Below are 216023 nucleotides of genomic sequence, written 5' to 3' on the forward strand. Positions count from 1 at the left end.
AACCGGCTCGCCGACTGGCTGGTGCGCACGGCGACGGCGGCGGGCCACTACTTCCAGCCGTCCGACGGGACGAGCCCTCCCCCGGTGCCGACGCCTTCCTTCGACGATCATGCCGGCGCGGGCCGCTGGCTGGAGGTGGAGCGGAAGAACTGGCTGGCCGCGGTCAAGAGCGTCGCCGCCCGCGGTGACCATCGCCCGGTCCTCGACCTGTCCGAGTCCATGCACTGGTACTCGGAGATCGGCGGCACCGCGAGCACCTGGTACGACGTGTTCGCGCTCGCCGCCGACGCGGCCGTCGCGATCGGCGGCAAACGCGAGGAGGCCGTCCACCGGAACTACCTGGCCTGGGTGCTGACCACGCTGTGCGATCAGCCGGACGAGGCCGCCAAGATGGCCCGGCGCGCCTGGGACGCGGCGGTGGAGGCGGGCGATCGCCGCGAGCAGGCCTGGGCGCGGGTGTACCTGTCGAACGCCCACCTCCGCGGTGGCGAGCTGAAGGAGTCGGCCACGCTCTTCGACGACGCCGTGCGCCTGTTCGAGGAGGCGGGTTATCCGCTCGGACTCCATGTGGCGCGGGCGATGCGGGGCACCTACCTGTACCGCAACGGGCGGTTCGACGACGCCGCCGTGGAGTTCGAGGCCTGTGTCCGCTACTTCGAGCAGGGGCACGACGGCGCGAGCACCCCGGTGGACGAAACGACCTACGCCTACCTGCTGCTGCGCTCGGCGCAGAACCTGACCGCCCTCGGCTCGGCCGGCCTCGCGCTCGCCCAGTACGAGACGGCGCTCGCGCTGTTCTACCGCCACGGGGCGGCCATGGGGCAGGGCCGGGCCCTCCAGGAGATCGGAAAGCTCCTGCGCGGCCAGGGGGATCCCGCGGCGGCGCGCGATCGCCTGACCAGGGCCCTGGCGGTGTTCGAACGGATCGGGCTGACGCAGTCCCAGGTCGACACCCTGTGCGACAGGGCCGCCCTGTCCGACGAGCAGGGTGACCCGGCGTCGGCGCGGGGCGATCGGGAGCGCGCGTTGTCCCTCTGCGACCGGCTCGGCCGGTCCGAAGGCGCGAAGTTCCGGGAGCGGCTGACAGGGCACCTCAACGCCTCGTAGGTCCCGCGCTCAGGCGGAGACGCGGGTCAGTTCTTCCCAGGTGATGTGCCCGAGCAGGACGTCCTGGATGGTGTAGCGGGGCGCGGGCTCGAATTCGGCGATGGCGGGCTGCCGTTCGGCCCGCGACATCCCGGCGGCCTCGGCGATCCGGCCGCCGAGTTCCCCGGCGTCCAGCTCGCGGATGTCGTTACGGGAGACGTAGACGGCCACCATGTCCTCGTCGGACCGGGCGGGGCGACCGGGGAAACCCTGGATTCGTAGCGACACGTCAACTCCTTGGTGTTGAGCGGGTTCTGCGACTCTTCGTCCAGTCAACGCGATCCGCGTCCCGGTCACCATGAACAACCACCAGCAGAAGGACCGGAAGGAAAGTCCCGCCGGGACGCGGTCAGCCCGCGCTCCACACCGGCCGCCGCCCGGCGCCCGGCGGCTCCAGCACGAACCCGGCCGCGCGCCGGACGACGTCCGCCGCCACCGGGCCCGCGGTGGCGCCCCGCGCCCGGATGTGCGCGAGCAGGCCCGGTTCCGGCGCCAGCCCGTGGCGCTCCAGGTAGTAGGTGACGGTGTCGGTCCAGACCCACTCCCCGTCGGTGACGAAGTTCGACGGCACGACCGCGGTCCGGTCCGGGTCGACGACGTCGTCCAGCAACGACGGCGTCACCAGGACCGGGGTACCACTGGCCAGGTACGCGACGAGCGCCCGCAGTTCCGCCGGGTCCTCGATCCGCGGACGGCCGGGCGCGAACCCCGGGCCGGTTTCGGGGTCGACGACGTCGAACACCCTGGCCAGGGTGAACTCTCCCGCTGTGGTCACCGGCTACCTCCTCCTGAAGGACATGGGTTGGCGACCCCAGCACACCGGACCCGCCCGCCGCGCACCAGGCAGGACAGGCGGCAGAAACGTCGTTCCGTGAATGCCTCCTTGAGGGACTCTGAGTCCCTCAAGGAGGCATTCACGGAACGACGATCGACGGCACCAGGATCTCGAAGATGCCGGCCTGCACGTCCGGGTCGGCCGGTACGTCGGCGGGCACCTGATCGAACACGTCGACCAGGGCCTGGTACTTCTCTTCGTACGTCGGCTTCCCGCCGCCACGCTTCTCGGTGGAATAGAGGAACCGGTGCTCATTGCCCACCAGCAGATGCTCACCTTTCACCACGGCCACGCCGGTCAGCTTGTCGTAGCCTTCCTGCACCTCCTTGGTGGTGTCGTTGACGAACTTCGCCTGCGCGCTGTAGGAGGAGAAATCCGCCTGGTAGTACTGGTGGAACTCGCGGAACAGGTTCCGCACGTCGGCGGCGGTCGGTGTCCCGCCGCCCGGCCGTCCCACGCGTACGGCGAGCCCGCGCACGAAGTCGTAAACGCCCTGCGCGGTCATCCCGCCCATGTCGCGGAAGTAGTAGCCGAACGGATCGGAGTCGACGAAGGCACGCACCAGCTCGAAGTCGCGCCTGCAGGCCCACAGTCCCTCGTGGCGGTTCATGTACTGGATCGCGCCGCGGTGCTCGGGCTCCCGATCGTGACTGACCTGCGCGTCGCCGTACTGGTTCTTGGAATTCACCTTGTCCATGTCGTGGAACAGGATCGCCTTGACGACCGCCTCCCTGGTGACGAACCGCTCGGCGTCCTCCTGGCCGGAAGTGAGTGTCAGGTACCGGTTGAGCACCATCTGGGCGTGCTCGCCGAAGGTGTTCGGTTTCGTCTGCCCTTCGGCCCGATCAGGCCTCCCGGGCTGGGGTTTGACCGTCTCGGCGAATTTGCGTCCCAGCTTGGCGTGCTCGTCGGTGACGCCCTTGTCCAGCTTCGAAAGCAGCTCGTCGAGAATCACCTTGCCGGACAACGGGTCCGGGTTGCCGAGCTGCTCCGTGATCGTCTTCGCCAGTTCGCCGCCGATGCGCCGGTGCTCGTCGAACACGGACGGATCGTGCTTCTGTGTGTAGCCGAGGATGTGCTCGTCGCGCCAGCTGGCGTATTCGTTCTCGTAGGGCGTGCCCTCGATCATCCCGTCGGCGAGTTCGCTCTGCCGGGTGTCGAAGTCGAGCTTGATCCTTCGCTCGTCGGTGGCGATGGCGGACCCGATCTCCGCCTGCGTGGCGTAGTCCGGCAACTGCCTCATGAACTTGTCGGCGTCGTCACGGCTGACCGCGGTGAACTGCACCTTGTCCAGGAGCTTCGGCGTCTGGAGCAGGCCCTTGGCCTTCTCCGCCAGCGTCCGGCGGAACTCCGGGCTCCCGAACCTGGCCGAGTTCTTGTGATTCAGCTCCTTGGCCAGCGCGTCGGCCACGGCCGCCAGCTTGGTGTCGAAATGGGCGCCGAGTCGCTCTTTCCCGATGCCGTAGAGCTCACTCTTGAGGACAGGCTCGGTGGCCTTGGCCAGGATCCGTGCCTTGAACTGCGCGGCGAAGGCATCCGGGCCGATCATCACGGTCGTTTTGCGCAACAGCTCCTTGAACACCGGGTCCTTGACCAGGTCCTCGGCGATGACCTGGGTGAACTCCTCGGCCCGGAATCCGGTGAGGAAAGCCTTCGGGCGCTTCTCTCTGCCCTCTTCCTTCTGAACCTTCCTCGGCCCGTTCTTCTCTTCGTCTTTCTTTCTTCTCTCCTCTTCCTTCGCTTGTGCCTTCTGCTCGATCTCGGCGGCCCACGGGCCCGCAAGTTCCTGGAACCGGCCCTGGACGACGCGGAATACGACGCCCCTGACTCCTCGTCCGAACTCGCCGTGCCGGATATCCTGCCCGTATCCCGCGGCCAGTGCCGCCAGTACGGCCTCGGCGACGGCGTCCGCCGCCCTCGCCGGGATCTCCGGATCAGCCGTGATGGCCGCCTTGATCTGCTCAGGGGTATCGGTGCGGGGTACGGCTTCCTGCCCCTCCGCTACTTGCCCCTCCGCTTCCGGCTCGTCCGTTACCTGCCCGGCCGGCTTCTTCAACGCCGCGGCGAGAACCGGCTGCGGGATGTTCAAAGACCTGTTGAGCTGGCTCGTCACTGTGGACCGGAGATCCTCCGCGGTTATCGGGACCCCGTCGCCGACCTCCTCGCGGATGACCGGGTCGAGCTTCGCCCACAGTCTTTCCCTGAACTGATCGACGAGGTCCTTACCCGGACCATGCGTGTTGAGGAAGGCGTTCATCTCGGCGGTCCGGCTCTCCACGGTGTTCGGTTTCGCGCCCTTGGCGGATTCCTTGCCGGAATCGGGAATGACGTCGGCGGGCGGGCTGAAGAAGGCTTCGGGGGATTTGTTCCAGGTGTGGTAATGGTTGCTCAGCGTCCTCGCCATGGCTCGCAAGACCTTCGCGTCATTGCGGAAGGACTTCTGCCCCTCGGCGTCCCAGGTGAACCACGGATCGTTCTCCCGGCCGAGCGCGGCGGAATCGAAGTCCGGGCGGAGACCCAGTCGGACGTAGAGGTCGGCGATATCCTCCTGACGGCCCGCGACTTCCGGCATGACGGTCACCTTCCCGCCGACGGTGTAGGTGACGAGTGAACCGTCGAGCACCTTCCGCTGCAGCTTTTCGAACTGCGTGCCCCGCAGGCCGAACTGATTCGTGTCGCCGTTCTGGTCGACGTTCATCGACAGTTCGTTGTCCTTTGACGACGACTCGACCACGGCCTGCTTCGTGACCTTCGAGAACTCGTCGAGCGGCACGAGGAACGTCCTCAGCATCGGCTGCATATGGTCTTCGCGGTTGCTGTCGGTCTCGTACTTCGAAGTCCATTGCACGGCCCGCAGCGGCCGTCCGCCGCCGACCCAGAACACCTTCGGCCCGGTTTCCCCCTTGCGCCTGCCGCTGAACGGCGTGACCACACCATTCTCGTCCTGGTGGACGTCCTTGTTCTCCGAGTCACGGCCCGCCGGATTGAGAATCGCGGTGTAGAGACGGACGTAGTGTTGTCCCCTGATCGTCTCGATCTCGAACTCACCGCGGTGCAGCACCTTGCGTTCCTGCTTCCCGATCACGAGCACCGTCGAGCCGGGATAGCCCACCTTCGGCCGTCCGATGTGGACGTTTTCCCTGGTCCCCAGGTAGGTGTCGGCGCCGTCGGCGTCCGCCCGCAGGAGATGCACCGGCTTGCCCGTCTTGTCGCCGTGGCTGGTCCAGGTGCCGTCCTGGTTGATCACGTGGACCAGTACGCCGGCGAACCGCGCGATCGCGCCGAGGTCGGTGCTGTCCGGGTGCAGCCTGGCGAAGTCGCCGAGGAGGCCGATGATGCGGGTGTGCTCGCGCAGTGGCTGGTCCGACAGGCTGGCCACCAGGGCCTCGCGGAAGGCATCGTGGGGTGTGTCCCCCTCCACCAGTACCGGTTCCAGGCCGTGCACGCGCAGCACGTCGCGCTGGGCGGAGTACACGGCACCCCGGTTCAGCACCTTGCCGGGATACGGATAGCTGACCACGACGGAGTTGATGCTGATCGACGATTTCGACGACAACTGGGACGAGTTCCGGTTGACCAGGGGTGGTCTCAACAGCGTGGTTGTCACTGGACCACCGGAAGTGTCCGAAGTGGACTTCGGCGCCGCGTCCGGCTCTTCGTCCACAGAGGACACGTCGAACGTGATGACGGCTCGGCGGCGAGCTGTTTCCAGGGTCTGTCCGGCGGAGAGGGGGCCGACGTCACTCCCGCCCGACCGGCTCGTGATGGCGATGCCGTCCTCTTCGAGCGGCGGATCGTCACCGCGCAGCCTGTCCAGTTGCCCGTCGATGGCCCCGCGCAACGCCACTTCGGTGGCGTCGGCCCGCGCCTGACCGGTTCTGACCGCCTGCTTGATGCCGAACGGTGAACCGTTGCCATAGCCGGTGACGGTGACGGCGACGAGTGGCATCGGCAGATCCCGCCCGGACCGCCGGATCGCGGTCTCGGCGATCCGGGTGGCGACCGAGTCGAGTTTGGGCAACTCGCTTGCCGGGACCACCTTGGACCCGGCGGGGAAGGCGACTTCCGCGGTCACCCGCTCGGCACCGGCGGGCGGGTCGTCCGCCGCGAGCCGGACCACTCCGTCCAGATCGGACACCGGCTCCCCGGCGGCGTAGCCGGGGGGAAGTTCTTCCGTAGTCCGGTTTTCGCTGTCTTCCGGCCCGATATGCGCGCCGATCCGGTGCGCGTCGGGCGGGGAACCGGTGAGATGGACCCAGTTCCCGTCCGGCGCCACGACCGGGCGTCCCGCCGCGTCGACCCCGGCCCGCCCGGTCACCACGAGATGTCCCGGACCGGCCGCACCGGGCACGAAGTACACCGGACCGTCCGGGGCGACGGCGTCCACGTCGACCCCGTGTGCCCGGAGCTCGTCCAGCACCCGCGCGGCGAACGACCGGCCGCCACCGGTTCCGGCACCACAGGACGCGAACATCAGCGGCTTCACGCCGTCCCAGTGTCCTTCGTCCTTGGCACGCACCAACATCGTGGCCACCTCGGACGGGCTCAGCGGCATGCTGCCCGCCCCGGAGGCCCGCACCGGGGCGCCGTTCGCGTCGCCATGCGCGAGGAAGGTGAAGAACCTGTCGTCCGCCGGATAACCACCGGCGACTCCGGCCAGCCGCGGATCGTCCAGCCTGATCCCCCGGTTCCCGTCGAGCGGGACGGTGGCGACGTCGGCCGGGTCCGTCACCGGCACCAGCGCGTCGAAAACGGAGTCCGTGACCGTCGCTTTCGCTGTGGCTTCCACCGCGGGCTCGACCGGGCCGTCGGCCGGATCCGGGATGACCGTGGAGACGAGGACATCGGACTCCGCGCCGGTGGCGATCACCCGCAGCCGGGCGTCGTCGCTCAAGCCGTGGCGGGAGAAGGACGACCGCAGCTCCGCCGCGATCGCGGCCAGGCGTACGTCACCCCGGGCGCCGCGGACCTCGACCGGCGGCGGTGTCGGTTGCGCGGCGACCAGCCCGGCGAACTCGTCGAGATTCGCCTGGACGGTTTCCGGCAGTCCGATACCGTCGTCCTGCTCGGCCCCGAACGGCATCGAGCCGGGGATGGACCGTTCGATCAGCAGGCCCTCCGCCGTCGGCACGACGTCGAAACCGCCGGGGACCTGCCGGAAGAGCGGCGGGTCGTCGTCGCCGGGCACGAGGTAGGAGCCGTGCTCGGTCACCTCGATCTCGGTGCGCCCGCCCGCGGCGAACCGGAACCGCAGCCATCGGCCATCGTCGGTGACGACGGGCCTGCCGTCCTCCCGGAAACCGATCCGACCGGCGACGACCAGCTCGTTCCGCCCGGGCTCGCCTTCTCCGCCGGGGGTGGACCAGACCGCCGTGTCCCCGGCGTACGCGCTCGCGACGATGTCCTGATCCGCGAGGCTGTGCAGCACCGTGGACACATAGCCCTCGACGTCCGGCGAACCCAGTCCACAGGCGACGAACCGCAACGGCTTGCCGTCCGGCCAGGCACCCTCGCGGGAGAGGCGGGCCAGCAGTTCGACCATCACCTCCGGGGTGATCGGCCGTCCCTGGAATTCCGGCATCCCACTGGGACCGGTGTGGGCGACCACGGTGTAGAACCGCCGATCCTCGCGGAGGCCTTCGACGGCACGCCGCTGCCGTTCCCGCGCGTCCGGATCGTTCGCCGGGTCGTCGAGCCAGATCCCGGCGTCGTCCCCGAACCGCGTCGCGCCGCCCAGGACGGAGTCGGCCGACGCGGCGACCGGCCCGGCGACGATCTCGTCCGGTCCGGGCTCGGTTCCGACGGCCTCCCGCGCCGCACCGCGAGCCGACGGCACCACGACGGCACGGTCCTCCAGCACATGCTTCCCGGCCATGATGCCGTCGCGCTCCACGAACCGCACGAACTGTTCGATCGTCAGGTAATCGAACTGGGCCTTCTTCGGATCGCTGACCACGAACATCCGCTCGCCGCCGTGTTCGGCCGCTTTGAGGACCATTTCGTGGCCGGTCGTGAAGATCCGGACGCCGGTACCCGACCGGACCCGGTCCCAGAATTCCCCGGCGGACGTGGCGAGGTAAGGCGACAACGGCCTGTCGGGCTCCGACCAGTGCTGGCCGCGGTAGGCCTCCCGTGGCGTGGGCCCGAGGGGCTGGTACGCGGCATCGCGGAACCGGACGTCGTCCGTCCCGGTGGTGCGCCTGCCCGGCCGGTCCAGGGCGACCGGCAGCAGCAGGGGAACGCTCAGTTCCCAGGCGCCGGATACGACCTTCCTGGTCAGGACCGGTACGGCCGAGCCGTCGCCCCGGTTCAGCCAGATCACCGCGGCGAGTTTCTGCATGGTGCGGCTCCACCGGGTGGTGAGGTCCGCCCAGTCCGCGCGATGACCGGGGCCGGTGCTCCCCGCCGCGGCGAGCCGGGTCGCGCGCTTCTCGATCTCCGCGAACCGTTCGCGGGCCTCGGCGACGCGTTTGGCCGCCAGGTCGCCGATCGACCTGCCCAGCGGGCGATCGCGGCGGTCCAGCCGGTCCCGCGGCGTCCTGGCCAGCTGGTCCTCCACCCGCGCGACCACGCCGCGCCCGGCGAGGAGCAGCCCCGCGATGGTCGGGACCACGGCACGCAGGTCGGTGTTCGTGGCCGCGGCACCGCAGGTGTTCATGAAGTGCTGTTCGTCGTGTCCGGTGGCCGCGAACAGGCTTTCCGTCAGCGCGGCGGGATTTCCGAGCAGGGCCTGGAACAACGGATCCTCGCGCAGGGTGGCGCGTCCCGCGTGGCCGAGGTTCGTCAGCCCCAGCCGCGCCAGGCGCGTCGGCAGCTCCTCCCCGGGCCGGTAGCCGATCCCCCGCACGGTCGAGTGTTCGGCGGTGAACGGGTCGCGGCCCGCCTCGACGTTCACCGCGAGGTCGCCGAGCACCTGCTGGAGCCGGTCGATCGACAGCGGCTGCAGGACACGGCGGTCGCGCACGGTCTTCAGGCGGAACCGGGAATTGTCCGGGACGTCCCGCTCCCGCGTCGGCACCAGCGACGTCACCAGTACCGCGTCGTTGACCAGCGACCGCACGCTCGCCCGGACCTCCGGGTCCGCGAGCCCGCCCAGGCTCCGGTCGATCCGGCTCAACGCGGCCGAAATCGCGGGCGAACCGAAAACGGTGCCGGTGTGGTTCTCCAGACGGCCGCCCTCGGCCAGCCGCGACAGCTGATCCAGCCGCGCACCGAGATCCTCGGTCGCCAGATTCGGCAATCCGTCGAAGGCGACGTCGTACCGGTCCGCGAAGTCGTTCGCCTCCGGTGGCCGGACGTCATCCTCGTCGAGTTCGATCGTCCCGGCCTGGCCTCCGCCGTCCGTGTCGCCGAGCCCGTGGTTCTCGGGCACGGAAAGCGGGAACCCGGCGCCCCCGGGCAGCCGGGGCCGCTCCCGCGCCGAAGCTTCGCGCCACTTCTCGAAGACCGGGTCCAGCTCGACCGGATCGTTGCCCCAGGCGAGGACGTCGGCCGTCGCCCTGGCGACCCGGTCCCGCGCCGCCTCGAGCGCGGTTTCGGACTCCGCGTGGCGTTCCGCGTCCCGGGAGCTTCCCGCGCCGCCCGGCGCGAGCCGCGCGGTCAGTTCCGCGTGCGCCGCTTCGGCCCGGCTCAGGTGTCGGCGCGCACCGAGGAGATCCGCCCACGCGTCGCTCCTCGTCGCCGGGAATCCCGCTGTGCTCAGCAGTTCCGGTGCGGGACCCGCCGTTCCGGCGGCGTTCTGGTCGAGGAGTCCGGCCCAGCTCGTGGCGTCCCGCCGCCAGGCCTCGGCGAGCACCGAACCCGGCGACGGGCGCGGCGCGATCTCGACCGGTTCGGTGATCTCGCCCGCCGACTGCTCCAGCGAACCCCCTGGCACGGTCAGCAGTTTCCAGACCGTGGGCGGCAAGGTGACCGGCCGGACGGCGTCGCCTTCCCGTCGTTGGTAGGTGATCGTCCGTACCTTCGACGCGAGGACGGGATCGTCGACGATGGTCTTCACCGCCGCGTGCCAGACGAGGGGGGCGTCGGGATGCCGGTCGACGAGGGCCTCGACGGCGGTCAGATGCAGGTCACCGTCCCGTTCCCGCAACCCGCGGGCGAGGACGCCGACGACCTTCTCGGCCTGCTCGGCCACGGTCCTGGCGCCCGAACCCGGTCCTGGCCGATCGCCGGCCGCGGGCGGATCCGCCTGGCGCAGGTGGATCACCGTCGGCTCATGCCATTGGGCGGCCCTGGCGACCTCGACGACTTCGAACGTCGAACCCGGCGGCAGGATCCGCAGGTCCCCTTCCGTCACGGCGAGGGCGTCGTCGATGACGAACGCGACGTTGCCCTTCCCGCCTCCGGCGACCAGCACGGCCGGTTCGGTGACGAACCGGCCCTTCCGGAACTCGTCCAGTTCGGCGGCCGAACGCCAGGTGTTCACCGTGATGCGGCTCCGCGTCGTCGCCTCGCGCAGGGCTCGCCTCCGGGCACGCACGACCAGGTCGCGGTGCGCGCGCGTATCGCGGCTCGCCAGATCCGGCGCCAGTTCCCCCGCCTCCCGGATCACCTTGCTCAAGGTGACCTTGTCCTCGAGGAAACTCGGGGGCGGGCCGTCTCCCGGCGGACCGGTGAACGGCGTGCCGATCCGGGTGGGCGTGGCATCGATCTGCCGCAGGCTCACGCGCAAGGTGTCACCCGCCTCTTCGACCGTGAGCACCTTGAACTCGGTCCCCGGCGGAAGCAGCACCTCGCGTTCGCTGGGCCGATTGGACGCCGAGGCGATGAAGGCGCCGTCGTGGACCTCGGCGCTGACGATCACCTTCTTGCCTTTGTACAGCCGGTCGTCGCCCTGCATGCCGCGGAAGAAACCGCTGTCGGTGTACCGCTCCCCCTTGACGAACAGTTCCTTGGCGACCGGCACCGGCAACCCCATGACCCGGGTCACCGGCCCGGAATGGCGGGCGGGGAACCGGGTGACCGCCGAAGCCAGCAGCCGGGTCAGCGGTGCCGCGTAAGCAGGGCTTTCCTTGCCCGCCAGGTAATTGTCGATGGCAGCGGACCGCGTATGCGAGTAGGCGCGGAGGGCGGCCAGCTCGGCCTTGCCCGTCGAGGCCAGATGCGGGTGGTCCTGGAGTACCCGCGCGACCTGCTCGAGATATCCGGTCATCTCCTGCTGGGCGAGGAATTCCCGCACGTCCGCTTCGGTGGCGACGTAGCCCGGCTCCCGTTCGGTGCCGCGAGGCGGCTGCCGTACGGGCCTGGGATCGTCTCCGGCGAGCGCGTGCGCGCGGTCCGAGAGCAGCAGGAGATTACGCGGTTCGAGGACGACGTCGCCGGTGATCGCGCCCGCGGTCATCAGCCCCGGCCCGGTCGCGACCCGGCCGGCGCCGTCGGCGTGCTGGAAGACGGGCGCGTCCTTCGTATCGACGAAGTATTCGTCGTACAGGCCGAGGAAATGACCGAGTTCGTGGGCGAACTGGACACCGGTCCCGTCCGAAGGCCAGTGCCGCTGGTCGGCCGGGGTGCCGGGGCCGGTCACGAAGACCGTGCCGTGCGCGTCTTCGCGATCGGTGAACTCGACCTCGACCAGCAGCTGCTCGCCACCGGGCAGCTGGTAACCCTGGTTGTAGTGGTCGTTCACCGCGGCTTCGACGCGGTGCCGGAAGTCCGCGGTGTCCACTTCGGACCGTCCGGGATCGTCCAGCCGCAGCCGGACGGTGTGCAGCCGCACCCGCACGGGGTCGTGGCCGTCGCGGTCGACCGTGAACCGGCGCAGGTCGTACCCGATCGTCGCCTGCCACGGCCGTCCCGAGCGGGTCAGCCCGCCGTCCTCGGAGCGGACGGTCACCGCGGGGGTCTCCCGGTGTGCGGCCCCGAGGTCCTGCCGCGTCACCGGATTCGCGACGCGGTGATCGACGGCCACCGCCGGATCAGTGGCGCGCCACCACTCCCGCATCGCGTCTTCCCGTGTCCACGGCCTGCCCGCCCGGCGGGTCACCGAAAGCGGCGTCCCGCCGACGGCGAGGCGTACCTCCGGATCGGCGGGTACCGGCGCGGCCAGCAGCAGCGCCACGGCCGGACCGGCGAGCGCGGGCGGCTCCTCGGCCGGGCCGAGCCGCCGGGTGATCTCGTCACCCACCCTGGCCAAGGTCGCCGCGGGCGGAATCCCGGCCTCGTCCGCCGCGGCCGCGGCGAAGGCCCGTTCGAACCCGCCGGAGGCGGTGAACAGCGCGTCGGCCAACGCCTCCGGGTGACGCGTCAGCTCCCGGAACAGCGGATCTTCACGCACGGTTCCGGCCACGCCCGGCGGCGTGTCCATCAGCGTGAGTTCGACCAGCCTGCGTGGCAGCGGGGCGTTCCGGTCGTAGTCGAGTCCGCGCCACGGCGAACCTTCGGCACCGAACGGATCTTGTCCACTGTGGAGGATCGCGGCGACTTCGGCCAGCATGCTCCGCAGCCGTTGCGGCGTAAGGGGTTCCAAGACCGTGTCGCGCGCCGGGGCCAGGGCGGACACCAGCAGGGCGTCGTTGGCCAGCGCCCGCACCTGCCGCGAAAGCAGCCGGAGCCGCGAGCGCTCCTCGGCGGTTTCCGCGGCGTCCGCCCGTTCTTCCAGCTCGCCGAGCGCGGTGTCCAGCTGCTCGACGGGAAGGGTGAGATCCGGTGCCCGCCTGATTTCGCCGGTGCCCGCGAGCCGGGAGAATTCGGCGAGCGCGGTGTCGAAGTCCTTGCCGGACAGGCGGAAATGCGGGAAGTCCGCGGTGGCCTCGCGATAGCGCGCCACGAGGTCCGCGGCCGGGACCGGGTCTTCGCGCCGCGACGGAGCGTCCGGGACCGGGCCCGTCGGGAAGGCCGGATCGACCGGCCGGACCGTGATGTGCGAAGCCCCGGTGCGGAGCGTGCGTTCGAGGTCGGTGGGGCCCTGGACCCAGCGGCCTGCCCGGGGCGCGGGCGCCCCGAAGACCGCCGAATACACGTCCTGCACGAAAGTCGTGCAGTTGTGGCTCGTCAACCGGTACTGCCGTCCGGAGAGCGCCAGTACCCGGTCCAGCCCCCGGATGACGTCGTTCGCGCTCGCCAGGTATTCCGCGCTGTAGGTCGTGGGCTTGTCCTCCGCCGGTGCCACGGTGACCGTTCCCGGCACCGTGGCCCACGGCGGCGAAGGAGGATCCTGCGGCGCGAAATCGATGAGGGTTTCCCCGCCGAAGGGATCGTGGATCTCGATCCAGGCGTGGCCGGTGTACTGCGCGGCGACATCCCGGTGCCTGGTCTTCACCTGGAACCGGAACACCGGCCGGTCCGCGTTCAGCAGCCGCATCCGGTCGAGCGCGTCCGGGAGACCGGACCGCAGGAGGTACTGGGCGACGGTGCGCTGCCGCACCTGTGTTTCCGGGTCCTGCGTCTGCGAAACCCTTTCGTTCAGCCAGTTCTGGACCGACTGTCCGATCGGGACACCGGCGTCCGCCGGTTCCGTCCGCACATATCCGATCGTCGCCGACTCCGCCTTCAGATCGTCCTGCTGATGGGTGAGCCGGATCGGCAGGTGTTCGAGAACGAGACCGTGGGAGCCGGTCGCGGTCGCCAGGGCGGTGCGCAGCGCGGCTTCCACGTTCGCCCCGCGCCGGGCCGCGAGGTCGGCGTCCTGTCCGCGTTTGACGACGATCTCGATCCGCCGCCGGGCGGGCGGCCGGGTCAGCAGTTCCTCGGCCAGAGACCGGACGAACCCCTGGAGGGAGCCGGGATCGACGGTGTCCGAGTCGCCGCGGAACCGGACGTCCGCCGACGGGTCCAGCGGGGCGATGTCGCCCGCTTCCTCGCTGGCGCCGATCGCCTCGCGCAGCCGTTTGCCGAGGTCGCCGGGTCCGGTCGCCAGCCAGCCCGCCGACGGGGCCGGCGTACCGGTGGCGCGTTCGAACAACCCGGCGGCGAAGTGCAGGGAGTTGAACGACAGGGGCTGGTGCGGGGTTCGCAGATGCCGGAGCGCGTGATCCAGGGCCCGCACCGCGTCCTCCGCGGAGATCCACACCTCGTAGCTCGCGGTCGGGGTGTGCCCGGTGTCGCCGAGCCGCACCGCCGGGTTTCCGTCGGTGGACGGGCGGAACTCGATCGACTCCTTGGCGCCGCTCGGCAGGACGAACTCGGTCCAGGTGTGGCCACGGGTGCCGACCAGCGGGGCGAGCCGGGGCGCGGGGGAACCGGGATCGACCGACAGCCGCAGCACGATCGTCTTGACGTCCGAGGTGCCCGGCGACAGATGCCGGTCGAGATACGCGACCAGCGGTGACGACGCCCAGAGCCCCGGGTCCTCGCCGAGCCGCGACGCCGTCCGGGACAGCCACGACGTCACCGTCTCCTCGGGCAGGAGACCGAGTTCCGCGCGGCTGTCGCCGTCGGCGCGGACGAGCGCCAGCGTCACCGAACGCCGCCGCTGGGCGGGATCGGCCGAGACCAGCGGCGGGAGACCGTCCCGCGGTGCGGCCACCGGCTTGACCACCAGGGGCGCCCGGCCCTCCGCCGGCGGGGGCAGCAGCGGGCGCAGTGCGGCGGCCACCGCGTTCGCTCTGGCCAGTGCGGTGTCGGGACGGCCCGAAACCGCGTTGCCGTACCCGGTGACCTGGATCCAAGGTGACGGCAGCGAAGGATCGCGCGCGGTCATCGCGTCGGCCGCCGCCGGTGCCCAGGCGGCGAACCGCACGACCGACGCGCGGGCGTCGTCGTCCAGGACGCGTGACCGCTTGGCGAAGGTGACGGCGGTGTCGGCGGTGTCGGCCTGCTCCGTGACCGGTTCGCCTTCCTCGCCGGGCTGTCCGGCGATCTCGACGAACTCGCCTTCCTTGTCCACGTTGACGGCGGCGAGCAGCTGGACGAGGTTGATCGTCTCGGTCGGGGCGTAGACCGTGCGGTCGTGGCCCCGGTTCCTCAGTTCCCGGCGGAAGTCGTAACCGCCGCCGCCCGGCCGGTTGAGCTTGCCGGATTCGCAGGCCAGCAACACGATCGGCGCTTCCGGCCGGGTTTCGAGCGCCTGCCGGAACCCCTCGTCGCCGAGGGCCAGCGCGGCGAATTCGGTGCCGGTGACCCGCTTCGGCAGGAAGCGCCCGGCCACCTTGATCCGGAACATCTCGGGACCGGAATGGAGGAAGAGGAAGATCGGCTGTTTCGCGGCGACCGGGGAGGCCCAGGGCGCGGGGCGGCTCACCGACTCGGCCGCCGTCGGCTGCGCCGAAGCCTCCTCGCCCGCCCTTTTCGGGAGCAGGACGTGGTATTCGACGACCGGCCGCGTGGCGGTGGTCCTCGCCCATCCGGTGGCGGTCCTGGCGTCACCGGGTTTGCTCGGGAACGCGGTTCCGACGATCCGGTCTTCGGCGCCGAGCATCGCCGACGTGACGGGCGCCCCCGTCTCCGGTGTGTGGACGACGGTGGTCTCGGCCACGGGACGGTTCGGGGTGGGCCTCGACGCCGTCCTCGGGTCGAGGTCACGGGTCGCCAGGTAGCCGCCGTCCGACGTCCGGACGATCCGGACCGGCCGCCGTCCGGCGGGGCCGTGCCCGACGTCGTCCCCGTTCTCGGTCACGACATGCAGCCGGACCCCGAAGGCTTCGGCGATCTTCGCCGCGGTCGCGGTCCGCAGGGTCGCGCCCAGCGCCCGCAGTTCCGCCTGCCGGGACGGCGAATCGGGCTCGACGGTGGCGGCGATCGCGGCGATCAGGTTCCCGGTCACCGGCTCCCCGCCGACCGCCACCTCGGTCTTGCCCAGCCGCGTCAGGGTGTCCTGCTGGGCGGCCGTGAGCCCCGGGCGTACCGGTACGGGCGCCGTGGCAAGGAAATCCGCCGACGGCGACAGGACGACCAGCACCGGTTCGCCGTGCTCGGGGCCGAGGGTGACGGTCGTCCCGTCTTCGGTCAGCAGCCGCACCCGGACGCCGAGCGCGACCGCGGCCTCCTCCGGGGTGGCGTGGCGCAGGGACGCGGCTCGTTCCCGCAGTTCCCCTTGGCGTGCGGGGGAATCGGGGGCCAGTGTCCGGGCGATCGCCTCGACCAGGTTCGCTCCGACGGTGTCGCCGCCGACCTGGACGACCTCGCTGCGCTCCCGGCTCAACGCGGTCCACTGCGCGTCCGTCAGCCCGGCGCTCGCGGCGGGGTTCACCGATGGCGTCCCCGGCAACGGGTCCTGGCCGGGGTCGGTGAGGCGGTAGCCGGGGCCCAGCTGGCTCTCCAGGACGTGCTGGATCATCCAGGCGTGGCGCGGCAGGAGTTTCGGCGTCACCCCGGGCTCGGCGACGGCCTTGCCCATGATGCTGCCGTCCCCGGTGACGACACCGGTCGTGCCGTCGTCCTCCCGGCTGAGGAGCACCCGGTCCTTGTCGTGTTCCTCGTCGCCCGCGCCGAGGTAGTGCAGCACCTCGTGGGCCAGTTCCTCCGGGGTGGCGTCCGAACGCCAGTTCGTCTGGGTGGTGCGTTCGTCGTCCCCGGCGACGACGTCGTACGGGCGGTAGCGGGGGTTGCCCGCCGCGTCCGTCAGCCGGTCGCCGGTGAACTCGACCCGGACGTGCAACTGGTCGCCGTTCGGCAGGCCGTGGCGCCGGTTGATCAGCCTTTCGACCCCGGCCACGGCGCGGTCCCGCAGCCGGGCGACCTGCTCGTCGGAGACACCGCGGCCGGGGACGAGGTTGATCGGCACGGTGAACTCGGTGACGCCGCGCCCGCCGACCTCGAACCGGCTGACGCCGTACCGGATCACGCCGTCGTAGCGTTTGTCCTTTCCGGACAGCAGCGTGGTCAGCACGTCGGCGGTCTCGGTGGCCACCGCCCGCCTCGGCGTGGTCGCCCGCAGCGGCTCCCACCGCGCCGGGTCGAGCGGATCCGCCACCGAGAACCACCGCGCGTCGGTGGCCCGGCTGTGCCGCCACTTCTCGTCTTCGGGAGAACCCGGCTGCGCGGTGAACCGCGCGAATTCGGCGTCCAGCGCGCCTTTCGCCAGCCACCAGGCATCCTGTTTGCCGTCCACGAAATCCAGCCACGCGGCCTGGAGCGCGGCCTGGGTGCGGATCAGCTGATCGGTCGCGGCGACCCGCTGCTCCCGCGTCTCGGCCGCCTCGGCGCGGGCGTCGGTCAGCGTTTCCCGCCGCTCTCGCAACACCTCACGGAACAGGTCGCGGCGAAGCTTCGCGTCGGCCCGTTCCCCGGTCAGCCTGCTGACGTCGTCCAGCGCGGCCGCGAGATCCTGGTTCGCTTCGGCGAGCTCCACCCGCCGGCGGGCCGCCGCCAGCGCGGACGAAACCTCCTGGAAGGTCCGGGCCGCGCCGTCGGCACCCTGGGCGAGATCGTCGAGGTCGCTCTCCGTGGCCTCCAGCAGGGCCAACCGCGTCTCGGCGGCGTCGGCGTCCGCGGTCACCTGATCGAACCGGAGCTGGGCGGCGTCGGCGACGGTTTCGGCGTCCCGCAAGGTTTTCTCGGTCTCGCGGGCGTACTTGTGGTGCCGCTCGGCCAGCGGTTCGGGATGCCGCACCCGTGCCGCGTCGACCGTGGCACGCCAGTCGACGTCGACCCCGAGCCGTTCCACCAGCCGCTCGGCCCGCCTGCGCTGGCCCAGCGCCCCGGTTTCGGCGTCACGCCACGCCTTCGCGGTGCGGGCGACCCGGCTCTGGCGTGCCTTCAGCACGCGCGGCACCTTCCGGCCGGTGATGTCGGCCAGCTTGTCGATCGGCATCCGGACGTCCGCCGAAGCCGGCAGCGGAACGTCCACGACCCGGGTGCGGCCGTCGACCTTGACCACCACGCGGTAGTCCACGTCGAACCGCACCAGCGCGGTCCGCCCGACCGGTTTGAGGTTCGCGACGGCCGACACCGTCGTGCCGTCGACCGTGGCGTCGGCGGGCTCGCTGGTCCAGCGCGCGTCGGCGCCGGTGGCCAGGCCGCCGATGTTGCCCGGTTCGTCGACCGGCGTGACCGTCGGTCCGGTGACGCCCATTTCGCCGACCTCGACGACCTTCCGCTCCGCCGACCGGGCCGCCGTCACGTTCGTCGGGTTCTCCAGGTTGACGCCGTCGCTCAGCGCGACCAGCTTCGGACGGCCGAGCCGGGCGTGCACCTCGACGTCCGCCCGCTTGCCCCGCAGGACGGCCGCCTCCCGCAGCGCGGGCACGGGCAGGCTTTCCCTCGTCATGGCGGGCAGGAACGCTTGCAGCAGCTGAGGACTCAGGCTCGACCAGAGGGCGTTGACGGTACTCGTGCCGTAGCCGGTGATCCCGCTGTCCGCGCCGGCCTCGGTGAGCGTGGACCGCACGACCGCCCGGAGCCGCTCGGCGGCGCGCACGGCTTCGACCGACGCCATTTCCGGCAGCTCGGTGACGGTGCCCTGCCGCCACCGCGTCAACGCGGCCGGGGTGGCGTCCTCGGGTGACAGCGGGAGCGGTCCGGCTTCTTCGGCGGGGCCCGTTTCCTTGCCGGTTCCCGCTTCCGGGGTCAGGTTGTCGGCCAGCAGCCGGATACCGAGGGTGCGCTCGCCGGTGGTGGCGGACACGACGGGCCTGCCCTCACGGTGTACTTCGAGGGTGAACTCGACCGGGACGTCGAACAGCGCGGCCGGTCCGGTCCCGGTCCGCAGCTGCGTGATCTGCTCGGTGAGGACCTCGGTGGTGCCGGTGGTCTTGATCGCGCCGATCCCCTTGGTGACCGCGCCGCCGACCGACGTCGTCGTCTCGCCGCCTTGGTATTTCTCCTGTCCGCCCGCGCGCAGCGCGGCCGACCACGACGTCGCCGTACCCTCGGCGCGGATCTTCCGGACCGCGCGGACGGTGCTGTGCTCGACGGTCCGGCCGTCGTTGACGACCTCGCGGAAGGCCGGTTCGCGGAGGGTCTTCGCGGTCAGCAGGATCTGATAACCGCTGTCGGTGAACAGTTTCGGCAGATGGGTGTGCAGCGGGATGCCGCCGTCCAGCGCGCTGTCCAGCAGCCCCCGCACGCCGTCCGGCGAGACGAGGTCGGTCAGCCGCGCCCAGTTGTTCATCGCGTCGTTCAAGGACACGCCCGGCAGCAGCGGCACCTTGGCCTTGACCAGCTCCGCGGTCAGTTTCGGCACGAGATCGGACAGGTCGGGCAGCCGCTCGACGGCGCCCAGCCCCAGTGAGCCCGGCTTCCCGCGCGGGAGGGTCACGGGGGCGGCGAGCTGTTCGTCCCGCTCCCGGGGGCCCGCGGGAGCGGCGGGCAGGAGCCCGTATCCGCGAGCCTGGTCTTCGGTGAGCCACACCAGTGCCGCGCCGGGGAGGTCGACGAAGCGGGCGGCGCCCCGCGCGTCCGGGCGCAGCAGGGCGGTCTGCTGCCGCGCCTCGGCGAGCACGGTGAACGCGATGTCGAACCGGGCCAGCACCCTCGGCGTACCGGCCGCCGTGGTGACGTTGCGGTCGACGGTCGCGGAGATGTCGAGGCCGTCCGCCTCGGTGGTCGTCTTCGCCCAGGGCTTGACGGTCAGGCCGCCGGTGGCGGAACCGGTGGGATCACCGTTGACCGAGCCGCTCCCCGCCACGCCCACGGTGACCGTGGGTCCCTTGCTCTTGTTCTCGCCGCCGTCGAACCGGAAGCCGCCCGACGCGGACCGTTCCGCGCCCGCGTCGTCGGCCGCGCGGACGAAGGTGGGATTGGACAACCGGGCGACGACGCCGATCCTGCCCACCCGGTCGGCGAGACGGCGGCTGTGGACGAGGTCGGCGCTGACCACACCGTGCGTGAACGACCGCAGCGCCGCCTTGATGGCGTCGGTGCTCAGCATCGCCTGGACGCTGGTCCACGCGTCGCCGCCGGGCAGGGCGAGCGCGCGGTCGCCGTCGGAGGCCTCCACCAGCGCGTCCAGCGCGGCCGAGCCGACGTGCCCGGTGTGGGCGATGCTCTCGACACCGAGCCAGTCGCCGACGGCGGGCGGCGCGAGGGCCTCGATGTGGCCGGTGATCGACCGCGGCGGGTCGAGGTGGCGCACCCGAGGGGCACCCGGCGCGAACTTCTCCGGATCGGCGGGCAGGGTCAGGCTGTCCGACATCCACACCGTGAAGTTCGCCGGGAGGCCGAACGGGCCCTCGTCCTGTTCCTCGGGTGTCGACCAGATCCGTGACACCGCCGGCACCTGCGTCCCCGGCAGTCCGGGCAGCGTCTGCCGGACCATCGCGTGCGCACGGGAGAAACCGGTGATGGAGACGACGAACCGGCCCTGGTGCGCGAACCCCTCCGAGTCGGCGCTGCCGATGGTGAGGTCGGTCGAGTCGACGACCGGACCCGCGCCGGTCCGGGTGCCGCGGCCGCGACCGTACTTCGCCGAGGCCGTCACCGTGGCCCCGAACGTCACCTTGCCCTCGGGTCCGGCCGTCCAGCCCTTGGTCGTCGCGGAGGACGCGCCCAGCGCCGGACCGGTCGCGGTGGCGTTGCGGACCACCCGGCCCGCCGCCCGCCCGAGATGCTCGACGCGCTTCGACTCCAGCCGCACCGTGACGGTGACGTGGTCCTGCTGGAAAGTGCCCTCGCGCTTGAGCGTCACCGACACCCCGGTGGCCAGCAACGCGTCCAGGCGGTTGCGCAGGGCGGCCGGTGAAAGCGCCGCCTGGAGCCGGTGTTCGTTGGCCAGCATCTCCAGCGTCCGCGCCGCGCCCGCGCGTTTCCCCGCGCCGCCTTCGGTTTTCCCGCCCCAGCCGGGCAGCAGGCCGGCGTACCGGCCGATCGCCTGAAGCCTGTCCCGGATCTCGGTCAGCACGGCTTCGGCGCCGTCGAACTCCCCGACCCGGACGTTGCCTGCCGCGAGCCCCGCCGCCAGATGTGCGGGCGGGAACTTCTTCTCCACCGGCGGCGTGATCCCGGCACCGGTGCCGTCCGGGACCGGCAGTCCCTGTGCGGAGGCTTCGGCCATCCCCACCCGGGCGTACACGGTCGCCGTGGTGAAGGTGCTCCCGCCGTCGAGTGCCTGTACCTGGATCGTGGTCTCGAAGCGGTAGAGGCCGATGTCGCCCTTGAGCTGAACGCCCGACTTCGCGGTCGACGTCCGGCCGGACACGGCGGTGTCCACGGTCCGCGCGGAGTAGGCGGCACCCATCCCGGCGGCGACGCGGGCTCCCTTGACCCCGCCTCCGCCGCCGAGTGCGAGGGAGGCGTCGAAGCCGCGTTTGGTGAAGGCCGAAACGGTGGAGCTGGTGGTCGCGGACTCGTGCAACCGCAACTGCGTCTCGGTCGTGGGGCCGACGAGTTCGGCCTTGGTCAGCACGGCCTTCATCCGCACCGCGGCCACCTCGCCGCCGTCCGCGCTGAGCAGGGCTGTCGAGCTGACCCAGCCCTCCAGCATCGCGCCGAAGTTCTCCCGGATCCCGGCGTTCCCCAGGAACGCGCGCAACGCGTCCCGGCCGGGGGCGCCGAACGCCGTGACCGACCGGGGCAGCAACGCGGCGGTGCCGGTGAACACCTCGCCGAGGTCGGTGACCGCCTCGGGGACCGGGTTCTGCAGCCCGCGCCCGACGTCGGCGGCCAGGTCCTTCGCGGCCGACCCTTCAGGCGGGGTAAGGCCGACCAGGTCGTCCGGAAGCCGCACGGTGACCTTGCCGGGAACCGGCCTCGGCACTTCCCCGCCGGTTTCGGCGCCGTTCTCGTCGTGGACGCTGACGGTGAACTCGACACTCAGGCCCACCCGCCGCGATCCCTCGCCGGAGCGAATCGCCCGCTGGTCCGAAGTGGACACCGCGACGGTCTGCGACGAACCGGGCGCCGCCAGCGCGGCCTTGCCCCCGACGGTGAGGTACGGGCCGGCACCGGTCGTCTGCACGGTGACGGCCGTCCCGAGGTCACCGGCTTCGAGGACGGCGAGGTTCTCCGAGTTCGCGGTACCGCCCTGGACCGTGAGATCCGCCTTGGTCTTCTCCCTCGGTTCACTGATCACCTCACCACCGAGGGTGGCGCGGATCCGGACCTCCCGCCTGCCGTTCGCCGTGCGGACGGGGAAGTGCAGACCGCTCAGCGCCGATTCGAAATCGGCGTGGACGGCGTCGCCGATCGCGTCGACCTGATCCTGTCCGGCGCCGGGCAGCAGCCGGGTCAGCTCGGCGCGGAGGTCGTCGATCCCGTCGACCGCGAGCACCGGCGCCGAGCCGAGGGCCTGCCCGGCGGCGAGGAACGGCGGCAGGTCCGCGAGGGTCAGGTCCCGCTCGGCCTTGGCCGCGGTTTCGGTCGTGGTGGTTTCAGTGATCTCGGTGGTTTCAGTGGTTTCGGTGGTCTCGGTGGTTTCGAGGTTTGCGGTCTCGACGGGTCCGGTGGTGGCGGGCGCGTCCAGCTCCAGCTCACCGAAGAGGTCTTCCACGAAGGGCTCGCCGAGATCCAGGTCGACCGCGGGTGCGGATTCGGTGGCGACGGTCGCGTTCGCGGCGGCCTCGGTCTGGACCGAGCTGGTCGTCTCCGGCACGGTCACCACGTCTTCCGAGGTGGTGCGCAGCGGCGCGGGACGGGTACGAGGCCGCTCTTCGTCTTGCTGTTCTCCGGCCGCCCCCGCTTCGGACGACGTCCGGACGGCGGTGGGCGCGGAGTCCTTCGCGACCCTCGTGTCCGAAGTGGACTTCGGCGCGGGCTTCCCGTCGGTGACGGTCTTGGTGTCCGATGTGGACTTCGTGGCGGGCGGGGTCTTGGCGTCCTGCGGTTGTTTGACGTCGGTGGACGCCTTGGTCTCCGTGGTCGTCTTGGCGTCGGACGGGGAGGTCGTCGCGGTGGTCGTCGTGGGGGTCGTGGCGGGTGTGACGGAACCGGTGCCCGTGGTGGCCGTCGATTCCGTCCCGCTCTTGGCGCCTCCGGCCGGATCCGACGTGACCCCGCCGAAGCTCTCCTTGACCGAGGTGACCGCCGAGTCGAGGGCCCGCTCCCCGATCCCTTCGAGTTTGTGGCTGACGGCGCCGCCGACCACGCCACCGACGAACCCCATCCCGTACTCCGCCGCGGACACCGATTCGCCGTTGATGGCGGCCATCGCGGCCTGGCCCATCACGCCCGAAACACCTTCGAAGAGGAAGGTCGTGCTGAATTCGAGGGCCCTGGCGGCGAAGTTGCCGCCGAGCCGGTCGCCCACGTTCCGGGCCAGCACGTCCGGCACCTGGTCGGTGAGCAGGCCGACGGCGTCCTTGCCGAGTTTGTCGCTGTGCGGCGCGAGTACGTCACGCAGGCTGTCGTTGAACGCTCCGCTGCCGTCGAGACCGTGCTTGCCCCAGTTGTCCACAAAGGTGCGTGCGTAGTCCCGGCCGAGTTTCCGCGCGGCGTCGTCGCCGAGGGTCTTGCCGAAAGCGGCGGCGAACCGGTCGGCCACCTCGTCGCTGAAGCCTTCGACCGCCCGTTTGGTGAACGCCGTCGCCGGGTCGGAGAGCTGTCTGCCCGCCCTGTCGGTCAGCGTCCGGCCCATGTCGCGTACCCAGTCTTCGGCGAGTTCGTCGCCGCCCGGCAGCTTGAGATCCTTGACCAGCTTGAGCAGATCGTCGGTGGCGATCTTGCCGAAGTCCTTGCCCAGCAGGCCACCGATCTTGCGGCCCAGTTTCTCCCCCAGTTCGCCGACGGCGCCGCCGAGCAGCCCGCCGACCGCGCCCGAGATCGCCGTCTGCGAGGTGGCGTCGCTGTCCCATTCGTTCCGCTCGTGCTGCAGCCGCTGCACTGCGACGTCGATCAGCAGCCCGCCGGTGACACCGATGAACACCTCGAACACGATCGCGCGGACGAGCATCTTGAACAGGGTGAGCAGGTAGCCGCGGGTGAGGGCGTAATGCCAGGTGATGTTCGCGACCGACGCGCCCGCGGTCACCGCGGAGAGTGCGTACTCCATCGCGATCTCGTAGGCCAGCAGGAAAAGCTGGCCGATCGCGGAGAACTTCGTGTACTCGACGTCCAAGGCGATCTTGCGGCAGCCGTCGGCGATCCCCTTCGTGCCGTCGGCCAGTTCTTCGAGGACGTTCGGCGTGCCGTGGGTGAGCGGGGCCATGCTCTTGTCGAAGGCCTCGCCCGCCTCGGGCATCGACAGCTTCTCGTCGATCGCCCGCTTGACCCTGGCGATGTCGTCCGGAAGTTCCTTCAGCAGATCCGTGACGGTGTCGTACTCCTGCGCCGCCCGCCGGAACTTGTGCTGATTCGCGGCGGGCCAGGAGACCCCGAGGATCTCGAGAAGCGTCCGCGCCCACTCCGGCACATCGCCGAAGTCACTGCGATCAACCCTGATGGGCACGAACACCTCCTGACCGGTTCACCCCCGACAACGCGCCACACCCCCCGAACGGTTCACCCCCTTCCCCCCTCCCGCATTTAGCCGACTAAACGCGTTCCCGTCGGTAACGAGGGGGCACACGTTTAGTCGGCTGAATGCGCAGAAGGGAGACGTGCGGTGAGTGGCCGGTACAGGGGGTCGTGAGTGGTAAGTGTCGTTAGAACGGCACTTACCACTCACGACCATCCCGGCCCACCGCCCACCCCGCAATTAGTCGGCTAAGTGCATTTGGCTTTGATCATCGCGGCGGCGTGGTGCGCGTAGGTCTTGGTCGAGCCCGACCAGTCTCGGCCCCGCGTCAGCAGCTGGACGGCCAGTTTCGCGCCGTTGATGCGGAAAGTGCCGACGCTGACCCACCGGCCGCGGTTCCCGACCTGGTCGATCTGGAACGACCCGACCGGCGTGCCCTTGTCCACCGCGAACCGGTCGAACACCCGGTACACCGACGGGCTGCCACCCACCGCGGTCAGATCCCCGGTCGGGACGAACACCGAGACGGCGCACGAACCGGTGGTCACCGGACCGGTGTTGAACGTCCACAGCCCGTACGCGCTGGAGTCGTCCTTGTTCGCGTCGCCGGACATCGGGATCGAGACGAACGACGTGCCGCAGCCGCCGTTCCCGTGATTCACCCAGCCCGCTTTGCCGTCGCTGTAGGCGCCGACGCCGGTGAATCCGGTACCGCCACCGCAGCCCCGTCCCGCCATGCCGTCGTAGGTGACCGCCTTGGCCGCCGGTACGGGCGGCCCCTGCGGCTGCGCCGGGGGTGGCGGGGCCTGGTGCTGCTGCGGTCCCGGCGCCGGGCCACCGCCCACGGCGGGCGGAGGCCCGCCGGGAAGTCCGGCGGTTCCCGGATCCGCCACCGCGCCCGGCAGACCGGCCGGGACACCGTCGGCCGCCTGCGCCGGCAGCTGGTTCCCCGGCTGGCCCGGGGCGGGGCCGCCGATGTCGGCGGGCGGAGCGGCCAGCCCCGGCACGAAACCGCCGTCCTGCGGAAGATCCTTCGCGTAGCCCGCCGCGTTGGGCCCTTCACCGGGCTGGTCGCCGCCGAGCAGGCCGGTCAGCGCCATCGGGAGGGCGACCAGGGCCACCCCGGCGACCGCCGCCGCCACGATCACCGGTTTGGACATCCGGCCCGGCGGCGGCGACGCGGCGCCGGTGTCCGCGTCCACGACCGGCGGCACGGCGCCGGCCGCGACCGTCGTGCTTTCCGAAGTCGGCGTGCTGGTTTCGTTGTCCGCCTTCGCTTCCGGGGCGGCGGGCGCCGCCGTTTCCGCCGTGGCGACCGCGACGCCGGTGGACTGCTCTGCGTCCGAGGGCATGGTGCTCCCGCTTCCTTTGCTGGCTCAGGTTGACCGGCGGCACGCACGGGACCGCCGGGAGATCACTAGCGCTTGAGTCCTTTGTGGATGTTCGCGATGTTGTCGTTCTCCGTGATGGCGAGTTTCGCCGCCATCCCCTTGGTGACGATGGTCTGGTTCTCGACGACATCGCCGATCGCGACGAAGGCGCCCTCGATCTTCGTCACCGGGTCGCCGAGATTGGACTTGATCTCCTTGCCCATCTCGTCGTCGCCGCTCGCTTCGAAGATCAGGTCCCTGCGGTCCACGCCGAGTTCGCTGATCTTGCGCATCTTGGCCGCGATGCCCTGATACGCCTCGGAAAGTGTCTTCATGGCCTTGGGGTCCGCCCGGAAATCGTTCATCGCCCGTTCCTCATCCCGTCCCGCTGCCGGTGCCCTGTCCGGCGGCGGAACCGCCGTCGCCGAGCCCGAAGGTGTAGTCGCGCTGGGTGTTCACACTCAGTTCGGTGCTGCCGGGGCCACGCGCCCGGCGCTTACGCCTGCCGAGTACGCCGGGCGCGACCGTCGGGTCGGTGCCCCAGGTTTCCTCGTCTTCGGCGATCCAGGTCGTCCGGTCACGTTCGCCCTTACCCTGTCCGGCCCCGGCCCCGGCACCACCCGCCGAGGGCGGATAGAACGGCACCCCGTTCCCGGTGCCGGTCCCCGCCGTCGTCTTGGGACCGCCGAGCGGCGGGCCCGTGGCGGCGGTGACACCGGCCGTCTTCCCGCCCGGTGCCGGGGAAAGCGACGACGACAGCTCCGACGACACCCCGATCCGGCCGCCGCCGAGTGAACCCGGTCCACTGTGGAAGTTCGCCCGCGGATCGAATTTCGACATGGTCATGGGCAACGTGTCGGGGGCACGCAGCGGCGGCGACGGTGGCGGGGTCCGCCGCAACGACTTGAGATACCGCTCCATGGCCGACTCCCCCGCGGTGCCGGAGGTGCTGGTACCCGGTGGCGGATAAGCCTTGCGCAGCCTGTCCTTCTGCTCCAGGTTGCCGGTGTTCCTCGGCCCGATGATCTCCCCGTTCCCGTTCACCCGGGACCCCGGCGGCACGATGATCGGCCTGCCGTCGGCGCCCAGCACGGGTTTGCCGTCGGGGCCGATCACGGTGCCGTCCGGGCTGACGTGGGAACCGGTGGGCACCTTCAGGAAGTCGTTCGGACCGCCGACCCGCGTGATCGGCGGGGGGAACGCCCCGCCGTGCGCGCCGTCGCCGCCGATGTTCGTGACCGGCGGCGGGGGTGGCGGCGGCGAATTCGTGGTCGTGGTGCTCGGTCCGTTGTCCCCGGTCGATCCGTCGCCCCCGCCGTCGCCTCCGGGACCGGCCCCGCCGTCCTCGGGGGCGTTCGAGCCACCGGACAGGCCGAGATGAACCGGGGTCCGGATCGTCGGCAGATACGGGAGAGCCTGCCGGTAGGTCAGGTCGAGCAACCAGGCGACACTGGCCCCGTGGGTGTCCACGACCCCCAGGTGATCCGTCCAGACCTTCTGCGCGGCGGATTCCAGTTTCTGGCGCGGGGCACCGTTGCTCTGGTCCAGCACCCCGCCGAGATAGGTGCTCTTCGGCCAGCCGTCCTCTTCCCTGGTGTACTTGGGCGGGAAGTGACTCGCGAAATCCGCGACCAGCTCCGGCGCCTGCCAGATCGCGCGCACCACGCCGCCCGGGCTGGCCAGCTCCGATCCCGGCGCGGTGACCGAGAACCCGAGCCCGGTGTCGTAGGTGAAGCTTTCGCCGCCCCGCCACCGCGCGCGTCCCTCGTCGAGGACCTCACCCGCGCGTTTCAGCAGACCGCCCGCCAGGTGGAGCATCTCCCAGGTCGTGAGGTCCTTGGTCAGCTGGGCGACGAGGTCCTGGCATTTGTGGGCGAGTTCGTCCAGCACGTTCCAGAACGCCCCCGCGCCGGTGCCCTGGAAGGCGTCGCCGCGGTGGCCGGTCTTGTTCCGCCAGGTCTCCAGCGGGGAGACCTGCGCGGTCAGCCAGTTCGCCACCCCGCCCAAGGTGGTCGACGCCAGTTCGAAGGTGGACTGCTTGGCGACGTCGTTCGTGTCCTCCCGCAGGGAGTCGACGACCTTGTCGCCATTGGTGAAGTAGGTCGCCGAAGCGCCCTCCAGCTCCTTGCTCACGTCGGCGACGGCGTACCAGGACGTGAAGAACGTCATGCCTTCCGCGTGGATCATGTTCGACGGGACCTTGTTGCTGGGACCACGAAGATGGGTGTAGACGCGCCACGTCAACCAGGGCACGCCGGTGACGGTCGTCCGCGACGGCACCATCGGGAAGCCGGGATCGAGCGTGAAGATGTTCAGAGCCTCTTCCCACACCCAGGTCGTCGGGTCCGGTCCGCCCAGCGCCACGGAGGATCAGTCCCTTCCCCGGCCGAAGGCGTCCGCGGGCGCCTCTTTCCACAGTGCCGAGAACACCTTGTCGACCTCGGTGTTGCCCGTCATCGCCGCCCGGAGGTCGTCGCGCTGGTCCATGAGCGGGCCGAAGACCTCGACCACGGTGTCCGCCATGTCCAGCCGGGCACGTTCGAGTACTTCCAGGAGCGTCCGCGCGAGTTGCTCGGGCGGCATGGTGCGGTACTTGGTGGTGTTGAACTTGATGCCCACCACGGAATTGCGCGAATCCATGGTCACCGTGACCAGGCGGTCCGCCGAGGTCGCCGAGGACCTCCGCGAGGCGAGATCGGCCTTCGCCGACTCGATCCGGTCATGCTGATCCCTCAGCGTGACCATGGCCTGGTGCAGTTGTTCCTCCAGCCAGTCGGCCATCGTTTCCTCCCTGTCCGTAGTTGCGGGGGCCGCCGGCCCCTCGTCCCGCGACCCGGCCGCCGCGCCTGCGGGCGCCCAGTACCGAAGGCGGGAGCTTCGGGTCGGTGCCCCAGGTCTCCTCGTCCTCGGTCAGCCAGGTGGTCCGGTCGCGTTCACCCTTGTTCTGGTCTCCGCCCGCACCGACGCCCTGGCCGCCCGCGGTCGGCGGATAGAACGGGACACCGCCCATCCCGTTCTGCTGGGTCCCGTTCCCCTGCCGCTCCTTGATCAGCGAGGGACCGCCCTCGGTCGTCACCGGTTTCCCCGGCGGCGCGGGCGGTTCGTGCCCGGTCACCGAACCCGCGGGCACCGGCGCGCCGATCGACCCCACCGCAGGCTTCCCGGACGACAGTCCATTGTGGAGATTCGCCGTGCCGCCGGACGACAGCGAGACCGACGGCGCGTGCGACCCGGCGAGCAGGGTCGGCATCGACGGGGCGTTGTCCCCGCGCAAGGACTTCAGGTACCTGTCCAGCTCCGTCTGCCGCGACTCGTCCTTCTTGACCGGCTCCGGCCGGGCCAGCCGGTCCTTCTCGGCGAGCTTGTCGCCCTTCGGCCCGATGATGTTCCCGTCGGGACCGATCCGCGATCCGGGCGGCACGATGATCTGCCGTCCGAGCGGGTCCAGCAAGGGCTTCTTGTCCGGTCCCAGCACCACGCCGTCCGGGCCGATGGTCGAACCGGTCGGCACCTTCAGCCGGTCGTCCGGCTTCGGCGGAGCGGGCGGCGGTTTGCTCCCGTTCTTCGGCGGTCCCGGCGGTGGCGGCGGCGGAGGTGGCCCGCCACCGGCCCCCTTCTTGTCCTTGGTGTCCTTGGTGTCCTTGGTGTCCTTGCTATCCGGGATCTTCGGTGGTGGTTTGCCGGAACCGGGCGGCGGTTTGGGTCCGCCCTTCTGCGGTCCCGGCGGAGGAGGCGGGGGCGGGGGTGGCCCCTGCGAGCCCGGAGGCGGGGGCGGAGGCGCCTTGTGGAGGTTGAGCCGGCGCGGCTCCCTGATCGTCGGCAAGAGCGCCCTGGCGGCGTCATAACTCTTGGGGAGCTGCGTCAGGACGGCCGTGGCCGCGACATCGAGGGTGGCCTCGAGGTGGTCGGTCCACAGATCCCGCGCCGCGGTCATGATCCCGTTCCAGAAGGCGGGGCTCCGGGCGTCCGCGCCCATCAGCGCGCTTTTCGGGTAATGCTCGCCACCGCTCCATTCCGACGCGGTGCTCTTGTGCGACTCCAGATCGGCTTTGAGTCCCGACGAATTCCAGATCGCGTTCAGCGCGCCACCCGGCCAGGCCAGCTGATTGTTCGGCACGTTCACGGTGCCGAAAAGCGCGGTCTTGTAGCCGGGATTCGTCCCGTGCATCCAGTTGTCGTAGCCCTCTTGAAGCTTGTTGAAGGCCCATCGGAGACCGGACTCGGCTTCGTTGATCTCCTTGGTCGCCGGATCGTCCTTGTCCAGGGTCCGCGCGCTGTTCAACCCGGCGGACCGCGTGCCCAGCTGCGTGACGAGGTCGGTGCACCGGAACGCGAGATCGTCCAGATAGTCCCGGAAGGCCCCGGCGCCCGTGCCCTGGAAGTCGTCACCCTTCTTGCCGACCTTGTCCCGCCAGACCTTCAGCTCCGCGGCCTGCTTGTCGAGCAGGGTCTTGGTCCCGTTCAGCGCGCCGAAGGCCCGCCCGAACGTCCAAGGCTGGCCGAGGGGGTTGTAGTTGGGGTCACCTTTCAGCGACGCGAGCGTCTCGTCCATGTTGCCGTAGAACGCCTTCATCACGGGATCGAACGCCTCGTAATTGGCGCTCGCGACGCCCCAGTACTGCATCCACAACGTCGAACTGCGGGCGACGTAATCCCAGCCCTTGGGGTCTTTCGAACCGTGCGTGGAAGCCCACACGTCCCATTTGAGCCATACGACATCCAGGATGGTCTGCCTGCTGGGCACCTTCTGGGAACTCGACGAATCCCTGGTGCAGTCGAAGATGTTGAGGGCGTCTTCCCACGGCGTCAGCGAACTGTTCTTGCCGATGGGCCCTTCCGGCGGGGAGGTCATCGCGGATCAGGGCCCCGTGCCGGTGGACGACGGGGGTTTGATCGCGAGGATCTCGCCGATCTGGCTCATGTTGAGCTCGGTGGACAGCTTGATGTTCTCGTCCTCGCCGCTCAACGCGATCCGCACGACCTCCGTGATGCTGGTGTTCAGCTCGATGAGCCGCTTCTTGATCACGTCGACCTGCGTCCACAACGAGGGCGCCGTACCGGTGCCCTTCCCCTCGTACCTCTCCATCAGCAGCTTGGCGGGCTCCCACGTCTCCGAGCCCGCCAGCAGCCGCCGTTTCCCGGTGGGGTTGTTCGCGGTCAGTTCGAGTTCCGAGACGTCCTTGTTCCCCTCCAGCTCGGTGACCATCTTCTGCAGCACGGTGGTCTGGAAATCCCTGAGAAAACTGACCGTGATCTTGATGTCGCCGCTGTCCGGCTTGTCCGCCACGTCCCTGCTCCCTTCTCCGCGAGCGGCCCGGAATCAGATCTGGAACTTCGCCCCGATGTTCCGGTCGGTGCGCTGGTAGTTGTCGAAGGACAGGGCGAGCGTCTGGTGGCCCTTGGCGAACCGGCCTTCCATGGCCTGTGTCGTGGCGTGCCAGCGGCGCTGCAGATCCGTGTAGGCCGTGGCGCCCTGACCGATCCAGCTGTCGGTCATCGGCTTGATGGACTGCTCCAGGTCGACCAGCGCGGCGTCGATCTGCTTGCTCAGCGCGACCATCCGCTCGGCGAGGTGCGGGACGTTGCCGCTGACCGCGAAACCGTCATAGGGAGTGCTCATGCTCGTGTCCTCTCGGGATCGGGAAGGGAATGCTCAGGCCAGCTCTTTGAAGATGCGGTTGCCTTCGTTGCCGCCGAACGCCGTCACCGCGGTCAGGTTGATGTCGTCTTCGGTGACGTTCATGGTCTTGTCGCTCTCGTTGACCAGTTCCTTGATCTCCGTGAGCATCTTGAGCACCTGCAGGTAGTCCGCCTCCCACAGCTCCAGCTGGTTGAGGAAGGTCTGCGAGGCCGCGCCCTGCCAGTCCGCCCGCAGGTCGCTGCGGACCGCGGTCACGCCGGAGTGGATGGTCTTGCACGCCGACTCGCACTCTTCGATGGCCGCGAGGCCACCTTTCATCCCGGTGTCGGTCTTCTGGAAATTCGTGCTCATTCCTCGCTCGTCCTTCCTCGCGGTGTCGCGGACTTCACCATCCGCCATGACGGTCCACCGCAAGGACACCAAGTCCGGGCGCGAGGGACCATGAGGAACCACCGGCAGAAGTCGGCGGTGGTGATTCCTCCGGTCAGTGCCCGCAGCCGTCGGCCGCGGGGAGCACCGCTCCCCCGTCGCGCAGGGTCGCCGGATCCAGCGGGGCCCCGGTGGGCATCAGGTTCAGCAGGGTCGTGGGCAACCCGTTCGACGCGGCCGGGTCGAACCCGAGTGCTTTCGCCCCCGCGGGAGGAACCGGGTATTTCACCCCGGTCTCGGTCACCAGGAAGAGGGCGTCGCCCGCCCGCCCCGACGCGGCCGAAGCCCGGACCAGGGCCCCCGTACCCGGCAGCACCGCGATCCGGTCGACCCGGGCACAGGGTGCCGCGACGCCCGGCCTGCTCGCCGGCACCTGCCCGGCCTGGACGAACCGCTCGGTCACCGCGACCTGGGTGCGGGGCGCGTCGCCGTCCGGGGTGACGAGGGCGCACAGGCCCTGTCCACTGTGGAGTGTGGCCGCCTTCGGCGGTTTCACCGGCGGCGGCTGCTCGACCGAGGCGAGGTGCTCGCTGACCACTCGTCCCGGCAGCTGAGCCACCGTGACGTCCCCGCCGCCGTATGCCGCCCTTCGGACCTCGGGATCGGCGGCCAGCAGTCTGCTGTCCACTTCGGACAGTGGCGTCAGACCCGCCTTCGTGAGCACGTAGCGCTGCTCGGGTTCGCCCGAAACGGTGTACAACCTGCCGATCCGCGATTCCGTCCCGCCTAGGTCGGCGGTGGTGCCGAGGCCGTCGATCGCGGGCGGCCCGAAGTCGGGCCCGGCGGGGAGCGCGTCCAGCAACGCCGACGGCACCTTGGCGGGCTGGAGCACGCCGTCGACCGCGTCGAGCGCGCCCCGGTCGGTCGCCACCCGATGCCGTTTCCCCTTCCAGAGCAGGAAGGTCGCTCCGTCCGGGGTGACCGCGACGACCGCTGCGCCGTCCTCCAGGGGGTTCGCGGTCGCGCCGCCGACCCGTAGGGCGGTCGGCCCGGCCTGATCGCGATCCACCGCGGTGCACACCTCCCACGGGTCGGCGGCCAGCGCGGGGAGCGAGTCGGGCGCGCCGATGATCCCCAGCGGTTCGCCGCGCGGCACGTCCTTCAGCGAGGCCTCGGAGACGTGTTTCACCGCGAGCTGGTTCCCGGCGACCAGTTTGGCCGAGGCGAAGTTCAGTACCGGCAACAGTTTCCCGCCCGCGTAGAGGAACCGCGCGCCCGAGGAGTCGGCCACGACCAGCGCGCCCTCCACCCGCCACGACTTGTTCCCGCCCGGGGAGACGAGCCCGAACACCAGCAGGCCGAGGCACGCCAGGACGGCGACCAGCACGCCGATGACGCTGCCGCGGTAGGTCCGGTGCAACGGGCTTTCCGGCGCGTCGGGGTCCACCCTCAGCAACGCCGAGGTCAGCCGGCCCAGCATGAACCGGTGTGCCTGGACCTGATCGGTCTTGGAGTTCATCGCTCAGCCTCCGAGCCCGCGCACGAAGGCGAACACGCCGATCAGCCACAACGCGAGCGGCAGCAACGACACCGCGGCGAGGGTCTCGGCGAGATCCGCGAGCCTGCCCCACTGCGGCAGCAGCCGGCGGCCGGGTACCGTCCAGCGCGCCACCAGCACCGCCGCGGCCAGCACGAACGCTCCCGCCACCATCGGCAGCGGCGTCGCCGAATCCTGCTGCGAAGCCAGCAGCAGCCGCAGCACGCCGTACACCCCCGGCACGATCACCGAGAGCCGCTGCCACACGCTGCCCAGCGCGCGGCCGTGCACCAGCAGCAGCGTGCTCAGCACGGCGGCGAACGTGACGGCCTGCCAGGAGCGGTCCCGGACCACGAACTCGAGCGCGACGAGGCACGACAGGCCGATCGCGGCGAACAGCGCGGTCACGAAGGCGTCCGCGACCCGGCCCTTGCCGACGACCTCGCCGCCGGGATGCGGATCGAGTTCCTCCTGCAGTTCCTGCGCGCTGGTGGGCAGGCCGGGAAGCCGCAGCCCGGACAACCGGAAGGCGATCCTCGGCACGAAGGCGCCGAGCAGCACGGCGATCACCGCGATGAGCGTCGCCGAGGCGGGCGCGGACTCCCCGCCGAGCATCAGCACCAGCCCGCCGGTGGCGCACAGCAGCCCGAACGTCGCGACCGAGATGAACACCGGCGCGAACCCGGCCACCGCGGCCATCCCGAGCGCGGCACCCCCGGCGCCCGCGACGCAGGCGGCCAGCAGCCGCGCCCCGGTCAGTACCGGCCCGTCCGGTCCGTCGGGGATCAGCGACCCCGCCAGCCCGACGAACGGGATCGCGGCCAGGGCCAGCGACAGCGCGGCGGGGCCGTCGCCCAGTGCGCGGGCCGCGGTGGCGGAGCACACCAGCAGGAAGAACGCCGCGACCCCGGCGGAGATCAGCGTCGGCGCGGTGGCGGGCGCCGTCACCAGCAGCCCGAAGCCGAGCAGGACGACGGCCAGCACGCAGCCGAGCATCGTCCACCGGGTCGCCCCCGGGGTCCACGAGTCCGGCCGGGCACGGGCCTCTGTGGACAGTCCGTCGATGATGTCGTCGAAATGCACCGCGGGCAGCTGTTCGCGGCGCGGTCGCAGGTACAGGGTCTCGCCGTCGCGCAGGTCGAGGACGTCGACCGTGGACTCCTGGTCCAGCGGCGGATCACCGAGCCGCTGGAGGATCCAGCCGTCGTGGTCCACCCCCTCCTCCGCCAGGTCCTGGCCGGCGTGGCCCAGGATCGTCGGCATCAGGTCGATCAACGGGATGTCCACCGGCACGGCCAGCGCGAAACTGGTCGCGGGGGCACGGACACGGAGCTTGCACAGCCCTGAAGTGGTCGCCATGGCACACGCCTTCGATTCGGCGACCAGCGCACGGATCCGGAAGTGAACCGTCGCGTGGTCGGATTTCGTCACCTCTTGTGGAGCTGCCACCACAGCGCGTCCGAGAGGGAAGGAATCCGGGCTTGAGTGTAATCACATTCCGCAAGGGGCCGCGACGGCCAGGACCGGAAATGCCCGAGGGCGAGCTGAGTATCCAGGAACCGCCCACGCTGCCCGAAGTCCAGCGCAGCGCCGGCGCGGTCATGATGTACCTGCCGATGGCGCTGTCGTCGACGGCGACGGTGCTGTTGTTCGTCCGTCCCGGCGAGAACGGCGCGTTCAGCTATCTGGCCGCCGGGCTGATGACGGTGTCGTCGATGGCCATGCTGGTCGGCCAGCTCGGCCGCAGCGCGGGCGAGCGCAAACAGAAACTCAACGACGCCCGGCGCGACTACCTCCGCTATCTGGCGCAGTCGCGGCGCAAGGTCCGGGAAGTGGTGACCCGCCAACGGGAAGCGCTGGCCTGGCGGCATCCCGACCCGACCTCGCTGTGGTCGTTGCCCGGCACGACCCGGATGTGGGAACGGGACGCCGCCGACGACGACTTCGGGGAGATTCGGGTCGCGCGCGGTCCCCAGCGGCTCGCGTGGCGGCTGAACCCGTTGTCCACCAAGCCCGTCGACGATCTGGAGCCGCTGTCCGCGCACGCGCTCCGCCGGTTCATCCACGCCTACGGCACCGTGACCGATCAGCCGGTGGCGGTGTTCCTGCCGTCGTTCGCCCGGATCCTGGTGCAGGCCGCCGGTGACGAGGACGAGCGGATCCGGGCACTCGCCCGGTCGATGATGGCGCATCTCGCGGTCTTCCACTCCCCCGCGGAACTGCGGATCGTCGTCCTCACCGCCCCGGAACGGCGGGGCGACTGGGAATGGGCGAAATGGCTGCCGCACAACCTCCATCCCAGCGAAACCGACGGCGCCGGGGAAGCCCGGCTGGTGGTGGAGTCCATCGCCGAGCTGGAAACCGCGCTGGGCGACGAATTCGCCACCAGGCCCGGCTTCGACCCGGACGCCCTGCCCGACAGCCACGAACCGTGTGTGATGTTGTTCGTGGACGGTGTCACCGTGCCGCCCACGTCGCGGCTCTCCGGTGACGGCTACCGCAACACGACGGTCGTCGACCTCTCGTCGGCACTGTCCGTTCAGGACGATCCGCTGACCCTGCGGCTCCGGCTCGAAGACGGGAAGCTGAAGCTGATCACGGTCGACCAGCACAACAAGGAGGTCGCGGGCGACCTCGGCCGTCCGGACGGGATCGGTCTCAACACCGCGTCCGCGCTGGCGATGCGGCTGGCGCCCTACCGGGTCGGCGCGCGGCGGAAGTCGGCCGAGCCGATGGCCGCCGACTTCGACCTGACCGCCATGCTGGGCATCACCGACATCCAGACCTACGACGTCGCGGCGGGCTGGGCGGCGAAACGCGCGGGCGGCAGGCTCCGGGTGCCGCTCGGCGTCGGCCCGACCGGCGCCCCGGTCGATCTCGACATCAAGGAATCCGCCCAGTCGGGCATGGGCCCGCACGGCATGCTGATCGGCGCGACCGGCTCCGGGAAGTCGGAACTGCTGCGCACCCTCGTGCTGGCGCTCGCCCTCACGCATTCGTCGGAGATCCTGAACTTCGTCCTGGTGGACTTCAAAGGTGGCGCGACCTTCCTCGGACTGGACGGGCTGCCGCACACGTCCGCGGTGATCACGAACCTCGCCGACGAGGCCGCGCTGGTCGGCCGGATGCGCGAGGCGCTCAACGGGGAACTGGTGCGGCGCCAGGAACTTCTGCGCAAGGCGGGTAACTACAGCTCCGCGCTGGACTACGAGCGTGCGCGGGCGAACGGGACCCCGCTCGCTCCGCTGCCCACCCTTTTCCTGGTGGTGGACGAATTCAGCGAGCTGTTGTCGGCGCACCGCGACTTCATGGACCTGTTCATCATGATCGGCAGGCTCGGCCGTTCACTCGGCGTCCATCTGCTGCTCGCCTCGCAGCGGCTCGACGAAAGCCGGATCCACCAGCTGGAATCGCATCTGTCGTACCGGATCGGCCTGCGCACCTTCTCGGCGATGGAAAGCCGTGGCGTACTCGGGGTACCGGACGCCTATCAGCTGCCGTCGGATCCGGGGAACGGCTTCCTCAAGAGCGGTACCGCGGCGCTGGACCGGTTCAAGGCGGCCTACGTCTCCGGGCCGCACCGCGTGGTGCGGCGGAATGTCGAACAGGCGGTGGTTGCCCAGCAGATCGTGCCGTTCACCTCGAAGTTCGCCGCCCGCACCGAACCGGCGCCCGAACCCGAGCCGGTCCCGGTGGCCGAAGCCGAACCCGAAGGTTCGGTGCCGAGCCTGCTGGAGCTGGCCGTGGACCGGCTCCGGGACGCCGGTCCGCCCGCACACCAGGTCTGGCTCCCGCCGCTGGACGCGCCCAGTTCCCTCGACGAACTGCTGCCGCCGCTGGTGGAAACCCGTGAACACGGGCTCACCGCCCTGGCGTGGCCGGGCCGCGGCGCGCTGACCGTCCCCATCGGACTGATCGACCGCCCCTTCGAGCAGACCAGGGATCCACTGCTCGTCGACCTCGCGGGCAGCGACGGCCACGTCGCGATCGTCGGCGGGCCGCAGAGCGGCAAGAGCACGGCGCTGCGCACCCTGGTCACCGCGCTGGCGCTGACCCACACCCCGGCCGAAGTCCAGTTCTACTGCCTCGACTTCGGCGGCGGAACGCTGACCAGCCTGCGGAAACTGCCGCATGTCGGCGGGGTGACCGGCAGGCTGGACGTCGAACGCATCCACCGCACCATCGGCGAGATCACCGCGCTGCTGACCCGCCGGGAACGGTTCTTCACCGACAACGACATCGACTCCATGGCCACCTACCGGCGCAAGCGGGCGGCGGGGGAGTTCGCCGACCAGCGCCACGGTGACGTCTTCCTCGTGGTGGACGGCTGGTCCACGATCCGGCAGGATTTCATGGACCTGCTGCCGACGTTCGTCGAACTGGCCTCACGCGGCCTCAACTACGGCATCCACCTGATGATGGCGTCGAGCCGGTGGAGCGAGATCGTCAGCGCCGTCCGCGACCTCGTCGGCACGCAACTCGAACTCCGGCTCGGCGACCCGGTCGATTCGGTGATCAACATGCGCGCGGCGGCGACCGTGCCGAAGATCCCGGGCCGCGGCCTCACCGACAAGGAACTGCACTTCCTCACCGCGCTGCCGTCCATCGACGGCGTGGACCGCGACGTCGCCGAACACGTCGAGGCGCTGGTGGACCGGATCGCCTCGGCGTGGCCCGGCCCGTCCGCTCCCGGGGTCCGGATGCTGCCGGTGGTACTGGACCGGGCCGAGCTGCCGCCGCCGGACGCGGACATGCGGCTCGCGCTGGGCCTGGACGATCAGCGTCTCGAGCCGTTGTGGCACGACTTCGAGGACCACCCGCACCTGATGGTCGTCGGCGACGTGGAATCCGGGAAGACGAACCTGCTGCGGCTGGTGATCGACGGCATCACCCGGCGCTACTCCCCGCAGGAGGCGCGGATCATCACGGTCGACTACCGCCGCGGCCTGTACGACGCCGTCCCCAAGGACTATCAGCTGGGCTACGCGGTGTCCGGGGACACGGTGCACGACATGATCGACGGCGTCGCGAGGGCGGTCCAGACCCGGATCCCGGGCCCCGACATCACGCCGGCGCGCCTGCGGTTGCGCGACTGGTGGACCGGACCGCAGGTGTTCGTGGTGATCGACGACTACGACATGGTGGCGTCGTCGTCGAACGCCCTCTTCCAGCAACTGTTCGACCCGCTGGCGCAGGGCAACGCGCTGGGCCTGCACCTCGTCGTCGCCCGCGGCGCCAACGGGATCGGGCGCGGTGCCAACGATCCGTTGCTGCGGCGGCTCGTCGAGGTCAACACCCCGATGATGCTGCTCTCGTGCCCGCTGTCGGAAGGCATCGTGTTCGGCGAGGTGCGGCCGCGCGTCCTGACCCCGGGACGGGCGCAGTACGCGACACGGCGCGGGACGACCGTCGTGCAGACGGCGCTCTCGGCGCACGAAGCGGCGCTCGTCGCGAAGTGACCCGCCCTGGGGTCGCGGAACACCCCCGGCCGCGTCCCCAGGGCTTCCGGCGGCTCGCCCGGCCGCCCAGGTCGTGAGTGGTAAGTGTCGTTCTAACGGCACTTACCACTCACGACCACCCGGACCACCTGCGGTCCCGCAGCGCTCACTCACCACCGGCCCGAACCGCTTGCGGTGCGGTCAGTGCGAGGCGCGAGGCGCGAGGCGCGAGGCGCGAGGTGCGAGGCGCGAGGTGTCCCAAAGGGCCCCTTTGAGACCTTCACCGTCGCAAAGGGACCCTTTGGGACGCGTCCGCACGTAGCCGATGGGCCGGGGTGGTCGTGAGTGGTAAGTGTCGTTAGAACGACACTTACCACTCACGACCCAGCCGGGCACCCGCGGTCCGCAGCGCTCACTCGCCGCCCGCCCGCCACCGCCGACGCCTGCCCCGCGGGACGACGACGGCGGCAGCGCCCAGCAAAGCGACGGCGGCGGCGACTCCGGCCACCACCGCCCAGGCGCCCTGCCGGGCGGGGGCGAGGTCCGGCGCGGGCGTCACCATCAGGGGTTCGCGGCGCACCGCCGCGGCACCGTCCGCCGTCGCGACCGACGTCATGGCGGCGAGCGGGTCGAGCACGGTGACGCCGCCCTGCGCGTACGCGGTGTCCCGCAACCGCCGGGCGAGGTCGGCCGCCGTCGTCTCGGGCCGGTACGACCGGATCAGCGCCGCCGCGGCCGCCACGTGCGCGGCGGCGAACGCGGGTCCGGCGCCGACGGCCGCGCCCCCGCCGGGGCCCTTGCCCACGACGAGATTTCCCGGCGCGGCAAGGATTCCGGGCGCGGCGGCGGCCTTGCCGTCCGGTCCGATGGCGGTCACCGCGAGCACGCCGGGGAACGCCGCCGGGTAGTACGGGCCCGGCGGGACGTCGCGCGCCGTGGTCAGGTCCCGGCCCGCGGCCGCCACGATCAGCGCACCCGCCGCGACGGCCCGGTCGACGGCCTGCCGCAGCGCGGGGTCCGCCTCGGTGACGGCCGCCGCGACGCAGATGATCCGCGCCCCGGCCGCGACCGCGCCGTCGAGTCCGCCCGCGATACTCGCCGCGGTCGCCGTGCCGGAGCGGTCCGTACCGCGCACCGCGAGCACGCGAGCCCCGGGTGCCAGCCCGGAAACCTTGGCGGTGCCCGAAGGAGGCGCCGCGATCAGGCTCGCGACGACGGTGCCGTGCCCGACGCAGTCCGTTCCGCCGTCGCCGACCGGCCGCACCGGGAGGACCGACCCGTCGACCCCGGTGTCCACCACCGCGACGGTCACGCCCTCCCCGGTCGCCAGGGCCCACAGGCGGTCCGCGCCGAGATAGGGCAACTGCCAGGGCACCGCGGGTGCTTGCTTGCCCGAAGACGCGGTGCACGCCTGACCGGCCTTCAGCGCCTGCGGGATCTGAGGGAGCTCAGTGTCCTGCGCCGCCGCGAGGCCGCCGTTCGCCAGCAAGGTGAGCGTCGCGCACGCGACCGTCAGATGTCGCCTCATCGTCCCAGTCCAGCACGCGCCACCGGACCCGCCCAGGAAGAAGTACCGGCAGGTTCGCCGGACGGGTGAACCCGATCGGACCCCTGCCGCGTTGTCCGGAGTGGAGCCAACGGGCACCGCCCGCAGAACGACGAGGGGAGCGCTCGTGTCACGGCACGTGCTCACGGTGGACCGCGATCAGGGGTATCGCACCATTTCGGCCGCGTTGGAGGACGCGCGCAACGGCACGGTGATCTCCGTGCTTCCCGGCCGCTACGACGAATCGCTGGTGGTGACCAAGGTGGTCACCATCGCGGCCAGCGAGGCCCGCGGGACCGTGGAAGTCGTGGCACGGCAGGGAAGCGCGGTCCAGCTCGCCGCCGAGGCGGTCAAGCTCACCGGCCTGGTCCTGCGCGGGCAGCACGAGGCCCTGCCCGCGGTCGACGTCGCACGCGGACAGGCCGCGGTCGAGGACTGCGAGATCATCGGTGCCGCCTGGACCGCCGTGCTCGCCCGCAATTCGGGTTCGCTGGCGATGCGCGGCTGCCGGGTGACCAACCCCGGCGGCGCTGGGATCGTGGTCACCTCCCCCGCCCCCAGCACGATCGAGGACTGCGTCGTCGAACACGTGGGGACCTCCGCCGTGGTGATCGCCGAACGCGGCAACCCGATGGTCCGCGACTGCACCCTGCGGCACGCCAAGGGAAACGGCGTCTGCGCGAACGGTCAGGCACAGGGCACCATCCAGCATTGCGACATCTCCTCGACCGGGCGGCCGGGGATCGCGCTCGAAGAGGACAGCGCGACGAAGGTCATCGACACCACCGTGCGCGACACGGCGAGCGGCGTCTTCATCAGCACCCATTCCTCGCCCGTGCTCGAAGAGTGCCGGACCACCAACACCACCGGCGACGGGATCACCGTGGCCGACGGCGCCGACCCGGTGCTGCGCCGCTGCCGCACGGCCAAGTCCGGTGGCGCCGGCGTCCGCGTCACCGGACGATCCCGCGGCACGTTCGAGGACTGCGAGGTCTCCGACGCGACCGGCGCGGGCATCCACGTCGACGAGGCGAGCGGCCCGACCTTCAGCCGGACGACGGTCCGCGGGGGCGCGTCGGAAGGACTCGTGGTCACCGACGGCGCGACGGCCGAGTTCGACCGGCTGGAGATCCGGGACGTCATGGGTCACGGGGTGCTGGTGCGGGCGGCCGCCAACCCGCTGCTCCGCCGGATGACGCTCAACGGCTGCCGGGGCAACGGCATCGAGGTCACCGGCAACGGCCGCGGCCGGGTCGAAGACTGTGAGGTGCGGGACGCCGGAAAGGCCGGGCTCAGCGTCTCCGAAGGCGGAAGTCCTTACGTCAGCACGCTTCGGGTGTTCCAGCCGGGCCGGGCCGGGGTCCTGATCGGACCCGGCGGCGTCGGTTCCCTGCGGGACTGCGAAATCGGCGACGCCGGGGAGGACGGCGTACTCGTGCAGGACGGCGGGGAGCTGATGCTCTCCCGGTCCACGGTCCGGCGTTCCCGCGGCCACGGCATCCTCGTCGAGGCCGGTGCGCGGGCCAAGCTGACGGCCGACGACGTGAGCGGCAACCGCCGCGACGGCGTGCGGATCGAGTCGGCCGAGGCGGTGACCCTGGTGGACTGCACCGTCTCCGACAACACCGGGAGCGGTCTCCGGGCCACCGTGCCCGGCGGCCGGCTGTCGGTGGAGAACCTGACCAGCAAGGCCAACGGCGCCGCCGACACCGACGGTACGACGGCCACCACCGCCGAACTGGGCGTGGTCGCCGAACCGGGCGAACCGGCCCAGCAGGCCGAAGACGACGGCGGACCGCTCGCCAAACTCGAGGAGCTGGTCGGCCTCAGCGGCGTCAAACATCAGGTGAAGACCCTGGTGAACCTGAACAAGATGGCCCGGCGGCGGGAGCAGGCCGGCCTGATCGCGCCGCCGACCAGCAGGCATCTGATCTTCGCCGGACCGCCCGGAACCGGCAAGACGACCGTCGCCCGGCTCTACGGCAGCATCCTCGCCGAACTGGGTGTGCTGCGCGAAGGTCATCTCGTCGAGGTGGCCAGGGCCGATCTGGTCGCCCAGATCGTCGGCGGCACGGCGATCAAGACCACCGAGACGTTCACCAAGGCACTCGGCGGCGTGCTGTTCATCGACGAGGCGTACACCCTGAGCGCGCAGAGCAAGGGCAGCGGACCGGATTTCGGCCGCGAGGCCGTCGACACCCTGGTCAAGCTGATGGAAGACCATCGTGACGAGCTCGTGGTGGTCGCCGCGGGCTACTCGCAGGAGATGTCCACGTTCCTGCAGTCCAACCCCGGCCTGGCGTCCCGGTTCACCCGGACCATCGAGTTCGAGAACTACTCCACCGACGAACTGGTGACCATCGTCGAGCGCATGTGTGCCGCCCATCAGTACCAGGTGCCCGAAGACACCCGGAACGCGCTGTCCGTCCACTTCGGACAGATGGAACGCGGCGACGACTTCGGCAACGGGCGGACCGCGCGCAAGGTGTTCGAGGAGATGGTGGACCGGCAGGCGTTCCGGCTGGCGAGCGACGGGGACGCCGACGACCAGAGCCTGTCGCTCCTGCTCGCCGCCGACGTCCCCGGTGACGCCGGGAGCGCGGCACGGGAGGGCGACGAGGACACCCTGGCCGCGTTGCGGACCAATCTGGACTCGATGATCGGCCTCGCCGGGGTGAAGGACGCGATCAACGATCTGGTGAACCTGATCTCCACCGCCCGGCAGCGGCGGAAGGCCGGGCTCCCGGTCCCGGCGATCAGCAACCATCTGGTCTTCGCCGGTGCGCCCGGTACCGGCAAGACCACGGTGGCGCGGCTCTACGGCGAACTGCTCGCCGCGCTGGGCGTGCTGCGCAAGGGACATCTGGTCGAGGTCGCGCGCGCCGACCTCGTCGGCCGCTACGTGGGGCACACCGCGCATCTGACCAGGGAGGCGTTCGAGTCCGCGCGCGGTGGCGTGCTGTTCATCGACGAGGCGTACGCGCTGACCCCGGCCGGGGCCACGGGCGGTGATTTCGGCCAGGAAGCCGTCGACACCCTGGTCAAGCTGATGGAGGACCACCGCGACGACACGGTGGTGATCGTCGCCGGCTACTCCGCTGAGATGCGGGCGTTCCTCGCCTCCAACGCCGGTCTCGCCTCGCGGTTCTCCCGGCACATCGAGTTCGAGAACTACTCCACCGACGACCTCGTCACCATCGTGCACCGGATGGCCACGTCGAACGGCTACGAATGCGCGCCGGAGACGGTCATCGCGCTGCGCCGCCACTTCGCCGCCGTCGAGCGTGACGAAACCTTCGGCAACGCCCGCTACGCCCGCCAAGTGATGGAGAACATGATGACCCGTCAGGCGGGGCGGCTCAGTACCGCGGGGGCACCGACGGTCGCGGATCTGCGGCTGCTCTCACCAGCCGATCTTCCCTGACCGCCGACCTGAAACCGACCGGAAACCGCCCTGACCGATTCCTCCGCGTCGGGGCGGTTTCGTTTGCGCGCAAGCGAGTCGGTGACGTTCCGCCATCGGGAGTTCACCCTCGCCATGGCAGGATTGCGCATCGTGGACAAGACCGCGTTCGGGGACTTCCTCCGCTTCTACCGGCTGCGCATCCCGATGACGCAGGAGGAACTGGCCGAACGGACCGGGATCAGCGTCCGCAGCATCAGCGACATGGAACGCGGCCGGGTACGGACCCCGCAGCGGCGCACCGCGGAGCTGCTGACCGAGGGGCTGGGCCTGACCGGCAAGGAGGCAGGCGACTTCACCGACCTCGCCCGCTCCGGACGACGGCCGGTCGCCGCCAAGGAAGAAGAAGCCGTCCCCGCCGAGACGCCCCGGCCGGTCCTCGTCACCGGTCTGCCGCCCCACCTCACCGAACTCACCGGCCGGAAGGCGGAACAACGCCTCCTCGACGAGGTCGCCGAGTCCTCCGCCTCGTCGTCCCGGCTTCAGGTCGCGGTGGTGCACGGCCTGCCGGGGGCGGGCAAGACCGCGCTGGCCGTGGACGCCGGGCACCGGCACGCCCACCGGTTCGCCCAGGGCTGCCTGTTCCTCGACCTGCGCGGGATGGATCCCGAGCCGCTCAGCCCGGACAGGGCCGTGCACCGGCTGCTGCGCGGCTTCGGGCTCGACGAACGTCAGTTCCCCACCGATCCCGAAGACCGGCTAGCGCTCTACCACTCGCTCGTCCACGACCGTGAAGTGCTGCTGATCCTCGACAACGCCGCCAACGAGGCCCAGGTGCGCCCGCTGCTCACCACCAGCCCCGGCTCGATGGTGCTGGTGACCAGCCGGAGCACCCTGGCGGGGCTGAACGCGAGGCACCGGCTCGCCCTTGACGTCCTGTCCGGCGACGAGGCGGTGGACCTGCTCGGCGTCATCGCCGGGAAACGGCGGCCGCAGGCGGAACCGGACGCGGCGCGCCGGGTGGCGCAGCTCTGCGGCGGCGTACCGCTCGCCCTGCTCATCGCCGGGAACCGGCTGGCCAGCCGTCCACAGTGGACGATCGCACACCTCGCCGACCAGCTCGAGAACGAGCGGCGGCGGCTGTCCGTGCTCACCGCGGGCGACCTGCAGATCCGTACCGCCTTCGCGCTCTCCTACCAGCACCTGGCGCCCGAAACGGCGCGGGTGTTCCGGCGGCTGGCCCTGCTCGACGGCCCGGACGTCTCCGTCGAACTCGCCGCGGTCGCGGCCGGCAGGCCGGAGGACGAAGTCGAGGCGTCGCTGGAAAAACTGGCCGACGCCAGCCTGCTGGGCTGCGGCGGCACACCGGGGCGGTACACCACGCTCGACCTGCTGCGCGTTTTCGCCAAGGAACGACTCACGACCACCGAGCGGGCCGAAGAGATCGAGGCGGCGGGCGACCGGGTCCGGAACTGGCTGCTCACCGTGGCGACGAAGGCGGCGCAGTTCTTCGATCACGACCGGGCCGAGGTGACGATCGCGGTCGAGGGACCCGATCCGGTGCACGACCGGGAATCCGCGGCGCTGTGGCTGTCGCGGGAGCAGCATCATTGGCGCGGGGCGCTGCGGTCGGCCGCCGCGCTCGGCGCGCACGAACAGGTACTCGAACTGGCCACGGCCATGCACTGGTACTCCGACCTGCGCGGCACCGGCCCGCTCTGGCGTGAGGTGTTCGGCGCGGGCGCGGCGGCGGCCGAGGCGCTGGGCGACGTCCGGTCGGCCGGGGAACAGCTGAACTACGTGTCGTGGGCGCATTACGCGCTCTGCGGGGATCCGCACGCCGGGCTCGAAGCGCACCGGCGCGCGGTGGCGGCCGCGACGGAGGCGGGCGACCTCGTGGCGCAGGCATGGGCCTGGTACTACGGATCAGCCATCTCCCGGCGGCTCGGCGACCCACGGGAAGCCGCGGTGCTGAGCAGGCGGTCGGTGGAGCTGTTCGAGCAGGCGGACTATCAGAACGGCCGCCATCTCGCGCTGTCCTTGCTGGGCAGCATGCTGCACACCCTGGGCGACTTCGACGGGGCCGTGGCCGTGCAACGGCGGAGCGAAGCCTACTACCGGGGCTGGGGCGGCGGGCCCGGCAACGACGAACTGCTGTCGATGGTGCTGACCCGGCTCGCCGACAGCCTGGCGGCGACCGGCGAGGTCACGACCGCGCTGGAGCTGCTGAACGAGGCCGAATCGCTGTTCCGCAAGCACGGCGCGACGTTCGCGGTGGCGAAGGCGCAGCACCTGCGCGGCCGGATCCTGGTCAAGGCGGACCGGCTGGACGAAGCCGAGGAACAACTCCTGTCCGCCCTGGCCGAAGCGCGCTGGTCCGAGACCAAGATCGAGATCATGGTCGAGCTGGCGGCGCTGACCGAGGCCGCGGGGAAACCGGCCGAGGCCAAGGCGCACCGGGTCCACGCCCTCGCCGAATGCGCCCGGTACGAGACACCGCTCGCCCGGAAGCTGGGGCACGCGCTGGCCACCGAACTCGGGGTCGCGGTGCCCGAGTCGGCTTGAGCCCGCCGGTCACCAGCCCGCCGCGGTGACCCCGTGGCAGGCCAGCACGTCGGTCATGGCGATCGTCGCGTGATGCACCCGCGACTTGACCGTCCCGACCGGCACGCCGATGCTCACGGCGGCCCGCTGCCGGGTGCGGTCGAGCCGGTAAACCTGGTCGAGCGCCTCCCGCTGGATCGGCGTCAGCTGGGCCAGCCCCTGCTCGACGACGCACCGTTCGACGACCTCGTCGGCGAAGTCCGTCTCACCCGGCAGCAGATCGAAGTCGTCGTCCCCGAACAGCACCGGGCGGGCGTTGTCGCGGCGGGCCCAGTCGACGATGAGGTTGCGGGCGACCCGGAACAGCCACGGCCGCGGCGGAATTCCCTTCTCGGTCAGCGTTTCGCTGTTGCGCCAGGCCCGGAACAGGCACTCCTGCACGACGTCCTCGGCCCGGTGCGGATCACCCGGGAGCAGCCGCCGGGTGAAGCGCAGCAACTGATCCCGGTGCTCGGCGTGCAGCGTCGCCAGAAAAGCGTTTCCGGCGGCCGACGGTGCCCTGTCCGCCAGCGAAGCCACCTGAGTGCCGCGTTGGCCTGCCACGCCGACCTCCCTGCCTAGTTGGCGTCCTTGGCCCCAATTCCACCTGCAGGCGTGCGTCGCGGCCATGAGGAAGGACCGGCAGAACTCGGCACGGGAGTGTTCTTCCGGTCCCGCGTGGCGCACCTTCCCGAAGCCAGGACGGGGCTCATCCGAAGCTGTAGCATCACCGGGGCCAGCTGATGCGGCCGTTTCTCCGTCGGTCGGATCGCTGCCCGCTCTTGGGAGGTAGCTCGATGTACAACCCGTCCGCACGGTCCGCCCCGGCGTCGCCGATCTCCGACCACTCGGTCCGGGAAGCGGTGCTCCAGGCCGCCACGGCACGGCTCGGTGCGGCCTTCGGCGATCGGGTCCGGCTGGAGGTGGAGCACCTCGACCGCATCGGTCCGTGGGCGTTCGTGCAGGGACAGATGCGCGGGACCGACAGCTACGGTCGCCCGTACTACGCCGGCACCGGCTACGAGGCTCGCCGGGCCGACGGCGTCATGTCCGACGTCTACGTCGCCCTGCTCAAGAAGACCGATGAAGCGGGTGCGGACAACGACGTGCGGTCCTGGCGCTTGGCCAACCACTCCATCGGCCCCACCGACGTGGCGTGGCTGACCTGGCCGGACGAGCACGACGCACCGCCCGCGCTGTTCGGATTCTGACCCTCCCGCTCAGGCTCCTCAGGCAAGTACGTGAAGGCCCCTTTCACTGCGTCTAGCGCAGTGAAAGGGGCCTTCACGTACTTCAAGTCGGCACGAACCGCCGTCCTCAGCCCGGCGGGGTGAGCACCTTCACGAGGCCGCTGCCGCCACCCATACTGATCTTCTGCGAACCGTCGGGGTTGATGTTGTTCGACCCGATGAACTGGCCGTCACCCGCGTACAGCACGACGTGCCCGCCGCCGTTCGAGATCACCACGTCGCCGGGCTTCGCCTCGGAGAGCGGGATCGACCGCCAGCCGTCCGCTTCGAGGTTGGCCGTCAGGCCCGCGACGGAGGCGCTGGCCTGCCCCTTGTCGATCAGGCCCGCCGCCTCCAGGCAGCCGGAAACGAAGTTCGCGCAGTTGACGTTGTTGGGCACCCAGGACTGCATCGCGGGCAGCTCGCCGCTGCGCTTGAGGTCACCGGCGTTGCGGCCGAGGAACTGTTCGGCGATCTTGGCCGGGTTGTCACCGCGGGCGTCGATCGGCTTGGCCGGCCTGCCGTCGCCGGGCACCCCGGCGACCCCGCCACCACCGCCGCCGCTGTGGCCGCCTCCGCCGCCGTCCCCGCCACCGACGTAGGGCGCGTGCCCGACGTTGGAATTGATGGGCTTGGCGGAACTCGCCGTCGTGCTTTCACCGGTGTCGGCGGGTATCAGCTCCAGGAAACCGCCCTCGATCTCCATACCGAGCGGTTTGAGGAGATCGTCGATCTGTTTCTCGGCGTCGTCCAGCGCCCGCTCGATCTCCTCTTTCTTCCCGTTGGAGTCCTTCTCGTTGAGCCGCCGGAGCCGTTCGATGTCCGACGCGGCCGCGGCGATCTCGTTCTCGTCCTCGGAACTGTTCTTCCGCTGCCGGGCCGCGCCGATCAGCGCGCGATTGTCCGCGTCCTTGTCATTGGCTTCCTGGGCGAGCTGCGCGACCTTCTTCTTGACGTCCTCGAGGATCTCGGACACGCGCTGGAGGATGTTCTTGGCGGCCTCGGCCTTGTCGCTGACCTTGTAACTGGCCTTGCACAGCTTTTCGAGATGGTCGGCGACGGCGTCGGCGTCCTTGCCGTCCCATTCCCGCAGCACGTCGTCGCGGAAGACTTTGAGATCGTCTCCGAGATCATTGGCGCTGGTGGCGGCTCCGCCGACCTTCGCGGCCTGGTCGTTGACCGCTCTCGCGTTGAGTTTCTCCGCCTGTCGCGCGTGTTTGTCGATCGCGTCCAGCGATTTCGGACGGTCGTGCGACGGGTCGTCAAGCGCACCCAGATTCCGTTCCGCGGTGGTCATCGGTAAATCCCCTGGTCCCGTCCTCGTCCGATCAATCCCGCTCGCGGTTGCCGCCGCCGAGGACGTGCACGCCCTCGGCCTCGTCGTTCCGCATGCGCTCCGCAGCGTGCGCCAGCGCCTGGGACGCGGCGTCGACGAGCTTCGCGGCGGCACTCAGCTCGGCGTTCACGTTGCCGTAGAACCCCTTCACCGTCTTGCCCGCGCTGGCCGCGTTGCTCAGCTCGCCGAACGCGCCGCCGGGATCGCCCTCGCCCAAGTCCGTGCCCGTCTTGCCGAAGCCGTGCTTGAGCCCGCCGACCTTCTTGGCCAGCGAGGCGATCTGCTCGGGGTCGAATCGGCGAGTCATGAGTGGTTCCCTCCAGTCTCGGCGGCTGCGCCCGTCCTTGCGTGACCCACGCTGCTCTACGCACAGCCTATGAGCTTCCACTCGACCGTGCGCGCGTTTCCCGAAACGCGACGACGCCGTTCGTGTACACCGACGCATCCGGCCGCGTATCGGTTCCCCGACGTCGACCAGCGGATCTTCCGTGAACCCGGAAACTTTACCGCGCCGACCTCCTCCGCAGGTCACGAACCGTCGGACTCCGGCACCGTCCGTGACCGGATACGGCGAAGGCCTCCTTGAGGGACCCAGAGTCCCTCAAGGAGGCCTTCGCTGACCGGACTGAAGCGCTCAGCAGGCGATGTTGGCGGCCGGGCCGAAGAACGTCCTGTCGATGGTCTTCGGCTCGCCGGTCTTGAAGTTGACGACCACGCGCATCTTGCCGTAGAGGACACCGGCGGCGCACGGCCGCTTGATCTGCTCCCCGCCGCCGAGCAGCCCGAAGTTGAACTGGTCGACGGTGCCGCCCAGCGGCACGGCCTCATTCCCGCGGAAGATCGCGATGAACCCCGCGATCCCCAGGACCTCCTGGTCACACCTGACCGAATAGTCGACGGCCACCTCGGCGGCACCCGCCCGGACCGGGGCGCTCAGGCCCACGGTGCAGGTGGTGGCGGCCACGCCCGCGGCACCGCGGTCACCGTTCGGGGCTTGGGAGATCGAGTACGTCGCGGCCCCCTGCCCGGTCGACGCCGATGCCGGACCCGCCGAGAGCCCGGCCATCGCGAGCAGCGCCCCCAGCAGGATCGCGAGCTGCCGGAACAGCTTGGCCGTCCGGCTCCTTTTCCTGTCCGTGCCTTCACCCTTCGCAGACCACATGACGCCATCCTTTTGTCTTCGGAATGTGCGGCGAACCTGTCCGCAACCAGGAAATATCCTGGCGTCACGGGAAGGGCCGTGTCGTCGTCACACCTCACGAATCACGGCCTGCCGGGATACGGCGATTTGTCACTGGTCACCAACACCGGGCGAAGGAACACCACGGCTTACCCCGGACACAAAGAAGCCCAGGCCAGTGGCCTGGGCTTCGTGAAGGAACTCAGTGCTCCCCCGCTTGGACTCGAACCAAGAACCCTCCGGTTAACAGCCGAATGCTCTGCCAGTTGAGCTACAGGGGATTGTGCTCCGCACCGGCCGGATCGCTCCGACCGATGAGAGAACTTTAGCCCATGGCCCCGGACGGCCGCACACCCACCCCCACTTTTCCCGCCCACCTCGTCAAGCTCGCGTTTTGAGGGACAATGACAGCCGGAGCAAGATCGAACGGAGGCGTGGACTCGGATGAAGATGTTCCTGCTGGGTGCGGCCGCGGGCTATGTGCTGGGCGCGAAGGCCGGCCGGGGACGGTACGAGCAGATCGTGCGGACCTACCGCAAGATCGCCGACCACCCCATGGTGCAGGGCGCCGCCGGGATCGCCCGTGCCAAGGTCGGTGAGCGGTTCGGGCGGACCCAGCGCTGACCCGTGCCCTGAGACAAGAGCTGAAGGGGCCCTTCGCCGCATCTGACGCGGCGAAGGGCCCCTTCACTGCGTCAGATGCGGCGAAGGGCCCCTTCAGCCCCCCGGTCAGGGGACGACGGCGACCACGAAGACGCGCCGGAACTCGAACCAGGTGGTGCCGTCGGGACGCGGCGGATAGGCCTTGTCCAGTTCGCGCGCGATCTGCGCCCGGAAGTGGTCCCAATCGGCCCCCGGGAGGGCCTCCTTGACCGGCCGGAGCGAAGTACCGGTGATCCATTCGAGGACAGCGTTCTCCCCCGACAACCGCTGCAGGTACGTCGTCTCCCAGGCGTCCACGGCGCATCCGGCGTCGGCCAGCAGGTTGCCGTAGCCGAGCGGGCTGTCGACGGCCTCGTTCTCCCGCAGGACGACGTCGGCGAGGCGCGGAGCCCACTCCTCGGTGCGCGCGAGGGCGCGGACCAGGGCGTGCGAGGGGGCGTCGAAGTTGCCGGGGACCTGGAACGCGAGCGTCGCCCCGGACGGCAGGCGCTCCACCCAGCGGCGGAGCAGCACGCGATGCTCCGGGACCCACTGGAGGACGGCGTTCGAGATGACGACGTCGGTGTCCGGCTCCGGCGCCCAGGCGTTGACGTCCAGGACCCGCGCGTCCACGCCTCGCGAGCGCGCGGCCTCGACCATCTCGGGGGAACTGTCACTCGCCTCGATGATCGCGTCCGGCCAGCGTTCGGCCAGGCCGGCGGTCAGGTTGCCGGGTCCGCAGCCGAGGTCGGCGACCCGGCGGGGCTTCACGGCCGGTATGCGCGCGACGAGGTCGTGGAACGGCCGGGCCCGCAGTTCGGCGTAGTCGAGGTACTTGACCGGATCCCACATGGCGCCTCCCAGCGATACAGTACGAGCGTACTGCTAGCTGCGGGGCTTGGCCAGTTTCTCCGCCGCTTCCTCGGCGATCGCCTTGACCAGGTCGACGTCGGTGCCGGGATCGGGCCGCACCTGCAGCACCGTGCCGTCCCGGCCGGGGACCTTGCGCTCGACGAACCACGCTCCCCCGGTCCCGTAGTCCTTGCGGTGCCGTTCCCGGACCGAGCCGTCGACCCGCTGCCGCAGCAGGAGCGGCACTTTCCCCGGCCGGGGAAGCTTGAACCGCACCGGCGCCTTGTCGGCCAGCAGCACGGCCTTCCCGGCGGTGCCGGTCTCCTCGGATTCGGTCAGGGTGAGCACCCCGTCGGACCACGCGGCCTTGCCGACCAGATGCCAGCCGACCCGGCGGGGCCCGGGAATCCAGAGCCCCAGCGGCGTGACGAGCAGATAGCCGCCGCCCTCGACCGCCGCGCTCCCGACGACATGTTCGCCGTCGTCCAGCGTGCCGTCGAAATCCGCCGGGACACGGTCACCCAGCAGGTGACGCAGCCAGCCCATGAGCACTCAGTCCAATCCGCCGATGGCCTGTTCCTTCAGCGCTTTCCGGTACTGCTCGAGGGCGACGAGGTCGCCGAACAGCGCGCGGTAGTCGTCCGGCGCCTCGACCGGGGAAAGCCGCTGGAGCTTCGACTTGATCTCGTTGATCTGGCGGCCGACCAGACTCTCCTGCACCGCGGCGAGCTGCGCGGAGATGTAGCGCGAGTCGACCTCACCCTTGGCGCGCAGCGGTTCCACCGAAAGTTCGCTGAGCACCCGCCGCACCGTCCCCTGTGGACAGTGCGGGGCGGCGGCGTCGAGCAGGGCCGGGCCGGTCAGCCCGGAACCCGCTCCCCCGGCGGCCAGCAGTGCCTTGTGGAGGGCGATGTACACCGGATGGGTGAACGCGTCCTCGGGGAGCGCGTCGTACTCCGCCCCGGCGAGCATCGGCTGCTGCAGCGCCGCTTTGAGGGCCTCCCGCTGCGCGATGAAACGCGGGTCGCCGGGCGCGGGCCTCGGCAGGTCCTCCTCCATGGTGGCGGTGGCCGCCTGGGCGGGCCGCCGGACCTCGATGGTGGAGGACCGCTTCGCCGTGGCACCGGCGCTGCCGCGGACCCGGTTCACCACCTGCGCCGCGTCCTGCCAGCCGACCCACCAGGCGAGTTTCGACGCGTAGCCGTCACGGCTGGCGCGGTCCTTGATACCCGCGACCATCGGGACGGTCTTCTGCAGCGCCGCGACCTGCCCGTCGACCGAGTCGAGGTCGAAGGCCTTGAGCATGCTCTTGATCGCGAACTCGAACAGCGGGATCCGGCGCGCGACGAGATCGCGCACGGCGGTGTCGCCCTTGGCGAGCCGCAGTTCGCAGGGGTCCATGCCGTCGGGGGCGACCGCGATGTAGGTCTGCCCGGCGAAGGTCTGGTCGCCTTCGAATGCCTTCAGCGCCGCCTTCTGGCCCGCTTCGTCACCGTCGAAGGTGAAGATCACTTCGCCGCGGAAGGCGTCGTCGTCCATCATCAGCCGGCGAAGCACCTTCATGTGATCCTCGCCGAACGCCGTCCCCGACGACGCGACGGCCGTCGGCACCCCGGCGGCGTGCATCGCCATGACGTCGGTGTAGCCCTCGACCACGACGACCTGGTGCCGCTTCGCGATCTCGCGTTTGGCCAGATCGAGGCCGAACATCACCTGCGACTTCTTGTAGATCGGCGATTCCGAGGTGTTCAGATACTTCGCCGAGACGCGGTCGTCGTCGTACAGGCGCCGCGCGCCGAACCCGACCACCTCGTTGCCGACGTCGCGGATGGGCCAGAGCAGCCGCCGGTTGAACCGGTCCATCGGCCCGCGCTGCCCCTCCTTGGCCAGTCCGGCGGTGAGCAGTTCCTTGACCTCGAACCCGCGGTTGAGCAGATGCTTGGTGAGCTTGTCCCAGCCCGCCGGCGCGTAACCGCAGCCGAACGTCTGCGCGGCGGCGGCGTCGAAACCCCGCTCGGACAGGAAGTCCCGCGCGGCGCGCGCGTCCGGCGTGAGCAGCTGCTCGGCGTAGAACTCCTGTGCCGCGCGGTGCGCCTCGATCAGCCGGGCGCGGGTGCCGCGATCGCGCTGGACGCTCCCGCCGCCGCCTTCGTAGGTCAGCCGGAACCCCGCGCGGTCCGCGAGCCGCTCGACGGCCTCGACGAACGAGATCAGATCCATCTTCTGGATGAACTTGATCACGTCACCGCCCTCGCCACAGCCGAAGCAGTGGAAGGTGCCGTGGGTGGGGCGCACGTTGAACGACGGGGTCTTCTCGTTGTGGAACGGGCAAAGCCCCTTCAGGCTGCCGCCGCCGGCGCTGCGGAGGGCCACGTAATCACCGATGACCTCGTCGATCCGGTTGCGCTCGCGCACCTCCGCGATGTCGCTTTCCCGAATCCGTCCTGCCACACCCCTACTGTAGTTCTTCCTCCCGGAGCCCGGTGCGGCACACTCGGGGAATGACCACCGCCTTGGACGAAGTCGCCGGGAAGTTCGCCACACTGCGCCCCCATCTGGTGTCGGTCGCCTATCGGCTCACCGGCGCGCTGTCCGACGCCGAAGACGCGGTCCAGGAGTCCTGGCTGCGGCTGAGCGGGCTGGACGAGGCCCGGCGCGCGGAGATCGAGGACCACCAAGGCTGGCTGACCACCGTCGTCAGCCGGATCTGCCTCGACCGGCTGCGGTCGGCCGTGGTGCGCCGCGAGCGGTACGTCGGCGAATGGCTCCCCGAGCCGGTCCTCGGCCCGCTGGGCACACCGTCCTCGGAGGACCCGCTGACCATCGCCGTCCGCGACGACGGGATGCGGATGGCGGCGATGGTGGTCCTCGACCGGCTGACCCCCGAGCAGCGCGTCGCGTTCGTCCTGCACGACGCGTTTTCGGTGCCGTTCGGCGAGATCGCCGGGATCCTCGGCTGCACCGTGGAGGCCGCGCGGCAGCACGGGTCCCGCGGGCGCCGCGCGGTCGCGGACGCCGATCCGCCGCCCCGGACGGCGCTCGCCGAGCAGCAGCAGATCATCGAGAAGTTCATGACCGCGATGCTCACCGGCGACATCCAGGCGGTGGCCGAGGTGCTGCATCCCGACGTCGTCCTCATCGGCGACGGCGGCGGCAAGGCGCGCACCGCGGTGCGCACGGTCGACGGGTTCGACAAGGTCACCCGGCTGTTCCAGGGGCTCATGCGGATGTACGACCCGGCCGCGATGGACAAGGCGCGGTTCGCGCTGGTCAACGGCGACCTCGGGGTCTATCTCCCGCCGCAGGCCGCCTCCGGCGACTACCGGGCGCTCGACGAGCACGTCGACGCGTTCGCGATCCGCGACGGGAAGATCGTGGCGATCTACGACATGGCGAACCCGGACAAGCTCACCACCGCCAGGTCCCGCGTCGGCGCCTGACCGCGTTTCGTCCTCTGAATGCGGTAGTCGGCGGTGCGAACTACCGCATTCAGAGGACGAAACGCATGTTTTTTGGGGGCGCGAGGGGTCAGGGGAGCGGGATCCGGCAGGCGTCGCCCGAGGTGAAGCCCTGCGCGGTGATGTCGAGCGCGCTGTTCATCCGGGCACGCATGTTCTCCAGGCCGATCTGGTAGGTCAGCTCGATGACGCCCTTGCGGCCGAACTCGCGTTCCAGTTCGGCGACCTGCTCGTCGGTGACGGTCACCGGGCTCGCGGTCATCGCGTCGGCGTACGCGAGCGCGAGCCGTTCCTGGCCGGTGAAGGCGGGCGACTCCGCGTAGTCGTCGATGTTCTTCAGCCGTTCGATGTCGAGTCCTCCGTGCAGCTGCAGCATGGTCCCGAAGTCGATGCACCACGAGCAGCCGAGCTGGGTCGCGACGCGGTACACGGCCAGCTCGCGCACGTTCGCGGGCAGCGTCTTGCTGGCCTTTTCCGCCAGCATCTCGTGCATGCCGTTCGCCCGGAGCAGCGCCGGATGGTGCGCGTAGACGGCCATCGGCTCGGGCACGGCGCCGAACCGCTTTCCGGCGAACCGGTAGATCAGCTTCAGCAGGAAGCCGGCTTCGGCGGTCTTGACGGCGGGAATGCGCGGCATGGTGTCCTCCTCGTGCGGTTGCGATCGAAAGGTGGACGAGGCGGCGGGCGCGGACGTGACAGGCGCTCCCCGGTGACGTGGGCCACGCTGTCGCGACTGGCCCGGATTTAGCCTTTTCGCCGGAACCCCCATTCGATCAACGAAGGTACGCTTACGCTCCGCGATTCCTTCGATACCACCGATGCCGTCACATCGGTCTCTTCGGCGATCCCTCCGCACTCTCCCCACCGGAGGAAACACATGGACCATCCGAGGCTCGCCGTCGAGAATCCCGCGACCGGGCGGCCGATCACGACCGTCCCGGACGCCGGCCCGGCCGAAGTCGACAAAGCGGTACGGGCCGCCGTCCGGGCCTGGCCCGCCTGGCGTGCCTCGGACCGGCACGCCGCGCTGATGTCGTGTGCGGTCGTCGTCGAAGAGGCCGCGTCCGTGCTGGCCCCCGTGCTGACCGAGGAACAGGGGAAACCCCTGCGGGAAGCCGAAGACGAGTTCGCCGAGGCCGCCGCGCGGTTCCGGCATTCCGCCGGTGCGAGGCAGCCCGCCGGCCACGGCCCGGTCGCGGCGATCACGCCGTGGCACCTCCCCGTGCGCCTGGCCGCCGCGCACCTCGCGCCGTCCTTCGCCGCGGGTGACACGGTGGTGCTCACACCGTCGCCGCACACCCCGCTCACCACCCTGTACCTGGGCCGGATGCTGGCGGAGGTGCTGCCGCCGGGAGTGCTGACGGTGCTCACCGGGCGGGATCCGCTCGGTGAGCGGCTGGCCGCCGCGCCCGGGCTGAACCGGCTGACGCCGGAACGGGGCGGCAACGATCCCGCGATCGTCCTCCCCGGCACCGATCCCGGCGCGATCGCGGAAAGGCTGTTCTGGAGCGCGTTCGCCAACTGCGGGCAGCTCTCCATGGCGGTCAAACGGGTCTACGCCGTCGGATCCGCGTACGACGGCGTGGTCGAGGCGCTCGCGGCCTTGGCGGAGAGGACCGTGGTGGGCGACGGGCGGAAAGCCGGGACGCAGCTCGGCCCGGTGAACAACCGCCGTCAGTACGACCGCGTCGCGGGTCTGGTCGAGGAAGCGCGGACGGACGGCGCGCGGATCGTCACCGGCGGGCCGCTCGGCGGGCCGGGGTATTTCTTCGCCCCGGCCATCCTCGCCGAGGCGCACGACGGGATGCGCGTGGTGCGCGAGGAACAGTTCGGCCCGGCACTGCCGATCGTGCGATGCTCCACAGTGGACGAAGCCGTCGGACTGGCGAACGCCACGGCACCCGGCTCGCGCGGATCGGTGTGGGGTACGGACGAGGAACACGTCGTGGAAGTCGCGACCCGGCTCGAACGCGGCACGGTCTGGCTCAACGAGCATCCGGCCCTGTCCTTGGACGAGCCGTCCCTCCACCCCCGCGTTTAGTCCTCTGGATGCTTTGCTTGCGTGCGCGACTACCGCATCCAGAGGACTAAAACGCGGGAGGAGTCAGGGGGTGATCGTCCGGACGTCCCAGATCCAGACGCCGTCGATGAACTCCGCGGGCTTGCGCAGGAGCAGGTCCACGGTGGCCCGGAAGGCGTCCTGGTGTTCGCGCGGGATCAGCACGAGGACGTCGGCGTTCCAGTACCGCAGGTCCTCCAGCGCCTGCACTCGCTGCGCTTCGGTGATCGTCGCCGGCACACCGGTCTGCTTGATCTGGTCGAAGATGATCGACGTCGGCCGCTGGATGGCGCCGTAGCGGCCGCGTTTGTCCTCCGGTTCGCTCGGCCCGACGAAGTAGCCCTCCGGCATCGAATAGCCGAGTCCGGCGTCGATCTGCCAGTGCAGCGGCTCGGATTCACCGGAACTCGGCAACGGCACGGGCACGACGGTGCCGCCCGGTCCGACGTAGGTCCGCCAGGTGCCGTCGGCGAGGAACCTCGGCGTCGGCGGCCGGTCCTTCACGATCAGCTGCGTCGGCGCGATCGGCAGCAGCACCGCGATGACGACGCCGATCCACACCAACCGCAACGGGAACCGCCGCTCCCCCGGCACTTCCGGCAGTTTCGACGCGACCGCGTAGACGCGCTCGGTCGCCAACGCCAGCAGCGCGCCGATGAGCGGGATACAGCCCATCGCGAGCCGCGATTCCAGCAGCGACTCGAACAGCGGCAGTTCCGACAGCAGTTTCCACGGCCCCGGGATCCCGGTCTCCTCGTGCACCACGACGAGCTGCACGCCGAGCGAAAGCCACGCCATCACGAACATCGAGATCGCCAGCGCCCGCGCGAACACCTCGCGCCACAGCCAGACGGTGATCACCACCATCAGCACGATCAGCGGCCAGCCGAAGAAGGCGTTCTCCTCGGTACGGTTCATCGACACGTCCGCCGCGGCCTGCGGCTGCCCGGCGACCGACTGCGTCGCGAACCGGGTGAACGCGGCCGTGTCGTTCCCGACGGGACCGTGCTCGATCGCCTGGTAGCTCTGCGGGCCGAAGAACTGCCACCACAACGGGTAAGCGCACAGCACCAGCGCCACGAGCACGCCGACGCCGACCCCGATCCCCAGCGGTTTCGCCATCGGCGGGAACTCGCGGTAATTCGTCGCGAAGTAGGCGACGGCGAAGATCGCGAAAGCCATCGCGAAGATCAGCAGCGGCTCTTCGCCGAGGAAGATCTGGTACGCCGCCAGGAGCCCGAGGAAGATCCCGTTGCGGACCGGTCGCTCGCCGCGGGCGATCTTGAAGACCTGCAGCGCGATGAACGGCAGGACGAACCAGGCGACGAAGTTCGGGTGCGCGTTGCCGTGCGAGATCATCGGCGGGGCGAAGCCGCAGAACGCGCCGCCGATCGCCGCGCCGACCCGGTGGGTGACCAGATGCCGCGAGAAGACCCAGTACCAGGCCGCGGCGGTGCCGGCGAGACCGCCGGTGAGCGCGATCGCCCAGGTGACCGTCGGGCCGAAGGTGAGCGTGACCGGCGCCAGCGGGATGCCGACGCCGAGCATGGCCGTGTTGGCCATCAGGTTCACGCCGAGCGGATGGTTCTGGAACTGGGTCGTGAGCGGGTTCTTCAGGTGCAGCACGTTGTCCGCGGTGACGGAGAAGAACCACTCCCACAGGTTCTGGTCCGACGCGCTGTTCCAGAGGTAGCCCTCTTCGAGGTCGAGCCACAACCCGTTGTAGAGCAGGAACGCGAACAGCAGGAAGCCGCCCATGATGGCGGCGTCGGCACCGGTGAACCGGCGAGGTCGCGTGGGGGTCTCCTCGGCCTCCGCCTCGGCCGCCTCAGCCTGGAAAAGACTCACTGACCATCCTCACGGCTCGACTACGCGGGCGAGAAAGTAGATCACACCCGTCGAGGCGTGCCTCACCAGCAGAAGGAACGGTCGGTCGACGGTGACCTCGAGCGGTTCGTCGACCATGATCGACGTCAGCCGCATCAGCACCGCGGTCGCGGCGGCGCCTTCGAGCCCCTGTTCGTCGATGCGGAGCACCGTCTGGTGGACGACCTCGGACACTTCGAGCCTGTCGTCGTCGGCGAGCCCGGTGAGGTCGGCGCTGGCGGTGAACATCGTCCGGACGCCGAGGTCCTGCAGCTTCTCCGTCAGTGGGCTGGCGACGTCGAGCTCGAGTTTCGGCAGCGACAGGCTGAGCGTCTTGGACCGGGTGTTCTCCAGCAGCCGGGCCAGCTTGCCGGGATCGAGTTCGGCGTCGTCGAGGTCGCCGTCGGGCAGCAGGACGATCGCCTCGACCCCGCCCTCGGCGCCGAGGCGGACGACCTGCCAGCCGTCCTCGTGGGTGTGGTCGAGCTGCTTTTCCAGCCACATGGTCGGTATCTGACGCGTGCCCGACGGCGCGTGGAAGTCCGCGGGCGCGGTGTTGTCACGCGAGAACGGGTTGTTCCACGCGGTCTTGAGATACAGCGCGTTGACGATCGCGGCGACGGTGTCCGGCGCGACGTTCCCCGGCTTCAGGAGTTCGGGGATCAGGTCGTGGGTGGCCTCGGCGACGTCGGCGTTGATCAGCCGCCGCGCGGCCTCCGGATCGGCGCGGAACGGGGCACTGGCGACCTTGCCGCCCGGCCACGTCGCCAGTTCCTCGCGGAAGGAGTCCTCGATCGGGAGGCCGTCCCAGGCCCAGAGCGTGTTCGCGACCGCGAGTTCCGGGCCGTCGTCGAGCAGCGCCGAGGCCTTGCCCAGCAGGTCGGCGAGTTCGTCCGGGTCGCCGAGCAGCGCGATCAGCTCGTCTCTGGTCCTGCCCTTGGCGGCCTGGGTCACCAGGCCGAGCGCGCTCGCGATCGAGTACGGCGAGAAACACGCGTTCTCCGCGCGGCTCGCCAGCACTCGGTAGAGGTCCAGACCAAACCGGAGGTGGCTCTCGACAGCGCCCATGCCGCAGACCGTACCGTGCACGGGCCCGTCCGTCTCCTGTCCGGAAGTCGCGTGTGCACTCAGCCGTGGCGGCCGGTGTGCCAGGCGTGCCACGCGTAGGCCTGCGCGTCCGTGAGCGACGCCACCTGGTCGACGACGACGCGCAGGCGGGCCGCGTCGTCCGGCGCCGCCTCCCACGCGGGCAGGAACAGGCCGTCCAGCGCGTCCGGCGCGCGGCGGCACAGCGCCCTGACCAGTTCGGCGAGCGTCTGGCGCTGGCCGTCCTGCATGGCAAGGCGCCGCCTGTCGCTCATCACGTACCGGAGCGCGAGTGCCTTGAACAGCGCGACCTCGGCCGCGACCTGCTCCGGGACGACCAGTTGCGCCGAGTAGCGGCTCAGCGGGCCCTCGCCGTGCACCTTCCGTGTCGCGCCGACGACCGCCGTCGCGAACCTGCCGACCAGTTCGCTCGTCAGCCGCTTCAGCGCGACCTGCGCCTTGAGCGATCCGTCGAGGCCGGGCCTGGTCAGCTCCGCGACCACCGGCAGGTCGAGCAGTTCCTTCGCCGCACCCTCCAAAGTGGACTGCGACTGGTCCGAAAACCTCCGCGCCGCCTCGGCCACCGCCGCGCGTTCTTCGGCGTCGGCCAGTACCTGCAACGAGATCCGGCCTGCCAGGACCCCGTCCTCGACGTCGTGCACCGAATACGCGACGTCGTCGGACCAGTCCATGATCTGCGCTTCCAGGCACGTGCGCCGTTCGGGCGCGCCCTCGCGGACCCACGCGAACACCTCGGCGTCGTCGGCGTAGACGCCGTACTTCGGATTGCCCTCCTCCCGCTGCCACGGGTACTTCGTCGAGGCGTCGAGGCAGGCGCGGGTGAGGTTCAACCCGCCGACGACCCCGCCCTCCAGCAGGACCTTGGGCTCAAGCCTGGTCAGGATCCGCAGAGTCTGCGCGTTGCCCTCGAAGCCCCCGCACGGTTGCGCGACCTCGTCCAGCGCGCGTTCGCCGTTGTGCCCGAACGGCGGATGCCCGATGTCGTGCGCGAGGCCGGCGGTGTCGACCAGATCCGGGTCCGCGCCCAGCTCGTCCGCGATACCCCTGCCGATCTGCGCGACCTCCAGCGAATGCGTCAGCCGGGTGCGCGGCACCCCGCTGACCTCGGCACCTTCCCCCGGGCCGACCACCTGGGTCTTGCCGGCCAGCCGCCGCAGGGCCGCGGAATGCAGCACGCGCGCCCGATCACGGGCGAAGGCGCTCCGCCCGTCCTCGGCACCTTCCAGCGCCGCGCCCTTGGGCCGCTCGGGCAGCAGGCGCGCGGTGTCGGCCGGGGTGTAGATGTCGCTCACCAGCCAAGCTTAAGCGCGATCACCGACACGTATCGGGTGTCAGACCTCGCCGGTACCGAACAGAGCGTCCGCCGGGGACTTCGTGAGCCGGTAGTACAGCAGCGCGCCGGTCTCGCGGACGATGTAGCGCGCCTGCGTCTCGCGGGTCTGCACGATCGGACCGCGATGGGTGGGCGACGTCCAGGTCTCCAGCCCGAGGTCGTCGGCCATCACCCGGGCGCGGAAGGAATGCCACGGGTCGCTGACCAGCACGGCGGTCTTCCAGCCCCGCTTCCGCACCTGCTCGGCGACCGCCCGCAGGCTGCGCAGGGTGTCGCTGCCCTCACCGACCGGGAGGGTCGCCGACTCGGGGACGCCGTGCTTGCGCAGCCACCGCGCGCCCGCCTGGGCCTCGGTGTAGTTGTCGTCGGCCCGTTTGCCGCCCGCGGTGACGATCGTCTTGGCGACGCCCTGGTCGTAGAGCGTCTTCGCCTTGGCCAGCCGCGCCTCGAAGATCTCCGACGGCCTGCCGTTGTACTGGGCCGCGCCGAGCACCACGATGACGTCGGCCTGGTCGCGCACGTCCTCCCGCGCGACCTGCCAGACCCGGAAGGCCGTCCCGCCGATCACCGCGAGGACGACCAGCAGCACACCCGCCACGGTCCGGCGCACCCAGTTCGCCCACGTGGGTTTCGTCCGTTCGGCGGCACTCACACCGATGATTCTCGCAGAGGCGCCAGGTGATCTCAGAGCCAACCGTGTTCTTCCGCGAGCCGCACCGCCTCGGCCCGCGTCCTGGCCCCGGTCTTGCCGATCGCGGCCGAAAGATGATTGCGGACGGTGCCTTCGGAAAGGTGCAGCGCACGGGCGATGTCGGCCACCGTGCTGCCGTCCTTCGCCGCCTTGAGGACGTCGTGCTCGCGGCCGGTGAGGGGGCTCGCGCCGGTGGCGAGCGATTCGGCGGCGAGCGCCGGATCGACCACCCGGAGTCCACTGTGGACTCTGCGGACGGCGTCGACGAGTTGTTCCGGCGGAGCGTCCTTGACCACGAATCCGGCGGCGCCCGCCGCCATCGCCCGCGCCAGGTACCCCGGTCTGCCGAAGGTGGTGCAGATGATGATCCGGCACGACGGCAGCGCACGGTGCAGTTCGACGGCGGCTTCGAGGCCGTCCTTGCCGGGCATCTGGACGTCGAGCAGCGCGATGTCCGGCGACGTCTCCTTCGCCCGCGGCAGCACTTCGTCGCCCGAGCCGACCTGGGCGACCACCTCGATGTCGGTTTCGAGGCCGAGCACGGTGGCCAAGGCCCCGCGCACCATCGCCTGGTCGTCGGCGAGCAGGACCCGGATCACGCACACTCTCCAGCGGCTTCGGTGAACGGCGCACGCGGATCGCTCACCACGACAGTGGCCGGAACCTCGGCCCGGACCAGCCATCCTCCTCCTGGCCGGGGAGCGGCCTTGAGCGTGCCTCCGACGGCGTCCAGCCGCTCGGTGAGCCCGCGCAGGCCGTTCCCTGCCGGGGCTTCGACGGCCTCGCCGTCGTCCTCGATCTCCAGCCACCGCTTGCCGAACCGGACCGTGACCCGCTTCGCCTCGGAATGCCGGAGCACGTTCGTGACCGCTTCCCGCAGCACATAACCGAAAGTGCGCTGCAGGCCCGGTTCGATGTTGTCCACCGCGTGCGGCAGGTCGGCGTCGATCTCGGCCGCCCGCAGCGCCGCCCGCGCCCCGGCGAGTTCCGCCGAAAGCGAGACCTCGCGGTACTCCGACACCGTGGCGCGGATGTCCGACAGCGCGCTGCGGGTCAGGCCTTCGACCTCGCGGATCTCCTCCAGCGCGCGGCCGTCGTCCTTGCCGCTCTCCAGCATCCGGCGGGCGAGCCCGGCCTTCACCGTGATCGTGGTGAGGCTGTGGCCGAGGATGTCGTGCAGATCCCGTGCCAGGCGCTCGCGTTCACCCGCCACCGCGAGCGTCGCGATCTCCTGGTTCGCCGCCTCCAGTTTGCGCACCGCGCGGACCAGGTTCGCCATGAAGAACATGGCGACGGTGACCGAGACGACCGTGACGAAATCACCGAGGTCCGGAGCACCGGTCAGGGAGAGACCGATCAGGACCCCCAGCAGCGTCGTACCGTTGAAGATCACCGCCCACGCCGGCGGGAGGATGAAGGCCGCCACCGCCGTCGCGTAGACCAGCACGTACGGATTGCCTCCCATCAGGAAGGTCAACACGGCCCCGGTGAGCAGCATCGTGCCGGACAGGGCGAAGTACATCCACCGGCCGGACGGCCGCATCACCATGGGGAAGAGCACGTAACAGGCACCGTAGAAGACCAGCAGGCCGAAGATCACCGGGCCCTCGGCGGTCGCCTCCGACCTGAAGACGTTGAGCCCGGCCGGGATGAGCAGAGGCAGGACGAACGTGAGCATGATCAGGACCCACCGCGTCGGCTTGGGCCCCCGCCCGGTGCGCGGCGGCATACCCGACCACCAGTTCTCGCGGGTGTTCAAGCCCGTCTTCACCCTGCCCGGGTAGTCGTTCACCGGTTCACCCTTCTCAGACCCGCGCACTGTCCTTACGGTAACGCCTGATCACCAGCGCACCGAGGACCGCGGTCCACGCCGCGAGGACACCGAGCGCCACCGGGAAGCTCACCGTGAGATGGTCCGTGACGACCGGGCGGACCAGCTGGATCAGCCAGTACGTCGGGGTCACCTGGGCGAAGTCGGCCATCCACGACGGCATCCCGTCGATCGGGATCCAGAGCCCGCCGAGGAATCCCATGCCCAGCGTGACGACCATCGACACCGGCTGCATCGAGTCCGGCGTGCCGAACTGGCCCAGCAGCAGGCCGAGCAGCACCAGCGGGATGGCGCCGATCCAGATCCCGAGCACCAGCCGCAGCCAGCCGGAGGCGTCGAGGTGGACGCCCTGGAAGAGGATGCCTGCCAGCGGGACGAGAAGCAGGGACGGCAGCGCGACGAGCATCGCCGAAAGCCCCTTCCCGCCGAGGTAGCCCGAACCGGTCAGCGGAGTCAGCCTCAGCTGGCGCTGCCAGCCCGTGGACCGTTCGATGGCCAGCTTCGCACCACTGGTCATCGCGGCCGAGAAGGCGCCGAAGACCATCATGTTGACCATGATCACCCCGGCGAAATTCGCGTCGGTCACCCCGAAAACGTTGGCCTGCAACAGGAACATCAGCACCGGGAAGGCGATCGCGAAGAGCACGAACCGGGTCGACCGGAAGGTGCGGACGATCTCGGTCTTGAGGTAGGTCGGGTTCATCGGACGGCTTCCTCGGTGGTTTCGGTGGTCAGGGAAAGGAAAGCGCCTTCGAGACCGACGGCGCTGATCTCGATGTCGTGCGCTTCGGGAACCCGGGTCAGCAGCGCCCGCAGCGTGGTGTCGGAATCGGCGCTGGAGATGGTGACGCGGCCGCCGCGGAATTCCACGCCGGTGACCGCGGGCAGCCCCGCGATCACCGGCTCCGCCGCCGCGGGCACCACCGCGCGGACCGTGCGTCCCCCTGCCAGCGCACGGACCTGCGCGACCGAACCGTCCGCGACGATCCGCCCCGACCGCATCAGCACGACACGGTCGGCGAACTCTTCGGCCTCTTCGAGATAGTGGGTGGCGAACAGGACCGTGCGGCCGGAGTCCGTGTACTCGTACATGGACTTCCAGAACTCGCGGCGCGTGCCGACGTCCATCGCGGCGGTCGGCTCGTCGAGGATCAGCAGGTCGGGGTCGCTCACGAGCGCGACGGCGAACCGCACGCGCTGCTTCTGCCCGCCGGAAAGCCTGGTGGAGCGCCGGTTCGCGAGATCTTCGACCCCGGCCCGGCGCAGCGCCTCGCGGACGGGCATCGGCTCGCGGTGCAGGGCCGCGACCATGCCGACGGTCTCGGCGACGGTGAGATCCTCGACGAGCGCGCCGCCCTGCAGCATCGCGCCGATCATCCCGTCGCCGACCGCGTCGCCCGGCTCGCGTCCGAAGACGGTCACGGTGCCGGTGTCGGGCACGGTGAGGCCGAGGATCATGTCGACCGTGGTGGATTTGCCGGCGCCGTTGGGGCCGAGGAGGGCGACCACCTCGCCCGGCGCGATCGTGAGGTCGACGCCGTCGACGGCGTGGACATCGCCGTAATGCTTACGCAGGCCGGAAAGCCTGACCGCCGCTCCGGCGGTGATGTCTTGTTCTCGCATACCCCGAGCTTGTCGCTCGCGGGGCTCGGGGCCCTGGGCCGCGCGTCACGACCTGGGGGTGACAGGTGTCAGGGGTCAGGCCTCGTGAGTGGTAATGACGGTTCTAACCGTCATTACCACTCACGAGACCGCAGGCCCTAGCAGCCGATCAGACGTGACGCGAGGTAGGACTCGAGCTTGTCGATCGCGACCCGCTCCTGCGCCATGGTGTCGCGCTCCCGCACGGTCACCGCGAGGTCGTCGAGCGTGTCGAAGTCGACGGTGACGCAGAACGGCGTCCCGATCTCCTCCTGGCGCCGGTAGCGCTTGCCGATCGAACCGGCGTCGTCGAAGTCGACGTTCCAGTGCTTCCGCAGCGTCGCCGCGACGTCGCGCGCCTTCGGCGTGAGATCGGCGTTGCGGGACAACGGAAGCACGGCGACCTTGAACGGCGCGAGCCGGTAGTCCAGCTTCAGCACGGCGCGCTTGTCGACACCGCCCTTGGCGTTGGGGACCTCGTCCTCGTGGTAGGCGTCGACCAGGAACGCCATCATCGACCGGCCGACACCGGCCGCGGGCTCGATGACGAACGGGCGGAACCGCTGCTTCGAGGCCTGGTCGAAGAACGACAGGTCGACACCCGAGTGGTTCGAGTGCGTCGTCAGGTCGAAGTCGGTGCGGTTCGCGATGCCTTCGAGCTCGCCCCACTCCTGGCCCGCGTTGAACGCGAACCGGTACTCGATGTCGACGGTGCGCTTCGAGTAGTGGGAGAGCTTTTCCTTCGGGTGCTCGTAGTGGCGCAGGTTCTCCGGCTTGATGCCGAGGTCCTTGTACCACTCGGTGCGCGCGTCGATCCAGTACTGGTGCCAGGTCTCGTCCTCACCCGGCTCGACGAAGAACTCCATTTCCATCTGCTCGAACTCACGCGTGCGGAAGATGAAGTTGCCCGGCGTGATCTCGTTCCGGAACGACTTGCCGATCTGGCCGATGCCGAACGGCGGCTTCTTCCGCGCGGTCGTCTGCACGTTGAGGAAGTTGATGAAGATGCCCTGCGCGGTCTCCGGGCGGAGGTAGTGCACGCCTTCCTCGGACTCGACCGGGCCGAGATAGGTCTTCAGCATCATGTTGAAGTCACGCGGCGCGGTGTACTCGCCGCGGTTGCCGCAGTTCGGGCACGGGACCTCGGACAGGTCGTCCTCGGTCACCTCCTTGCCCGTACGCGCGGAGAAGTCCTCGGCCAGCTGGTCGGCGCGGAAACGTTTGTGGCAGGAAAGACATTCGATCAGCGGGTCGGTGAAGACGTCGAGGTGACCCGACGCGACCCAGACCTGACGCGGCAGGATCACCGACGAGTCGAGGCCGACGACGTCGTCGCGGCTCTGCACGACGGTCTTCCACCACTGGCGCTTGATGTTGTCCTTGAGTTCGACCCCGAGCGGACCGTAGTCCCACGCCGACTTGGTACCGCCGTAGATCTCTCCACACGGGAAAACGAAGCCTCGACGCTTACACAGGCTGACGACGGTCTCGATGGTGTTCGCGGGCACTCCACGCTCCGAAGCATGCGGGGACGGTTATCGGACTAGAACGACAAGACTAACCGGCAGCTCCCGCGCGACCTCCGGCGAGGTGGAACTCGGAGCCGAAGGGGACTTTCCCCGCATGCGATGCGACGAAAGCGCCCATCACCGCATGAGACGAGAGGAAAGTCCCCTTCAGCCGCGTGAGACGGGAGGGGCTCAAGGGCGGCTGACCAACGAGGCGGTGACGATGCGGTTGTCCTCATAGCCGTCGGTACCGCCGACGTACTCACCACCGCAGGTGACCAGCACCAGCCGATGCGGGCCGTCCGGGCCGAACAGCTTCTCCGACTGCTCGGCCAGCTTCGACTTGTGCACGGTGACGATCTCACTGATCTTGTAGACCCATTTGCCGCCGTCGGTGTCGGTCAGACTGACCTCCTGGCCGGTCTTGAGCCGCCACAGCTCGTCGAACGGGCCCTTCCTGCCCTTCCAGTTCACATGCCCGGAAAGCAGGGAAGCGCCCTGGTCGGCGCCCAGTTTCGCGCCCCACCAGGTGGCTTCGTCGAGACCCTCGGGGATGGGGAGGGTCCCGTCGGCGGTCAGCTCCTTGCGGATCAGTTTCGCCGTGCCGCCACCAGGCAGTCTGACCGTGCCGGGAGCCTGCCCCGCGTCGGCAGGGACCTCGGGCACGCCCACCGCCGACGTCTCCGCCTGGCCCTGGGCGGCCGCGACGACCGGGTCACCCTTTCCGGTGAAAACGAGGACCGCGACCAAGGCCGCCACCACGAAGAGTCCGGCGCAGACGAGGATCCATACCCGGCCGGAGCGCTTCTTCGGCCGCTCCTCGCTTGCCGCACCGTCGTCGAACTGTCCCACCATCGGGTCTTTCTCCTTGCTCGCTTCAAGCCGCCGGAGCGGCCGGTGTCGCTAGACACGCGATGCGAGCCGATAGGGGTTGCACCGACTTCCCCGACTCCCCCCACTTCCCCCGCATTTCGTCCTCTGGATGCGGTAGTTGCACGCGCAAGGACCGCATCCAGAGGACGAAATGCGGTCGGGGAGCAGGCGGGGTCAGGCGGGTGGGCCGGTGACGGGGGTGGCGACGATGACCCGGTTGTCCCGGTAGCCGTCGGTCCCGCCGAGGTAGTCGCCGCCGCAGGTGACCAGGACCAGCCGGTGCGGACCGCTCTGGGCGAACAGCTTCGCCGCCTGCGCGGGCAGGTCGTTCTTGTGCACCGTGACGACCTCGCGCACGCGGTAGACCCAGATCCCGCCCGCCGCGTCGCTGACGGCGACCTCCTGCCCCTCCCGCATCCGCCACAGCTCGTCGAACGGCCCTTTGACGCCGCCCCAGTTGACGTGCCCGGAGATCAGCGCCGTCCCGGTTTCGGCGCCGAGCCGCGCACCCCACCAGGCCGCGTCCTGCAGACCTCGCGGGACGGGAAGGACGCCGTCGGCGTTGACCTCGGAGCGGACGAGCTTCGCCGTCCCGCCTTCGGGCAGGCGAACGGTGCCGGGCCGCTGCCCGCGCGTCGAACTGTCGGCGGGCAGGGCCAGCGGGGCCCCGTCCTCCCCCGGGACGACCGCGGGTTCGGCGAACGAGACCGACTGTTCCGGTGGGATCCAGGTCAGCACGATCACGCCCGCTGAGATGGCGAGCGCGGATACGACGGCGGAGAGTCCCGCCAGCCAGTTCCGCACGGGACCGCTACTTCTCCCGTACCGGAACGGGTTTGCGACGACGGTAGAGCAGCATCGCCGCGGCGCCGATCACGATGCCGCCGCCCAGCAGCCCGAGCCCGACCACGGTCCGCGTGGTGTCGGCGGTCTGCGGCGGGATGCCGCCCGCGGGCACCGTCCCCGGCACCGCCGGCTGCTCGGGTGCCGCACCCGGGCCGGTGCCACCGGCGGGTTTCGCCACGAAGTTCTTCGGGATCGAGCAGCTCACGCCGCCGAGCACGATCGTCGCGCGGGCCTCACGCAGATCCTTGCCCGCCGCGTCGCGCACGTGCGTGACGATCTCCAGTTTCCAGCCCGCGGCCGCGGTGACGTCGCCGTTGCGCCAGCCGTCCTGCCGGATCAGCTGGTCGAAGGCGGTCACGCGGGACACGGTCAGGTCGGAGCTGGTCTTCTCCTTGCTGATGTTCTCGGCCTGGACCGTCGACACCGGCCCGAGCTTGAGGCCCTTGACGTCCACGCCCGAAGCGCCGGACGGCTTCAGCGCGCCACTCTCGTCGCGCACCCAGATCTTGGCCACGCTCGTCGACGACGTCGGCTTGCCCGGCGACGTGCAGTCGACGGCGCTCTTCGCGCCTTCGAGCACCAGCACGGTGTTGTCGGCGGGCTTCGCGCCGCCACGGCCGTTGTCGATCAGGGCGTAGTTGCTCTCCGCGACCGCTGTCGGGACGGTGGTCTGCTGCAGCGCGGCGAGCACGTTGTGGTCACGGCTGGCGATACCGGCGGGGTAGGGGTTCGCGGACGCGCCGTACCGGCCGAGGTTGACGTCCCAGTTGCCGCCGAAGGTCTTGCGCTCCCCTTCGTCGCGGGGGACGACCGTGCGGTCCGGGGAGAGTTTCGACTGGCCGGGCGTCAGCGGCGAACGCTGGGTCTCGGTGATCAGCGAGCCCGAGTTCCCGATCCGGACCGACGCCACGTTCGCGAACGACACGGGCCCCGTCTTCTCGTCGACGGCCTGCGCCGTCTGCGCCGAGGCGAGCCCCGGAACCGACGCCAAAGCGAAGGCCGCCGTCGCGGCGGCCAGCTTCGTCACGAAACGAGTCATATCTCCCCACTGCCTCTCCGGGCCCTCCGAGCGCGGTCGTCAGCGTACGAGAAGCGACGAAACGCTCCGCGACAACCTTGCACCGTCCGCGACCACATGCGAAGTGGAATGGTCATTTCTTTGCGAAGTCACCCGAATGGAGCAGTAACACCGCCGCCAACCGGTCGCCCGGTCGGCGAACAGACCGCCGGGGGCGGGAACACTAAGATGGACTGGACTGTTACTGGCAATGACTTCGGAAATCATGATGGACATGGAGGCGGCATGGCTACGGTGACCCCGGACTCGGCCGCCCCGGGCTTCACGGAAGACCCCGGACCGCATTCGGCCGCCCGGCCTCCCGCCGAACCCGCGGCGTCGGCTTCACCCGCCGCCCTCGCGGACGCCGGAGACCTGCTGCGCGCGCTCGCCGCGCCCGTGCGGATCGCCATCGTCCTGCAGTTGCGCAGCGCCGACCGATGCGTGCACGAACTGGTGGACACCCTCGACGTCGCACAGCCGCTGATCAGCCAGCACCTGCGGGTGCTCAAGACCGCGGGCGTCGTACAGGGCGAGCGACGCGGCCGTGAGGTGGTGTACCGGCTGGTCGACGATCACCTTGCGCATATCGTGGTGGACGCCGTAGCCCACGTTCAGGAGGGGAAGTGAGCATGAGTCCCACGACGGCCAACGGTTCCGCGCCGGTGCCGGGACGCCGGTCGACGAAACAGCGGGCCGCCGTAGTCGAGCTGCTCAAGGAGATCGACGACTTCCGTTCCGCCCAGGAACTGCACGACGAGCTGCGCAAACGCGGTGACGGGATCGGGCTCACCACGGTGTACCGGACGCTGCAGTCGCTGTCGGAAGCCGGCGAGATCGACACCCTGCGCACCGACACCGGCGAGGCCATCTACCGCCGCTGCTCGTCGCACCACCACCATCACCTGGTGTGCCGGCTCTGCGGCAGCACCGTCGAGGTGGAGGGCCCGGCCGTCGAACGCTGGGCCGAGAAGATCGCTTCGGAGCACGGCTTCTCCGACATCAGCCACACCGTGGAGATCGTCGGCACCTGCTCGAACCACTGACGAGCGCCATGAAAGGACCTTTCCTTGCAAATTTGGCAAGGAAAGGTCCTTTCATGGCATCCGGTCAGTACTCGTAGGGGTCCTTGGGCGCCGGCACCTGCCGCACCGAGGCGAGCGTGAAGTCCGGCATGTAGCTGTTCTCCCGCACGGCGGTGCCCGGCACGACCGTCCCGGTCACCTCCAGCCAGGTGTCGTTCCCGAACCCCGACACGCCCTCCCCCACCAGCCGCACGGTGATCGGGTAAGCGTCGGCCGCGCAGCAGCCGATGACCAGCCTGGCCAGCATGGTGTTGCCCTCGTTGTGCACGACGAAGCCGGACAGCCGCACCGTGCGCCCGTTCAGGGTTCCGCTCTTGTCCCAGCCCGCGCGGCTGACGAACTCGTTGACCTCCAGCGGCACCACGTCCCCGGCCGGCAGCGGCGGAAAGGCGGCCGCGTTGCTGGCCGAAGCGCTCTGCGGCACCCTGGCCTCGGTCCGGGTCACCGAGTCGGCGCCCAGCGCGGGCGGCGCGACCAGGAAGACGGCCAGCACCGGCACCATCAGCAGCCAGGCCGAACGGGTGTTGTGGTCGTGCGCGTGGACGTCACCGGCGACGACGGCGGCCGCGCGCGCGGCCAGCAGGTCGCGGACGATCGCGACCGCGCCCAGCGCCACCATCACCGCGCCACCGGCGATGATCCACGGCTGCTGCGCGGGTTTGACGTAGCGCAGGTAGTCGCCGTTGATGGTGATCTTGAGCAGCGCCCCGCCGAGCAGGATCAGCAGGATGTTCTGGGTCTCGCGTTTCACGCGCCACCTCCGAGGATCAGCGTGCCCGAGACGACGGCGCAGGACAGCGCGACGACGAAGGTCACCGGCGCGAACCGCAGCGCGAAGGATTTCCCGAACGTCCCGGTCTGCAGGGCGAACAGCTTGACGTCGATCGCGGGCCCGACCACCAGGAACACCAGTTTCGGCAGCAGCGGCATCGCGGTCAGCGAAGCGGCGACGAAGGCGTCGGCCTCACTGCACAGCGCCAGCACGACGGCGAGCACGGCCATCACCAGCACCCCGAGCACGATCTGCTCCCCCAACACCCCGAACCACTTGGCGGGCACGAGCACGTTCATAGCGGCGGCGATCATCGCGCCGAGCACGAGGAATCCGCCCGCCTCGACCAGATCCGCCCGCGCGGTCTCGGCGAAGGTCTTCCAGCGGGAACCGTGCTGGACCTCCGGGAGACGCCGCAGCGCCCGCTCCGCGATCCAGTCGAGTTTGCCCCACTTCGCCCACAGCCAGCCCATCACCATCGCTGTGGCGAGCGAACCGGCGAACCGGGCGAACACCATCTCCGGGTTCCCCGGGAACGCCACCGCCGTGGCGACCAGCACCACCGGGTTCACCGCGGGCGCGGCCAGCAGGAACGTCAGCGCGGCCGCGGGCGCGACGCCCTGGCCGATCAGCCGTCGCGCCACCGGCACCGACGCGCATTCGCAGCCCGGCAGGGCGACCCCGGCCAGGCCCGCGACACCGACCGCCGCCCCCGCGCGCCGCGGCAGCACCTTCTCCAGCACCCGCGCGGGCACGAACGCCGCGATCGCGCCGCTGATCAGCACCCCGAGCACCAGGAACGGCAGCGCCTGCACGCAGACCGCGACGAACACCGTCGAGCCGGTCCGCAGCGCGGGCACGTCGAACACCTGCTGGAGCCAGCTCTGCCCGAGGATCGCGATCAGCAGGATCGCGCAGAGCACCTCGATCGAGGTGATCTTGAACCGCCGGACGGGTTTCTTCTCCGGGGCGCTGCTGGAAATGGTTTCCACGTGCGAGATGATGCCAGGTGACCCTGTGTCCCGGAGGTCAGTCCCCGGGAGCCGTGCCCAGAAGATCACTTCGCAGCTGGGACGCGGTCGACACGACCAGCATGAGCAGCGTCCCGAGCGGCGAGGGCTCCATACCCTCGGCCGGGAACGCGTACCTCAGCGTGATGTCGATCCCCTTCTCCGAGCGCACGACCCCGAGCGTCCCGAACAGGCCCTGCCCGGCGCGCTCCGCCGCCGAGGCCGCGATCGCCGGATCGTCCGGCAGATCCCAGGCGACCACGCAGGTCAGGCTCAGCACGGTCAGCCCTTCGGCCAGCCGGGTCGCTTGGATGACGCAGGGGACGTCCGCGTGCGAGAAGGTCAGCGCGCCGTCGTCGTCGACGTGGACTTCGAGATAGCGCTCGAGGGCTTCCCGCGCCGACGTCAGCAAAGCCGCCGTGTCCACCGCTTCGGTGGTCATGAGGTTCCTTCCGAAGCCTTGTCGATGGCACCGCCGAAGCGGCGGTCCCGTTTCGCGAACTCGAGGCAGGCCCGCCACAGGTGGGTGCGGTCGAAGTCCGGGAAGAGCGTGTCCTGGTAGACCATCTCGGCGTAGGCCGACTGCCAGAGCAGGAAGTTCGACGTCCGCTGCTCCCCCGACGGCCGCAGGAACAGGTCCACGTCCGGCATGTCGGGCTGGTACAGGTACTTCCCGATGGTCTTCTCGGTGACCTTGTCCGGGTTCAGTTTCCCGTCGGCCACGTCCTGGGCCATCCGGCGCATGGCGTCGGCCAGTTCCGCGCGGCCGCCGTAGTTGACGCACATGGTCATGTTCAGCGCCGTGTTGTGCTTGGTCTTCTCCTCGGCGACCTGCAGTTCCTTGATCACGCTCGCCCACAGCTTGGGACGGCGCCCCGCCCAGCGGATGCGGACGCCGATCGAGCCGAGGTAGTCGACCTGACGGCGGATGGTGTCGCGGTTGAAGCCCATCAGGAAGCGGACCTCTTCCGGGCTCCGCTTCCAGTTCTCGGTGGAGAACGCGTACACCGACAGCCATTTGACGCCGAGTTCCACGGCACCGCTGGCGACGTCGATCATCACCGCTTCCCCGCGCTTGTGGCCTTCGATCCGCGGCAGGCCGCGCTGGTTGGCCCAGCGGCCGTTGCCGTCCATCACCAGCGCCACATGCTTCGGGAGGAGTTCCTTCGGGATCTCCGGCGGCCGGGCACCGGACGGATGCGGCTCCGGCGCGCGAAGTTCGAATTGTGACGCCTTGTTCTCGCGTCCCCTGCGCAGCACCTTCGAGCCTCCTGATCGAGTGAACCTGTGCCTGCGACCCTACTGCGCTCCGGTGACGCCCTCCCGCGCACGCCTCTCCACCAGCGGCAGTGACCGCAGCTGACGCTCCAGATGCCACTGCAGATGCGCCGCGACCAGGCCGGACGCGTCCCGCCGAGGCACCGGCGACGCCGCTTCGGCCACCGGCCACTCGCCGTGCAGGAGCGCCGCGAGCAGGGTCAGCACCTCCTGGGAGGGGTGGACACAGCCGGGAACCCGGCAATCCGGGCACATCGAGCCGCCCGCCGACACGCTGAACGCCTTGTGCGGGCCCGGCAGGCCGCACCGGGCGCATTCGGTGATCGCGGGCGCCCATCCCGCGTAGGCCATGGCCCGCAGGAAGAAGGCGTCGAGGATGAGGGAGCTGTCGCGTTCGCCGCCCGCGAGCGCCCGAAGGGCCCCGACGACGAGCATGTAGAGCTTGAGGACCGGTTCGCCCTCTTCGGCGGACAGCCTGTCGGCCGTCTCGGCGATGGCGCTCGCCGCGGTGTAGCGCTGATAGTCGGCCACCAGCGGCAGCGCGAAGGCGTCGACCGTCTCGACCTGGGTGATCACGTCGAGGGAACGGCCGGTGTAGAACTGGACGTCGACATGCCCGAACGGCTCCAGGCGCGCCCCGAACCGTGACGACGTCCGACGCACGCCTTTCGCGACCGCACGGACCTTGCCGTGCCGCCGCGTGAGCAGGGTGATGATCCGGTCGGCCTCACCGAGCTTGTGCGTCCGCAACACCACTCCGGTGTCGCGATAGAGGTTCACCACCCCGACATCGTCCCACCCGGGGCCGACATCGGGGCGGTGTGCCCCGGAATCAGCAGTAGCTGCCGTAGCAGCTGTAGGTCGCGGTCGAAGCCGCGACGATCGAGATGATGATCATCACGATGGCGAAAGCACAGCCCACGCCACCGATGATCGACGCGATCATGCACATGGTCCGCGTCGACCTCGACGCGTCCGCGGCGGCGGCGTAGTTGCCCTGCATCTTGTAGGTGTTGACCTCGTTGGACTTCATGATCGCGAAGATCGCGATGATCCAGCAGAGGAAGATGCAGCCGATCGCCCAGCCCTTGTAGTCCTTGATGGCGTTGATATCGCCGCCACCACCGGGCATACCGCCCGGCGCGCCGTAGGGAGACGGGGCGCCGTACGGGGCCGGCTGGCCGTAGGGAGCGGGCATGCCACCGGAAGGCGGGCCGTAGCCAGGCTGCTGCTGGCCATAGGGCTGCTGCTGGCCGTAGGGGTTGGTCATTTCGAATGGTCCTCGTTGTTCTTTCGGTCAGAACGCCGTCGCGGCGGCCAGGATGATCCAGAGAATGGAGAACAGGCAGCCGACGCCGCCGATGATCGAGGCGATCATGCACATGGTCTTCGTCGACTTCGACGCGTCCATGGCGGCGGCGTAGTTGCCCTGCATCTTATAAGTGTTGACCTCGTTGGACTTCATGATCGCGAAGATCGCGATGATCCAGCAGAGGAAGATGCAGCCGATCGCCCAGCCCTTGTAGTCGGGGATCGAGTTGATGTCCCCGCCACCGGGCATGCCGCCCGGAGCGCCATACGGCGCGGGCTGGCCGTACGGGGAAGGCTGACCGTACGGCGCCGGCTGGCCGTACGGCATGGGGTTCGCGCCCGAAGGCTGACCGTACGGTGCGGGCGTGGCGCCGGACGGAGGTCCGTAGCCGGGCTGAGGCTGCTGGCCATAAGGCTGCTGCTGGCCGTAGCCGGGCTGCTGGCCGTACGGGTTCGTCATCGGGTTCCCCACTTGTGTCGTGCTTCCCGGCGGGTGGATCCCGCCGGTCGTTCCGTTACTGCTGCGGTGTTCCGGGCCCGTTCGGCCCCTCCGCGCCGGGCAGCTGCTGCCTCAGCTGCTCCGGCGTGATCTTCTGCGTCGGCTCGGCTTCGTCGAACGCGGACGGCGCCTGCTCAGGCTGGTTCTGCTGCCCCGGACGGAGGACCTGGGTCGGCTCGGCCTCGCCGAAGCCCGGTTCGGTTTGGGACTCCGAGGACGGTAGCGCGGTTCCCTGCGGCTGCTGCCCGAACGGCTGCGACGGCTGGGACGACTGATGGGCCTGCTGCCCGAACGGCTGCGGCTGCTGGGCGGGCTGCCCGAACGGCGACGGCTGCTGCGGCTGGCCGAAGGCACCCGAGGGGGCCTGCTGCGGCTGGCCGAACGGCGACGGCTGGGCGGGGAACGGCGACGACTGCGGCGCGGGGAAACCGGCCTGGCCGCCGAACTGCTGCGCTCCGGGAACCTCGGCGTCGACGGGAAGCACGATCGTGCCGACGATCTTGTCCGAGAAGGTTTGCCGCTTCAGGTCCCACAGCGGCCACCAGTAGCCGAGACCGAAGAGGAAGTTGTCGAGGAAGTGGCAGAACTCGCGCGCGATCGTCATCCCGATGCCGAGCGGCTCGCCGGTGGCTTCCTTGAGCAGCTTGATCTTCATGAACCGCTTGCCGAGCGACTGCCCGGTGGTGCCCATCAGGATCCAGCGGTTCCAGATGGTGAAGCCGAAGAACGCGATCCCGGTGATGCCCATCGCCGCGCTCCCGACGGATTCACTCACCAGGAAGAGCAGTCCACCGATGAGGTAGACCAGAAGGACCGGGCTGAAGTCGATCAGCATCGCGGCGAGCCGCTTGCCCCAGTGGGCGTACGCGTGCGAGGGCAGGCCGTACGGCGAAGCCTGACCGAACGGCGCCTGCTGACCGAATGGGGGCTGGCCCTGCTGTCCGGGCTGCTGACCGAAGGGGGACTGCTGCTGCGGCTGCCCGAACGGCGACTGCTGCGCCGGCGGCTGCTGGCCGAACGGCGAGGACTGCGGCTGCTGGCCGAAGGGAGAAGGCTGGTCGCCCTGGGGAGGTTGCTGAGGCTGCTGACCGAAGGGCGAGGGCTGGTCACCCTGCTGGCCCTCCCCCGGAGGAGGCCCGAACCCGGACGGCGGCTGGTGTCCCGGCGGCTGCTGGCCGTAGGGAGTGGTCATCGAAATCCCCTCGCTGGTTCCTCGCCCCCTGGCGCACGGGGCCCTCGTGCGGCGACCCGGCCTGAATGTACGGCATGGGTACACACCGAGCAGACCGGTGCGCGGGAGCGTACTCGGTGCCACCGACGATCCGGGCCTCGGCCCGTCGCTCAGACGTAGAGCGAGGTGAACGGGGCGAAGGGCAGGTTACGAATGACGAACCAGACGACGAACACGACACCGAACGCGAGCGGCGTCCAGCGCCAGTGCAACCAGCTGTCCACCGCCCGGCCACGGAGCCTGCCGACGGCCCAGGCGACGGTGCTCCAGACGAGCAGCAGCAGGACCACAAAGGACACCGCGTTGTAGTGCAGCGCGGCGGGGATGTCGCCGTGCAGCGCGCTGTAGACCATGCGCATGCCGCCGCAGCCGGGGCAGGCGATGCCCAGCAACGCCTTGGTGGGACAGACCGGAAGCGGCCCGCCCGGGGTGGTGGGATCGCCCAGCCACAGTACGACGCAGCCGAGTCCGGCTCCGGCGGCGATGGCCAGCGGTGGCCCCAGCGCGCGGGCCTTCGCTTTGAACCCGCGCGCCGGGAATCCCGTGTAGACGGACGTCGTCACGGCGTGAAGCTTCCCGCCGACGCGCCGATGATGACCATCACCACAATGAAGATGATGTACAGCAGGAAAAGAACGCCGGTGGCGATCGCTCCCCACATGGACCACTTCTTCGCGTCGTCGGCGGCCTTCTGGGCTTCGGCCTGGAAGCCCTGCGCCCACAACGTCTGGACCTGGCTCGACTTCACGATCGCGACGATACCCAGCGGCAAGCAGCACAGCACCGTGCAGAGAATGGCCCACACGAGGTTGTTGTCCGGCGGCGGACCGTAATTCGGCATACCGCCGTAGTACGGCTGTTGCGGCGGAGGCCCGCCCGGAGGCGGGTAGTTCGGGTACTGGTCGGTCATGAGGTCTCCCCCTCGTTCGCCGGGATCAGCGGTAGTTGTTCACGTCCACCGAGGCCGCGAAGACACCGAGAACGACGAACAGGAGAATGTACAGGACCCAGAGAACCGCGGCGACGATCGCGGAGATGATGGCCCACTTCTTGGCGGCGTCGGCCGCTTCCTGCGCGGCGGCGGGCTGGCCCTGCGCCCAAAGGGTGTTCACCTGGGTCGACTTCACGATCGAGACGATGCCGAAGGGGAGGCAGCACAGGATGGTGGTGAGGATGGCCCACACCAGGTTGTTGTTGGGCGGCGGGCCGGGGTTGTTGAAGCCGCCACCGCCCTGAGGGTCGCCGGAGTAGTTGGGCAGGCCCTGGTTGTCGGTCATTTACCGCTTTCCCTTCACGAATGAGATGTGGAACTGACCCGGGGCGCGCCGCCCGATCAGCGATCACCGGAGTCGAGGAGTGAGACTCTAAGGTCACCCGTCCGGTTCCACACCATCAACCGGTCTCCGCGACCGAATCGAGACATACAGTTCAGTCAGAAGCCCAGGCGTCGCAACTGACGGGGATCGCGCTGCCACTCTTTGGCGACCTTGATGTGCAGGTCGAGGTAGACCTTCGAACCGAGAAGCCCCTCGATCTGCTGCCGGGCACGAGCGCCGACGTCCTTCAGGCGCTCCCCCTTGTGCCCGAGGATGATGCCCTTCTGGCTCGGTCGTTCCACGTAAAGGAAGGCGTGGACATCGATCATGTCGTCCCTGCCCTCGTGCGGCAGCATTTCCTCGACGGTGACGGCGATCGAGTGCGGGAGTTCGTCCCGGACACCCTCCAGCGCGGCCTCGCGGATCAGCTCGGCGACCAGGGTCTGCTCGGGCTCGTCGGTGAGTTCGCCGCCCGGGTACAGCTGCGGTCCTTCGGGAAGGTGCCGCACCAGCAGGTCCGCGAGCGCGCCGACCTGGAAACCGTCCACAGCGGACACCGGGATCAGTTCGGCGAACTCCATGACCTCCTGCAGGGCGAGCAACTGCTCGGCGACCTGCTCGGGTTTCACGAGATCCGTTTTGGTGACGACGCCGATCACCGGGGTGCGCTTGGCGATCTTCTTCAGTTCGGCGGCGATGAACCGGTCACCGGGACCGACCTTCTCGTTGGCGGGCACGCAAAGCCCGACAACGTCCACTTCGGACCATGTCGAATGGACGATGTCGTTGAGCCGCTCGCCCAGCAGCGTCCTCGGCCGGTGCAGTCCCGGGGTGTCGATGATGACCAGCTGGGCGTCGTCGCGGTGGACGATGCCGCGGATCGCGTGCCGGGTGGTCTGCGGTTTGCTGGAGGTGATCGCCACCTTGCTGCCGACGAGTGCGTTGGTCAGCGTCGACTTGCCCGCGTTCGGCCGCCCGACGAAGCAGGCGAAGCCCGAGCGATGCGGTTCGGCCATCAGTTCAGCACCTTGCCGCTCGGATCGACCAGATAGATCGGGGCCTCTTCGGCGATGTCCCGCACCGCGTGCACGGACGATTCCTTGAGCAGACCCTCGGGGCTGACCACGACGGCCGCCTCGATTCCTTCGGCCCCACTCGAAACCGCGGCCGCGACGGCGGCCTGCAGCGCGGTGAGCTTGAAGGAAGGCTGATCGACCGTGCTCGCCGCGTAGGTGCGGCCGTCGGTGTCGCGGAGCGCGGCGCCTTCGGCGGCCTGGGTGCGGGCTCGCGCGGACCTGGCCAGGGTCACCAGCTTCTCGTCCTCGGCGTCCAGCTCAGGCATGTTCGACACTCCTGTCACTTTCATCGGGCTGCGGGACGCGGGTACGGCGCCTGCCCTGGGCAGCGTCGGTCACCGCGTCCGCGTCGGCGGGGTGGACGACCACCGTGGTGATCCGCATCCGCCCGCGCCGGTCCTTACCACCTTCGGCGAACAGCCGAAGTCCGGCGACCTCGGCTTCGGCCCCCGGCAGCGGGACCCTACCCAGTCGCTCGGCGAGCAGCCCGCCCACGGTCTCCACGTCGTGGTCTTCGAGGTCGATCCCGAACAGTTCGCCCAGGTCGTCGATCGAGAGCCGGGACGAGACGCGGACCGCGCCGCTTTCGAGTTCTTCGACCTCGGGGCGTTCGTCGGTGTCGGATTCGTCGGTGATCTCGCCGACGATCTCCTCGAGGATGTCCTCGATGGTGAGCAGGCCCGCGGTGCCGCCGTACTCGTCGACCGCGATCGCCATGTGGTTGTGGGAGACCTGCATCTCCTTGAGCAGTTCGTCGAGCCGCTTCGAGTCCGGCACGAAACTCGCCGGGTTCATCAGCTCCTCGACCAGGCGCTGCGGACCGCCCTCGGCCATGTAGGCGGGCATGAGGTCCTTGATGTTGACGACGCCCGCGACGTCGTCGACGGATTCGCCGATCACCGGCAGCCGGGTGAACCCGGTGCGCAGGGCCAGCGCGAGCGCCTGGCGCACGGTCTTCTCGTGCTCGATCCAGACGATCTCGGTACGCGGGACCATGACCTCGCGCGCGACGGTGTCGCCGAGTTCGAACACCGAGTGGATCATCTCGCGTTCGGATTCCTCGACGACGCCGCGCTCCTGGGCGAGGTCGACCAGTTCACGCAGTTCGACTTCGGAGGTGAACGGGCCTTCGCGGAAACCGCGGCCCGGGGTGATTGCGTTACCGAGGACGATCAGCAGCCTGCTGAGCGGGCCGAGGATCGAACCGAGGACGCGGACCGGGCCCGCGACGACCAGGCCGATCCGGTACGGATGCTGGCGGCCGAGGGTGCGCGGGCCGACGCCGATGAGCACGTAGCTCACCACGACCATCACGCCCGCGGCGACGACGATGGCGAGCCACAGCGGCTCGATCCAGCCGAGGATGTCGACGGTGACCAGCACGGTGGCGGTCAGCTCGCAGGTCATCCGCAGCAGCAGGATCAGGTTGATGTGGCGGCGGCGTTCGGTGATGACCAACGCGAGCTGGCGCGCCCCCGGCCTGCCCATCCGGACCAGGCCGTCGGCGCGGGCCTTGGAGACCGTGCTGACCGCGGCGTCGGCGGCCGCGAACACCCCGGCGAGCAGGATCAGCGCGATGGCGATGACCAGCAGGGCCGTGGGACTACCCATGTCAGCGAACCGCCTAGGCGGGAGGTTCGTCGGCGGGCACGGCGTCGAGCCCGGCGGTGCCGAGGAGCCTGTCGTCCGCGGTGCGCTGCGCGTCGCGCCGGTTCACCGCGGCCACGGCCGCCTGGAACTCGCCGAGGATCCGCTTCTGCAACCCGAACATCTCGCGTTCCTCGGCGGGCTCGGCGTGGTCGTAGCCGAGCAGGTGCAGGACGCCGTGCGTGGTGAGCAGGTGCAGCTCGTCCATCAGCGCGTGCCCGGCCGTCTTGGCCTGGTCTTTCGCGAACGCCGGGCAGAGCACGATGTCGCCGAGCAGCGCGGGGGACGCGTCCGGCGCGTCCGGGCGGCGCGACGAGTCGAGCTCGTCCATCGGGAAGGCCATCACGTCGGTGGGACCGGGCAGGTCCATCCACCGTTCGTGCAGATCCTCCATCACCTCGAGGGTGACGAGCAGGATGGACAGCTCGGCGAGCGGGCTGACCTCCATCTTGTCGAGCGCGAACCGGGCGGCCGACACGATCGAACTCTCGTCGACGTTGACGCCCGATTCGTTGGCGATCTCGATGCTCATGAACGCCGCTGCCCTTTCCAGCCGTTGCTCTTGTCCTGGCTGTCCTGCAGGGCCTGCCACTTCTCGTACGCGTCGACGATGTCGCCGACGAGCTTGTGCCGCACCACGTCCTGGCTGGTGAGCTGGGCGAAGTGGAGGTCGTCGACGCCGTCGAGGATGTCCTTGACCACGCGCAGGCCGCTCTTCTGGCCGTTGGGGAGGTCGACCTGGGTGACGTCGCCGGTGACGACGATCTTCGCGCCGAACCCGAGCCGGGTGAGGAACATCTTCATCTGTTCCGGCGTGGTGTTCTGCGCCTCGTCGAGGATGATGAAGGCGTCGTTGAGGGTGCGGCCGCGCATGTACGCGAGCGGCGCGATCTCGATGGTGCCCGCCTGCATCAGCCGGGGGATCGACTCGGGTTCGACCATGTCGTGCAGCGCGTCGTAGAGCGGGCGCAGGTACGGGTCGATCTTCTCGTTGAGCGTGCCCGGCAGGTAGCCGAGGCGCTCACCGGCTTCGACCGCGGGCCGGGTCAGCACGATGCGGGTGACCTGCTTCGCCTGCAGCGCCTGCACGGCCTTGGCCATGGCGAGGTACGTCTTGCCGGTACCGGCGGGGCCGATGCCGAAGACGATCGTGTGCTTGTCGATCGCGTCGACGTAGCGCTTCTGGTTGAGCGTCTTGGGCCGGATCGTCTTGCCGCGCCGGGAGATGATGTTCATGCTCAGCACTTCGGCCGGTGACTCGTGGTCACCGGTGGAGAGCATGCCGACGGTGCGGCGGACGGTGGCCGGGTCGACCTGCTGGCCGCGGCCGGCGAGCGTCACGAGTTCGGCGAAGACACGTTCGGCGAAGGCGACGTCGGCGGGTGCGCCGGTCAGGGTGACCTCGTTGCCCCGGACGTGGACGTCGGCGGCGAGGAGTTCCTCGGCGACGCGGAGGTTTTCGTCCCTTGAGCCGAGCAGGCTGAGCGCGGCGGCGTCGGGGATGGGGAATCGGGACTGGGCCGCTTCGGTGACGGTGGCCTCGTCGGCCTTGGTCGCGGTGACGTCCGCGGGAACGTCGGGTCGGGCGGCTTCACCCGGTACGGTTCCGGCCACGTGGCCTCGGGCCTACTTCCTGCGCTTACGCTGCGATTTTCAACGACAGTGACAAGGTCGATGCTACTGGTTGCGGGTGGCGGCACGCAGTCCGGTTTCTCCTGGCCGCGCGCTTCAGCGCCCGAAATGCCCCAGCTGCTCGCCGCCGAGCACGTGCGCGTGCACGTGGAAGACGGTCTGCCCGGCGTCACGGTCGGTGTTGAACACCACCCGGTAGCCGGTTTCGGCGATCCCCTCCAGCTCGGCGACCTTCTTGGCGGCCGCCGCCACGTCGGCGAGCAACTGCGGGTCGGCGGAGGCGAGGTCGGCCAGGTTCCGGTAGCGCTTCTTCGGCACCACGAGCACATGTACCCGGGCCTGCGGCGCTATGTCCCGGAACGCATACGTCGTCTCGTCCTCGTACACCTTCTCGGACGGGATCTCGCCCGCGATGATCCGCTCGAACAACGTCTCCGCGTCACTCATTCCTTCACCCTAACGTCGCGGTTGGTCTCGGTGGTGATGTGCTCGAACAAACCGGCCTGGACGCGGGTGCGGACCCCTTCGGCCCACGGCTCGTCGAGCTCGCCGACGTCGAGGGCGGCCACGTTGTTGAGAAGCATGCCGAAGGCCAGGAACGATTTCACCGTCACCGGATCGAGTTTCGCGGCGCCCGCGACCGTGTCCCACATCCGGGCGAACCGCGTCCGCACGAACTCGCGGACCTCACTGTCCCCGCACGCCGCGAATCCCTGCAGCTGCAGCAAAAGCGTCGTCCGGTCCGACAGCAGCCCGTAGTACTCCGCACCCATCCGCGAAAGCGCGTCGAGTCCCTCACACCCCTCGGCGGCCCTCGCCATCCCCTCACTGAACCGGTCGAACGCCGCCCCCACCACCGCCAGGAACAACGCCTTCTTGGTCCCGAACATCCGGAACACATACGCCTGCGTGATCCCCGCCTCACGCGCGATGGCCTCCACCGACGCCCCGTGCAGCCCGTGCCCCGCGAACTCCCCCGCCGCGACCCTCAGCACCTGAGCCCGCCGCTCCGCCCCGCTCATCCGCCCCGCCCGGTTCACCACCCCCCGAACTTACCGCTCACTAACCACCAACCACACGCACCCGAGCCCCCACGCGCGGCGACAGCACGCGGTCGTGCCAGCCCGCTGTCCCCAATGCCACATTGGAGACACTGAGCGTCCCCAATGCCACATTGGGGACAGCGGGCCCGGGGCACTACGCGGAACCGCGCCGCGGCGCGGAATTCGGGGCGCGGCAATGAGCGAAGCGAACTCGCGAAGCCCCAAATGAAGATGCCGCGGCGCGGTGGACCCTGGGGGTCGGTCCACCGCCGCCGCGGCTCCGCCGGACCGAGGGGGGAGGTGCCCGGCGGGGATTCACGCGCGCGACCGGGCTTCATCCCCAGTGGCGCGCCGAAACCGTGTGTTGCGCGTCAGTTAACGAGAGTAACGGCTGTTTGCGTGATCGCGCCATAACTCGCCGCAAAATTGTGGGGTGTTTTTTCACTTCCAGCGGTCGGTGAGGACGCCGAGCGCGCCGAGGGCCACGGCCGCGGCGGTGGAGGTGCGTAACACGGTGGGGCCCAACCGGATGGCGGTCGCGCCGGCGTCGGTGAGGGTGGTGAGTTCTTCGTCGGTGATGCCGCCTTCGGGGCCGACGATGAGGAGGATGTCGCCTCGGGGCGGGAGTTCGATCTCGGTGAGCCGGGTGGTGATGCCGGATTCGAGGACCAGTGCGCGGGAAACGGTCTGGACGAGTTCGGCGAGTTCGCGGGTGTTCGCGGGTTCGGCGACTTCGGGGACGTGGGCGCGGCGGGCCTGTTTGGCGGCGGCGCGGGCGGTGGTGCGCCAGCGGGTGAGGGCTTTGTCGCCGCGGGTGCCTTCTTCCCAGCGGGCGACGCTGCGGGCGGCGCGCCAGGGGACGATCGCGTCGGCGCCGGCTTCGGTGGCGAGTTCGACGGCGAGTTCGCCGCGGTCGCCTTTGGCCAGTGCCTGGGCGACGATGACGCGCAGTGCGGGTGGTTCCTCGATCCAGTGTTCTTCGATGGCGAGGGTGAGTGCCGCGTCCCGGCCCGCTTGGACGGCTTCGACGACGCAGCGCGCCATGCCGCCTTCGCCGTCGGAGAGCACGAGGTGTTCGCCGACGCGGAGCCGCCGGACGGTGGCGGCGTGCCGGGCTTCCTCGCCGTCGAGGGTGGTGCGCCCGGACGTGGGCAGTGCGGCGGCGAGGAAGACCGGCGGTGTCGTCTCGGGCACGGGTTACCGGTGGTTCTTGGTGCGCAGCTTGGAGAACAGCCCGCCGGGTTTGGAACCGTTCGAGGAGAGCGAAGGGACGTCTTCGCCGCGCTGCTGGGCCAGTTCGACGAGGAGGTCGCGCTGGGCGTCGTCGAGTTTGGTCGGCACCACGACGTCGATGTGGACGTGCAGGTCGCCGCGGCCGTCGACGCGGCCGGAGGACCGCAGTCGCGGCATGCCCTTGGCGGTGAGCACGAGTTCGGTGGCGGGCTGGGTGCCCGGTTCGATGTCGAGTTCGTAGTCGCCGTCGATGAGGGTCTCGATGGGCACCGTGGCGCCGAGGGCGGCGGTGGTCATCGGGATGCGGAAGTTGCAGTGCAGGTCGTTGCCCTGACGGACGAACACCTCGTGCGGCGCCTCGTCGATCTCGACGTACAGGTCGCCGGCGGGGCCGCCGCCGGGGCCGACCTCACCCTGGCCGGACAGCCGGATGCGCATGCCGTCGCCGACGCCCGGCGGGATCTTGGCGGTGACGTTGCGGCGCGCGCGGACGCGGCCGTCGCCGCCGCACTGGCGGCAGGGGTCGGGGATGACCTCGCCGAAGCCGCGGCAGACCGGGCAGGGGCGGGCGGTGACGACCTGGCCGAGGAACGACCGCTGCACGGACTGGACCTCGCCGGCGCCGCCGCAGGTGTCGCAGGTCTTGGTGCCGGTGCCTTCGGCGGCGCCGGCACCGCGGCACAGGTCGCAGACGATGGCGGTGTCGACGGTGATCTCGCGGTCGACGCCGGTGGCGCATTCCTCCAGGGTCAGGCCCAGGCGGATGAGCGCGTCGGAACCGGGCTGCACGCGGCTGCGCGGGCCGCGGCCCCGGCCGCCGCCCCCTCCGGCGGCGCCGAAGAAGGCGTCCATGATGTCGCCGAGACCGCCGAAACCGGAGAACGGGTCGCCGCCGCCGGCCCCGCGTGCGCCGCTGTCCATCGGGTCGCCGCCGAGGTCGACGACCTTGCGCTTCTGCGGATCCGACAGCACCTCGTAGGCGGTGGTCACCTCGCCGAAGCGATGCTGGGCGTCCTCCGACGGGTTGACGTCGGGGTGCAGTTCACGGGCCAGTTTGCGATACGCGCGCTTGATCTCCTGATCCGTCGCGTTCTTCGCAACCCCGAGAATGCCGTAATAGTCCCTCGCCACCGTCTTCGCCTTCTCCTTCTGACTTCGACCTCAACGCCGCGTTCAGCGGCCGGAGAGGATCTGCCCCACGTAGTTCGCCACCGCGCGCACCGCGGCGATGGTGTTCGGGTAGTCCATCCTGGTCGGCCCGACGACGCCCATCCCGCCCAGCAGCATGTCGTCCATGCCGTAGCCGATGGACACCACCGAGGTGCTGCGCATCTGCTCGTCCTCATTTTCCTCACCGATGCGCACGGTGACCGCACCGGGGTTGCGGGCGGCCGCGAGGAGCTTGAGCACGATGACCTGCTCCTCGAGCGCCTCCAGTACCTGCCGGAGCGATCCCGGGAAGTCCGAGACGTTGCGGGTGAGGTTCGCCGTACCGCCCAGCACCAGCCGTTCTTCGGGATGCTCGACCAGCGATTCCACCAGCACGGTACAGACGCGGGTGAGGCTGTCGCGCAGGTCGCCCGGCGACTTCTCGGGCAGTTCGGCGACGGAGGCGGCGGCCTCGGACAGCCTGCGGCCCGCGAGCGCGCCGTTCAGCACCGTGCGCAGTCTGCCGACGTTCTCCTCGGTGATGACGTCGCCGAGGTCGACGGTGCGCTGGTCGACACGGCCGGAGTCGGTGATCAGCACCAGCATCAGGCGGGCCGGGGTGAGCGGCACCACTTCGAGGTGGCGCACCGCGGAGTTGGTCATCATCGGGTACTGGATGACCGCGACCTGCCTGGTCAGCTGCGCGAGCAGCCGGACGGACCGGCGCAGCACGTCGTCGACGTCGGTCCCGCTGTCGAGGAAGGCCGTGATGGCGCGGCGTTCGGCCGCGCTCAGGGGTTTGACCTCGGCGATCCGGTCGACGAACAGCCGGTAGCCCTTGTCGGTGGGAATGCGGCCCGCGCTGGTGTGGGGCTGTGTGATGTAGCCCTCTTCCTCCAGTGCGGCCATGTCGTTGCGCACCGTGGCGCTCGACACACCGAGATTGTGCCGGTCGACGATCGCCTTGGAACCGACAGGCTCCTGGTTGGACACGTAGTCGGCGACGATCGCGCGCAGCACTTCGAAGCGGCGCTCTTCCGCGTTGGCCACCTGCACCTCCCTCGGCTCGTCCTCACAACGAGTTTACGGAAGGAGGAGTGTCCAGGGGTAAAGGCCTCGTGAGTGGTAATGACGGTTAGAACCGTCATTACCACTCACGAGCGGCCTGCGGACCTCAGCTGTTGCGCGGGAACCCGAGGTTCACTCCGCCCTGCGAAGGATCCGGCCACCGCGAAGTGACCACCTTCGTGCGCGTGAAGAAGTGGAAGCCCTCCGGCCCGTAGGCGTGGGTGTCGCCGAACAGCGAGTCCTTCCAGCCACCGAAGGAGTAGTAGCCGACCGGCACTGGGATGGGCACGTTCACGCCGACCATCCCGACCTCGACCTCGTTCTGGAACCGCCGCGCGGCCCGCCCGTCGTTGGTGAAGATCGCGGTGCCGTTGCCGTAGGCGTTGGCGTTGACCAGCTCCAGTGCCGCGTCGTAGCCCTCGGCGCGGGTGACCGAAAGGACCGGTCCGAAGATCTCGTCGGTGTAGACCGGCATCTCCGGGGTCACGTGGTCGAACAGGGTCGGGCCGAGCCAGAACCCGCCGTCCTCGCCGTCGACCTCGACGCCCCGTCCGTCGACGACGAGCCGGGCGCCCGCCTCGACCCCCGCTTCCACATAGGACTCGACGCGTTCGTGGTGCGCGGCGGTGACGAGCGGCCCCATCTCCGACGTCGGCCGCCTGCCGTCGCCGACGCGCAGGCGCGTGATCCGCTCGGCGATCTTCGCGACCAGCTCGTCGCCGACCGGGTCGACCGCGACCACGACCGACACCGCCATGCACCGCTCCCCCGCCGACCCGAAGCCCGCGGAGACGGCCGCGTCGGCGGCGAGGTCGAGGTCGGCGTCCGGGAGGACGACCATGTGGTTCTTCGCGCCGCCGAGGGCCTGCACGCGTTTCCCGTGCCTGGTCCCGGTTTCGTAGACGTACTTCGCGATCGGCGTGGACCCGACGAACGAGATCGCCTTGACGTCGCGGTGTTCCAGCAACCCGTCGACCGCGACCTTGTCCCCGTGCAGGACGTTGAGGACGCCCTCGGGAAGACCCGCTTCGGCGAACAGTTCCGCGATGAACACCGCCGCGGACGGATCCTTCTCACTCGGCTTGAGCACGACGGTGTTGCCGCAGGCGAGCGCGTTGGGCACGAACCACAGCGGGACCATGGCCGGGAAGTTGAACGGCGAGATCACGCCGACGACGCCCAGCGGCTGGGCGATCGAGTAGACGTCGACGCCGGTGGAGGCGTTCTCGCTGAAGCCGCCCTTGAGCATTTGCGCCGCGCCACAGGCGAACTCGACGTTCTCGATGGCGCGCGCGATCTCACCCGCGGCGTCGGATTCGACCTTGCCGTGCTCGCTGGTGACGATCTTCGCCAGCTCGTCACGCCGGGCCGAGAGCAGCTCACGGAAGGCGAACAACACCCGCGTCCGCCCGGCCAGCGACGTCCCGCGCCAGCCCGGGAGCGCCCGGGACGCGGCCGCGACGGCGGTGTCGACGTCGTCCTGCGCCGCGAAGGCGACCTTCGCCCGCACCTGACCGGTGGCCGGATCGAACACGTCGCCGGACCGTTCGCTCACGCCCTCGAACGGTTTGCCGTCTATCCAGTGGTTGATGCGGTCGGTGATGCGGTCGGCCACGGGTTCTGTCCTCCTGATCGCCGGATGCCTGCTCCGGTCGAGTCTGGGTGCGCGCGCCACACCGACGCCATCGGCAACGTGTACGGACTCCCGGTCCCGGCCGTACAGTCTGTCTCTCTGCGTTCCGACCAGGTGGGAGGCCGATGTACCCGACCGTCGCCGAGGTGCTCGCGCTGCCGGTGCTGCGTCAGGGCAGGCCCCATGTGGTGGCGGGTGCCGCCGGGCTGGACGCGCCGGTCCGCTGGGCGCATGTCGCCGAGGTCGCGGACATCGCGCCCCTGCTGCGGGGCGGGGAACTCGTGCTCACCACCGGGGTCGCGCTGCCCGATGACGGCGCCGCGCTCGCCAGGTACGTCGCCGACCTGGCCGGGGTCGGGGTCGCCGGGGTGATCGTCGAACTGGTCCGTCATTGGAGTGACAAGCTCCCGTCCGCGCTGGTCGACGCCGCGGACCACCATGGCGTTCCGCTGGTGACCCTGTCGCGGGAAACCCGGTTCGTGTCGGTCACCGAGGCGGTGAACGGGCTGATCGTGGACGCCCAGGTCGACGAACTCCGGGCGGCGGAACGCGTCCACGAGACCTTCACCGCGCTGACGGTCGCCGGCGCCGAGCCGGGCGACATCCTGCGCGAGGTCGCGCGGCTCACCGAGCATCCCGTCGTGCTGGAGACGCTGTCGCACGAGGTCCTCGCCTACGACACGGCGGGCACCGACCCCGCCGAACTCCTGCCCGGCTGGCCCTCGCGGTCGCGACCGGTGCAGGTCGGCGAGCGGACCGGTTTCCACCCCGGCGCGGGCTGGCTGGTCACCGTGGTCGGCGCGCGCGGGCACGACTGGGGGCGGCTCGTCCTCGTCTGCGGGGATCCGCCGCCGCGGCGGCATGTCGTGGTCGCCGAACGCGCCGCGTCCGCGCTCGCGGTCCACCGGCTGGTCGCCAAGGACACCGACGGCCTGGAACGCCAGGCGCACCGGGCGATCCTCACCGAACTGCTGGCGAATCCGGTGCCCCCGGCCGAACTCACCGCGCGGGCCTCCGCGCTGGGTGTGCCGCTGACGGGACGGCTGCTGGTCGGGGTCGCCGTCCGCCCCCGGATCACCGAGACCGCCAGGACCGCCCAGTCGACCCCGGTGCTGCTGAGGGAATTCGCCGAGGCGACCGCGCTCGCCGCGCGGCGGGCGAAGGTGTCCGCGCTGGTGGCCGCCGACGACACCCTGGTCCGCGCGCTGATCGCGCTCTCGCCGGAGGCGGGGGTGGACGCGGTCCTGCGACGGCTGGCCACAGACGTCCACGAGGCCCGCTCCGGCGCGCCCGCCGTGGTCGCGGTGGGGACCACGGGCACCGGACCGGCCGAGGCACGCCGCACCCTCGTCGAAGCCGCGCAGGTCGCGGCCGCCGCACTGACCGGGAACGCCGAGCGCCTGGTCCACCGGCTCGACGACGTCCGGTTGCGGGGGCTCCTGCATCTGCTGGCGGGCGACGAACGGCTCACCGCGTTCGCCGCGCGGGAACTCGGCCCGCTGCTGAGCCGCGACGCCGCACAGGGCAGCAGACTCGTTCAGGCGTTGAGGCATTACTGCGAGCACGGCGGCAACAAATCGGCGGCCGCGGCGGCCGCGCACACCTCCCGCACCGCCTACTACCAGCAGCTCGCCCGGATCGAGCAGGTGCTCGGGGTCCGGCTGGAGGATCCGGAGTCGATGCTCTCCTTGTACGTCGCCCTGCTCGCCCACGACATCCGAGCAGCCGACGACCACACGTCCGGGTGAGTGAATCTCACCCGAGCGTGGAACACAGTGACCGGGTCACGTCAGCCGATAGGGTTGATATGGCTTTCTTCGAACCGATCGGCGCCTGCGTGCTCGCGCTGGCCTGCATGGCCCCCGCGCAACCGGCCGAATCCACGTTCCAGCTGACCAGCCACCACACCAACGGCCGGATCGGCACCGTCTCCCTCACCTGCCAGCCCACCGGCGGCTCACACCCGAAGCGCGGCAAAGCCTGCGCCAGTCTGTCCAAAGTGGACGGTAAGTTCGACAAGCTGAGCGGGGAACCGCGGACCTGCACACTGGAGTACGCCCCGGTGGACGTCTCCGCGGTCGGCAAGTGGCGCGGTGAGCCGGTCACCTTCCGCACGTCCTACCCGAACCCCTGTGTCGCCGACGCCGAATCCGACGGCATCTTCTCCTTCTGACCGCCAAGGACAGGTGACCGCCGGGCCTCCCCCTCGGTGGCCCGGCGGTCGCCGCCGTTCACCGCCGCCTTGATCGCCCTCACCCCCAGGAGGGCGATCAAGGCCGTGGTGCCACGGCTCAGCGACGGGCCGGGTAAGGGCATCTCGCCCCGTCCGCTGTGGCAACGGGGGTCTGACGCGCGAGGGCCCGGCTCAGGTTCCATTCACGCCAATCATCTTCCGAGATGCCCATCACGACCGGTCCGAGCACACAGGACCGCAGCGGCTCCGGGAGCCGGTCCGCCGCGGGGACGACGTCGGCGGAAAACCTCGACAGGTAACCGGTGTCGAGGGTCTTGCCCGCCGCGATCCGGTCGATGTTGCGGTCGGCGATGAACCGTTCCGGATCCAGGACGGCCAGTCCCAGCAGGGCCGCGACGGCGGCGCCGATGGCCGCACGCGGCAGCCACGCCGAGCGCAGCGGGACCAGAGAACCCAGGATCAGCAGGAAGATCAGGCCGATCCAGAGTTCGCAGACCTCGACCAGCAGCCGCAGCACGGTGAACCCGTACGCCTGCTGATATGTCCACATGCGACTCAACGCCGACGCGACCAGCACCAGGCTGAGCACGCTCAGCACGCCGAGCAGCCCGCGCTGCCACGCGCGGTCGGCCTTCGAAGACCTCGGCGCCCACCGCAGTGCCGCCGCGACCAGCAGCAGGGTCAGGACGGTGATGGCGGAAAGCTGCCAGAACCCGCTCCTGGCGTATTCGGCCGCGGTCAGGCCACTCGTGCGCAGGACGTACTCGGTGCCGCCGAACAGCACGACCAGGCGCACCGCGACGAAACTCGCGAACAGCAGCACGAGTACACCGAGCGGCAATGCCCATTCGAGCCGGTGTGCCAGTCGTCTGCGCGGAGCGTCGTCGTCGGCGGGCAGGGGCGGCGCCGCGAGGAGATAGCACGCGCCGATGACGGCGAACGCGGCCACGGTGAAGAGGAAACCCCAGCGCACGAACGTTTCCGGGTTCAGCTCGGGGATCACCGCGTCGACGACGTTCGCGAACGCGGCGTCGGCACCGCGCAGCAGCGGGACGAACACCAGCAGCAGCCCGGCGCTGGCCAGTACCGGCACCAGGAACCTCGGCCTGCCACGGCTTTCCGGCTTCTTGGCCAGTTTCCCGAGCCCGCGCCCGATCCACGGGATCGCGAGCAGTGCTTCGATCGGCACCGCGAAGACGTCGTAGATGATGGTGTTCACCGTGCGCTTCCCGACCACCGCGAGGGATCCCGCGACGCACGCGGCCAGGACGCACAACACGTTCAGCCACGTCGACGCGCGGAACATGCCGACCGCGAGCAGTCCGAGCGCGGCCACCGCCCACAACACGCTGGCCAGGCCGAAATGCGGCTCGGCGGTACCGCGGGCCCGCTTGTCGGCGAAGTAGACGGCCACCGCGAAGGCGAGTCCGGCCACGAACCAGCCGACGCCGGGATCGTCCGGCAGGGTGACGGCGGCGATCAGCCCTGCCGCGACCGCCGCGGGCAGGACCGAACCGGGCAGCGGGACGATCGCGGACTTCGGCGGGACCCGTGGCCGCATCAGCACCGGGATCGGCGGCGCGGGCGGCAACGTGGCCGTCGCCCCTGTCGCCGGGGGCGACGCGTGCGCCTGCCTGTCCTCTTTGTTTTCGCTCATCGAATCCTCGCTCATCGAATCCTCCAGTTTGCGAAAGCACATTCCGTGGCGGGCGAGGAGGGGCTGAAGGGGCCCTTCGCCTCATCTCATGCGGTGAAGGACGCTTTCGCCCCATCGCATGCGGCGAAAGTCCCCTTCAGCCCCTAAGGAACGGGGATCACGACGCGGATGACGCAACCCGGCCGGGCTTCGGGGCTGACGACGGCGATGCTGCCGTCGTGCAGATCGACCACCCACCGGGCGATCGCGAGGCCGAGACCGGTGCCCCCGCCGCCTGCCCGCTCACCGCGGGTGAACCGTTCGAACACGCTGTCCCGCTCCCCCGGCGGGATCCCGGGGCCCTCGTCCTCGACCTCGATGACGACGTCGGCCTCCCGCGCCTCCGCCCGCACCCGGACCTCGCCGCCGGACGGCCCGTGCCGGACCGCGTTGTCGAGGAGGTTCACCACGACCTGGTAGAGCCGGCCGCGATCGGCGACGGCCATCGCGCCGGGCGGCTGGACGTCGACGGCGAACCGCACTCCCCGGCCGGTCGCGGCCGCGGTCACCCCCGCCTCGGCGGCGACCTCCTCCAAAAGCAGTTCGAGGTCGAACTCCTCCAGCTGCAACGGGAACGCCCCCGCGTCGATCCGGGAAAGATCGAGCAGTTCGGAGACCAGCCTGCCGAGCCGTTCCGTCTGCTGCAGCGCGGTCTTCAAGGTCGCCGGATCGGGTTTGGCGACCCCGTCGACCAGGTTCTCCAGCACCCCGTTCAGCGCGGTGATCGGCGTGCGCAGTTCGTGGGAGACGTTCGCGATGAGTTCGCGCCGCCGCTGGTCGGCGACTTCGAGGTCGGCCGCCATCTGGTTGAAGGCGTGCGCCAGTTCGCCGACCTCGTCGCGCGCGGTCGCCCGGACCCGCCGGGTGTAGTCGCCCTTGGCCATCGCCCTGGCGGCGGCGGTCATCTCCCGCAGCGGCCGGGTCATCCCGTGCGCCAGGATCTGCGAGGTGACCACCGCGAGCACCATCGCGGCCATCGTGGTCCTCGGCGGCAGCCAGCCGATCTGCCAGTTGAAGAAGGCGAACGCGATGCCACCCGAGGACACCAGCAGGATCGCGAGCTTGAGCTTGATGGAGCGGACCGGGTCGAGCGGTCTCGGGAGCGCGTCGACGATCCTGCCGAACAGCGGGCGCGGCTTCACGAGCCCACCTCCAGGGCGTACCCGACGCCGTGCACGGTGCGGATGAGGTCCGCGCCGAGTTTCCGGCGCAGTGCCTTGATGTGACTGTCGACCGCGCGGGTGCCCGATCCGGTGCCGGCGACGTCCCAGTCCCAGACCTCGCTCAGCAACCGTTCCCTCGGCTGCACCGCCCTCGGCCGTTTCGCGAAGTGGACGAGCAGGTCGAACTCGATCGGCGTCAGCTGCGCGGGAGTGCCCGCCCGCGTGACCCGCCGTTCCTCGACGTCGATCTCCAGGTCGCCGAGCACGATCTTCATACCGGCTTCGCTCACGTCGGTCCGGGCCGACCGTTCGACGCGGCGCAGCAGCGCGTGCACCCTGGCCGAGAGCACCCGCATGGAGAACGGTTTGGTGAGGTAGTCGTCCGCGCCGACGCCGAGACCGATCAGCATGTCCGTCTCGTCCGACCGGGCGGTCAGCATCAGCACCGGGACCGGGCGGCGGGCCTGGATCCGGCGGCAGACCTCGAGCCCGTCGAACCCCGGCAGCATCACGTCCAGCACCACCAGGTCCGGTTCCCGCGCGGCGTCCACCTCGACGCCTGTCGGCCCGTCGTGCGCCAGGTCCACGGTGAAGCCCTCGGCCCGCAACCGCGCGGCGATGGCCTCGGCGATGGTCACGTCGTCCTCGACGACCAGCACCCGGCGTCCTCCCAGTTCCATGGGGATGACTGTAAGCACCGGCCGTGGAGACCATCCGGGTGAACTGTGGAGATCCTGTGGAGATGTTTCGCCCCGATTGCCGGATTGCGACGGCTGTGTGTGTGACGCAGGTCATGCATCAGGGGCCGCCGAACGCAATCGACAGTCTGCGCTCCGACGCCATCAACAGTGAACAGTCTGCCAGTCCCACCCGCGCGGCGCGGGCGAGCACGATTCCGCAATGGAGCCGACGGCACGCGGAACACAGCTCGTGCATCCTGATGGCCGGGTAGAACTCGGCGAGGTCGAGTCCTTGAAGGACAGCCGCTTCTACAACGAGGAACTCGCCCCGGTCCCGGTGGAAAAACGGACCTGGACCACCTACAACTACTTCGCGCTGTGGATGGGGATGGCGCACAACATCCCCTCGTACGCGCTCGCCGCGTCCTTGATCGCGCTCGGCATGGACTGGATCCAGGCGCTGATGACGATCACCATCGGCAACCTGATCGTGCTCGCCCCGATGCTGCTCAACAGCCACGCCGGGACGAAGTACGGCATCCCGTTCCCGGTGTTCGCCCGCGCCTTCTTCGGGATGCGCGGCGCGAACCTCGCGGCGCTGCTGCGGGCGTTCATCGCGTGCGGCTGGTTCGGCATCCAGACCTGGGTCGGCGGCGAGGCCGTCTACATCATCGTCGGACGGCTGGCGGGCTCCGGCTGGAAGGATTCCGCCGTCGTCCTCGGCCAGCACTGGACGCTGTGGCTTTCGTTCGGGCTGTTCTGGCTGTTCCAGATGCTTATCATCTGGCGCGGGATGGAGGCGGTGCGGAAGTTCGAGAACTGGACGGCGCCGCTGGTCTCGGTCGGCTTCCTGATCCTGCTCGGCTACGTGCTGGTCAAGGCGGGCGGACTCGGCCCGATCCTGTCCGAACCCGGGAAACTCGGCTGGGGCCCGGACTTCTGGAAGGTGTTCGCGCCCTCGCTGATGGCGATGATCGCGTTCTGGTCGACGCTTTCGCTCAACATGCCGGACTTCACCCGCTTCGGCGGCAGCCAGGGCAAGCAGGTCCGCGGCCAGATCCTCGGCCTGCCGACCACGATGACCTTCATCGCGATCGTGGCGATCCTGACCACCTCCGGCGGCAGCGTCCTCTACGGCGAGCAGATCTGGGACCCGGCGAAACTGGCCGACCGGTTCGACTCGCCGATCGTGGTGGTGGTCGCGCTGATCGCGCTGGTGCTGGCGACCGTGTCGGCGAACCTCGCGGCCAACGTGGTCAGCCCGTCCTACGACTTCTCCAACGCGTTCCCGAAGAAGATCACCTTCGCCGTCGGCGGGCTGATCACCGGGATCATCGGCATCGTCATCCAGCCGTGGCGGCTCTACTCCGATCCGAACATCTACATCTTCGCGTGGCTCGGTTTCTACGGCGGTCTGCTCGGCGCGGTCGCCGGGGTGCTCGTCGCCGGGTACTGGGTGGTCAAACGCACCGAGCTGAACCTGCGGGACCTCTACGCCGAGCGCGGCGTCTACTGGTTCAACGGCGGCTGGAACTGGCGCGCGCTGGTCGCGACGCTGGTCGGCGCCGTGCTCGCGGTCGGCGGCGCGTACGGCGGGCCGTTCCCCGCCGACGGGCTGATCCCGTTCCTGAAACCGCTCTACGACTACAACTGGGTCGTCGGACTGGCGGGCGCCTTCGTCGTCTACCTGCTGCTGGCCCTGCCCGAGCACAAGCGCACCGCCTATACAGAGGAGGAAGCAAGTGAGCGACCTGGTCCGAGCCGGATTGATCCAGCAGCGGTGGACGGGTGACAAGGAGTCGATGATCGCCAACGCGGTCGAAGCCATCGGCAAGGCCGCCTCGCAGGGAGCACAGGTCGTCTGTCTGCAGGAGTTGTTCTACGGGCCGTATTTCTGCCAGGTGCAGGACACCGACTACTACTCCTACACCGAGGGCATCCCCGACGGGCCGACGACGAAGCTCATGCAGGAGGTGGCCGAACGCCACGGCGTCGTGCTCGTCGTCCCGATGTACGAGGTCGAGCAGCCGGGCGTGTACTACAACACCGCCGCGGTTATCGACGCCGACGGCACCTACCTCGGCAAGCACCGCAAGAACCACATCCCGCAGGTGAAGGGGTTCTGGGAGAAGTTCTACTTCCGGCCCGGGAACCTGGGTTACCCGGTGTTCGACACCGCGGTCGGCCGCATCGGCGTCTACATCTGTTACGAGCGGCACTTCCCCGAGGGGTGGCGCGCGCTGGGCCTGGCGGGCGCGAAGATCGTGTTCAACCCGTCGGCGACCAGCCGGGGGCTTTCGGAGTACCTGTGGCGGCTGGAGCAACCCGCGGCCGCGGTCGCGAACGAGTACTACGTCGGCACGATCAACCGGGTCGGCGTGGAACCCTTGGGCGACAACGACTTCTACGGTCAATCGTATTTCGCGGACCCCCGCGGCCAGCTCGTCGGCGAAGCCGCGTCCGACACCGAGGAGGAGATCGTCGTCCGCGACCTCGACATGGCGAAACTCGCCGAGGTCCGTGATCTGTGGGCGTTCTACCGAGACCGCCGTCCCGACAGCTACGGACCCCTCGCGGAGGCGTGATGACCACCCTCATCAAGGGCGGGCAGGTGCTGTCCACGGCGGGCGCCTCGGCGGCGGACGTCCTCGTCGACGGCGAGACGATCGCGGCCGTCGGCGCGCCGGGCACCCTCGGGCCCGCCGACGAGACCATCGACGCCACCGGGAAGTACGTGCTGCCCGGCGGGATCGACGCGCACACCCATATGGAGATGCCGTTCGGCGGCACACATTCCGTCGACACCTTCGGCACCGGGACGACGGCGGCGGCGTGGGGCGGGACGACTACGATCATCGACTTCGCCGTCCAGGCCAAGGGCACTTCACTGCTGTCCACTATGGACAAGTGGCACGAGAAGGCCGACGGCAACTGCGCCATCGACTACGGCTTCCACATGATCGTCTCCGACGTCAACGATTCGTCGTTGAAGGAGATGCAGGCCTGTGTCGACGGTGGCGTCGGCAGCTTCAAGATGTTCATGGCGTATCCGGGGGTGTTCTACTCCACCGACGGGGAAATCCTGCTGGCCATGCAGAAGGCGCGCGAGATCGGCGCCACGATCATGATGCACGCGGAGAACGGCATCGCGATCGACCAGCTGGCCGCGCAGGCGTTCGCCGCCGGGAAGATAGACCCGGTGCAGCACGGCCTCACCCGGCCGCCGGAGCTGGAGGGCGAGGCGACCTCGCGCGCGATCCAGCTGGCCAAGGTGACCGGGGCGCCGCTGTACATCGTGCATCTTTCGGCGTCGCAGGCACTGGCGGCCGTCGCGGAAGCGCGCGACACCGGGCAGAACGTCTTCGCGGAGACATGTCCTCAGTATCTCTATCTGTCCATTGAGGACTTGGCTAAGCCGGAATTCGAGGGTTCGAAGTATGTCGCTTCTCCCCCGCTGCGGGAGAAGTCGCATCAGGCCGATCTGTGGCGAGGACTGCGCACCAACGACCTCTCGGTGGTGTCGACGGATCACTGTCCCTTCTGTTTCAAGGACCAGAAGGAACTCGGTCGCGGCGACTTCCGCGCGATCCCCAACGGGATCCCCGGCGTCGAGCACCGGATGGACCTGCTGCACCAGGGTGTCGTGGCGGGCGAGCTGACCCTCGGCCGCTGGGTCGAGACCTGCTCGACCACCCCGGCGCGGATGTTCGGCCTGTACCCGCGCAAGGGCGTCATCGCCGCGGGTTCGGACGCGGACATCGTGGTCTACGACCCGAACGCGAAGCAGACGTTGTCGGTCGAGACACACCACATGAACGTGGATTACTCGGCCTACGAAGGCATGGAGATCACCGGCAAGGTCGAGACGGTGCTTTCCCGGGGCCGCGTGGTGGTGTCACCGTCCGGGTTCTCCGGGAGTACGACGCACGGGAAATTCCTCTCGCGCGACCTGAACCAGTACCTGAACTGAGGTGGTGGCCATGGACTTCGGCATAGTTCTCCAGACCGATCCGCCCGCCCGCGAACTGGTGCGGCTCATGAAGGCCGCCGAGGACCAGGGTTTCCGCTACGGCTGGACGTTCGACTCGTGCGTGCTGTGGCAGGAACCGTTCGTCATCTACTCGCAGATCCTCGCGGCGACGTCGTCGATGATCGTGGGGCCGATGGTGACCAGCCCGGCCACCCGCGACTGGTCGGTGATGGCGTCGACCTTCGCCACGCTCAACGACATGTACGGCAACCGGACGGTGTGCGGCATCGGCCGCGGTGATTCGGCACACCGCGTCGTCGGGATGCCACCGTCCACTTTGGCCACCGTGCGCGACTGCATGCACGTGGTCAAGGAGCTGGCCGAGGGCCGCGAGGTCCTGTTGCGGGACAAGCCGGTGCGGATTCCCTGGATCCGCAACGGCAGGCTTGAGATGTGGATGGCCGGATACGGGCCGAAGGCGCTGAAGACGGTCGGTGAGCACGCGGACGGCTTCATCCTCCAGTGCGCCGATCCCGCGATCGCGCGGTGGACCATCGGTTCCGTCCGTGAGGCGGCCCGCGCGGCGGGGCGGGATCCCGGCGGGATCACCATCTGTCTCGCCGCTCCGGCGTATGTCGGCGACGACCTGGCGCACCAGCGGGAACAGCTGCGCTGGTTCGGCGGGATGGTCGGCAACCATGTCGCGGATCTCGTGGCGCGCTACGGCGATTCCGGTCCGGTGCCCCGCGAGCTGACCGACTACATCCGGGAGCGGCAGGACTACGACTACGCGCACCACGGACGGGCGGGCAACCCCTCGACCGACTTCGTGCCGGACGAGATCGTGGACCGGTTCTGCCTGCTGGGCCCGTCCTCGGCGCACGTCGAACGGCTGGAGGAGCTGGCTTCGCTCGGTGTCGACCAGTTCTCGTTGTACCTCATGCACGATCAGCGGGAAGAGACCCTGAAGCGGTACGGCTCGGAGGTCATCGGCCGCTGACGACCCGCGTTTCGTCCTCTGAATGCGTTCCTTGCACGCGCGACTACCGCATTCAGAGGACGAAATGCATGGGATCAGGCGCCGAACCAGGCGGCCAGGGCCTCGCGGAGGCCTTCGGTGTCGCCGTCGCCCGCCCAGGCGATGTACCCGTCCGGGCGGATCAGCAGGACGTCCGCGGGCCGGTCCTCGGCCTTCGCGGTGCGGACGTCCACAAGCCCTTCCGCCGGCTCGCGCAGTTCAGGACGGTCTGCGAGGTCGAGCAGGACGGGCCGCGCGTCGCGCAGCAACTCGGCGACGCTCGTCGCGCCCTGATCGGTCTCCAGCGCGAGATCCGGGACGAACGTGCCGGCGAGCGCGTGCGTGGAACCCGGCATCGGGTAACGCGTGTCGGTCCCGGCGACGTGGGAGGCCAGCCGGCGCGCAGCCTGCTCGTCGTCCAGAAGCTCCTGGAAGACCGCCCGCAGTGCCTCGGCGGCTTCGTCGTGCCCGCGCCGCAGCGCGACCTGCGCCCGGGACTGCAGCAACGCGCGCGCACCCGCGGCGTGCCGTTCCGCGTGATAGGTGTCCAGCAGTCCCGCCGGTGCCCGCCCCTGGATCTCGGCGGCCAGTTTCCAGGCGAGGTTGACCGAGTCGGACATGCCGACGTTGATCGCCGTCCCGGTCGAGGGCAGCAGGTGGGCCGCGTCGCCCGCCAGCAGGATCCGGCCCTCGCGGTAGCGCTCGGCCTGGCGGGCGGAGAACTGGTAGCGCGAGAGACGGACGGGATCGCCCAGCGGGACGTCCCCGCCGAGCACGCGGCGGATGCTGTCCCCGAGTTCGGTCAGCGTCATCGGCACGTCGTCGTCGATCTCGCCGGGATCGTCCTCGGTGGTCTGGATGAACAGGATTCCCGGGGTGAGCGAGCCGAGCGCGAACACGCCGGTGCCGGTGCGGGTGAAGCCCGCCTTGATCCGGCCCAGTTCCGGCGTCTCGATGTCGCCGTTGTCGTGCACGGTCAGGCGATCGGGGATGCTCACCTGCCCGATCCGGTTGACCTCGGGATAGGTGGTGCCGGGGAAGCCGATCCCAGCCATCGAACGGACGGGACTGCGTCCGCCGTCGCAGCCCACGAGGTACTGGGCGGTGACCTCGTACGTCCCGTCCGGACCACGCACCTCGGCGGTCACCGACTCGTCGTCCTGGCTCACGCCGACGACCTCGTGTCCGCGGCGAAGTTCCGCGCCGAGGCCGGTGGCGTGCTCCTCCAGCAGCCCTTCCAGCAGCTGCTGGCGGACCGACAGCGCCTTCAGCGGGGGCTCCTCGAACCGGGTGAGGTCGACATGCACCCCACCGAACGGGAACCGGTCGGCCGGGACGGGATCGGTGACGAGTGCCCGCACCCGGTCCAGCAGGCCGCGGTAGTGCAGCAGGTCCAGGATCTGCCCGCTGAGGCCGTGGGCCTTCGGTGTCTTCCCCCGTTCCGGCCGCCGTTCCAGCACCAGCGGGCGCACGCCTGCCAGCCGCAGTTCCGCGGCCAGCATCAGCCCGGTCGGGCCGGCACCCACGATGATCACATCGACGTCCGTCAAGTTCACTCCTGTTCGACCTGTTCTTGCTACGGCCGAGGATTCTGCGGCACCACCGGGGTCTTGCCGCAAGCCCCCCGGTGCGCTATATGTTGACCATGGAGGGGTTCGCCCCACCATCGTTCCGGGTACGAGCACCAGGGACCACCCGCCCGCGAGGCGGAACCCTGGGCCGGTGACCAGATTCCGCATCGCCACTGTGCTCTCTCTCACCGCACTCGCCGCCGTCACCCTCGCGCCCGCGGTCTCGGCCGCGCCGAAGGGACTCGACTGGGGCCCCTGCCCGTCCGGATCGCCACCGGGCTACGACTGTGCCGAGATCGAGGTCCCGTTGTCCTATCAGGACCCGGGCGGTCCCCGGATCACCCTCGCGCTCGGCCGCCTCCCCGCGACGGACCAGAAGCACAAACGCGGCACCCTCTTCACCAACCCCGGCGGCCCCGGGAACCACGGCCGCTTCAGCAGGTTCCAGACCCCGTCCCTGCACCGGCAGTTCGACATCGTCGGCTTCGACCCACGCGGCGTCGGCGCCAGCACCCCGGTCCGCTGCTTCACCAGCGACGCCGAAACCGAGCCGCTCAAACGGATCCTGGGCAACTTCCCGATCACCACGGAGCAGGAGACCCGGCATTTCGCCGACGTCCGCGAGGTCGCCGCGTCCTGCGGCCGCAACGCCGGGCCGCTGCTCGGCCACCTGTCGACCGCGAACGTCGCCATGGACCTCGACAGGATGCGCGAAGCCGTCGGTGAGCGCCGCCTGCGCTATTACGGGCTTTCCTATGGCACCTATGTCGGCGAGGTGTACGCCAACCTGTTCCCGCATCGCGTCGGAGCCTTGGCACTGGACGCCGTCAACGATCCGATCGCCTGGTCGACCGGACACCGCCCGGAGGACGCGAACATCCCGTTCAGCACCCGGCTCGGCGGATTCCGGGACGCGGACCGCGCGCTCCAGGCTTTCCTCGACACGTGCGCGGCCGACACCCGGTGCACGTTCCGCGAGCCGGGGAAGGACTTGCGAGCCAAGTACGACGCGCTCCTCGATCGGCTCGAAGCCACGCCGGGACCGATCACCTATCAGGAGGTCATCCGGCGCACCCACAACGCGCTGACCGACGAGAGGAACTCCCCCGCGCTGGCGGAGTTCCTTCAGTCGGCGACGAAACCCGTCGCGGCGAAGGCCATCCCGACACCCTTCGATTCCGCGTTGGGCGGCGGCGGGACGATCTGCGCGGACACCGCGAACCCGCGTGACCCGGCCGCCTGGCCCCGCGCGGCCCGCGCGGCCGACCGGGAAAGCCGCGGTTTCGGTTCGTACGACACGTATCTCTCCCTGCCGTGCGCCTTCTGGCCCGCCGCCGACCCGGCGCGGTACACGGGACCCTGGAACCAGCCGACCGCGCCGATCCTGTTGCTGGCCAACGGCAAGGGCGACCCGGAAACGCCGTACGCCGGGGCGAAACGGGCCGAACGCATCCTCGGCAACGCGCGGCTACTGACGCTGGACGCCTGGGGGCATGGCGCGTTGAACCGCAGCGCCTGTGTCGACGCGGCACTCGAGGCCTACCTGACCTTCGGACGTCTTCCGGCGCGTGGCACCGTCTGCGCCCCGGATCACGCGCCCTTCGACGCCAGGTAGGCCAGGGAGATCTCCTCGTCGGTCAGCCAAGCGGCGTAGTCGGCGGGGTCGGAGAAGATCCCCGCGAACCGGTGCGCCACCTCGGGCACCGTCTGCGCGGCTTCCAGGGTGGCCAGCACGTGATCCGGCGGAGGCGCGAGCAGATCGTTGCTCAGCCGGGTCGCGTGCTGCGCCTTTTCCCAGTATTTCGCGAAAGTCCGGCGCTGGAACGCTTCGTCGAACGGGCGGTCCCCGTGGTCGAGGATGCTCCGCTCGTAGACGGCGGCCGCGTGCGCCGCCATGTTCGCGCCCTGTCCGGCGATCGGGTCGTTCGTCACCGCGGTGTCGCCCATCGCGAGCACTTTCGCCCCGGACGGCAGGGTCCCGACCGGGTCACGCACGATCGGCAGGACACGGCCGCGCAACGAGTCCAGCGGCCCGCTCGGGCGGGCGTCGGCGAGCGATTCCGCGACCCAGGGGAACTGCTTGCGCAGCAAGGTCATCGCGCGGTCGAAATGCTCGTCAGGCCCGGTGACGTCGTCCCAGACGTCCATGGGACCGCCGGGCACGCCGAAGAACCCGAGACCGAAAACGGGTCCGCGCACGGACAGGATCGGCAACCCGAACAGTTCACCGGCCCGCGACAGCCCGAACGTCAGGCCCGGGTACACCGGAAGCGGCTCTTCGCGTCCGGACACGAGGTACATGATCCCGATGGTCCGCTGCGGCTCGCGGTAGGGAGAACGCCGGTCGTCCCGGGGGAAGAGGCCGTCGAACTGCGGACCCCGGCCGGCCGCGACCAGCACGAGGTCGAACTCGCGGGCGTACTCCTCCAGCCCGTCGGTCGTCACCTTGCCGATCCGCACCTCGCCGCCGCGTTCGGCGAAGGCGGCCAGCCAGGCGGACACCTTGACCCGCTGGTCGACCGACTGCGCGGGGTGGTCGAACCGGGCCTGCCACGAGACGGCGGCCTCCGGGGTGTCCCCGGCGAGCCCGAACGACGCGCCGAGGATCTCCGGGGCCCGCCCGTCCCAGAAGTTGATGCCCAGTGCGCGTTCCCTTGTCAGCGCGGGATGGAATACGCACTGGTTCGAAATGAGCCTGCCGTCACGGATCGTCTCGGCGTCGCGGTCGGTGACCACCGTGACGGCGTACCCATGTTTCCGCAGGCCCAAGGCCAGTACCGAACCGGCCTGACCGGCCCCGACCACCACGATCCGGCGCATGGTTCCCCTTCCGCGTGAAGATCCCCAGTCTGGCCGGGTTTCCTTGCGCGGTAAAGGATTCGCCTGATGGACTGCCCGAAGAGGATCAGCCGGTCAGCGCCTGATAGACCAGATGACGCAGTTCGACGCGGATCGGATAGGACGACGACGGCAGCAGCTGGGTGAGGAACAGCACCGTGATGTCCTCGGCCGGATCGACCCAGAAGGCGGTACTGGCCGCGCCGCCCCAGGCGAATTCCCCGGCGCTGGCGGTGGTTTTGGCCTTCACCGGATCGTCGAGCACGGAAAAGCCCAGTCCGAAGCCGAAACCGTGGTAGGGCGCCTCGGAGAACGAGGGCCGCCCGTAGGTCTCCAGATCCACGCCGCCGGGCAGATGGTTGCTCGCCATAAGCCGCACCGTGCGCGGGCCGAGCAGCCGGACACCGTCGAGTTCGCCGCCACGCAGCAACATCTGCGTGAAACGGTGGTAGTCGCCCGCCGTGGAGACCAGGCCGCCACCGCCGGAGAGACACGTGGGCGCGACCCGGCCGACGGCACCCATCAGGTCGTGCCGCAGGGGCGCCTTGGTCTTCGGATCGGGCACGTAGAGGGCGGCCAGCCGGTCGAGGGCACCGGGGTCGGCCTGGAAACCGGTCTCGTACATGCCGAGCGGCGTGAAGATCCGCTCGGCGAAGAAGGTGTCGAGGGACCGGCCGGAGACGACCTCGACGAGCCTGCCGAGGATGTCCGTCGCGACCGAATAGTTCCATTCCGACCCGGGCTGGAACAGCAAGGGCTGCCGCGCGATCGCCTCGGAGACCCCGGCCAGGTCGAGCCCCGGTGCCGTCCCCCAGTCGAACCCGGCCTCCCGGTAGAGCGCGTCGACCGGATGCGTGCGGTGGAAACCGTAGGTGAGGCCCGCGGTGTGCGTGAGCAGATGCCAGAGCCGGATCGGCTCGGTGGCGGGCTCGGTCGCCATCCGGACCGAAGAGCCCTTCGTGAAGACCCGTGGCTCCGCGAATTCCGGCAGCCACCGCGCGATCGGGTCGGCGAGGTCGATGAGTCCCTCTTCGACGAGCATCATCGCGGCGACCGAGGTGACCGGCTTCGTCATCGAATAGACGCGCCAGATCGTGTCGGTCTCGACCGGCAGCCCGGCCTCGATGTCGCGTGACCCGTTCGACGCGAGATGCGCGACCTTCCCGTTCCTGCTCACCACGGCCAGGTATCCGGGAAGCAGATTCCGCTCCAGGTACCCGTCGAAATGCCGGTCGATCCGCTTCAACCGTTCCGCGTCGAAACCCACCTCGGCCGGGTCGACGTCCACCTTCAGCTCGAGCATGTGACCGAGGCTACGCGTTCCGCTCGGCCTGCTTCTCCAGTCGCCACGCCTCGTCGGTCTTCCCGATCCGCCAGTAGCCGGAGATCGACAGCAGGTCGCGCCGCATCCCCCGGTCGTCCAGCAGGTGGCGGCGCAGGTCGCGGACGAATCCGGCTTCGCCGTGGACGAACGCCTGCACGACACCCTCCGGCCAGTCCAGCGCGCGGACGGTGGCCGCGAGATCGTCGCCGCGGCTCCGGTGCAGCCAGGTGATCCGCGCGTCGGCCTTGGTGGTCAGCGACTGCTCCTCGGCGGCGTCCTCCACGAGGATGACGGCGTGCGCGGGAACGCCCGCCGTCATCGCCTCGAGTGACGCGGCGATCGCCGGCAGGGCGCTCTCGTCCCCGGCGAGCAGGTGCCAGTCGGCCTCCTCGCCCGGCCTGTACGCCCCGCCGGGACCGGAGATCACCAGTTCGTCGCCGGGTTTCGCGGCGGCCGCCCACGGTCCGGCGACCCCCTCGTCACCGTGGTGGACGAAGTCGAGGACCAGCTCGCCGAGATTCCGGTCGAAGGCCCGGACGGTGTAGGAGCGCATCCGCGGCCACTGCTCGCGCGGCAGTTCTTCGCGGATACGCGCCAGGTCGAACGGCTCGGGATAGGTGACACCGGGGACCCGGAAGTGCACCTTGACGTAGGCGTCGGTGAATTCGTTCGGCTGGAACGAGGCGATCCCTTCGCCCCCCGCCACGATCCGGACCATATGCGGGGTGATCCGCTCGGTACGCAGCACCCGCAAACGGGTCCCCGACACCGGCCTCCGCGCCTCGGCCATGCGCGATTCCTTTCCTGCAGCTTAGGTCAACCTAACCGAGCGTACGCCCTCCGCCGGTTGACCGGGCCGGGTCTCCCGTCATCCGATCAACCCCTCGCGGCCGGGTCGCTCACCCGCGTGTTCTGGAACGACGCGACGCGCCAGCCGCCGGATTCCTTCACGAGCACATACGTCAGCGTCGATTCCCGGCCCGGCTCGGGCTTGCCGCCCGCCAGGGACGACCCACCGCCCGCCACGACGATCGCGACGTCCGGCCGGATGAACCGGACCTTGGGCTCGCCGCCGCCGTCGGCCAGTTTCGACCCCTTGAGCGGGCCCTCGAACAGCGCCCGGTGCGCGCTTTCGATGACCGCGCGGCCCGGCATGTTCGTCCCGAAGAACGTCACGTAGTCGGCGTCTTCGGTGAACAACCGCGCGTACGCGGCGGCGTCGCCCTCATTCCACGCGTCGGCGAGGCGGCCCAGTACGGCCAGGACTTCGGTACGGGATTCGGTCATGATGCCCTCCAGTTGGACGAACAGTGTTCGTGTTACGAACACCGTTCTACAGACGAACACTGTTCGCGTCAAGTAGAGTTCCCGGTGAACCCCGGATCAGGAGGCGAACGAAGTGAGCAGGCCCCGGCGTCGCGCCGAGAAACCCGTGCTGTCCCAGGAGCTCGTGGTTAAGACGGCACTGGACCTCCTCGCCGCCGAGGGGCTGGAGGCGGTGAGCATGCGGCGCGTCGCACAGGCGCTGGAGACCGGTCCGGCGTCGCTTTACGCCCACGTCGCGAACAAGGAAGAGCTCCACGAGCTGATGGTCGATCACGTCCTCGACTTCGGCCCGATCCCCGAGCCCGATCCGGACCGCTGGGTGGACCAGGCGAAGGAACTGCTGCGGCAGAACGTGCGGGCGCTGACCGCGTTCCCCGGGATCGCGAAGATCGCGTGGGCCGTCCCGGTCCCGACCGGCGCGAACGCGTTGCACCAGGCGGAGGCGATGCTCGCCATCCTGCGCGCGGGCGGGCTGGACCTGAAGCGCGCCCTGTTCGCGGCCGACGCGTTGTGGCTCTACACCAAGGCTTACGCCTACGAGGGCGCCGGCTGGCAGTACGGCGACATCGACGTCACCGTGCAGGAGGAACGCGGCAGGCAGATGGTCGAGTACATGACGTCGTTCCCGCCGGGCACATTCCCGAATCTGCTGGGGGCGGGCGAGTACTTCTCCGCGGAGACCGCGCAGGAACGGTTCGAGTTCGCCATCGACCTTTTCCTGAGCGGCCTGGCGCGTTCCCGACCGGCCTCGTGAGTGGTAATGACGGTTCTAACCGTCATTACCACTCACGAGACTTGACCGGCCCGGTCGCCGGTGCCTTGGGTTCCGCGGGAGTACATGATGGCCCCTTTCTTGCGCCTGGCGCAAGAAAGGGGCCATCATGTACTCGGCAAGGTGTGAAGGCCGAGTTTCCTCGGCTGAGCCGAGGGAAGGGGGCCTTCACGCGCCACCGTTGTGACTAGTGGTGCTGGCGGCCATTTGTGGCGACCATCGAGTCCGTGAAGGGCCCCTTCCCTACCCTGAAGGTAGCGAAGGAGGCCTTCACGGGCCGGGCTGGGGACAACCGCCGCCTAAGACAGCAGGGCGACCGCGGCCGCGTACTGCGGCACCAGCCGGGCCCCGAGCGACGCCTTCATCTCCGACATCTTCTTGCCGAACACCACCTCGGGCCGTCCGGCCTCCACCGCCCAGCGCACGGCCTCGCCGTAGAAGTGGAAGTACAGATTGGGCCGCCCGCCCAGTTCCGGGGGCAGCGCCGCCCAATGGCGGGCGATCGGCAGGGTGGGATGGTCGAGGACGGTCGCGACGGCGAGCGCCCGGCCCGTGGTCGTCTCGCGGTACTCGACGACGTGCACGTCCGGCTGCCGCAGCAGCGCGCTCACGTACCCCACGAACGCCGGGAGCGGCACGATCGGTACGTCGTGATGTTTGGTTTCGTTGTACCGCAGCAGTTCCGCGACCTCGACCGGATCGGCCTCGGCACCGGGACGCATCCGGACCTCGACCGAGGAATCGGCGTCGAAGGTACGGAAGATCTTGCGCAGGTTCTGTTTCCGCTTCCTGGCCAGCGAATACATCCAATCGTCCCGGCAGGTGAACGGCGAGACGTCGAGTACGGCGATGTCCTCGGTCCGGCGCACCATCTTCAGCCCGCCCCGGACACTGTCCACTCCGGACTCACCCACCTGCCGGATCAGAAGCCCCCGCAGGCCGAAGCCGAGTTCGCCCCGCATCGCCGGGACGAACGACTCCAGCAGGCTGCCGACCCCGCCGTCGTCGTCCTCGGCGTCGAACCACCAGCCCGGTATCGCCCCGGAACCGGGTGCGCGGATGTCGAGCCCGCCGAGCCGCCCGCGTCCCGACGGCCTGGCGAACCGGTGCCGCCGGGTGAGTCCGGTGACCCACGCGGAGCTGACCACGCCACCCGGCTCACCATTTTCGAGCAGGACGGCGATCGGTTGCGCGGTCCGCGCCGACCACGCCTGGGTGGTGAGCACCTCCCAGCTCCAGTCCGCGCGCAGACCGGCCTTGGCCCGCAGCGCGCCCCAGTACGCGGGCTCCGGGTCGCGCCGGGGGTCGAGCACCTCGATCACCATCGGGTCACCGGCCTGGCCACGACGACCCCGAGCAGCGGAACCGGCTGGAAACCCAGGGTGGCCTTCAGCTCGGTCAGTCCCCGGCCCATCGACAGCGATTTGCGGTTGCCTTCGATCATGTAGCGCACGTTCCGGACGACGGCCTCGAAGTACAGGTGCTTCGGCCGCCCTTCTTCCGGGGCCACCGCGGCCCAGTGCTGGTGCAGCGGCGCCACGGGATGGTCGAGCACGTTGGTGAACGCGAGCAGCCGTCCCTCGGCGTCGTGGTAGGTCGAGGTGATCACGTCCGGCCTGCGGACGAGTTCGCCCAGGTACTCGGCGGTGATCGGGCCGCGCCGGTCGAATTTCACCACCCCCATCCGCGCCCGGTGCTCGCGCAGCAGGGTGGCGAGTTCGAGGGCGTCCAGATCGGTGCGGGCGGCCTCGGTGCGGACGACGACGTCCGGATCCGCCGCGATCTTCTTCGCCTGGCCGCGCAGGCTCAGCCGCCTGCTCCGGCGCAGGGACGCCAGCCAGCCCTCGACGTCGACGAATCTGTTCTCCAGCACCGAAGTCGGCATCGTGTCCCGTACCGGCCTGCCCCGGCCGGACACCATGCCGAGCGCGTCCGGCGGCACGGTCCGGTAGACGACGCCGAGGCAGCCGGGGCCGGTGAACCGGCAGACGGCCCGCTCGAACCGCCGCATGATCTCCCGCCGGTCGGCGGCGTCGGCCCCGTCCGCGAACAGCCACGGCGGGTACCCGGAAAGCCACGCGTGCTGGACCTCGACCCAGCGCGGGCCCAGTCTCGCCATCCCGCGCACCGCGCCCGGCCGTTCCGGGGAGACGGGGGCGCACAGCATCGCCAGTACCGCGGCGACGATCTCGCCGCCGTCGCTGATCACGGTGAGCACGTTGGGACTGCGGGAGAACCGCGACTCCACCCGGAGCAAGTGGTAGTCCCACGGGACGGGCGCCTGTTGCGCGACGAGGAAGTCCGCCCAGCCCTCGGGTTCCGGATCGGTCCGCGGGTCGAGTACCCGCACCTGCCAGGTCATCGGCCGAGCACCGGTCTCGGTACGGCGACCGACACCAGGGCGCGGGTGCCGAAGCCGAGCGCCGACTTGGCGGCCAGCATCGCCCGGCCCGCGGTCAGTTCGGGACGCTTGCCGGCGATCATGTGTTCCACTCCCCTGGCGTAAAAGTCGACATAGAGGCCCTTCCTTCCGCCGCTCGCGCTCGGCAGCGCGGCCCACTGATGCAGCGCGCACCCGTCCTCGGCGTCGAACAGCGTGCCGAAACCCAGCAGCCGCCCGGATCCGTCGTGATAGGTGCGGGTGATCACGTCCGTGCGCTGCACGAGCGCGTCCAGATAGGACGGTGCGATCGGGCTCCGGGTGTCCATGTGCAGCCCGCCGATCCGGGAGCGCTGTCCCTCGGCCCAGGCCCGGTCGTCCTGCCTGGCCCGGTGGGCGTTGAGCAGGACGGACAGTTCATGGACGTCCAGATCCGTCCGCGCGGTACCGGCTTCGGTCCACAGGTCTTCGTCGATCCGCAGGCCGTGCAGGGTCTTCCGCGTCTCTTCGCCGAGTCCCCGCTCCCAATCGTCCACAGTGGAGTAGGTGTTGGACAGTACGGCGGCCGGATCGATCTCGCGGGAGACTCGGCCGCGTCCGTCGAGCGCGGGCAGGAGCTCCGGATTCATCGCACGGTAGATCAATCCCAGCAGCCCCGGGCCGAGATGAGCGCAGAGCGCCTGCTCGAACCGGCGGATCGCCTGCCGTCGCTCGACTTCGTCCAGCCGGTCGTCGAGTACACAGGCCGGGTATCCGCTCAGCTGCCAGAGGTAGGCCTCGGCCCAGCGCGGCCGGAACCGCCCGCCCCGGACGGAAACCGGCGCGAAGTCACCGGCCCGCCAGCCACGGCACACCATGACGGTGAGCGCGCCCGCGATCTCGCCGCCCCGGCGGATCACCGCGAGCACCGCCGGATTCTTCGCCAGCCACGCCTCCCGGCGCAGGACCTCGTACTCCCACACCGGCCACAGCTTCGACCGGCGCAGGAAACCGCGCCAGCCCTCGGGTTCGGCCGCGTTCCTCGGGTCGAGCACCTCGACCTCCAGCGCGGTGCCCGGCGCCGCCACCTTCATCGTCACCATCCCAGTACCGGCCTCGGCACGGCCGCGGTGTACACCGGCCGCGCCCGGAAACCCAGCGTCGCCTTGAGTTCGGGCAGCCCGCGCCCCGCGGTGAGTTCCTTGACGCCGCGTCGCGTGGCGTAGCGCATGGCGTGGATGTAGGAGTCGAACAGCAGGCCCTGACGCCCGCCCTCGGTCACCGGCAGCGTGCCCCAATGCTGTTTGGCCGGGCTGTCCGGATGATCGAGCAGGGTGTTCACCGCGAGCAGCCTGCCGTCGGCGCCGGTGTAGGTCAGCGTGTGCACATCCGGCCGCCGCAGGAACCGCCGCAGGAAGGCGGCGGACGGCATCGTCCGGGAATCGAGCGCGAGCCTGCCGTGCCGTTCACGATGCGCCTGGATGAGCGCCGCGACCTCGGCACTGTCCACGTCTTCCCGGCCCGGCCCGCCCTTGACCACCAGATCCGGGTCGGCCGCGAGCCTGCGCCGCTGCCGCCGGAGCCCGCCACGCCTCGACTTGGGCAGCGACGCGATCCACTCGTCCTCCGAGCCGAACCGGTTCTCCAGCACCGCGACCGAATCGACGTGTTTCACCAGCCTGCCGGGTCCGCGGAGGTCCTTCGCGAACTCCTCCCCGAGTGCCCGGTACAGCACGCCCAGCAGCCCGGGCCCGAGCCGCCCGCGCAGAGCGCGTTCGAACTCCCGGATCAACGGACGGCGTTCGGCCGCGGCGACCCGTGGAGCGAACACCAGTCCCGGATAGCCGCTCAACCACGGCTGGCACACCTCCGCCCAGAACGGCCGCAGCAGCCGATGTCCCGGCGTGGGCGCGAACCGGGGCCGCAGCCGGGGACGGCAGACCAGGACCGACAGCGCGGCGAGGATCCCGGCGCCGTCGGCGATGGTGACCAGCATCGGCGGGTTCCGCGCGGTCCAGCCGTCGAGGCCCATCACCTCGTAGTCCCACACCGGATGCAGCCGGGCGGCGGGGACGAACTCCGTCCAGCCTACGGGAACGGGATCGGTGCGGGGATCGTGGAGCCGGATCTTCACGTGAGCACGACCGGGGTCCCGTGCCGGGGGCAGGGCGCGATCTCCCCGCGTACCCCGCCCGCGGGGAGCACGTCCACGAACCGCGGCGAATCCTGGCGCAGCAAGGTGAACGCGAGCCCGCCCGTGGTGGGGCGGGCGTAGACGCGGGGCCAGTCGAGATGCCAGCGGCCACAGGGTTCCAGCGCGCCGAGGTAGCCCAGCACCGGATCGTGCAGGACGCCGTACGGTCCGGTGTCCATTGTGTCCAGTTCTCGTCGCGGTACGGACTCGACCCGGTACGCGCGTTCTTCGGGCAGCGCGGCGGCGAACACCGCGAGCTGCTTGTCGTCGCCGACCGCGATCACCCGGCGGCCCCGGCGGAGCGCGGCGGACAGTTCGGCGAGCACCCCCGCCGACGGGACGTCGGGATCCACCACACAGCACCGGACTCCGCGGGGCAGGTCCGCCGGTGGCTGTAGACCGTCGCCGCCGAGGACCACGACCAGCGCGTCGCCGTCCACCGCCCGCGCCTTGCGCAGCACCGGGCCCAGCCCGCGGTTCGGCTCGATCCGCCGCGTGCCACCGGCGAGCGGCACCAGGTCGACGATCTTGTGCACCGCCTCGGCCAGCGCCGCCGCACCGGAATCCGTGCCGGTCCGGCCGGGTACCAGCACGGGATCCGTTCTGCCGTCCAGGGCCCAGCGCTCCCGGTAGAACGGCACCGTCGCGAAGGCCGACCGCACGGCACGCCGATAGGCCGCCCGCCAGGCAGCGTTCACCCCCAACTCCCACATGGCGCGGAATCATGCGTCATGCGCGCCGGTTTGGGAACAGGTGGCGCGGAGTTCACCCGGCTCGCCGCGAAGTCCCTCCTTTTCGACTGAGCTGAAAGGAGGAATTTTCCGGACACCCTGGCGAGAACAAAGCGAGTCTGCCTATAACACCGGGAACTTTTCGAGCCGGCACGATCTGCCGGCCGCCTGGGGTCAAGGGGACGCATGAACCGTGAACTCACCACGAGTGACGCTGTGAACACAATAGCGCACTCACCGCAGGGGATCGACAGATGAGCCGGTCGGTCCCCGGTCCCGCGCAAAGCGGACTCACCGTAGTCGTCCCGTGCTTCAACGAAGTCGACAACGTCGAGCCGTCGTACCAGGAGATCGTCTCCGCGTTGGGAAATCACCCACTCGAACTGCTCTATGTGGACGATGGCAGTACGGATGGGACACTCGATGTCATCCGGGCGCTCACGCATACCGATCCCCGGGTCCGATACGTCTCCTTCACCCGCAATTTCGGGTTCGAAGCCGCCTTTTCCGCGGGATATCGCTACGCGGGTAAGCCCTGGATCTTGCACATAGACGCCGATCAACAGTTCCCGGCTTCCGAGGCGGGGAAATTGATCGCCGCGGCGGAAGAGGGGAATGACGCCGTCTTCGGTGTGCGCACCAACCGGCAAGATCCGTTATTGCGCCGCTGGGGTACCGCGGCCTTCCATTTCCTCGGCCGCCGCGTGCTGCGCATCGAAATCCCGCCGGGGGCGACGGCCTTCCGCCTGGTCCGGACCGAACTGGCCCGCAAGATCGTCGACCTCCGCCTGGGGACACCGTATTTCCTCGCCACCGTGCCCAGGCTGACCAGCCGCTACACCACCGTCCCGGTGGCACACCGCGCACGGGAACGCGGGGAGTCCAAAGTGGGCTTCGGTTTCCTGTCCTCGCACGCCATCGAACTGTTCGTCGGATTCACCCGGCGCCTGACGACGGCGGCGTCGGTGACCGCGCTGTCGACCGCCGGGATCTCGCTGCTGGCGGGGATCGCGACCGCGTTCGGCCTGCTCGGCCTGCCCGCGACCTCGGCGCTGATGTTCGCCCTGTTCTCCGTGGTGCTGACGGTGCTCGCGCTGACCGTCCGCTATCTGGTCGTCGTCGGCGCGGGTCAGCCGAGACCACGGCAGTTCTACATCAGGGAGGCCAACTTCCCGGTCGACGAGGACGACCTGCTCTACACCCCGGCGGAAGCCGGGATCCATCCTGGGGAAAGGCAAGCGGGAGTGAAGAAAACCGGAGACACGGCGGCACCGAGGAGCCTGGTCATCCTGGGCGGGGCCGACGGTTCGGTCAGCACGTACCACCGGGCGCGGGAACTGGGCTTCCGCACCATCTGCGTCGACGTCCGCGCGGCCGCGCCCGCGGTGGCGCTCGCCGACGAGTTCGTCCAGGTCAGTGTCCGCGCGCCGGAACAGATCGCGGCCGCGCTGGAGGGACGGGACGACATCGCCGGGGTGCTCTGCCCGGCGAGTGACGTCGGGCTGCCCACGCTCGCCTGGCTCACCCGGCACTGGAATCTGCCGGACCCGCTGCCCGAAGCCGCCGTCGCCGCTTCAGTCGACAAGTCCGTCTTCCGCGCCTTGTGCGACAGGCTGCGCCTGCCGACCTACCGCAGTGTCGGCGGGAAACCCGGGCCGGACCTCGTCCTCGCCGCGCAGCAGCTGCGGTTCCCCACGCTGGTGAAACCGGTCGACTCCTCCGGGAGCCGCGGCGTGATCTCCTGCGCGAGCCCGGGTGGGCTGACCACGGCGTTCACCGAGTCGCTCGCGTTCTCGCCGTCGGGGCGGCTCGTCGTGGAGGAACACCTCGACGGCTCGCACTACACGATCGAGGCGCTCGTGGTCGACGGCCGGATCGTCTTCCACGCGGTCACCCGGCGCACCCTCACGCCGCCGCCGTTCTTCGTGACGGCGTCGCATCTCCTGCCCGCCGGGCTGCCGCCGGTGGTCGACCGCGCCCTGCCGCTGATGCTCGGCGCGCTGTGCGCCGAACTCGGCTATCGCACCGGGCCGCTCACCCTCGACGCCGTTCTCGGCCGCGACGGGAAGTTCTACCTGATCGAGATGGGCGCCCGGATGGGCGGGAACGGCCTGGCGGAGGCGATCGAACTCAGCACCGGCGTCGATCTGATCGCCGCCGGGATCGCCGCCGCGACCGGGGACGAGGTCGTGCTCTCGCCCCGTTCCCCGCGACCGACGCTGGTGCACATCCTCGCCTCCGACCGCGGTGGCCGGATCCTGCGGATCGAAGGCACCGACGAGGTCCGCGCCATGCCGGCGGTGAGCAGTCTGGAACTGTTCGCGGAACAGGATTCCTTCGTGAAGCCGTACGAACAGGCCGGGTACAAGATGGGCTACGCCGTGCTTTCGGCACCGACCGTGCCCGAAGTGCTCGCGGCGGAGGACGAACTGCGCGGCACCCTGAAGTTCCTGCTCGACGAGCAGGGCATGGCGGTGCCGCTCCCTTGACCGGTACCTCGCTCACCGGCGGCCCCGGCACCGCGGCGATCGCGGCGCCGAAGCCGGCGATGGTGCTCCGGCTGCTCGCCGGCCGGGGCGCCTTCCGCCTGGCGATCCAGGCCATGGGCGTGGTCCTGGTCACCGCGTGGGGAGCGCACGACTACGGCCGGTTCGCCACCGCGCTCGGCTTGATGACGTGGCTGAACTTCGTGCCGTCCTCGGCGGAGAAGTCGGCGCTGAAATGCCTGCCACGCCTGCGGATGACGCGGGACGCGGTCGCGGCGCTGGCCGTGCGGGTCGCCTTCGTGCCGGTCCTCGTGGTGCTGGCGGCGATGGCGGTCGCGCTGGTCGTCGCCCCGGAGTCGGACGCCGCGCTGTACCTGACGGCCGCGGGCTGGTCGATCTCCGGCGGGCTGCTGATGACCGTCTCCGGGCTGCACCGGTTCCGCGGCAAGTCCACTTTGGACGCCTTGGCCTTCACCGCGGGCGCGCTGGTGGTCGGCGCGGTGACCGCGGGCACCTGGTTCGTCCGCTGGTCGCCGCTGACCCATCTCGGCCTGCTGCTCGGCGGGATCCTGCTCATCCTCGGCTTCTCCGCCGCGCTGCTGCCGAAGGAATGGCTGCGTCCGGGCAAGGTGGACGGGCACCGGCTCCTGCCGGCGTTCGGCCGGACCACCGTCCTGCTGGGGATGACCGAGGTGCTCGACGTCCTGGCGACGTCGACGGTGTTCGGCGTGCTCGCGCTGGCGGGCCGGACCGTCGACAGTGGACCGTTCTACGTCGCCCTGCTGGCGAGCAGCGCGTTCTGCTCGTTGCTGTTCTATCAGCTGAGGTTGCACCAGCCCGCGATCTCACGCCGGATGCGCGGCGGCGGCGCGGCGGCGGGCCGCGCTCGCGCGGTGGAACTGCTGAAGCTGGTCGAGTGGGGCGCGCTGGTGTTCCTCGTCGCGGTGGGGATCGCGCTGGCGATCCCCACCGCCCGCGCGGTGCTGACCTCGGAAGGCACCACCGGCGCCTACCTGGTCCTCGGTGTCTTCGTGCTGGCCGAAACGGTGCTGTTCGCCGTCCGGCTCTACGCGGGCTTCCTGATCGAGAACACCAACAGCAAGGTCCTCACCCTCACCGCGTCGGCCTCGATCGCCGGACTGATCGCCACCCCGCTGGCCGCGGTGGCGCTGGTCCCGGCGATGGGCCCGGTCGGCGGGTTCGCCGCCCTCGTCTTCGCCATCGGCGCACGGGCCACCGTGCTCCGGCGGCTGCTGCGCCGCCACCACCCCGAACTCTGAATGTCGCACTGGAGAAGGAACATGTACGTACTGGGTATCAGCAGGGTCCACGATTCGGCGGCCGCGCTCGTGCGCGACGGCGAGATCATCGCGTTCGCCGAAGAAGAGCGTTTCACCCGGGTGAAGCACGACGGCGGTTTTCCGGCGCACGCCATCAGGTTCTGCCTCGACCGCGCCGGGATCACGCTCGCCGACGTCGACCACGTCGCCTACTACTGGCAGCGCTGGCGCGAAGGGGTGCACGCGGCGAAGGTGTTCGCGCGGTATTTCCCCGGCACGCTGGAGGTGTTCCGCAACGCGAACGGTGACGAGGGCGGCTCCTCGGCCGGTATGGTCGAGACCTTCAAAACCGGTGGCGGCAAAGGGGTCGACGACTATCACGTCGGCGGCGCGGTGCTGGCGCACATCAAACGGTCCTTCACGCTCGAACGGGACGTGAAGGAAGCCGCGGAATGGACCGGGCCGACGAAGTTCAAGACGCATCTGGTCGACCACCACAAGGCCCACGCGGCCAGCGCGTACTTCATCTCGCCGTGGGAAGAGTCGGCGGTGCTCACCTTCGACGGCATCGGCAGCGACGGGACCGCGACCTATCTGGGCCACGGCAAGGGAAACCGGATCATCGACATCCGCCGGATCAAGTTCCCGCATTCGCTGGGCGCGATGTACGCCGGTGTCACCGGCTACCTCGGCTTCTACCCCACCCGGGACGAAGGCAAGATCATGGGGCTGGCGCCGCTCGGCAACGACACCTATGTCGACGCGTTCAAGCAGCTGATCCACCTCGACGACGACGGCGGATACGAACTCGACCTGAGTTTCTTCGGGCACCACCGCACCGGCAAGCACGTCATGTCGAAGAAGTTCACCGACCTGTTCGGTCCCGCCCGCCCCAAGACCAGGGTCACCGCGGAGAACCCCGTACCGCAGCACTACTGCGACATCGCCTACGCGCTGCAGGTGACACTGGAGGAGGCCGGGCTGCACCTGGCGCGCTGGCTGCAGTGGGAGACCGGGTCGAAGCGGCTCTCCGTGGCGGGCGGGGTCGCGCTGAACAGCGTGATGAACGGCCGCCTGCTGCTGGAGACGCCGTTCGAGGACTTCTTCGCCCAGCCCGCGGCGGCCGACGACGGCTGCGCGCTCGGGTCCGCGCTGGAGGTGTCGGTCGGCACGTTCGGCAAGCCGCGTCCGCGCGACGGCTACACCTACACCGGCCCGGACTACACCGAGGCGGAGATGGAGCTGGCGCTGCAGGACGCCGGGGTCGCCTACACCAAGGTCGACGACATCGCCGCGCACACGGCCGCGAAGATCGCCGAAGGCAAGATCGTCGGCTGGGTGCAGGGCCGGATGGAATGCGGGCCGCGCGCGCTCGGCAACCGCTCGCTGGTGGCCGATCCGCGCGACCCCGACTCGAAGACGCGGATGAACGAGAAGGTCAAGCACCGTGAGGCGTTCCGGCCGTTCGCGCCGTCGTGCCTGGAGGAACGGGCGGGCGACTACTTCGTCAGCGACTACCCGTCGCCGGTCATGCTGCTGGTGTTCGACGTCCTGCCGGACAAACGGGACGAGGTCCCCGCCATCACCCACGTCGACGGCACCGCCCGCGTGCAGACGGTGAGCAGGACGGACAATCCGCTCTACTACCGGATGATCAGCGAGTTCGAGAAGCTCACCGGGGTGCCGATGGTCGTCAACACCTCGTTCAACGACAACAACGAGCCCATCGTCGCCAGCCCGGCCGACGCCGTGGCCTGCTACCTGAAGACCGACGTCGACGGACTCGCCCTCGGGCCGTTCTGGGCGGAGAAGGAGACCCTGTGACCGCCACCCTGCCCGACACGGCACCCGGGCCGAAGACCGGCTGGGTGCCCGCGCTCTACCGCCACCGCAAGTGGCTGTGGCTGGTCGCCGCGGTCCCGGCCGTGGTGACCACCCTGCTGATCATGGTGATCCTGCCGCCGGACCAGACGCTGGACAACGTCGTGGACTGGGCGTTCAAGCTGTGCCCGTTCGTGTTCGCGGTCGCCACGGTGGCGCTCTTCCCCCGCACCAAGTGGGGTCCGGCGCTGATCGTGCTCGCGGTGTTCGTCTACATGTCCTATTTGGACACCGAGCTGGTCATGCGGATCCAGGCGTTCGCCCGCAACGCCGCGACCGACGAGGACGCCTTCCAGCCGGTGTACCAGTTCGAGCTGTTCGTCGTGACGTTCATCGTCCTGTTCGGGCTGATGGCCTACCGGCTCGGCGGCGGCCGGACGGCGAACGTGCTCAAGACCGGGATCGCGGCGATCCTGGTGGTCATCTCGGGTGCCAACGACCTGACGTTCTGGGCGCTCAACGACGTCTGGTCCGCCGGGACGAAACCGACCGAGCTGAAATGGGCGTCGCATATGATCGTGTTCCTCGGCGGGCCGCCGAGCGTCCCGGCCGCGGTCGCGTTCATGCTGGTCCACCTGGCACTGGCGGCGCTCGTCGTCGCGCTGCCGGTGGGCCGGTGGGTGGACCGGGCACTCGGGCTGTCGTGAGCCCGATCGCTCAGGTGAGCCGGCGCACCAGACCGTCGGCCAGCAACCGCCCCCGGTCGGTGAGCACCGCGCGCTCCCGACCGTCCAAAGCGGACTGATCGAGCAGTCCTTCGGCGGCGGCGGCGCGGGCTTCGGCCCGGCCGTCGTCGTCAAGGGCGTCGAGCGGAAGTCCTTCGGACAGCCGGAGTTCCAGCATCACGCGTTCCAGATGCCGGTCTTCACCGGTCAGCAGTTCCCGGCCGGCGGCCGGTGAGTCCCCGGCGGCCAGCGCGCTCGCGTACCGGGCCGGATGCTTGACGTTCCACCATCGGACACCGCCGACGTGGCTGTGCGCGCCGGGTCCCGCGCCCCACCAGTCGCCGCCGCGCCAGTAGCCGATGTTGTGCCGGCAGCGGGCTTCCTCCGACGTCGCCCAGTTGGACACCTCGTACCAGCGCAAACCCGCCGAGGCGAGGACGCGGTCGATCATCTCGTAGTCGGCGGCGAGCACGTCGTCGTCCGGGGCGGGCAGTTCGCCGCAGCGGATCCGGCGGGCGAGCGCGGTGCCCTCCTCGACGATCAGCGCGTACGCCGAGACGTGGTCCACCCCCGCGGCCAGCACCGCGTCGAGCGAGGCCTGGAGATCTTCGACGCGCTCCCCCGGCGTGCCGTAGATGACGTCGAGGTTGACGTGCTCGAACCCGGCGGCGCGCGCCTCCTCGGCGGCCGCCACGGGACGGCCCACGGTGTGCACGCGGTCGAGGATCTTCAGCACGTGCCCCGCGGCCGACTGCATCCCGAGCGAAATCCGGGTGTACCCGGCGTCGCGGATGCCCGCGAAGAACTCGGGGGACGTCGATTCGGGGTTGGACTCCGTCGTCACCTCGGCACCGGCGGCGAGCCCGAACGTGTCGCGGACCGCGTCCAGGACACTGCGGAGGCCGTCCGCGCCGAGCAGCGACGGGGTCCCGCCGCCGACGAAGACGGTGTCGACCGCGGGCGGCTTCCCGAGCACGCGCGCGGCCAGGTCGAATTCGCGCTTGAGGCCTTCGAGCCAGGATTGCGGCGACGAACCGCTGTCCAGCTCGCCGGCGGTGTAGGTGTTGAAGTCGCAGTAGCCGCAGCGGGTCGCGCAGAACGGCACATGCACGTAGACGCCGAACGGTCGCGTGCCGAGCCCTTCCAGCGCGCTCTCGGGGAGCGCGGAGTCGACGGGCGTGGTGGTTTCGGGCAGCAACGCGGGCACACCCCAGTGTCCCCCACGCCGTGAAGGCCTCCTTCCCCGGGGAAAGAGGCCTTCACGGATCGCGCTATCTGTCGGCGATGTGCACCTTGACCGAGGTGGAGCGGGTGCCGTCCTCGAACCGCACCCAGACCAGGGTCTCCATACTCAACGAGTAGTCGTTGACCACGTAGTCCAGCGACCAGTCCCCGTTCTCGTCGGCCCGGACGTCGCGGCTCATGGCCATCTCGACCAGCACGACGTTGGCCAGATGACCCCGGGCCTTCGGCGAGCAGCCGACCGCCTCGAACCGGAACGAGCCGCCCTTGGGCAGCACCGCCCCTTCTTCGGGCGAAACCAGCCTGCAGCCCTGCTCGGCCCCGGAAGCGGTACCCGGGATCAGCAGGGACGCCAGCACCATCGCGGCGACCACCCATCGGCGCATGCGCAACTCCTCCGTCCTGTGTGGATCGGAGACCGAAGCTAGCGGCGACGGCGGTGACGCGCGGCCCCACTCACCCGAAGCGGTATCAGGCCAACCCGTTCGCGGCCAGCCACTCCGGTGAAGGCGGGATCACCTCGATGATGTCGATCAGGAAGCCGTTGAGGTCCTCGACGAAGAAGTGCCGCTGTCCGTAGACCTCGTCCACCAGCTCCTTGACGATCTTCACCCCCTCCGAACGCAGCCGCTCGTACTCCGCCGCCGCGTCCTCGACGACGAAACCGGCCATCGACCCCGCGACCTCCTGCGACCGCCACGGCTCGGGCGTCGACTCGTGCCCCGCTGGATGAAGCTCATCTCGTACCCCGGGACACCGAGGTTGAGACTGGAGAACCAGTCGAGTTCGACGGTGACCGTGAGCCCGAAGTGCCGCTGCCACCACCGGGTGGTCTCGGCGATGTCGTCGACGAGGATGCCCCCGCCGAAACCCTTGACCTGCATGTCGTTTGTTTCCTCCCAGCCGAACCACTTGATGCGTAGTACTATAGGCATAGTGGTTTGAACGAGGCAAGGAGAATGTCCCGATGCGACAGAACCCGGAGCGCCGGACCGCCCTCACCGACGCCGCCATCACCGTCCTCGCCCGCGAGGGCGCCCGCGGGCTCACCTACCGCGCCGTGGACGTCGAGGCGGACGTGCCGCCGGGGACGACGTCCAACTACTTCCGCAACCGGGACCAGCTGCTCGGCGAGGTGGGCGTCCGCGTGCACGAGCGACTGTCGGCACCCGCCGAGGTGCTGGCGAACCCGCAGGCCGAGACGCCGTCCCACGACCGGGTCGGCGTGCTGCTCGGCGAGCTCATGGGCAGGCTGACCGGCCATCGCGAGCCGTATCTCGCCCTGCTCGAACTCCGGCTCGAAGCCACCCGCCGCCCGGATCTGGCGGCCGAGCTGACCAAGACGATCCGCGAGAGCATCGACCTGAGCGTCGACTGGCACGTCGCCGCGGGGATGCCGGGCGGCCGGGCCGAGGTACTGCTGATGTATCTGGCGCTGACCGGGCTCACCGTCGAACGGCTCACCCTGCCCGACGTGCTCGCGGACGTCTCCGACGAAGAGGTCATCCGGGTCATCGTGGACCGCGTGCTCCCCTCTTGAGAAGTGCGCGTTCTGCGTCACAATGCCGGGTCACCGCCTCGGCCTTGACGCCCAAAGATGAGCTCTGACCTGCGGAAACGGTCGCGGTCGATCTGGGTTCCCAGCATTCGGACCGGCCTGGACCACATAGTGGGCGCGTGGCACGCTGAACCAATGACCCGCGCCGGAATCACCCTCGTGGCCCGCCGCCACGTGGATCTCCGTCGCGTGGCGAGCGCGCTCTGTGCGACGAACCGCTGACTCCCCGCCACCACCACGATCTGCCGGAGGACTCCCATGTCGTCGCCCACGCGCGAAACGCCTGCCCGTACCCCCCGGGTCAAACAGAAACGGGGCGAGGGACAGTGGGCTCTGGGGTACCGCGAACCGCTGAACCCCAACGAGCGGTCCAAGAAGGACGACAACCCGCTGAACGTGCGGGCGCGGATCGAGAACATCTACGCCCATCGCGGGTTCGACGCGATCGACCCCGGTGACCTCCGCGGCCGGTTCCGCTGGTTCGGCCTCTACACCCAGCGCAAGCCCGGGATCGACGGCGGCCGCACGGCGACGCTCGAACCGGAAGAGCTCGACGACCGCTACTTCATGCTGCGGGTCCGGCTCGACGGCGGCGCGCTGACCACCGATCAGCTGGCCGTGCTCGCCGAGATCTCGCAGACCCACGCGCGCGACACCGCCGACATCACCGACCGGCAGAACATCCAGTACCACTGGATCCAGATCGAGGACGTCCCGACGATCTGGGCCAAGCTGGAGAAGGCCGGGATGACCACGATGGAGGCCTGCGGCGACAGCCCGCGCGTCATCCTCGGCTCCCCCGTCGCCGGTATCGCCGCCGACGAGGTCATCGACGGCACGCCCGCGATCGACGAGATCAAGCGCCGCTACATCGGCGACCCGCGCTACTCGAACCTGCCGCGCAAGTTCAAGACCGCGATCTCCGGCCAGCAGGACGTCGCCCACGAGATCCACGACGTCGCCTTCGTCGGCGTCGACCACCCGGAGCACGGACCGGGTTTCGACGTCTGGGTCGGCGGCGGCCTGTCCACCAACCCGATGATCGGGCAGCGGCTCGGCGCCTGGGTCTCGCTCGACGAGGTCCCCGACGTCTGGGAAGGCGTGATCAGCGTCTTCCGTGACTACGGCTACCGGCGCCTGCGTGCCCGCGCGCGCATCAAGTTCCTGGTGAAGGACTGGGGCGCCGCGAAGTTCCGCCAGGTCCTGGAGGACGAGTACCTCAAGCGGAAGCTGGCCGACGGCCCCGCGCCCGAGGTACCCGCGACCCAGATCGACCATGTCGGCGTGCACCCGCAGACCGACGGCAGGTTCTACGTCGGCGCCGCACCGGTCGCGGGCCGGGTCTCCGGAGCCACCCTGCTGGCCGTCGCGAAGGCCGCCGAGCGCGCCGGATCGAACCGTGTCCGCCTCACCCCGCAGCAGAAACTCGTGATCCTCGACGTCCCCGAGGCCGAGGTCGGCGGGCTCAAGAGCGATCTGGCCGAGCTGGGCCTGCAGACCGAGCCGTCGCCGTGGCGGCGCGGGATCATGGCCTGCACCGGGCTGGAGTTCTGCAAGCTCGCCATCGTCGAGACGAAGGCCCGCGCGATCGAACTGGTCACCGAGCTGGAGAAGCGCCTCGCCGACATCCAGTCCGAGATCGAGAACCCGGTGACCGTGCACCTCAACGGCTGCCCCAACTCCTGCGCCCGGATCCAGACCGCCGACATCGGGCTCAAGGGCCAGATCGTGACCGACGAGGACGGCAAGCAGGTCGAAGGCTTCCAGGTGCACCTCGGCGGCGGGCTCGGCCTGGACGCCGGATTCGGCCGGAAACTGCGCGGGCACAAGGTGACCGCGTCGGAGCTGACCGCCTACGTCGAACGGGTCGTGCGGGCGTACATCGCCGGACGCGAACCCGGTGAGCGTTTCGCCCAGTGGGTCACCCGGGCCGAGGAAAGCGTCCTGCAGTGACCGAACGAGCGAGCCCGTACTACTGCCCTTTCTGTGGCGATGAGGACCTGCGGCCGGAAGAGGGCGGCTCCTGGCTGTGCTCGGGCTGCCGCCGGGTCTTCACCGTGAAGTTCCTCGGACTGTCCTTTCCGGAGGTGTCGCAAGGATGACCGCCACTGCCGACTACAAGACCCTCGCCGAACGGGCCTCGAAGGAGCTCGCGGAAGCGACCGCGACCGAGGCCCTCCGCTGGACCGCGGAGACGTTCGGCGACGACTTCATCGTCGCGTCGAACATGCAGGACGCCGTCCTGCTCGATCTGGCCACCCAGGTCAAACCCGACGTCGACGTCCTGTTCCTGCAGACCGGCTACCACTTCCCGGAGACCATCGGCACCCGTGACGCGGTGCAGGCGGTGTACCCCGGCGTGCGGATCGTCAACGCCGAAGCCGAACAGAGCGTCGCCGAACAGGACGCGGAGTACGGCCCGAAGCTGCACGAACGCGACCCGAACCAGTGCTGCCACCTCCGCAAGGTCGTACCGCTGCGGAACACGCTCGCGAAGTACTCGGCGTGGGTGACCGGCGTCCGCCGCGTCGACGCGCCGACCCGCGCGAACACGCCGATCGTCACCTGGGACGACCGCAACGGGCTGGTGAAGATCAACCCGATCGCGCCGTGGTCCGACGACGAGTTCAGGAACTACATCGACGAGCACGGGATCCTCGAGAACCCGTTGGTGTCCATCGGTTATCTGTCGATCGGCTGCGCGCCGTGCACCGCGAAGGTCGCTCCGGGGCAAGACCCGCGCAGCGGCCGGTGGGCCGGTCAGGGCAAGACCGAGTGCGGCCTGCACGGGTGAGAAGGGACGACATGACCACGCTCGAACCAGCGGCCACTGTGCTCTCCGGGGGCTCCCCCCGGACCCCCATCGCCACCGACAACCTGGCGGCGCTGGAATCCGAGGCCATCCACATCTTCCGCGAGGTGGCGGGCGAGTTCGACCGGCCGGTGATCCTGTTCTCCGGCGGCAAGGACTCCACACTCCTGCTGCACCTGGCGATCAAGGCGTTCTGGCCGGCGCCGGTGCCGTTCCCGCTGCTGCACGTGGACACCGGGCACAACTTCGACGAGGTCATCGACTTCCGCGACCGCGTGGTCGAGCAGCACGGGCTCCGGCTGGTGGTGGCGAAGGTCCAGGACTGGATCGACGACGGCAGGCTCGAAGAACGCGCCGACGGCATGCGCAACCCGCTGCAGACCACGCCGCTGCTCGACACGATCGCCGAGAACAAGTTCGACGCCGTCTTCGGCGGCGGGCGCCGCGACGAGGAACGGGCCCGCGCCAAGGAGCGGATCTTCAGTCTCCGCAACGCCTTCGGCCAGTGGGAGCCGCGGCGGCAGCGGCCGGAGCTGTGGAACCTCTACAACGGCCGTCACCGTCCTGGCGAGCAGGTCCGCGTCTTCCCGTTGTCCAACTGGACCGAGGCGGACGTCTGGAACTACATCGCCAGGGAGAAGGTCGAACTGCCGTCGATCTACTACGCGCACCGGCGCGAGGTCTACCAGCGCGACGGCATGTGGCTGGCCGAAGGCCCGTGGGGCGGCCCGCGGCCGGGCGAGGAAGTGCGCGAACTGACCGTGCGCTACCGGACCGTCGGCGACGGTTCGTGCACCGGTGCCATCGAATCGACCGCCGCCACGGTGGACGAGGTCATCGCCGAGGTCTCGGCCTCCCGGCTCACCGAACGCGGCGCCACCCGCGCCGACGACCGGATGTCGGAGGCGGCGATGGAAGACCGCAAGCGGGAAGGGTACTTCTGATGTCCAGCCTCCTCAGGCTCGCGACCGCGGGCAGTGTGGACGACGGGAAGTCGACCCTGGTCGGGCGGCTCCTGTACGACACCAAATCCGTGCTCGCCGACCAGCTGGACGCGGTCACCCGCGCCAGTGTCGACAAAGGACTGTCCACACCGGACCTCTCGCTGCTCGTGGACGGCCTGCGCTCGGAACGCGAACAGGGCATCACGATCGACGTGGCGTACCGGTATTTCGCGACCCCGAAGCGCAGCTTCGTCCTCGCGGACACCCCCGGCCACGTGCAGTACACGCGGAACACGGTGACCGGGGCGTCCACCGCGCAACTGGCCGTGCTGCTGGTCGACGCGCGCAAGGGCGTCATCGAGCAGACCCGGCGGCACGCCGCGGTACTCGCGCTGCTGGGCGTCCCGAACCTGGTGCTGGCGGTGAACAAGATCGACCTCGTCGGCTACGACGAAGCGACGTTCACCGTGATCGCCGAGGAGTTCGCCGGGCACGCCGCGTCGCTGGGCTACGAGCGGGGTTCCGTGCTCGCGGTGCCGGTTTCGGCGCTGGTGGGCGACAACGTGGCGGAGAAGTCGGACAAGACGCCCTGGTACTCGGGCCCGACCCTGCTGGAACACCTGGAAACCGTTCCGGTGGCACCGGATCCGCACGATTCGCCGTTCCGCTTCCCGGTGCAGTACGTGATCCGGCCGCGGACGGCCGACCACCCCGACTACCGCGGGTACGCCGGGCAGATCGCGGCGGGCACCGTCCGGCCGGGCGACGAGATCGTCGTGCTCCCGCAAGGACTCCGCAGCCGGGTGGAGGGCATCGACACCGCCGACGGGCCGCTCACCGAGGCAGTGGCGGGCGCCTCGGTGACGCTGCTGCTCGCCGACGACCTCGACATCTCGCGCGGGGACCTGATCGCCGCCGCCGACCGGCGGCCGGAGGTGACCGACGAGATCACCGCGACCCTGTGCTGGCTCTCGGCCAAGGCGCTCAACCCGGGCGCACGGGTGCTGGTGAAGCACGGTACCCGCACGGTGCAGGCCATCGTCGGCGAGCTCCACGCCCGCTTCGACGAGCAGACACTGTCCAGTGTGGACGATCCAGCCACCTTGGAGCTGAACGACATCGGCCGGGTGACCCTGCGGCTGGCCGAGGCGATCGGCGTGGACGACTACGGCGTCAGCCCGCGGACGGGCGCGTTCCTGGTCATCGACCCGAAGGACGGCGACACCCTCGCCGCCGGACTCGTCGGCGAAAGGTTCGCATGACCCCGAGCCGTACTCCGCCACTGGTCGCCGTCGCCCACGGCAGCCGCGATCCGCGGTCCGCCGCGACCATTCGCGCGCTGCTCGACGTCGCCCGCGGCCAGGCACCGGGTCTCGATCTCCGGGAGTCCTTTTTGGACCTCTCGGAGCCGTTGCTCACCGATTCCCTGCGCGGGCTGTACGCCGAGGGGCATCGCGAGGTCGTCGTGGTGCCGCTGCTGCTCGGCGTGGCTTATCACGCCCGGGTCGATCTGCCCGCGCTCGTCGCCGAGGTGACCGCGGACTGCCCTGGCCTCGACGTGCGCGTCTCCGGGGTGCTGGGCATCGATCCGCTCATCGAGACGGTCGCGCTGGACCGGCTCACCGAGGCCGGTGCCGATCTGGATGATCCGGGACTGGGCGTCCTGCTCGCGGGCGTCGGCTCGTCGAACGTCGCGGCGAACGACGCGGTCGCCGGGATCACCACCCGCTGGCACCTGCGGCGGGGGCTCCTCGCGACCCCCGCCTTCGCCAGCGCCGCCCAGCCGGACGTGCCCGCCGCCATCGCGCGGCTGCGGCTCAACGGCGCCCGGCGGCTCGCGGTCGCGGGCTGGTTCCTCGCGCCGGGACTGCTGCCGGACCGGATCGCGCGCCTGGCCCGCGAAGCCGACCCGTCGGTGATCATCGCCGGGCCGCTGGGACCGGATCCGCGGATCGCGGGCCTCGTCCTGGAACGCTACTCGGCCGCCGCGGCCCGGCTCGCCGCCTGAGTAGCGCGGCCTGTCCCGTTCGGGCGCTTGATACCGATCTTCGGAGGGTCTTGTTCCCAGTTCCGTGACGCCTCGCGTATGGGAACGGAGATTTCTTGACGAGTTACTTAACTTGCCGGTAACTCTCTAATCGCTGCGCAGCTCCCTTTCTCCCCATCGAACCCCCAGGTAGGTGGAACATGAAGGCTGCCATCCGTGCCCTCGTCTGCGCCTCGGCCGTACTCGTCCCGCTCGCCGGCCTCGCCGCACCGGCTTCGGCGGCGACCACCGTCGTCTTCGACTGTGAGGCGAAACCGCCGCTCGTCGGCAACAAGTACCTCAAGCTGAACCAGGACGCCGACGTCACCGCGCCGGCCACCGTCGCCCCCGGCGCCGCACTCGACATCGTCATCGACCCGGCGGCCAACACCGTCCCGGCCGAGGTCAGCGGCTACCAGGTCAAGCACATCAAGGACTTCGCGCTGAAGATCCCGATCCCGGCGAACTCGACCTGGGTGGGCGCCGACCTCACCGGCGGCTCCGGCATCGGCTCGACCCCGCCGAAGATCACCGTCTCGGGCAGCGTCGCGACGCTGAGCTTCCCCGGCCCGATCGCGGGCGGCTCGACGTTCGAACTGCCGACCGTGACCGCGCATCTCACCGCGGGCACCTCCGGCAGCATCGAGACGAAGCTGGGAGGGACCAGCTACGGCGACCCGGGGCTGACCTTCACCGCGGTGGTCAGTGCGGGCTTCGACGTCTCGGCGCCGACGTCCTGTTTCCCGAACCCGAGCCCGACCTTCACCACGACGACGATCGGCTGAACCGCGCCTGCGCCACCATCGGAGCATGGTGGCGCAGGCCACTGCCCGGCCTGACCGGGCTGTGCGAAGGTGTGGCCATGGCTGACGAACTGGTGCACTACGACGTGGTGGGCGGCACCGCCACGATCACCTTGGACTCCCCGCACAACCGCAACGCGCTCTCCGCCCAGCTGCGCCGTGAGCTGAGCGAGTCGCTGGACAAGGCACGGGCGGACGACACGGTGCGGGTCATCGTGCTCACCCACACCGGCCCGGTGTTCTGCGCCGGGATGGATCTCAAGGAGGCCCGTGGGGCGGGCGCGGGCGACCAGGGCGTCAACGAGTTCCCCAAGATTCTCGAACAGCTGTGGACCAGCCCCAAGCCGGTGGTGGCGAAGCTGGCGGGCCCCGCGCGGGCGGGCGGCATCGGCATGGTGGCCGCGACCGACATCGCCGTCGCCGTCCACGAAGCGACCTTCGCGTTCTCCGAAGTACGGATCGGCGTCGTGCCCGCCATCATCTCGCTCACCGTGCTGCCCCGGCTCACCGCCCGTGCCGCGCACGAACTGTTCCTGACCGGCGACACCTTCGACGCGAAGCGGGCCGTCGAGATCGGCCTGCTGAACTCGGCTGTCCCGGCCGAAGAACTCGACGGTGAGGTCGCCCGCTACGTCAAGGCGCTCGCCCTCGGCGGCCCGAAGGCGCTCGCGGCGACGAAGGAACTGCTGAGCAAGCCTCGCCCCGCGACGCCGAGTGAGGGCTTCGAGGCCATGAACAAGCTGTCCGTCGGTTTCTTCGCGAGCGAAGAGGGCCAGGAGGGCATCACGGCCTTCGCGCAGAAGCGCAAGCCGAACTGGGTGCCCGAAAGCTAGTCCGGCAGGACGACGGTGAGGCGCCGGGAGTCCCTTCGATCACCGGAGGGCCCCAGCGCCCGCTGCGCGTCGGAAAGCACGCTGCGGATCGCCAGGTACGCCTTGGGATCGCGGTCCCTGAGCAGCGAGGAACCGGACCAGATCAGCACATGCTCCCCCGCCGGGAGCCAGGACAGGTCGGTCAGGCAGTCGTAGAGCGCGTCGAGGTTCTTCCCGAAGTACTCGGGGAACGACAGGGCCTCCGCGATCGCGTCGAGCGTGGTGGCCTTGTCGACCGTCCGGCCGCCCTCGATCAGATGCGGACGCGCGCCCCGCGCGAATGCCTTGTCCGCCTCGCTCTTCTCCACCTCGCTCATCGGCTGGTGTCCACTACGACGAAGGACTTGTAGTGGTCCTCGGTGTAGTACAGCTCCTTGGCCGAGCCGGTCACCAGCCGCCGGGCGCCGCGATCCGGGCTGCCCGGCGTCTTGACCGTGTACTCCCGGTAGTAGCCGGAGTCCTTGGCTGGCAAGACCTTCTCCCGGTTCTGGAAGGGGACGTCATCGTTGCGCGGATACGGGTACGGCCCGCCGGCCTTGATGAGGCGCCAGGTTTCCGACGCCTGAGGGGGCAGTCCCGTGAGCGGTTTGACCGGCAGCCCGGACTCCTCGCCCGCGACCTTGCCCTTGGCCCGGCTCGCCGCGGCCTCGCCCGACGGCCCGGCCGAAGCGGACGAACTCGCCGGAGCCGAGGTGCTCTTCGTGTCGTCACCGCTGATGCCGTCCTTGACGAACCAGCCGGCGAGCACCAGCACGATCAGCCCGATCAGGGCGGCGGTGATCCGCCTACGGTTGAACATGGTGCGCCAGCTTAGGAGGACCGGTCGGAGTCGTTCGCATCGCGGGCCGCGCCGAAGAGCCGGGCGACCTTGCCGAAGGCGGTGTCGAGCAGCCAGGCCGCGACCAGGCACAGCGGCACCACGACCGCCATGACCAGCACGAATTGCACGGGGAACGGGGCCTGCGCGAGCCACAGCTCGACGCCGTCCCACCAGTCAGCAAGCCCGTTGAACACACTGTGAGCCTACGCTCGCGGCCGCTGCCACCACCGGTCAGGCCATGTAGGTTGCTGACATGTTCGCCGTTTACGCTTCCGAACCCAACGCCGAAAAGCCGCTGGACTCGCTCGTGATCGGCGAGCGCCCCGAGCCCGAAGTGCCCGAAGGCTGGGTGCGGGTCACCGTCAAGGCCGCCAGCCTCAACATGCACGACCTGTGGACACTGCGCGGGGTCGGCATCAAACCCGAACAGTTCCCGATGATCCTGGGCTGTGACGGCGCGGGCACCCTCGACGACGGCACCGAGGTCGTCCTCCACTCGGTGATCAACGCGCCGGGCTGGCAGGGCGACGACACCCTCGACCCGAAGCGCACTCTGCTGACCGAGAAACACCAGGGCAGCTTCGCCGAACAGGTCGTCGTCCCGGCGCGGAACGTCGTGCCGAAGCCGGCCGGACTGAGCTTCGCGGAAGCGTCGACCATGGGCACGGCGTGGCTGACGGCCTACCGGATGCTGTTCGTGAAGTCCGGGCTGCGGCCGGGGCAGACGATGCTCGTCCAGGGTGCCTCCGGCGGTGTCTCGACGGCCCTGATCCAGCTCGGGCGTGCGGCCGGATTCCGGGTTTGGGTCACCGGGCGTAGCGAAGAAAAGCGTGCGCTGGCCGAGAATCTGGGCGCACATCAGACCTTTGAGTCCGGCGCTCGGCTGCCGGAGCGGGTGGACGCGGTCTTCGAGACCGTGGGTAAGGCGACGTGGTCGCACTCGGTCAAGTCGCTCAAACCGGGCGGCATCATCGTCGTTTCCGGGTCGACCAGCGGCCCGGACGCTCACGCGGAGTTGCAGCGTGTGTTCTTTCTGCAACTGCGCATCGCGGGTTCCACGATGGGGACCAGGGACGAACTGAACGATCTCCTCGCCTACCTGGAGCTCACCGGCGTCCGGCCGCACATCGGCGCCGAACTGCCGTTCACGGAAGCCGAGACCGGGTTTAAGAACATGCTCGAAGGGGAAACTTCAGGCAAGGTGGTTTTCACGCATTGATCGGAGGGGTGAGCCCACCCCCTCGCCGCGATCAAGCGCGCACATGAGCGCACGTCCGCGCGGTCGACGCAGGTCAAGCAGCCATTCCACGGTCTTGTCAAGTGTCAAGAACGTTATGACTCAGCGAGCTTTTCACGACCAAAGTTCGACCAAAATCCGACCTCTCGCGGTTAGCCTTGAGGTATGACCGCATCGCAGCGGCCCGAACCGGCGGACCCCGGGGGCCGGAGCAGCACCGACGCCGACCCGATCCGGGTCTCCTTCCGGCGCTACGCCGGGGTGCGCACCAGAGTGCTCGAAGTCGGACCGCAGCCGGTGGAGCCCGCCGACCGCGCCCCGCGGCGGGTGCTCGGCAAGCGGGCCACCGCACGCGGGCACGCGAAGCCGACGGCACCGAGGCTGGTACTGCTGCACGGCTACTGCGACAGCGCCGACACCTGGCGCCCCGTCCTGGAGCTGCTCGCGGCCGCCGGTGTTCCGGCGGTCGCGGTCGATCTGCCCGGATTCGGTGACGCTCAGCCGCTGCGGCCGGGCCCGATGCTCCCGCAGCTGGACGCCTTCACCGCGGCCGTGATCAAGGAGCAGGCCGTCCTCGGCACGGTGGTGCTCGCCGGGAACTCGCTCGGCGGCACGATGAGCCTGCGCGCCGCGGAGAACCACCGGCTGCCGGTCGCGGGCGTGGCGTCGATCGCCGCCCCTGGTTTCGTGGACAGCTGGCTGATCCGCACCGTGGCGCGCTATCCGCTGCCGCTGCGGATGTACTCGGCCCTGCCGCTGCCGATCCCCGGCTTCGTCGTCCGCGCCGTCGCCGAGCAGGTCGTGCCCCGCCTGCTCTACGCGAACGCCACCGCCGCGGACGCCGAGCAGGTTCGCCGGTTCACATCGCTGTTCCCGGACTATCGCTCCACCACCAGCCGGCTCGAACAGGCGAGGCAACTCGTCGAAGAGCTGACGGACGCGTACCGGCTCGAAGAGATCCGCGTCCCGCTCCTGGTCGTCGTCTGCGGCAAGGACAAGCTGGTCAGCGCCGCCTCCGGACGGCAGCTGCACGCGCTGGTCCCGCACAGCAGGCTGATGGTGCGCGAAGACTGGGGACACTGCCCGCAGCTCGACGATCCCCTCGAGATCTCCGAGTTGCTGACGTACTTCTCCGCCAGCGCGTCCAGGCCGTCGAAGATCGCCGCTCGCGTGGCGGCCGAAGTGAGCGAGGACACCGTCGCCGGATAGGTGCCGATAGGTGCGATCTCCTGTTATCCGACCAGCGCCCTGGCGATGGCGAGGAAGTCGCGGAGTGCGGGATGTGAGGAGTGTGGCGGCCAAGCCAGATATACGGTGACAGGGGGAGCGTCGCTGAGGGGAACGTAGACGATCTCGGGGCGCTGATACAGCTGGCTGCTCGGGTCCGGGGTGATTCCGAGTCCTGCCCCGGCCGCGATGTTGCTCAACCAGTCGTCGACGGTGGCCACCTCGACCGTGACGGCGGGTCGCCGGTTCTCTTCCCACAGGTAGGGCTCGGTCGTCCCGGAAGCGGTGTTGACGACCAGGTCGTACGGGACCAGCTCCCCGAGAGTCACCGATCGACGGTTCGCCAGCTGATGCTGAGCGGGGACCGCGGCCAGACGTGCCTCCCGATAGAGCAGCTCGTGCCGGTATCGCGACCCTGGCCGCTGTCCCCTCACCACGGCGATGTCGATGACAGCCTCGTCCAGCTTGACGTAGAGGTCATCGACCTGTCGCAGCTGCAGTGGGTATTCCGGGTGTTCGACCCGCCATCGCTGGATCAGGTTCGTGGTGAATCGCCCCAATGCCGCCCAGGCATGCCCCACTCGTAACGGCCTCGGGGCGTCGAACGGGCTTGATACGGCCTCGGTAAACGCGTTGACGGCCTGCGTCGCCTTTGCCCGGAAGGCCATTCCCGCGGCGGTGAGTTCCACTCCTTTTGCCGACCGGCGCAGCAACGTGGCTCCTACCTGCTGTTCGAGCTGGGAAAGCGTCCGCGACAGGGCGGGCTGGGTCACCCTCAACAGTCGCGCCGCGCGACTGATACTGCCCTCCTCGACTGCCGCGAGAAACGCTTCCAGGTGCCTGAACTCAACCCCCATAACCGCCAAGCATACCGTCATTCGAAACGAGCATTATCGCAAGGGTTTCGAGCGGTGCTATAAAGAACCGCACCCACCCAGCAGGAAATCGCACTCAGACAGCTGTGCGATGAAGTCGCCGCGCACAAGTCCGAAAAGTACGAACTTACCGGGAGGAAATCGGTGCGCTCTCATATCGTGGGCAAAGTCGAACTGGACAGGGTCAGACTTCAACAGGACCTTGAAGCACTGGCCGCGATTCCACGTGTCGAGGAAGAGTACGACGAATTCAGCTCCGGATACTGGAAGAACCTTTCGCTCTGGAACTCCAGCGGCGAGGCGGACGACACCATGTATCGGGACATCCAGGGAGCGGCGAAGCCGACAGCGCACGCCACCAAAGCACCTTACCTGGACGAACTGATCCGAACGGTTTTCGACCCGAACATCGTCAAGATGGCTCGAGCCCGCAACCTGGTGGACGCCATGGTCATCCCGCACCGGGACTTCATCGAGCTGGACAAGGACAACGACCAGTACTTCCGCACGTTCATGGTCCTCGAAGACAACGAATCCGCCTTCCATTCCGATGACGACACCGTTATCCACATGCGTCCGGGCGAGATCTGGTACCTCGACGCCGCCGCCCCGCATTCTGCGGTCAATTTCTCCTCGAACAGCAGGCAGTCCTTGTGCGTCGACTTCGCTTTCGACGGACCCTTCACGGAAGATCAAATATTCTCCGAAAAATCGTTCTATCAGCCCGCTTTGAAGCCAGATATCGTGGCCAGGAAGCCGTTCACCGACGAACATCGCAACAAGCTCGTCCGACTCGGCGAGGTCATCGACAAGGACAACTTCAAAGACATCTTGTTCTTGATGTCGCGGGTGCATTACCGGTACGACGTGCCTGCCGCCGAGACCTATACATGGTTCATCGAAGCCTGCCACCTGGCCGACGACGCGACATTGGTAGCGAGAGCGGAGGGGGTACGCGACTACATGATCGGTCAGCGCGCCCTCGGTGAGCGGCTCCTCGCAGTCGCCTGACCCACCTCGAAGTGGGGAGACCCGTTTTCCCGGGTCTCCCCACCCAAGCGGAAGAACCGGCCACCGATGCCCGAAGTCGCATCCCCATCCCGTGTCAGCCGGCTCAAGGTCGGCGCGCCGATAGCGTTCGTGCTCATGTGGGCCAGCGGCGCGATCGCCGTGCTGTACGGCCTCGAGCACTCCTCGGTGGTGACGTTTCTCCTGTTACGCGCCGTCGGCGCGGCCGCGATCTCCTGGCTGGTGTGGCTGGTCGTGCGTGATCGACTGCCCGCTCGCCGGGGACAGTGGGCACGCTTGATCGCTGTCGCACTCCTACTTCAGGTGTTTTACCAGGGATTCTTCTTCCTGGCATTGGGGACGGGGGCACCGGCGGGAGTGGTCGCGGTGCTGGTCGGCTTCCAACCGGTCCTCACCGCGATCTTGACCCGCCCCGGCTACGACCCCACCCTGTACGCGGGTCTGGCGCTGGGCTTCGCCGGGGTCGTGGTCACCTCCGCGTCGGGAATCGACCTGAGTGAGGTCGGCAGCGTGCTGGGCGTGGTGTTCTCCATCGCGGCACTGATCGGCATCACGGCGGGAACGCTGGTGCAGGCTCGCACGGTCGGCGTCGGGGTGTGGGCCTCCCTTGCTCTGCAAAGCACCATCAGTGCCGTCGTCTACGCCCTTGTCGCCCTCACCACAGGAACCGTGAGCGCGCAGGCGAATTTCGAGCTCGTCGCCGCAGTGGGGTGGATGGTCCTGGTCGTGTCCGTCGGAGCGACCGCGCTGCTGTACTTGATGATCGGCAAAGGTGAAGCCACCAAGGTGACCAGCTTGTTCTACTGCGTTCCACCGGTCACCGCGTTGCTGGACTGGGCGTTCTTCGGACGGTTCCTCACCGGCTGGGAGATCGCGGGCGTCGTTCTCGTCTCCTTGGCGGTCGCGCTGACTCAGCGCGCGAAAGAAAGTCACGCTCACAAACCGAGGCAAACCAGCGACGCATAGTGCACGAACAGCCCCCGAAATGGGGCACCCTGTTCACCCACTCGGAGGACGCAGCTTAGTCTCCCACTCGGACTGTGACCCAGTCCGAAGGCACAACCTGTTGGGAGACGACGATGTCCGCACCGCGCAGTCTGGGCTCGGGAACCGGGATATTCCGACGCAAACCGATCGATCAGATCCAAGAACTCGGTGACAACGGCGGCGGGCTGCACCGCACGCTGGGGCTCCGCCAACTGACCGCGATCGGCGTCGGCGGCATCATCGGCGCGGGGATCTTCTCCCTGGCCGGTGCGGTCGCGAACGAGAAGGCCGGCCCCGCCGTGCTCATCTCGTTCCTCATCGCGGGGATCGCCAGCGCGGCGGCCGCGTTCTCCTACGCCGAGTTCGCCGGGCTGATCCCCCGTGCCGGATCCGCCTACACCTATGGCTACACCGTGCTGGGCGAGATCGTCGGCTGGTTCATCGGCTGGGACCTCCTGCTCGAGTACACCGCGATCGTGGCGGTGGTCGCGATCGGCATCTCCGGCTACTTCAACGAGTTACTGGGCTATCTCGACATCAAGCTTCCGTTGTGGATGCTGGGCGCTCCGGGCACCGAGAAGGGCGACGTCGCGTCCGGCTCGTACAAGATCAACCTGTTCGCCGTGCTGCTGTGCCTGCTGATCGCCTTCATCCTCAACCAGGGTATGAAGAACGCGGCCCGGTTCGAGACGCTGCTGGTCTACCTGAAGGTCGCGCTGGTCCTGCTGGTGATCGTCGTCGGCGTGTTCCACATCAACACCGACAACTACTCGAACTTCTTCCCGTTCGGTCTCAGCGGTGCCTTCACGGGCGCGGCGACGGTGTTCTTCGCGGTCTTCGGCTACGACGCCATGTCCACCGCGGCCGAGGAATCCACCGACTCCCAGAAGCACATGCCGAAGGCGATCATCTACTCACTCGCCATTTCGATGGTGCTCTACGTGCTGGCCTGCCTGGTCCTGACCGGCATGGTCAACTACAAGGACATCGACAGCGAAGCCGCCTTCTCCAGTGCCTTCGCGGGTATCGGGATGAAGTGGCTCGGCCTGATCATCGCGGTCGGTGCGATCATCGGCATCACCACGGTGCTGTTCACCTTCCTCATGGGTGCGAGCCGCGTCGGCTACTCGATGAGCCGCGACGGTCTGCTGCCCAAGTGGTTCGGCAAGACCCACCCGGTGCGCAAGGTGCCGAGCCGGATGACTTGGGTGCTCGGCATCGCGTCGGCGCTCATCGCGGGTCTGCTGCCCATCGGCGAAGCCGCCGAACTGACCAACATCGGCATCCTGCTCGCGTTCGTGGTCGTCTGCGTCGCCGTGATCGTGCTGCGCTACAAGCAGCCCGACCTGCCGCGGTCCTTCAAGACCCCGGGCATGCCGGTCGTGCCGATCATCGGCGTCGTCTTCTCGATCTGGCTGATCACGTTCCTGGACCCGGAGACCTGGCTGCGGTTCGCGATCTGGTTCGCCATCGGCCTGGTCATCTACTTCGCCTACAGCCGCCGTCACTCGGCGATGAACGCGAACAGCGGCGACGCGAAGCAGGTCAGCGAAGACGACTCAACCGCGTAGCGGCTTCGCGGGCTTCGGCCTGGAGGCGTTCGACGATCGACGCCGCCGGGCCGGAGCCCGCGAGTTCGTAGGTCTGCCCGGCGTAGAGGGACATGATCTCCGCGTCCCCCGCCTTGCCCGCCGCCGCGCGGATCGGTTTGGTCAGATTGTTGACCTCCGGATACGCCGACGGCGCCGTGGCCGAGAAGTCCGTGACCGCGCGGTTGACCAGGGAGCGCGCGGGACGACCGCTGAACACCCTGGTGAACGCCGTCGGCCTGCCTCCGTCCGCCAGCGCCAGCCGGTGCGCGGGCTGTGTCCCGGCTTCGTCCGCCCTCAGGAACGCGGTGCCCAGCTGAGCCGCGACCGCACCCGCCGCCAGCACCGCCGCGATGTCGGCGCCGTGCACGAGACCACCGGTGGCGACGAGCGGCAAGTCCGTGCGCGCCGAAACCAAGCGAAGCAGGCTGAGCACGCCGTACTGCGGTCCCCCGCCTTCGGCCTCGGGTTCGTCAGCGAAGAGCCCTCGATGCGCTCCGGCCTCGAAGCCCTGGAGCACGAGAGCGTCCGCGCCGACCGCTATAGCCCTTTCGGCTTCCTCCGGGCTGGTGACCGTGACGGCCACTTCGCTCCCGTTGGCATGCAGGCGCCCGACGTCCTCCGGCGAGGGAACGCCGAAGGTGAAAGAAACGACCGGCACCTTCCGCTCCAGCACGACCTCGAGCTTCGCGGTGTAGGCGTCGTCATCCCAGCGTGGCTCACCGGGTTCGACGCCGTAACGCTCGGCTTCCGCACGCCAGCGCTCGATATGGCCGCCGAGGTCGGCCTCGGCGGCGCCACCCGGGACGAAGAGATTCACCCCGAACGGCTCACCCGTGAGTTCGGCCGTCTTGGCGATCCGGTCCGCGAGGGCGTCGGCGCTCAGATAGCCCCCGGCCAGGAAGCCGAAGCCACCCGCCGCGGTCACCGCGGCCACGAGTTCGGGAGTGGTCGGCCCGCCGGCCATGGGAGCCGCGATCACCGGGAAACGCAGGTCTTCGAACACGCTTCCGACGATAGTCCTCTCACCACGACACGGAATGTGACCTGCGAGTCACGTCAAGGTTCCTCCCTGGTGGTCTAGACCTTTGTCGGCGGAAATGCGACGATCGGACCGGTCGTGACGCGCGTCACGTCTCTCCCGTCCCCCAGGAGGCCCTGGTGAACAACTGGAAAGCACGGCTGGGCCGCGCCTTCGTCGGGGTGGCGCTGCTCGCCGGCGTCACCACCGCGGCCGCCCCCGTCGCCGGCGCGGCCACCCCGCCGCTGCAGGCGATCGTCCCCGCGCCGGTCTCGGCCCAAGCCGTCGCCGGCTCCGATCACGCCCTGACCGCGAACACGAAGATCTACACCCAGGCCGGTTCGGCACCCGCCAAGGCGGTCGGCGATCACCTCGCCGACGTCCTGCGCAAGTCCACCGGCTTCGCCCTGCCCGTTTCGGACGCGCCATCGGGCACCCCCACCGATGGCATCTCACTTCTGCTGTCCGGTGCCAGCCCCAGTGTCGGCGACCAGGGTTACCAACTGAGTTCGAGGTCGGCTTCGGTCGTCCTGCGCGCGACGACCGCGCAAGGTCTCTTCGGTGGCGTCCAGACGCTGCGGCAGTTGCTGCCCGGCAAGATCGAAAGCCCCACGGTGCAGGCGGGCCCCTGGCCGATCCCGGGCGCCGACATCCTGGACTACCCGCGCTTCGGCTACCGCGGCGCGATGCTCGACGTCGCCCGGCACTTCCATCCGGTCGCGACGGTCAAGCGGTACCTCGACCAGCTGGCGCAGTACAAGATCAACAACCTGCACCTGCATCTGGCCGACGACCAGGGCTGGCGGATCCAGATCGACAGCTGGCCGCGACTGGCCACCTATGGCGGCAGCACCCAGGTCGGTGGCGGCGCCGGTGGCTACTACACGAAGGCGCAGTACACCGAGATCGTGAACTACGCGGCTTCACGGTTCATCACGGTCATCCCGGAGATCGACATGCCGGGGCACACCAACGCCGCCCAGGCCTCCTACGCGGAGCTGAACTGCAACAACACCGCTCCCCCGCTGCGCACCGACACCGCGGTCGGCTACAGCTCGCTCTGCATCTCGAAGGAGATCACCTACACCTTCGTCAACGACGTCATCCGGGAGATCGCGGCGCTGACGCCAGGGCCGTACTTCCACCTCGGCGGTGACGAGGCCCAGGCCACCAGCGACGCGGACTACCGCACTTTCATGAACCGCGTGCTGCCCATGGTGGCGGCCGCAGGGAAGCAGGTCGTCGGCTGGCACGAGATCGGCAAGGCGACCCTGCCCGCGACGGCGACCCCGCAGTTCTGGGGGACGACGACGTCCAGCACGGAGGTCTCGAACGCGGTCGCCCGCGGCAGCAAGGTGATCCTGTCGCCGGCGAACAAGGCGTACCTGGACATGAAGTACAACTCCAGCACGCCGATCGGGCTCTCGTGGGCGGGCTACATCGAGGTCCAGGACGCCTACAACTGGAACCCGGGCGCCTACCTCTCCGGTGTGCCCGAGTCCGCCGTTCGCGGCGTCGAATCCCCGCTGTGGACCGAAACCGTGGTGACCCCGGCGAACATCGACTACCTCGCCTTCCCGAGGCTCCCGGCACACGCCGAACTCGGCTGGTCGCCGTGGTCGACGCACGATTGGAACGCCTTCCGGACGCGCCTCGGCGCCCAGGCTCCGCGCTGGCAGGCGCAGGGTATCGGCTACTACGCGTCGGGCCAGGTGCCCTGGGAGACCGGGTCCGGCAACCCCGGCACCTGCTCGCTCCCGGCGTGGGACCGCGCCGCCGTCTACACCGGCGGGGCGACCGTCTCCCACAACGGGCACAAATGGACCGCGCAGTGGTGGACACAGGGCGAGGAACCGGGCGCGGGCGGCCAATGGGGCGTCTGGCGCGACAACGGCACCTGCTGATCGCCACCAGCCCGCTCGGCCCCTTCACCGGGCCGGGCGGGCTACGGTGGATCCATGGCCGCAGACCTCGAACTCGTCCGCACTCTTTCCTTGCGTGAAAACGGACTCGCGACCGTCTCGACGGTCCGCGCGGACGGCACCGTGCACTCGTCGGTGGTGAATGCCGGGGTGATCGAAGACCCGGTCACGAAGGCGCCGGGAGTCGCCTTCGTCGCGATCGGCGGGGCGAAGAAACTGGCGCTGTTCCGCCGCGCGGGCCACGCCACGATCACCTTCCGCCGCGGCTGGGAATGGACGGCGGTCCAGGGCGGAGTCCACCTCATCGGCCCCGACGACCCGGACCCGGATTTCGATCCGGCCGGTCTCCCCCGGCTGCTGCGCGACGTCTTCATCGCGGCGACGGGGACCCACGACGACTGGGACGAATACGACCGCGTGATGGCCGCCGAACGCCGCGTCGCGGTCTTCGTCACCGCGAACCGCGTCACCGGGAATCGCTGACACGGAAAAGGCCGCCCGGAAACGCGTCGGGCGGCCTTTTCCGTGTGCCGTCTACTTCTTCTTGGTGTTGTCCTCTGTGGACAGTGCGGCGACGAAGGCCTCTTGCGGGACCTCGACCCGGCCGACGGTCTTCATCCGCTTCTTGCCTTCCTTCTGCTTCTCCAGCAGCTTGCGCTTACGCGAGATGTCACCGCCGTAACACTTCGCGAGCACGTCCTTGCGGATCGCGCGAATGGTCTCGCGGGCGATGATGCGGGCGCCGATGGCGGCCTGGATCGGCACCTCGAAGTTCTGCCGCGGGATCAGCTCACGGAGCCGGTTCACCATGCGGTTGCCGTAGTTGTAGGCGTCGTCCTTGTGCACGATCGCGGAAAACGCGTCGACACCTTCGCCCTGCAGCAGGATGTCCACCTTGACCAGGTCCGCCGCCTGCGTACCCGCCTCTTCGTAGTCCAGCGAGGCGTAGCCACGCGTACGCGACTTCAGCGTGTCGAAGAAGTCGAAGATGATCTCGCCGAGCGGCAGGTTGTACCGCAGTTCGACCCTGTCCTCGGACAGGTAGTCCATCCCGAGCAACTGACCGCGCTTGTTCTGGCACAGCTCCATGATCGTGCCGATGAACTCCGACGGCGCCAGGATGCTCACCTTGCTGACCGGTTCGAGCACCTTGTCGATCTTGTTCCCGGTCGGCCAGTCCGAGGGGTTGGTGACGTGGATTTCCTTGCCGTCGTCCAGCACCACGTCGTAGACCACGTTCGGCGCGGTGGAGATCAGGTCGAGACCGAACTCGCGCTCCAGGCGGTCACGGGTGATCTCCAGGTGCAGCAGGCCGAGGAAACCGCAGCGGAAGCCGAAGCCGAGCGCCACCGACGTCTCGGGCTCGTAGTCGAGCGCGGCGTCGTTGAGCTGGAGCTTGTCCAGGGCCTCGCGCAGGTCCGGGTAGTCCGAACCGTCCACCGGGTAGAGCCCGGAGTAGACCATCGGCTTCGGCTCGCGGTAACCGGCGAGCGGCTCCTTCGCGCCCTGGCGCTCGGAGGTGACGGTGTCACCGACCTTCGACTGCCGGACGTCCTTCACCCCGGTGATGAGGTAACCCACCTCGCCGACACCCAGCCCCTTGCTGGCCTTGGGCTCCGGCGAGATGATCCCGACCTCGAGGAGTTCGTGCGTGGCGCCGGTGGACATCATCTTGATGCGCTCACGCGGCGTGATCTTGCCGTCGACGACCCTGATGTAGGTCACGACGCCCCGGTAGGTGTCGTACACCGAGTCGAAGATCATCGCCCGTGCCGGGGCGTCGGCGTCACCCTGCGGCGCGGGCACCTGCTTCACCACCGCGTCGAGCAGGTCGCCGACTCCGACGCCGGTCTTGGCGGACACCCGCAGCACGTCCGAGGGCTCGCAGCCGATGATGTGCGCGATCTCGGCCGCGTACTTGTCCGGATCGGCCGACGGCAGGTCGATCTTGTTGAGCACCGGGATGATCTGGAGGTTGTTCTCCAGCGCGAGGTACAGGTTGGCCAGCGTCTGCGCCTCGATGCCCTGGGCGGCGTCGACCAGCAGAACGGCTCCTTCGCACGCCTCAAGCGCGCGAGAGACCTCGTACGTGAAGTCGACGTGCCCAGGGGTGTCGATCATGTGCAGGACGTGGTCCTGACCATCGACCTTCCAGGGCAGCCGTACGTTCTGCGCCTTGATCGTGATGCCGCGTTCCCGCTCGATGTCCATCCGGTCGAGGTACTGCGCGCGCATCGCCCGCTCCTCGACCACGCCGGTGAGCTGCAGCATCCGGTCGGCCAGGGTCGACTTGCCGTGGTCGATGTGCGCGATGATGCAGAAGTTCCGGATGAGCTCCGGGGGCGTGAACGTGGTGTCGGCGAACGTCGTCAACGGGTTTCCTCGCGAAGGTCGGGGTGTGCCAGCTCTATGCTCCCATGCCGCTCCGGGTGGGAGTGGGGGTCATCCCCGATGCGAGCCTTGGCGAGCTGTGGTGCCCTCGAAGTATGAGTTCATCACTGACCGAAATGCTCGATCGCACGTTCGGCCATCCCAGAGGACTGCTCGGCCGGTTCGGTGGCCTGGCGATGGCGCACGGCAACGCCGCCACCGAACTTCGTGTCGTCGAATTGGCGTCGATCGAATCCGGGGAAACCGCCCTCGTCGTGGGCCCCGGCCCGGGTGTCGGCCTGCAGGCCGCCGCCGAACGCGCCGGTCGCGCCATCGGTGTCGACCCGTCGGAGGAGATGCTCGCCCGCTCCCGCCGCCGGTGCGGCGACCAGGTGGAGCTGCGCCGTGGCACGGCGGACTCCACGGGTGAGCCGGACGAGAGCGTCGACGTGGTCCTGAGCGTCAACAACGTGCAGCTGTGGGAGGACCGGGCGGCCGGGTTCGCCGAGCTGTTCCGTGTACTGCGGCCCGGCGGCAGGCTGTTGCTGTCGTCGCACGAGAAGTGGCTGCCGGTGTCCCGGCACGAACTGGCTGACGAAGCGGCCGCGGCCGGCTTCACCGACCTCCAGACCTGGACCTGGGATCCGCCCGGGTTCGGCGCGTCCCTGGCCGCTCAGCTCCGCGCGGTCAAACCCCACGCGGGCAACCCCACGGCCTAACGTGGGTCGGTGCGCAAGGGATGCTCACGCGGCACCTCGACCAGCACGATCCTGGTGCCGTCCGGGTCGGCGATCCACGCCTCGTCCAGGCCCCACGGTTCACGGCGCGCTTCGCGGACCGGTTCCAGTCCCTTCGCGGCGAGTTCCTCGAGCGCCGCGGGCAGATCCCGGACCTGAAGCCACAAGGCGACGTCAGGCGTCGGACCGGTCTCCCCGGTTCCGACGATCTCGATCGACCCGTTCCCGGCGAAGAACACCGTCCCGCCGGGGAACTCCTTGTCGATCGCCAGGCCCAGGGTGTCCCGATAGAACGCCGTCGACACGTCGGGATCCTTCGGGTGGATCAGCACCCTGCTGCTCAGCACGTCCATGGCTCAATCCCTACCGGATGCGTTCACGCCATCGCAATCGCGGTGATGCCGGCCAGCACCACCACCGAACCCAGCAGCCTGCGGACGGCGTTGGCCTCCCTCAGCACCAGCCAGGCGGCCAGCCCGCCCAGGACGATGCTCAGCTCCCTCGCGGGTGCGACGAGGCTCACGGGAGCGATCTGGAGGGCGTAGAGGACCAGCAGGTAGGCGACTGGGGAGAGCACGCCGACGAGGATGATTTCGCGCTTGTGCTCGCGCCAGAGCCACGAGACCTCTTCGCGGTCCTTCAGCGCGTACGGAGCCATCAGCAGGCTCTGCACGATCGCCCCCGATCCGAAGTAGACGATCGGGGGCACGCCGAGACCGGTGACCGAATGCGCGTCCCACAGCGTGTAGGCGGCGATCGTGAGCCCGGTCAGCAGCCCGTACGCCACGCCCTTGCGTCGTGCGGCGTGGTCCGCCGCGTCGGCGTGCGCCGGAGTGCGCCCGGTACCGATGACCAGTACCCCGCCGACCACGAGGAAGGCCCCCACCAGGCCGAGCGGACCCGGCCGCTCACCGAGCAGCACCACGGCCGCGAGAACCGAGATCAGCGGGCCGGTACCGCGCGCGAGGGGGTACACGACGGACAGGTCGCCGACGGCGTACCCCCGCTGGAGGACGACGCCGTAGGTGACGTGCAACACCGCCGTGACCGCCGAGGCGAGCAGCCAAGTCCACTGTGGATGCTGTGGCTCCACGGCCAGCGCGATCACCATGACGGGGATGAGCATGACCGCGGAGAGGCTGTAGTAGGCCCAGACGAACCGGGCTCCGCCGCGGCGGATCCGCTTGGCGGCCAGGTTCCAGCCGGCGTGGATGACGGCGGCGGCGAGGACCAAGGACAGAGCGGTGGCGTTCACTGTGGACCTTTCATGTTTCCCGCGCATGCGGAAAACCCGGTCCTCCAGGCTTTTGTCCCGTCAGATGAACGGCGGCGCTTCCGGCTCCGCCGATGGTGCCGCTCGGACCTGACCCGCCTGCCCTGATTGTGTGCTTCGCTGAGCGGGCAAGCGGCGGAACCCTAGGCACTGCGATCTTCACCGTACCGCAATCGCACGTCCGGAGGCGGCCGCGATCGGCCCCGGGACGGCTGTTAAGCTGGCCCTTCACCGCCGTGTGGCATTCCGTCATGGAGGAAACCCGCGCCGCTTCCGAGCGCGCAGGGCCGGTCACAGCGCGGCGGTGAAACCACCGAGAGATCCAGAAGGAGCGCCCCCGTGGCCAACATCAAGTCGCAGATCAAGCGCATCACCACCAACGAGAAGGCGCGTCAGCGCAACCAGGCGATCCGGTCCTCGGTGAAGACCGCGATCCGCAAGTTCCGTGAGGCCGCCGACTCCGGCGACAAGGCCAAGGCCCTGGAGCTGCAGAAGGACGCGGCCAAGAAGCTGGACAAGGCCGTGACCAAGGGCGTTCTCCACGCCAACCAGGCCGCCAACAAGAAGTCCGCGCTCGCGAAGCGCGCGAACTCTCTCTGATTCGCCTTGCGAAGGGCCCCGGTGACGCGAGTCGCCGGGGCCCTTCGTCATGTTCAGCGGCCGGTGCCGTGCGCGTCGACGACCTCCAGGACAGCGCGTTGCAGCGCGTACTCCGGGTCGGCCGCGACCCCCTTGACCTCGGCGTTGAGCCGGGCGACGATCCGCATCGCGGTGGCGAGCCCGTCCTGACCCCAGCCGCGCGCCTGCCCCTGCGCCTTGCGTACCTTCCACGGCGGCATCCCCAGCTCGCCCGCCATCTGGTTCGGGTTCCCGCGCCCGGCGCCGGACACCCGCGCGATCGTCCGGACGGCGTCGGCGAGGGCGTCCGCGACCAGCACGTGCGGGACACCCAGCTGCATCGCCCAGCGCAGTGACTCCAGCGCCGCCGCCTTGTCACCGGCGACGGCCTTCTCCGCGACGGCGAACCCGTTCACGTCCGCGCGACCCCGGTGGTAGCGGCGGACCGCCTGCTCGTCCACCGTTCCCCCGGCGTCCGCCACGAGCTGTGTCGCGGCCGAGGACAGCTCACGCAGATCCGAGCCGACGGCATCGATCAGCGCGAGCACGGCCGCGCCGTCGATCTTCCCGCCCACCCGCCGGACCTCGTTCCGGACGAAGGATTCCCGCTCGGCGGGCTTGGTCAGCTTCAGGCACTCGACGACCTCCGCCCCGGCCTTCTTCAGGGCCGAGGGAAGCGCCTTGGCGGCCTTGCTCCGGCCGCCTCCGCTGTGTACGACGACGAGCACGATGCCCTCGGCGGGCGCCTTGACGTAGGCCATCACCCCGTCGGCGAGCTCCTGCGAGATGTCGTGCGCGGATTCGAGGACGATGACCCTGCCCTCGGCGAACAGCGAGGGGCTGACCATCTCCGCGAGTGCGGGAACTGTGAGGTCCGACACCCGGATCCGGGTGAGGTCCGCCGTCGGGTCGGCCGCTTTGGCCGCGTCCGAAGCGGCGCGGACCGCGCGTTCGATCAGCAGCTCTTCCTCACCGAGAACCAGGACCAGCGGCGATGGGGCGGAAGCTTGCGTCGTCACGGGGACGATCCTCCCACTCGTCCTCTCGTGTGCTTTGTCCGGTGATGTGTTCCGGGCACGGTGGCCGGACTCCGGCCCCATGTCGTACGGTGTTGGCGAGGCGACGCGATCATGCGCGTGCCGACAATCGAATACCGCTCATCCAGAGGGGCAGAGGGAACGGCCCGATGAAGCCCCGGCAACCGGCGTCAGCCTGTCATCCCGCGATCGCGGGGTAGCTGACGAACACGGTGCCAATTCCGGCCCGCCTCGGCGGGGCAGATGAGGAAAGGACCTCGCGATGACCGCAACCCTCGGCACGACCTCCACCACCAAGACCCCGGATCTCGGACCGGCCGTCGAACTGGTGTCGAAGGAAGAGGGACACCGGCAGCCGCTCGCCCCGGAATTCGTTTCCGCCGAGGACTTCTCACCGCTCGAGGTCGCCTACGACTTCGGCCGTGTGCGCCGCGAGGACATCGAAGCCGGGCCGAAGAACATCTGGCGCTACAAGAAACTCCTTCCCGTTCCCTCGAACGTCGAAGAGATCCCCAACACCGAACCCGGCGCCACCCGCCTCGTCCAGGCCGACAGGCTCGCGAAAGCGTTGGGTGTCAAGAAGATCTGGGTCAAGGACGACACCGGCAACCCCACCCACTCGTTCAAGGACCGCGTGGTCGCGGTCGCACTGGCGGCCGCACGCGAGTTCGGGTTCGAGGTGCTCGCCTGTCCGTCGACCGGCAACCTGGCCAACGCGGTCGCCGCCGCCGCGGCCCGCGCCGGCTGGCGGTCGGTCGTGCTGATCCCGAAGACCCTGGAACGCGCCAAGATCCTCACGACCGCCGTTTACGACGGCGATCTGATCGCGGTCGACGGCAACTACGACGACGTGAACCGGCTCGCCACCCAGCTCGCCGCCGAGCAGGAGAGCTGGGCGTTCGTGAACGTGAACGTCCGGCCCTACTACTCGGAAGGCTCCAAGACGCTGGCCTTCGAGGTCGCCGAGCAGCTCGGCTGGCGCCTTCCGCCGCAGATCGTGGTGCCGATCGCCTCCGGTTCCCAGCTCACCAAGGTGGACAAGGGTTTCCGCGAGTTCGGTCAGCTCGGCCTCGTCGAGGAAACCCCGTACAAGGTGTTCGGCGCGCAGGCCACCGGCTGCTCCCCCGTCTCGGCCGCGTTCCGCGCGGGCCACGACGTCGTCCAGCCGGTCAAGCCGGACACCATCGCCCGGTCGCTGGCGATCGGCAACCCGGCCGACGGCCCGTACGTCCTCGACGTGGTCAACCGCACCGGTGGAGCGATCGAAGACGTCACCGACGAAGAGGTCGTCGAAGGCATCCGGCTGCTCGCCCGCACCGAAGGCATCTTCACCGAGACCGCCGGCGGGGTCACCGTGGCGACGGCCAAGAAGCTGATCGAGACCGGCAAGCTCGACCCGGACGCCGAGATCGTGCTGCTGATCACCGGAGACGGCCTCAAGACCCTCGACGCGATCGAGGACAAGGTCGGTCCGAAGGCCACCGTGAGCGCCTCGGCCGACGCTGTCCGCGACGCACTCGGCATCTGAGTCCCGCCGGCCCGTCTCAGGAACGAGGCGGGCCGCGGGGCTCACCCCGGCGTTGCAGGGCGAGGCCTCGCGCGTCGGTGACGACAGCGGTGTCGCCGTCCGTGTCCGTCCTGGCGATCGAGGCGCCTACGGCCGCCAGATTGTCCAATGTGGACTTGTTGGGATGACCGTAGGGATTCCCGGCGCCGACGCTCACCAATCCCGCCCTCGGCGCGACGGCGTTGAGGAAATCCGGTGCCGTGTAACGACTTCCGTGGTGCGGCACCTTCAAGACCTCGGCACGCAGATCGATCCCTTCGGCCAGCAGGTCGGCCTGCGCGGCGAGTTCGACGTCGCCGGTCAGCAGCACCCGCCCCGCCGGTGTCCCGGCGCGCAGGACGACCGAACCGTTGTTGATCACCGTGCCGTCCTGTTCGCGGACCGATCGCTTCGTGACGTACCGCGGGCCCAGCACGTCCAGTGACAGCCCTGGCCATTCCAGCCGTTGCCCGATACCCAGCTCCAGCAAGGGAATCCCGCGGCGCGCGGTCTCCTCGGCGACCTGTCGCCACGCCCAGGCCGGCGCGCGGCCCGGGCCGACGGCGACCGCGCCGACCGACCGGCCCTCGAAGACGGATTCGAGGCCGCCGATGTGGTCGGCGTGCAGATGGCTCAGCACGATCAGCGGGACCCGCTCCACGCCGAGCCTGCGCAGGCAATCGTCGACCGGCCCCGGTTCCGGCCCGGTGTCCACCAGGACCGCCCTCCCCGGCTCGGCCGTGGCGAGGACCACGGCATCGCCTTGTCCGACGTCGCAGGCGACGGCGCTCCACGACGCCGGTGGCCACGCGGGGGCGAGCACCCGCACCGGCACGAAGACGAGGAGCCCGCCCGCCAAGGCGATCGCCAGCAGGATCCTGGCGTGCCGCAGCCGGATGACGACGAGCAGCACGACGAGCAGGCAGGCCGCCAAGAGCCCGCCCCACCAGCCGCCCGGCCACCCCACGACCGCTCCCGGCGCTCGGGCGCCGTGACGGGCCACGGTGATGAGCCAGCTCGCCTCGGGTTCGGTCAGGCGGACCAGCGACCTGCCCGCCGACGGCCACCACGGTCCGATGACGGTGGCCAGCACGCCGAACACGGTGGCCGGGGCGACCACCGGTGCGGCGAGCACATTGGTGATGATCGAGACGAGACTGACCGAGCCCGCCATACCCGCGATGACCGGTGCCGTCATCACGAACGCGGCCACGGGGACGGCCAGGCCCTGGGCGTAGCCGGACGGCACCCCACGTCCGGCCAGCCACTCGGCCCACCGCGGAGCCAGCAGGACCAGCCCGGCCGTGGCCAGCACCGACAGCGCGAACCCGAAGTCGGCGGCCATCGCGGGATCGGCCACGACGAGCAGGGCCACCGCGAAGCCCAGCGCGGGCAGCGCCGAGCCCCGGCGCCCCAGCGCGAGCGCCAGCAAGCCGACCGCCCCCATCACCCCGGCACGGAGCACGCTGGGCGCGGGCCCGGCGAGGACCACGAACCCGGCGAGCCCCGCCGCGGCCACGGCGGCTGACGTCCGCGGCCCGATCCGGAGTGCCCTCAGCAGGAGAAGGATCGAGCCGCAGACGATCGCCACGTTGCCACCGCTCACGGCCATCAGATGGGACATGCCGGAGTCCGTGAACTCCCGCTCGACCCGCGGGGCCAGTGCGCTGGTGTCCCCCACGACCAGTCCGGGCACGAGACCGGCCTGCTCCTCCGGGAGGACGGCGCACAGTTCCCGGAGCCCGGCGCGCAGCGATTCCGCGGCTCGCTGCCACCAGGGCGCCTGCCCGAGGGCCGACGGCGGGCCCCGCACCGAGAGGACCGCGACCGTCAGTTCGGCCCCCTTGGCCGGGGCGAGCCGCCCGGAGGCGGTGACCTGCTGCCCGGGCAGCAGGTCCGTCCACCCCTCGGCCGGAGCGAGCAGGAGGATTCGGCCGTCCGAATCCACCGCTCGCTCCTCAGCCACCACGGCGTCCACCGTCGCGGCGATGACCACCAGGCGGGTGCCTGCCCGGCGATCGGCGTATCCGGCACCGCGGACCGGACGTGGCCGCTCGGTGACCACCATTCTCACGGTGGCGTCACTCCCCCGTGCGGCGGCGGCACGGAGGTCGTCCTGTTCGGCGGCCCTGATCCGCAACGCCACCGGACCGGCCGTGAGTACGCCCAGAACCGCGAGCGCACCCAGGCCCGCCACCCACCGGGACGCCGTCCGGCGGGCACGGACGCCGGCGATGATCGCGAGCACCGCGGCGGCGCCACCGCAGAGCATCGTGATCCACCAGCCGCCGAGCAGCCCGGAAAGGGTGCCGAGCCAGGCCGTCGCCGCGGCCGGTATCAGCCGCAGGTCCTGCCCTCGCCACGACGCGGTGTCCACTTCGGACGGATCGGCGGACGGGTTCATCCGACGGACACCAGTTCCCGGACCTTCTTGAACTTGCTTTCGCCGATCCCTTCTACTTCGCGGAGTTGCTCGACCGTGGTGAACCCACCGTGCCCGGACCGCCAGTCGACGATGCGTTTCGCCATCACCTCGCCGACCCCGGGCAGGGTGTCGAGTTGCTCGGCCGTGGCCGTGTTCAGGTCGAGCTTTCCGGGTGGTGTCCCGGGACCGGCCGCGGCCGGTCCCGGGACACCGACGGCCACTTGCTCGCCGTCGGTGAGCCGCCGGGCCAGGTTCAGCCCGGTCAGATCCGTTCCGGGCGATGCCCCACCGGCCGCCGTGAGGGCATCGGCGACCCGTGCGCCCGGAGGGATCGTGACCAGGCCGGGATTGCGTACCCGGCCGACGACGCTGACCACCAAAGGCGCCTTGACCGCCGCGGCGGGGGCGTCTCCGGCGGCCTTTGCCGACGGCAGGGGCGGTGGGGGCTCCGCCCCTGGCCGGTGTCCGAACAGGGCGACCGCGCCGGTCACGATCACGGCCACCGCGATCAGCACGGCCGCCACGGCGAGCCACCGCCGTTTCACCGGGATCCCGTCCGCCGTGAACCGGGCGGGCACCCAGCGGCGTACGAGCCTGTCCGCGGGGAGGCCCCGGGTGGGTGGCGACAGCTGCGCGGCCAGCCACGCCAGCCTGGCGTTGGCGGAGGAGCCCGGTGGACGGGCGGTTCGGTCGAACACGTGAACGACGCTACGGAGCGGGGGCGGCGGGCGGGAAGGGGTGAATCCCGAGGCTGTGGACAAGTGGGGTGTTGTGGACAACCTGGCCCCGGCCGGGACCGGATCGCCGGTTTCCGTCGGTGCCGTATGGGATGCTGGCGGGTTCCGCTGATCGAGCCCGAACGTCAGCGGGCAGGACCGGGCGGCTGGTCAGGCCCGCTGACCCGCCCGCTGGATCACCACACCGCGCACGCCGGGGCCGGTGTGGGCCCCGATGACGGCGCCGAGCTCCGACACCACACACCCCTCCGGGCAGGTGATGGACTCCTCCAGCCGGTTGGCCAGTTCGACGGCGCGTTCCGGTGAGGCCAGGTGGTGGACGGCGATGTCGGCGCGGCCGCCGTCGGCCGCCATCACGGCGAGTTCGACCAGCCGCGCCACCGCGCGGTTCATCGTCCGCACCTTTTCCAGCGGCTGGATTCTGCCTTCGGACATGTGGAGCACGGGTTTCACCGCGAGCGCCGTGCCGAGCAGGGCCGCCGCCGGGCCGATCCGCCCGCCGCGGCGCAGGTATTCGAGGGTCTCGACGGCGAACAGGGTCTCCGAACGGCTCACCGCGTCGACCGCCGCCGCTTCCACCTCCACCGGATCGGCCCCGGCCGCGGCGGCGCTCGCCGCCCGCAGGGCCGCGAAGCCGAGCCCCATCGCGGTGCTGCGCGAATCGACCACGCGCACCCTGTCCGGTCCGACCTCCTGGGCCGCGAGCACCGCCGCCTCCCAGGTCCCGGACAGCTCCCTGGACAGGTGGACCGACACGACGGCGTCCGCGCCCTCGGCCAGCGCGGCGCGGAACTCCTTGACGAATTCGGCGGGCGTCGGCCGGGACGTCGTCACCAAGCTGCGTTTACCGAGCGCTTCGGCCAAGGCCGCCGGACCCATTTCGACGCCGTCGAGGAAGACGACGCCGTCGACGAGCACATGCAGCGGGACCACCCGGATCCCGTTCCGTTCGGCGAAGCCTTCCGGTAGATGGGCAGTGGAATCCGTGACTACGGCGACCGACACGCCAGTCAGCCTACGTTGCCGCGGGGCGCAGCACCGGAGCCATCAGTCGGGCCATCTCCGCGCCGACGGCGGCATGTCCTTCCCAGCCCCAGTGCATCCCGTCCGGATTCCCCCGGCCGCTCAGCACGTGGTCGCCGACGACGGCTTCGAGATCCAGCAGCGGGACGTCCGCGCGACGCCCCCAGGCCGCGATGGCGGCGGCCGCGCCGGCGCGGGCGGTGTGCACGCGCCCGTAGGCGTCGGACCGGTGGACGGAGGGCAGGATGCCGAAGATCGGCAGTTCCGGCCGCAGCACCCGCAAGGCTCCGACAGCGGTGTCGAGGTACTGGACGGTCAGCTTCGCGGGCAGGACGACGGGACGCCCTCGCAGGGCGATCGCGAGCCGGGGCTGCGCGGCCAGGTATGTCTTGCGCACCACCCGCCGCAGCGGGTCGGGCCGCAGATAACGCAGGCCGGTGCGCAGATAGGTGGGCAACGGCGAGGGCAGGGTGTCCATGCTCCCGACGGCCAGCACGACGGCGTCGACATGATGGAGATCGGCCCAGACCCGTGGATCCCCGATCAGGGACCACCAGGCGTCACGGGCCGTCCAGCCGAATCCGGCGACGAGGTCCGCGCCACCGCCGAGTGCCTCGGCGGCGATATTGGGCCACAGGCGCGCGTCGTCGGCCGCGAGCGGGCCGTCCGGGCCGTGGAAGCTGAGGGAATCGCCGAACACGAGCAGGCGCGGGGCCATGGGTCAGCCGGTGATTCCCGCGTTGTAGGCGGCCAGGCGCCAGTTCCCGTCACGCCGGGTCAGCTCGACCCAGTGGCAGTTCGCGATCCCGCCCAGCGCGGGCCAGGACGGCACCGGCAGACCGAGCAGCTTCGCGGTCAGCGCGATGATCAGGCCGCCGTGCGTGGCCAGGAGCACGGTGTCACCGGCGTCGGCGTTGGGCCGGTCCAGATCCGCGACGACCTCCAGGGCACGTGCGGCGACGTCCACCCGTGATTCGCCGCCGGGCGGCGCCCAGGTGGCGTCGACCCGCCAGTGGGCACGTTCGCCGGGGTAGGCCTCGTCGACCTGCTTGCCGGTGAAACCCTGCCATTCACCGAGGTGGGTTTCCCGAAGGCGCTTGTCGATCCGCAGCGGGACGCCGATGGCCTCCGTGAGCACGGTGGCCGTGTCGGTCGCGCGGCGCAGATCCGAGGCGATCACCAGGTCCGGGGAGAACCGGGCGAGCGCGGGGACGGCGAACCGGGCCTGGTTCCAGCCGACCGGCGTCAACGCGGAGTCCAGATGCCCCTGCATCCGGCCCGCCGCGTTGTAGTCGGTCTCGCCGTGGCGCCAGAGCACCAGCCGCCGCGGACTCACGAGGCGCCTTGCGCGTCGGCGGGGTCCTCCTCGGCTGGGTCACCGTCGGCCGGCACGGCCAGACCGTCGACCTCGATCCGCGGGCAGTCCTTCCAGAGCCGCTCGAGACCGTAGAAGGAGCGCTCCTCCTGGTGCTGGACGTGGATGACGACGTCGACGTAGTCCAGCAGGACCCAGCGGCCCTCGCGGGCGCCTTCCCGGCGGACCGGCTTGTGCCCGTTGAGGCGCAGCTGCTCCTCGACGTTGTCGACGATCGCGCCGACCTGGCGCTCGTTGGGCGCGGACGCGATGACGAAGGCGTCGGTGATCACCAGCTGGTCGGACACGTCCAGCACGACCACGTCGCTCGCCTTCTTGTCCGCCGCCGCATGGGCGGCCGCTACGGCCAGCTCTCGTGCCTCGGACGTGGCTGTCACAGTTCTCCTCAAACAGATGGCTTTACTCGCGGGTGCGCCCGACGAGGGTACCCGGTCACGCTCCCCGGTCTTTGCGATAGAGGTCCTTTTTGGCGATGTAGCGCACCACACCGTCGGGGACGAGGTACCAGACGGGTTCCCCGCCCTCGACCCGTTCGCGGCAGGCGGTGGACGAGATCGCCATCGCGGTCACCTCGACCAGGCTCACCTTCCCGCTCGGCAGATGCTGCGAATTGAGCCGGTAACCCGGCCTGGTGACGCCGATGAAATGCGCCAGATCGAACAGCTCGTCGGCGTTGCGCCAGGTGAGGATCTGTTCGAGCGCGTCCGCGCCGGTGATGAAGAACAGCTGGTCGTCGGGATATTCCGCGCGCAGGTCGCGCAGGGTGTCGACGGTGTAGGTCTGCCCGACGCGATCGATGTCGACGCGGCTGACCGAGAAGACGGGGTTGGACGCCGTCGCGATCACGGTCATCAGGTACCGGTCCTCGGCCCGGGTGACCACCCGGTCGGACTTCTGCCACGGCTGACCGGTGGGCACGAAGATGACCTCGTCGAGCGCGAACCGGGACTGAACCTCGCTGGCCGCGACGAGGTGCCCGTGGTGCACGGGGTCGAAGGTGCCGCCCATGACCCCGATCCGGCGTGGTGACATGGGTCGTGAGCCTATACACCGCCACCGGCTCCCCGCTCGGGTCGCCGGACCCACCGACGAGTGGTGATCTAGGTCACATTGCAGTCCGTTCCATGGATGAACGGTCCGTTGTGAAGCCAAGTTGGGCGCGAAGCGCCTCCGTTGAGGGTGGCGGCGGGGGCATGGATGGACACGCCGATCGCGCCTTCGTCGGTGGCATGGGGTAGAGGTGGGGACGTGGACACATCGACTCTCCGGGAACGCGCCGAGACCCTCCTCCGGGCATTGGCGGGCGATGGCGCCCGGCTGCGCGACGACCAGTGGACGGCCATCGAGGCGCTGGTCGCCCACCGCCGTCGCGCCCTCGTCGTGCAGCGCACCGGATGGGGGAAATCGGCGGTGTACTTCCTGGCCACCGCTCTGCTGCGGGAACGCGGCGACGGCCCGACGGTGATCATCTCGCCGCTGCTCGCGCTGATGCGCAACCAGATCTCCGCGGCGGCGCGGGCGGGTATCCACGCCGCGACGATGAACTCCGCGAACCCACAGGAATGGGACCAGGTGCAGGCCGCGATCGCGGCGGGCGAGGTCGACGTCCTCCTGGTCAGCCCGGAACGGCTCAACAACCCCGACTTCCGCGACACCGTCCTGCCGAAACTGACCGCGAGCGCCGGTCTGCTCGTGGTCGACGAGGCGCACTGCATCTCGGACTGGGGCCACGACTTCCGGCCGGACTACCGGCGGCTGCGGACGCTGCTGAAGGATCTGCCCGAGGGCGTGCCGGTGCTCGCCACCACCGCGACCGCGAACGACCGGGTGGCCACCGATGTCGCCGAACAGCTGGGCATCGGCAACGGCGGCGGCACCCTCGTCCTCCGCGGCCCCCTGGACCGCGAAAGCCTCCACCTGTCGGTGGCCAAGCTGCCGACCTCGCAGGCCCGGCTCGCCTGGCTGGCCGAACACCTGGAGGAACTGCCGGGGTCCGGGATCATCTACACGCTCACCGTCGCGGCCGCGCACGACGTCGCGGGTTTGCTGACCGAGCGCGGATACCCGGTCGCCGCCTACACCGGGAAGACCGATCCGGCGGACCGGCAGGCGGCCGAAGACGATCTGCTGAACAACAACGTCAAGGCGCTGGTGGCCACCTCGGCCCTGGGCATGGGCTTCGACAAGCCGGATCTGGGTTTCGTCGTCCACCTCGGCGCCCCGTCCTCGCCGATCGCGTACTACCAGCAGGTCGGCCGTGCCGGACGTGGCGTCGACCGCGCCGAAGTGATCCTGCTGCCCGGTCACGAGGACAAGGACATCTGGGCGTACTTCGGCTCGCTGGCGTTCCCGGACGAACTGCGGGTGACCCAGGTACTCAACGCGCTGGCGTACGCGGACCGTCCACTGTCGACACCCGCGCTCGAACCGTACGTCGAGTTGTCCCGGTCCCGGCTGGAGATGGTCCTCAAGGTGCTGGACGTCGACGGCGCCGTACGCCGGGTGAAGGGCGGCTGGGAAGGCACCGGCGAAGAGTGGACCTACGACAGGGAGCGCTACGCCCGGGTGAGCGCGGCGCGGACCAATGAACAGAACGCGATGCTCGCCTATCTCGAAACCACCGGCTGCCGGATGGAATATCTGCGAAAGCAGCTGGACGACCCCGAAGCGACACCCTGCGGACGCTGTGACAACTGCACCGGGAAGCATTGGGACACCACGGTTTCCGAGGACGTCGTCGACGCCACCCGGCAACGTCTGCGCCGTCCCGGGGTCGAGGTCGCGCCCCGGAAGATGTGGCCGACCGGGATGGCGGGGCTGGAAGTCCCGCTCGCCGGACGGCTGCCGGCGGGTGAGCAGGCGGAAACCGGCCAGGTCGTCGGCCGGGTGACCGACGTCGGGTGGGGTACGCGGCTGCGCGAACTCGTCGGCCCGTCGGCTACCGACGTGGAGCTTCCCGATCCGGTCTTCCATGCCTGTATCGAGGTTCTCAAGGGCTGGCAGTGGGCGGAACGCCCGGTCGCGGTGGTGGAGATCCCGTCGGCCACCCGTCCCCGGCTGGTCCACAGTCTGGCGACGAAGCTGGCCTCGATCGGACGGCTGGAGTATCTCGGCACCCTCGCTTCGGCGGGGCCGCCCCCGCGTCAGGCGAACAGCGCGCAGCGGCTGGCCGATCTGTGGAAGCGGCTCAGCCTTCCCGACGACCTCGCGGCCGGGGTCGCCGCGGCCGAGGGCCCGATCCTATTGGTCGACGATCTGATCGACACCGGCTGGACCATGACACTGTCGGCGCGCCTGCTGCGTCAGGCCGGGGCCCGCGCCGTTCTGCCGTTCGCTCTCGCCAGCACTTCGTGACTCAGGAACGCTGACCCGGTACCGATCCCGGCATACGACAGGTTCTTTCCCCAACGAGAACTTTCTGGCAAGGTTCCGCCCACGCGCGAGTACGGAGGTGCCGATGGCGGACTCAACGACGGAACGGCTCGGACACCGGCTCCCGGTACGCAAGCTGTTCGCCGCCAGTGTCGGGAACGCGCTGGAGTGGTTCGACTGGACCATCTACGCCACTTTCAGCATCTACTTCGCGAGTGAGTTCTTCCCGAAGGGCAACGAAGCCCTCGCGTTGATCAACACCTTCGCCACGTACGCGCTGGCGTTCTTCTTCCGGCCGCTGGGCGGGATGCTGCTCGGCCGCTTCGCCGACGTCAAGGGCCGCAAGCCCGCGATGCTCCTGACCATCGTGCTGATGGCGGGTGGTTCGGTGGCCATCGGCCTCCTGCCGACCTTCGCCCAGGTCGGCTGGCTGGCGCCGATCCTGTTGCTGCTGGCCAGGGTGGCGCAGGGACTGTCGCTCGGTGGCGAGGTCTCCAACGCTTCGGCGTACTTGGGCGAGATCGCGCCGCCGTCCCGGCGAGGGCGGTATTCCGCCTTCTTCTACATCTCCACCGGTTCGGCCGTCCTGCTCGCCTCGGTCCTCGGGTTCGTACTCGCGCGGACGATGTCCAAAGCGGACTTGACGGCGTACGGCTGGCGGATCCCGTTCCTGCTCGGCGGTGTTCTCGGCATCGTCGGCCTGTGGCTGCGGCGCAGTCTCGCCGAAACCGAGATCTTCGAAGAGCGGAAGTCGACGGCACCCCGCGTCGAGCGGCCGCTGCGCACCACCCTTCGCGAACACCCCCGCGCCGTCGTGCAGCTCGTGGGTTTCTCGATGCTCTCGACCCTTTGCTACTACACCTTCTTCAGTGCCTTGACCTCGTTCGCGGTCAAGACCCGCAAGGCCGACGATGTCGACGTCTTCCTCGCCCTCTCGATCGCGACGGCGTTGTTCGTCGCCCTGCAATATCCGATGGGTGCCCTGTCGGATCGCTTCGGCCGCAAGCCCCAGCTGCTCGTCTGGGCCGCGGCGACCGCGATCCTCATCGTTCCCCTGTCCACTTTGGTCCGGCCGGGGTTACCGGGGCTGCTGGTCGTGTTCTGTGTGGGGCTCTGCCTGTACACCGCGATGACGTCGATCGCGCCCGCGATCATGAGTGAGCTGTTCCCCACCGAACTGCGCGGCCTGGGCATCGGTGCCTGGTACAACCTGACCGTCGCGTTGTTCGGCGGCACCGCTCCCCTGGTCCTCACCGCGCTGTCGGACGCCGGGCTGTCGACGCTGTTCTTCTGGTACGTGGCTGCCGGAGCGGCGATCGCGTTCTTCGTCATCCGGACCCTGCCGGAGACCAAAGGCAGCGACCTGCGCTGAAAACTCCGTCGCCGACGGCGGAGCCAGGTGGTTACCCTCGCGCTTCCACGACAAGCGCGAAGGAGGGGCACCGTGTTGTTCGGCGATGTGAGCGAGGAATTGTCGCGACGCGTGGTGGAGGCCCTTCGCCACGTCACCGACATCGAGCCGGCGGCCGCCCTGGTGCGGGTCTCCGCGCAGAGCGGGGTCGACTACCAGTGCGATCTCGCGATGAGCCTGGGCAAACGGCTCGGTAAGCCACCCAGGGAGATCGCCGCCGCCATCGCGGCACGGCTCGACGTCGCCGATCTCGCCGAACCGCCGGAGATCGCGGGACCGGGTTTCCTCAATTTCACGCTGCGCGAGTCGTGGCTGGAAGACCGGACGACCGCACTCGACGGTGATCCCCGGCTGGGCGCCGCCACGACACCACGTCCGCGGCGGATCGCGATCGACTACAGCAGCCCGAACGTGGCGAAGGAGATGCACGTCGGGAATCTCCGCGCGACCATCATCGGCGACGCCATCGCCCGGCTGCTGCGGTTCTCCGGGCACGAGGTCGTCCCGCACAACCATCTCGGCGACTGGGGGACCCCGTTCGGCATGCTCATCGAGCACCTGCTCGACGAACGCCCGTCGGGGCCTCACGCGATCGGTGATCTCAACGGCTTCTATCAGGCGGCCAGGGCGAAGTTCGATACCGACGAGGACTTCGCCATCCGGTCACGGGAGCGAGTGGTGCGGCTGCAGAGCGGCGACGAGGCGACCTTGACGCTCTGGCGTCGGCTGGTCGACGAGTCGACACGACATTTCGCTCAGGTCTACGACCTTCTCGGGATCGGCCTGTCGAGCGACGACGTCTACGGCGAGAGCTTCTACAACCCGTTTCTGGCCGCCGTCGTGGACGATCTGACCGCCGCCGGGCTGACCGAGATCAGCGACGGCGCCGTCTGCGTCTTCCCCGACGACTTCCGCAACCGGGAAGGCGAGCCGCTGCCGCTCATCGTGCGCAAACGGGACGGCGGTTACGGCTACGCGGCCACCGATCTGGCGACCGTGCGCTACTGGACGGAGCAGCGCGGCGTCACCGACCTGCTTTACGTCGTCGGGGCACCCCAAGCACAGCACTTCGCGATGGTGTTCGCCGTCTGCCGGGCCGCCGGCTGGCTCCGCGAGGAGCATCGGGCCGAACACATCGGCTTCGGCACGGTGCTCGGTGAAGACGGCCGCGCCATGAAGACCCGCTCGGGCGAGTCGGTCCGCCTTTCCGATCTGCTCACCGAAGCCGTTTCCCAGGCCACCGAAGTGATCGAGGGCCGGGGCGACCTCTCCCCCGAGGTCAGGGAAGAGGTCGCCAGGGCGATCGGGATCGGCGCGATCAAGTACGCCGATCTTTCCGGCGATCGCGAGCGTGACTACGTCTTCTCCTGGGAACGGATGCTCTCCAAGAACGGGAACACCTCGGTCTACCTGCAGTACGCCAACGCCCGGATCCGTTCCGTGCTGGCGAAGGCGGACCAGGATCTCACCGGTGCGCGGGTCCGGCTCGGCCATCCCGCCGAACGGGCACTGGCCCTCGCCCTGATCCGGTTCCCCGAAGCCGTCGGCGCGGCGGCCACGGGACATCTCCCCCACAAACTGTGCACCTACCTCTACGAAACCGCGGTCGTGTTCTCGCGGTTCTACGAACAGTGCCCGGTGTTGGACGCCGAGGGTCCTGGCGCCCGCGACTCCCGGCTGTTGCTGGCCGGGCTCACGTCGAAGACGCTGACGCTGGGCTTGTCGCTGCTCGGCATCCCCAGTCCTGACCGGCTATGAGTCGCCGTGGTCGCTGAAGACCTTGCGCTTCAACGGGGGAACGGCCTGGAAGAAACGGAACATCCCGCGCGCCATGGTGCGGCCCGCCCGGTTCTCCGACACGAACTGGCGCGCGCTGCGCTCCGAGTCCCGCACCGCCGCGAAACCGTAGTCCCGCATCCGCTGCTCGTAGTCGGCGACCGCGGCGCGCACGGCACCGGTCCGCTGCGCGGCGACGAGGTTGCGGCACAGCAGTTGCGCGTCGCGGAGCGCGGTGTTCGCACCGATGCCGCGGAACGGCGTCATGCTGTGGATCGCGTCCCCGAGCAGGGTGATGTTGCTCGTCGGCCACGGCGCGACGGGTTTCGACGTGAAGATCGGCAGCCGGGACACCGTGCCCGCGGGTGAACCGGCGACCAGTTCCTTGAACGCGGGATCCCAGCCGTCGATCAGGTCCAGTACGAGAGACCGCAGCGCTTCACCGTCCCTTGAGGACAGGTCGGCCGGATAGCGCCGGTCGTCCGCCGCGAACGCCCACATGACGTAACTCGCGGTGTTGTCGAACAGGACGGGGTCGTACCCGGCGGTCTCGTCGTTGACCGACACGGCGCCGCTCAACTCGTGCGGTGCGCTGAACAGTCCCGCGCCGGTCCGGGGCATCACCATGGCCGGGCCGTCGGTGAGCCGCGCGGGCAAGCGCTTGCGCGCCTCCTCGGTCAGCGGATGCTTGCCCGCGATCGCGATGATCCCGGTGTCGACGCGGGTGGCTTCGGGCAGGAACTGCTTGCGCACCCGCGAATTGGCCCCGTCGGCACCGATGACGAGGTCGGCCTCGACGGTGCTCCCGTCGGCGAACTCGCAGACGACCACGTCGCCCTCGCGGCGGTACCCGACGAATTCCTTGTCGTGCCGCAGGACTCCGTCGAGTCCGTCGGACAGCACCTGGTGCAGGCTGATCCGGCTGACCGAATGGTGGCTCGACGCGGGGTCCGGGCTCCAGGTCAGCTCACTGTCGATCACCATCAGCTCGTTCAGCCGCTCGGTCAGGAACGTGAACGCCCCGTTCGTCGTGCCGGTGGTCGCCAGGAACCGTTCCCAGAGCCCGGAGGGCAGGCATTCGCGCAGCGCGGCCGAGCCGTGCGGGTTGATGTGGACGCGATAGCCCTGCAGCCGTTCGGTGCGGGTGCGGCTGCGCTCGTAGACGGACACGTCGATCCCCGCCTTGCGCAGCCCTTGCGCCAGGCAGAGCCCGCCCGTTCCGCCGCCGATGATCGCGATTCTCGTGGTCATTCGCTCTCCTCTCTCCGCGACCCACTATCAACCAAACGGATAATAAAGTCAACCAGACGTTTGAAAGAGTCAGCGACTAAGGTGAACGCATGTCCGACGCCGCTCCGCGCAGTCCCCGTCGCGCTCCTGTCGAGCGCCAGCGCGATCCCGAACGCACCAAAGCGCTACTGCTGGAGGCGGCGAAGGCCGAGTTCGGAGCGAAGGGCTACGCCGCCGCGCGCGTCAGCGAGATCGCCGCGAAGGCAGGCGTGAACAAGCAGCTGATCTCGTATTACTTCGGCGGCAAGGAAGGGCTGTACAACGCGCTGACCGCGACGATGTACGACGACTACGTCGCGGCCTCCGAGCACGACAAACCGTTCGCGGAGGTCGTCCGGTTCTTCGTCCAGTCGGGGATCCGGGACCACGATCTCGCCAAGCTGTTCCTCTGGGAGAACCTGACCGACGGCGCCCCCGACGCGATCGGCGTCGAAGGACAGCGGGACTTCCTCCAGCGACAGGTGGAGTACGTCCGGGCGCGCCAGGCCGCGGGCGATTTCCCGGAGGGCCTCGACCCGGCGTTTCTGCTGGTGATCTTCATGGCCGCGTCCAGCGCGGCCTTGGCGCTCCCCCGCGTCGTGCGCGCGGTCTCAGGCCAGGACCCGAACTCGGCCGAGTTCGCCGACGCCTATGGTGACCAGCTCGCGCTGCTCATCGGGCACCTCGCCGATCCGAAGAAGCGATAGCAAAGGTCCCTTGCTACCGCCTCGACGGAGGCTCGGGTGCTTAGCGGCTGAGGGGGACGAGGTCGTCGGCGTGGACGACCTCGCGCCGCTGCTCGGCGGGCAGGTCGTGAGTGGAGCGGCCGATGAGTTCGGGCAGTTCGCCCGCGTCGAAGGCGACGACACCCCGCGCCACGGTGCGCTGCCGCAGATCCACCAGGTCGACGACGTCGCCCGCCTGGAAGTCACCGTCGACGCCGGTGATCCCGGCGGCCAGCAGGGAGCGGCGGCGCCGGACGACGGCCGTGACCGCACCGTCGTCGAGGTGCAGTTTCCCGGACGCGCCCGCGGCGTAGCCCAGCCAGAACCGGCGGGCCGACAGCCGGGAATCCGCGGCGGCGAAGGCCGTGCCGACCTCGGCGGTGGTGAGGGCGCGCGCGGCCTCGGACGCGGCGGCGAGCAGAACCGGGATGCCGGCACCGGCGGCGGTACGGGCCGCGGCGAGCTTCGAGACCATGCCGCCGGTACCGAGCCCGGAACTCGACATGCCGACGGTGATCCCGTCCACATCGGACTCGTCCGCGACTTCGGCGATCTTGCGGGTCGCGCCGTCACGGGGATCCCCGTCGTACAGACCGTCCACATCGGACAACAGGATGAGCCCGTCGGCGCCGACCAGGTGCGCCACGAGGGCGGCGAGCCGGTCGTTGTCGCCGAAGCGGATCTCTTCGGTGGCCACGGTGTCGTTCTCGTTGACCACGGGGACCGCGCCGAGGGCCAGCAGGCGGGTGAACGTGTTCTGCGCGTTGCGGTAATGCGAGCGTCGGACGACGTCGTCCGACGTCAGCAGAACCTGGCCCACCGTCAGGGAAAACCGGCCGAACGACTCGGCGTAGGCGTGGGCCAGCGCGAGTTGCCCAACGCTGGCGGCGGCCTGCTGGGTGGCGAGGTCGCGCGGTCGTTTGCCGAGGGAGAGCGGCGCGAGTCCCGCGCCGATCGCCCCCGAGGACACCAGCACGATCTGGGTGCCGCGGGAGACCCGGTCGGCGATCGCGTCGACCAGCGCGTCCAGCCTGGTCACGTCGAGGCCGTCACCGGCGGTGGTCAGCGCGGAGGAACCGACCTTGACGACCACCCGTTTCGCGGAGGCGAGTGCCTCACGGGTCGAACTCACTCGTCGTCCATCTCGTCTTCGACACCATCCGGGCCGTCACGGCGGATGCGGCGGGCTTCCTTGCGTTCGGCGGCGCCGATCCGGTTGTTGTTCTCCAGCCGCACGTCCGTACCCCGGCCCGACATGTGCACCGCGACCCCGGCCGGGGTCGACGGCTCCCATTCGAACTGGACGTCGCCGATGGTGACCGGGCTGCCGGGGACGGCGCCCTTCTTGGCCAGCGCCTCTTCGACGCCGAGGCGCTGCAACCGGTCCGCGAGGTAGCCGACGGCCTCGTCGTTGCCGAAGCTCGTCTGGCGGATCCACCGTTCCGGACGGACACCGCGCACGATGAAGGCGCCTTCCTCGTCCGGATCGTGCTCGACGGTGAAGCCCGCGTCGTTGACGGCCATCGGCCGCAGCACGACCTTCTCCGGCTCCGGTTCCGGCTGCTCGGAGCGGTACTTCTCGACCACGGCGGCGAGCGCGTAGGTCAGTTCCTTCAGCCCCTGCCGCGACGCCGTGGAGATCTCGAACACGCTGAGGCCGCGGGCTTCCAGCTCCGGGCGCACGAACTCGGCGAGTTCGGCGGCGTCCGGGACGTCGATCTTGTTGAGCACCACCACCCGCGGCCGGTCGGCGAGGTCACCGCCGAGACTCGGGGTGTAGCGGGCGAGTTCCTCTTCGAGGGCGTCCATATCGGACACCGGGTCGCGGCCGGGTTCGAAGGTGGCGCAGTCGATGACGTGCACCAGCACCGCGCACCGCTCGATGTGGCGGAGGAAGTCGAGGCCGAGGCCCTTGCCCTCGCTCGCGCCGGGGATCAGGCCGGGGACGTCGGCCATGGTGAACACGGTCGATCCGGCGGTGATCACGCCGAGGTTCGGCACGAGGGTGGTGAACGGGTAGTCGGCGATCTTCGGCTTGGCCGCGGACAGCACCGAGATCAGCGACGACTTGCCCGCGGACGGGAAGCCGAGCAGGCCGACGTCGGCGACCGAACGCAGCTCCAGGACGAGGTCGCGGCTCTCCCCTGGCTCGCCCAGCAGGGCGAACCCGGGTGCCTTGCGGGTGCTGGAGGCCAGCGACGCGTTCCCGAGGCCCCCACGGCCGCCCTGGGCGGCGACGAAGGTGGTGCCCGGGCCGACGAGGTCGGCCAGGATCTCGCCGTCCTCGGTCATCACGACAGTGCCGGAGGGGACGCGCATTTCCAGCGTTTCCCCCGCCGCGCCGGACCGGTTACCGCCCTGGCCCATCTTGCCGTTGCCCGCCCGGGCGTGCGGACGGAAGTGGAAGTCGAGCAGCGTGTGGACGTTCGGGTCGACGATCAGCAGCACATCGCCGCCGTTGCCGCCGTTGCCGCCGTCCGGGCCGCCGAGGGGTTTGAACTTCTCCCGGTGCACCGAGGCGCAGCCGTTCCCACCGTCGCCGGCGGTCAGGTGGATCACCGCGCGGTCCACGAAACGGGACGCCATGACTTGCCTCTATTCACTCGCACTGGGTCATTCGAAAGACCGGGATATACAAAACAAACGAGGGGTGGGCCCGGATATTCCGGCCCCACCCCTCGTCAGAGGTTCTTGCTCGAAGCCGAATCTCAGGCTTCGGACGGCACGATGTTGACCGTCTTGCGGCCACGCTTCTCGCCGAACTGGACCGCACCGGCGGCCAGCGCGAACAGCGTGTCGTCGCCGCCACGGCCGACGTTCACGCCGGGGTGGAACTTGGTGCCACGCTGGCGGATGAGGATCTCGCCGGCGTTGACCTCCTGGCCGCCGTAACGCTTGACGCCCAGCCGCTGCGCGTTCGAATCGCGACCGTTGCGGGAGCTGGACGCACCCTTCTTGTGAGCCATCGCTCAGCCTCTCCCTGAAGATCCGAATTACTTGCTGATGCCGGTGACCTCGACGCGGGTCAGCTTCTGCCGGTGACCCTGGCGCTTGTGGTAGCCGGTCTTGTTCTTGAACTTGTGGATCCGGATCTTCGGACCCTTGGTCTGCTCGACGACCTTGCCGGTGACCGAGACCTTCGCCAGAGCGTCGGCGTCCGTGGTGACGTCGCCACCGTCCACAAAAAGGACTGCGGGGAAGGTGTGCTCGGTACCCGGCTCGCCTTCGAGCTTCTCGACCTCGACGACGTCGCCGACGGCCACCTTGTACTGCTTGCCGCCAGTCTTGACGATCGCGTACGCCGACACGGAAGTCTCCTGCTTACTCGACAACGGGTGGGGGCTTGCGTAACCGGCCCGCCGGATCTCTCTCGGCGGTCCAAGGTCTGCGCAAGGTGCCCGCTCTAGGTGCGGGCCGTTCTACAGGTTACGGGGGCCTCCCCGGTGCGATCACACCGGGGTGCCCCTAGGTGTTCGTCAGCTCTGTTCCGACGCCTTGACCGGGGGACCCGCGGGCCGCGAGGCCGCCCGTCGCGGACGACGGCGGGTGGTGGAGCGGCCGGCCGGGGCCGGGACGTCCACCTCGGGTCCGGTCTCCTCCTGGGTCACCGGAACCTCGGGGGCCTCGGGCTCCGGGCCCGATTCCCCGACGACGGCGATCTCTTCTTCGCGCACGGCCGGGGCCTCGTCGTCCGAGGTCGTCACCGGTTCACCGGCGAGTTCGGTCGCGGGTGCCTCGGCGACCGGCTCGGAAACCGGCTCAGCAGCCGCCTCGGCCGCCTGCTCGACGGCCGCCTCGGAAACGGTGTCCGAAGAGTCCCGCACCGGCTCAGCGGCCGACTCGGCGGCCTGCGGCGCGTGCCCGTTGAGGGCGGCACCCTCGACGTTCTCGGTGACCTCGTGAGCGTGCTCACCCTTGGCCGCCTTCGCGGCGTTGGCGACGGCCTGGACCGCCGAAACGACCGACTCGCGCTGCGCAGGGGCCTGCGGAGCCTCGGCCTTGGCCGCCGCGGGCTCGTTCTGGCCCTGCTCTTCGCCCTTGCCGCGGCCACGGGACCGGCGGGAGCCCTGCTCCTTGCCGCCCCCGCCACCGCCACCGCCGTGGCTGTGGCCGTTGCCGCCACCGGCGGTGCGCTGCGGCTCGGTCGAGACGACCACGCCGCGGCCCTTGCAGTGCTCGCACGGCGTCGAGAACGCCTCGAGCAGGCCGGTGCCGATCTTCTTGCGGGTCATCTGCACCAGGCCGAGCGAGGTGACCTCGGCGACCTGGTGGCGGGTGCGGTCGCGGCCGAGGCATTCGGTCAGGCGGCGCAGCACCAGCTCACGGTTGGATTCGAGCACCATGTCGATGAAGTCGATGACGATGATGCCGCCGATGTCCCGGAGCCGGAGCTGGCGGACGATCTCCTCCGCCGACTCCAGGTTGTTCCTGGTCACCGTCTCTTCGAGGTTTCCACCCGATCCGGTGAACTTGCCGGTGTTGACGTCGATGACCGTCATCGCTTCGGTCCGGTCGATGACCAGGTAACCACCCGAGGGCAGCCAGACCTTGCGGTCCAGTGCCTTGGTGATCTGCTCGTCGATCCGGTGGTCGGCGAAGGCCGAACCGGTTCCCGTGTACCGCTTGACGCGATCGGCCAGGTCCGGCGCCACGTGCTGGACGTAGTCGTAGATGGTGTCCCAGGCCTTGTCGCCCTGGATCTCCAGCTTCGCGAAGTCCTCGGTGAACAGGTCGCGCACGACCTTGACCAGCAGGTCCGGCTCTTCGTAGAGCATGACCGGCGCGCTGTTCTTCTTGCCGCCGTTGCCCGCTTCGGCCTTCTCCTTGATGACGTCCCACTGCGCCTTGAGGCGGCGGACGTCGCGGTCCAGCTCCTCCTCGCTGATGCCCTCGGAGGCAGTGCGGATGATCACACCGGCGTCTTCGGGGACGATGCGCTTGAGGATGTCCTTCAGACGGCGGCGCTCGTTCTCCGGAAGCTTCCGGGAGATCCCGGTGGCGCCGCCCGCGGGCACGTACACCAGGAACCGGCCCGGCAGCGAGATCTGCGTGGTCAGCCGGGCGCCCTTGTGCCCGACCGGGTCCTTGGTGACCTGGACCAGCACGGAGTCGCCGGTGGAGAGCGCCTGCTCGATCTTGCGGGCCTTGCCCTCGAGACCGGCGGCGTCCCAGTCGACCTCACCGGCGTAGAGCACGGCGTTGCGGCCGCGGCCGATGTCGATGAAGGCGGCCTCCATCGACGGCAGCACGTTCTGCACGCGGCCGAGGTAGACGTTGCCGACGATCGAGCCGGTGCCCGACGACGTCACGAAGTGCTCGCACAGGACGCCGTCCTCGAGCACGCCGATCTGGGTGGAGTCACCCTTCTCGGCGACGACCATGGTGCGCTCGACCGACTCGCGGCGGGCTAGGAACTCGGCCTCGGACAGGATCGGCGCGCGACGGCGGCCTGCCTCCCGGCCGTCCCGGCGACGCTGGCGCTTGGCCTCGAGCCGGGTCGAGCCGCGCACACTGCGGACCTCGTCCCTGGCGGGACGCTCGGTCTCGGCGGCCTTGGCCTGGCGCACGTGGACGACCGTGTTGGGCGGGTCGTCGGTGGTGGCCTCGGCGGTGTCGTCGCCGTCCCCGCCCTTGCGACGACGGCGACGACGGCGGCGCTTGCTGCCGTTGTCGGAATCACCGTCATTGTCCGAATCGGACTCCGCTGAATAACCCGAAGCGGACGCCTCTTCGGCGTTCTCGGACTCGGCCTCTTCGGCTTCGGTGTCCTTGGCGTCCTTCTCGGACTTGTCGTTCCGGTCCTTCCCGCGCGGCTGACGGCCACGCGAAGGCTCGGGCTGCTCGTCGTCGTTCTCGGAGTCGGCCGAGTTCTCGTCGCCGCCCTTGCCCCGGCCACGCCCGCGACGTCCCCGACGGCGGCGGCGACGGCTGTTGGCGTCGTCACCGTCCTCGTCGGCGCCGTCCTGGCGATCGGTCTGCTCGGTCTGCGTCTCGTCCTCGTCGGATTCGTGCTCGTCGGCGGGCGTGAACGCCGGCTCCGGCCTGCGGACGGGCTTCGCGGCGACCGGCTCCGGCGGCAGGAACACCGGCGAAGGGGCGGCGAAGACCGGGACGTGCACGGCGGCCTTCGACCGCCTGGTCGTGGTCTGCGGCGGCTCCGGGGTCACCGGGGTGGCCAGCGCGGGCGGGACACGCCGCGAAGGCGCCTCCGCCTGCGGAGCGGGCTCCGGCTCGGCCTGGGGCTTCGCCTCGGCCTTGACCTCGGGCTCGGGAGCCGCCGGGGTCTCGGCGACGGGCGCTTCGGCGGCCGGGGCCGCTTCGGCGGTCTCGGGCTCGTCTCCGCCGGTGAGGGCTTCGGCGAGCTTGATGGCCACATCGCGGGTGACGCTGGACTGCGCGCTGCGGACGGTCTCGCCGAGCTCACCGAGCTTGGCCATCAGTTCACGGCTGTTGGATCCCAGGAGCTTCGCCAGGGCGTGCACCCGGATCCGGGGAGGCAGTTCGGCCAGCTGGCCTGCGATGGGTGTGGCGGTATTCCCGCCGGTGACGGCGGGTGTGTCCGCGTTCGACATATATCTCCTCCGCCCCCGGGCGCGTCGGCTGGCTCACACCGGCTCGACGCGGCCGCGCAGGGGCCCCTTTCTGTTCGTTCCGCCGTGGTGGTCACCAGCAGCGGGAATCCTTGCCCGGCACCGCGACGGCGCCGGGTTGACCGGGCGCCGTATACGGCTGAAGGTCTGCTCGGCGGAGCGCTGGCCACGTTCGCGACATCGGGCCGCCCGCCACGTCGTCGAGCCGCCTGGGAAGGCGGCGACGCGTGTGGAGGATGTGCAGCACACCACCGGGCCACGAGACCGCGAGCGCCACCTCTCACGTGTGCCCGTCGGCCAGCGGCCACCGCGAGTATCCCACACACCGGCCCCACTCCGGTGTACTCGGTGCCACAGGCCTGACTCCCGGGCGCGCCGCGACCACCGGCTGGGCGAACTTCACGGGAGAGCTTGTCGACCCGGCCGCGGGTGGCTAGCGTGCCGCTCGGGGATGCCGAAGCCCAGGCCGAGGCGTCCCCGGTAGTCCCCCTGTTCTCCGCTGGGAGGTCCGGTGTCCCTGCTGGGGCGGTCCCTGCGAGCGGCCGTATGCGCCTTGGTGGTGTTCTGCGGTTCGGTCGCCGCCGTCGCGACGGCCGAAGCGGAGTCATCGTGCCATCCCGCCGGCCGGACGCTGCGGTACGTCGTCGCCTTCGACCGGGGGACCTCCGAAGCCGAGGCCAGGGCGGCCATCACCGCGGGTTGTGGCAGCGCGACCGTGTACTACCCGCAGATCGCCGTGGCCGTCGCGACCTCGGCCGACCGGGACTTCGCCGAGCTGGTCAAACCGGCCGCGGCGTTCAGCGCGCAGGCGGAACGACTCGCGGTGCAGCGGGCCACCGGCACGCCGTCGGCCAAACCGGCGCCCGCGCGCGCCGAACTCGAACCGACCGATCCGGCGAAGGTGCCCACGGCCGACCGGACCGCCGAGCAGTGGGACATGCGCGCGATCGGCGCCGACAAGGCCCGCACGATCGAACGGGGCCGCCCGGACGTCGTCGTCGGCGTCCTCGACTCCGGCGTCGACGCCACCCATCCCGAGCTGACGGCCGCCCTCGACCCGGACAGGTCCGCAGGCTGCCTGACCGGCGCGCCCGACCGGAACTGGGCCGCGACCACGTCGGCGCACGGCACCCACGTCGCGGGCATCATCGCCGCGGCCGACGACGGCAAGGGCGTCACCGGCGTGGCGCCCGGCGTGCGGATCGCCTCGGTGAAGGTGATCGACGACCGCGGGTACGCCGACCCGGAGGCCGCCGTATGCGGGCTGATGTGGGCCGCGTCACAGCGCATGACCGTGACGAACAGCAGCTACTTCGTCGATCCGTGGTCCCTCTCGTGCGCCCACGCCGACGCGCGGGGCGTGGTGAACGAGGTCATGGCGCGCGCCGTCGAATACGCGACCTCGGCGGGCACGCTCACCGTGGCGGCGGCGACCAACGAGGCCGTCGGGCTGGTGCCGTCGCCGCACTCGGGGTCCGGCACCCAGGCCGAAGGCTGCCAGGCGCTGCCCGCCGGCCTGCGGGACGTCGTCGCGGTGTCGTCCGTGAGCGCGGACCGGGTCAAGGCCGGCTACAGCTCGTACGGGCTGGGCGTGATCGACGTGGCCGCCCCCGGCGGCGAGGCCGGGCGGTGCGTGCTCTCGACCGTTCCCGGCGGGTACGCGCCGCTCTGCGGGACGTCGATGGCGGCGCCGCACGTCGCCGGTGTCGCGGCGCTGCTCGCTTCGGAACACCCCGGTTACGGCGCCCGCCAGCTGAAGCGGACGCTGGACGCGCAGGCGACGCCGATCGCCTGCCCCGCCGACTACGACCTGACCGGTGACGGCTCGCAGGACGCGTACTGCACCGGGTACGCCGGGTTCAACGGCTTCTACGGGCACGGGATGGTCGACGCGCTGGCCGCCGTCGCGCCGCGGGTGAGCGGTCCGAACCCTGCTCGCTGAGGTCCGGCGCCCCGCATTTAATCCTCTGGATGCGGGTCGAGGTCAGCGCAGCAGCAGCTTCCCGAACCGTTTCGAGGACGCGTAGATCCCGACCGCCGCGAGCGCCAGCAGGTACGCCACGTTCCCCAGCATCCCCCACGACAGCACGCCGACCGAGAGCCCGCGCATCAGCTCGATCCCGTGGTACAGCGGGAAGATCCGCACGATCCACTGGATCGCCTCCGGGTACACCGAGAGCGGGTAGAACGTGGTGGAGAAGAGGAACAGCGGCATCAGCACGAGGTTGATGTAGTCGAACTGCGAAACCGAGCGCAGGAAGGTCACCAGCACGATGCCGATGGCCGAGAACGCCATCGCGATCAGCAGCGCCGCCGGGATCATCAGCACGGCCCACCAGGACCCGGGCAGCCCCATCGCGGTCATCACGCCGAGGAAGGTCACCGAGTAGATCCCGCCGCGCAGCACCGACCAGCCGACCTCGCCGAGCGCGATGTCCAGCGGGCCGATCGGGGTGGCGAGCATGGCGTCGTACAGCTTCGCGTACTTCAGCTTGAAGAACAGGTTGTACGTCGAGTCCAGGATGGCGCCGTTCATCGCCGACGCCGCGAGCAGGCCGGGCGCGACGAAGGCGACGTAACTCATCACCTGGCCGCCGGGCCCGACGACCTCGCCGACGAGTTTGCCGAAGCCGAGCTGGAAGGCCATCAGGTAGAACAGCGGCTCGAAGGCCCCGGACACGAACAGCATCCAGACGTGCGAGTAGGTCAGGAACGTGCGTTCCATGACCGCCTTCGACCGGCCGCTGTACATCGACGGCGGCAGGACGCGCAGCAGCACCCCGCGCGGCGGGGCCTCGGTGAGAACAGCCACTTCAGACCACCAGCCGTCGGTAGAAGTACTTGTGCGCCAGCGCCCAGCCCACCCCGGCCAGCACGATCAGGAAGGCGAGGTGCCCCAGCGTGGCGAGCGGGCCGACGGTGCCGAGGCTGACCGCCCTGGCGGCCTCGTTGCCGTGCCACAGCGGGGAAAGCCAGGCGATCCACATCAGCGGGGCCGGCAGTTCGGAGATCGGGAAGAACGTGCCGGAGAACAACGTCATCGGGATCAGGATGAACCGGAACACCAGGCCGAACCGCGAGCCCTCGTCGTAGGTGGTCGCGGCGAGCGCCATCACCGGGGTGCCGCACGCGATCCCGGTGAGCGTCCCGATCAGGATGACCGCGAGGACGCCGAAGCCGGTCCACGCGCCGAACAGCGCGGCGATGACGGCGTAGATCGTCCCGGCCAGGGTCAGCCGGATCCCGACCCAGATGATCTGGCTGCCGAGGACCTGTCCCGGCGTGATCGGCGACGCGGTCACGGCCACATAGCTCTGCTGCCATTTGAACCCGGACAGCACCGGATAGCTGGACTCCCCCACCGCCAGCTGCGCCGCACCGGCGACGAGCAGCGCGGGCGCGACGTACTCGAGGTACGGGAACCCGCCCGTCGCGGCACCCGCCCGCACCTGCGAGCCGAAACCGAGGCCCATCGCGGCCAGGAACAGCACCGGTTGCAGCCCCGTCGAGTACAACGTGGACAGCCAGTACCGGCGGTACCACAGCCAATACGCCTCGACCCGCAGCCAGGCGCCGCGCCAAGCGGGCACCACCCGGCCCGTCGAGGTCTTCGTCTCCGCCGTGGTCATCAGTCCACCAGCGTCCGGCCGGTGAGGCGGAGGAAGACGTCCTCCAGCGAGCTGCGGCGGACCAGGCTCGACAGCGGCCGCAGCCCGCGCGCGTGCGCCTGTTCGAGGGTGGCCTCGCCGGTCATCGTGTAGAGCAGGACGCGGTCCGGGAGCACTTCGACGCGTTCGGCGAGGCCTTCGATCCGCTTCGCGGCCGCCTCCTGCTCACCGTTCGGGAACCGCAGTTCGACGACCTCACGGGTGGAGTACCGGCTGATCAGGTCCGCGGGCGAGCCTTCGGCGGCGATGCGGCCGTTGTCCATCACGACGAGCCTGTCGCAGAGCTGCTCCGCCTCGTCCATGTAGTGCGTGGTGATGATCAGCGTGGTGCCGCCCGCCTTGAGCCGGAACAGCCTGTCCCACAACAGATGCCGGGCCTGCGGGTCCAGCCCCGTGGTCGGCTCGTCGAGCAGGAGCAGCTCCGGATCGTTGACCAGGGACCGCGCGATGGTCAGCCGCCGCTTCATCCCGCCGGAGAGCGAATCGACCTCCGCGTCCGCCCGGTCGGTGAGCTGGGCGAACTCCATCAGCTCCTCGGCCTTGCTCCGCACGTGCGCGCGGGACAGGCCGAAGTAGCGGCCGTAGATCTGCAGGTTCTGGCGGACGGTGAGCTCGGTGTCCAGGTTGTCCTGCTGCGGCACCACCCCGAGGCGGGCGCGGATCTTCGGCCCTTCGAGGTCCGGATCCATGCCGAGGACCCGCAGGTCACCGTCGCTGCGGGGCGAGACGCTGGCGATCATCCGCATGGTGGAGGACTTGCCCGCGCCGTTGGGCCCGAGGAAGCCGAACGCCTCCCCCGGCCGGACATCGACGTCGATCCCGCGTACGGCTTCGAAGTCGCCGAAGCGCTTGACCAACGCCTTCGCCTGCACCATCGCCGATTCGTGCTCTGAGTCACCCACGATGAAGACCCTAGGACCTGGCACCGACAAAATTCGACCGGTTTACCGACACCCTTGTTGGACGGTCCCGGCTCGTCGATACTCACCGACCATGAGTCTGAAGCCCAAAATCGCCTTGTTGTCCGTTTTTGTCACCGCCGGGCTCTTGGTGGCTCCCGCCGCCCAAGCGGTCGGGAGCACCGCGGCCGGGACCACTGTGGACGGCCGGACCGTCGATCCGCGGCCCTCCACCGCCAAGCTGGCCTTCGAACTGCACAAACTGGCGCTGCTGAGCCACGGCAAGATCCGGGTGAGCGAGATCGGCCGCAGCAATCAGGGCCGTCCGGTGTGGGCGGCCAGGGTCGGCCACGGCAAGACGCGGATCCAGTACGTCACCCAGCAGCACGGCGACGAACCGCTCGGCACCCCCGCCGCGCTCGAGTTCCTGCGCAAGGTCGGCGTCGGGCACAGCGCGTGGGCTCAGAAGCTGCTGGCGAAGGTGACCGTCGACATCGTCGTGCGCGCCAACCCCGACGGGCACGAGCACGACTGGCGCTACAACCACGACCCGAAGGCCACCCCCGAGTACGGCGAAAAGGGCAAGGGTTACGACATCAACCGCTACCACGACCCGGCCGTCGCGCCGGAGGACAACCCGGCCACCGAAGCGGGGCTGATCCAGCGGCGGAACGCGGCGTTCAAGCCGGACATCATGGTCGACTACCACATGCAGGGCCGGTACCGGGACGCCGACGGCAGGGAGATCACCGCTTCGACGATGTGGCCGACACATCCCGGCGTGAAACCGTCCGATGTGGACTTCGCGAAGCAGATCGCGGTCGTGGTGCGGCGGTCGATCGACGGCAACGGCGGCTACGTCTCGCAGTACCCGGGCGGTGACTACCAGGGCATCGCGCGCAACGGGTACGGACTGCTCGGCAACGGGAGCGTGCTGATCGAACTGAGCCTCATCCCGGAGCGTGAGCAGGCGCAGATCCAGGACGCGCTGGCGTCGATGCTCGCGATCGCGCAGGCCGCGGCCGACGGTTCGGTGCGGAAGGTGGACCCGGCCGATGCCGAGGCGATCCCGCCTCGGGGACCGGCGTTGCCGGGCACGGTCGAAGAAGGGGACGAAGCCGCCTGACGTGTGGGCTGAAGACAACTTGCAAGTAGTCGACTGCTTGCGAGGAAGGCCTGGTCGCGGATGTCTTCTTCCTTCCGCAAGGCGGAAGGGGCTCGAGCGTGGAGGATTCGGGACGTTGAACGTCCCGAATCCTCCACGCTCGCCGATGCCACACCATCGGCCAGAGCCACCACCCCAGTCACCAGCCCCGAAAGCTCCTGGTCGTGAGTGTTGAGTGTCGTTAGAACGACACTCAACACTCACGACCTCCGGAAACCCAGGACGAAGCCGCCTGACGTGTGCCATGAAAGGTCCTTTCCTTGCGAAATTTGCAAGGAAAGGACCTTTCATGGCACTAGCGGACGGTGACCGAAAGGCTCCGTGTGACCCCGTTGACGGTGACCGAAAGACGCGCGACCCCCGGCCGCAGCGCGGTCAGCACACCGGTCCCCGGGTCGAAGGACGCGACGTCCCACGGCATCGCGGGCCGGAACCCGTCGGCGACGTGCGTGCCCCACCCGCCCGTCCAGTCCGCGCTGACCGGGTACGACACCGGAACCTGACGCGTTCCCTGCGTCACCGTGGCCCGGACGTCCGCCTTCTCCCCGCGCGCCAGCGAAGAAGGCCCGGACAGCGTGAGCGCGTCGACGTTCGGCCGCGTCTCGAAGCGCACCGGCTGCGCCTTGTCCCCCGGCTCGAACCGGACCATCGTCCAGCCGACGAACCCGCCGTCGCCGGGCGCCGCCGCGGGCGACTTCCCGGAGTTGCCGTTCACCAGATACGGCACGCCGTCCACCCTCGACAGGCTGAACACGCCCGCGTGCGAAGCGATCGCGGCCGCCTGCTTCCCCGACTCGCGCTCGAACGCGGTCAGCCAGCCGGTCAGCAACGCGGCCTCCTTGCGGTCGGCCAGTTGCGAATTCCCGGCAGGGCTCGGGTCCTTGACCGGATGGTGCATCGCGACGGCCACGCCGCGGATCCCCCTGTCGGCCTTCGCACCGTCCAGCGCCTCGCGCAGCATCCGGATCTGGTCGAACCCGCCCGCGCGCAGGGAACCGCGTGAGGAGTCCAGCAGTACCAGGCGGATCCCGGCGACGTCGACGACGCGATGGGTCTGCCCGAACGCCGCCTGGAACTCGGCGAGCCCGTGCCCGCCGTCGGCCTCGTGGTTGCCGGGGACGTAGTACCAGGGCACCTTGCCGACCAGTTCCTCGTCGATGACCGAGCGCGCCAGCACGAAGTCGGCGGCCGTGCCGCGATCGACGAAGTCCCCGTTGATCAGCACGAGCTCCGGTTTCGCCGCCACCGCCTCGCGCAGCGCGCGCCGGGCCTGGGCGACCAGCGGGCCGTCCGGGGCGTCGGCGGTGAACTGCGCGTCGCTGACGACGGCGATCCGCAGGCCGCCCGTCGCGGTGCCGTCGGTGATCAGCGCCGGATCACGCGGCGCCGGATCGGCCGGGACGGCGGCCGCGGGCGCGACCTCGAAGGTGAGGTCGTCGAAGACCAGCCGTCCCTCGTACTGCTGGTCCGGGACGTTCTCGACGGCGTAGAACTTGGTCAGCCGTTGTCCGTCGGGAAGGCCGGCCGGGATCGCGGCGCGAACGTAGCGCCAGCCCGTCCAGTCCACGCTCAGCGAAAGGTCCACAAGGGACGGAACGTTGGCGGCGTCGCGGAGTTCCGCCCGCAGCCAGGCACCCTTCGCGTCGCCGTTGACCCACAGGCCGACACGCTGGGTGCCGGGCGGCAGCGCGATCGGCGCCGCCGAGTTGACGTACGCCGCGCGCGTGGCGTTGGTCCCGTTCAGCCGGTAGTCCAGCGCCAGCCCGCGGCCGCCGTCCCGGCCGGGTGCCTCGGCAAGCGCGGCGCCCACGACGGCCGGGAAGACACTGGCGCTCCAGCCCGCCGGACCGTCCAAGGAGGCCACCACCCGGGATTCCGTGCCGACCGATGCCGCCAGATGCGTCGACTTCCCGCCCGCGGTGGCCGTGATCGCCGAAGCGCCCGAAGCCTTCAGCGCGGTGACCGCGAATCCGTCGCCGGACGGCTCGATCCGCACCACGGCGGGGTCGTAGTCGAGTTTGACGTCGTCGGGCTCGATCCACGTGCCGTAACCGTCGGCGTCGTAGCCGAAGACCTTGAACGTGCTCCGCGCGCCCTCCCCCGACAACGCGACCTGTTCGGTGCTGGTGCCCAGCCGGACGGGCGAACCGAGCACGTTCAGCGTCGTCTTGCCGAGGACTCCGCCGCGCTTGGCGTAGACATCGACGTTCGCGGGCGCGTCCGGCCGGAGCCGGTCGGCGTGCGCGGTGAACACACCCTCGGTCACGGTGCCGCGCAAGGGATTCGTGCTGAGCCACCGGGCTTCCCCGTCGACGGCGGCACCGGTCTCGTCGTGGCCTCCGGCGGCGAGTTTCCGCGTCAGCCCGGAAAGCACCCGCGCCGCGTCGGCGGTGTCCTGCGCGGGACGGGGCGAGAACCCGGTCAGCCGCCCGCTGCCCGGCACCGTGGCGACGCCGATGCCGTTGGGTACCAGGCGTTCCCCACCGTCCGACGGCGAGTTGCGGATCAGCGGCGCCTTCTCGCCCTCCTCGCGGGCGAGCATCGTCGAGGAGCCGCCGCCGTCGAGGTTGATGGCGTCGTCCGCGCCGAGCGACTTCAGATGCCGGGCGAGTTCCAGTTCCGTCATCCCGCGGCTGTCTGCCTGGCGGCCGTCGACCGTGGCCAGCCACATCTTCGTGCCGTCGGCGGAGAACCCGACCGCGGTCCGGGGGTGCATGGCGACGTTGTCGACCGGCTGGACCGCGCCGTCACGCAGCAGGACCTTGTTCCCGCCGATGGAGACGGAGAGCTTGCCCAACTCACTCTTCGGCGCGTAGGCGACGCCCACCCGGTCGCCGATCTTCAAGCCGGACAACGGGTCCACGCCGCCGTCACGGGCGAGCAGGACCGTCGCGCCCGCCGCGATCGGGCCGTCGGCGGGCTGCGGCCGCACCTGTGTGACGACGCCGCCGGAGACCTCGACCTCGACGACGCTCCGCGCGCCCGCGACCGAGGTCCGCCGCGAAGACGCGCCCCACAGCGGGGTGTAGACGCCGATCGCGTCGCCGCTCAGCACGGGGCTGTTGAAGTTCGACGCGGGCACGACCTTGCCGTCGGGCAGGGTGACCGATGCTTCGAGGAACACCTCCGCGAGCCGCGCCTTGCCCTCCTCGGTGATCGACGCGGTCAGGTTGTGCCCGCGCGCGGGCGCCGTCTGCAGTTTCCCGGCGTCGATGCCGACACCGATCGGCGCGCCGCTGGCGTTGATGTCGAAGAAGTCGCCGTTCACCCCGGCGATCGCGCCCGCCCTGGCGACCTGCTGCGAAAGCGGTGTCCGCGCGGAAACCGTGCCGGGGCTGAGATAGGTCGGTTTCAGCGTCTTGCTGGTGAGGTCGATGGCGAGGGTGTCGCCGCGAATCCAGCCCGCCGGGTCGTACCGGTCGAATTCGGTGAGGCTCAGTCCCGGTGCCACCCGCGAGGTCGCGCTGGTGGTGACGAGACCGTCGTCGGGCGCGGCCACGGCGTACGCGGACGGGCCTTCCTTCGCCGAAGAGGCCGCCGGGGCGGCTTCGACGGGTGCCGGGCCGAGTGGTGCGGTGAGCGGATCGGCGTGCGCCGGTCCGGCGATCAGTGATCCGGGCAGCAGAACAGCGAGCGCCCATAGGCGTGAATTTCTCACGGAATACCCCACGATCGAGTGAGAGTCGGCTCAGCTCAGCACAGCGGACGCGAGCCGCCAGGAGAAGACCCGGAGGTGAACGTGAACCGAACGGCGTAGGGCGCCGAAGATCAGGGCGTGAACGGCCCGGCAAGGAACGTCTTGGCCGCCGCGGCGTCACCGGTGATTTCGAGGCTCGCACCGTCGAGGCCGACCCGTTGCCACAGCAGCAGATCCAGCCCTTCCGCGTGCCCTTCGACGACGGCTTCCGCGGCTTCGGCGGGATCGGCGCGCCGCGAGCCCGGGACGTCCTCGACGGGAGGCGTGATCAGCCAGGCGTGTCCGGTGTCGGAGGTCTTCAGCAGCAACGGAACGGTGACCGCGGGCGGGGTGTGCCAACGCTTGATCTTCGGCAGCATGCCGAGGAGGACCTCGTCCACGCCGTCGGCGGCGAGGGCGGGTTCGAGGGTGTATTCGGTCCCGGCCGCGCGGTGCGCGTCGAGCAGGTGCACCGCGGTCTCGTGGACCTGGCGGCGGAACCAGAAGGACTTGGTCTTGACGGCGGCGGTGAAGTTCCAGGCGCCGTCGTCCGGGGAAACCCCTTGAAGCGCCTCGATCAGGCCGTCCGCGCTTTCGCCGTACCAGGCGGCGAGATCCCCGTCCGGTTCGGCTTCGAAGATCTGCGGGGCGGGTTCGCCGGTGCGGACGATCCCGGCCGCCCAGCGATGCACGTTGCCGAGGTGGACGACGAGGTCACGCAGCCGCCAGTCGCCGCAGCACGGCACGGGAGCGGCGTGGTCCCCGGTGCGCGCGACCCGCGCGAAACCGGCGGTGAGTTCCCGCAGTCGTGCCAGGTACTCGTCCGGTGTCATCGAAACCCCCAGATCCGTGGGTGGCGCGGGGTTCCCGCGCCACCCACGAGTGTGTCAGACCTCGGGGAACCAGAGCTTGAGCTCGCGCTCGGCCGACTCCGGGGAGTCCGAGCCGTGCACCAGGTTGTACTGGGTCTCCAGGGCGAAGTCGCCGCGCAGGGTGCCCGGGGTGGCCTTCTCGACCGGGTCGGTGCCGCCGGCGAGCTGGCGGAAGGCGGCGATGGCGCGCGGGCCCTCGACGGCGATCGCGACCAGCGGACCCGAGGTGATGAACTCGAGGAGGTCGCCGAAGAACGGGCGCTCCTTGTGCTCGGCGTAGTGCTCCTCGGCGACCGAGCGCTCGACGGTGCGCAGTTCGAGGGCGGCGAGCTTCAGGCCCTTGCGCTCGATGCGCGAGATGACCTCGCCGACGAGGCCGCGCGCGACGCCATCGGGCTTGACGAGGACCAGCGTGCGTTCAGTCACGACGGTATTTCTCCTTGGGTGGGTTTCGTGCTATTCGCCCGGAGCTTATCCGCCCGGGTCATCGGCGCTGCGGCTGCAGGGTCTTCGACCACAGTGACGCACCCGTGGCGTCGCGCAGATCGACCGTGAGCGCACCGCTCGCGCCGTCGATGTTGACCTCTCCGAAGTGCTGGAACCCGTCCGCGGGCGACGTGTTCGCGGCGGGCGGGGCGTGCACGAAGACCGCCTCCGGCCCGAAAGTCGGGTCGAGGGTGTTCGGGCCGAACGCGCCGGCGTTGAGCGGACCGGAGACGAACTCCCAGAACGGGTCGAAGTCGGGGAACGAAGCGCGATCCGGCGAATAGTGGTGCGCGGCGGTGTAATGCACGTCGGCGGTCAGCCAGACGACGTTGCGCACCTTGCGCCGCGAGATCTCCCGTAGGACCCAGGCGAGTTCGGTCTCCCTGCCGCCGGGAGCGCCGGGCAGGCCGTTCGCGACTCCTTCGATGGCCTTGCCGTCCGGGACGGTCAGGCCGATCGGGAGGTCGGCCTGGATGATCTTCCAGGTGGCCGTGCTGCGGTCGAGGGCGTCGACGAGCCAGCGCGCCTGACGGTCGCCGAGGATGCGGCCCGGTTTGGTCTGGTCGGCGGTGTTGGCGTCCTTGTAGGTCCGCATGTCCAGCACGAACACCTCGGCGCGGGAGCCGTGCCGGAAGTTGCGGTAGACCCGGCCGTCGACGGCCTGGCGGCGGTCGATCGGATGCCATTCGTGGAACGCCTGGAACGCCCGCGCGGCGAGCACGTCGACCCGCTTCTCGGTGTATTCGGGGCGGTCGTTGAGGATTTCGCCCGGGTACCAGTTGTTCACGACTTCGTGGTCGTCCCACTGGACGTGGGTGGGCACGGTCGCGGCGAACCGCTTGAGGTTGTCGTCGAGGAGGTTGTAGGCGAACTGGCCTCGGTACTCGTCGAGCGTCTCGGCGACCTTCGCCTTCTCCGGGGTGACGATGTTGCGCCACACGCGGCCGCCGGGCAGCGCGACGGTCTCGGTGAGCGGTGCGTCGGCGTACACCGTGTCGCCGCAGTGCAGGAACAGGTCCGGCCGCCGGTCGGCCATCGCGCGGTAGATCGTCATCCCGCCGCGTTCGGGGTTGATCCCCCAGTTCTGCCCGGCGACGTCGCCGGACCACAGCAGGCGCACGTCCGAGCGGCCGACCGGAGCGGTGGTGAACCGGCCGGTGACGGCCTCGCCGCACGTCCGGCCGTCGAGGGCCTCGGCGGTCACGCGGTAGTGGATTTCGGTCCCCGGCGAGAGGCCCGCGACGCGCACCTTGCCGGTCCCGCCGGTCTCCGGGCTCATCACCGGCCCGCGCACGCGGCGCGCGTGACGGAACGAGGGATCCCTGGAGACCTCGACGATCAGCCGGGAAGGCCTGTCGGCACGCGACCAGATGATGCCGGAGCCGGTGGTGACGTCGCCGGACTGGACGCCGTGGGTGAGCAGCGGGCGGTCACCGCGGATCAGCGGAGCCGCGGTGGGGGCCGCGGTCGCGGTCGCGGGGAGGAGCAGCCCGCCCGCGACGGCTCCGGCGCCGGTGAGACCGGCTTTGAGCAGCGTGCGGCGGTTGTGGTGGGAAGCGGTCATGGCGCGGTTCTATCCCGCGGCCACGGCCGACGGGCCAACGGCGGTTTGCGGGCCGGTGAACCTCGTGAGTGGTAATGACGGTTCTAACCGTCATTACCACTCACGAGGCCTACTGCTGAGGTTGCTGCTGCTGGCTGGGCAGTGTCCCGGCCGCCATGCGGCGTGCCACGTCGCGCCGCAGCCACAGCAGCCACAGCCAGATCCCGAGGAAGATCACCCCGAGGATCGCCACGGCGGGCAGCGCGACGAAGAAGGCGATCAGCGCGACCTGCAGCACGAGCACCGCGGGCACCGCCCACGGCTTCTTCAGGAAACCGCACAGCACGATCAGCGCCACCGCGATCACGATCACCGACCAGCCGGTGAGCGAGCCGACCCCGCCGCCGAGTTTCGCCACCACCGGCAGCGCGAGCGCGACGGTGATGCCCTCCATGATCAGCGAGCCGGCCATCACGCCGCGGAAGGACTTCATCGGGTCCTTGGCGGGCGGCTTCGGGGTCTCGTCGGTCACGCCGGCTCCTTACCGAACAGGGTCCTGGCCTCGCCCGCGGTGACCACCGAGCCGGTGACCAGCACACCCCCGCCCGCCAGCGGCTCCTCGGGGTCGTCGCTCTGTTCGACGAGGCCGATGGCCGTTTCGATCGCGGCGTCGAGGCTCGCTTCGGCGACGACACGGTCTTCGCCGAAGATCGAGATGGCGATGTCGTTGAGTTCGTCGAGCGGCATCGCGCGCGGCGACGAGTTCTTGGTGACGACGATCTCGGAGACGACCGGTTCGAGGGCGTCCAGGATGCCGCGGGCGTCCTTCTCGGCCATGACGCCGACCACGGCGACGAGACGGCGGAACGCGAACTCCTCGGCGACGGTGGTGGCGAGCGCCTTGGCGCCGTGCGGGTTGTGGGCGGCGTCGAGCAGCACGGTCGGTGCGGCGCGGACGCGTTCCAGCCTGCCGGGGGTCTCGACCTCGGCGAAGGCCTCGCGGACGGCTTCGACGACCAGCTGCTTGTCCTTGCCCGCGCCGAAGAAGGCTTCGACGGCGGCCAGCGCGAGCGCGGCGTTGGCGGCCTGGTGCGCGCCGTGCAGCGGCAGGAAGATCTCGTCGTAGACCCCGCCGAGGCCCTGCAGTTTCAGCATCTGCCCGCCGACGGCGATTTCGCGCTCCAGCACCCCGAACTCGCTGCCCGCTCGGGCGACGCTCGCGTCGACCTCGACGGCGCGTTCCAGCAGGATCTTCAGCACTTCGGGCTCTTGTTCGGCGATGACCGCGACACTGCCGGGTTTGATGATCCCGGCCTTCTCCACCGCGGCCTTGGCCGGATCGCCGCCGAAGTACTCGACGTGGTCGACGCCGATCGGCGTGATGACGGCGACTTCGCCGTCCACGACGTTGGTGGCGTCCCACGAGCCACCGAGGCCGGTTTCGACGACCGCGGCCTCGACGGGCGCGTCGGCGAAGGCCGCGAACGCCATCCCGGTGAGCACCTCGAACTTGCTCATCGGCACCGCGTCGGGACCGCCCGCGTTGTCCACCATGGTCACGTACGGCGCGACGTCGCGGTACAGATCGACGTACGCGGCGGCGGAGACCGGGGCGCCGTCGAGGGCGATCCGCTCGGTGACCAGCTGCAGGTGGGGGCTCGTGTACCGGCCGACGCGCAGGCCCATCCGGGTCAGCAGCGCGTCGATCATCCGGGTGGTCGAGCCCTTGCCGTTGGTCCCGGCGACGTGCAGCACCGGATAGCCGCGGTGCGGCTCACCCATGAGGTTGACCAGCGCCGCGATCCGGGCGAGGGACGGCTCGATCTTCGTCTCCGGCCAGCGCAGGTTCAGCTCGGCCTCGACAGCGAGCAGCTCGCGGCGCGCCTGCTGCCCGTTCGGGTCGGCCGGGGTGAGGTCGTCACCCTGATCGTCCAGTTCGTGCAGCTCCATGTCGTCCGGGGTGACCAGGTCGGGCACCGGGCCGAGCGCGAGGTTGTCCCCCAGCTGCCCGATCCCGCCGATGCCCCCACCGGCGCCGCCGCCCGCCTGGTACGCGGCGTCGGGTGCGTCCAGATCCGGGTCGGTGTCGTCGGACGGATCGTGGGCACGCGCCCCCAATTCGTCCACACCGGCGAAACTGTCCAGATCTGCCAGGTCCGGGGATTCTGCGAATTCTTCGGAATCCCGGCCGTCACCTCGCGGCACGAACTCTCCTCTTAAGCCTTGCTCATGGTCGTGCCGAGTCTACGTGCGGCTTTGCTGGCACTCTCGACGCATGGGGTTCAACCACAACGATCACTACCATCCGCTGCTGCTCGATCTGCTGCCCCCCGGCCCGGGTGTCGCGCTGGACGTCGGCTGCGGTGCCGGCCGGTTCGCCCGGCGGCTCGCGGCGACCGGGATGCACGTCGAGGCGATCGACCGGTCCGGCCCGATGATCGACCTCGCCCGCGCCGCCGGCTCGCCGGGCCCGGGCACCATCTCCTACCGGCAGGCCGACGTCGCCACGCAGAAGCTGCCGGTGGAGGCGTACGACTTCATCTCCTGCCTCGCCTCGCTCCACCACGTGCCGTTCGACACCGTCACGAAGCTGCGGGACGCGCTGGTCCCCGGCGGGGTGCTGGCCGTCCTCGGTCTCGGCAGGCCCAGCACGCCCGGCGACTACGCCCGCGCGCTCGTGGCCTCGCCGGTCAACGCACTGGCCAGGATGGTCGTGTACGCGGGTGAGCGGCTGAACGGCGGGATCGATCCGCTGCCGTCGGCGCCGATCGTGGAGACGTACCCGCCGATGAGCCGGATCCGGCACGACGCGGCCCGGCTGCTGCCCGGGAGCAAGCTCCGGAACCTGCTCTTCTTTCGCTACCTCCTCGTGTACCGCAAAGAGGAAGATGATCACCCGATGTGACACCCCAAGCGGGTGAAGCCGCGGCCCGACCACCCGATCGGCGGCGCCGGACCGTCCGGACGCGGTTCATTTTTGAGAGGCCATCCAGTCCGGAGATCGGGGTCCTCATGCGCTTCAGACGTGTACTCTTCGCGGCCGTCTCGACCGTTGTCCTGCTGATCGTCTCTTCCACGGCGGCCACCGCCGCCGAGCGGTCCTACCGGAGTTACGTCGCGCTGGGTGACTCCTACACCTCCGGGCCGCTCATCCCGCTCCCCCGGTTCGATCCGCTCTTCTGCGGCAAATCGACGCAGAACTACCCGTCGATCCTCGCCGCGGCGCTGCGGGTCCGCTCCTACACCGACATCAGCTGCGGCGGCGCCGACACCACCAACATGACGCAGCCGCAGAGCGTGTTCCTCGGGCGCAACCCGGCGCAGTTCAGCGCCCTGAGCCCCCGGACCGACCTGGTCACCGTCGGCATCGGCGGCAACGACTACGGCGTCTTCGGCACCCTGGTCGGCACCTGCCCGTCATTGCGGGCGAGCGACCCCACCGGGAACCCGTGCCAGGACCGGTTCACCGCCGGCGGAGTCGACACCGTCAAGGCCAAGATCGCCGACACCGGCAAGAACGTCGAGAAGGTGCTGGCCGGGATCCACGCCCGCTCCCCGCGCGCCGACGTGCTCGTCATCGGCTACCCGCGGATCGCCCCGGAATCCGGCTACTGCCCGAAGATCCTGCCGTTCGCCGAGGGTGACTACGCGTGGCTCAACGACGTCGAGAAGGCGTTGAACTCGGCGATCGAGAAGGCCGTCGCCGCCGACGGCAAGTCGTCCTTCGTGGACACTTTCGGCCCGTCCGCCGGGCACGACGCCTGCGCGCCGAACGGCGCGGCGTGGATCAACGGGCAGCACACGAACCTGCTCGCCGCGGCGGCGTATCACCCCTACCGCACCGGGATGGCGGGAGTGGCCGGAGTGATCCTGCGGCACCTTCGCTGACCAAAGCGGGCTGAAGGGGCCCTTCACCGCATCGCACGCGGCGAAGGGCGCTTTCCCTGCATGTTATGCGGGGAAAGCGCCCTTCAGCTCCGTGAAGAACGGACCGGCCCGGATCAGGAGGCGGGCAGTGTCGCCAGCCGGGCGTTGATGCGCTCGATGTCGGCGACCGCGGTCTCCTTGCGGGCCCGGATCTTGCCGATCACCGGCTCCGGCGCCTTGTCGATGAACGCCTGGTTGCCGAGTTTGGCCTCGGCCTGCGCGAGTTCCTTCTCCGCGGCGCCGAGGTCCTTCTGCAGGCGCTTGCGCTCCGCGGCGACGTCGATCGTGCCGGACAGGTCCAGTTCGACGGTGACGACACCGGCCGACAGCCCGACCTCGATCGACGCGCTCGGCGCGAAGCCCTCTTCCGGCTGGGTGAGCCGGACCAGCGCGCGGATCGGCTCGTCGTGTCCGGTGATCTCGGCGAAGCCGTCGCCGGACAGCCGCGCGGCCACCTTCTGGCTGGGCTTGAGGCCCTGGTCCGCGCGGAACCGGCGGACCTCGGTGACCAGCTTCTGCACGTCCGCGATCCGCTTGTCCGCGACCGGGTCGGCGTACGAGACGTCGGCCACCGGCCAAGGGGCGATCACCAGCGACTCGCGGCCGGTCAGCGCCGTCCACAGTTTTTCGGTGATGAACGGGATGAACGGGTGCAGCAGCTTCAGCACGGTGTCGAACACGTGCCCCAGCACCGCGCGCGTCGCCGTCAAACGGGCCTCGTCACCCTGGAACACCTGGACCTTCGACAGCTCCAGGTACCAGTCGCACAGCTCGGTCCAGGTGAACTGGTAGAGCGTGTCGGTGGCCTTGGCGAACTGGTAGTCCGCCAGGTAGCCGGTGACGTCGTCGACGACAGTGCCGAGCCTGCCGAGGATCCAGCGGTCGGCCTCGGTGAGTTCGGCCGCGGCGGGCAGCGGGGCATTCGCGTCCGCGCCGTTCATCATCGCGAACTTGGTGGCGTTCCAGAGCTTCGTGGTGAAGTTCCGGGAGCCCGCGACCCACTCCTCGCCGATCGGGACGTCGGTGCCCGGGTTGGCGCCGCGGGTGAGGGTGAAGCGCAGCGCGTCGGTGCCGTAGCGGTCCATCCACTCGATGGGGTCGACGCCGTTGCCCGCGGTCTTCGACATCTTCTTGCCGAACTGGTCGCGGACCATGCCGTGCAGCGCGATGGTCTTGAACGGCGCCTCGCCGGTGGCGTAGAGGCCGAACATCATCATCCGCACGACCCAGAAGAACAGGATGTCGTAGCCGGTGACCAGCACCGACGTCGGATAGAACTTGTTCAGGTCCGGGGTCTTCTCCGGCCAGCCGAGGGTGGAGAACGGCCACAGGCCCGAGGAGAACCAGGTGTCGAGGACGTCCGGGTCCTGGGTCCAGCCCTCGCCCGAGGGCGGCTCCTCGTCCGGTCCGACGCAGACGACCTCGTCGTTCGGGCCGTACCAGACCGGGATGCGGTGACCCCACCACAGCTGACGCGAGATGCACCAGTCGTGCAGGTTGTCGACCCAGTCGAAGTAGCGCTTCTCCATCTCCGGCGGGTGGACGTTCACCCGGCCGTCGCGCACCGCGTCGCCGGCGGCCTTCGCGAGCGGGCCGACCTTGACGAACCACTGCAGCGAAAGCCGCGGCTCGATCGGCTCCTTCGACCGCTCGGAGTGCCCGACGCTGTGCAGGTACGGACGCTTCTCGGCGACGATGCGGCCCTGCTCGCGCAGCTTCTCCCGCACCGCGACGCGGGCCTCGAACCGGTCCATGCCGTCGAACTCGGTGCCGGTGCCGTCGATCCGGCCCTGCTCGTCCATGATCGTGATCATCGGCAGGTCGTGCCGCTGGCCGATCTCGAAGTCGTTGGGGTCGTGCGCGGGGGTCACCTTGACCGCGCCGGTGCCGAACTCCGGGTCGACGTGCTTGTCCGCGACGATCGGGATCTTGCGCCCGGTCAGCGGCAGTTCGACCTCGGTGCCGATGAGGTGCGTGTACCGCTCGTCGTCCGGGTGGACCGCGACGGCGGTGTCGCCGAGCATCGTCTCCATCCGGGTGGTGGCCACGACGATCGCGTTCTCGCCGTCGCCGTAGCGCATCGAGACGAGTTCACCCTCGACCTCTTCGTGCTTCACCTCGGCGTCGGACAGCACCGACCGCAGCTCCGGCGACCAGTTGACCAGCCGCTCCGCGCGGTAGATCAGGCCGTCGTCGAACAGCTTCTTGAAGATCGTGTTGACGGCCTTGGACAGGCCGTCGTCCATGGTGAACCGCTCACGGGTCCAGTCGACGCCCTCACCGAGGCGCTTCATCTGGGCGAGGATGCGGCCGCCGTGCTCCTGCTTCCACTGCCAGACGCGCTCGACGAACGCCTCACGGCCGAGTTCGCGGCGGCTGGTGCCCTCGGCACGCAGCTGCTTCTCCACCAGCGCGTGGACCGCGATGCTCGCGTGGTCCATCCCCGGCAGGTACAGCGTCTCGTCGCCGAGCATGCGGTGGTAGCGGGTGATGGCGTCGATCAGGGTGTGCTCGAACGCGTGCCCGATGTGCAGCGAGCCGGTCACGTTCGGGGGCGGGATGACTACCGTGAACGGCGGCTTGTCCGACGTGGGGTCGGCCGTGAAGTACCCGGCGTCTACCCAACGCTGGTAGAGCGAGGCTTCTTCGTCGGCCGGGTTCCAGGCACCCGGTAGGTCGGTCTGCTGCTGCTGGGCGTTCTCGGTCACAGTTGACAAGTCTACGAACCCCGTCATCCGACATCCTCACCGGCCGTAACGCCCGCCGTTCCCAGCCGATGAGGGGATGTCGTCACGCACTGGGGAGGGGCTGGCTCATGGAAGACCGGCGGCTGGAGACGCATCCGGACCTGATGGATCCGAACTGGCGCGAGCACGCGGAAGTGGACGCCTGGCTCGGCGCGAAGAAGGACTGCTCGCCCTGCTGTCCCCGAACGAGCGCGCCCGGCTCGAACCGACGCTCACGAACGCGCTCACCGTCGAAAAGGGCAGGTACCTGACCCTCATCGGCCCGAACCGCCTGCTGCAGGTACGTCCGCGCATGACCGGCTCGCTCACGGCGAAGCCCGGCGACGAGGGCGAGCTGATCGTCCACGCGAGCTACACGACCGCCTACGCCTTCGACGCGCTTCCGAGCGAGGCCCGCAGACCGGCCGACATCGTCCCGTTCCTTCGGGACGAACAGGATTACGTCATCCGCAAGGCCCCGCCGTTCGCGAAGGCCGACGCCGGACTCGGCTTCGGAGAGGGCGCGGGCTACCACTCGAACATGGCGTGTGACGCGATCAAGACCGGCATCCTCGCGCCCCAGTACGCTGACAAGAGCAAACCCGTCGACGGCGCGATCGCGGTCGACGAAGCCGACACGTACGACCCGACGAAACCCCTGCCCTCGACGGGCAACTGCGCATAGCCGAACCCGGGGGAAGAGGACCGAGATGGACGAAGAAGACCGGCGGATCGAGACCCACCCGGACCTGGTCGACCCGAACTGGCAGAAGCACGCCGAGCTGGACGCGTGGCTGGGCGCGAAGAAGGAACTCAAGAAAAAGCGCCGTAAGCAGCGCAAGGCGGCCGCGGCCTCCGGTGGCGGCTACCGCGAGCCGGGTTCGAGCCGGTGGCCGGGGATCGCGGCGGTCGTCGGCCTGATCGTGCTGCTCGTGGCCGCGGTGACGGTGAACGCGGTGCAGGAACGCGGCGTCAACGAGACCCCCTGGTTCCCCTTCGACGAATCGCAGATCGCCCGGATCGTCACCGACGCCTGACCCGCCCTTGCGTTCAGCCCCACCGCATTCAGAGGACGAAACGCAACGTCGTCGGCCGCCCCTCGGTCGTGCCCCTCGGCCGACCCTCGGTCGCGCCCCGCGGCGGCAGGGCGCACGATGGTGGCATGACCCGCGAAGCACCCGCGAACGACGTTGACGAGACCCAGCTCGAGGTCGGGAAACCGAAGAGCTGGGCGGCCGGGATCCCCGGGGTCGCCGTCTCCCTGATGCGCGGCATGGAGCAGATGGGCGCCGCGCGCACGGTGAAGACGCTGCGGCTGCTCAACCAGCGTGACGGCTTCGACTGTCCTGGATGCGCCTGGCCGGAGCCGCGGGAGGTCGACGGCGAGCACCGCAAGCTCGCGGAGTTCTGCGAGAACGGCGCGAAGGCCGTAGCCGAGGAGGCGACGAAACGCCGGGTCGGCCGCGAGTTCTTCGCCGAGCACTCCATCCACGACCTGGCGGACAAGACCGACTTCTGGCTCGGTCAGCAGGGCCGGATCACCGAGCCGTTCGTGCTGCGCGAAGGCGCCTCGCACTACGAGCCGATCTCCTGGGACGACGCGTTCACCCTGGTCGCCGACGAACTGCGGGCCCTGAGCGATCCGAACGAGGCGATCTTCTACACCTCCGGCCGCACCAGCAACGAGGCCGCGTTCCTCTACCAGTTGCTCGTGCGCTCCTACGGCACCAACAACCTGCCCGACTGCTCCAACATGTGCCACGAGTCCTCCGGTGCCGCGCTCGCGGCCACCACCGGCATCGGCAAGGGTTCGGTGTCGCTCGCGGACATCCACAAGGCCGACCTGATCGTCGTGGTCGGCCAGAACCCGGGCACCAACCACCCGCGCATGCTGTCCGCGCTGGAGGAGGCCAAGGGCAACGGCGCGAAGATCATGGCGGTCAACCCGCTGCCCGAAGCCGGCCTGATGCGGTTCAAGAACCCGCAGAACGTCCGCGGCGTGATCGGCAAGGGGACCCCGCTGGCCGACGAGTTCGCGCAGATCCGGCTCGGCGGCGACCTCGCGCTGTTCCAGGCGATCGGGCATCTGCTGCTCCAGTGGGAGCGGGAGACGCCGGGCACGATCGTCGACCGCGCGTTCGTCGAGTCGTCCACCGAGGGGTTCGAGGCCTACGCGGAGCACCTGCGGGAGATCGACTGGTCCGAGGTCGGCGCCGCGACCGGGCTGCCGCGGGCGCAGATCGAGCGGCTGGCGCGGATGATCGCGACGTCGCGGCGGACCATCTACTGCTGGGCGATGGGCCTGACCCAGCACAAGCACGCGGTGCAGACCATTTCCGAGATCGCGAACCTGGCATTGGTGCGCGGCATGATCGGCGAACCGGGCGCGGGCCTGTGCCCGGTTCGCGGGCACTCCAACGTCCAGGGCGACCGGACGATGGGCATCTGGGAGAAGATGCCGGAGTCCTTTATGGACGGTCTCGACAACGAGTTCGGCATCAAGGTGCCGCGCGAGCACGGGTACGACACGGTCGCCGCGATCCGCGCGATGCGGGACGGCAAGGGCAAGGTCTTCTTCGCCGTCGGGGGCAACTTCGCCTCCGCCACGCCGGACACCGAACTGACCGAGAAGGCGCTCAAGTCGTGCTCGCTGACAGCGCACGTGTCGACGAAGCTCAACCGCTCGCACGTCGTTCCCGGCAAGACCGCGCTGATCCTGCCCACCCTCGGCCGCACCGAACGCGACACGCAGGCCGGCGGCGACCAGTTCGTCACCGTCGAGGACTCGATGTCGCAGGTGCACACCTCACGCGGCAGGCTGGCCCCGGCGAGTGAACACCTGCTTTCCGAAGTCGCGATCATCTGCCACCTCGCGGAGGCACTGCTGGGTGCCGGGCACGCCGTGCCGTGGCGGGACTTCCACCGCGACTACGACCTCATCCGCGACCGGATCGCCCGCGTCGTCCCCGGCTGCCACGACTACAACGCCCGGGTCCGCGAGCCGGACGGGTTCGTCCTCCCGCACGCGCCGCGCGATTCCCGGCAGTTCAGCGGGACCGCCAACGGCAAGGCGAACTTCACCGTCTCCGGACTCGAGTATCCGCGAGTACCCGAGGGCAGGCTGCTGTTGCAGACGATGCGCAGCCACGACCAGTACAACACCACGATCTACGGCCTTTCCGACCGTTACCGCGGGATCGAGGACGCCCGGCGCGTGGTCCTGGTCAACCCCGACGACCTGGTCTCGCTCGGCCTGACCGACGGCGCGATGGTCGACCTGGTCTCGGAATGGCGGGACGGCGACCGCCGGGCACCGCGGTTCCGGGTGGTCTCCTACCCGACGGCCCCCGGCTGCGCCGCGGCGTACTTCCCCGAGGCGAACGCCTTGGTACCGCTGGATTCGGTGGCGGACAAGTCGAACACCCCGGTGTCGAAGGCGATCGTGGTGCGGTTGGAGCCGCTGGGCTGAGCGGCTCCAACCGTTCGACGGCTAGCCCTCGGCGCGCAGGATCACCGGGGGCCCGGACGTGAAGCTGTGCACGAACGCCCAGATCACCCCACCGGACCGGCTCGTCGTGATCACACCACCGTTGCCGGCGAGCGACTGGTCGGCCACCGGGACGTCGTTCCAGCTGTCACCGTCCCAGACACCGAAGAGGGGCCGGTTGCCCCCGCCTCCGCTGTCGGACCTGGCACTGGAGACCCACGCCTTGCCGGTGCCGTCGACGCTCAGCGCACCGCCCCTGCTGGTCGGTCGCCTCAGCTCCGGAGGCAGTTCCGGTCCCCGTTCGAAGGCGGAACCGTTCCAGCGCTGGATCAGCTGGTCGACGTCCGCCTGCCCGGCCAGCCACACCTGGCCGGCCGCACCGATGGCGATCCGGTTGGCGAAGCGCAGGAAGTCCTCCGGTGCACCGGGTTCGGGCGCGGTGGGCACGATCGTCCACTGTGTACCGTCGAAGCGCTCCACCAGCGCACGGTACCGTTCCTCGCCGTTGTCGAGGCGGACGTAGGCGGTGCCCGCCACCCAGACCTCCTGGCCGCGGACGGCCACGGACGCGAGAGAGGCGTGCCGCGTGCCGGCGGGCACCGGAACCGCGACCTCCTGCCAGGAGGAGCCGTCCCAGCGCAGCACGTACGGCCGGGAATCGGCGTTGGGCCGCTGGACCGCGTCGATCCCGGCCGAGCCCACCGCCCAGACGTTGTCCGCGCCGTCAGCGTCGACGTCGTTCAGCCGGGCGATCTTCTCCGGGACCTCCGGAATCGCGGTCCGGGTCCAGGTCGTGCCGTCGTTGTGCACCGCCTCCGGCCTGCTGTCGTTGTTGGCGTCGTAGCTCGTTCCGACGGCCCAGACGTTCGTGTCGTCCAGAGCGACAGCCCCGCTGAAACCGCCATAGAACTGCGGGATCTGTTCACCCTGCCACGCCGCGCCATCCCACTTCGCGATCTCGGCGGCCGACCAGCCGGAGCCGACGGCCCATGCCTTCCCGGTTTCCGTGGTGGCGAAGTCACCCACCGAATACAGCGACGTGAGCGCGTCGGTCGGTGTCTTGACGAACTCCTGTCCCGGCACCGCCTGCGCGGCCGGCGCCGTCGCGAGCACCACCCCGGCCAGCAGCGCGGCCCCCAGGACCGTTCTTCGGGCATGACGAATCGATGCGGACATCGGCTACTCCCCAGTTACTCGAGTTGTTCGACTCTGCCGGCCCAAACTATCCGGCGGCGATCATGGACCGGTAGGCCCGAAAGGGTCGAAGCGACAAGAGGCTTTCTCGGCCCGGACCGGCAACGGATGGCGGAGTTGTCCGGACCTTGCCGGCACCTCGGCCTGAGCGTCAGTCGATGCATCCCTCGGTGTCGGCGGTGATCGGCTGGTCTCCTTGACCGGCCGCTCCCCCGCCACCGGAGGACGAGCCCGGTCCTTTGTAGACCTGGCCGAGGACGACCTCGATATGGCCGGCCGGAACGGAATCGGCCTGCTGGACGGCCAGCCCGCCGAGGAGTTTCGCGACCTCCGCCGCACGCTCGGACGCGTCGCCGAACCGGACCACGGAGGTCCGGCGCTGAGCTTCGGCCTTCGTCTCGCCCTTGGCGAAACCCTTCTCCGTCAACAGATCCGAGATCCGGGCGGCGAGGCCGTCCTTACCGCTCGCGTTGACGACGTCGACGGTGGGCCCGGCGGGCGCCTGCGGGGTCGCGGGCGGGGCGCCGATCAGCGAGGCGGCGAAGGCGCGCACCTGGGCGGGATCCACCTGCACGGCGGTCCACGTGGGATGTTTCGGGTCGTAGCGGTAGTCGGGGTTGACCACCGGGATCGTTTCGAAGGCGATGCCGCCACCGGAGACGCCGCGCATCTGCCGCACGAAGTCGAGCAGGTCCCAGGAACTGTCGATGATGACCGAACGCTTCACCGCGGCGATCAGTTCGGAGACACGGGCCGGATTCGCCAGTGTTCCCCCGGAAAGGGTCTGCTTCGCCAATCCGGCGAGGAACACCTGCTGACGACGCACGCGGTCGAGGTCGCTCCGAGGAAGGTTCTTGCGCTGGCGGACGAAGGCGAGCGCGTCCGCACCCTGGATCGTCTGCCGTCCGGCGGGGAAGTCGGCGCCGGAATCGCGGTCCTTGGTCGCCTTGTTCAGGCATACCTCGACCCCGCCGACGGCCTTGCTGATCTCGTAGAAGCTCAGCAGGTTCACCTCGGCGAAGTGGTCGATCTTGATCCCGCTGAGCTCCTCGACAGCCTTCAGGGTCGCCTTCCGCGCGGCGGTGATCGCCTGCTTTTCGATCTCGGCCTTGTCGGTCTTGCCCGCCTTGCGCAGTTCGCCCGCCTTCGCGAACTTGGTGCGGCCGAAGATCTCGTTGATCTTGCTCTTGTCGTTCCCGCCCGGTGCCGTGACCCAGGAGTCACGCGGGATGGAGAACGCCTTCACCGCCTGCTGCCCGTTCGGGATGCGCATCACGATCAGCGTGTCGGTCAGGTCGTCACCGTTCGCGCCCGCCCGCAGTTCGCGCAGGATCTCCGGCGGCAGCGGGTTGCCCTGCTGGTCGGTCCGGGAATCGCGACCGACCAGGAGGATGTCCAGCGACCCGTCGGCGGGCTGTTCCCCCGGTTCCGGCGCGTCGATCACGTCCTCACGGGAGACGCCGTCCAGCGATTCCAACGTCGTGTATCCGTACGCGGTCCCGCCGAACACCGCCGCCGCGAGCGCGGCGACGAGGACCTTCCCCAGCTTGTGCACGTTCCTTAGACGCGCGGGAGGCCGTCAATGCTGCACGGGTGATCCAGTTCACATCCGCAGATGCGACGCGCCGTTGAGGTCGAGGATCGCGCCGGACGCCCACGTGGCCTCGGCGGAAGCGAGGTAGACCACGGCCGCCGCGACCTCCTCCGGCGTGCCCACCCGGCCGAACGGACTCTCCCCGCGCAGTACCTCCCCGCTCGTGCCGTCGAGCTTCGCCGCGACCCGGTCCGTGGCGGTGAAGCCGGGTGCGACCGAGGTCACCGCGATGCCGTGCGGGGCGAGGGCGACGGCGAGCGACTGCCCGAACGAGTGCAGCGCGGCCTTGCTCGCGCCGTACGCGGGGAAGTCGGGCTCGCCCTTGAAGGCGCCCCGCGAGCCGATGTTGACCACCCGGCCGGGTACGCCGCGCTCGATCATGTGCCGCGTCACGCAGAAGGTCACGTTCGCGGTGCCGAGCACGTTGACGTCGAGCATCCGCCGCCAGACCCGCTGCCAGTCCACGTAGGACACTTCGGCAGGCGGATGTGCCGACGACGCGGACGGCGCGAAGGCGGCGTTGTTCACCAGGACGCCGACACCGTCCACCAGCGCCTCGGCCTCGTCGGCGACCCGCCGCGCCACCTCGGGATCCGAAAGGTCGCCCTGGACCAGCCCGTGGCCGGAACCCGGCAGCTCGCCGAGTGTCCGCTCGGCGTCCTCCCGGTTCGAGGCGTAATGGACGGCGACACGGTCGCCCTTTTCCGCGAAGGCCCGTGCGATCGCCCGGCCGATGCCACGCGACGCCCCGGTCACCAGAACTCCCACGGACCGAGCCTACTCAGCCGCCGAAGAGCTGGACCACCTTGCGGAACAGTTCGTAGACGCCGTAGGCGAACGGGACCGCGACCCACAGCCAGGCCAGCACCATCAGCCCGGTGCGGCGGCGCTCCGGAGCCTCTTCGGTCATCGGGCCTCACTCCTCGTGGGCTCGCCGGCGGGGACCGGCTCGTGGAACTTCGGATTGACCGGCCGCACCAGCTCGTTGGCCACGAACCCGGCGACCAGCAGGCCGATCATGATGAACAGCGACGTCGAGTAGAGGTCGGGGCCGACCTTGCCCGCCGCCTTCTGGCTGTCGGAGATGGCGTTGACGATGAGCGGGCCGAGTACACCCGCCGCCGACCACGCGGTCAGCAGCCGCCCGTGGATCGCCCCCACCTGGTAGGTGCCGAAAAGGTCCTTCAAGTACGCCGGGACGGTCGCGAAACCACCGCCGTAGAAGGACAGGATCAGCATGGCGCACAGGACGAACACGAGTTTCGAGGTGTTGGTGGTCAGCGCGATCACCAGGTACAGCAGGGCGCCGGCGCCGAGGTAGAGCCGGTAGATGTTCTTGCGCCCCACCAGGTCCGAAGTGGACGACCAGACGAACCGGCCGAGCATGTTGGTCAGCGAGAGCAGGGCGACGAAGCCAGCCGCGGCCGCGGTGCCGACCGGGGTCGAGGTCTCGCGGAAGAAGTCCGCGATCATCGGCGACGCCTTCTCCAGGATGCCGATACCCGCCGTGACGTTGAAGCACAGGACCACCCAGAGACACCAGAACTGCGGGGTCTTGATGGCGTTGCGCGCCGACACGTTCGCGGTGGTGATCATCGCGTTGCCGTGGTCGGTCTTCGGCTCCCAGCCCTTCGGCTTCCAGTCGTCGGCCGGGACCCGCACCAGCAGGATGCCGAGACTCATGAAGACCGCGTAGACCAGGCCGTGCACGAGGAACGCCGTCGCGACCGTGCCTGCCGACCACGGCGCCGCGCCCAGCATCTGCGCCGACCACGGGGAGGCGATCAGCGCGCCGCCGCCGAAGCCCATGATCGCGATCCCGGTGGCCATGCCCGGCCGGTCGGGGAACCACTTGATCAGCGTCGACACCGGCGAGATGTAGCCGATCCCGAGCCCGATCCCGCCGATCCCGCCCCAGCCGAGGACGACGAGCCAGTACTGCGACGTCGCCACGCCGAGCGCGGAGAGCAGGAAACCGGAGCTGAAGCAGACCATCGAGACGAACATCGCCCAGCGCGGGCCGTTGCGCTCGACCAGCGTCCCGCCGAACGCCGCCGAGAGGCCGAGCATCACGATGCCGAGCTGGAACGGGAGCGCGCTCTGCGTACCGGTGAGCCCGAGGGTCTTCTCCAGCGGGGGTTTGAAGACGCTCCACGCGTACGCCTGGCCGATCGACAGGTGGACGGCGAGCGCGGCGGGCGGCACGAGCCAGCGGCTCCAGCCCGGTGGTGCGACGATGCGGGAACGATCCAGGAAGCCGGCAGCCATCCGACGCCTCCGTACTCTGGGGGTGGGCACTGGGAATGTATTACTTAATTCCCAACGTTGCAGTAGCCAGGTGTCGAATGAACCGGTCAGAAGGGTGGACAAGTGGGCAGGGTGACGGTGCGGCGTCCGGTGCGGATGATCTCCGCGACCAAGGACGTGCGTCGGCCCGACGCGCTGGCGGCCGAGGAACCGCTGGAGATCCGCGTCGGCGGCAAGGCGCTCGCGGTCACCATGCGGACTCCCGGCAACGACGTCGAGCTGGCGCACGGGTTCCTGCTGTCCGAGGGCGTGCTCGCCTCCCGGGAGGACATCGCCGTCGCGCGGTACTGCGACGGCGTCGACGACCAGGGGCGCAACACCTACAACGTGCTGGACATCGCGCTGGCCGAAGGGGTCGCGCCGCCGGAGACCGGGGTCGAGCGGAACTTCTACACGACGTCCTCGTGCGGCGTCTGCGGCAAGGCCGCGCTCGACGCGGTCAAACTGCGGAGCCGGTTCTCCCCGGAGAAATCCGAGTTCGCGGTGAGCACCGGCGTCCTGACGACTCTCCCGGACACCCTGCGCGCACAGCAAAAGGTCTTTTCCAGCACCGGCGGGCTGCACGCCGCCGCCCTGTTCGACGCCGAGGGGAACCTCGCCGTCGTCCGGGAGGACGTCGGCAGGCACAACGCCGTCGACAAGGTCCTCGGCTGGGCGCTACAAGAGGGCAGGATCCCGGCGGCGGACACCGGTCTGCTGGTGTCCGGCCGCGCCTCGTTCGAACTCGTGCAGAAGGCCGCCATGGCCGGGATCGGCCTGCTGGCGGCCGTTTCCGCGCCGTCGTCGCTGGCCGCGGAACTGGCCGAGGAGAACGGCATGACCCTCATCGGTTTCCTGCGCGGCGACAGCATGAACCTCTACACCGGCGAGCATCGAGTACTCGGCCTCGGCTGACTCAGGCGCCCACCCAGTTGCCGTGGAAGCCGTTGGGGACCCGGTCCGGCAGGTGGACGGCGCCGACCGTCTCCAGCGTCCTCGCGTCCAGGATGGTCAGGTCGCTCTTCTGCGTGGCGGCGTCGTAGACGAAACCCATCAGGACGCCGTCGTCCTCACCGGCGTCCACAGAGGACGGAACGAAGACGAACTCCCCCACCTGCGCGCCTTCGCCGAACTTCCTGCTCTGGACCGACCGCTTCCATAGATCGTGCTTCAGCAGCGCACCCGAGGACGCCGATCCGTCTCCTGTGGACACCGAGTAGCCGAACCGGTGCTGACGCCCGACCAGCCGCTCGTCGACGCGCGGGAACTCCTGCCCTTGATCGTCGAGACGTTCTTCGATCACCTTGCCCACGTTCAGGTCGACGGTCCAGCGGTCCAGGGTCGGCGGCCCTTCGGCGGGCCCGCGCAGTTCGCTGTCGAACATCTTGGGGTGCCGGACCACGTCCAGCACGACGCTGTCGCCGTCGTCGTAGGCGTTCATCGGGTGGAAGACGTAGCACGGCTCGACCTCGAACCAGCGGACGTCGCCGTTGCCGCCCTCACGCGGCATGACCCCGATCCGCGCCGGGTACTTCGGGTTCCAGCGGTACGGGAAGTCCGCGTTGCCCTGGACCCGCTGACGCAGCATCGCGCTGATGGGATCCGGCACCTTCACCTTGCCCACGAGGGCGGACACGACCAGTTGCGCCGGGGTGCGCAGGAACGACGGGACCGACGCGGCGACGGCCTGCTCGACCTCGAAGGTGACCGGCAGGTCGTAGAAGACGACGTACTTCTCGGTCAAGGAGAAGTCGTGCATCATCGGCGAACCGGCGACCTCGATGTCGACCTTGCGCCGGGCCCGGCCTGCCGCGTCGATCACCGAGTACTGCACCTTGTTGCCCCAGCCGAAGAAGTACGACACGGCGTGCAGTTCACCGGTCTCCGGATCGCGTTTCGGGTGGGCGGTGTAGCCGCCGGGCAGGGTGCCGTCGAAGTCGCACGCGCCGACGGTGTCCAGCTCGTCGGTCAGCTCGACGTTCGTGACGCCGCCCTCGATCAGGGCGAGGGTCTTGCCCGCGTGGCCGATCACGTTGGTGTTGGCGCCGAGCGAGGCGATCCCCGAGACCGAGCCGCCCTCCCAGCGCTCGCCGAGCCGTTCGGACAGTCCCGGGGTGCGGACCCAGCGGTTGCGGTACCACTCGGCGCGGCCGTCGCGCAGCCGCACGCCGTGCACCATCCCGTCGCCCATGAACCAGTGATAGGCCGCCGGGTCCACTTCGGACAGCGGGTTGGGCCCGTTCCGCAGGTAGCGCCCGTCCAGGTACTCCGGGATGTGCCCGGTGACGCTCAGTTCGGTGATCGTGTGCTCTTGGCTGACCGGGGCGAAGTTGCCCTGGAGGAACTTGTTGCCCATCGCAGGCCCCCTAGCGAGGATATAACGCGGTTATGGATACATTTATAACAGGGTTATGGAATACTGGCAACCATGTCACCGAAACCCGCGGCCGCCGAGGTCAAGGCCAAGCTGATCGAAGCCGCGATCCGGTTGCTTTCGGACGGTGGCCCGGAGGCGCTGCAGGCCCGCAAGCTGGCCGCCGAGATCGGCGCGTCGACGATGGCCGTCTACACCCATTTCGGCGGGATGGGCGCGCTGGTGGACGAGGTCGCCCGCGAGGGATTCCGGCGGCTGTCGGCCAATCTGGGCGAGATCGCCGAAACCGAAGACCCGGCGGCCGACATCCTCACCCTGGCGCTGGTGTACCGGCGGACCGTCGTGGAGAACCCGCAGCTCTACGCGGTGACCTTCGGCCAGAGCCAGCCCAACGGGCAGAAGGCCGCACTGGGCGACCTGACCAGCGAGGAGACCCGCCGGACCCTCAGCGACGAAGGCATCGAAGCCTTCAACTACCTCGTACGCGGCGCGGAGCGGCTGATCAAGGCGGGCCGGTTCCGCCCGGCCTCGGAGTTCGCCGTCGCCGCCCAGCTCTGGAGCGCCGTGCACGGCTACATCACGCTGGAGGTCGCCGGCCACTTCGGCGACGGCGAGAATGGTGTGGACCACATCCTGGTTCCCCTGGCCACCGCACTCGGGGTGGGGCTCGGCGACACTTTCGAGGCCGCGACGCGGTCCGCGCGGATCTCGATCGAGTCATGGCGCGCGAAAGAGGGAAACATCGGCACCTGATCCGGCGATACCCCGGTCACAGGTCGGCGACACGTGCAACCTTCGAGCCGAAGCGTGCGTCTGACCTGGTAGAAGTGCAACGGGGGAACGGGGACGGGTGAACGACGACGACCAGGGGCAGACGACGCTGCCGGGGGTGCAGGGCGCCCGACGGTGGCTGAGCCGCCGTTCCGTGCTGATCGCCGGCGCTTCCGGCCTCGGTGTCGCGGGACTCGCCGCCGGAACAGCCTCCGGAGCCCTGCCCTTCAGCGAAGCGCTCCAGCGAGCCTTGGGCGTCGCGTCGCCGACTCCGGCCACCCAGCTGGGCAGCCCTCGGGTCGAACGCGTCTACTCCGAAGCCCGCGGGCGCGAAGTCGATCTCGTGCTGATGCTGCCGACCAAGGCGCCGCCCAAGGGCCTGCCGATGTCGCTGATGCTGCACGGTCTCCACGGCACCGCCCGGCACGCGGCCCCCACCGGGCTGCTCAAGCAACTCGGCAGTGACGTCGCGCGCAAGGCCGTGCCCCCGTTCGGGTTCGTCGCGGTCGACGGCGGCGATCACTACTGGCACGAGAACCAGCCCGGCGACAACCCGATGGCGATGCTGCTCGAAGAGGTCCCCCGCTGGCTGGCCGCCCGCGGCCTCGGCGGCCGGGACGGGCTGCCGTTCGCCGCGACCGGGCTGTCGATGGGCGGCTTCGGCGCGCTGCTCTACACCCGGCGCCGCCTGGAACGCCGTCGCCCGCCCGCCGCGGTCGCGGCGCTCGCGCCCGCGCTGATCACGTCGTGGGCGGAGATGAGCAAACGGCGCGCGTTCCGCGACGCCACTGACTGGGGTTCGCTGGATCCGTTGCGCCACATCGAGATCACCAAGAAGGTGCCGACCGGGATCTGGTGCGGCACCGAGGACCCGTTCATCGGCGGGGTGCGGAAGTTCATCGACGAAGCACGGCCCGCGGTCGCGCACACCGCGCGCGGCAAGCACGGCGACACCTTCAACCGCACGGTCGTGCCGAGCCTGATCGCGTTCCTGGGCAAGCACGTCCCGAAGAACGCCTGAACCGCTCGTGAGTGGTAATGACGGTTAGAACCGTCATTACCACTCACGAGCGGTGACGGAAGAAGATCCTCGTGACGGTGGAGCCCGGCCGGAGGTATTGGCGGACCAGGTCGGCGACCTGGTTCACCAGGACCAGGCCGCGGCCGCCGATCTGCCCGGGGGTGGCGGGCCGCCTGCCCGCCAGCGGATCGCTCAGCGTGCCTTCGTCGACGACCTCGCAGAGGACATGGTCCCCTTCACTCCAGATGCGGACGACGCCCTCACCCGAGCCGTGCAGCACGCTGTTGGTGGACAGTTCCGCCACGGCGAGCACGAGATCCTCCACCCGGCCCGGTCCGAGCCCGCTCACCTCGGCGCGTTCCTGGGCGAACCGGCGTACCGCGGAGAGCCTGGAGAGATCGAAGCGGAACGTGTCGGCCGTCCGCGGTTCGGGCAGCGGCAGGTTGTACTTGTCGACGACCGCGTCGGGGGCGTAGCCCTCGCTCGGGCGGTCCCCCTCGGCGCCGGAAAGGATCGGGTGGGTCCGCTCGGCGTCGGCGAGGACGTCGTCGTCGAGACGGGTCCGGTCGTACGGGCACAGGATGCTGAGGTCGCGTTCGCCGAACGCGAAGTTGATCAGCGCCTCGTGCTGCGCGCACGCCGGATATTCGATCTCGGACCGCCCCGCCCAGATCGGCTCGCCGATGATCCGTACCGGCCCCGGCCGGTTGTCCGCGAACGCGAGGAGCACCCCGGGGAGGATGCGGCCCGGATTGCGGCCCGCTTCGGTCATGTCGATGAGTTCGACTTCGGCGGCCGCGTCGCCCAGCGCCTCTTCGATGAGGGTGAGGTTCCGGCCGGGGACGGCCACGGCGACGGGCTCGTCACGCTTCAGACCCTCAAGGATGTACGGAAGTGTTCCGTCCAGGTACTCGGAGTCACCGGAGTAGAGCAAGCCCACGTGGAGGAAGGGCCCCGCGGTGACTGTCACGGTCTCGTCTTACCCCGTCGGGGCGATTCTGAAACCCTGCTAACGGAGGGAAACGAAAGAAAATCCGCCGGGCCGATCAGCCGACCCAGCGTCCCGCCATCGAGATCAACCAGAATCCGGCGAGCGTCGCAGCGGTGAACAGCCCCGTCCAGGCGACGAGCGCGCGATTCGCCTCCGCGCTCCGCGCCGCCTTGACCCGGATGAGCGCGTAGCCCGAAACGGCGAACAGGGGCAGCGGGATCAACGGCAACGGCGACAACCGGACGACGCCCGCCACCAGGCAGGTCGCCACCAGCACGCCGAGCGTGATCGTCAGCGCGCGCGGGATCCACGGGTGCCCGCGATAGGCCCCGATGACGATGCGTTCGGTGAGTTCGACGAGTCCCCTGACCTCGCGTGGACTCGCGGCTGCCAGCTCGGGAGCCTCGTTCTCGTCCTTCGTGGAAGTCAGCGGCACCATCGCATCCTATCTCGATCCGGTCACCGGCCGGACGGGACCGGAGAAACCGATGCCCCGGCCGGAAGCGTCCGGCCGGGGCATCGGTGACGAAGATCTCGCCGTGGTCAGGCGGACTTCTCGCCGCGCTCGCTACTGCGACGGCGTGACGGCTGACGCGCCACGATCGTCGGGTTCACGTTCTCGCGGACGGTCTGCTCGGTGATGACGACCTTCGCGACGTCGTCGCGGCTGGGGATGTCGTACATGACCGGCTGCAGGACCTCTTCCATGATCGCGCGCAGGCCGCGGGCGCCGGTGCCGCGGAGCACGGCCTGGTCGGCGATGGCCTCGAGCGCGGTCTTGGTGAACTCCAGCTCGACGTTGTCCATCTCGAAGAGCTTCTTGTACTGCTTCACCAGCGCGTTGCGCGGCGTGGTCAAGATGCTGACCAGCGAGTCCTTGTCCAGGTGGGTCACCGTCGCCACGACCGGGAGCCTGCCGATGAACTCCGGGATCAGCCCGAACTTGATCAGGTCCTCCGGCATGGTGTCGGAGAAGATGTCGCTCTCGTCGATCTCGGCCTTGGTGCGGATCTCCGCGCCGAAACCGAGGCCGCGCTTGCCGACCCGCTCGTTGATGATCTTCTCCAGCCCGGCGAACGCGCCGGCCACGATGAACAGCACGTTCGTCGTGTCGATCTGGATGAACTCCTGGTGCGGATGCTTGCGGCCGCCCTGCGGCGGCACCGAGGCGGTGGTGCCCTCGAGGATCTTCAGCAGCGCCTGCTGCACGCCCTCACCGGACACGTCGCGGGTGATCGACGGGTTCTCCGACTTCCGGGCGATCTTGTCGACCTCGTCGATGTAGATGATGCCCGTCTCGGCCCGCTTGACGTCGTAGTCCGCCGCCTGGATCAGCTTGAGCAGGATGTTCTCGACGTCCTCGCCCACGTAACCGGCTTCGGTGAGCGCCGTGGCGTCCGCGATCGCGAACGGGACGTTCAGCATCTTCGCCAGCGTCTGGGCCAGATAGGTCTTGCCGCAGCCCGTCGGCCCGAGCATCAGGATGTTGGACTTCGCCAGTTCGACGGTCTCGTCCTTGGAGTCCTTCGGCCCGGCCTTGTCGTCGGACTGCACACGCTTGTAGTGGTTGTACACCGCCACGGCCAGCGAACGCTTCGCGTCGTCCTGGCCGATGATGTACTGCTCGAGGAATTCGTGGATCTCGGCGGGTTTGGGCAGCTCGTCGAGCTTGACCTCACCGGCCTCGGCCAGTTCTTCCTCGATGATCTCGTTGCAGAGATCGATGCACTCATCGCAGATGTAGACCCCGGGGCCGGCAATGAGCTTCTTCACCTGCTTTTGGCTCTTGCCGCAGAAAGAACATTTCAGCAGGTCGCCGCCGTCACCGATCCGTGCCATGGCCGTTGACCTCGTCCCCTCCGGCGCGCTCTCTGCGCCTGCACTGTCGCGCCCGCACTGCCGCGCCTGACTGTCGCCCCCGGTCACGCATGACCGATCGGAGCCTCACACATTGCCACTGACGGTACCCGCCCGATGCCGCCGGCGGGAGAACCAACGTCACATCTGAGCACGCCAGAAGCTGACCATAGACCAGGGATCCGGTGCGTGTCGTCACCCGACACGCACCGGTCCCGTCCGCGATCAGCTGCTCGAAGCCTTCCGGTACTCGAGCACCTCGTCGACGATCCCGTACGCCTTGGCCTCGTCGGCCGTCAGGATCTTGTCGCGCTCGATGTCCTTCTTGACGTCGTCGGCGTCCTTGTTCGTGTGCTTGGCGAGGATGACCTCCATCTGGCGGCGCACACGCTGGATCTCGTTGGCCTGGATCTCCAGGTCCGAGACCTGGCCGTAGGTGCCCTCGGTGGCGGGCTGGTGGATCAGCACCCGCGAGTTCGGCAGCGTGAACCGCTTGCCGGGGGTACCGGCCGCCAGCAGCACCGCGGCGGCCGAGGCGGCCTGGCCGATGCACATGGTGACGATGTCGGGCCGGACGTACTGCATCGTGTCGTAGATCGCCATCAGCGCGGTGAACGAGCCACCGGGCGAGTTGATCAGGATCATGATGTCGCGGTCCGGGTCCTCGTGCTCGAGGTGCAGCAGCTGGACCATCACGTCGTTCGCCGACGCGTCGTCGATCTGCACGCCGAGCATGATCTGACGCTCTTCGTAGAGCTTGTTGTACGGGTTCGACTCCTTGATGCCGTAGCTGGTGCGCTCGACGTAGGAGGGCAGGACGTACCGCGACTGCGGCAGCTGGAGCCGCGACTGCGGTCCCTGGGCCTGCGACCCGATCGGAAGCTGGAAGTTGCTCATGGGGAATTCTCCTGTGTGCCGGCGCGGATCAGCGGTTGGGAAGCGGGTTCTCGCGCGTGAGGACCTGGTCGACGAAGCCGTAGTCCTTCGCCTCCTGCGCGGTGAACCAGCGGTCGCGGTCGCCGTCCTTGACGATCTGCTCGACCGTCTGCCCGGTCTGCTCGGCCGTGATCTTGGCCAGCTCCTGCTTCCACTTCCCGAACACCTCGGCCTGGATGGCGATGTCGGAGGCGGTGCCGCCGACGCCGGCCGAGGGCTGGTGCATGAGGATGCGCGCGTGCTGCAGCGCGTACCGCTTGCCGGGCGTGCCGGAGGACAGCAGGAACTGCCCCATCGACGCGGCCAGGCCCATCGCGTAGGTCGCGACGTCCGGGCGGATCAGCTGCATGGTGTCGTAGATCGCGAAGCCCGCGGTGACCGAGCCACCGGGCGAGTTGATGTAGAAGCGGATGTCCGACTCGGAGTCATCGGCGTCCAGCAGCAACAGCTGGGCGGTGATCCGGTTCGCGACCTCGTCGTTGACCTCGGAGCCGAGGACGACGATGCGTTCCTGGAGCAACCGCTCGAAGACCGAGTCGGTGAGGTTGAGCCCTGCGGTACCGGTCCGCGCCTCGGGCGTGTGCTGCGTCACGTCTGCCTGCCTTTTCGCCGACGGCGGCGTGGCCGTGCCTCGCCGCCGCTGTTGTGTCCAGATGCTGCGTGTCCAGATGCTGTTGCCGTCTCCAGATGCTGAAGATCTTGCAACCGACCCTAACGAACTTGGGCGGTGCAGAATGCCTGACACCGCCCAAGTTCGCTTACAGCTTTACGGTCCTTTTCACGCGGACCGCGTATTCCCTACTCGGCCGCAGTCTTCGCGGTCTCTTCGGTGACCTGCGTCTCCTCGGCTGCGGGGCCGAACAGCTCCTCGAGGTCGACCGCGGTGCCCGAGGCGTCGGTCACGGTGGTCTTGCGGACCACCGAGGCCAGCGCCTTGCCGCGGCGGACGTCGGCGTAGATCGCGGTCAGCTGACCGGACTGCTGCGCCCGCTGGACGTACTCGTCCGGGCTGACGCCGAAGCGCTGCGCCTGGTAGATGATCCGCTCGGTGAGCTCGCCGTCGTTGACCGACGTCTGCTCGGCGTCGGCGATGCTGTCCAGCAGCAGCTGGGTGCGGACCGCCTTCTCCGACTCCTCGCGAACCTCGGCGTCGAACTCTTCGAGGGTGCGGCCTTCGGCTTCGAGAGCCTTGGCGAACTGCGCCTCGTCGTGGTCGAACGGGTGGATCGCGTCGTGCTTGCGGTTCTCGATCTCGGCTTCGAGGACCTTCTCCGGGATCGCGACCTCGGTGCGCTCGAGCAGCTCCTCGAGGACCTTGTCACGGGCCTGGACGCCCTGCTGCATCTTCTTGACGCGGCCGAGGCGCTCGCGAAGGTCGCCCTTCAGCTCGTCGATCGTGTCGAACTCGCTCGCCATCTGGGCGAACTCGTCGTCCGCCTCGGGCAGCTCGCGCTGCTTGATGGTCTGCACGGTGACGGTGACCTCGGCGTCCTTGCCCGCGTGCTCGCCGGCGACCAGCTTCGTGGTGAAGGTCTTGGTCTCGCCCGCGTTCGCGCCGATGATCGCCTCGTCGATACCGTCGACGAGCTGGCCGGAGCCGATCTCGTAGGACAGGCCGGTGGTCGAGGCCTCCTCGACCTCCTGGCCGTCGACGGTGGCCGCGAGGTCGATCGAGACGAAGTCGCCGTTCTCGGCGGGCCGGTCGACACCGGTCAGCGTGCCGAAGCGGGCGCGCAGCTCGTCGAGCTGCTCGTCGACCTCGGCGTCGGTCAGTTCGACGTCGTCGACGCTGACCGAGAAGCCTTCGAGGTCGGGCAGCGAGATCTCCGGGCGGATGTCGACCTCGGCGGTGAACTCGAGCACCTCACGGTCCTCGAGCTTGGTCACCTCGAACTCGGGCTGACCCAGCGTGCGGACCTCGCCCGCGCGCACGGCCTCCATGTACTTGGCCGGAATGACCTCGTTGACGACCTCGTCGAGCACCGGGGCTCGCCCGATCCGGCTTTCCAGCACGCGAGCCGGCGCCTTGCCCGGGCGGAAGCCGGGGATGCGCACCTGCTGGGCGATCTTGCGGTAGGCGCGGTCGAAGTTCGGCTTGAGCTCGTCGAACGGCACCTCGACATTGATCTTGACTCGCGTCGGGCTGAGCTGCTCGACGGTGCTCTTCAACGTATTCTCCTCGAGCGGTAAACGATGTGATTGAGCATCCGCATGTGCTGCACAGCGGATGTCCCCTGGTCGCCTTGCAGACCGGGCCGTCCGAGTCTAGGCCCCGCGGATCGTCGCCCCGGGTCCGGGGCCGCCCGAACGGCCTCCGGCCCCTCGCCCCGGGCCGAGCACAGGTTTCGGGGACCGTCCGGCGAACCGGCCCCGGACCACCCGATCGGATCAGTTTTCGGTTCTTCTCTGTTACGAAGCGGACCTTTCCTGGACACGGTCGTCGGTAACACTCCACCATCGGGCGCCGTCACAAGGCCATTCGGCAGGTCGTTGAAGTTTACAAACCAGTACTAATTGTCTACGGTGTGACGGCTTGTCCCGGCAGCATCGACCGAGGGGACCGATCGATGACCGTCACCGCCACCCGGTCCGAGGACACGGGGAACCTTCCGGCAAGACCCGCGTCACGCGGTGTGCCCAACCCGCGGATCCCGCTCCCGGTGGTCTCGGTGCCGACGGTGCTGCTGTTCACCGGCGGGGTGATGGTCTGGACGGGCGCCACCTGGCTCGTGGTCACCGAGGCCGCGTCGTTGTGGGTGACCATGCCGCTGCACGCGCTGGTCACCTTCACCATGTTCACCGTGCTGCACGAGTCGACGCATCACGCGGCCGGGCAGCTCACCTGGGTCAACGAACTGCTCGGCAGGCTCGCGATGCCGTTCGTGGCGAGCTACGGCTCCTTTCCCCTGGTGCGCTACATCCATCTGGAGCACCACCGCAACACCAACGAGGACGCGCACACCGATCCCGACGCGTGGACCGCGCACGGCCCCTGGTGGCAACTGCCGCTGCGGTGGCTGACCATCGACTTCTGGTACGCCCGCTTCTACGTGGCGCGGCAGCGCACGCGGCCGCGGTCGGAGCGGATCGAGACCGCGGCCGTCGTCACGCTGAGCCTCGCCGCCTTCGCCTGGCTGGCCGCGACCGGCCACGGCTGGGAACTGCTGGTGATCTACCTGATCCCGCAACGCGTCGGGCTGGCCGTGCTGGCCTGGTGGTTCGACTGGCTCCCGCATCACGATCTCGGGGCCCGACGGCAGGACCGGTTCGGTGCCACCCGCGTCCGCGTCGGGCTCGAATGGCTGATGACACCGATCATGCTGTGCCAGAACTACCACCTGGTGCACCATCTCCACCCGGCGATCCCGTTCTACCGGTACCTGCGGATCTGGAAGGACAACCGCGACGCCTACCTCGCCAGGGACGTCCCGATCGCGACCGCCTGGGGCCGCGAGCTGACGTCCTCGGAGTACCGCGAATGGCGTCAGCTGACCGGCTCGCTCACCGAGGAGCCCCCGGCTCCCCAGCCGCCGCGGCCGAGCCTGTTCCACCCGCTGCGGGTCGCCGAGGTCCGGCCGCTGTGCGAAGGTGCCGTCACCGTGACGTTCGACGTGCCGGAGCGGCTCAGGGAGACCTTCCGGTTCACCCCCGGCCAGCACGTCGTCATCCGCGCGGAGGTCGACGGCGAAGAGGTGCGGCGCGCGTACTCGATCTGTTCGACGCCGGAGTCCGGGGTACTGCGGATCGCGATCAAGCATCAGCTCGGCGGCGCGTTCTCGACGTTCGCCACCACCGAACTGGCGGCGGGCGACGTGCTGGACGTGTTACCCCCTGACGGTATGTTCACGCTAACCCCCGAACCGGGCCGCACCGGCCGGTACGTGGCGCTCGCCGCGGGGAGCGGGATCACGCCGATCCTGTCGATCCTGGCCTCGACCCTGCTGACCGAACCGCACAGCCGGGCGACCCTGCTGTACATCAACACCTCCGGCGCCAGCACGATGTTCGCCGACGAACTCGGCGGCCTCGCCGCGCGGCTCGGCGGACGGCTGCACGTCGTGCACTACCGCACCGACGAACGCGACCCGGATCTGCGCAGGCAACGGACCGAAAAGCCGTTCGACACCGTCGGGGAGGCGCTGGCGATCTCGCACGAGCGCTACCAGCGCGGCCGCCTCGACGGCATCCGTCTCCGCGCGCTGCTGCAGGCGCGGCTGCACCCGGCGAAGGTGGACGACTGGTTCCTGTGCGGTCCGCGCGATCTGGTCGACATGGCCCGCCGGACGCTGGCGGACAAGGACGTCCCGGAGGAGAACGTCCACTTCGAACTGTTCCAGGGCGCGCTCCCCGTCCGTCCGTCGCGGCGGCCGGGTCCGGTGCTGACCGTGACCGCCGGCGGGAAGACCGCCGAAATCCCCGCCACAGCGGGCGAAACCGTGCTCAGCGCGGCGCTGCGGCACGGTGTCGACGCGCCCTACGCGTGCGTCGGCGGGGCTTGCGGGACGTGCCGGGCGTCGGTGGTGCGGGGCAGCGCGCGGATGGACGTGCACTACGCGCTCGCCGCCGAGGAGGTCGCCCAGGGGCGGATCCTGACCTGCCGGGCGGTGGCGACCTCGGACGAGCTGAGCGTGGACTACGACCGCTGAGGTGCCCGGGTCGTGAGCTGAAGGGCGCTTTCCCCTCATCGCATGCGGGGAAAGCGCCCTTCGCCGCGTGAGATGAGGGGAAAGTCCCCTTCAGCTCCCGGCACACAGGGGGCTCACAGGCGGGACACACCGCGCGCATACGACCGCGGCGCACCCTCGGGCCATGGCACCCGGATCGGTCCCGTCCACCGGCCCGCGCCGGTGGATCCGGCCCGGGCGGCTTTCCTTGCGCACCAAGCTGACCGGCTCGATGGTGCTGCTGCTCACCTTCGTCTGCCTGGTGATCGGCGTCGTCAGCGAGGTCGCCCTGCGGTCGTTCCTCATCGATCAGATCGACGGTCAGCTCTCGGCGGCGTCGGCCCGCGCGCACGACTACGCGAACCGGCCGCCGGACGGTCTGCCCGGCCCCGGGCCCGATCCGCTCGACGCACCCGGCCAAGCCTCGGGGACGCTGAGCGTCCGGTTCACCGGCGACCGGGTCCTCTACGCCGGAGTCCTATCGGTGCAAGGACTTCCGCAAGGCCTCTCGACCGCGCAGGAGGCCGGGTTGCTGTCGTTGCCGGTCGACCGGCCGCCGATGACCCTGGCGCTCGGCGGCCTCGGCGAGTACCGGGTGCAGGCCGTCTCGATCCCCGACGGCGTCGTCGTCACCGGCCTCCCGCTCGGCCCGATGCAGGACACCCTGACGACGGTGGGGTGGATCCTGTTCGGCGTCGCGGCCGCGGGAGTAGTCGGAGCGGGGTTCCTCGGCGCGTTCGCGGTCCGGCGCACACTGCGGCCGCTCGACCGGGTCGCGGCGACCGCAGGCCGCGTGTCGGCGATGCGGCTCGACCGCGGCCAGGTCGCGCTTTCCGTCCGGGTGCCCGAGGCCGACACCGATCCGCGTACCGAGGTCGGCCAGGTCGGTTCGGCGCTGAACCTCATGCTCGGGCATATCGCGCAGGCCCTGGAGGCCCGGCACGCCAGCGAAACCCGCGTCCGCCGGTTCGTCGCGGACGCGAGCCACGAACTCCGTACCCCGCTCGCGGCGATCCGCGGCTACGCCGAACTCGCCGGCCGCGGTAGCGCGCTGGTGCCACCCGAGGTCGCGCGTTCGCTGTCCCGCATCCAGTCCGAGTCCGCCCGGATGACGACCCTCGTCGAGGATCTCCTCCTGCTGGCGAGGCTCGACGCCGGACGGCCGCTCGAAGCGGGGGCCACCGACCTCACCCGGCTGACCGCGGACGCCGTCGGCGACGCGCGGGTCGCCGGTCCGGACCACCGCTGGGAACTGCGGCTGCCGGACGGGCCGCTGCCGGTGCGCGGCGACGTCCAGCGCCTGCACCAGGTGCTGGCGAACCTGCTCTCCAACGCGCGCACCCACACCCCGCCGGGCACCACGGTGATCACCGCGCTGAGCCACTCCCACGACGGGACCGCGGTGCTGACCGTCACCGACGACGGCCCCGGCATCGCGCCGGACCTCCTGCCGAGCGTCTTCGAACGCTTCGCCCGCGGGGATTCCAGCCGCTCGCGCACGGCGGGCAGCACCGGGCTCGGGATGGCGATCGCGTCGGCGATCGTGGTGGCACACCACGGCACCATCGAGGTGCACAGCCGTCCCGGGCGCACGGAGTTCGCCGTGTACCTGCCGGTGATCGAATCCCCACAGCGGGTACACAGCTTGGGCACAACCACACCCCAGGTCGGCATCCGACCCTGAGGCCATGACGCTCCTCGCCTCCCGCGACGCCGCCGACGAAGACACCGAAGACGCCGCGACGGCGAACCAGCCGTCCGGCCCGCGCCGGGCCCGGCCTTCCGTCGCCGCGCTCCTGCTCGCCACCGCCGTCCTCTACCTCTGGAACCTCGGCGAATCGGGCTGGGCCAACGCCTTCTACTCGGCGGCGGCGCAGGCGGGATCGGTGAGCTGGAAGGCGCTGTTCTTCGGCTCGAGCGACGCCGCGAACGCGATCACGGTCGACAAGACCCCCGCCGCGTTGTGGGTGATGGGCCTTTCCGCACGGCTGTTCGGCGTCAACGCCTGGAGCGTCCTCGTGCCGCAGGCGCTGATGGGCGTCGGCTCGGTGGCGCTGCTGTACGCCACCGTGCGGCGGACGTCGGGTCCGGCCGCGGGTCTGCTGGCGGGCGCCGTCCTCGCCCTCACCCCGGCCGCCGCGCTGATGTTCCGGTTCAACAACCCCGATTCGCTGCTCGTCCTGCTCCTGGTCGCGGGCGCGTACTGCGTCGTGCGCGCGCTGGAGAACGCGAGCCCGCGCTGGCTGGCGCTGGCCGGGGCCGCCGTCGGATTCGGCTTCCTCGCGAAGATGTTGCAGGCGTTCCTGGTGCTGCCCGCGTTCGGACTCGCCTACCTGATCGCCGCGCCGACGCCGGTACGCGAACGCCTGCTGCATCTGCTCGGAGCGTTGTGCGCGACCATCGCCTCCGCCGGCTGGTATCTCGCCGTCGTCGCGTTGTGGCCCGCCGCCGACCGGCCGTACATCGGCGGCTCGCAGGAGAACAGCCTGTGGGAACTCGCCCTGGGCTACAACGGTTTGGGCCGCATCACCGGCGACGAGGTCGGCAGTGTCGGCGGCGGCCGGAACGGTGGCTGGGGCGGCACCGGCTGGGACCGGTTGTTCGGCACCGAGATGGCGGGCGGGATCGGCTGGCTGCTCCCGGCCGCCGTCATCGCGCTGGCCGCCGGTTTGTGGTTCACCCGCCATGCCAGGCGCACCGACCGGGAGCGCGCGGCGCTGATCCTGTGGGGCGGCTGGTTCCTGGTGACCGCCGCGGTGTTCAGCTTCATGAGCGGCATCATCCACGCGTACTACACGATCGCTCTCGCCCCGGCGATCGCCGCGCTCGTCGGGATCGCGGGTGCGCAATTGTGGCGTGCCCGCGGCAATCCGGCCGCGGCGGCCACCTTGAGCGCCGGGATCGGGCTGACCGCGCTGACCGCGTATCTCCTGCTGTCACGGCATTCCACCTGGCTTCCCGGACTCGCGATCGCGATCCTCGTGGCCGGTCTCCTGTGCGCGATCCTGGTCTTCTTCGCTTCGCGGTTGCCTGTGGCCGCGAGACGCCTGGTCGCCGTCGGCGCGCTCGTCACCGTTCTCGCGGGCACCGGTGCGTACACGGTCGCCACTGCGGCCACTCCCCATTCCGGCGCACTGCCCTCGGCGGGCCCGAACAATGGACGCGGCATGGGACCGGGTGGCGGCGGGATCGTCATCGGCGGACAAGGCGGGCCTGGCGGCGCGGGTGGCGGTCTGCTGGGGACGAGTCTGCCCGGGGAGAGCCTCACCGCCCTGCTTCGACAGGACAGTGCGAAGTACACCTGGACGGCCGCGACGGTGGGCTCGAACAACGCGGCGGGTTACCAGCTCGGCAGCGGCGCGCCGGTCATGGCCGTCGGTGGGTTCAACGGCACGGATCCGGCTCCCACCCTGGAACAGTTCCAGGAATATGTCCGAAGTGGACGGATCCACTACTTCCTCGGTGACGGCATGATGATGCGCGGCGAGACCGGCAGTGACGCCGCCGAGCGGATCGCCGCCTGGGTCGCGGAAACCTACCAACCGACCACTGTGGACGGTGTCACCGTCTACGACCTCACCCGGTGAACCCGGTGACGGAACACAGCGACGGCACAGGCGGGACACAACCCCGCCTCAGCGCGATGGCCGAGGTTGAAGACATGACAGCCGCGATCATCCCCGGCGCCGGCACCGGCCGCCGCCCCGCCATCATCCCGACCGGCTCCCCCGTCCTCGACATCGTCATCCCCGTCTACAACGAGGAAGCCGACCTCGAACCGTGCGTCCGCCGTCTGCGTGATCATCTGCTGGAGCAGTTCCCCTACCCGTTCCGGATCACCGTCGCGGACAACGCCAGCACGGACGGCACGCTGCCCGTGGCGAAGAGGCTCAGCCGGGAGTTCGACGAGGTCGAAGTCCTTCACCTCGACGAAAAAGGACGCGGCCGCGCGCTGCGCGCGGTCTGGTCCACATCGGACGCCCCGGTGCTCGCCTACATGGACGTCGACCTCTCGACCGATCTGGCCGCGCTCGGCCCGCTCGTCGCGCCGCTGCTCTCCGGGCACTCGGATCTGGCGATCGGCAGCAGGCTCGCCCGCGGCGCGCGGGTGGTGCGCGGACCCAAGCGGGAGTTCATTTCCCGTTGCTACAACCTGATCCTGCGCGGCACACTGGCGGCGAGGTTCAGTGACGCGCAATGCGGGTTCAAGGCGATCCGCGCCGACGTCGCCGGACAGCTGCTCCCGCACATCCAGGACACCGGCTGGTTCTTCGACACCGAACTGCTCGTGCTGGCGCAGAAGGCGGGACTGCGGATCCACGAGGTCCCCGTCGACTGGGTCGACGATCCCGATTCGTCGGTGAACATCGTCGCCACCGCGACCGCCGACCTCAAGGGCATCGCGCGGCTGACCAAGGCGACGCTGACCGGCGAGGTGCCGATCAGCGGCCTGCGCGAGCAGCTCGGCCGCGCGCCGATCCAGGTACAGGCGCCGGGTGTGGCGCCGAGCCTGGTGCGGCAGCTGGTGCGGTTCGCCGCCGTCGGCGTCGCCAGCACCCTCGCGTACCTCGTGCTCTTCCTGCTGCTGCGGACGTTCACCGGCGCGCAGGTGGCGAACCTGGTCGCACTGCTGGTGACGGCGATCGGCAACACCGCGCTCAACCGGCGGCTGACCTTCGGCATCCGCGGCCGGGCGGGCGCCGGACTGCACCAGTTCCAGGGCCTCATCGTGTTCGGTCTGGGGCTCGCGCTCACCAGTGGCGCGCTGGCGCTGCTGCACACGATGACGGCGCCGGGGCTGCCGCTCGAGATCACCGCGCTCGTCCTCGCGAACCTCGCGGCCACCGTGCTGCGTTTCCTGTTGCTGCGCGGCTGGGTGTTCCGCTCCCGCCGTCAGCCCGCCACCGAGATGGAGAGCTGAACCCATGACCACCACCGCCCTCGCTTCCCGGGTGGAACCCGGCCCTGTCAAGGAAAACGTCACGGAACCGCCGAGCCGCTGGGTTCGCCCCGCCGTCTTCTCACTGCTCGCCGCGACCGCGCTGCTGTACTTCTGGAACCTGACCGCCTCCGGCTACGGCAACTCCTTCTACGCCGCAGCGGTCCAGTCCGGCACCCAGGACTGGAAGGCGTGGCTGTTCGGCTCGCTCGACGCGGGGAACGTGCTGACCGTCGACAAACCCCCGGCCGCGCTGTGGGTCACGACGGCGTTCGCGCGGCTCTTCGGCTTCTCGAGTTTTACCGTGCTGGCCCCGCAGGCCCTGATGGGAGTCGCCTCGGTCGGCCTGCTGTACCTGACGGTGAAGCGGACCTCCGGGCCGGTCGCCGGCCTGTTCGCCGGTGCGGCGCTCGCCGTCACCCCGGTCGCCGCGCTCATGTTCAAGTTCAACAACCCCGACGCGCTGCTGACCCTGCTGCTGATCGCCGGCGCGTACTGCACTGTCCGCGCGATCGAAAAGGCGAGCCCGCGCTGGCTGGCCTTTGCCGGGGTGGCCATCGGATTCGGCTTCCTGACCAAGATGATGCAGGCGTTCCTGGTGCTGCCCGCGTTCGGGCTCGCCTACCTGATCGCCGCGCCGGCGTCGCTGGGCAAACGCCTGCTCCACCTCGGCGGGGCGGTCGTCGCGGTGGTCGTCTCCGCGGGCTGGTTCATCGCGCTGGTCGACCTGTGGCCGACCGGCTCCCGGCCCTACATCGGCGGATCGGCCGACGACAGCCTGCTCGAACTGGCACTCGGCTACAACGGGCTCGGCCGGATCTTCGGCAGGAGCGGCGGGGGCATGATCGTCGGCGGTTCGGGCGGGGGCATGGGCGGCGGGAACGTCGGCTTCGGCGGTGAAAGTGGCCTGACCCGCATGTTCGGGGCCAGCTTCGGCGGCGAGGTGTCGTGGCTGCTGCCCGCCGCGCTGATCGGCCTGGTGGCGGGACTGTGGTTCACCCGACGGGCCTCGCGTACCGATCGGACCCGGGCCGCGCTCGTCGTGTGGGGCGGCTGGATGCTCGTCACCTCACTGGTGTTCAGCTACATGAGCGGCATCGTCCACCCGTATTACTCCGTCGCGCTGGCGCCGTCGATCGCCGCCGTGGTGGCGATCTCCGGGACCTCGCTGTGGCGTGGCCGGGCGCATCTCGCGCCGCGGGTGTTCCTGTCGCTGATGATCGCGGCCAGCGCGATCTGGGCGTACATCCTGCTCGACCGCGACGCCGACTGGCTTCCCGCGCTGCGCTGGATCATCGCGGGCCTGGGCCTGGTGACCGCGACCGTCGTACTGGTGGGTGTCCCGCCGCTGCGCAAACTCGTCGCCGTCGTCGCGGCGGCGGCCGTGCTGACGGTCGGGCTCGGCACCGTCGCATACGGCGTCGAAACCGCTTCACAGGCGCATTCCGGCTCGATCCCTCTGTCGGGGCCGAACACCGGTGGCGAGCGAGGCATGGGCGGACCGGGCATGGAAGAAGGCTCCTCGGCGGAGATCGGTGCCGCACTCGCCGCGACCACGACGAAATGGGCGGCGGCGACGTCGAGTTCGCAGTCGGCGGCGAACCTGGAACTCGCGAGCGGGAAGTCGGTGATCGGCATCGGCGGCTGGAGCGGCCAGGACCCGGCGCCGACGCTCGCGGAGTTCCAGCGGTACGTGGCCGACGGCGAGATCACCTACTACGTCGAGGGCGGCCGCGGCGGCGGGCCCGGCGGCGGCTCGGACGAGATCGCCGAATGGGTCGCCGCGCATTTCACCGCCACCACGGTCGGCGAGCAGACGGTGTACAAGCTGCTCTCCTGAAAATGCGTCGACAGCCACCGGGGCGCACGGGAATCCTGGACGGCGTGAATCGGCCGTACCGCTGGGATCTCGTGCGCCCCGACCAGCTCGGGACGCTACTGGAACGCGCCGGAAAACCCGCGTTGTGGTTCCTGGACGAACTGATCGAATGCGCGGCGAAGGTGATCGCCCGCGCCGGTGACGCGGAGCTGTACTTCGTCGGCCGCTCGGCGGACAGCGTCTACGACCTGCTGAGCGGAACCCCTTGGCGGCAAAGGATCCACCGGCTGCCGTTGTCGTTCGCCGGAACCGGTGACGGCCTCGCGGATTCCGATGTGGACAGTCTCCGCGCACATCTCGCCTCGGCAGGCCTCAGCCCGTACGATCTCGCCCGCGGCAGACCGAAGGTGTTCGTCGACCTCGTCTACACCGGAGGCACTTTCACCGAACTCTACGGACTTCTGCGCGAGTGGATCGAAGACGAGCGAGAGGCCTGGAGCATCATCCGTGGACGGCTCCGCTTCCTCGGCATCACCATTCGCGAAGACACTTCACCGTCGGCGTTCCGCTGGCAGCAGACCTTCGACTGGCCCGCCGAACTGCCCGCGAACGCCGTCCGGAACATCTCGCTGGAGTGGCCGGTGTGGAATTATCTCGGGAACACGCAGCCGAAGCTCACGTCGTCGTTCCCCAAGCCTCGCTGGTCGGACGAGAACGGGAGCGCGCCCGAGCATTCCGGGGAGCGGCTCAAGGGGCTGGCCGAGGCGGTGGAGATCGTCCAAGCGGGGCGGTCGAAGGCTACTCGGGATCTGTTGGTGCGGCATCTGCGTCGCGAACCGGCGATGGCGGAAAGCTGGCTGCGGACGCTAGTCACACGACTGCGGTAGGCCCCGACTTGGCGGGCGGCTGGGTGCTTGGCGGCTGGGTGCTGCGCAACTGAGTGGGCGGCTGCCTGGCCGCATTTAGTCCTCTGGATGCGAGCATGCCGCATTTAGTCCTCTGGATGCGGATCCGGCCGTCGCTTTGGGTCACCCTGCGCGGCTTTACAAGAGGGGTCGTGAGTGCGTTTCGTGGCGATCCCTCGGCGACTTTCGCATTTAGTCGACTAAATGCATTGTTTCGCACCGTAGTGGACCTAGCCGATGAGCCACCCATCGGTGTTATGGAT

The 216023-nt window shown here is 69.7% G+C and carries 178 protein-coding genes, 1 tRNA gene, 2 pseudogenes and 1 riboswitch; of the genes and pseudogenes, 64 read left to right on the forward strand and 117 right to left on the reverse strand.

Translation table 11 applies throughout. The annotated features are described in order from the left end of the window. On the forward strand, positions 1-1107 hold a 1107-nt coding region (locus L324_RS19690), incomplete at its 5' end, for a tetratricopeptide repeat protein (protein WP_037310367.1). A gap of 9 nt (positions 1108-1116) precedes the next feature. Here L324_RS19690 and L324_RS19695 read toward each other — a convergent pair. From L324_RS19695 to eccD, 13 genes are all read right to left on the reverse strand, one after another. Then, positions 1117-1374 (reverse strand): hypothetical protein, encoded by a 258-nt coding sequence (locus tag L324_RS19695; RefSeq protein WP_235783582.1) that lies wholly within the window; start codon positions 1372-1374, stop codon positions 1117-1119. 121 nt (positions 1375-1495) lie between these two features. Further along, complete coding sequence (locus tag L324_RS19700) at positions 1496-1921, reverse strand: hypothetical protein (protein WP_037310374.1); 426 nt, start codon at positions 1919-1921, stop codon at positions 1496-1498. A 139-nt stretch (positions 1922-2060) separates the two neighbouring features. Continuing rightward, on the reverse strand, positions 2061-24176 hold the full coding sequence (locus tag L324_RS19705) for a WXG100-like domain-containing protein (protein ID WP_162835870.1): 22116 nt from the start codon (positions 24174-24176) through the stop codon (positions 2061-2063). Positions 24177-24433: 257 nt separating this feature from the next. Next, a complete protein-coding gene (locus L324_RS40980; protein ID WP_051173992.1) occupies positions 24434-25537 on the reverse strand; it encodes a hypothetical protein in 1104 nt (367 codons plus the stop codon). 65 nt (positions 25538-25602) lie between these two features. Next, positions 25603-25920, reverse strand: a complete 318-nt coding sequence (locus tag L324_RS19715) for a hypothetical protein (protein WP_037310376.1) — start codon at positions 25918-25920, stop codon at positions 25603-25605. Positions 25921-25930: 10 nt separating this feature from the next. Then, positions 25931-27919, reverse strand: coding sequence for a hypothetical protein (locus L324_RS19720; protein WP_051173993.1), 1989 nt, complete (start codon positions 27917-27919; stop codon positions 25931-25933). Positions 27920-27925: 6 nt separating this feature from the next. Further along, positions 27926-28336, reverse strand: coding sequence for a YbaB/EbfC family nucleoid-associated protein (locus L324_RS19725; RefSeq protein WP_235783583.1), 411 nt, complete (start codon positions 28334-28336; stop codon positions 27926-27928). Continuing rightward, positions 28275-30407: a hypothetical protein gene (locus L324_RS42835; RefSeq protein WP_037310380.1), complete on the reverse strand. Its 2133-nt coding sequence runs from the start codon at positions 30405-30407 to the stop codon at positions 28275-28277. The genes L324_RS19725 and L324_RS42835 overlap by 62 nt, the downstream gene beginning before the upstream one ends. A gap of 6 nt (positions 30408-30413) precedes the next feature. After that, entirely contained in the window at positions 30414-30842 is a 429-nt protein-coding gene (locus L324_RS19735; protein ID WP_037310383.1) for a hypothetical protein, read from the reverse strand. A 33-nt stretch (positions 30843-30875) separates the two neighbouring features. Next, complete coding sequence (locus L324_RS19740) at positions 30876-31175, reverse strand: WXG100 family type VII secretion target (protein WP_037310386.1); 300 nt, start codon at positions 31173-31175, stop codon at positions 30876-30878. Positions 31176-31208: 33 nt separating this feature from the next. Further along, a complete protein-coding gene (locus L324_RS19745; protein ID WP_037310389.1) occupies positions 31209-31547 on the reverse strand; it encodes a WXG100 family type VII secretion target in 339 nt (112 codons plus the stop codon). 133 nt (positions 31548-31680) lie between these two features. Beyond that, on the reverse strand, positions 31681-33084 hold the full coding sequence (gene eccB / locus L324_RS19750; protein WP_037310392.1) for a type VII secretion protein EccB: 1404 nt from the start codon (positions 33082-33084) through the stop codon (positions 31681-31683). Between the two features lie 3 nt (positions 33085-33087). After that, positions 33088-34461 carry a type VII secretion integral membrane protein EccD gene (eccD, locus tag L324_RS19755; protein WP_037310797.1) on the reverse strand — a complete coding sequence of 458 codons (1374 nt, stop codon included), beginning with the start codon at positions 34459-34461 and terminating at the stop codon, positions 33088-33090. A gap of 122 nt (positions 34462-34583) precedes the next feature. On the opposite strand from eccD, the gene eccCa reads away from it, so the two are divergent. Then, the gene (eccCa, locus tag L324_RS19760; protein ID WP_235783584.1) at positions 34584-38561 is read left to right on the forward strand and encodes a type VII secretion protein EccCa; all 3978 of its coding nucleotides are present in this window, start codon (positions 34584-34586) and stop codon (positions 38559-38561) included. Positions 38562-38952: 391 nt separating this feature from the next. Here the strand turns inward: eccCa and L324_RS19765 are convergent, their stop codons facing one another. Next, complete coding sequence (locus L324_RS19765; RefSeq protein ID WP_037310397.1) at positions 38953-40068, reverse strand: S8 family serine peptidase; 1116 nt, start codon at positions 40066-40068, stop codon at positions 38953-38955. Between the two features lie 145 nt (positions 40069-40213). Here L324_RS19765 and L324_RS19770 point away from each other — a divergent pair, with 145 nt between their 5' ends. Continuing rightward, positions 40214-43510, forward strand: coding sequence for a right-handed parallel beta-helix repeat-containing protein (locus tag L324_RS19770; RefSeq protein WP_037310400.1), 3297 nt, complete (start codon positions 40214-40216; stop codon positions 43508-43510). Positions 43511-43624: 114 nt separating this feature from the next. After that, positions 43625-46054 carry an ATP-binding protein gene (locus tag L324_RS19775; RefSeq protein WP_235783585.1) on the forward strand — a complete coding sequence of 810 codons (2430 nt, stop codon included), beginning with the start codon at positions 43625-43627 and terminating at the stop codon, positions 46052-46054. Between the two features lie 9 nt (positions 46055-46063). Here the strand turns inward: L324_RS19775 and L324_RS19780 are convergent, their stop codons facing one another. Beyond that, positions 46064-46636 (reverse strand): sigma-70 family RNA polymerase sigma factor, encoded by a 573-nt coding sequence (locus tag L324_RS19780; protein ID WP_235783586.1) that lies wholly within the window; start codon positions 46634-46636, stop codon positions 46064-46066. A gap of 233 nt (positions 46637-46869) precedes the next feature. Here L324_RS19780 and L324_RS19785 point away from each other — a divergent pair, with 233 nt between their 5' ends. Beyond that, positions 46870-47283 (forward strand): hypothetical protein, encoded by a 414-nt coding sequence (locus tag L324_RS19785; RefSeq protein WP_037310405.1) that lies wholly within the window; start codon positions 46870-46872, stop codon positions 47281-47283. A gap of 106 nt (positions 47284-47389) precedes the next feature. Here L324_RS19785 and L324_RS19790 read toward each other — a convergent pair whose 3' ends face one another. The 4 genes from L324_RS19790 to L324_RS19805 all read right to left on the reverse strand — a co-directional run bounded on the left by L324_RS19790 (position 47390) and on the right by L324_RS19805 (position 50098). Continuing rightward, on the reverse strand, positions 47390-48598 hold the full coding sequence (locus L324_RS19790) for a C40 family peptidase (protein WP_037310408.1): 1209 nt from the start codon (positions 48596-48598) through the stop codon (positions 47390-47392). A 31-nt stretch (positions 48599-48629) separates the two neighbouring features. Further along, positions 48630-48944, reverse strand: coding sequence for a hypothetical protein (locus tag L324_RS19795; protein WP_037310411.1), 315 nt, complete (start codon positions 48942-48944; stop codon positions 48630-48632). 327 nt (positions 48945-49271) lie between these two features. Further along, on the reverse strand, positions 49272-49799 hold the full coding sequence (locus L324_RS19800; protein WP_037310414.1) for a hypothetical protein: 528 nt from the start codon (positions 49797-49799) through the stop codon (positions 49272-49274). A 226-nt stretch (positions 49800-50025) separates the two neighbouring features. Beyond that, a tRNA-Asn gene (locus tag L324_RS19805) sits at positions 50026-50098 on the reverse strand. A 163-nt stretch (positions 50099-50261) separates the two neighbouring features. Between L324_RS19805 and L324_RS19810 the strand changes: the two genes are divergently transcribed. Beyond that, a complete protein-coding gene (locus L324_RS19810; protein ID WP_037310417.1) occupies positions 50262-50441 on the forward strand; it encodes a hypothetical protein in 180 nt (59 codons plus the stop codon). Positions 50442-50546: 105 nt separating this feature from the next. Here L324_RS19810 and L324_RS19815 read toward each other — a convergent pair whose 3' ends face one another. The 3 genes from L324_RS19815 to dnaG are packed head-to-tail and all read right to left on the reverse strand — an operon-like array spanning position 50547 to position 53762. Next, positions 50547-51311, reverse strand: coding sequence for a trans-aconitate 2-methyltransferase (locus L324_RS19815; RefSeq protein WP_037310420.1), 765 nt, complete (start codon positions 51309-51311; stop codon positions 50547-50549). 33 nt (positions 51312-51344) lie between these two features. Beyond that, the gene (locus tag L324_RS19820) at positions 51345-51857 is read right to left on the reverse strand and encodes a hypothetical protein (RefSeq protein WP_037310803.1); all 513 of its coding nucleotides are present in this window, start codon (positions 51855-51857) and stop codon (positions 51345-51347) included. A 6-nt stretch (positions 51858-51863) separates the two neighbouring features. Next, positions 51864-53762 carry a DNA primase gene (gene dnaG / locus L324_RS19825; protein WP_037310423.1) on the reverse strand — a complete coding sequence of 633 codons (1899 nt, stop codon included), beginning with the start codon at positions 53760-53762 and terminating at the stop codon, positions 51864-51866. A 50-nt stretch (positions 53763-53812) separates the two neighbouring features. Here dnaG and L324_RS19830 point away from each other — a divergent pair, with 50 nt between their 5' ends. Then, positions 53813-54751 carry a sigma-70 family RNA polymerase sigma factor gene (locus L324_RS19830; protein WP_037310424.1) on the forward strand — a complete coding sequence of 313 codons (939 nt, stop codon included), beginning with the start codon at positions 53813-53815 and terminating at the stop codon, positions 54749-54751. Positions 54752-54839: 88 nt separating this feature from the next. Here the strand turns inward: L324_RS19830 and L324_RS19835 are convergent, their stop codons facing one another. Further along, the gene (locus L324_RS19835; RefSeq protein WP_037310427.1) at positions 54840-55406 is read right to left on the reverse strand and encodes a carboxymuconolactone decarboxylase family protein; all 567 of its coding nucleotides are present in this window, start codon (positions 55404-55406) and stop codon (positions 54840-54842) included. A gap of 240 nt (positions 55407-55646) precedes the next feature. Between L324_RS19835 and L324_RS19840 the strand changes: the two genes are divergently transcribed. After that, positions 55647-56810, forward strand: a complete 1164-nt coding sequence (locus L324_RS19840) for an aldehyde dehydrogenase family protein (protein ID WP_037310430.1) — start codon at positions 55647-55649, stop codon at positions 56808-56810. Positions 56811-56873: 63 nt separating this feature from the next. Here the strand turns inward: L324_RS19840 and L324_RS19845 are convergent, their stop codons facing one another. The 12 genes from L324_RS19845 to L324_RS19900 all read right to left on the reverse strand — a co-directional run bounded on the left by L324_RS19845 (position 56874) and on the right by L324_RS19900 (position 69563). Further along, positions 56874-58676, reverse strand: a complete 1803-nt coding sequence (locus L324_RS19845) for a hypothetical protein (RefSeq protein WP_037310431.1) — start codon at positions 58674-58676, stop codon at positions 56874-56876. A 9-nt stretch (positions 58677-58685) separates the two neighbouring features. Continuing rightward, positions 58686-59762, reverse strand: a complete 1077-nt coding sequence (locus L324_RS19850) for a serpin family protein (RefSeq protein WP_037310434.1) — start codon at positions 59760-59762, stop codon at positions 58686-58688. Positions 59763-59821: 59 nt separating this feature from the next. Next, positions 59822-61093 (reverse strand): deoxyguanosinetriphosphate triphosphohydrolase, encoded by a 1272-nt coding sequence (locus L324_RS19855; RefSeq protein ID WP_173426382.1) that lies wholly within the window; start codon positions 61091-61093, stop codon positions 59822-59824. Positions 61094-61132: 39 nt separating this feature from the next. Further along, positions 61133-61786: a YdcF family protein gene (locus L324_RS19860; RefSeq protein ID WP_037310436.1), complete on the reverse strand. Its 654-nt coding sequence runs from the start codon at positions 61784-61786 to the stop codon at positions 61133-61135. 32 nt (positions 61787-61818) lie between these two features. After that, a complete protein-coding gene (locus L324_RS19865) occupies positions 61819-62424 on the reverse strand; it encodes a response regulator transcription factor (RefSeq protein ID WP_037310439.1) in 606 nt (201 codons plus the stop codon). Further along, positions 62421-63617: a sensor histidine kinase gene (locus tag L324_RS19870; RefSeq protein WP_037310809.1), complete on the reverse strand. Its 1197-nt coding sequence runs from the start codon at positions 63615-63617 to the stop codon at positions 62421-62423. Before L324_RS19870 ends, L324_RS19865 begins: the two co-directional genes overlap by 4 nt. Before the next feature lie 13 nt (positions 63618-63630). Further along, a complete protein-coding gene (locus L324_RS19875; protein WP_037310442.1) occupies positions 63631-64359 on the reverse strand; it encodes an ABC transporter permease in 729 nt (242 codons plus the stop codon). Beyond that, the gene (locus L324_RS19880; RefSeq protein WP_037310445.1) at positions 64356-65279 is read right to left on the reverse strand and encodes an ABC transporter ATP-binding protein; all 924 of its coding nucleotides are present in this window, start codon (positions 65277-65279) and stop codon (positions 64356-64358) included. The genes L324_RS19875 and L324_RS19880 overlap by 4 nt, the downstream gene beginning before the upstream one ends. Before the next feature lie 137 nt (positions 65280-65416). After that, a complete protein-coding gene (locus L324_RS19885) occupies positions 65417-66805 on the reverse strand; it encodes a glycine--tRNA ligase (RefSeq protein WP_037310448.1) in 1389 nt (462 codons plus the stop codon). A gap of 192 nt (positions 66806-66997) precedes the next feature. Continuing rightward, a complete protein-coding gene (locus L324_RS19890) occupies positions 66998-67660 on the reverse strand; it encodes a class F sortase (protein WP_037310451.1) in 663 nt (220 codons plus the stop codon). Positions 67661-67852: 192 nt separating this feature from the next. Then, positions 67853-68482 carry a class F sortase gene (locus L324_RS19895; RefSeq protein ID WP_037310454.1) on the reverse strand — a complete coding sequence of 210 codons (630 nt, stop codon included), beginning with the start codon at positions 68480-68482 and terminating at the stop codon, positions 67853-67855. A 7-nt stretch (positions 68483-68489) separates the two neighbouring features. After that, on the reverse strand, positions 68490-69563 hold the full coding sequence (locus L324_RS19900; RefSeq protein WP_037310457.1) for a hypothetical protein: 1074 nt from the start codon (positions 69561-69563) through the stop codon (positions 68490-68492). Positions 69564-69827: 264 nt separating this feature from the next. Between L324_RS19900 and L324_RS19905 the strand changes: the two genes are divergently transcribed. Continuing rightward, positions 69828-70211 (forward strand): ArsR/SmtB family transcription factor, encoded by a 384-nt coding sequence (locus L324_RS19905; protein WP_037310461.1) that lies wholly within the window; start codon positions 69828-69830, stop codon positions 70209-70211. Between the two features lie 2 nt (positions 70212-70213). Beyond that, positions 70214-70627 (forward strand): Fur family transcriptional regulator, encoded by a 414-nt coding sequence (locus L324_RS19910; protein ID WP_037310463.1) that lies wholly within the window; start codon positions 70214-70216, stop codon positions 70625-70627. Positions 70628-70691: 64 nt separating this feature from the next. Here L324_RS19910 and L324_RS19915 read toward each other — a convergent pair whose 3' ends face one another. From L324_RS19915 to L324_RS20020, 22 genes are all read right to left on the reverse strand, one after another. Further along, positions 70692-71417 (reverse strand): TIGR03943 family putative permease subunit, encoded by a 726-nt coding sequence (locus L324_RS19915; protein ID WP_037310466.1) that lies wholly within the window; start codon positions 71415-71417, stop codon positions 70692-70694. Continuing rightward, complete coding sequence (locus L324_RS19920; RefSeq protein WP_037310469.1) at positions 71414-72430, reverse strand: permease; 1017 nt, start codon at positions 72428-72430, stop codon at positions 71414-71416. Before L324_RS19920 ends, L324_RS19915 begins: the two co-directional genes overlap by 4 nt. A gap of 37 nt (positions 72431-72467) precedes the next feature. Then, positions 72468-72890, reverse strand: coding sequence for a hypothetical protein (locus L324_RS19925; protein ID WP_037310472.1), 423 nt, complete (start codon positions 72888-72890; stop codon positions 72468-72470). Then, the gene (locus L324_RS19930; RefSeq protein WP_037310475.1) at positions 72887-73708 is read right to left on the reverse strand and encodes an isoprenyl transferase; all 822 of its coding nucleotides are present in this window, start codon (positions 73706-73708) and stop codon (positions 72887-72889) included. The genes L324_RS19925 and L324_RS19930 overlap by 4 nt, the downstream gene beginning before the upstream one ends. A gap of 39 nt (positions 73709-73747) precedes the next feature. Next, positions 73748-74509: a DNA repair protein RecO gene (gene recO, locus L324_RS19935; RefSeq protein ID WP_037310478.1), complete on the reverse strand. Its 762-nt coding sequence runs from the start codon at positions 74507-74509 to the stop codon at positions 73748-73750. A gap of 49 nt (positions 74510-74558) precedes the next feature. After that, positions 74559-74996, reverse strand: coding sequence for a CD225/dispanin family protein (locus L324_RS19940; RefSeq protein WP_037310481.1), 438 nt, complete (start codon positions 74994-74996; stop codon positions 74559-74561). A 27-nt stretch (positions 74997-75023) separates the two neighbouring features. Further along, positions 75024-75497: a CD225/dispanin family protein gene (locus L324_RS19945; RefSeq protein WP_152546925.1), complete on the reverse strand. Its 474-nt coding sequence runs from the start codon at positions 75495-75497 to the stop codon at positions 75024-75026. Between the two features lie 55 nt (positions 75498-75552). Beyond that, complete coding sequence (locus L324_RS19950; RefSeq protein ID WP_037310486.1) at positions 75553-76728, reverse strand: RDD family protein; 1176 nt, start codon at positions 76726-76728, stop codon at positions 75553-75555. A 149-nt stretch (positions 76729-76877) separates the two neighbouring features. Beyond that, positions 76878-77330, reverse strand: a complete 453-nt coding sequence (locus L324_RS19955) for a DUF2752 domain-containing protein (protein ID WP_037310489.1) — start codon at positions 77328-77330, stop codon at positions 76878-76880. Next, positions 77327-77677 (reverse strand): CD225/dispanin family protein, encoded by a 351-nt coding sequence (locus L324_RS19960; RefSeq protein ID WP_037310492.1) that lies wholly within the window; start codon positions 77675-77677, stop codon positions 77327-77329. The genes L324_RS19955 and L324_RS19960 overlap by 4 nt, the downstream gene beginning before the upstream one ends. A 25-nt stretch (positions 77678-77702) precedes the next feature. Continuing rightward, a complete protein-coding gene (locus tag L324_RS19965; protein WP_037310495.1) occupies positions 77703-78044 on the reverse strand; it encodes a CD225/dispanin family protein in 342 nt (113 codons plus the stop codon). A gap of 155 nt (positions 78045-78199) precedes the next feature. Continuing rightward, entirely contained in the window at positions 78200-79099 is a 900-nt protein-coding gene (gene era, locus L324_RS19970; RefSeq protein ID WP_005158763.1) for a GTPase Era, read from the reverse strand. Further along, entirely contained in the window at positions 79099-79425 is a 327-nt protein-coding gene (locus tag L324_RS19975; RefSeq protein WP_037310501.1) for a cytidine deaminase-like protein, read from the reverse strand. The genes era and L324_RS19975 overlap by 1 nt, the downstream gene beginning before the upstream one ends. Next, entirely contained in the window at positions 79418-80770 is a 1353-nt protein-coding gene (locus tag L324_RS19980) for a hemolysin family protein (protein WP_037310504.1), read from the reverse strand. Before L324_RS19980 ends, L324_RS19975 begins: the two co-directional genes overlap by 8 nt. 13 nt (positions 80771-80783) lie before the next feature. After that, complete coding sequence (ybeY, locus tag L324_RS19985; protein WP_037310506.1) at positions 80784-81338, reverse strand: rRNA maturation RNase YbeY; 555 nt, start codon at positions 81336-81338, stop codon at positions 80784-80786. Beyond that, positions 81335-82420 (reverse strand): PhoH family protein, encoded by a 1086-nt coding sequence (locus tag L324_RS19990; RefSeq protein WP_037310509.1) that lies wholly within the window; start codon positions 82418-82420, stop codon positions 81335-81337. Before L324_RS19990 ends, ybeY begins: the two co-directional genes overlap by 4 nt. Positions 82421-82534: 114 nt before the next feature. Then, on the reverse strand, positions 82535-82885 hold the full coding sequence (locus L324_RS19995; protein WP_037310511.1) for a histidine triad nucleotide-binding protein: 351 nt from the start codon (positions 82883-82885) through the stop codon (positions 82535-82537). After that, positions 82882-83481, reverse strand: a complete 600-nt coding sequence (locus L324_RS20000) for a TetR/AcrR family transcriptional regulator (RefSeq protein WP_235783588.1) — start codon at positions 83479-83481, stop codon at positions 82882-82884. The genes L324_RS19995 and L324_RS20000 overlap by 4 nt, the downstream gene beginning before the upstream one ends. 441 nt (positions 83482-83922) lie before the next feature. Beyond that, complete coding sequence (locus L324_RS20005) at positions 83923-84675, reverse strand: 16S rRNA (uracil(1498)-N(3))-methyltransferase (RefSeq protein ID WP_037310518.1); 753 nt, start codon at positions 84673-84675, stop codon at positions 83923-83925. 3 nt (positions 84676-84678) lie between these two features. After that, the gene (gene dnaJ / locus L324_RS20010; protein WP_037310521.1) at positions 84679-85845 is read right to left on the reverse strand and encodes a molecular chaperone DnaJ; all 1167 of its coding nucleotides are present in this window, start codon (positions 85843-85845) and stop codon (positions 84679-84681) included. 42 nt (positions 85846-85887) lie between these two features. Then, positions 85888-86913, reverse strand: coding sequence for a heat-inducible transcriptional repressor HrcA (gene hrcA, locus L324_RS20015; RefSeq protein ID WP_037310812.1), 1026 nt, complete (start codon positions 86911-86913; stop codon positions 85888-85890). Positions 86914-87037: 124 nt separating this feature from the next. Continuing rightward, a complete protein-coding gene (locus L324_RS20020) occupies positions 87038-88534 on the reverse strand; it encodes a CoA-acylating methylmalonate-semialdehyde dehydrogenase (RefSeq protein ID WP_037310815.1) in 1497 nt (498 codons plus the stop codon). A gap of 155 nt (positions 88535-88689) precedes the next feature. Here L324_RS20020 and L324_RS20025 point away from each other — a divergent pair, with 155 nt between their 5' ends. Beyond that, positions 88690-90312, forward strand: a complete 1623-nt coding sequence (locus L324_RS20025) for a PucR family transcriptional regulator (protein ID WP_037310525.1) — start codon at positions 88690-88692, stop codon at positions 90310-90312. 59 nt (positions 90313-90371) lie between these two features. After that, positions 90372-90737 carry an SSI family serine proteinase inhibitor gene (locus tag L324_RS20030; RefSeq protein ID WP_037310527.1) on the forward strand — a complete coding sequence of 122 codons (366 nt, stop codon included), beginning with the start codon at positions 90372-90374 and terminating at the stop codon, positions 90735-90737. Positions 90738-90855: 118 nt separating this feature from the next. Here the strand turns inward: L324_RS20030 and L324_RS20035 are convergent, their stop codons facing one another. The 3 genes from L324_RS20035 to L324_RS20045 all read right to left on the reverse strand — a co-directional run bounded on the left by L324_RS20035 (position 90856) and on the right by L324_RS20045 (position 94276). Continuing rightward, positions 90856-92415: a DUF4153 domain-containing protein gene (locus L324_RS20035; protein WP_037310818.1), complete on the reverse strand. Its 1560-nt coding sequence runs from the start codon at positions 92413-92415 to the stop codon at positions 90856-90858. A gap of 143 nt (positions 92416-92558) precedes the next feature. Next, on the reverse strand, positions 92559-93596 hold the full coding sequence (locus tag L324_RS20040; protein WP_037310530.1) for a HAMP domain-containing sensor histidine kinase: 1038 nt from the start codon (positions 93594-93596) through the stop codon (positions 92559-92561). Further along, a complete protein-coding gene (locus L324_RS20045) occupies positions 93593-94276 on the reverse strand; it encodes a response regulator transcription factor (protein ID WP_037310821.1) in 684 nt (227 codons plus the stop codon). The genes L324_RS20040 and L324_RS20045 overlap by 4 nt, the downstream gene beginning before the upstream one ends. A gap of 241 nt (positions 94277-94517) precedes the next feature. Here L324_RS20045 and L324_RS20050 point away from each other — a divergent pair, with 241 nt between their 5' ends. The 4 genes from L324_RS20050 to L324_RS20065 are packed head-to-tail and all read left to right on the forward strand — an operon-like array spanning position 94518 to position 99267. Beyond that, positions 94518-96089, forward strand: a complete 1572-nt coding sequence (locus L324_RS20050) for an NCS1 family nucleobase:cation symporter-1 (RefSeq protein ID WP_037310533.1) — start codon at positions 94518-94520, stop codon at positions 96087-96089. Continuing rightward, positions 96040-96882 carry a nitrilase-related carbon-nitrogen hydrolase gene (locus L324_RS20055; protein WP_037310537.1) on the forward strand — a complete coding sequence of 281 codons (843 nt, stop codon included), beginning with the start codon at positions 96040-96042 and terminating at the stop codon, positions 96880-96882. The genes L324_RS20050 and L324_RS20055 overlap by 50 nt, the downstream gene beginning before the upstream one ends. Next, on the forward strand, positions 96882-98267 hold the full coding sequence (gene hydA, locus L324_RS20060) for a dihydropyrimidinase (protein WP_037310540.1): 1386 nt from the start codon (positions 96882-96884) through the stop codon (positions 98265-98267). The genes L324_RS20055 and hydA overlap by 1 nt, the downstream gene beginning before the upstream one ends. A gap of 10 nt (positions 98268-98277) precedes the next feature. Continuing rightward, positions 98278-99267: a TIGR03842 family LLM class F420-dependent oxidoreductase gene (locus tag L324_RS20065; RefSeq protein ID WP_037310823.1), complete on the forward strand. Its 990-nt coding sequence runs from the start codon at positions 98278-98280 to the stop codon at positions 99265-99267. Positions 99268-99341: 74 nt separating this feature from the next. Here the strand turns inward: L324_RS20065 and L324_RS20070 are convergent, their stop codons facing one another. Next, on the reverse strand, positions 99342-100835 hold the full coding sequence (locus L324_RS20070) for an FAD-dependent monooxygenase (protein ID WP_037310826.1): 1494 nt from the start codon (positions 100833-100835) through the stop codon (positions 99342-99344). 172 nt (positions 100836-101007) lie between these two features. Between L324_RS20070 and L324_RS20075 the strand changes: the two genes are divergently transcribed. Continuing rightward, positions 101008-102471, forward strand: a complete 1464-nt coding sequence (locus L324_RS20075) for an alpha/beta hydrolase (protein WP_037310543.1) — start codon at positions 101008-101010, stop codon at positions 102469-102471. Here L324_RS20075 and L324_RS20080 read toward each other — a convergent pair. The 4 genes from L324_RS20080 to L324_RS20095 all read right to left on the reverse strand — a co-directional run bounded on the left by L324_RS20080 (position 102447) and on the right by L324_RS20095 (position 106305). Continuing rightward, complete coding sequence (locus L324_RS20080; RefSeq protein ID WP_037310545.1) at positions 102447-103676, reverse strand: styrene monooxygenase/indole monooxygenase family protein; 1230 nt, start codon at positions 103674-103676, stop codon at positions 102447-102449. The two genes, L324_RS20075 and L324_RS20080, sit on opposite strands and share 25 nt — an antisense overlap. Before the next feature lie 85 nt (positions 103677-103761). Further along, positions 103762-104997: a serine hydrolase domain-containing protein gene (locus L324_RS20085; RefSeq protein WP_037310547.1), complete on the reverse strand. Its 1236-nt coding sequence runs from the start codon at positions 104995-104997 to the stop codon at positions 103762-103764. Positions 104998-105007: 10 nt separating this feature from the next. After that, positions 105008-105808, reverse strand: coding sequence for a siderophore-interacting protein (locus L324_RS20090; RefSeq protein WP_037310550.1), 801 nt, complete (start codon positions 105806-105808; stop codon positions 105008-105010). Between the two features lie 86 nt (positions 105809-105894). After that, entirely contained in the window at positions 105895-106305 is a 411-nt protein-coding gene (locus L324_RS20095) for an SgcJ/EcaC family oxidoreductase (protein ID WP_037310553.1), read from the reverse strand. A gap of 112 nt (positions 106306-106417) precedes the next feature. Here L324_RS20095 and L324_RS20100 point away from each other — a divergent pair, with 112 nt between their 5' ends. Continuing rightward, on the forward strand, positions 106418-107098 hold the full coding sequence (locus L324_RS20100) for a TetR/AcrR family transcriptional regulator (protein WP_152546926.1): 681 nt from the start codon (positions 106418-106420) through the stop codon (positions 107096-107098). Positions 107099-107415: 317 nt separating this feature from the next. On the opposite strand, the gene L324_RS20105 is transcribed toward L324_RS20100, so the two are convergent. From L324_RS20105 to L324_RS20125, 5 genes are read right to left on the reverse strand one after another with little or no spacing between them, the layout of a single operon-like run. Next, complete coding sequence (locus L324_RS20105; protein ID WP_152546927.1) at positions 107416-108441, reverse strand: GNAT family N-acetyltransferase; 1026 nt, start codon at positions 108439-108441, stop codon at positions 107416-107418. Next, positions 108435-109478, reverse strand: a complete 1044-nt coding sequence (locus L324_RS20110; protein ID WP_037310556.1) for a hypothetical protein — start codon at positions 109476-109478, stop codon at positions 108435-108437. The genes L324_RS20105 and L324_RS20110 overlap by 7 nt, the downstream gene beginning before the upstream one ends. Further along, the gene (locus tag L324_RS20115) at positions 109475-110578 is read right to left on the reverse strand and encodes a hypothetical protein (RefSeq protein WP_037310559.1); all 1104 of its coding nucleotides are present in this window, start codon (positions 110576-110578) and stop codon (positions 109475-109477) included. Before L324_RS20115 ends, L324_RS20110 begins: the two co-directional genes overlap by 4 nt. Then, a complete protein-coding gene (locus L324_RS20120; RefSeq protein WP_037310562.1) occupies positions 110572-111609 on the reverse strand; it encodes a GNAT family N-acetyltransferase in 1038 nt (345 codons plus the stop codon). Before L324_RS20120 ends, L324_RS20115 begins: the two co-directional genes overlap by 7 nt. Further along, entirely contained in the window at positions 111606-112331 is a 726-nt protein-coding gene (locus L324_RS20125) for a hypothetical protein (RefSeq protein WP_037310836.1), read from the reverse strand. The genes L324_RS20120 and L324_RS20125 overlap by 4 nt, the downstream gene beginning before the upstream one ends. A 323-nt stretch (positions 112332-112654) precedes the next feature. Between L324_RS20125 and L324_RS44300 the strand changes: the two are divergent. From L324_RS44300 to L324_RS20145, 6 genes and pseudogenes are all read left to right on the forward strand, one after another. Then, positions 112655-113614 (forward strand): annotated as a pseudogene (locus L324_RS44300) (glycosyltransferase family 2 protein); the annotation flags it as partial. A gap of 378 nt (positions 113615-113992) precedes the next feature. Further along, a pseudogene (locus L324_RS44305) lies at positions 113993-114571 on the forward strand (ATP-grasp domain-containing protein); the annotation flags it as partial. A gap of 51 nt (positions 114572-114622) precedes the next feature. Then, positions 114623-114889 carry a hypothetical protein gene (locus tag L324_RS44310; protein ID WP_438938460.1) on the forward strand — a complete coding sequence of 89 codons (267 nt, stop codon included), beginning with the start codon at positions 114623-114625 and terminating at the stop codon, positions 114887-114889. Continuing rightward, positions 114886-116166, forward strand: a complete 1281-nt coding sequence (locus L324_RS20135) for a hypothetical protein (protein WP_037310567.1) — start codon at positions 114886-114888, stop codon at positions 116164-116166. The genes L324_RS44310 and L324_RS20135 overlap by 4 nt, the downstream gene beginning before the upstream one ends. 21 nt (positions 116167-116187) lie before the next feature. Continuing rightward, complete coding sequence (locus L324_RS20140; RefSeq protein ID WP_037310570.1) at positions 116188-117990, forward strand: carbamoyltransferase family protein; 1803 nt, start codon at positions 116188-116190, stop codon at positions 117988-117990. Next, entirely contained in the window at positions 117987-118694 is a 708-nt protein-coding gene (locus L324_RS20145; RefSeq protein WP_037310573.1) for a hypothetical protein, read from the forward strand. The genes L324_RS20140 and L324_RS20145 overlap by 4 nt, the downstream gene beginning before the upstream one ends. A gap of 10 nt (positions 118695-118704) precedes the next feature. Here the strand turns inward: L324_RS20145 and hemW are convergent, their stop codons facing one another. The 3 genes from hemW to L324_RS43645 all read right to left on the reverse strand — a co-directional run bounded on the left by hemW (position 118705) and on the right by L324_RS43645 (position 120626). Next, positions 118705-119919, reverse strand: a complete 1215-nt coding sequence (gene hemW / locus L324_RS20150; RefSeq protein WP_037310576.1) for a radical SAM family heme chaperone HemW — start codon at positions 119917-119919, stop codon at positions 118705-118707. A gap of 64 nt (positions 119920-119983) precedes the next feature. Beyond that, positions 119984-120340 carry a hypothetical protein gene (locus L324_RS20155; protein WP_037310579.1) on the reverse strand — a complete coding sequence of 119 codons (357 nt, stop codon included), beginning with the start codon at positions 120338-120340 and terminating at the stop codon, positions 119984-119986. 85 nt (positions 120341-120425) lie between these two features. Continuing rightward, complete coding sequence (locus L324_RS43645) at positions 120426-120626, reverse strand: VOC family protein (RefSeq protein WP_235783589.1); 201 nt, start codon at positions 120624-120626, stop codon at positions 120426-120428. A gap of 295 nt (positions 120627-120921) precedes the next feature. On the opposite strand from L324_RS43645, the gene L324_RS20165 reads away from it, so the two are divergent. The 10 genes from L324_RS20165 (at position 120922) to L324_RS20205 (ending at position 128930) form a co-directional block, all read left to right on the forward strand. Beyond that, entirely contained in the window at positions 120922-121494 is a 573-nt protein-coding gene (locus L324_RS20165) for a TetR/AcrR family transcriptional regulator (RefSeq protein ID WP_037310582.1), read from the forward strand. Between the two features lie 153 nt (positions 121495-121647). Then, complete coding sequence (locus L324_RS44140; RefSeq protein ID WP_360907593.1) at positions 121648-121734, forward strand: putative leader peptide; 87 nt, start codon at positions 121648-121650, stop codon at positions 121732-121734. A 36-nt stretch (positions 121735-121770) separates the two neighbouring features. Then, entirely contained in the window at positions 121771-123465 is a 1695-nt protein-coding gene (locus tag L324_RS20170; protein WP_037310584.1) for a nitrite/sulfite reductase, read from the forward strand. Continuing rightward, positions 123462-123614, forward strand: coding sequence for an eL43 family ribosomal protein (locus L324_RS20175; protein WP_037310587.1), 153 nt, complete (start codon positions 123462-123464; stop codon positions 123612-123614). Before L324_RS20170 ends, L324_RS20175 begins: the two co-directional genes overlap by 4 nt. Beyond that, positions 123611-124306, forward strand: coding sequence for a phosphoadenylyl-sulfate reductase (locus tag L324_RS20180; RefSeq protein WP_037310590.1), 696 nt, complete (start codon positions 123611-123613; stop codon positions 124304-124306). The genes L324_RS20175 and L324_RS20180 overlap by 4 nt, the downstream gene beginning before the upstream one ends. Before the next feature lie 11 nt (positions 124307-124317). Beyond that, on the forward strand, positions 124318-125268 hold the full coding sequence (cysD, locus tag L324_RS20185) for a sulfate adenylyltransferase subunit CysD (protein WP_037310594.1): 951 nt from the start codon (positions 124318-124320) through the stop codon (positions 125266-125268). Then, positions 125268-126530, forward strand: a complete 1263-nt coding sequence (locus L324_RS20190) for a sulfate adenylyltransferase subunit 1 (RefSeq protein ID WP_037310596.1) — start codon at positions 125268-125270, stop codon at positions 126528-126530. Before cysD ends, L324_RS20190 begins: the two co-directional genes overlap by 1 nt. Beyond that, on the forward strand, positions 126527-127276 hold the full coding sequence (locus L324_RS20195; RefSeq protein WP_037310599.1) for a sirohydrochlorin chelatase: 750 nt from the start codon (positions 126527-126529) through the stop codon (positions 127274-127276). Before L324_RS20190 ends, L324_RS20195 begins: the two co-directional genes overlap by 4 nt. Positions 127277-127455: 179 nt before the next feature. After that, positions 127456-128079, forward strand: coding sequence for a hypothetical protein (locus L324_RS20200; RefSeq protein WP_037310602.1), 624 nt, complete (start codon positions 127456-127458; stop codon positions 128077-128079). Between the two features lie 77 nt (positions 128080-128156). Continuing rightward, entirely contained in the window at positions 128157-128930 is a 774-nt protein-coding gene (locus tag L324_RS20205; RefSeq protein ID WP_037310604.1) for an enoyl-CoA hydratase-related protein, read from the forward strand. Here the strand turns inward: L324_RS20205 and L324_RS20210 are convergent. From L324_RS20210 to L324_RS20220, 3 genes are read right to left on the reverse strand one after another with little or no spacing between them, the layout of a single operon-like run. After that, complete coding sequence (locus L324_RS20210; protein ID WP_037310607.1) at positions 128927-129286, reverse strand: barstar family protein; 360 nt, start codon at positions 129284-129286, stop codon at positions 128927-128929. The genes L324_RS20205 and L324_RS20210 overlap by 4 nt on opposite strands. Then, positions 129283-129768: a guanyl-specific ribonuclease gene (locus tag L324_RS20215; protein ID WP_037310610.1), complete on the reverse strand. Its 486-nt coding sequence runs from the start codon at positions 129766-129768 to the stop codon at positions 129283-129285. Before L324_RS20215 ends, L324_RS20210 begins: the two co-directional genes overlap by 4 nt. An 11-nt stretch (positions 129769-129779) precedes the next feature. Beyond that, entirely contained in the window at positions 129780-129983 is a 204-nt protein-coding gene (locus L324_RS20220) for a hypothetical protein (RefSeq protein ID WP_037310613.1), read from the reverse strand. Positions 129984-130042: 59 nt separating this feature from the next. Here L324_RS20220 and L324_RS20225 point away from each other — a divergent pair, with 59 nt between their 5' ends. Both L324_RS20225 and L324_RS20230 read left to right on the forward strand, forming a co-directional pair. Beyond that, complete coding sequence (locus L324_RS20225; protein ID WP_037310616.1) at positions 130043-131008, forward strand: zinc-binding dehydrogenase; 966 nt, start codon at positions 130043-130045, stop codon at positions 131006-131008. 183 nt (positions 131009-131191) lie between these two features. After that, positions 131192-132235, forward strand: coding sequence for an alpha/beta hydrolase (locus L324_RS20230; protein ID WP_037310619.1), 1044 nt, complete (start codon positions 131192-131194; stop codon positions 132233-132235). A gap of 23 nt (positions 132236-132258) precedes the next feature. On the opposite strand, the gene L324_RS20235 is transcribed toward L324_RS20230, so the two are convergent. Beyond that, on the reverse strand, positions 132259-133131 hold the full coding sequence (locus L324_RS20235; protein ID WP_328286153.1) for a LysR family transcriptional regulator: 873 nt from the start codon (positions 133129-133131) through the stop codon (positions 132259-132261). A gap of 156 nt (positions 133132-133287) precedes the next feature. On the opposite strand from L324_RS20235, the gene L324_RS20240 reads away from it, so the two are divergent. From L324_RS20240 to L324_RS20250, 3 genes are all read left to right on the forward strand, one after another. Next, positions 133288-134139, forward strand: a complete 852-nt coding sequence (locus L324_RS20240) for an aspartyl/asparaginyl beta-hydroxylase domain-containing protein (RefSeq protein WP_235783590.1) — start codon at positions 133288-133290, stop codon at positions 134137-134139. Positions 134140-134205: 66 nt separating this feature from the next. Next, a complete protein-coding gene (locus tag L324_RS20245) occupies positions 134206-135123 on the forward strand; it encodes a DMT family transporter (protein WP_051173994.1) in 918 nt (305 codons plus the stop codon). 113 nt (positions 135124-135236) lie between these two features. After that, a complete protein-coding gene (locus L324_RS20250) occupies positions 135237-136715 on the forward strand; it encodes an amino acid permease (protein ID WP_037310624.1) in 1479 nt (492 codons plus the stop codon). Here the strand turns inward: L324_RS20250 and L324_RS20255 are convergent. After that, positions 136690-137739 carry a nitronate monooxygenase gene (locus L324_RS20255; protein WP_037310626.1) on the reverse strand — a complete coding sequence of 350 codons (1050 nt, stop codon included), beginning with the start codon at positions 137737-137739 and terminating at the stop codon, positions 136690-136692. The two genes, L324_RS20250 and L324_RS20255, sit on opposite strands and share 26 nt — an antisense overlap. A gap of 155 nt (positions 137740-137894) precedes the next feature. On the opposite strand from L324_RS20255, the gene L324_RS20260 reads away from it, so the two are divergent. After that, on the forward strand, positions 137895-139658 hold the full coding sequence (locus L324_RS20260) for a beta-N-acetylhexosaminidase (protein WP_037310628.1): 1764 nt from the start codon (positions 137895-137897) through the stop codon (positions 139656-139658). A 54-nt stretch (positions 139659-139712) separates the two neighbouring features. After that, positions 139713-140159, forward strand: coding sequence for a pyridoxamine 5'-phosphate oxidase family protein (locus L324_RS20265; protein WP_037310631.1), 447 nt, complete (start codon positions 139713-139715; stop codon positions 140157-140159). 51 nt (positions 140160-140210) lie between these two features. Here the strand turns inward: L324_RS20265 and lepA are convergent, their stop codons facing one another. Continuing rightward, positions 140211-142049: a translation elongation factor 4 gene (lepA, locus tag L324_RS20270; RefSeq protein WP_037310633.1), complete on the reverse strand. Its 1839-nt coding sequence runs from the start codon at positions 142047-142049 to the stop codon at positions 140211-140213. A gap of 113 nt (positions 142050-142162) precedes the next feature. Here lepA and L324_RS20275 point away from each other — a divergent pair, with 113 nt between their 5' ends. After that, the gene (locus tag L324_RS20275) at positions 142163-142765 is read left to right on the forward strand and encodes a class I SAM-dependent methyltransferase (protein WP_037310636.1); all 603 of its coding nucleotides are present in this window, start codon (positions 142163-142165) and stop codon (positions 142763-142765) included. Here the strand turns inward: L324_RS20275 and L324_RS20280 are convergent. Together L324_RS20280 and L324_RS20285 are read right to left on the reverse strand one after the other, a co-directional pair. Continuing rightward, the gene (locus L324_RS20280) at positions 142762-143136 is read right to left on the reverse strand and encodes a VOC family protein (RefSeq protein ID WP_037310639.1); all 375 of its coding nucleotides are present in this window, start codon (positions 143134-143136) and stop codon (positions 142762-142764) included. The genes L324_RS20275 and L324_RS20280 overlap by 4 nt on opposite strands. Positions 143137-143159: 23 nt before the next feature. Next, the gene (locus L324_RS20285) at positions 143160-144065 is read right to left on the reverse strand and encodes an EamA family transporter (protein WP_037310641.1); all 906 of its coding nucleotides are present in this window, start codon (positions 144063-144065) and stop codon (positions 143160-143162) included. Between the two features lie 330 nt (positions 144066-144395). Here L324_RS20285 and rpsT point away from each other — a divergent pair, with 330 nt between their 5' ends. Next, positions 144396-144656, forward strand: coding sequence for a 30S ribosomal protein S20 (gene rpsT, locus L324_RS20290; protein ID WP_037310642.1), 261 nt, complete (start codon positions 144396-144398; stop codon positions 144654-144656). A 53-nt stretch (positions 144657-144709) separates the two neighbouring features. Here the strand turns inward: rpsT and holA are convergent, their stop codons facing one another. After that, entirely contained in the window at positions 144710-145693 is a 984-nt protein-coding gene (gene holA / locus L324_RS20295; protein WP_037310644.1) for a DNA polymerase III subunit delta, read from the reverse strand. A 135-nt stretch (positions 145694-145828) separates the two neighbouring features. Beyond that, positions 145829-145961: riboswitch (SAM riboswitch) on the forward strand. Positions 145962-145973: 12 nt separating this feature from the next. On the opposite strand from holA, the gene thrC reads away from it, so the two are divergent. Further along, positions 145974-147239 carry a threonine synthase gene (thrC, locus tag L324_RS20300; RefSeq protein WP_037310646.1) on the forward strand — a complete coding sequence of 422 codons (1266 nt, stop codon included), beginning with the start codon at positions 145974-145976 and terminating at the stop codon, positions 147237-147239. Positions 147240-147255: 16 nt separating this feature from the next. On the opposite strand, the gene L324_RS20305 is transcribed toward thrC, so the two are convergent. The 7 genes from L324_RS20305 to nadD form a co-directional block, all read right to left on the reverse strand. Beyond that, the gene (locus tag L324_RS20305; RefSeq protein WP_037310648.1) at positions 147256-149661 is read right to left on the reverse strand and encodes a ComEC/Rec2 family competence protein; all 2406 of its coding nucleotides are present in this window, start codon (positions 149659-149661) and stop codon (positions 147256-147258) included. After that, on the reverse strand, positions 149658-150380 hold the full coding sequence (locus L324_RS20310) for a ComEA family DNA-binding protein (RefSeq protein WP_037310650.1): 723 nt from the start codon (positions 150378-150380) through the stop codon (positions 149658-149660). Before L324_RS20310 ends, L324_RS20305 begins: the two co-directional genes overlap by 4 nt. Positions 150381-150569: 189 nt before the next feature. Beyond that, positions 150570-151424, reverse strand: a complete 855-nt coding sequence (locus L324_RS20315) for a DegV family protein (RefSeq protein WP_037310652.1) — start codon at positions 151422-151424, stop codon at positions 150570-150572. A gap of 10 nt (positions 151425-151434) precedes the next feature. Further along, entirely contained in the window at positions 151435-152160 is a 726-nt protein-coding gene (gene octT, locus L324_RS20320) for a diglucosylglycerate octanoyltransferase (RefSeq protein WP_037310654.1), read from the reverse strand. Positions 152161-152163: 3 nt separating this feature from the next. Beyond that, entirely contained in the window at positions 152164-152778 is a 615-nt protein-coding gene (locus L324_RS20325) for a histidine phosphatase family protein (protein WP_037310656.1), read from the reverse strand. After that, complete coding sequence (gene rsfS, locus L324_RS20330; protein WP_037310658.1) at positions 152775-153194, reverse strand: ribosome silencing factor; 420 nt, start codon at positions 153192-153194, stop codon at positions 152775-152777. The genes L324_RS20325 and rsfS overlap by 4 nt, the downstream gene beginning before the upstream one ends. Positions 153195-153249: 55 nt before the next feature. After that, positions 153250-153849 carry a nicotinate-nucleotide adenylyltransferase gene (gene nadD, locus L324_RS20335; RefSeq protein WP_081736408.1) on the reverse strand — a complete coding sequence of 200 codons (600 nt, stop codon included), beginning with the start codon at positions 153847-153849 and terminating at the stop codon, positions 153250-153252. A 216-nt stretch (positions 153850-154065) separates the two neighbouring features. On the opposite strand from nadD, the gene L324_RS20340 reads away from it, so the two are divergent. From L324_RS20340 to argS, 3 genes are all read left to right on the forward strand, one after another. Beyond that, on the forward strand, positions 154066-156171 hold the full coding sequence (locus L324_RS20340; protein WP_037310662.1) for a RecQ family ATP-dependent DNA helicase: 2106 nt from the start codon (positions 154066-154068) through the stop codon (positions 156169-156171). 103 nt (positions 156172-156274) lie between these two features. After that, a complete protein-coding gene (locus L324_RS20345; RefSeq protein ID WP_037310664.1) occupies positions 156275-157561 on the forward strand; it encodes an MFS transporter in 1287 nt (428 codons plus the stop codon). 72 nt (positions 157562-157633) lie between these two features. Further along, positions 157634-159358, forward strand: a complete 1725-nt coding sequence (gene argS / locus L324_RS20350; protein ID WP_037310666.1) for an arginine--tRNA ligase — start codon at positions 157634-157636, stop codon at positions 159356-159358. Here the strand turns inward: argS and L324_RS20355 are convergent. Continuing rightward, the gene (locus L324_RS20355) at positions 159353-160627 is read right to left on the reverse strand and encodes an FAD-dependent oxidoreductase (RefSeq protein ID WP_037310668.1); all 1275 of its coding nucleotides are present in this window, start codon (positions 160625-160627) and stop codon (positions 159353-159355) included. The two genes, argS and L324_RS20355, sit on opposite strands and share 6 nt — an antisense overlap. An 89-nt stretch (positions 160628-160716) precedes the next feature. Between L324_RS20355 and L324_RS20360 the strand changes: the two genes are divergently transcribed. Further along, entirely contained in the window at positions 160717-161352 is a 636-nt protein-coding gene (locus L324_RS20360; RefSeq protein WP_037310670.1) for a TetR/AcrR family transcriptional regulator, read from the forward strand. Between the two features lie 40 nt (positions 161353-161392). On the opposite strand, the gene proB is transcribed toward L324_RS20360, so the two are convergent. The 5 genes from proB to L324_RS20385 all read right to left on the reverse strand — a co-directional run bounded on the left by proB (position 161393) and on the right by L324_RS20385 (position 167942). Then, on the reverse strand, positions 161393-162502 hold the full coding sequence (proB, locus tag L324_RS20365; protein ID WP_037310674.1) for a glutamate 5-kinase: 1110 nt from the start codon (positions 162500-162502) through the stop codon (positions 161393-161395). After that, positions 162499-163956: a GTPase ObgE gene (gene obgE, locus L324_RS20370; RefSeq protein ID WP_037310676.1), complete on the reverse strand. Its 1458-nt coding sequence runs from the start codon at positions 163954-163956 to the stop codon at positions 162499-162501. Before obgE ends, proB begins: the two co-directional genes overlap by 4 nt. 122 nt (positions 163957-164078) lie before the next feature. Continuing rightward, the gene (rpmA, locus tag L324_RS20375; protein WP_003067129.1) at positions 164079-164336 is read right to left on the reverse strand and encodes a 50S ribosomal protein L27; all 258 of its coding nucleotides are present in this window, start codon (positions 164334-164336) and stop codon (positions 164079-164081) included. 27 nt (positions 164337-164363) lie between these two features. After that, positions 164364-164678 carry a 50S ribosomal protein L21 gene (gene rplU / locus L324_RS20380; protein ID WP_005158538.1) on the reverse strand — a complete coding sequence of 105 codons (315 nt, stop codon included), beginning with the start codon at positions 164676-164678 and terminating at the stop codon, positions 164364-164366. 168 nt (positions 164679-164846) lie between these two features. After that, positions 164847-167942: a translation initiation factor IF-2 N-terminal domain-containing protein gene (locus tag L324_RS20385; RefSeq protein ID WP_037310679.1), complete on the reverse strand. Its 3096-nt coding sequence runs from the start codon at positions 167940-167942 to the stop codon at positions 164847-164849. Between the two features lie 529 nt (positions 167943-168471). Between L324_RS20385 and L324_RS20390 the strand changes: the two genes are divergently transcribed. Then, the gene (locus L324_RS20390) at positions 168472-169902 is read left to right on the forward strand and encodes a S8 family peptidase (protein ID WP_037310681.1); all 1431 of its coding nucleotides are present in this window, start codon (positions 168472-168474) and stop codon (positions 169900-169902) included. A 42-nt stretch (positions 169903-169944) separates the two neighbouring features. Here the strand turns inward: L324_RS20390 and L324_RS20395 are convergent, their stop codons facing one another. Genes L324_RS20395 through L324_RS20405 form a run of 3 tightly spaced genes read right to left on the reverse strand, consistent with a single transcriptional unit; the run spans position 169945 to position 172503 of the window. Continuing rightward, the gene (locus L324_RS20395) at positions 169945-170772 is read right to left on the reverse strand and encodes an ABC transporter permease (protein ID WP_037310683.1); all 828 of its coding nucleotides are present in this window, start codon (positions 170770-170772) and stop codon (positions 169945-169947) included. Position 170773: 1 nt separating this feature from the next. Further along, positions 170774-171589, reverse strand: coding sequence for an ABC transporter permease (locus L324_RS20400; RefSeq protein ID WP_037310685.1), 816 nt, complete (start codon positions 171587-171589; stop codon positions 170774-170776). Beyond that, a complete protein-coding gene (locus L324_RS20405; RefSeq protein WP_051173995.1) occupies positions 171589-172503 on the reverse strand; it encodes an ABC transporter ATP-binding protein in 915 nt (304 codons plus the stop codon). The genes L324_RS20400 and L324_RS20405 overlap by 1 nt, the downstream gene beginning before the upstream one ends. 118 nt (positions 172504-172621) lie before the next feature. Here L324_RS20405 and L324_RS20410 point away from each other — a divergent pair, with 118 nt between their 5' ends. Then, entirely contained in the window at positions 172622-173653 is a 1032-nt protein-coding gene (locus L324_RS20410; RefSeq protein ID WP_037310689.1) for a M14 family zinc carboxypeptidase, read from the forward strand. Positions 173654-173987: 334 nt separating this feature from the next. Here the strand turns inward: L324_RS20410 and L324_RS20415 are convergent, their stop codons facing one another. The 6 genes from L324_RS20415 to folC all read right to left on the reverse strand — a co-directional run bounded on the left by L324_RS20415 (position 173988) and on the right by folC (position 182474). Then, the gene (locus tag L324_RS20415; RefSeq protein ID WP_037310691.1) at positions 173988-177350 is read right to left on the reverse strand and encodes a phosphodiester glycosidase family protein; all 3363 of its coding nucleotides are present in this window, start codon (positions 177348-177350) and stop codon (positions 173988-173990) included. A gap of 110 nt (positions 177351-177460) precedes the next feature. Continuing rightward, positions 177461-178201, reverse strand: a complete 741-nt coding sequence (locus L324_RS20420; protein ID WP_037310693.1) for a maleylpyruvate isomerase family mycothiol-dependent enzyme — start codon at positions 178199-178201, stop codon at positions 177461-177463. Positions 178202-178255: 54 nt separating this feature from the next. Next, positions 178256-178666, reverse strand: coding sequence for a nucleoside-diphosphate kinase (gene ndk / locus L324_RS20425; protein ID WP_037310703.1), 411 nt, complete (start codon positions 178664-178666; stop codon positions 178256-178258). A gap of 58 nt (positions 178667-178724) precedes the next feature. After that, on the reverse strand, positions 178725-180290 hold the full coding sequence (locus L324_RS20430; protein ID WP_037310706.1) for an alkaline phosphatase D family protein: 1566 nt from the start codon (positions 180288-180290) through the stop codon (positions 178725-178727). 109 nt (positions 180291-180399) lie between these two features. Then, positions 180400-180801 (reverse strand): DUF4233 domain-containing protein, encoded by a 402-nt coding sequence (locus tag L324_RS20435; RefSeq protein WP_037310709.1) that lies wholly within the window; start codon positions 180799-180801, stop codon positions 180400-180402. Further along, on the reverse strand, positions 180798-182474 hold the full coding sequence (gene folC / locus L324_RS20440) for a bifunctional tetrahydrofolate synthase/dihydrofolate synthase (RefSeq protein ID WP_037310713.1): 1677 nt from the start codon (positions 182472-182474) through the stop codon (positions 180798-180800). Before folC ends, L324_RS20435 begins: the two co-directional genes overlap by 4 nt. Before the next feature lie 70 nt (positions 182475-182544). Between folC and L324_RS20445 the strand changes: the two genes are divergently transcribed. After that, positions 182545-183174, forward strand: coding sequence for a class I SAM-dependent methyltransferase (locus L324_RS20445; protein ID WP_037310716.1), 630 nt, complete (start codon positions 182545-182547; stop codon positions 183172-183174). 107 nt (positions 183175-183281) lie between these two features. Then, the gene (locus tag L324_RS20450) at positions 183282-184157 is read left to right on the forward strand and encodes an SGNH/GDSL hydrolase family protein (protein WP_037310719.1); all 876 of its coding nucleotides are present in this window, start codon (positions 183282-183284) and stop codon (positions 184155-184157) included. Positions 184158-184270: 113 nt separating this feature from the next. Here L324_RS20450 and L324_RS20455 read toward each other — a convergent pair whose 3' ends face one another. Then, the gene (locus tag L324_RS20455) at positions 184271-186904 is read right to left on the reverse strand and encodes a valine--tRNA ligase (protein WP_037310722.1); all 2634 of its coding nucleotides are present in this window, start codon (positions 186902-186904) and stop codon (positions 184271-184273) included. Positions 186905-186980: 76 nt separating this feature from the next. On the opposite strand from L324_RS20455, the gene L324_RS41715 reads away from it, so the two are divergent. From L324_RS41715 to L324_RS20470, 3 genes are all read left to right on the forward strand, one after another. Further along, positions 186981-187607 carry a hypothetical protein gene (locus L324_RS41715; RefSeq protein WP_235783594.1) on the forward strand — a complete coding sequence of 209 codons (627 nt, stop codon included), beginning with the start codon at positions 186981-186983 and terminating at the stop codon, positions 187605-187607. Between the two features lie 25 nt (positions 187608-187632). After that, on the forward strand, positions 187633-187959 hold the full coding sequence (locus L324_RS20465; protein ID WP_037310725.1) for a hypothetical protein: 327 nt from the start codon (positions 187633-187635) through the stop codon (positions 187957-187959). A 125-nt stretch (positions 187960-188084) separates the two neighbouring features. After that, positions 188085-190391: an FdhF/YdeP family oxidoreductase gene (locus L324_RS20470; RefSeq protein ID WP_037310728.1), complete on the forward strand. Its 2307-nt coding sequence runs from the start codon at positions 188085-188087 to the stop codon at positions 190389-190391. A gap of 21 nt (positions 190392-190412) precedes the next feature. Here the strand turns inward: L324_RS20470 and L324_RS20475 are convergent, their stop codons facing one another. The 5 genes from L324_RS20475 to L324_RS20490 all read right to left on the reverse strand — a co-directional run bounded on the left by L324_RS20475 (position 190413) and on the right by L324_RS20490 (position 195465). Continuing rightward, positions 190413-191585, reverse strand: a complete 1173-nt coding sequence (locus tag L324_RS20475) for a hypothetical protein (RefSeq protein WP_152546928.1) — start codon at positions 191583-191585, stop codon at positions 190413-190415. A 169-nt stretch (positions 191586-191754) separates the two neighbouring features. Then, complete coding sequence (locus tag L324_RS20480) at positions 191755-193158, reverse strand: LCP family protein (protein ID WP_037310734.1); 1404 nt, start codon at positions 193156-193158, stop codon at positions 191755-191757. Positions 193159-193206: 48 nt separating this feature from the next. Beyond that, on the reverse strand, positions 193207-193965 hold the full coding sequence (locus L324_RS20485; RefSeq protein WP_235783591.1) for an SDR family NAD(P)-dependent oxidoreductase: 759 nt from the start codon (positions 193963-193965) through the stop codon (positions 193207-193209). A 13-nt stretch (positions 193966-193978) separates the two neighbouring features. Next, a complete protein-coding gene (locus tag L324_RS43900; RefSeq protein ID WP_268871945.1) occupies positions 193979-194107 on the reverse strand; it encodes an MFS transporter small subunit in 129 nt (42 codons plus the stop codon). Further along, entirely contained in the window at positions 194104-195465 is a 1362-nt protein-coding gene (locus L324_RS20490; protein WP_037310739.1) for an L-lactate MFS transporter, read from the reverse strand. The genes L324_RS43900 and L324_RS20490 overlap by 4 nt, the downstream gene beginning before the upstream one ends. Before the next feature lie 102 nt (positions 195466-195567). Between L324_RS20490 and fdhD the strand changes: the two genes are divergently transcribed. After that, positions 195568-196398 (forward strand): formate dehydrogenase accessory sulfurtransferase FdhD, encoded by an 831-nt coding sequence (gene fdhD, locus L324_RS20495; RefSeq protein WP_037310743.1) that lies wholly within the window; start codon positions 195568-195570, stop codon positions 196396-196398. A gap of 1 nt (position 196399) precedes the next feature. Here fdhD and L324_RS20500 read toward each other — a convergent pair whose 3' ends face one another. Further along, positions 196400-197839 carry a carotenoid oxygenase family protein gene (locus tag L324_RS20500; protein WP_037310747.1) on the reverse strand — a complete coding sequence of 480 codons (1440 nt, stop codon included), beginning with the start codon at positions 197837-197839 and terminating at the stop codon, positions 196400-196402. A gap of 72 nt (positions 197840-197911) precedes the next feature. Here L324_RS20500 and L324_RS20505 point away from each other — a divergent pair, with 72 nt between their 5' ends. Together L324_RS20505 and L324_RS20510 are read left to right on the forward strand one after the other, a co-directional pair. Next, entirely contained in the window at positions 197912-198610 is a 699-nt protein-coding gene (locus L324_RS20505; protein ID WP_037310750.1) for a TetR/AcrR family transcriptional regulator, read from the forward strand. A 97-nt stretch (positions 198611-198707) separates the two neighbouring features. Further along, the gene (locus tag L324_RS20510; RefSeq protein ID WP_037310753.1) at positions 198708-199649 is read left to right on the forward strand and encodes an alpha/beta hydrolase; all 942 of its coding nucleotides are present in this window, start codon (positions 198708-198710) and stop codon (positions 199647-199649) included. A gap of 43 nt (positions 199650-199692) precedes the next feature. On the opposite strand, the gene L324_RS20515 is transcribed toward L324_RS20510, so the two are convergent. The 6 genes from L324_RS20515 to tig form a co-directional block, all read right to left on the reverse strand. Next, on the reverse strand, positions 199693-200619 hold the full coding sequence (locus L324_RS20515) for a sensor histidine kinase (RefSeq protein ID WP_268871946.1): 927 nt from the start codon (positions 200617-200619) through the stop codon (positions 199693-199695). 76 nt (positions 200620-200695) lie between these two features. Beyond that, on the reverse strand, positions 200696-201079 hold the full coding sequence (locus tag L324_RS20520) for a hypothetical protein (RefSeq protein ID WP_037310759.1): 384 nt from the start codon (positions 201077-201079) through the stop codon (positions 200696-200698). Positions 201080-201183: 104 nt separating this feature from the next. Next, a complete protein-coding gene (gene clpX / locus L324_RS20525) occupies positions 201184-202479 on the reverse strand; it encodes an ATP-dependent Clp protease ATP-binding subunit ClpX (RefSeq protein WP_016332355.1) in 1296 nt (431 codons plus the stop codon). 243 nt (positions 202480-202722) lie between these two features. Beyond that, a complete protein-coding gene (locus L324_RS20530; RefSeq protein ID WP_037310762.1) occupies positions 202723-203394 on the reverse strand; it encodes an ATP-dependent Clp protease proteolytic subunit in 672 nt (223 codons plus the stop codon). 28 nt (positions 203395-203422) lie between these two features. Next, positions 203423-204025, reverse strand: a complete 603-nt coding sequence (locus L324_RS20535; RefSeq protein ID WP_037310765.1) for a ClpP family protease — start codon at positions 204023-204025, stop codon at positions 203423-203425. Between the two features lie 206 nt (positions 204026-204231). Continuing rightward, positions 204232-205602 (reverse strand): trigger factor, encoded by a 1371-nt coding sequence (tig, locus tag L324_RS20540; RefSeq protein ID WP_037310768.1) that lies wholly within the window; start codon positions 205600-205602, stop codon positions 204232-204234. A 464-nt stretch (positions 205603-206066) separates the two neighbouring features. Here tig and L324_RS20545 point away from each other — a divergent pair, with 464 nt between their 5' ends. From L324_RS20545 to L324_RS41720, 6 genes are all read left to right on the forward strand, one after another. Further along, entirely contained in the window at positions 206067-208079 is a 2013-nt protein-coding gene (locus tag L324_RS20545; RefSeq protein ID WP_081736411.1) for a fatty acid desaturase, read from the forward strand. A gap of 163 nt (positions 208080-208242) precedes the next feature. Continuing rightward, entirely contained in the window at positions 208243-209781 is a 1539-nt protein-coding gene (locus L324_RS20550) for a sensor histidine kinase (protein ID WP_037310773.1), read from the forward strand. Positions 209782-209785: 4 nt separating this feature from the next. After that, positions 209786-211684 (forward strand): ArnT family glycosyltransferase, encoded by a 1899-nt coding sequence (locus tag L324_RS20555; protein ID WP_037310776.1) that lies wholly within the window; start codon positions 209786-209788, stop codon positions 211682-211684. A 74-nt stretch (positions 211685-211758) separates the two neighbouring features. Next, the gene (locus L324_RS20560; RefSeq protein ID WP_037310779.1) at positions 211759-213018 is read left to right on the forward strand and encodes a bifunctional glycosyltransferase family 2/GtrA family protein; all 1260 of its coding nucleotides are present in this window, start codon (positions 211759-211761) and stop codon (positions 213016-213018) included. Positions 213019-213022: 4 nt separating this feature from the next. Continuing rightward, a complete protein-coding gene (locus L324_RS20565; RefSeq protein ID WP_037310782.1) occupies positions 213023-214876 on the forward strand; it encodes a glycosyltransferase family 39 protein in 1854 nt (617 codons plus the stop codon). A 44-nt stretch (positions 214877-214920) separates the two neighbouring features. Further along, positions 214921-215742, forward strand: a complete 822-nt coding sequence (locus tag L324_RS41720; protein WP_235783592.1) for a hypothetical protein — start codon at positions 214921-214923, stop codon at positions 215740-215742. Positions 215743-216023: the final 281 nt, after the last annotated feature.

Source organism: Amycolatopsis orientalis DSM 40040 = KCTC 9412, from assembly GCF_000478275.1.
Taxonomy (GTDB): Bacteria; Actinomycetota; Actinomycetes; order Mycobacteriales; family Pseudonocardiaceae; genus Amycolatopsis; species Amycolatopsis orientalis.

Bases quoted from the DNA above. Each gene is read 5' to 3' on its own strand.
- L324_RS40980 (WP_051173992.1), bottom strand. From the start codon at position 25,537: ATGCCCTCGGACGCAGAGCAGTCCACCGGCGTCGCGGTCGCCACGGCG.
- L324_RS19715 (WP_037310376.1), bottom strand. From the start codon at position 25,920: ATGAACGATTTCCGGGCGGACCCCAAGGCCATGAAGACACTTTCCGAG.
- L324_RS19725 (WP_235783583.1), bottom strand. From the start codon at position 28,336: ATGGCCGACTGGCTGGAGGAACAACTGCACCAGGCCATGGTCACGCTG.
- L324_RS42835 (WP_037310380.1), bottom strand. From the start codon at position 30,407: ATGACCTCCCCGCCGGAAGGGCCCATCGGCAAGAACAGTTCGCTGACG.
- L324_RS19740 (WP_037310386.1), bottom strand. From the start codon at position 31,175: ATGAGCACTCCCTATGACGGTTTCGCGGTCAGCGGCAACGTCCCGCAC.
- L324_RS19745 (WP_037310389.1), bottom strand. From the start codon at position 31,547: ATGAGCACGAATTTCCAGAAGACCGACACCGGGATGAAAGGTGGCCTC.
- eccB (WP_037310392.1), bottom strand. From the start codon at position 33,084: ATGAACTCCAAGACCGATCAGGTCCAGGCACACCGGTTCATGCTGGGC.
- eccD (WP_037310797.1), bottom strand. From the start codon at position 34,461: ATGGCGACCACTTCAGGGCTGTGCAAGCTCCGTGTCCGTGCCCCCGCG.
- L324_RS19765 (WP_037310397.1), bottom strand. From the start codon at position 40,068: ATGAGGCGACATCTGACGGTCGCGTGCGCGACGCTCACCTTGCTGGCG.
- L324_RS19775 (WP_235783585.1), top strand. From the start codon at position 43,625: ATGGCAGGATTGCGCATCGTGGACAAGACCGCGTTCGGGGACTTCCTC.
- L324_RS19785 (WP_037310405.1), top strand. From the start codon at position 46,870: ATGTACAACCCGTCCGCACGGTCCGCCCCGGCGTCGCCGATCTCCGAC.
- L324_RS19790 (WP_037310408.1), bottom strand. From the start codon at position 48,598: ATGACCACCGCGGAACGGAATCTGGGTGCGCTTGACGACCCGTCGCAC.
- L324_RS19795 (WP_037310411.1), bottom strand. From the start codon at position 48,944: ATGACTCGCCGATTCGACCCCGAGCAGATCGCCTCGCTGGCCAAGAAG.
- L324_RS19800 (WP_037310414.1), bottom strand. From the start codon at position 49,799: ATGTGGTCTGCGAAGGGTGAAGGCACGGACAGGAAAAGGAGCCGGACG.
- L324_RS19810 (WP_037310417.1), top strand. From the start codon at position 50,262: ATGAAGATGTTCCTGCTGGGTGCGGCCGCGGGCTATGTGCTGGGCGCG.
- L324_RS19815 (WP_037310420.1), bottom strand. From the start codon at position 51,311: ATGTGGGATCCGGTCAAGTACCTCGACTACGCCGAACTGCGGGCCCGG.
- L324_RS19820 (WP_037310803.1), bottom strand. From the start codon at position 51,857: ATGGGCTGGCTGCGTCACCTGCTGGGTGACCGTGTCCCGGCGGATTTC.
- L324_RS19830 (WP_037310424.1), top strand. From the start codon at position 53,813: ATGACCACCGCCTTGGACGAAGTCGCCGGGAAGTTCGCCACACTGCGC.
- L324_RS19835 (WP_037310427.1), bottom strand. From the start codon at position 55,406: ATGCCGCGCATTCCCGCCGTCAAGACCGCCGAAGCCGGCTTCCTGCTG.
- L324_RS19840 (WP_037310430.1), top strand. From the start codon at position 55,647: ATGGACCATCCGAGGCTCGCCGTCGAGAATCCCGCGACCGGGCGGCCG.
- L324_RS19850 (WP_037310434.1), bottom strand. From the start codon at position 59,762: ATGGGCGCTGTCGAGAGCCACCTCCGGTTTGGTCTGGACCTCTACCGA.
- L324_RS19875 (WP_037310442.1), bottom strand. From the start codon at position 64,359: ATGAACCCGACCTACCTCAAGACCGAGATCGTCCGCACCTTCCGGTCG.
- L324_RS19880 (WP_037310445.1), bottom strand. From the start codon at position 65,279: ATGCGAGAACAAGACATCACCGCCGGAGCGGCGGTCAGGCTTTCCGGC.
- L324_RS19890 (WP_037310451.1), bottom strand. From the start codon at position 67,660: ATGGTGGGACAGTTCGACGACGGTGCGGCAAGCGAGGAGCGGCCGAAG.
- L324_RS19900 (WP_037310457.1), bottom strand. From the start codon at position 69,563: ATGACTCGTTTCGTGACGAAGCTGGCCGCCGCGACGGCGGCCTTCGCT.
- L324_RS19905 (WP_037310461.1), top strand. From the start codon at position 69,828: ATGGCTACGGTGACCCCGGACTCGGCCGCCCCGGGCTTCACGGAAGAC.
- L324_RS19910 (WP_037310463.1), top strand. From the start codon at position 70,214: ATGAGTCCCACGACGGCCAACGGTTCCGCGCCGGTGCCGGGACGCCGG.
- L324_RS19925 (WP_037310472.1), bottom strand. From the start codon at position 72,890: ATGACCACCGAAGCGGTGGACACGGCGGCTTTGCTGACGTCGGCGCGG.
- L324_RS19940 (WP_037310481.1), bottom strand. From the start codon at position 74,996: ATGACCAACCCCTACGGCCAGCAGCAGCCCTATGGCCAGCAGCAGCCT.
- L324_RS19945 (WP_152546925.1), bottom strand. From the start codon at position 75,497: ATGACGAACCCGTACGGCCAGCAGCCCGGCTACGGCCAGCAGCAGCCT.
- L324_RS19950 (WP_037310486.1), bottom strand. From the start codon at position 76,728: ATGACCACTCCCTACGGCCAGCAGCCGCCGGGACACCAGCCGCCGTCC.
- L324_RS19960 (WP_037310492.1), bottom strand. From the start codon at position 77,677: ATGACCGACCAGTACCCGAACTACCCGCCTCCGGGCGGGCCTCCGCCG.
- L324_RS19965 (WP_037310495.1), bottom strand. From the start codon at position 78,044: ATGACCGACAACCAGGGCCTGCCCAACTACTCCGGCGACCCTCAGGGC.
- era (WP_005158763.1), bottom strand. From the start codon at position 79,099: ATGGCCGAACCGCATCGCTCGGGCTTCGCCTGCTTCGTCGGGCGGCCG.
- L324_RS19975 (WP_037310501.1), bottom strand. From the start codon at position 79,425: ATGCCTGAGCTGGACGCCGAGGACGAGAAGCTGGTGACCCTGGCCAGG.
- L324_RS19980 (WP_037310504.1), bottom strand. From the start codon at position 80,770: ATGGGTAGTCCCACGGCCCTGCTGGTCATCGCCATCGCGCTGATCCTG.
- ybeY (WP_037310506.1), bottom strand. From the start codon at position 81,338: ATGAGCATCGAGATCGCCAACGAATCGGGCGTCAACGTCGACGAGAGT.
- L324_RS19995 (WP_037310511.1), bottom strand. From the start codon at position 82,885: ATGAGTGACGCGGAGACGTTGTTCGAGCGGATCATCGCGGGCGAGATC.
- L324_RS20025 (WP_037310525.1), top strand. From the start codon at position 88,690: ATGTACCCGACCGTCGCCGAGGTGCTCGCGCTGCCGGTGCTGCGTCAG.
- L324_RS20030 (WP_037310527.1), top strand. From the start codon at position 90,372: ATGGCTTTCTTCGAACCGATCGGCGCCTGCGTGCTCGCGCTGGCCTGC.
- L324_RS20035 (WP_037310818.1), bottom strand. From the start codon at position 92,415: ATGAGCGAAAACAAAGAGGACAGGCAGGCGCACGCGTCGCCCCCGGCG.
- L324_RS20050 (WP_037310533.1), top strand. From the start codon at position 94,518: ATGGAGCCGACGGCACGCGGAACACAGCTCGTGCATCCTGATGGCCGG.
- hydA (WP_037310540.1), top strand. From the start codon at position 96,882: ATGACCACCCTCATCAAGGGCGGGCAGGTGCTGTCCACGGCGGGCGCC.
- L324_RS20065 (WP_037310823.1), top strand. From the start codon at position 98,278: ATGGACTTCGGCATAGTTCTCCAGACCGATCCGCCCGCCCGCGAACTG.
- L324_RS20080 (WP_037310545.1), bottom strand. From the start codon at position 103,676: ATGCGCCGGATCGTGGTGGTCGGGGCCGGTCAGGCCGGTTCGGTACTG.
- L324_RS20085 (WP_037310547.1), bottom strand. From the start codon at position 104,997: ATGCTCGAGCTGAAGGTGGACGTCGACCCGGCCGAGGTGGGTTTCGAC.
- L324_RS20090 (WP_037310550.1), bottom strand. From the start codon at position 105,808: ATGGCCGAGGCGCGGAGGCCGGTGTCGGGGACCCGTTTGCGGGTGCTG.
- L324_RS20095 (WP_037310553.1), bottom strand. From the start codon at position 106,305: ATGACCGAATCCCGTACCGAAGTCCTGGCCGTACTGGGCCGCCTCGCC.
- L324_RS20105 (WP_152546927.1), bottom strand. From the start codon at position 108,441: ATGGTGATCGAGGTGCTCGACCCCCGGCGCGACCCGGAGCCCGCGTAC.
- L324_RS20110 (WP_037310556.1), bottom strand. From the start codon at position 109,478: ATGACCTGGCAGGTGCGGGTACTCGACCCGCGGACCGATCCGGAACCC.
- L324_RS20115 (WP_037310559.1), bottom strand. From the start codon at position 110,578: ATGGTGACGATGAAGGTGGCGGCGCCGGGCACCGCGCTGGAGGTCGAG.
- L324_RS20140 (WP_037310570.1), top strand. From the start codon at position 116,188: ATGTACGTACTGGGTATCAGCAGGGTCCACGATTCGGCGGCCGCGCTC.
- L324_RS20155 (WP_037310579.1), bottom strand. From the start codon at position 120,340: ATGCGCCGATGGGTGGTCGCCGCGATGGTGCTGGCGTCCCTGCTGATC.
- L324_RS43645 (WP_235783589.1), bottom strand. From the start codon at position 120,626: ATGGCCGGTTTCGTCGTCGAGGACGCGGCGGCGGAGTACGAGCGGCTG.
- L324_RS20165 (WP_037310582.1), top strand. From the start codon at position 120,922: ATGCGACAGAACCCGGAGCGCCGGACCGCCCTCACCGACGCCGCCATC.
- L324_RS44140 (WP_360907593.1), top strand. From the start codon at position 121,648: ATGACCCGCGCCGGAATCACCCTCGTGGCCCGCCGCCACGTGGATCTC.
- L324_RS20170 (WP_037310584.1), top strand. From the start codon at position 121,771: ATGTCGTCGCCCACGCGCGAAACGCCTGCCCGTACCCCCCGGGTCAAA.
- L324_RS20180 (WP_037310590.1), top strand. From the start codon at position 123,611: ATGACCGCCACTGCCGACTACAAGACCCTCGCCGAACGGGCCTCGAAG.
- cysD (WP_037310594.1), top strand. From the start codon at position 124,318: ATGACCACGCTCGAACCAGCGGCCACTGTGCTCTCCGGGGGCTCCCCC.
- L324_RS20190 (WP_037310596.1), top strand. From the start codon at position 125,268: ATGTCCAGCCTCCTCAGGCTCGCGACCGCGGGCAGTGTGGACGACGGG.
- L324_RS20195 (WP_037310599.1), top strand. From the start codon at position 126,527: ATGACCCCGAGCCGTACTCCGCCACTGGTCGCCGTCGCCCACGGCAGC.
- L324_RS20200 (WP_037310602.1), top strand. From the start codon at position 127,456: ATGAAGGCTGCCATCCGTGCCCTCGTCTGCGCCTCGGCCGTACTCGTC.
- L324_RS20205 (WP_037310604.1), top strand. From the start codon at position 128,157: ATGGCTGACGAACTGGTGCACTACGACGTGGTGGGCGGCACCGCCACG.
- L324_RS20210 (WP_037310607.1), bottom strand. From the start codon at position 129,286: ATGAGCGAGGTGGAGAAGAGCGAGGCGGACAAGGCATTCGCGCGGGGC.
- L324_RS20215 (WP_037310610.1), bottom strand. From the start codon at position 129,768: ATGTTCAACCGTAGGCGGATCACCGCCGCCCTGATCGGGCTGATCGTG.
- L324_RS20225 (WP_037310616.1), top strand. From the start codon at position 130,043: ATGTTCGCCGTTTACGCTTCCGAACCCAACGCCGAAAAGCCGCTGGAC.
- L324_RS20230 (WP_037310619.1), top strand. From the start codon at position 131,192: ATGACCGCATCGCAGCGGCCCGAACCGGCGGACCCCGGGGGCCGGAGC.
- L324_RS20235 (WP_328286153.1), bottom strand. From the start codon at position 133,131: ATGACGGTATGCTTGGCGGTTATGGGGGTTGAGTTCAGGCACCTGGAA.
- L324_RS20245 (WP_051173994.1), top strand. From the start codon at position 134,206: ATGCCCGAAGTCGCATCCCCATCCCGTGTCAGCCGGCTCAAGGTCGGC.
- L324_RS20250 (WP_037310624.1), top strand. From the start codon at position 135,237: ATGTCCGCACCGCGCAGTCTGGGCTCGGGAACCGGGATATTCCGACGC.
- L324_RS20265 (WP_037310631.1), top strand. From the start codon at position 139,713: ATGGCCGCAGACCTCGAACTCGTCCGCACTCTTTCCTTGCGTGAAAAC.
- L324_RS20275 (WP_037310636.1), top strand. From the start codon at position 142,163: ATGAGTTCATCACTGACCGAAATGCTCGATCGCACGTTCGGCCATCCC.
- L324_RS20280 (WP_037310639.1), bottom strand. From the start codon at position 143,136: ATGGACGTGCTGAGCAGCAGGGTGCTGATCCACCCGAAGGATCCCGAC.
- L324_RS20285 (WP_037310641.1), bottom strand. From the start codon at position 144,065: ATGCGCGGGAAACATGAAAGGTCCACAGTGAACGCCACCGCTCTGTCC.
- thrC (WP_037310646.1), top strand. From the start codon at position 145,974: ATGACCGCAACCCTCGGCACGACCTCCACCACCAAGACCCCGGATCTC.
- L324_RS20305 (WP_037310648.1), bottom strand. From the start codon at position 149,661: ATGAACCCGTCCGCCGATCCGTCCGAAGTGGACACCGCGTCGTGGCGA.
- octT (WP_037310654.1), bottom strand. From the start codon at position 152,160: ATGGCCCCGCGCCTGCTCGTGTTCGGCGATTCCCTCAGCTTCCACGGC.
- nadD (WP_081736408.1), bottom strand. From the start codon at position 153,849: ATGTCACCACGCCGGATCGGGGTCATGGGCGGCACCTTCGACCCCGTG.
- L324_RS20345 (WP_037310664.1), top strand. From the start codon at position 156,275: ATGGCGGACTCAACGACGGAACGGCTCGGACACCGGCTCCCGGTACGC.
- L324_RS20355 (WP_037310668.1), bottom strand. From the start codon at position 160,627: ATGACCACGAGAATCGCGATCATCGGCGGCGGAACGGGCGGGCTCTGC.
- L324_RS20360 (WP_037310670.1), top strand. From the start codon at position 160,717: ATGTCCGACGCCGCTCCGCGCAGTCCCCGTCGCGCTCCTGTCGAGCGC.
- obgE (WP_037310676.1), bottom strand. From the start codon at position 163,956: ATGGCGTCCCGTTTCGTGGACCGCGCGGTGATCCACCTGACCGCCGGC.
- rpmA (WP_003067129.1), bottom strand. From the start codon at position 164,336: ATGGCTCACAAGAAGGGTGCGTCCAGCTCCCGCAACGGTCGCGATTCG.
- L324_RS20385 (WP_037310679.1), bottom strand. From the start codon at position 167,942: ATGTCGAACGCGGACACACCCGCCGTCACCGGCGGGAATACCGCCACA.
- L324_RS20400 (WP_037310685.1), bottom strand. From the start codon at position 171,589: ATGACCACGGCGGAGACGAAGACCTCGACGGGCCGGGTGGTGCCCGCT.
- L324_RS20405 (WP_051173995.1), bottom strand. From the start codon at position 172,503: ATGGTGCAGGCGAAGGCGTTGGTCAAGCGCTTCGGCGACTTCGAAGCC.
- L324_RS20410 (WP_037310689.1), top strand. From the start codon at position 172,622: ATGAGTCTGAAGCCCAAAATCGCCTTGTTGTCCGTTTTTGTCACCGCC.
- L324_RS20420 (WP_037310693.1), bottom strand. From the start codon at position 178,201: ATGACACCGGACGAGTACCTGGCACGACTGCGGGAACTCACCGCCGGT.
- L324_RS20430 (WP_037310706.1), bottom strand. From the start codon at position 180,290: ATGACCGCTTCCCACCACAACCGCCGCACGCTGCTCAAAGCCGGTCTC.
- L324_RS20445 (WP_037310716.1), top strand. From the start codon at position 182,545: ATGGGGTTCAACCACAACGATCACTACCATCCGCTGCTGCTCGATCTG.
- L324_RS20450 (WP_037310719.1), top strand. From the start codon at position 183,282: ATGCGCTTCAGACGTGTACTCTTCGCGGCCGTCTCGACCGTTGTCCTG.
- L324_RS41715 (WP_235783594.1), top strand. From the start codon at position 186,981: ATGTCGTCACGCACTGGGGAGGGGCTGGCTCATGGAAGACCGGCGGCT.
- L324_RS20465 (WP_037310725.1), top strand. From the start codon at position 187,633: ATGGACGAAGAAGACCGGCGGATCGAGACCCACCCGGACCTGGTCGAC.
- L324_RS20470 (WP_037310728.1), top strand. From the start codon at position 188,085: ATGACCCGCGAAGCACCCGCGAACGACGTTGACGAGACCCAGCTCGAG.
- L324_RS20475 (WP_152546928.1), bottom strand. From the start codon at position 191,585: ATGTCCGCATCGATTCGTCATGCCCGAAGAACGGTCCTGGGGGCCGCG.
- L324_RS43900 (WP_268871945.1), bottom strand. From the start codon at position 194,107: ATGACCGAAGAGGCTCCGGAGCGCCGCCGCACCGGGCTGATGGTGCTG.
- L324_RS20490 (WP_037310739.1), bottom strand. From the start codon at position 195,465: ATGGCTGCCGGCTTCCTGGATCGTTCCCGCATCGTCGCACCACCGGGC.
- L324_RS20500 (WP_037310747.1), bottom strand. From the start codon at position 197,839: ATGGGCAACAAGTTCCTCCAGGGCAACTTCGCCCCGGTCAGCCAAGAG.
- L324_RS20505 (WP_037310750.1), top strand. From the start codon at position 197,912: ATGTCACCGAAACCCGCGGCCGCCGAGGTCAAGGCCAAGCTGATCGAA.
- L324_RS20520 (WP_037310759.1), bottom strand. From the start codon at position 201,079: ATGGTGCCGCTGACTTCCACGAAGGACGAGAACGAGGCTCCCGAGCTG.
- clpX (WP_016332355.1), bottom strand. From the start codon at position 202,479: ATGGCACGGATCGGTGACGGCGGCGACCTGCTGAAATGTTCTTTCTGC.
- L324_RS20530 (WP_037310762.1), bottom strand. From the start codon at position 203,394: ATGAGCAACTTCCAGCTTCCGATCGGGTCGCAGGCCCAGGGACCGCAG.
- L324_RS20550 (WP_037310773.1), top strand. From the start codon at position 208,243: ATGGCACCCGGATCGGTCCCGTCCACCGGCCCGCGCCGGTGGATCCGG.
- L324_RS20555 (WP_037310776.1), top strand. From the start codon at position 209,786: ATGACGCTCCTCGCCTCCCGCGACGCCGCCGACGAAGACACCGAAGAC.
- L324_RS20560 (WP_037310779.1), top strand. From the start codon at position 211,759: ATGACAGCCGCGATCATCCCCGGCGCCGGCACCGGCCGCCGCCCCGCC.
- L324_RS20565 (WP_037310782.1), top strand. From the start codon at position 213,023: ATGACCACCACCGCCCTCGCTTCCCGGGTGGAACCCGGCCCTGTCAAG.